Annotated in this window: 169 protein-coding genes and 5 tRNA genes; 72 read left to right on the top strand and 102 right to left on the bottom strand. The window is 43.2% G+C overall.

Annotated elements, in window-relative coordinates; translation table 11 throughout:
• The coding region (locus ACUNWA_RS07655) for a tetratricopeptide repeat protein (protein ID WP_445591305.1) at positions 1-900 on the top strand (900 nt) is incomplete at its 5' end.
• A gap of 241 nt (positions 901-1,141) precedes the next feature.
• Here ACUNWA_RS07655 and ACUNWA_RS07660 read toward each other — a convergent pair.
• A complete protein-coding gene (locus ACUNWA_RS07660; protein WP_445591306.1) occupies positions 1,142-4,054 on the bottom strand; it encodes a CHAT domain-containing protein in 2,913 nt (970 codons plus the stop codon).
• A gap of 104 nt (positions 4,055-4,158) precedes the next feature.
• Here ACUNWA_RS07660 and ACUNWA_RS07665 point away from each other — a divergent pair, with 104 nt between their 5' ends.
• Positions 4,159-4,290, top strand: a complete 132-nt coding sequence (locus tag ACUNWA_RS07665; protein WP_445591307.1) for a bacteriocin — start codon at positions 4,159-4,161, stop codon at positions 4,288-4,290.
• Between the two features lie 186 nt (positions 4,291-4,476).
• Here the strand turns inward: ACUNWA_RS07665 and ACUNWA_RS07670 are convergent, their stop codons facing one another.
• The 7 genes from ACUNWA_RS07670 to guaA all read right to left on the bottom strand — a co-directional run bounded on the left by ACUNWA_RS07670 (position 4,477) and on the right by guaA (position 12,194).
• Positions 4,477-5,616: a THUMP domain-containing class I SAM-dependent RNA methyltransferase gene (locus tag ACUNWA_RS07670; RefSeq protein ID WP_445591308.1), complete on the bottom strand. Its 1,140-nt coding sequence runs from the start codon at positions 5,614-5,616 to the stop codon at positions 4,477-4,479.
• A gap of 9 nt (positions 5,617-5,625) precedes the next feature.
• Positions 5,626-6,555: a serine O-acetyltransferase EpsC gene (gene epsC / locus ACUNWA_RS07675; protein WP_445591309.1), complete on the bottom strand. Its 930-nt coding sequence runs from the start codon at positions 6,553-6,555 to the stop codon at positions 5,626-5,628.
• Positions 6,545-7,483 carry a cysteine synthase A gene (cysK, locus tag ACUNWA_RS07680; RefSeq protein WP_445591310.1) on the bottom strand — a complete coding sequence of 313 codons (939 nt, stop codon included), beginning with the start codon at positions 7,481-7,483 and terminating at the stop codon, positions 6,545-6,547. The genes epsC and cysK overlap by 11 nt, the downstream gene beginning before the upstream one ends.
• A gap of 168 nt (positions 7,484-7,651) precedes the next feature.
• A complete protein-coding gene (locus ACUNWA_RS07685) occupies positions 7,652-8,179 on the bottom strand; it encodes an AAA family ATPase (protein ID WP_445591311.1) in 528 nt (175 codons plus the stop codon).
• Positions 8,172-8,771: a nicotinamide riboside transporter PnuC gene (gene pnuC / locus ACUNWA_RS07690; RefSeq protein WP_445591312.1), complete on the bottom strand. Its 600-nt coding sequence runs from the start codon at positions 8,769-8,771 to the stop codon at positions 8,172-8,174. The genes ACUNWA_RS07685 and pnuC overlap by 8 nt, the downstream gene beginning before the upstream one ends.
• 3 nt (positions 8,772-8,774) lie before the next feature.
• Positions 8,775-10,391: a S41 family peptidase gene (locus ACUNWA_RS07695; RefSeq protein WP_445591313.1), complete on the bottom strand. Its 1,617-nt coding sequence runs from the start codon at positions 10,389-10,391 to the stop codon at positions 8,775-8,777.
• 273 nt (positions 10,392-10,664) lie between these two features.
• Entirely contained in the window at positions 10,665-12,194 is a 1,530-nt protein-coding gene (gene guaA, locus ACUNWA_RS07700) for a glutamine-hydrolyzing GMP synthase (protein ID WP_445591314.1), read from the bottom strand.
• 234 nt (positions 12,195-12,428) lie between these two features.
• Between guaA and ACUNWA_RS07705 the strand changes: the two genes are divergently transcribed.
• Positions 12,429-12,722, top strand: coding sequence for a hypothetical protein (locus ACUNWA_RS07705; RefSeq protein ID WP_445591315.1), 294 nt, complete (start codon positions 12,429-12,431; stop codon positions 12,720-12,722).
• Between the two features lie 273 nt (positions 12,723-12,995).
• Here the strand turns inward: ACUNWA_RS07705 and ACUNWA_RS07710 are convergent, their stop codons facing one another.
• From ACUNWA_RS07710 to ACUNWA_RS07720, 3 genes are all read right to left on the bottom strand, one after another.
• On the bottom strand, positions 12,996-14,171 hold the full coding sequence (locus ACUNWA_RS07710; protein WP_445591316.1) for a glycoside hydrolase family 130 protein: 1,176 nt from the start codon (positions 14,169-14,171) through the stop codon (positions 12,996-12,998).
• Positions 14,172-14,218: 47 nt separating this feature from the next.
• Positions 14,219-16,045, bottom strand: coding sequence for a sodium:solute symporter family protein (locus ACUNWA_RS07715; RefSeq protein ID WP_445591317.1), 1,827 nt, complete (start codon positions 16,043-16,045; stop codon positions 14,219-14,221).
• A gap of 72 nt (positions 16,046-16,117) precedes the next feature.
• Positions 16,118-17,698: a cellulase family glycosylhydrolase gene (locus ACUNWA_RS07720; RefSeq protein WP_445591318.1), complete on the bottom strand. Its 1,581-nt coding sequence runs from the start codon at positions 17,696-17,698 to the stop codon at positions 16,118-16,120.
• A 193-nt stretch (positions 17,699-17,891) separates the two neighbouring features.
• Here ACUNWA_RS07720 and ACUNWA_RS07725 point away from each other — a divergent pair, with 193 nt between their 5' ends.
• A complete protein-coding gene (locus ACUNWA_RS07725; protein WP_445591319.1) occupies positions 17,892-18,776 on the top strand; it encodes a helix-turn-helix domain-containing protein in 885 nt (294 codons plus the stop codon).
• A gap of 42 nt (positions 18,777-18,818) precedes the next feature.
• Here the strand turns inward: ACUNWA_RS07725 and ACUNWA_RS07730 are convergent, their stop codons facing one another.
• The 7 genes from ACUNWA_RS07730 to ACUNWA_RS07760 all read right to left on the bottom strand — a co-directional run bounded on the left by ACUNWA_RS07730 (position 18,819) and on the right by ACUNWA_RS07760 (position 26,617).
• On the bottom strand, positions 18,819-20,426 hold the full coding sequence (locus tag ACUNWA_RS07730) for a CotH kinase family protein (protein WP_445591320.1): 1,608 nt from the start codon (positions 20,424-20,426) through the stop codon (positions 18,819-18,821).
• Positions 20,427-20,802: 376 nt separating this feature from the next.
• Positions 20,803-21,555 (bottom strand): 3-keto-disaccharide hydrolase, encoded by a 753-nt coding sequence (locus ACUNWA_RS07735; protein ID WP_445591321.1) that lies wholly within the window; start codon positions 21,553-21,555, stop codon positions 20,803-20,805.
• 27 nt (positions 21,556-21,582) lie between these two features.
• Positions 21,583-23,331: a phospho-sugar mutase gene (locus ACUNWA_RS07740; protein ID WP_445591322.1), complete on the bottom strand. Its 1,749-nt coding sequence runs from the start codon at positions 23,329-23,331 to the stop codon at positions 21,583-21,585.
• Between the two features lie 6 nt (positions 23,332-23,337).
• Positions 23,338-24,210, bottom strand: a complete 873-nt coding sequence (gene rfbD, locus ACUNWA_RS07745; protein WP_445591323.1) for a dTDP-4-dehydrorhamnose reductase — start codon at positions 24,208-24,210, stop codon at positions 23,338-23,340.
• Between the two features lie 3 nt (positions 24,211-24,213).
• The gene (rfbC, locus tag ACUNWA_RS07750; protein ID WP_445591324.1) at positions 24,214-24,762 is read right to left on the bottom strand and encodes a dTDP-4-dehydrorhamnose 3,5-epimerase; all 549 of its coding nucleotides are present in this window, start codon (positions 24,760-24,762) and stop codon (positions 24,214-24,216) included.
• A gap of 15 nt (positions 24,763-24,777) precedes the next feature.
• The gene (gene rfbA, locus ACUNWA_RS07755; protein WP_445591325.1) at positions 24,778-25,659 is read right to left on the bottom strand and encodes a glucose-1-phosphate thymidylyltransferase RfbA; all 882 of its coding nucleotides are present in this window, start codon (positions 25,657-25,659) and stop codon (positions 24,778-24,780) included.
• Position 25,660: 1 nt separating this feature from the next.
• On the bottom strand, positions 25,661-26,617 hold the full coding sequence (locus ACUNWA_RS07760; protein ID WP_445591326.1) for a UDP-glucuronic acid decarboxylase family protein: 957 nt from the start codon (positions 26,615-26,617) through the stop codon (positions 25,661-25,663).
• A gap of 344 nt (positions 26,618-26,961) precedes the next feature.
• Here ACUNWA_RS07760 and rpsA point away from each other — a divergent pair, with 344 nt between their 5' ends.
• The 4 genes from rpsA to ACUNWA_RS07780 all read left to right on the top strand — a co-directional run bounded on the left by rpsA (position 26,962) and on the right by ACUNWA_RS07780 (position 31,607).
• Complete coding sequence (rpsA, locus tag ACUNWA_RS07765) at positions 26,962-28,821, top strand: 30S ribosomal protein S1 (RefSeq protein ID WP_445591327.1); 1,860 nt, start codon at positions 26,962-26,964, stop codon at positions 28,819-28,821.
• 47 nt (positions 28,822-28,868) lie between these two features.
• Positions 28,869-29,222, top strand: a complete 354-nt coding sequence (locus ACUNWA_RS07770; RefSeq protein WP_445591328.1) for an STAS domain-containing protein — start codon at positions 28,869-28,871, stop codon at positions 29,220-29,222.
• 14 nt (positions 29,223-29,236) lie between these two features.
• A complete protein-coding gene (locus ACUNWA_RS07775; RefSeq protein ID WP_445591329.1) occupies positions 29,237-30,166 on the top strand; it encodes a ribonuclease Z in 930 nt (309 codons plus the stop codon).
• Positions 30,167-30,275: 109 nt separating this feature from the next.
• Positions 30,276-31,607: an alpha-L-fucosidase gene (locus ACUNWA_RS07780; protein WP_445591330.1), complete on the top strand. Its 1,332-nt coding sequence runs from the start codon at positions 30,276-30,278 to the stop codon at positions 31,605-31,607.
• Between the two features lie 55 nt (positions 31,608-31,662).
• On the opposite strand, the gene ACUNWA_RS07785 is transcribed toward ACUNWA_RS07780, so the two are convergent.
• Positions 31,663-33,087 carry an ATP-dependent DNA helicase gene (locus ACUNWA_RS07785; RefSeq protein WP_445591331.1) on the bottom strand — a complete coding sequence of 475 codons (1,425 nt, stop codon included), beginning with the start codon at positions 33,085-33,087 and terminating at the stop codon, positions 31,663-31,665.
• Positions 33,088-33,177: 90 nt separating this feature from the next.
• Here ACUNWA_RS07785 and ACUNWA_RS07790 point away from each other — a divergent pair, with 90 nt between their 5' ends.
• Genes ACUNWA_RS07790 through rsmD form a run of 3 tightly spaced genes read left to right on the top strand, consistent with a single transcriptional unit; the run spans position 33,178 to position 35,176 of the window.
• Positions 33,178-33,810 (top strand): hypothetical protein, encoded by a 633-nt coding sequence (locus ACUNWA_RS07790; protein WP_445591332.1) that lies wholly within the window; start codon positions 33,178-33,180, stop codon positions 33,808-33,810.
• 8 nt (positions 33,811-33,818) lie between these two features.
• The gene (locus tag ACUNWA_RS07795; protein WP_445591333.1) at positions 33,819-34,646 is read left to right on the top strand and encodes a DUF3822 family protein; all 828 of its coding nucleotides are present in this window, start codon (positions 33,819-33,821) and stop codon (positions 34,644-34,646) included.
• Entirely contained in the window at positions 34,643-35,176 is a 534-nt protein-coding gene (rsmD, locus tag ACUNWA_RS07800; RefSeq protein ID WP_445591334.1) for a 16S rRNA (guanine(966)-N(2))-methyltransferase RsmD, read from the top strand. Before ACUNWA_RS07795 ends, rsmD begins: the two co-directional genes overlap by 4 nt.
• 52 nt (positions 35,177-35,228) lie before the next feature.
• Here the strand turns inward: rsmD and ACUNWA_RS07805 are convergent, their stop codons facing one another.
• Positions 35,229-35,507, bottom strand: coding sequence for a tetratricopeptide repeat protein (locus ACUNWA_RS07805; protein ID WP_445591335.1), 279 nt, complete (start codon positions 35,505-35,507; stop codon positions 35,229-35,231).
• 336 nt (positions 35,508-35,843) lie between these two features.
• Between ACUNWA_RS07805 and ACUNWA_RS07810 the strand changes: the two genes are divergently transcribed.
• Complete coding sequence (locus tag ACUNWA_RS07810) at positions 35,844-36,440, top strand: nitroreductase family protein (protein WP_445591336.1); 597 nt, start codon at positions 35,844-35,846, stop codon at positions 36,438-36,440.
• Between the two features lie 7 nt (positions 36,441-36,447).
• Here ACUNWA_RS07810 and ACUNWA_RS07815 read toward each other — a convergent pair whose 3' ends face one another.
• The 5 genes from ACUNWA_RS07815 to ACUNWA_RS07835 all read right to left on the bottom strand — a co-directional run bounded on the left by ACUNWA_RS07815 (position 36,448) and on the right by ACUNWA_RS07835 (position 41,758).
• On the bottom strand, positions 36,448-36,927 hold the full coding sequence (locus tag ACUNWA_RS07815; RefSeq protein ID WP_445591337.1) for a glutathione peroxidase: 480 nt from the start codon (positions 36,925-36,927) through the stop codon (positions 36,448-36,450).
• Between the two features lie 173 nt (positions 36,928-37,100).
• On the bottom strand, positions 37,101-39,287 hold the full coding sequence (locus tag ACUNWA_RS07820) for a RelA/SpoT family protein (RefSeq protein ID WP_445591338.1): 2,187 nt from the start codon (positions 39,285-39,287) through the stop codon (positions 37,101-37,103).
• A 93-nt stretch (positions 39,288-39,380) separates the two neighbouring features.
• On the bottom strand, positions 39,381-39,893 hold the full coding sequence (locus ACUNWA_RS07825; protein WP_445591339.1) for a ferritin: 513 nt from the start codon (positions 39,891-39,893) through the stop codon (positions 39,381-39,383).
• 117 nt (positions 39,894-40,010) lie between these two features.
• On the bottom strand, positions 40,011-40,436 hold the full coding sequence (locus ACUNWA_RS07830; protein WP_445591340.1) for a hypothetical protein: 426 nt from the start codon (positions 40,434-40,436) through the stop codon (positions 40,011-40,013).
• 218 nt (positions 40,437-40,654) lie between these two features.
• Positions 40,655-41,758 (bottom strand): DNA polymerase III subunit gamma/tau, encoded by a 1,104-nt coding sequence (locus ACUNWA_RS07835; protein WP_445591341.1) that lies wholly within the window; start codon positions 41,756-41,758, stop codon positions 40,655-40,657.
• Between the two features lie 152 nt (positions 41,759-41,910).
• Between ACUNWA_RS07835 and ACUNWA_RS07840 the strand changes: the two genes are divergently transcribed.
• Positions 41,911-42,453 (top strand): glutathione peroxidase, encoded by a 543-nt coding sequence (locus ACUNWA_RS07840; RefSeq protein ID WP_445591342.1) that lies wholly within the window; start codon positions 41,911-41,913, stop codon positions 42,451-42,453.
• Between the two features lie 131 nt (positions 42,454-42,584).
• Here the strand turns inward: ACUNWA_RS07840 and ACUNWA_RS07845 are convergent, their stop codons facing one another.
• Together ACUNWA_RS07845 and ACUNWA_RS07850 are read right to left on the bottom strand one after the other, a co-directional pair.
• On the bottom strand, positions 42,585-43,601 hold the full coding sequence (locus ACUNWA_RS07845; RefSeq protein WP_445591343.1) for a hypothetical protein: 1,017 nt from the start codon (positions 43,599-43,601) through the stop codon (positions 42,585-42,587).
• Between the two features lie 640 nt (positions 43,602-44,241).
• Positions 44,242-45,546 (bottom strand): cryptochrome/photolyase family protein, encoded by a 1,305-nt coding sequence (locus ACUNWA_RS07850; protein WP_445591344.1) that lies wholly within the window; start codon positions 45,544-45,546, stop codon positions 44,242-44,244.
• Positions 45,547-45,777: 231 nt separating this feature from the next.
• Here ACUNWA_RS07850 and ACUNWA_RS07855 point away from each other — a divergent pair, with 231 nt between their 5' ends.
• The 8 genes from ACUNWA_RS07855 (at position 45,778) to ACUNWA_RS07890 (ending at position 51,700) form a co-directional block, all read left to right on the top strand.
• Positions 45,778-46,800, top strand: a complete 1,023-nt coding sequence (locus ACUNWA_RS07855; RefSeq protein ID WP_445591345.1) for a threonine aldolase family protein — start codon at positions 45,778-45,780, stop codon at positions 46,798-46,800.
• On the top strand, positions 46,800-47,525 hold the full coding sequence (locus tag ACUNWA_RS07860; protein ID WP_445591346.1) for a rhomboid family intramembrane serine protease: 726 nt from the start codon (positions 46,800-46,802) through the stop codon (positions 47,523-47,525). Before ACUNWA_RS07855 ends, ACUNWA_RS07860 begins: the two co-directional genes overlap by 1 nt.
• 66 nt (positions 47,526-47,591) lie before the next feature.
• Entirely contained in the window at positions 47,592-48,557 is a 966-nt protein-coding gene (gene nusB / locus ACUNWA_RS07865; protein ID WP_445591347.1) for a transcription antitermination factor NusB, read from the top strand.
• Positions 48,554-48,991, top strand: a complete 438-nt coding sequence (locus ACUNWA_RS07870) for a DUF1573 domain-containing protein (RefSeq protein WP_445591348.1) — start codon at positions 48,554-48,556, stop codon at positions 48,989-48,991. The genes nusB and ACUNWA_RS07870 overlap by 4 nt, the downstream gene beginning before the upstream one ends.
• Before the next feature lie 8 nt (positions 48,992-48,999).
• On the top strand, positions 49,000-49,317 hold the full coding sequence (gene yajC / locus ACUNWA_RS07875) for a preprotein translocase subunit YajC (protein WP_445591349.1): 318 nt from the start codon (positions 49,000-49,002) through the stop codon (positions 49,315-49,317).
• A 65-nt stretch (positions 49,318-49,382) separates the two neighbouring features.
• Entirely contained in the window at positions 49,383-50,378 is a 996-nt protein-coding gene (locus ACUNWA_RS07880) for a hypothetical protein (protein WP_445591350.1), read from the top strand.
• Positions 50,379-50,382: 4 nt separating this feature from the next.
• Positions 50,383-50,970, top strand: coding sequence for a dephospho-CoA kinase (gene coaE, locus ACUNWA_RS07885; RefSeq protein WP_445591351.1), 588 nt, complete (start codon positions 50,383-50,385; stop codon positions 50,968-50,970).
• Positions 50,963-51,700, top strand: coding sequence for a TerB family tellurite resistance protein (locus tag ACUNWA_RS07890; protein ID WP_445591352.1), 738 nt, complete (start codon positions 50,963-50,965; stop codon positions 51,698-51,700). The genes coaE and ACUNWA_RS07890 overlap by 8 nt, the downstream gene beginning before the upstream one ends.
• 57 nt (positions 51,701-51,757) lie before the next feature.
• Here the strand turns inward: ACUNWA_RS07890 and ACUNWA_RS07895 are convergent, their stop codons facing one another.
• The 6 genes from ACUNWA_RS07895 to ACUNWA_RS07920 form a co-directional block, all read right to left on the bottom strand.
• Complete coding sequence (locus ACUNWA_RS07895) at positions 51,758-52,150, bottom strand: DUF3276 family protein (RefSeq protein WP_445591353.1); 393 nt, start codon at positions 52,148-52,150, stop codon at positions 51,758-51,760.
• 118 nt (positions 52,151-52,268) lie between these two features.
• Positions 52,269-53,087 carry a M48 family metallopeptidase gene (locus tag ACUNWA_RS07900; RefSeq protein WP_445591354.1) on the bottom strand — a complete coding sequence of 273 codons (819 nt, stop codon included), beginning with the start codon at positions 53,085-53,087 and terminating at the stop codon, positions 52,269-52,271.
• 89 nt (positions 53,088-53,176) lie between these two features.
• The gene (folD, locus tag ACUNWA_RS07905; RefSeq protein WP_445591355.1) at positions 53,177-54,052 is read right to left on the bottom strand and encodes a bifunctional methylenetetrahydrofolate dehydrogenase/methenyltetrahydrofolate cyclohydrolase FolD; all 876 of its coding nucleotides are present in this window, start codon (positions 54,050-54,052) and stop codon (positions 53,177-53,179) included.
• 18 nt (positions 54,053-54,070) lie between these two features.
• On the bottom strand, positions 54,071-55,399 hold the full coding sequence (gene ffh, locus ACUNWA_RS07910; RefSeq protein WP_445591356.1) for a signal recognition particle protein: 1,329 nt from the start codon (positions 55,397-55,399) through the stop codon (positions 54,071-54,073).
• Positions 55,400-55,842: 443 nt separating this feature from the next.
• The gene (gene argS / locus ACUNWA_RS07915) at positions 55,843-57,636 is read right to left on the bottom strand and encodes an arginine--tRNA ligase (RefSeq protein ID WP_445591357.1); all 1,794 of its coding nucleotides are present in this window, start codon (positions 57,634-57,636) and stop codon (positions 55,843-55,845) included.
• Between the two features lie 120 nt (positions 57,637-57,756).
• The gene (locus ACUNWA_RS07920) at positions 57,757-59,061 is read right to left on the bottom strand and encodes an OmpA family protein (protein ID WP_445591358.1); all 1,305 of its coding nucleotides are present in this window, start codon (positions 59,059-59,061) and stop codon (positions 57,757-57,759) included.
• A 206-nt stretch (positions 59,062-59,267) separates the two neighbouring features.
• Between ACUNWA_RS07920 and ACUNWA_RS07925 the strand changes: the two genes are divergently transcribed.
• Together ACUNWA_RS07925 and ACUNWA_RS07930 are read left to right on the top strand one after the other, a co-directional pair.
• Positions 59,268-59,807, top strand: a complete 540-nt coding sequence (locus ACUNWA_RS07925; protein ID WP_445591359.1) for a 3'-5' exonuclease — start codon at positions 59,268-59,270, stop codon at positions 59,805-59,807.
• 125 nt (positions 59,808-59,932) lie between these two features.
• Positions 59,933-60,931 (top strand): Gfo/Idh/MocA family protein, encoded by a 999-nt coding sequence (locus ACUNWA_RS07930; RefSeq protein ID WP_445591360.1) that lies wholly within the window; start codon positions 59,933-59,935, stop codon positions 60,929-60,931.
• Positions 60,932-60,993: 62 nt separating this feature from the next.
• Here the strand turns inward: ACUNWA_RS07930 and rplT are convergent, their stop codons facing one another.
• The 5 genes from rplT to ACUNWA_RS07955 all read right to left on the bottom strand — a co-directional run bounded on the left by rplT (position 60,994) and on the right by ACUNWA_RS07955 (position 65,416).
• Positions 60,994-61,338: a 50S ribosomal protein L20 gene (gene rplT / locus ACUNWA_RS07935; RefSeq protein WP_445591361.1), complete on the bottom strand. Its 345-nt coding sequence runs from the start codon at positions 61,336-61,338 to the stop codon at positions 60,994-60,996.
• Between the two features lie 98 nt (positions 61,339-61,436).
• Positions 61,437-61,634: a 50S ribosomal protein L35 gene (gene rpmI / locus ACUNWA_RS07940; RefSeq protein ID WP_299580157.1), complete on the bottom strand. Its 198-nt coding sequence runs from the start codon at positions 61,632-61,634 to the stop codon at positions 61,437-61,439.
• A gap of 27 nt (positions 61,635-61,661) precedes the next feature.
• On the bottom strand, positions 61,662-62,183 hold the full coding sequence (infC, locus tag ACUNWA_RS07945) for a translation initiation factor IF-3 (protein ID WP_445591362.1): 522 nt from the start codon (positions 62,181-62,183) through the stop codon (positions 61,662-61,664).
• Between the two features lie 60 nt (positions 62,184-62,243).
• A complete protein-coding gene (gene thrS / locus ACUNWA_RS07950; protein ID WP_445591363.1) occupies positions 62,244-64,193 on the bottom strand; it encodes a threonine--tRNA ligase in 1,950 nt (649 codons plus the stop codon).
• Positions 64,194-64,354: 161 nt separating this feature from the next.
• Positions 64,355-65,416 (bottom strand): DUF6588 family protein, encoded by a 1,062-nt coding sequence (locus ACUNWA_RS07955; RefSeq protein WP_445591364.1) that lies wholly within the window; start codon positions 65,414-65,416, stop codon positions 64,355-64,357.
• A 202-nt stretch (positions 65,417-65,618) separates the two neighbouring features.
• Here ACUNWA_RS07955 and ACUNWA_RS07960 point away from each other — a divergent pair, with 202 nt between their 5' ends.
• Positions 65,619-67,811 carry a S9 family peptidase gene (locus ACUNWA_RS07960; RefSeq protein ID WP_445591365.1) on the top strand — a complete coding sequence of 731 codons (2,193 nt, stop codon included), beginning with the start codon at positions 65,619-65,621 and terminating at the stop codon, positions 67,809-67,811.
• 93 nt (positions 67,812-67,904) lie between these two features.
• Here ACUNWA_RS07960 and ACUNWA_RS07965 read toward each other — a convergent pair whose 3' ends face one another.
• Positions 67,905-69,149 (bottom strand): class 1 isoprenoid biosynthesis enzyme, encoded by a 1,245-nt coding sequence (locus tag ACUNWA_RS07965; protein WP_445591366.1) that lies wholly within the window; start codon positions 69,147-69,149, stop codon positions 67,905-67,907.
• A 201-nt stretch (positions 69,150-69,350) separates the two neighbouring features.
• Here ACUNWA_RS07965 and ACUNWA_RS07970 point away from each other — a divergent pair, with 201 nt between their 5' ends.
• Positions 69,351-69,998: a YkgJ family cysteine cluster protein gene (locus ACUNWA_RS07970; protein ID WP_445591367.1), complete on the top strand. Its 648-nt coding sequence runs from the start codon at positions 69,351-69,353 to the stop codon at positions 69,996-69,998.
• Between the two features lie 77 nt (positions 69,999-70,075).
• Here ACUNWA_RS07970 and ACUNWA_RS07975 read toward each other — a convergent pair whose 3' ends face one another.
• Positions 70,076-70,489: a hypothetical protein gene (locus ACUNWA_RS07975; protein WP_445591368.1), complete on the bottom strand. Its 414-nt coding sequence runs from the start codon at positions 70,487-70,489 to the stop codon at positions 70,076-70,078.
• Positions 70,490-70,585: 96 nt separating this feature from the next.
• Between ACUNWA_RS07975 and ACUNWA_RS07980 the strand changes: the two genes are divergently transcribed.
• From ACUNWA_RS07980 to ACUNWA_RS08025, 10 genes are all read left to right on the top strand, one after another.
• Complete coding sequence (locus tag ACUNWA_RS07980; protein ID WP_445591369.1) at positions 70,586-73,003, top strand: TonB-dependent receptor; 2,418 nt, start codon at positions 70,586-70,588, stop codon at positions 73,001-73,003.
• A 2-nt stretch (positions 73,004-73,005) separates the two neighbouring features.
• Positions 73,006-73,794, top strand: a complete 789-nt coding sequence (locus tag ACUNWA_RS07985) for a PhzF family phenazine biosynthesis protein (RefSeq protein WP_445591370.1) — start codon at positions 73,006-73,008, stop codon at positions 73,792-73,794.
• A 127-nt stretch (positions 73,795-73,921) separates the two neighbouring features.
• On the top strand, positions 73,922-75,946 hold the full coding sequence (locus ACUNWA_RS07990) for a thioredoxin domain-containing protein (RefSeq protein ID WP_445591371.1): 2,025 nt from the start codon (positions 73,922-73,924) through the stop codon (positions 75,944-75,946).
• 163 nt (positions 75,947-76,109) lie between these two features.
• The gene (locus ACUNWA_RS07995; protein ID WP_445591372.1) at positions 76,110-77,024 is read left to right on the top strand and encodes a DMT family transporter; all 915 of its coding nucleotides are present in this window, start codon (positions 76,110-76,112) and stop codon (positions 77,022-77,024) included.
• Between the two features lie 367 nt (positions 77,025-77,391).
• Positions 77,392-78,036 (top strand): nitroreductase family protein, encoded by a 645-nt coding sequence (locus ACUNWA_RS08000; protein WP_445591373.1) that lies wholly within the window; start codon positions 77,392-77,394, stop codon positions 78,034-78,036.
• 12 nt (positions 78,037-78,048) lie between these two features.
• On the top strand, positions 78,049-78,366 hold the full coding sequence (locus ACUNWA_RS08005; RefSeq protein ID WP_445591374.1) for a hypothetical protein: 318 nt from the start codon (positions 78,049-78,051) through the stop codon (positions 78,364-78,366).
• Positions 78,367-78,457: 91 nt separating this feature from the next.
• Positions 78,458-78,649, top strand: a complete 192-nt coding sequence (locus ACUNWA_RS08010) for a CsbD family protein (protein ID WP_445591375.1) — start codon at positions 78,458-78,460, stop codon at positions 78,647-78,649.
• Between the two features lie 91 nt (positions 78,650-78,740).
• Positions 78,741-79,214 carry an MgtC/SapB family protein gene (locus tag ACUNWA_RS08015; protein WP_445591376.1) on the top strand — a complete coding sequence of 158 codons (474 nt, stop codon included), beginning with the start codon at positions 78,741-78,743 and terminating at the stop codon, positions 79,212-79,214.
• 57 nt (positions 79,215-79,271) lie between these two features.
• Positions 79,272-80,279 (top strand): phosphotriesterase family protein, encoded by a 1,008-nt coding sequence (locus tag ACUNWA_RS08020; protein WP_445591377.1) that lies wholly within the window; start codon positions 79,272-79,274, stop codon positions 80,277-80,279.
• 6 nt (positions 80,280-80,285) lie between these two features.
• Positions 80,286-80,564 carry a hypothetical protein gene (locus ACUNWA_RS08025; RefSeq protein ID WP_445591378.1) on the top strand — a complete coding sequence of 93 codons (279 nt, stop codon included), beginning with the start codon at positions 80,286-80,288 and terminating at the stop codon, positions 80,562-80,564.
• A gap of 34 nt (positions 80,565-80,598) precedes the next feature.
• Here the strand turns inward: ACUNWA_RS08025 and ACUNWA_RS08030 are convergent, their stop codons facing one another.
• Together ACUNWA_RS08030 and ACUNWA_RS08035 are read right to left on the bottom strand one after the other, a co-directional pair.
• Positions 80,599-81,918: a hypothetical protein gene (locus ACUNWA_RS08030; protein WP_445591379.1), complete on the bottom strand. Its 1,320-nt coding sequence runs from the start codon at positions 81,916-81,918 to the stop codon at positions 80,599-80,601.
• A gap of 23 nt (positions 81,919-81,941) precedes the next feature.
• Positions 81,942-83,351, bottom strand: a complete 1,410-nt coding sequence (locus ACUNWA_RS08035; protein WP_445591380.1) for an outer membrane beta-barrel protein — start codon at positions 83,349-83,351, stop codon at positions 81,942-81,944.
• A gap of 206 nt (positions 83,352-83,557) precedes the next feature.
• Here ACUNWA_RS08035 and ACUNWA_RS08040 point away from each other — a divergent pair, with 206 nt between their 5' ends.
• The 10 genes from ACUNWA_RS08040 to ACUNWA_RS08085 all read left to right on the top strand — a co-directional run bounded on the left by ACUNWA_RS08040 (position 83,558) and on the right by ACUNWA_RS08085 (position 93,663).
• Complete coding sequence (locus tag ACUNWA_RS08040; protein WP_445591381.1) at positions 83,558-84,457, top strand: EamA family transporter; 900 nt, start codon at positions 83,558-83,560, stop codon at positions 84,455-84,457.
• A gap of 51 nt (positions 84,458-84,508) precedes the next feature.
• Complete coding sequence (locus ACUNWA_RS08045) at positions 84,509-85,015, top strand: O-acetyl-ADP-ribose deacetylase (protein WP_445591382.1); 507 nt, start codon at positions 84,509-84,511, stop codon at positions 85,013-85,015.
• 208 nt (positions 85,016-85,223) lie between these two features.
• Positions 85,224-85,721 carry a hypothetical protein gene (locus ACUNWA_RS08050; protein WP_445591383.1) on the top strand — a complete coding sequence of 166 codons (498 nt, stop codon included), beginning with the start codon at positions 85,224-85,226 and terminating at the stop codon, positions 85,719-85,721.
• A gap of 19 nt (positions 85,722-85,740) precedes the next feature.
• Positions 85,741-88,185: a response regulator gene (locus tag ACUNWA_RS08055; protein ID WP_445591384.1), complete on the top strand. Its 2,445-nt coding sequence runs from the start codon at positions 85,741-85,743 to the stop codon at positions 88,183-88,185.
• A 171-nt stretch (positions 88,186-88,356) separates the two neighbouring features.
• Positions 88,357-89,715, top strand: a complete 1,359-nt coding sequence (locus tag ACUNWA_RS08060; protein WP_445591385.1) for a sigma-54-dependent transcriptional regulator — start codon at positions 88,357-88,359, stop codon at positions 89,713-89,715.
• A gap of 156 nt (positions 89,716-89,871) precedes the next feature.
• The gene (locus ACUNWA_RS08065) at positions 89,872-90,801 is read left to right on the top strand and encodes a Cbp1 family collagen-binding glycoprotein adhesin (RefSeq protein WP_445591386.1); all 930 of its coding nucleotides are present in this window, start codon (positions 89,872-89,874) and stop codon (positions 90,799-90,801) included.
• A gap of 64 nt (positions 90,802-90,865) precedes the next feature.
• Positions 90,866-91,783, top strand: coding sequence for a DUF4382 domain-containing protein (locus ACUNWA_RS08070; protein ID WP_445591387.1), 918 nt, complete (start codon positions 90,866-90,868; stop codon positions 91,781-91,783).
• A gap of 317 nt (positions 91,784-92,100) precedes the next feature.
• The gene (locus ACUNWA_RS08075) at positions 92,101-92,649 is read left to right on the top strand and encodes an RNA polymerase sigma factor (protein ID WP_445591388.1); all 549 of its coding nucleotides are present in this window, start codon (positions 92,101-92,103) and stop codon (positions 92,647-92,649) included.
• A complete protein-coding gene (locus ACUNWA_RS08080; RefSeq protein ID WP_445591389.1) occupies positions 92,600-93,148 on the top strand; it encodes a hypothetical protein in 549 nt (182 codons plus the stop codon). Before ACUNWA_RS08075 ends, ACUNWA_RS08080 begins: the two co-directional genes overlap by 50 nt.
• Before the next feature lie 2 nt (positions 93,149-93,150).
• Entirely contained in the window at positions 93,151-93,663 is a 513-nt protein-coding gene (locus ACUNWA_RS08085; RefSeq protein ID WP_445591390.1) for a DUF4252 domain-containing protein, read from the top strand.
• A 79-nt stretch (positions 93,664-93,742) separates the two neighbouring features.
• Here the strand turns inward: ACUNWA_RS08085 and ACUNWA_RS08090 are convergent, their stop codons facing one another.
• Positions 93,743-94,012, bottom strand: coding sequence for an HU family DNA-binding protein (locus tag ACUNWA_RS08090; RefSeq protein WP_299580060.1), 270 nt, complete (start codon positions 94,010-94,012; stop codon positions 93,743-93,745).
• Between the two features lie 274 nt (positions 94,013-94,286).
• On the opposite strand from ACUNWA_RS08090, the gene ACUNWA_RS08095 reads away from it, so the two are divergent.
• Both ACUNWA_RS08095 and ACUNWA_RS08100 read left to right on the top strand, forming a co-directional pair.
• Positions 94,287-94,371 (top strand) — tRNA-Ser (locus ACUNWA_RS08095).
• Between the two features lie 393 nt (positions 94,372-94,764).
• Positions 94,765-94,849, top strand: a tRNA-Ser gene (locus tag ACUNWA_RS08100).
• Between the two features lie 551 nt (positions 94,850-95,400).
• On the opposite strand, the gene bglX is transcribed toward ACUNWA_RS08100, so the two are convergent.
• From bglX to ACUNWA_RS08135, 7 genes are all read right to left on the bottom strand, one after another.
• Complete coding sequence (gene bglX / locus ACUNWA_RS08105) at positions 95,401-97,680, bottom strand: beta-glucosidase BglX (RefSeq protein WP_445591391.1); 2,280 nt, start codon at positions 97,678-97,680, stop codon at positions 95,401-95,403.
• A gap of 11 nt (positions 97,681-97,691) precedes the next feature.
• Positions 97,692-99,512, bottom strand: a complete 1,821-nt coding sequence (locus ACUNWA_RS08110) for a family 43 glycosylhydrolase (RefSeq protein ID WP_445591392.1) — start codon at positions 99,510-99,512, stop codon at positions 97,692-97,694.
• A 41-nt stretch (positions 99,513-99,553) separates the two neighbouring features.
• The gene (locus ACUNWA_RS08115) at positions 99,554-101,971 is read right to left on the bottom strand and encodes a glucoamylase family protein (RefSeq protein ID WP_445591393.1); all 2,418 of its coding nucleotides are present in this window, start codon (positions 101,969-101,971) and stop codon (positions 99,554-99,556) included.
• A gap of 126 nt (positions 101,972-102,097) precedes the next feature.
• On the bottom strand, positions 102,098-103,432 hold the full coding sequence (locus tag ACUNWA_RS08120; protein WP_445591394.1) for a glucoamylase family protein: 1,335 nt from the start codon (positions 103,430-103,432) through the stop codon (positions 102,098-102,100).
• A gap of 224 nt (positions 103,433-103,656) precedes the next feature.
• A complete protein-coding gene (locus ACUNWA_RS08125) occupies positions 103,657-105,378 on the bottom strand; it encodes a LamG-like jellyroll fold domain-containing protein (protein WP_445591395.1) in 1,722 nt (573 codons plus the stop codon).
• A gap of 23 nt (positions 105,379-105,401) precedes the next feature.
• Positions 105,402-106,940 (bottom strand): RagB/SusD family nutrient uptake outer membrane protein, encoded by a 1,539-nt coding sequence (locus ACUNWA_RS08130; RefSeq protein WP_445591396.1) that lies wholly within the window; start codon positions 106,938-106,940, stop codon positions 105,402-105,404.
• Between the two features lie 21 nt (positions 106,941-106,961).
• Complete coding sequence (locus ACUNWA_RS08135; RefSeq protein ID WP_445591397.1) at positions 106,962-109,979, bottom strand: SusC/RagA family TonB-linked outer membrane protein; 3,018 nt, start codon at positions 109,977-109,979, stop codon at positions 106,962-106,964.
• A gap of 435 nt (positions 109,980-110,414) precedes the next feature.
• On the opposite strand from ACUNWA_RS08135, the gene ACUNWA_RS08140 reads away from it, so the two are divergent.
• The 3 genes from ACUNWA_RS08140 (at position 110,415) to ACUNWA_RS08150 (ending at position 113,975) form a co-directional block, all read left to right on the top strand.
• A complete protein-coding gene (locus tag ACUNWA_RS08140) occupies positions 110,415-113,252 on the top strand; it encodes a triple tyrosine motif-containing protein (protein ID WP_445591398.1) in 2,838 nt (945 codons plus the stop codon).
• Between the two features lie 88 nt (positions 113,253-113,340).
• Positions 113,341-113,413, top strand: a tRNA-Trp gene (locus ACUNWA_RS08145).
• Between the two features lie 148 nt (positions 113,414-113,561).
• The gene (locus ACUNWA_RS08150) at positions 113,562-113,975 is read left to right on the top strand and encodes a GFA family protein (RefSeq protein ID WP_445591399.1); all 414 of its coding nucleotides are present in this window, start codon (positions 113,562-113,564) and stop codon (positions 113,973-113,975) included.
• A 198-nt stretch (positions 113,976-114,173) separates the two neighbouring features.
• Here the strand turns inward: ACUNWA_RS08150 and ACUNWA_RS08155 are convergent, their stop codons facing one another.
• The 33 genes from ACUNWA_RS08155 to ACUNWA_RS08315 form a co-directional block, all read right to left on the bottom strand.
• Positions 114,174-115,028, bottom strand: a complete 855-nt coding sequence (locus tag ACUNWA_RS08155; protein ID WP_445591400.1) for a sugar phosphate isomerase/epimerase family protein — start codon at positions 115,026-115,028, stop codon at positions 114,174-114,176.
• A gap of 38 nt (positions 115,029-115,066) precedes the next feature.
• The gene (locus ACUNWA_RS08160) at positions 115,067-116,788 is read right to left on the bottom strand and encodes an FAD-dependent oxidoreductase (RefSeq protein WP_445591401.1); all 1,722 of its coding nucleotides are present in this window, start codon (positions 116,786-116,788) and stop codon (positions 115,067-115,069) included.
• 123 nt (positions 116,789-116,911) lie between these two features.
• On the bottom strand, positions 116,912-118,054 hold the full coding sequence (locus ACUNWA_RS08165) for a GDSL-type esterase/lipase family protein (protein ID WP_445591402.1): 1,143 nt from the start codon (positions 118,052-118,054) through the stop codon (positions 116,912-116,914).
• Positions 118,051-119,235, bottom strand: coding sequence for an AGE family epimerase/isomerase (locus ACUNWA_RS08170; RefSeq protein ID WP_445591403.1), 1,185 nt, complete (start codon positions 119,233-119,235; stop codon positions 118,051-118,053). The genes ACUNWA_RS08165 and ACUNWA_RS08170 overlap by 4 nt, the downstream gene beginning before the upstream one ends.
• Before the next feature lie 11 nt (positions 119,236-119,246).
• Entirely contained in the window at positions 119,247-120,182 is a 936-nt protein-coding gene (locus ACUNWA_RS08175; RefSeq protein ID WP_445591404.1) for a DUF4434 domain-containing protein, read from the bottom strand.
• 168 nt (positions 120,183-120,350) lie between these two features.
• Positions 120,351-122,183, bottom strand: coding sequence for a sodium:solute symporter family protein (locus ACUNWA_RS08180; protein WP_445591405.1), 1,833 nt, complete (start codon positions 122,181-122,183; stop codon positions 120,351-120,353).
• 160 nt (positions 122,184-122,343) lie between these two features.
• A complete protein-coding gene (locus ACUNWA_RS08185; RefSeq protein WP_445591406.1) occupies positions 122,344-123,789 on the bottom strand; it encodes a calcineurin-like phosphoesterase C-terminal domain-containing protein in 1,446 nt (481 codons plus the stop codon).
• A gap of 67 nt (positions 123,790-123,856) precedes the next feature.
• A complete protein-coding gene (locus ACUNWA_RS08190) occupies positions 123,857-125,170 on the bottom strand; it encodes an alpha amylase family protein (protein WP_445591407.1) in 1,314 nt (437 codons plus the stop codon).
• 10 nt (positions 125,171-125,180) lie between these two features.
• On the bottom strand, positions 125,181-126,524 hold the full coding sequence (locus tag ACUNWA_RS08195; protein ID WP_445591408.1) for an alpha amylase family protein: 1,344 nt from the start codon (positions 126,522-126,524) through the stop codon (positions 125,181-125,183).
• 48 nt (positions 126,525-126,572) lie between these two features.
• The gene (locus tag ACUNWA_RS08200; protein WP_445591409.1) at positions 126,573-128,243 is read right to left on the bottom strand and encodes a glycoside hydrolase family 10 protein; all 1,671 of its coding nucleotides are present in this window, start codon (positions 128,241-128,243) and stop codon (positions 126,573-126,575) included.
• Positions 128,244-128,369: 126 nt separating this feature from the next.
• A complete protein-coding gene (locus ACUNWA_RS08205) occupies positions 128,370-130,097 on the bottom strand; it encodes a RagB/SusD family nutrient uptake outer membrane protein (RefSeq protein ID WP_445591410.1) in 1,728 nt (575 codons plus the stop codon).
• Between the two features lie 108 nt (positions 130,098-130,205).
• The gene (locus ACUNWA_RS08210) at positions 130,206-133,379 is read right to left on the bottom strand and encodes a SusC/RagA family TonB-linked outer membrane protein (RefSeq protein ID WP_445591411.1); all 3,174 of its coding nucleotides are present in this window, start codon (positions 133,377-133,379) and stop codon (positions 130,206-130,208) included.
• 55 nt (positions 133,380-133,434) lie between these two features.
• Positions 133,435-134,661, bottom strand: coding sequence for a phosphodiester glycosidase family protein (locus ACUNWA_RS08215; protein ID WP_445591412.1), 1,227 nt, complete (start codon positions 134,659-134,661; stop codon positions 133,435-133,437).
• A gap of 468 nt (positions 134,662-135,129) precedes the next feature.
• Positions 135,130-136,341, bottom strand: coding sequence for an ROK family protein (locus ACUNWA_RS08220; RefSeq protein ID WP_445591413.1), 1,212 nt, complete (start codon positions 136,339-136,341; stop codon positions 135,130-135,132).
• Between the two features lie 410 nt (positions 136,342-136,751).
• Positions 136,752-139,586: a PAS domain S-box protein gene (locus tag ACUNWA_RS08225; protein WP_445591414.1), complete on the bottom strand. Its 2,835-nt coding sequence runs from the start codon at positions 139,584-139,586 to the stop codon at positions 136,752-136,754.
• A gap of 263 nt (positions 139,587-139,849) precedes the next feature.
• The gene (locus ACUNWA_RS08230) at positions 139,850-142,930 is read right to left on the bottom strand and encodes an SbcC/MukB-like Walker B domain-containing protein (protein WP_445591415.1); all 3,081 of its coding nucleotides are present in this window, start codon (positions 142,928-142,930) and stop codon (positions 139,850-139,852) included.
• Positions 142,931-143,018: 88 nt separating this feature from the next.
• A complete protein-coding gene (locus ACUNWA_RS08235; RefSeq protein WP_445591416.1) occupies positions 143,019-144,242 on the bottom strand; it encodes a metallophosphoesterase family protein in 1,224 nt (407 codons plus the stop codon).
• Between the two features lie 171 nt (positions 144,243-144,413).
• Entirely contained in the window at positions 144,414-145,799 is a 1,386-nt protein-coding gene (locus ACUNWA_RS08240) for a hypothetical protein (protein WP_445591417.1), read from the bottom strand.
• A 147-nt stretch (positions 145,800-145,946) separates the two neighbouring features.
• On the bottom strand, positions 145,947-148,004 hold the full coding sequence (locus tag ACUNWA_RS08245; protein ID WP_445591418.1) for a glycerophosphodiester phosphodiesterase family protein: 2,058 nt from the start codon (positions 148,002-148,004) through the stop codon (positions 145,947-145,949).
• Positions 148,005-148,066: 62 nt separating this feature from the next.
• Positions 148,067-149,200 (bottom strand): hypothetical protein, encoded by a 1,134-nt coding sequence (locus ACUNWA_RS08250; protein WP_445591419.1) that lies wholly within the window; start codon positions 149,198-149,200, stop codon positions 148,067-148,069.
• A gap of 49 nt (positions 149,201-149,249) precedes the next feature.
• Positions 149,250-150,518: a YaiO family outer membrane beta-barrel protein gene (locus ACUNWA_RS08255; protein WP_445591420.1), complete on the bottom strand. Its 1,269-nt coding sequence runs from the start codon at positions 150,516-150,518 to the stop codon at positions 149,250-149,252.
• Between the two features lie 43 nt (positions 150,519-150,561).
• Positions 150,562-152,598, bottom strand: a complete 2,037-nt coding sequence (locus ACUNWA_RS08260; protein ID WP_445591421.1) for an LTA synthase family protein — start codon at positions 152,596-152,598, stop codon at positions 150,562-150,564.
• A 78-nt stretch (positions 152,599-152,676) separates the two neighbouring features.
• A complete protein-coding gene (locus tag ACUNWA_RS08265) occupies positions 152,677-154,104 on the bottom strand; it encodes a glycosyltransferase family 2 protein (RefSeq protein ID WP_445591422.1) in 1,428 nt (475 codons plus the stop codon).
• Positions 154,101-155,510 (bottom strand): HEAT repeat domain-containing protein, encoded by a 1,410-nt coding sequence (locus tag ACUNWA_RS08270; RefSeq protein WP_445591423.1) that lies wholly within the window; start codon positions 155,508-155,510, stop codon positions 154,101-154,103. Before ACUNWA_RS08270 ends, ACUNWA_RS08265 begins: the two co-directional genes overlap by 4 nt.
• Positions 155,511-155,574: 64 nt before the next feature.
• The gene (locus ACUNWA_RS08275; RefSeq protein ID WP_445591424.1) at positions 155,575-156,036 is read right to left on the bottom strand and encodes a response regulator; all 462 of its coding nucleotides are present in this window, start codon (positions 156,034-156,036) and stop codon (positions 155,575-155,577) included.
• Between the two features lie 422 nt (positions 156,037-156,458).
• The gene (locus tag ACUNWA_RS08280; RefSeq protein ID WP_445591425.1) at positions 156,459-157,535 is read right to left on the bottom strand and encodes a Rid family hydrolase; all 1,077 of its coding nucleotides are present in this window, start codon (positions 157,533-157,535) and stop codon (positions 156,459-156,461) included.
• Between the two features lie 31 nt (positions 157,536-157,566).
• Positions 157,567-159,945 (bottom strand): ammonia-forming cytochrome c nitrite reductase subunit c552, encoded by a 2,379-nt coding sequence (locus ACUNWA_RS08285; RefSeq protein WP_445591426.1) that lies wholly within the window; start codon positions 159,943-159,945, stop codon positions 157,567-157,569.
• A gap of 189 nt (positions 159,946-160,134) precedes the next feature.
• On the bottom strand, positions 160,135-161,601 hold the full coding sequence (locus ACUNWA_RS08290) for a sulfatase-like hydrolase/transferase (RefSeq protein ID WP_445591427.1): 1,467 nt from the start codon (positions 161,599-161,601) through the stop codon (positions 160,135-160,137).
• Positions 161,602-161,736: 135 nt separating this feature from the next.
• Positions 161,737-161,811: transfer RNA gene (locus tag ACUNWA_RS08295), tRNA-Pro, on the bottom strand.
• A 12-nt stretch (positions 161,812-161,823) separates the two neighbouring features.
• Positions 161,824-161,912, bottom strand: a tRNA-Ser gene (locus ACUNWA_RS08300).
• A gap of 580 nt (positions 161,913-162,492) precedes the next feature.
• Positions 162,493-164,094 (bottom strand): apolipoprotein N-acyltransferase, encoded by a 1,602-nt coding sequence (lnt, locus tag ACUNWA_RS08305; RefSeq protein ID WP_445591428.1) that lies wholly within the window; start codon positions 164,092-164,094, stop codon positions 162,493-162,495.
• The gene (locus ACUNWA_RS08310) at positions 164,091-165,029 is read right to left on the bottom strand and encodes a bifunctional metallophosphatase/5'-nucleotidase (RefSeq protein ID WP_445591429.1); all 939 of its coding nucleotides are present in this window, start codon (positions 165,027-165,029) and stop codon (positions 164,091-164,093) included. Before ACUNWA_RS08310 ends, lnt begins: the two co-directional genes overlap by 4 nt.
• Positions 165,007-165,762: a 5'-nucleotidase C-terminal domain-containing protein gene (locus ACUNWA_RS08315; RefSeq protein ID WP_445591430.1), complete on the bottom strand. Its 756-nt coding sequence runs from the start codon at positions 165,760-165,762 to the stop codon at positions 165,007-165,009. Before ACUNWA_RS08315 ends, ACUNWA_RS08310 begins: the two co-directional genes overlap by 23 nt.
• Positions 165,763-165,873: 111 nt before the next feature.
• On the opposite strand from ACUNWA_RS08315, the gene ACUNWA_RS08320 reads away from it, so the two are divergent.
• Positions 165,874-166,905 (top strand): N-acetylmuramoyl-L-alanine amidase family protein, encoded by a 1,032-nt coding sequence (locus ACUNWA_RS08320; RefSeq protein WP_445591431.1) that lies wholly within the window; start codon positions 165,874-165,876, stop codon positions 166,903-166,905.
• Positions 166,905-167,312, top strand: coding sequence for a thiol-disulfide oxidoreductase DCC family protein (locus ACUNWA_RS08325; protein WP_445591432.1), 408 nt, complete (start codon positions 166,905-166,907; stop codon positions 167,310-167,312). The genes ACUNWA_RS08320 and ACUNWA_RS08325 overlap by 1 nt, the downstream gene beginning before the upstream one ends.
• Here ACUNWA_RS08325 and ACUNWA_RS08330 read toward each other — a convergent pair.
• The 8 genes from ACUNWA_RS08330 to ACUNWA_RS08365 form a co-directional block, all read right to left on the bottom strand.
• On the bottom strand, positions 167,309-167,851 hold the full coding sequence (locus ACUNWA_RS08330; RefSeq protein WP_445591433.1) for a DUF4924 family protein: 543 nt from the start codon (positions 167,849-167,851) through the stop codon (positions 167,309-167,311). The genes ACUNWA_RS08325 and ACUNWA_RS08330 overlap by 4 nt on opposite strands.
• A gap of 2 nt (positions 167,852-167,853) precedes the next feature.
• Positions 167,854-168,234, bottom strand: coding sequence for an RNA-binding S4 domain-containing protein (locus ACUNWA_RS08335; RefSeq protein WP_445591434.1), 381 nt, complete (start codon positions 168,232-168,234; stop codon positions 167,854-167,856).
• 1 nt (position 168,235) lies between these two features.
• Positions 168,236-168,802, bottom strand: coding sequence for an aminoacyl-tRNA hydrolase (gene pth, locus ACUNWA_RS08340; protein WP_445591435.1), 567 nt, complete (start codon positions 168,800-168,802; stop codon positions 168,236-168,238).
• Positions 168,803-168,891: 89 nt separating this feature from the next.
• Positions 168,892-169,506 carry a 50S ribosomal protein L25/general stress protein Ctc gene (locus ACUNWA_RS08345; protein ID WP_445591436.1) on the bottom strand — a complete coding sequence of 205 codons (615 nt, stop codon included), beginning with the start codon at positions 169,504-169,506 and terminating at the stop codon, positions 168,892-168,894.
• 107 nt (positions 169,507-169,613) lie between these two features.
• The gene (locus tag ACUNWA_RS08350; RefSeq protein ID WP_445591437.1) at positions 169,614-170,552 is read right to left on the bottom strand and encodes a ribose-phosphate pyrophosphokinase; all 939 of its coding nucleotides are present in this window, start codon (positions 170,550-170,552) and stop codon (positions 169,614-169,616) included.
• Between the two features lie 158 nt (positions 170,553-170,710).
• Positions 170,711-171,298, bottom strand: a complete 588-nt coding sequence (yihA, locus tag ACUNWA_RS08355; protein ID WP_445591438.1) for a ribosome biogenesis GTP-binding protein YihA/YsxC — start codon at positions 171,296-171,298, stop codon at positions 170,711-170,713.
• A 53-nt stretch (positions 171,299-171,351) separates the two neighbouring features.
• Positions 171,352-172,332 carry a type I phosphomannose isomerase catalytic subunit gene (locus tag ACUNWA_RS08360; RefSeq protein WP_445591439.1) on the bottom strand — a complete coding sequence of 327 codons (981 nt, stop codon included), beginning with the start codon at positions 172,330-172,332 and terminating at the stop codon, positions 171,352-171,354.
• 21 nt (positions 172,333-172,353) lie between these two features.
• Positions 172,354-172,653: a Dabb family protein gene (locus ACUNWA_RS08365; protein ID WP_445591440.1), complete on the bottom strand. Its 300-nt coding sequence runs from the start codon at positions 172,651-172,653 to the stop codon at positions 172,354-172,356.
• 132 nt (positions 172,654-172,785) lie between these two features.
• On the opposite strand from ACUNWA_RS08365, the gene udk reads away from it, so the two are divergent.
• The 3 genes from udk (at position 172,786) to ACUNWA_RS08380 (ending at position 175,567) form a co-directional block, all read left to right on the top strand.
• Positions 172,786-173,391 carry a uridine kinase gene (gene udk / locus ACUNWA_RS08370; protein WP_445591441.1) on the top strand — a complete coding sequence of 202 codons (606 nt, stop codon included), beginning with the start codon at positions 172,786-172,788 and terminating at the stop codon, positions 173,389-173,391.
• A gap of 2 nt (positions 173,392-173,393) precedes the next feature.
• A complete protein-coding gene (locus tag ACUNWA_RS08375) occupies positions 173,394-174,113 on the top strand; it encodes a 3'-5' exonuclease (RefSeq protein WP_445591442.1) in 720 nt (239 codons plus the stop codon).
• A gap of 242 nt (positions 174,114-174,355) precedes the next feature.
• The gene (locus ACUNWA_RS08380) at positions 174,356-175,567 is read left to right on the top strand and encodes an MFS transporter (RefSeq protein WP_445591443.1); all 1,212 of its coding nucleotides are present in this window, start codon (positions 174,356-174,358) and stop codon (positions 175,565-175,567) included.
• Positions 175,568-175,622: 55 nt separating this feature from the next.
• Here the strand turns inward: ACUNWA_RS08380 and ACUNWA_RS08385 are convergent, their stop codons facing one another.
• The 3 genes from ACUNWA_RS08385 to ACUNWA_RS08395 all read right to left on the bottom strand — a co-directional run bounded on the left by ACUNWA_RS08385 (position 175,623) and on the right by ACUNWA_RS08395 (position 177,731).
• Complete coding sequence (locus ACUNWA_RS08385) at positions 175,623-176,600, bottom strand: hypothetical protein (protein ID WP_445591444.1); 978 nt, start codon at positions 176,598-176,600, stop codon at positions 175,623-175,625.
• A gap of 98 nt (positions 176,601-176,698) precedes the next feature.
• The gene (gene smpB, locus ACUNWA_RS08390; protein WP_445591445.1) at positions 176,699-177,157 is read right to left on the bottom strand and encodes an SsrA-binding protein SmpB; all 459 of its coding nucleotides are present in this window, start codon (positions 177,155-177,157) and stop codon (positions 176,699-176,701) included.
• Positions 177,147-177,731: a YIP1 family protein gene (locus ACUNWA_RS08395; RefSeq protein WP_445591446.1), complete on the bottom strand. Its 585-nt coding sequence runs from the start codon at positions 177,729-177,731 to the stop codon at positions 177,147-177,149. Before ACUNWA_RS08395 ends, smpB begins: the two co-directional genes overlap by 11 nt.
• 59 nt (positions 177,732-177,790) lie before the next feature.
• On the opposite strand from ACUNWA_RS08395, the gene miaA reads away from it, so the two are divergent.
• Entirely contained in the window at positions 177,791-178,717 is a 927-nt protein-coding gene (gene miaA / locus ACUNWA_RS08400) for a tRNA (adenosine(37)-N6)-dimethylallyltransferase MiaA (protein WP_445591447.1), read from the top strand.
• 68 nt (positions 178,718-178,785) lie between these two features.
• On the opposite strand, the gene ACUNWA_RS08405 is transcribed toward miaA, so the two are convergent.
• The gene (locus ACUNWA_RS08405) at positions 178,786-179,568 is read right to left on the bottom strand and encodes an acyl-[acyl-carrier-protein] thioesterase (RefSeq protein ID WP_445591448.1); all 783 of its coding nucleotides are present in this window, start codon (positions 179,566-179,568) and stop codon (positions 178,786-178,788) included.
• 38 nt (positions 179,569-179,606) lie between these two features.
• On the opposite strand from ACUNWA_RS08405, the gene map reads away from it, so the two are divergent.
• The 4 genes from map (at position 179,607) to ACUNWA_RS08425 (ending at position 184,200) form a co-directional block, all read left to right on the top strand.
• A complete protein-coding gene (map, locus tag ACUNWA_RS08410; RefSeq protein ID WP_445591471.1) occupies positions 179,607-180,395 on the top strand; it encodes a type I methionyl aminopeptidase in 789 nt (262 codons plus the stop codon).
• 79 nt (positions 180,396-180,474) lie between these two features.
• Positions 180,475-181,782 (top strand): sensor histidine kinase, encoded by a 1,308-nt coding sequence (locus tag ACUNWA_RS08415; RefSeq protein ID WP_445591449.1) that lies wholly within the window; start codon positions 180,475-180,477, stop codon positions 181,780-181,782.
• A 558-nt stretch (positions 181,783-182,340) separates the two neighbouring features.
• Positions 182,341-182,724, top strand: a complete 384-nt coding sequence (locus tag ACUNWA_RS08420) for a co-chaperone GroES (protein ID WP_445591450.1) — start codon at positions 182,341-182,343, stop codon at positions 182,722-182,724.
• A 183-nt stretch (positions 182,725-182,907) separates the two neighbouring features.
• Positions 182,908-184,200: an aminotransferase class I/II-fold pyridoxal phosphate-dependent enzyme gene (locus ACUNWA_RS08425; RefSeq protein WP_445591451.1), complete on the top strand. Its 1,293-nt coding sequence runs from the start codon at positions 182,908-182,910 to the stop codon at positions 184,198-184,200.
• 93 nt (positions 184,201-184,293) lie between these two features.
• On the opposite strand, the gene ACUNWA_RS08430 is transcribed toward ACUNWA_RS08425, so the two are convergent.
• Both ACUNWA_RS08430 and ACUNWA_RS08435 read right to left on the bottom strand, forming a co-directional pair.
• Positions 184,294-184,788, bottom strand: a complete 495-nt coding sequence (locus tag ACUNWA_RS08430; protein WP_445591452.1) for a pyridoxamine 5'-phosphate oxidase family protein — start codon at positions 184,786-184,788, stop codon at positions 184,294-184,296.
• The gene (locus ACUNWA_RS08435; protein WP_445591453.1) at positions 184,785-185,174 is read right to left on the bottom strand and encodes a hypothetical protein; all 390 of its coding nucleotides are present in this window, start codon (positions 185,172-185,174) and stop codon (positions 184,785-184,787) included. Before ACUNWA_RS08435 ends, ACUNWA_RS08430 begins: the two co-directional genes overlap by 4 nt.
• 1,060 nt (positions 185,175-186,234) lie before the next feature.
• Here ACUNWA_RS08435 and ACUNWA_RS08440 point away from each other — a divergent pair.
• The 6 genes from ACUNWA_RS08440 (at position 186,235) to uvrB (ending at position 193,069) form a co-directional block, all read left to right on the top strand.
• Complete coding sequence (locus ACUNWA_RS08440) at positions 186,235-186,684, top strand: hypothetical protein (RefSeq protein ID WP_445591454.1); 450 nt, start codon at positions 186,235-186,237, stop codon at positions 186,682-186,684.
• Between the two features lie 267 nt (positions 186,685-186,951).
• Entirely contained in the window at positions 186,952-188,292 is a 1,341-nt protein-coding gene (locus ACUNWA_RS08445) for an amidohydrolase family protein (RefSeq protein ID WP_445591455.1), read from the top strand.
• Positions 188,293-188,310: 18 nt separating this feature from the next.
• Positions 188,311-188,982, top strand: coding sequence for an ankyrin repeat domain-containing protein (locus ACUNWA_RS08450; protein WP_445591456.1), 672 nt, complete (start codon positions 188,311-188,313; stop codon positions 188,980-188,982).
• 178 nt (positions 188,983-189,160) lie between these two features.
• Positions 189,161-189,769, top strand: a complete 609-nt coding sequence (locus ACUNWA_RS08455) for an HAD family hydrolase (protein WP_445591457.1) — start codon at positions 189,161-189,163, stop codon at positions 189,767-189,769.
• A gap of 166 nt (positions 189,770-189,935) precedes the next feature.
• Positions 189,936-190,934 carry an endonuclease/exonuclease/phosphatase family protein gene (locus tag ACUNWA_RS08460; protein ID WP_445591458.1) on the top strand — a complete coding sequence of 333 codons (999 nt, stop codon included), beginning with the start codon at positions 189,936-189,938 and terminating at the stop codon, positions 190,932-190,934.
• Positions 190,935-191,050: 116 nt separating this feature from the next.
• Positions 191,051-193,069, top strand: a complete 2,019-nt coding sequence (uvrB, locus tag ACUNWA_RS08465; protein WP_445591459.1) for an excinuclease ABC subunit UvrB — start codon at positions 191,051-191,053, stop codon at positions 193,067-193,069.
• A 12-nt stretch (positions 193,070-193,081) separates the two neighbouring features.
• Here the strand turns inward: uvrB and ACUNWA_RS08470 are convergent, their stop codons facing one another.
• From ACUNWA_RS08470 to ACUNWA_RS08490, 5 genes are all read right to left on the bottom strand, one after another.
• On the bottom strand, positions 193,082-193,429 hold the full coding sequence (locus tag ACUNWA_RS08470) for a DUF3024 domain-containing protein (RefSeq protein WP_445591460.1): 348 nt from the start codon (positions 193,427-193,429) through the stop codon (positions 193,082-193,084).
• Between the two features lie 59 nt (positions 193,430-193,488).
• Entirely contained in the window at positions 193,489-193,935 is a 447-nt protein-coding gene (locus tag ACUNWA_RS08475) for a GNAT family N-acetyltransferase (RefSeq protein WP_445591461.1), read from the bottom strand.
• A 297-nt stretch (positions 193,936-194,232) separates the two neighbouring features.
• Positions 194,233-195,465 (bottom strand): ammonium transporter, encoded by a 1,233-nt coding sequence (locus ACUNWA_RS08480; protein ID WP_445591462.1) that lies wholly within the window; start codon positions 195,463-195,465, stop codon positions 194,233-194,235.
• 21 nt (positions 195,466-195,486) lie between these two features.
• Positions 195,487-195,843, bottom strand: coding sequence for a P-II family nitrogen regulator (locus tag ACUNWA_RS08485; RefSeq protein WP_445591463.1), 357 nt, complete (start codon positions 195,841-195,843; stop codon positions 195,487-195,489).
• 17 nt (positions 195,844-195,860) lie between these two features.
• Positions 195,861-196,511, bottom strand: coding sequence for a hypothetical protein (locus ACUNWA_RS08490; protein WP_445591464.1), 651 nt, complete (start codon positions 196,509-196,511; stop codon positions 195,861-195,863).
• 842 nt (positions 196,512-197,353) lie between these two features.
• Here ACUNWA_RS08490 and argH point away from each other — a divergent pair.
• The 6 genes from argH (at position 197,354) to ACUNWA_RS08520 (ending at position 208,222) form a co-directional block, all read left to right on the top strand.
• Entirely contained in the window at positions 197,354-198,685 is a 1,332-nt protein-coding gene (gene argH, locus ACUNWA_RS08495) for an argininosuccinate lyase (protein WP_445591465.1), read from the top strand.
• 329 nt (positions 198,686-199,014) lie between these two features.
• Complete coding sequence (gltB, locus tag ACUNWA_RS08500; RefSeq protein WP_445591466.1) at positions 199,015-203,535, top strand: glutamate synthase large subunit; 4,521 nt, start codon at positions 199,015-199,017, stop codon at positions 203,533-203,535.
• Positions 203,536-203,578: 43 nt separating this feature from the next.
• Positions 203,579-204,997, top strand: a complete 1,419-nt coding sequence (locus ACUNWA_RS08505; protein ID WP_445591467.1) for a glutamate synthase subunit beta — start codon at positions 203,579-203,581, stop codon at positions 204,995-204,997.
• Between the two features lie 551 nt (positions 204,998-205,548).
• The gene (gene tnpA / locus ACUNWA_RS08510; protein ID WP_445591468.1) at positions 205,549-205,995 is read left to right on the top strand and encodes an IS200/IS605 family transposase; all 447 of its coding nucleotides are present in this window, start codon (positions 205,549-205,551) and stop codon (positions 205,993-205,995) included.
• Positions 205,996-206,251: 256 nt separating this feature from the next.
• Positions 206,252-207,640 (top strand): LamG domain-containing protein, encoded by a 1,389-nt coding sequence (locus tag ACUNWA_RS08515; RefSeq protein WP_445591469.1) that lies wholly within the window; start codon positions 206,252-206,254, stop codon positions 207,638-207,640.
• A 267-nt stretch (positions 207,641-207,907) separates the two neighbouring features.
• Positions 207,908-208,222: a hypothetical protein gene (locus ACUNWA_RS08520; RefSeq protein WP_445591470.1), complete on the top strand. Its 315-nt coding sequence runs from the start codon at positions 207,908-207,910 to the stop codon at positions 208,220-208,222.
• Positions 208,223-208,282: the final 60 nt, after the last annotated feature.

Below are 208,282 nucleotides of genomic sequence, written 5' to 3' on the forward strand. Positions count from 1 at the left end.
CAAGAACTCTTACTCTGCAACGATTTAGAAAAAGACATTGCGCTATATAACGAGATCGACCAGGCAGCTGCCGAAACAGACATTATGGATCTTCGCACAAGTCTGCAATCCATTCAGCAAACAGAGGCTTCAACCACTCAGAAGATGGAAGAAATTGATCAGTACATCAACCATGAACTGACCGATGAAAAACTAACAGCTTTCGAGGCTGAACTGGAGGAAAACCCTGACCTGGAAGCAGAACTCAGACTGGTGAATGACATCGACATAGCCATTCAGGAAACCGAAATCATGGATCTGAGAGCCAAGCTGGGCTCCATCAGCAAAGAAATCAACCGCCAGGAAAAGCAAAAACGATCCTTCGCAGCCCGATTCAGCGCTTCAAGAATAGCCGTGGCGACAGTAGCAGCCTCTTTAATCCTGATTTTCAGCATTGCCGGACTGGTCAGTAAAAACAGGCCATCGAACGATGCCGAGCTCTACAGCCAGTTCTATAGCCCCTATGAAACAACCGGCATTTTCCGGTCGGGCGATGCGCTCATAGACAGCAAACTAACCAAAGCGCTGCATCAGTTCAATGAAAATAATTACCAGGAGGCAATCAACCTGTTCAGCGAAGTGCTGGAAATTGATCCCAACAACCCGGTAAGTAACTTTTATTCCGGTATGGCCTACCAGGAAACAAAAAAAACGGATCGGGCCCTGATATCTTATCAAAGTGTAGTTAAAGACCGGGATAACCTCTTTGTAGAGCAAGCCCAGTGGTACATCGGACTGTGTTACCTGCAAAATGAAAACCGGAAAAAAGCATACAGGCAGTTTACCCAAATAGCCAACAGCGACAGCTTTTACCAGCCTAAAGCCGAGGCTATTCTGAAAAAAATAAGATACCTGGAATAAAACAACAATTAGAAAGCAAATAAAGAAAAAGATAAAAGATTGTTAGCAACAAAAATGAAACGTTAATACCTGTTCATCCTTAGTTCCTTGTTCAATATCCTTAAAGTTCAAACGTTCATTTTTTCACGGTATTCGCAATGAAATGCTTGATTATCCTTAACGTTCAAAAGAATTCATTCTGAATACCCTTTCATTAGCAAGTAAATTTTCTTTCAATAATGGTACAGAAGGCCCGGATTGGTTAATCCCGGGCTTTCTTTTTGCGGTAAAACTGATCGAGAAATAAGAAAAGAATAACACCAAAAATGATCAGAATGAAGTAGATATCTTTGCTTTGAAAGAGAGGCTCCGGATTCCCAACAACCACATATCCAAGCCAGTAATGCGGATGAGCCTTTAAGGGATCTGCATTTTTGATGTGAGCCAGCTTGGCAGATCGGAGTGCTTCATCTTTACTTTTTCCTTTCGACAGAAATCGATAAAAATCTTTCATAATATGAGCACCCGACTCATCCTCAACTTCCCATAAAGTCATCACAATAGATGGACAACCAGCATACAGGAAACCTCGCGCCAGGCTCATCACACCCTCTCCTTTCTGTAATTTACCACTTCCCGTGTTACATGCGCTTAAAACGGCCATACGAGCCTTTAAATCCATGGTGTAGATCTCATTGGTATTCAACCACCCATCGTCCGTTTCGTCTAAATACGGCTTTGAGAAGGCCAATTTGGAGTACATTGGCAAGGTGTCATTTATTAAGGTGTGCATTGCCAGGTGCAAAATATCATATTCTGAAGCCCGGCTTTTAAATTCGGCCTCCTGGGCAAGCGAATCTTTAAAAATCTCACCAGAAACATATTCGCTGATAAAATCAACTTCCTTACTAACAGCCGGCAGAGGCAGCAAACCTGCACGATACTCGGAAATAACCGTATAATCGCGATCATCATTGTGGTAACTGGGAGCAAAAGCCAGAAGATCATTTTCAGCCTGCTTTTCATTCTCAAAATAGTTATACAGCAAAGTTGCCGAATAGGTATAACTAATCGAATAATCCTCCACAAGATAGGATAGATTTCTGAAATTCATTTTACTGGTATCCGGCATTTCAGAAAGCAATGCATCAAAAGGAATGTAAGCTAATTTATCATCAGGAACCACCACTAACTGCTTGCCTTCCAGTAAGGATTTATCCTTTTCTAATAGAACTTCGTATAACTGATAAGCCGATTGAGCATATCCTTTAAATTCGCTGAGTCCAGTGAATAAATATTTTGGGCTCGTCAGAAATTGGTAGACCGACTCGATGTTTTCAACAAACGTCAGATCAATCAACTCTTTTGTAAAACTCACCGCATCTTCCGTGATTATAAACTTATAAACCTGCCCTTGCTGATTACTCTCACTCGGCTCCTCTATCAAATATTCAACCACCGCCGTTTTCCCATTAACATGCTCCTGGATTGAAGCTACATCCACAACTTCATTTCGGTATTTAAACGCATAATAATTCGGGAAAGAATCTTCAAAAAGCTGCACCAACTGCTCATATTGCTCATTCAGCTGGAAAATTTTGGAGTTAAATAGTTCAACCCTGGCAGAATCCGGATCCGAATTCTGATTCTCCTCAAAAAGCATCTCCTTATAGCTGGAAATATTCATTTTTAAATAGTCTTCCCTTTTCAGCAAACTATCCGGAATTCCTCCAAAACGCTTAGCCCTGGAATCTTTGATGGAGGCCAGGAAACTGGCCGACTTACTCTTTTCTGCAAACTCAAATCCTTTTTCTGCAAATTGAAAATCACCGGTATGCAGAAAAAGCTTATAACTAAGATCAACTGCCTCAATAAACGTAGACTCTTGGTTTTCAGATAGAAAAAACTGACTATCTTCAGAAACATAACCGGTTCTGATTTGATGAATCAATTCAGTCGCACGCTCAACAGTCTGCAAAGCCAGCGTATAGTTCTCAATCGCCATTTCTTTTTGAGATTCCGACAAATTAAGATCAGCCAAAGTTTCAAAACAATTGGCTTTCTTCTTTAAAACTTCCAACAGTTGGATTTCTGAAATATCCTGTCCTAATTCCGGGTTAACATCCGTTTCAAAACTTGCGAAACCATCCGTCCCCGCAATCAGGGCTTTCTGGTAGTAATCTAACGCAATCAATAAATCCTTTTTCCGCTTGGAATAGAAATCGTTTAGGTCACTGGCTTTCGAGCTCCGCTGAAAGTAATAATCTCCAAAATTTAGCATCACATCACTGTACTGCAAACTTTTTTCTGTGAAATATTTGACAACTAAATCTTCAGACCGATTAACATATTCAAGCGCCTCATCGTATTCATTAATCGACAATAAAAAGGAAGCATAATCACTGTACTCCAAGCCTAAATCATAGCTATCTGAACCTGAAATTTGAGTTAAAATATCGAACGTTTTTTGATAGTATTTCTTGGTCAAATCATAATCCCCCAGCTCCTTATAGATTCGAGCTGGAAGACTGTAATAGAAAGACTTAGCCCACACAGGAACATTATCTACATTATTTATGCAGCTTTGAATTGCATTCTCATAATCACCTATTAAGTATAAGGCTTCAGACACGTTGTACTTAACAATTATAACCTGACTAGCATATTTGATTTCATCGGTCTGAAAAGCCCGCAATGCAGCTTGCTGGAATTCATAATTTTTAACAAAATCTCCCTTAAGCTTATAGACAATTCCAAGATTTGAGTAAACAAAACCAAGACGCGGATGATTTTCTGAGTATAACTTTTTAATAATCCGCTCAGCCTTTAAATAGATGTCAATCGCCTTATCATACTCCCCTAGATTCTTATAAGTGATTCCTAGGTTAATTAATGGCAAGAAAATCTGAATATTCGTATCCTGATAAACTCGATCAATATTTTGAATTGCTCCAGTGTAAGCGACTACAGCTTTCTCAAAATCTCCTATTCGTAAAGCTTCCCTTCCTTCCTTATTAAGCTCCTCAATTAATAAGCTATCGCGCTGTCTATAATTCTCCTCCACTGCAGCCCTTCCCGAAAAACTCAAAAAAAACGCACAAAAAAAAGCAAACACAACCCCACTGATGATCAGGACATTACATCGTCGAGTGTTGTTTTTTTTATTTTTTTTCATTTTTCAAGGGGTTACCTTTTCACCTTATTCGGAATAAAGAAGCGAACAAAGGATAATTAAGGATTTTACAAGTTACAAGTATTAACCATTAAAACTTAAAAGTAATGAAAACTTTATTTGCTAACAACGAAAACAACATTTTTGATTCATTCGAAATCTTAACAAAAGAAGAATTAAACGAAGTAAAAGGTGGTCGTGGTCGTGACTTTGATGTAATCGTAGAAGACCTTGACTAAACACTATTAAAGTTATCAAAAAAAATTAATCATCACACATAAGTTTGAAAAGCCCTGTAGGACTAGGCATTATTAGTCACTGTGTCTTTTTATCATTTTCAATCGTTCTTTGAGCAGCGTTCTTGTAATCAAGATTTCTGCGGGCGTAAAAACAGGTGAAAATTAATTACGATAATTTAAGCAAAACTAAATAGACGTTTTTTTAGACCCTTTATATAGTTTATATTCTCTGAAGCTGCAAGCCAGCGAACCGTTGTATAGCGGAATTTTAACCTCGGGTTTCAACCCTATTGATTTTAAACATTCGTTCGTACTGATCAGCCAGGCAGTGGTATTTGGATAATGATGTTTCAAACGCTCGCCAACCATAGCGTAAAATGCCTGATCACCCGATTTAATTCGCTCACCATAAGGAGGATTAAACACCAGAAAAGAAGAATCGTTTTTCTTTTCCAAGGTACGAAAATCAGCAATATCAAGCTGAAGCACATCCAAGACATTCGCTTTTTCGGCATTTCGATAAGCCAAATCGATGTTTACTCTGGAAATATCTGATCCATAAATCTTATACCCAACTTGACGATGTTCATGCTGGTCTTTTAGATTTTTAAAGATTTCTTCATTGTAATTTTTCCATTTCTGGAAGCCATAACTTTTCCGAGTCTCTCCTGGCAAAATATTTTTGGCCATCATAGCCGCCTCAATCACAATGGTTCCGGATCCACACATCGGATCAGTAAGCGACTCTTTTCCATTCCAACCCGACAATTTAAGCATGCCGGCCGCCAAAACTTCACTAATAGGAGCCTCATGATTTCCAGAACGATAACCGCGCTTATGCAATGATTCGCCACTACTATCAAGAGATATCGTACAATCGTTATTCGAGATATGCAGATTAATCAGAACATCCGGTTTATTGACATCAATCGAAGGTCTGCGACCACTTACGCGTCGAAAACGATCAACAATCGCATCCTTTGCTTTCAGCGATGCAAACATTGAATTCCGGAACAGATCATTAAAAACCTTGCTTTGCACAGCTAGAGTTTGATCAGCGTCAAAATATTCCTCCCACTTCACTTTCGAAACCTGATGATAAAGATCGTCCACTCGCTTGATGCTAAAGTTCCGCACAGGCATCAAGATTTTCAGAGCGGTTCTCAAACTATAATTTGCACGGTACATCAACTCCATGTCGCCCTGAAAATAAACAGAACGTCTTCCTACCTCTACTTCGTCAGCCCCCAGGCCAATTAATTCTTCCGCTAAAACCTGTTCCAATCCGGCATAGGTGGTAGCTACAAAACGATAATTTTTATGCATGCTCTAAATTTATATACCAGCTCCGTCGCTAAAAGCAGTTTCGCGCGCTTTGAACTGTACTATTTTTGAATTTGGCGGCACATTGTTTGTCACCCAAACATTACCACCAATAACTGAATTCTCACCAACTGTTACCCGGCCAAGAATGGTTGCCTGGGCATAAATAATCACTCCATCTTCCACGATTGGATGACGCGGAACGCCTTTTATTGGGTTTCCATTTTCATCGAGTGGAAAACTTTTGGCTCCCAAAGTAACTCCCTGGTAGAGCTTCACGTTATTGCCGATGATACAAGTTGAACCGATGACCACACCTGTGCCGTGATCGATAGTAAAAGATTCGCCGATTTCGGCTTTCGGGTGAATATCAATTCCCGTTTCCGAATGTGCCATTTCCGAAATGATGCGCGGAATCAATGGCACATCCAACTTAAGGAGCTGATTAGCAATCCGATAATTAGAAATAGCCCGAATAGCCGGATAGCAGAAAATTACTTCACTTTGACTTTGAGCTGCCGGGTCACCCACAAATGCCGTGTCGACATCAGCCACCAGTTTTCTTCGGATCTCCGGCAGGTAGGCAATAAACTCACTAGCTAAGTTTTGGGCATGCCGATTACGTTCCTGCATATCGACCTCTTGCGGATTTTTGCAAGTAAAGCATAAACCAGCCATAATCTGCTCAGACAATAACTCAAAAAGCTCATCAACATAAACCCCCATGTAATGTTTTATGGTGTTTGGTCGCAGACTCGTCGTGCCAAAATAACCCGGAAAAAGAATTTCGCGAATCATATTGACAATGTTAGCCAGCTTTTCAGTTGAAGGCAGTGGCTCTCCTAAACGATGTTCATGGCAAACCAAGTCGTAACTATCAGGATCTGACAGACGATCTACCGTTTGATTAATTTTAGCAAGTATTTTAGAATCAGATTGCATCTTTCTCTGGATTAAATAATGTTGTACTTAAGTATCGTTCTCCGGTGTCGCAAATGATAACAACGATTGTCTTTCCTTTGTTTTCGGACCTTTTCGCAATTTCTAAAGCGGCATAAACATTGGCCCCCGACGAAATTCCGCAAAACAAGCCTTCCTCTTTGGCTAACAAACGAGCGGTTTCAAAAGCATCGTCATTCGCCACTTGAAAAATCTCATCATAAACTTCCGTGTTCAAAACCTTAGGAATGAATCCAGCTCCAATTCCCTGAATCTTATGTGAACCGGCAGGATTACCGGACAACACCGCGGAGCTTTGAGGTTCAACAACCACGCTACATATCGATGACTTTTTCTCTTTCAACACTTCAGAAACCCCGGTAATCGTACCACCCGTTCCTGCTCCGGCAACAAAAATATCAACCGATCCATCGGTGTCATTCCAAATTTCCAAAGCTGTTGTCCGTCGATGCATCTCCACATTGGCCGGATTTTCAAATTGCATGGGGACAAAGGCATTGTCCATCTGCCCTGCCAGTTCCTCGGCTTTCTCGATTGCTTCCCGCATCCCTCCTTTTGACGAAGTTAGCACCACATCTGCACCATAGGCTTTCAACACTTGCCGGCGCTCAACCGACACACTTTCGGGCATCACAATTTTCAGGGAATACCCCTTAACGGCACAAACCATTGCCAAGCCAATTCCCGTGTTCCCACTAGTCGGCTCAATAATTATCGTCTCTGAATTGATGATTCCTTCTTTTTCAGCTTGATCGATCATCGCCAAAGCCAACCGATCTTTTACTGAACCTCCTGGATTCTGCGATTCCAATTTAGCAATCACACGGGCATGGCAACCTTTGGTTACTCTATTCAGTTCAACCAATGGCGTATTGCCAATCAGTTGGGTTATGTTTGCAGCAATTTTCATACGATTATTATTTTTGTTCGATGGTGACTTATAGAGCGCCTGAAAAAATCAGAGTTTACTCATTTTCAATATTGGGCAGCTCTCATTCTTCTGGCGGTTCAAGTTGACTAATTGTCAAACAAAAATCCCCTTTTTATCGTTGAAAAACAAGCAAAGCCAGAAAACAAATCAGGAATGAAGCAAACACTTAACGGCCTGTATTGCATTTTGAACACGCTGATCCCCAAGACCACTTATTTCAACAAATTTCAACTTACGATGCTGCAATTCCCTCTTATAAGCATCAAATAGTTGAAGTCGCTCTTCGCCGCCGTGCTCCCGCAAAGGATCCGGCTCCCATGGGATATCTGGCAAACAGAGCAAATACAAATCAATCGGCAAATTCGAGATCTCATCTTCCAGCCAGCCCGGTTCTTTTTGATAAACCCACTGAAACCACACCTTCGTAATAATCAGCCAGGTATCGAAGAAAACAAGTTGCGCCGGGGCTTTTGCCGATTCATGGTATTGTTCAATCTGCTTTTTGGTAATTTCCTCCAGGTCGTTGTAGGTATATTGGGTAGAATGGTCCTGAAAATACTCCCGGGCATATTCCGGATAAAAATCCCCATCAAAATGATGTGCCAAGGCTTCAGCCAACGTGCTTTTTGCAGTTGATTCGGGACCAGTAATGGCAATTCGAATTGTTTTACGCATCTTGTTTTATTAAATCATTTCTCCAACTGCGATAGCCATAAACAGCCATTCCGGTATAAACCAAAAACAGAATCACGGTTGGCCACAGGCCTTTGAAACCATACAAAAAGGCTGAAAAGAAATCAACAAAAATCCAAATCAGCCAATGCTCCACGTATTTGCGCGCCAACATCCAGGTAGCCACAATACTCAGAGCGGTGGTTAGTGAGTCGCCAAATGGAACCGGCGAGTCGGTATAATACTTCAAGCCAAACAGGAAAAGCAAAAACAACAGTACCGTAACAACAGCAACCGGAAGGTAAAATCTCAGCGGCATCCGACTTACGTTTAATTCCTCTTCTGAATCTGGATTTCCCTTCAACCAAAAATACCACCCATAAATGCTTAGCCCCACATAATAGACCTGCAGCAACATGTCGGCATAAAACTTCGAAACCAAAAACACATAAACGTAAAGTGCCGAGGTGAGCAAGCCCACCGGCCAGGTAAATATGTGCTGTCGAATAGAAAGAAAAATGTAAGCAAAGCCGAGAACTGCTCCGAGTAGTTCCACATAGTTGGCCGTAAGCCAAGTCAAAACCGTATCTGTCATTGATTAATGCTCTACCAGAAGATGGTTGTATTCTGAACTGTTTTTCAGGACCTTCAAGGCTTCCTGGATCACATCATTATCTTCGTTTATAATTTGATAAAACTCACTCTGTCCAAACAAATCTCGAGCAATCAATGCTTTAACCTGCTCTCTAATAATGGGACTAGCAAAGCCAGCATCACCATCTTCTTGCTCAATGCCTTCTTTTTTTGCTTCGGCAAACATCCGTTCAACCAATTCATCCTCGACCGAAAACTTCTCCCGAAACGAGTCGAATGACGAATATTTCTTCGTGAACTTATCCCGATTTTTGTCCAAATAATCCAAGGCCGTTGTATAAACAATATTCTGGCGCATCATCCGGTTAAAAAAACCATAATGAACAGAAGTGTCCATGGGAACAAAGATATCGGGCATGACACCACCTCCCCCATATACCGTACGCTTGTTGATCATGGTTTCATAAGTCAGACTGTCATTAAAATGAATGCTGTCTTGTGTGAAAAACTCACCAGCTTCAAAACGCTTTCGATAATCGCTCCGGTAAGCTTCCACGCCATCATCATAAGCTTTCTGAATACATCGTCCACTAGGAGTATAATAGTGAGCCGTAGTCAAACGAACCATTGAACCATCATTCAGGAAGTAAGGCTGTTGAACCAGTCCTTTCCCAAAAGAACGACGACCAACCACCACGCCGCGATCCCAGTCCTGAATGGCACCTGAAACAATTTCACTGGCAGATGCCGAACCTTCATCAATTAAAACGACCAGTTTCCCTTGTTCAAACTCACCCAATGCTGAGGCTTTATAGTTTTTCCGGCGATTATTTTCACCTTCCGTGTAAACGATCATCTTAAAAGCACCCAAAAACTGATCGGCCAACTCGATGGCAGCCTTTAAATAACCACCACCATTACCACGCAAGTCCAACACCAAGTTTTCAAATTTCGAATTTTGCTTCAACGTTTTGATGGCCTCCGAAAACTCATCCGTTGTGGTTGCCGAAAAACGATTCAACTTAATGTAACCCGTCTCATCGTTAATCATATACGAGGCATCCAGACTATGAATCGGTATTTTATCGCGGATAATACGGAAATCCAGTAATTCTTCATTCCGTTTGCGAAGTACTTTCAAATTAACAACCGTTCCCTTGTCGCCACGAAGCATGTCAAAAACATCGCTGTTCTCCAGGCCAATGCCAGCTACATTCTTAGCATCTACCTCAACGATACGATCACCGGCTTGCAAGCCAACTTTCTCTGAGGGACCACCTGGAATGGTCGCAACCACCATCAAAGTATCTTTAAAAATATTGAATGAAATACCAATCCCTTCAAAGCTTCCCTGCAAAGGCTCATTCATCTTTTCCACTTCTTCTTTGGAAATATAAACCGAGTGTGGGTCCAGCTGCTGAAGAACTTCAACAACGGCTTTCTCTGTCAAATCATCAACATTGGTGGTATCGACATAATTACTTTCAATCAACTGAAGCAAACGTCCGAATTTCAACATATTAGATTGAACATCCTGGGCCTCCACCTCACCGATCAAGGAGGTCATTCCCAACACGAGAATAACTCCCAACGCTATTATTTTCTTTAATTGTGCTATCATGGCATTGCTGTCTTTATTTTTTTTGAATCGTTAAAGATAAAAGAATATCATCCGCAGAACAAAACCTCATACCAATAAGTGCAAAATAAGCCAAAGTGTTCACGCCGGGACGGACCGTAACACCATCGTTTCCTCCCGACAAATACCCTACCAAAAGCATTCGCAGATAACGTTTTTATTCAAGAGACAAAAAGCACAATGAAAACCCTATCGTTTAAAGACAAAGAAGCAGACCTTAGCCTGCTTCTTTTATCTATCTTTTGATCGAACTATTTATTCCCATTCAATAGTTGCTGGTGGTTTTGAACTGATATCGTAAACCACGCGGTTAATTCCACGAACCTTGTTAATAATTTCATTGGAAATTTTAGCCAAGAACTCATAAGGCAAGTGCACCCAGTCAGCTGTCATTCCGTCGGTAGACATGACAGCACGCAGCGCAACCACATTCTCATAAGTACGCTCATCACCCATCACACCAACCGACTGGACGGGAAGCAGCATCACGCCTGCTTGCCAAACATCATCGTACAAATTCCATTCGCGCAAGCCATTAATGAAAATCGCATCAGCTTCCTGCAAAATGCGTACTTTTTCCGGAGTCACATCACTCAAAATACGGATTCCCAAACCGGGTCCCGGAAATGGGTGACGCCCAAGCAATTCAGACCTGATGTTAAGCGCCTTACCTACCCGGCGAACTTCATCTTTGAAAAGTAGATTGAGCGGCTCAACAACTTTCAGATTCATTTTTTCGGGCAAGCCTCCCACATTGTGGTGCGACTTGATGGTCGCTGATGGACCGTTTACGGAAACCGATTCAATGACATCTGGATAAATGGTTCCCTGAGCAAGCCACTTCACTTCTTTTATTTTGTGTGCTTCCTCATCGAATACTTCAATAAAATCGCGACCAATAATTTTACGTTTGCCTTCCGGATCGGTAATTCCTTTCAAATCGTTCCAAAACTTTTGTTTGGCATCGACTCCGATCACATTCAAACCCATATCTTTGTATGAATCCAAAACAGATTCAAACTCATTTTTACGCAACAAGCCGTTATCCACAAAGATACACGTCAGGTTCTTACCAATCGCCTGGTGAAGCAATACTCCGGCCACCGTTGAATCGACACCGCCAGATAATCCCAACACTACTTTATCGTTACCCAGTTTTTCTTTCAACTCAGCAACGGTCGTTTCGATAAACGACTTGGGTGTCCAGTCTTGCGTACAACCGCAAATGTTGACCGCGAAATTCTGCAACAGCTGTTTTCCTTCGGTGGTGTGATATACTTCGGGGTGAAACTGAATAGCATAAGTCGTTTCGCCTTCAATTTTATATGCTGCGTTTTTCACATCAGCAGTCGAAGCAATTATTTTATAGCTTTCGGGCAGGCGCTCGATGGTATCGCCATGCGACATCCACACTTGTGTGCCCAGCGTCATCTCTTTAAACAGTTCACTTTCCTGATCAATAAATCCCAGGTTGGCCCGTCCATATTCGCGCGAATCAGAAGGTAGCACTTCGCCACCAAAGTAATGCGCCATATATTGAGCTCCGTAGCAAACGCCAAGCAAAGGCAGTTTTCCTTTTATTTTTGAAAGATCTGGTTTTGGTGCATTTTCATCGCGCACCGAAAACGGGCTTCCGCTTAAAATCACCCCTTTAACGCTTTCGTCAATCTCGGGATAGTTATTGTAAGGATAAATCTCACAATAGATGTTGAGTTCACGCACCCTGCGGCCGATTAATTGGGTGTACTGCGAACCAAAATCGAGGATTAAAATTTTCTCTTGCATGAATCTGTCTTTTTTGGATGGCGCAAAGATAAACAATTCCTTTAATGCTCCTTAAAAAGTTAGTCAACGAAAACACTCATTTAACAAACCAACACAGACTTAGCGATTCATCTTAAGCAAAAAAGTCTGATGAAAAAGCATTTAACATCCACTTACATCAATTATTCCTATTTTCAACATCCTGTATTTGACTGAGGTATTATGAGGGCTAGCTAACTAAGACAACTGCATTCCGTGACCGTTCAAGTTTATGCCCCGCTAAGCTGGCAAACGCTTCAGCGCTTCCAGCTCCTGGCAATGCTCGTCAAAAGCATCCAGTTAACCGCCTATTTTTCGGTCAGCAGTCTTCTCTTCCAGCAGGCGAAACAAATCAACCGCCAGTTCAAGTGCTTCTGCTCTTTTTGTCAGCTTGGAATATTCGGTCAGTGCATAGATAAAAAAAACTTATGCACAAATCTGCTTTCGGCTATCCAACACCGTCCCTTTGAAATCCACCAACCAAAAGACACCACCATGTTTTTGATCTAAAAAGATTAGCAAGCAGATAATCGTAAGCACGATCTGCCATCTGCCAATTTTCATTCTGATTGGTCAACTGAGTTACGACCGAGAAAGTCCAAAGCAAGCGCGTATTTAAAATAATTCCCTTGGGCGATTCCGGAACTGGATTCCCGCTGAAATCCAGCTAACCCAGAAAACCTCCGTATTTTTCATCCAGCATGCGACTCTCGCAAAAAGTCAGTATCCTTTCAAGCTCACGGCTAACTTCGCTTCTGAATTTATCAATGATCGATTGATTCATCAATATAATCCCTGATTAGTGTCAATTAACTGATTGATCGCCTCCACCGATTTAAAAGAATGAAAGCCATCAGCAGGCGTATTTTTCACATAGTCTACCAGCCGCTCAACCGTAGTTGTAGCTACATGCATGCGAGTATCCGACGAAGCATAGTAGATAAAAACCCGGCCATCCTCATCCTCAAACCAACCATTGGAAAAGAGCACGTTAGACACGTCACCAACCCGCTCCCCATACTGAGGAGCCATAAAATAGCCACCGGGTAAATAGATGACACGATCAAGCTTAGTCAAATCAGTCATGAATAAATACAAAACATAGCGCAATCCAGCTGCGGTATTTCTCACGCCATGCGCCAGGTGCAACCATCCTTCCTTTGTTTTGATAGGCGCCGGCCCCAAGCCATTCTTCAGTTCATACACCGTGTGGTAATGTTTATTTTGAATGATACGTTCATCCTGAACCACCGGATTAATCATATCATCAATCAATCCCAACCCAATTCCACCGCCGCTCCCCACATTGATAAAACCATCCTGTGGACGCGTATAAACGGCGTACTTCCGGTTTACAAATTCAGCATGCAACACCACATTGCGCTGCTGTCCCGAAGTTGAGATCAAATCGGGCAAGCGCTCCCAGTTCAGCAAATCGCGGCTCCGAACAATACCGGCATTGGCAACTGCCGCGCTGGTATCGCCTTCGGGCGCAGCAGGATCTTTGCGCTCTGTGCAAAAAATACCATAAACCCAACCATCCTCATGAGCGGTTAAACGCATGTCGTAAACATTAACATCCGGATCGGCCGTTTGCGGAATGGTTATGGGCCGGTCCCAAAAACGAAACTGATCAATACCATTCGGGCTTTCAGCAATTGCAAAGTAGGACTTCCGATCCCAGCCTTCCATACGCACGGCCAACAGGTATTTGCCATTCCAACGAATGGCTCCGGCATTAAAGGCGGCATTAACCCCTAAGCGCTCCATCAGAAATGGATTACGCTCGGGCGACAAGTCAAAGCGCCAATGCAAAGGCACATGTGCAGCTGTTAGCACCGGATTTTGGTAACGTTCGAAGATCCCATTTGGCAAGAGTTCCACTTCATTCTTTTGATTCAGCAGCAACTCATGAGCCGCATTCAACTTATTCAATCGGTTTTCAAAATATTTTTCCATATCACAATAGATTCAATCGCATGATTTAAGATTCAAGTTTCGGCCCCTTAAAAGTCATTCAGTTTGTTCCACCAGGTCTTTTTCATGATTACAACAACAACGGCAATCACCAAAAGCGTTAGCACCATGGGCATGTTTTGTTTCAACACAAAGTAGATGGGCAACAGCACCAACGCCGTTTGACCAATGACACCAAGCACCACATTAAAGGCATCACGCTTGAAGCTGGTTTTCGACACAAAATCCGGATCTTCAGCAACGACTTTCTCATGAATGGGCTTCCAAAAACCCCAAGGGCGAACACTTTTATAAAATGATTTCAACACGGCTTCTTCCGTTGGAGGAGCCAGATAGGTACCGATCATACAGCCAGCTACCGAAATCAGAAAAATAAGGGGAAAATAATACAGGTCCAGGGTTTCGGTAAATACGTAAGGGAATATCAGCGCCGGAATCAGGCCGGCAACCATTCCCCAGAAAAAGCCGCTGCCGTTAAACCGCCACCAGTGCCACTTCAACACATTGGAAGCAATGTAGCTGCCATAAAGCCCGGACACGAGCCACTGCAGAATGGAGTTGATATCAGTCGCAAAAATTCCAAAGATGATACTGATAGCCACAACCACAATCCCGGTAGTGTAGTTGGTAATTTTTATTTCGCGGTTCGAAGCATTGGGCTTGTAATAATTCAAATAGATGTCATTCACCAAATAGGCCTGTGCGGCATTCAGTGTTCCGGCAAAAGTTGACATGAAAGCCGCGAGCAAACCTGCCAATAGCAAACCGGTAAACCCAATCGGCACAAACTGGCTTATTGCCGAGGGTAAAACCTGCTCAAAATCGATGCGCCCAGCCACCAACAAATGCAGCTGATCGTAATATAAAATGGCTAAAACAGCAAAACCGGTGATCATCAGGTAGCGAACAGGCACCAATACCAAACTCACCATACCACTCATTTTCGCAGCTTCCTGAGGCGTTTTGGTTGACAGAATTTTCTGCATGTCGTAATTCGGGATTGGCCCGGCAACACTCGCCAAGACCCCTTTGAATAACATCATCATAAAAAAGATACTAAACCAGGAATACCCATCGGAAGCAATTTTAGCATTCATTTCATTGATAATTCCGGACCAGTCGATTTCCAAACGTGCCCCAAAAAAGGGACTCATCCAGCCATCCGGCACCTGCAAACTTTGATCGCCCAGCGCGGCCATTGCGATCACAGCAATTACCACAGCCGAAATGGTCATAATAATATACTGGACCAAGTCGGCCCACACAATGCCGGACATGCCACCAAGCACCGAGTAAAACACCGCAAAAAGGGTAAAGGCAATGCCATAAACATGGGGCACATATTCAGCGGTAACATGAAAAGGGAAATAAGGCTGAACCACTTCCCACGGAATAAAAATCTGCACAAACTTCCCCAAACCGATAAACCCGTAAGCCATTAATCCCAGACAGTTGATCAGTGCAAAAGCAATAACGATGGTGTGAGACAAGCGAGCTTCACGCCCACGTCCAAAACGCGTGCGAATCCATTCAGCCCCCGTGGTCACATTCGATCGGCGAAGCCACATCGACAGGTAAACCATCAGAAAAATCTGGTTGAATGAAGGCCAAAGCCAAGGAATCCAGACACTTTTCAATCCGTAAACCACTGCCAATGTCACCATCCACATGGTTCCGGAAATGTCGAACATACCCGAGGCATTGGAAAGCCCCAGCATATACCAGGGCAATTTATTGCCGCCAAGCAAGTAGGATGATTTATCGCGCTGCGCCCATTTCCGCAATACCAGTCCGATAATTACGGTAATGATCAAATAAGCAACAATCACAGAGATGTCAATGATACCAAGTTTCATAGGTTATTCGTTTAGCCGTTTTTGATCTGTTCGTTCTTGATTTAGGTTTTGCCTCTTCTTTATATTGAAGTCTCAAAACTGCAATATGAGTTCTCGTTTGCTCTTCTTTTCATTGTGCGGGATGACTACCCAGCCTGCGTCAGAATTGTTTATTTTTTCAATTTTGTACGATGACGCTTCTTTTAGTTCTGACAGGGATGGAACATAGACCATAGTGGGTGAGTTTATTTTTTCATTCTCCAGCCATTCCATTTTAAACTGAGCAGTCTCATGATCATATTGATAGCTTAGTAATTCGCCACAAGTATAGGATGGATAAGGGCGTAACAATGCTTTTTGGAAATAAGAAAGGCTTTCAGTTCCCGGATCATAGGACCAATAAGCATTCCCAAAAAGATTTTCTTCAATTAAGCTGACGGCATAACGGGCTACCGGAACGATGCCATCCGAATGACTATAATAAGCACCCCATTCACCTAACCATACCGGCATGCCAAGTTGCTGTCCTTTTTCTTTAATTCGTTCATAGATAAACGCGACTCGCTCAGAATTTGCTACTGCTGCATCTTCGGTGTCGGTCACCAAGTCGTAACCATGTGGAGCGTAGGCCACAAAAGGGTCTGGTGTTCCGTCAGCCAAAGTCACTCGCTCGATACTGCTTTTCACCCCTGTATTGCTAAAATAACTGTGCTCCAGAAACAGAATACGCTGCATGTCAACCTCGCGGATAGCGTGGCTTACTTTCTGATACATCGACTGCAAGTGCGTGCTTTCGAACTCGTGATTAATATCATGCAAAGCATCAATAACAGGAGCGTAATTTTCTTTTGTCGAAAGAAGCTTCAGCGCCTCCGTCCTCATGCTTGCATCTCCCCAGGTTTCAGCCAGCTTATCTTCTGTCAGAAGTTCTCCCGTAAGTTTATATACCAAACCTGCGTAAGCCTCAAGCAAAGCAAGTGTTGCCATTTGAGCTGATGTCCCCGGAAAAGGCTCATTCATGATGTCATAACCAATAACCGCTGGATTGTTGGCATAACGCTTGGCAATATGTTTCCATAAATTGGCATAATGGTCCTGGACGCCCACGCCATCAGGAGCCGACTTGTTAGCCCAGAAATTATCAAATGCTGTTTGCACAGCCTCGCTTAGCATATAAGCATCACTCCATATTGATCCAGTTACATGAGTTTTTCCTTCGTCGAGCGTAGCCCAATTTGGGGCCCCATCGCTATATTTTAATCCAAATAAATCCTGATGCATATCAAGAATTACAAATATGCCATTATCTGCAGCCCATTCAATACGCTGGTCTATCTCCTCCAAGTATTCTTCATTATAAACACCCGGCTCAGGCTCCAGTCCATCCCAGATTATAATAAAACGAATGCTGTTAAAACCCCATTTTTTCAAATTGGCATAAAACTCAGGACCTCCTCTAAAAAGATAGTTTTCTTCTCTGGACTTACTCACGACATTAATTCCATTAAGAATTACCTGCCTTCCGTTATTGTCAACAAACTGAGTCCCTTCTACGCTGATCGTCTCCGGAAATATCGTTTGACGGCTCCCGGTCTCTCTTTCGCCACAAGCTGCCAACAATAAAGCCATCCCGACTATTAGCAAATTCGTTATTCTAATGCTTTTTCTTAACATGATATGATGATATTTATTATACTTCACCCCACCTAATCGTCTTTCACTTTGACTATTTTTTGTCCCACCACCTAATACTCCTTACAATGCCTCACACTTCCCACTGACATTTAAACAATTACAGACTTCAAAAATATTTCATATACTTGCATCATACAAATACTATTTTATCAATTCTTTGTATTATTAAAATATGGAAGTTGCAAATTTCACTTTTTCTAATCGCGAAATCACACCATTAACAACCGAAGATTGCTTGTTGGTTTTTGATCGGTGGAAAGACAAATTTGATTTCCCGCCACATTTCCATCCAGAGTACGAGCTAAATTTTATTGCTCATGCGCCTCGTGTAAAGCGAATCGTAGGCGATCACATTTCAGAAATAGGAGAGCTGGAATTGGTTTTAATTGGTCCGAACTTGCCCCATTACTGGGAACAGGGAGACTGCCAATCAACAAAGGTTCGGGAAATTACTATTCAGTTCCACAGAGACTTGTTTCATGATAGTTTGCTCAACCGGAATATCATGCAGCCGGTTCGTGACATGTTAAAGCGATCATTATGGGGAATTACCTTTTCGGAAGGAGCCACCAGACAGGTGCAGCATCGTATTGAAAAACTAGCCAACCTTAACGGGATGGATGCTTTTATGGAATTGCTTTCGTTGCTCTTTGACCTTTCTACCTCTAGAAATCAGCAAACGCTATCATCGACCACTGGCAAGCACGACGTTTTTCACCATAATGAGAAGATTCAGAAGGTTTACGAATTTGTACAGAAAAACTACATGCGCAAAATAAAAATAGAAGAAATGGCTGAACTACTTACCATGACAGAAGTATCATTCAGCCGGCTTATCAAACAACGCACGGGCAAGACCTTTATCGAATACCTGAATGATTCGCGCATTGGTTTTGCCACCCGTCATCTGATAGAAAACAACCACAGCATTTCTGAAATTGCTTACTTATGTGGGTTTAATAACCTGGCAAATTTCAACCGGATCTTTAAAAAACGAAAAGGAAGCACGCCTAGTGAATACCGCGACAATTTTGCTGGCATTAAGCGGGTAAACTAAACACAGAGGACATAACCCTCCATCAAACTGCGGAGCAAGCCGCTATTGCTTCACGAGCTTCTGAGTAAAAACCACTTCATCATCCTGCATAATACGAAGGAAATAAATCCCATCAGGCAAAGCCTTCACCTGTGCAGCCTGAACGGTAACATGACGGCTGCCTGAACCAATAGTGCTTTCCGCAACTTTTGCACCCTGAATCGAATAAATCATCCAACTCAACCGTCCGTTTAGCCAAGTAGGCAGCTCTAAATGCAACACATCTCGAAAGGGGTTCGGATAAGCGGAAAAAGGTTCGCCCTTCGCGAGCTGGTTTTCGCCAACATATAATCCTTCGATATTCGTATCCAGCCACTTCAGGCGATTTTGAATCCAGTTTTCGAGCCAGGTAATTTCAGCAGTATAACTATTCCCGACATAAGCATTAGGCCAAACCCAGGTACTCAACACCGGCCATTTCGTAAAATTGCGAGCCTGAGCGTCGCCCAGCAAGTTAGTCAAACTGTCCACAACCAAGTGAATACGCTGATCAGACAATTCTCTCTCACGCAAGCTAATCCATCGGGTCTTCAACTTCTTACGAAAGGCGTTGTCTTCAAACAAAATTGGCCACCAAAATTGGTTTTGCCAAGCATCATCAACCAAGTTGGCTTCATACTGAAATCCCGAGGTGGACTTGCCACTATGATAGTTTGCATTTCCAAAAGCGAGATTGAAATCCCAAATGGGCCCCAGCTTTAGCTTGCCATTTTTATCTTTATGCAAAAACGTGCTCAGACGATAACCATCTACATTCTTAGCCAGCTCATTCATAATCATGTAATCGACAAAACTGTCTTCATCCGCCAACGCGCGAAAACCATTCGCGCCATCAAAATCCTTGTCATGCAAGGCTTTTTCAACCTGATCAATGTAGTCTTTAATATATTCTTTCTGAGCAGGCTGAATCTCCTCCTGCTTTGGGTATTCATATTGAAAGAATGTTTTCTTATACTGCTCGTTCAGGTAGGCAGAATACCAACCACTTCCTCCACTCCCAGTGGTTTTATCAATTTTAATAATATAGCCACCAGTCAAATCCTCACCCGACAAATCTTCCGGTTTTAACTTAGCCAAATCAACCCGATCATTATCGCGCTTAATTTTCTCCATCATCACATAAACGCCTTGATATCGATCATTCAGAAATAATTCCACAAACCGACAGCGAGGCGAGTAGCGCCCCAGCGAAGCGTCGAGCGTAAAGACAAGAACGTTACGAATGAGTGACTTATCTGAATAAGGTCCGTATAAAATCCAGTCCTCTTCAGCAGGCATCCCTAAAATTGAGGCGTCTAAATCGAGTCCTGATTCATCGCGCAACTCCAATCCATATGATTTCTTTGGAAAACCCTGAGAAGAAGACCCACGAAGTTCGATTGCAATCTTGCCGTTAAAATCATTAAATGTATCTGTCGAAGAATTAGCCTGTCCGGCACCATTCCAGATAATCCCCATTTGCACATCAATTTTAGGATCATCCGGAATGGTCTGACCTGCCGTATTGACAACCACCAAGGGCAAGCTGGAAGCACCAAACGAACTCAGCGTTTGCGCATGCGCAGAGGGAATAAAAAACAACAGTAACAGGAAAGAAAAACAACTCCTCATAGCTCGTGGTATAGTCAAAGTTTGGCATAGCAAACTGCGTCACTGATCAAATACTGCAGCACAGTTCGTAGTAAAGATAGTACGCTGATACTAAAAACAAAAGCAAAACGAACGAACAACGATCCAGAACACTACTTTCCCGCCAAGTAAAGAGCAAAAGAAGCTACCGGAAAAAATTCCCGCAGCTTAAAAAACGATCTTAACACAAAATTAAATCATTAAAAATTAAGTTTATGTTTCAAAAACGAGCCTTCCGGGTAGCTTCAATTTAAATCGGAACCTCAAAGACAAAATCCGCCCACTCCATTAACAAAATATCAGCGCACAAAAAAAGGAGAGCTACTCAGCTCTCCTTTTTAGGATTGGTATAATTTTTCTATAATTCGCGAATCCAAATGTTACGGTAGCTCACCGGATTACCATGATCCTGAAGAATCAGCGGGCCATCGCCGTGAGGCTTTACAGAGTATTCGGGGATACCGATGTACTCGGTAGGCCCACGCACTTCAACATTGTTTTGCACCAATACACCATTATGAAGAACCGTCACCCGGGGATGTGTAAAATAAGTACCATCCTCGTTGAACCGGGGGGCAGTGTAAATAATGTCGTAAGTTTGCCACACTCCTGGCCCTTTACAGGCGTTTACCAAAGGCGCATGTTGCTTATAAATACTTCCGGCCTGACCATTCCGATACGTGCGGTTGTTGTAATTGTCCAACACCTGCACTTCGTAAATACCCTGTAAAAAGATACCGCTGTTGCCGCGTCCCTGGCTCTCACTCACCACTTCGGCAGGTGTACTCCACTCAACATGCAACTGGAAATCTTTAAACTGACGTTTTGTTTTGATAATTCCAGAACCACCTTTCACGGTAGCCACGCCCTGATCAAAATTCCAGCCCGGCTCTCCACCGTTACCATCGGTCCATTCATAGCCAAAAGCCTGTTCGGAGCCTAACAACACAATGGCGTCCGAAGGTGCATCCATTGGTTTTTCGCCTGGAATAACAACGGCCACCTCCGGATCCCAAATTTCAGTCATTTCAGCCACCATCGCTGGTCTTTCTTCCTGGGCAAACACGCCCAGGCTCATCAGTGCGAGTAGTACGAATACTAATTCTTTCATGGTTTATTCAAGTTTAGGTTAAAAAAATTACAGGTTTAGTTGTTGCATAATCGCGTCTATTTTTTCTTCAGCCAACAGCTCGACCGTATCAAACTCTTCGCGACTATTAAGCTGTCCGGTCACTTCAAAATAGAATTTAATTTTAGGCTCTGTTCCTGATGGACGAACCGAAATTTTGGTTCCATCTTCCGTGAAAAACTGCAGCACATTCGACGTAATTTTCTGATCGATCTTCTTGCTTTCACCACTAAGCAAGTTTCGTTCTGTCAAATCCGCATAATCTTTTACTGTTTTCATCAAACCACCACCCAATGATTTGGGAGGATTGGTCCGGAAATCAACCATCATTTGCTGAATTTCATCAGCTCCGGTTTTTCCCGGGCGAACAATATATTTCATTTTTTCTTTGGAATAACCATACTCCAAGTAAATGTCTTTTAGCAATTCGAACAGGGTTTTCCCTTGATCTTTAGCCCAGGCTGTAATCTCAGCCATCAGCGCACAAGACGAAACAGCGTCTTTGTCACGCACGAAATCAGCTGGCATAAACCCAAAGCTTTCTTCTCCCCCGCCAATGTACTTTTTCGTTCCTTCATTTTCACGAATCACCTCGGCAATGTATTTAAAGCCTGTGTACACATCGAAAAACTCAATGCCATTTTTCTGCGCTATTTCTGCAATCTTTTCGGTTGAAACGATGGTCTTAACAATGAACTCATTGCCTTCCAATGCGCCTTTTTCCTTCATCCGCGTTACGAGATAGTAGATAAACAACAAGGCTGTTTGATTACCATTGATGATGAAGAATTCGCCTTTGTCGTTTTTCACAGCCACGCCAATCCGGTCGGCATCCGGGTCGGAAGCCATCACCACGTCAGCATCCACCTCATAGCCTTTTTTCATCGCCATTTCCATAGCAGCCGGCTCTTCGGGGTTAGGTGAAACAACCGTCGGAAAATCGCCACTCACCACATCTTGCTCCGGCACGTTGATAATGTTTTCGAAACCAAAAGCACGTAAGGCCTGAGGAATCAACTTCACCCCGGTTCCATGAATAGGCGTATAAACGATCTTCAGATCTTTGTATTTTTCAATGATTTCGGGTGCCAGCGAAACCGTTTTCACTTGCTCGATGAATTTGTTGTCCATCTCCTCTCCCAAAATTTCAATCAACTCTTTATCTCCTTCAAATTTGATATCTTCCGCATTAACCTGCTGAACTTCCTGGATAATATTTACATCGTGAGGACCAACAATCTGCGAACCATCTTCCCAGTAGGCTTTGTAACCATTGTATTCTTTCGGATTATGCGAAGCTGTCAGGATAATTCCACTTTGACAACCCAACTCGCGAATAGCAAACGAAAGCTCCGGCGTTGGGCGCAAATCTTCAAACAGATATACCTTAATGCCGTTGGCAGCAAAAATCTCAGCACTTTTTTCGGCAAACAACCGACTATTGTTCCGGCAGTCGTAACCAATAGCCACCTTTATTTGCTCCAATGTGGCAAACTCTTTTTTCAGGTAATTACTTAACCCCTGAGTGGCCGCACCTACGGTATAGATATTCATCCGATTGGAGCCAGCGCCCATGATTCCTCGCAGGCCACCTGTTCCAAACTCCAAATCACGGTAAAAGGAGTCAATCAACTCTGTTTTGTCTTCCTGCTCTAACATGTGCTTCACGGCGTTGCGTGTCGCTTCATCATACACCTCACTCAACCAAGTCTTTGCTTTACTTACAACTGCTTCTAAAACTTCGCTATTTGTTGCCATCTCTTTCTACTTTTTTAATTCAATAATACATTTCTTCAGGCTATCGCGCCAATAGGGAATCTGAATTCCAAAAATACGCTTAATTTTGGATTTATTCAGCACGCTGTAAGACGGACGGACCGCTGGCGTGGGGTATTCCTCCGTTGCAATTGGATGAACATAGCAAGTAATTCCAGCCAGCTCGTGTATGGCTTTGGCAAAATCGTACCAACTACACACACCTTCATTGGAATAGTGATAGATCCCAGGCTTCCAGTCGCAAAGTTTATTTTCGGTTTTTGAAATAATTGTTAAAATTACCTGTGCCAAATCGCCGGCGTAGGTTGGCGTTCCTACCTGGTCGCTCACCACCCGAAGTTCATCGCGCTCTTCACCCAATTTCACCATGGTCTTCAAAAAGTTTTTCCCATAGCTGGAATACAACCACGAAGTTCGGATCACCATGGACGAAGGAGCCTCTTTCAGCAAGGCTATCTCGCCATTCAGCTTACTCTTGCCGTAAACCGACTCCGGATTCACCAAATCATTCTCAGTATAGGGAGTATACGAAGTTCCGTCGAAAACATAATCGGTGGAAACATGAATCACCTTCGCCTGATGCTTTTTTCCCATTCTCCCAAGATAAGCAGGCACTTTAGTATTTATCAACCTGGCTAAATCAGCTTCTTTTTCAGCAATATCAACCGCCGTGTACGCGGCACAATTGATGATATAATCCGGTTCTTCCGTATCAACAAACAACGACACCGCCGCCTGATTAGTCAAATCCAGTTCTTGAATATCTGTAAAAAGAAACTGAAAATCCTTCAAATCGGCGGCCTGCGCTTTTATCGCAGACCCTAACTGTCCTTCGGCTCCTGTGACTAGAATTTTTACCATAGCTTAGAAATTGTATTCGGCTTCCCTGAATAAGGGATTTGCCTGATCTTTTCCTGAAATTAGTGCTTCTTTTTCATCAATCCTCCAATCAATCTGTAACTCCGGATCGTTGTATCGAATTCCCCGTTCCGACTGAGGATGATAGTACGCATCGCATTTATACGCAAAAACAGCTGTTTCGCTCAACACCGAAAAACCATGAGCAAACCCGCGTGGAACATAGAACTGTTTTTTATTCTCTCCGGTCAGCTCCACGCCATACCACTGTCCGAACGTTGGCGAATCTTTACGCAAATCAACCGCCACATCAAACACAGCACCCTCAATAACCCGAACCAACTTAGCTTGAGCATACGGCTCGAGCTGGTAATGCAAGCCACGAATTACTCCCCGTGAGGATTTCGATTCATTGTCCTGCACAAAAGGCCTGCTTATGCCGGCATCTTCCAATTCTCTGGCATTAAAAGATTCTAAAAAATAACCCCGTTCATCTTGAAATACGCGGGGTGTCAAGACCAATAGTCCATCTATTGGCGTTTCTGTAATTTTCATGAATTCAAATTCTTTTTAAAACGATGCAATTTTCTTATGGGCCAAATTATATAAATATTGACCATATTGGTTTTTCATTAAAGGCTCGGCCAACGTAAGCAACTGTCCCTTATCGATGTAACCTTTCTTGAATGCTATTTCTTCGAGGCACGACACTTTTAACCCTTGTCGCTGCTCAATGGTAGCAATGAAGTTGGAGGCCTGCAACAGACTCTCGTGGGTACCAGTATCGAGCCAGGCAAAACCGCGCCCAAGAAGCTGCACCTTCAAACGATTCTCTTCCAGATATAGCCGATTAAGATCGGTAATTTCATACTCACCACGCGCTGATGGCTTTAACGATTTGGCCTTTTCAACCACATCATTGGAATAAAAATACAAGCCAGTTACCGCATAATTTGATTTAGGCGCTTCCGGCTTCTCCTCAATAGACAGAACCTGTCCTTGTTCATCGAAGTCGACCACGCCGTAGCGTTCCGGGTCGTTCACATAGTACCCAAATACTAAAGCGCCATCGTCCAGCGAGCCGGCATCGGTTAAAATCTGACTAAAATTATAGCCATAAAAAATATTATCGCCCAAAATCAAGCACACCTGATCGTCACCAATAAATTCTTCGCCAATCACGAAAGCCTGAGCCAATCCATCGGGCGATGGCTGAACCGCGTAGCTCAGCTGAATGCCAAACTGCGAACCATCGCCCAGCAAATCTTCATACAATGGGATATCCTGAGGAGTTGAAATAATCAAGATTTCGCGAATACCTGCCAACATCAAAACTGACAAAGGGTAATAAATCATCGGCTTATCGTAGACCGGAATAATTTGTTTTGAAATCGATTTAGTAATCGGATATAAACGTGTACCGGAACCTCCGGCCAAAATAATGCCTTTCATACTAGCTTGTTTTTAATAATTCGTCAAAATAAGCAATTGTTTTCTGCAAACCCTCTTCCAACTCCACTTTAGGCTGCCACCCCCCCAGCTTTTCTTTGGCCAGGGCAATCTCAGGCTGACGCTGAATCGGATCGTCCTCGGGCAAGGGCAAATGGATAATTTTTGAGCGGCTACCCGTCAGCGAAATAATTTTCCGGGCCAATTCCAACATGGTGAACTCATTCGGGTTTCCAATATTGACCGGTCCTATAAAGTCGGACGAAGTTTGCATCAGTCGTTTCAGCCCATCAACCAAATCATCCACATATTGAAAACTACGACTCTGCGTGCCGTCGCCAAAAATGGTGATGTCTTCATTGCGCAATGCCTGAACAATAAAATTAGAAACCACCCGCCCATCATCGGGCTCCATCTTGGGGCCATAGGTATTAAAGATGCGGGCAATCTTAATGGCGACCTGGTTCTGTACGTGGTAATTCACAAACAACGACTCAGCACAACGCTTCCCTTCATCGTAGCACGAGCGTACTCCAATCGGGTTTACATTTCCCCAATACGACTCTGGCTGAGGGTGCAGTTCCGGGTCGCCATAGACCTCGCTGGTTGATGCCTGCAAAATCTTCGCTTTCACTCGCTTGGCCAACCCCAACATATTAATCGACCCCATTACCGATGTCTTAATGGTTTTAATGGCATTTTGCTGATAGTGCACAGGTGAAGCCGGACAAGCCAGATTATAAATCTCGTCCACTTCAATATAAAAGGGCATAATTACATCATGCCTGACCAATTCAAAATAAGGATTATCGAGCAGATGAACCACTTTCTGTTTAGCGCCGGTAAAAAAATTATCGAGGCAAATCACTTCGTTTCCTTCGGCCAGCAATTGCTCGCAAAGATGCGAACCAATAAATCCGGCTCCTCCAGTCACTAAAATACGTTTCTTTCGTGCTTCCATGTCAATTCATTTATTCCTTTTCCAAAAAAATCATCCTCACCACAAGTAGCGAAAAAGCTGACTCCCTGCTTCCCCCAGGGTCGGCAACATCATTCAGAAAGCCTATCAAAAATAGATAATTAATCGATCTTAACATTAAAAAACCGGCTGCAAAACTAAGCAGATCATTGAATTGTTGCCTAATAAATGGCCCGATAAATTGAAAAAAAGTAAATATCTGGAAATTCCGGCTCAAAACACCCAAAAAAGTACTGAAAACCTTTGATTTAAAGCATATAAATCCTAATTTTGCGGCGCATTTTAACAAATATAAAGTCTAACTCATTAATTAATTGATTATTAGAATGACAGAAGAAAAGAAAGAGAACCTTGAACAAAAGGAAGAACTCGAACAACAAAATGTTGTAGCAGAAACAGTAGCGCCAGTTGCTGAAACTGAAGAATTTGACTGGGATGCACTGGAAGCCGACGATGAAGGTTTTGCAGGTGCAAAAAAGCAAGAATTAGTTGATCTTTATGACAACACACTGAACACCGTTCAGGAAAAAGAAGTATTGGAAGGTACCGTTATCTCAATGAACAAACGCGAAGTTGTTGTTGACATCGGTTACAAATCTGACGGTATTGTAAGCTTAAACGAATTCCGCTACAACCCAGAGTTGAAAGTTGGTGACACCGTTGAAGTTTACGTTGAAAGTCTGGAAGACAAAAAAGGACAAATGATCCTGTCGCACAAAAAAGCACGCGCAGTCCGTTCTTGGGACCGTGTTAATGATGCGCTGGATAAAGATGAAATTATCAAAGGATACATCAAGTGCCGCACCAAAGGTGGTATGATTGTCGATGTATTCGGAATCGAAGCTTTCTTGCCAGGTTCTCAAATTGATGTGAAACCAATCCGTGACTACGACATGTACGTAGGCAAAAACATGGAATTCAAAGTGGTTAAAATCAACCAGGAATTCCGTAACGTGGTCGTTTCTCACAAAGCATTGATTGAAGCAGAACTGGAACAACAGAAGAAAGAAATTATCTCGAAACTGGAAAAAGGTCAGGTTCTGGAAGGAACTGTTAAAAACGTTACTTCATACGGTGTATTCATCGACTTGGGTGGTGTTGACGGCTTGATCCACATTACTGACCTAAGCTGGGGACGTATTTCTCATCCAAGCGAAATCGTAGAGTTGGATCAAAAACTGAACGTTGTAATCCTTGACTTCGATGATGACAAAAAACGAATTGCTCTTGGCTTAAAACAATTAACTCCTCACCCATGGGATAACCTGGATACTGAGTTGAAAGTTGGCGACAGCGTAAAAGGAAAAGTTGTTGTTATGGCTGACTACGGTGCGTTTGTTGAAATCGCTCCTGGAGTTGAAGGTTTGATTCACGTATCAGAAATGAGCTGGTCACAGCACTTGCGCAGCGCTCAGGACTTCCTGAAAGTTGGCGACGAAGTAGAAGCTCAAATCCTGACATTAGACCGCGACGAGCGGAAAATGTCACTGGGTATCAAACAACTGAAAAAAGATCCATGGCAAGAAGTGGATACTAAATTTGGTATCGGAACCAAACACAATGCTAAGGTTCGCAACTTTACCAATTTTGGTGTATTTGTTGAAATCGAAGAAGGTGTTGACGGTTTGATCCACATTTCAGACTTGAGCTGGACGAAAAAAATCAAACACCCATCAGAATTTACTGCCATTGGCGCAGATATCGAAGTTGTTGTATTAGACATCGACAAAGACAACCGTCGTTTGAGCTTAGGCCACAAACAATTGGAAGAAAATCCATGGGATGTATTTGAAACAATTTTCTCTGTTGATTCAATCCACGAAGGAACCGTTGTTGAATTATTCGACAAAGGAGCAACGATCGCTCTTCCTTACGGTGTTGAAGGATTTGCAACTCCTCGCCACCTGGTAAAAGAAGACGGTTCGAAAGCCAGCCTGGAAGAAAAAATGGATTTCAAAGTAATCGAATTCTCGAAAGCTGCAAAACGCATCATTCTTTCTCACTCACGTGTATTCGAAGATGAGAAAAAAGGCGAAGATACAGCCAAGAAGAAAGCACAAAGCAAGCAAACTGCCAAAGCAATGAAAGCAGTGAAAGACAACCAGGAAAAAACAACCTTGGGCGACATCAGCGAGCTAGCTGCCTTGAAATCTCAGATGGAAGCTGAAGAGAACAAAGAAAAATAGACACAACGCTATCAATCGTTTCAACATAAATTCGTAAATTTCGTTCCATGGAATTTGAAATTACAAAGAAAGAAGATCACATTGTTATCAGGGTACTTTCAACAAAGCTTGATACCAACAATGCTCCCGAGTTGAAATCAGAGTTGGTTGTTTTAGGAAATGATGAAGTAAAAAACATCATCTTGGATGTGAGTAACTGTAGTTATGTTGACTCATCCGGCTTAAGTGCGATTTTGGTCGCCAACCGTCTTTGTGAAGATTCGATCGGAACATTTATACTCAGTGGCCTTCAACCCGATGTTGAACACCTGATACGCATTTCGATGCTTCATACCGTTTTACTGATTACGAAAAACGTGGACGAAGCAGAGAAGTTACTGGTAGAAAAAGGTAAACTATAAACAGGTTCCCCTGTATGCAAATGCCTTTTCAACTGACAATTCTGGGAAGTAGTTCAGCAATGCCTACTTCCTCAAGATACCCAACCGCTCAAGTGCTCAATGTACTTGGGCGGTTCTTTTTAATTGACTGCGGTGAAGGAACCCAACACCAGATCCGCAAAAACAAAGTTGGCTTTGGACGGCTCGATCACGTCTTCATTTCGCACCTCCATGGCGATCATTTCTTTGGCTTGATTGGATTTATCTCCACCCAGGTATTGCTGGGGAGAACCAAAGACCTGCATATTTACGCCCACTCCGAACTCCAACGCTACACCCAATTTCAATTGGATTTTCTAGGTATGGACGAATTGGGCTTCCGTCTGGTTTTTCACCCACTTAATTTCAAAAAGCCCCAGCTTATTCTCGATGACGAAAAACTATCCATCACGTCATTCCCCTTAAACCATCGTATACCCTGCTGCGGCTTCTTATTCCGAGAAAAGGCAAAAGAACCAAACATCAAAAAAGGGCAGCTAAAAAAATATCAGATTCCCATTCGGGAAATCAAAAACATTAAGACTGGAGCCGATTTCACCACCGAACAAGGCGAGATCATCCCCAACAAAAACTTGGTTACTCCGGCGCCCACACCACGCTCCTTTGCTTTTTGCTCTGACACAGCTTACCACGAACAAATCCTGCCAGTCATTGAAGGGGTCGATTTACTTTACCATGAAGCTACCTTCGCCGAATCAGAAAAAGAGATGGCCAAAACCACCTTTCACTCCACCGGAAAAGAAGCAGCGCTAATCGCTCAAAAAGCTAGGGTGGGACAGCTGCTCGTGGGGCATTTTTCGGCCCGTTACAAACAAGTAGACAGCATTTTGGAAGAAGCCAAAAGCATTTTCGCCAACACCCATGCGATTGCAGAAGGCGAGGTCTACCCCATAACTCGCAACTAAGCAATCAGCAAACACACGAAACCCTTCCAAAAAGGAAAATCACTACATAGATTTGTTTCCAGAACTTTTTGGTTTTTGCTATATTTGACGAGGTTAATAAAGCATAAAAATGAAAAAGAATTTACTACTTCTAATTACACTTGCGATTCTGACTCCTCAGCTTATTTTCGCACAGGAAACCTCTCAGGAAAAGGAACAACGCATGCAATGGTTCAAAGATGCCAAACTAGGCATTTTTATCCATTGGGGAATTTATTCAGTGAATGGGATCGATGAAAGCTGGTCCTTTTTCAACAACTACATTTCGTACGACGATTACATGAATCAACTGGATGGTTTTACAGCCAAAAACTATCAACCCGAAGAATGGGCCAGCCTGATCAAGGAGAGCGGCGCGCAATACGCGGTGGTAACAACCAAACACCATGATGGTGTTGCGCTCTGGGATACTGATTGTAACGACTTAAGCGTGGCAAAAAAAGCATCGGCCAAACGTGATTTGATTCAACCACTGGTTAAAGCCTTCAAGAAAAATGACTTGAAAGTGGGTCTTTACTATTCACTCCTGGATTGGTCTCATCCCGATTATCCCAACAAAACCCGGGTTGAAAAACGCTATACAGAAGATACTGAAAAGTGGAATCGTTTTGTTGATTTTAACTTTTGTCAGCTGGAAGAGTTGTCAAAACAATTTAAGCCCGACCTTTTTTGGTTTGATGGCGACTGGGAACAATCAGCCGAAGCCTGGAAAGCCAAAGAGCTGAGCGAGAGCTTACGTAAGTGGAATAAAGGAGTGATTCTGAACTCCAGAATTCAGGGTTATGGCGATTATGCGACTCCTGAGCAAGGCTTGCCGGTAACCAAACCCAGCAGCCCATGGTGGGAATTGTGCATGACCATGAATAACTCTTGGGGATTTCAGCACAACGACCACGCGTATAAAACACCCAACCAAATCATCCGTATTTTAGTCGACTGCATCAGCATGGGCGGCAACCTGCTTCTCGACATTGGCCCAAAAGCCGATGGTACTATTCCTGCAGAGCAAGTCAACATTTTAAAAGAGCTGGGGCGCTGGACATCGAAACACTCGGAAGCCATTTACAAAACAAGAGCTGGAATTCCACTCGAACATTACTATGGGCCAACAGCATTGAACCAAAAAGGCGACATGCTCTATCTTTTTGTACCGCACAAACCCAACGGACCTCTGGTAATTAAGGGGCTGAAAAATAAGATCAACCGCATCTGGGTTGTTGGCGAAGGCACTAAACTAAACTGGGAAGTTGTTGGCAAACAATACTGGAGCTCCGTTCCGGGAATTGTCTACATCGATGTTCCGGAAACCGTACAGGATGAGCAGGTGACAGTGGTTGCTGTTCTGCTTGACGGAAAAGTTGATTTGTACCGCGAAGAAGGCCAGGTGATTGAAAGCAACTAGCCAGAGCTAAAAAATACGTAATAAAAAAGGAGCCGCACGAGCTCCTTTTTTTATTTTATTCGCCAAAAAATTCCTTATTGAAATTCACCAGAAACAGTTCCTTCACCGGACGGGTAAAGGCTGTGTACAACCAGCGTAAATATTCAACATCAATACGTTCTTCAAGCAGGTAGCCCTGATCTACAAAAACGGCATCCCACTGCCCTCCTTGTGCCTTATGGCAAGTAACCGCATAAGCAAATTTCACCTGCAAGGCATTAAAGTACTCATTTTCCTTGATTTTCTCCCAGCGTTTCTTCTTACTCCGAATATCCACATAATCTTCAGCTACGGCTTCAAACAGACGCTGGCTTTGCTCATAGCTTAACGATGCTGTTTCAATGTTCAGGGTTTCCAGCAGAACTTTGCAGTCGACCTCCAAGTCATCGTAATCAATAAATTTGACACAAACACTAGCAAAGCGGAAACCATACAATTGTTCGTAACCATAAATCGATTGAATTTCAACAATGTCGCCATTCGCCACAAAATCCAGTCGTTCGTCATCGCCCGCCCAGAAGTAATTGTTTTTAACCACCATCAGCAAATCACCAATCGTAATATCTGCTTCTTTGTATAGAATAGTCGAACGAATTCCTTCATTAAACTTATTGGCACGTTTGTTCGAGCGAGTAATCACCATGGTTTGCTGCTCGCCGTACTTGTCGTAACAATCGGATATCTTCTCAATCAACTCCCCTCCGCCAATGCGTTTGATATCAGTAAAATTCTCCGTTTCAATCGGGAAATAGGCCGGATAAAAATACGAATCGCCAATCAACGATCGGATGTTGGTGGCATTATACAAGATACCGGAGTCAAACTCCTGTCTTACCACATCAACCAACTCATGATGCAAGACCTGTCCGCCATACATTTCCAGCTCCGATACATCCAGGGCCGGACTAATATCCATGCCCACCGGAGGTAACTGAGCCGTATCGCCCACCAGGACAAGCTTACAGTTCTGCCCACAATAAACGTATTCATACAAGTCATCCAATAAGCGTCCCGTGCCAAATACGGAACCATCCTTGGACGAATTTGAAATCATGGATGCTTCATCGACAATAAAAAAGCAGTTTTTGTGAAAATTTTTATCCACCGAAAAACGCCCAAATCCATCAGTTGTTGCCTGCTGGCGATAGATCTTTTTATGGATGGTATAAGCACTCTGCCCCGTATATGAAGTAAGGACTTTGGCAGCCCGCCCCGTTGGAGCCAACAACACGGTTTGAAACTTAAAAGCTTTAAGTGTTTTAACCAATGCACTTAGCATGCTTGTCTTTCCTGTTCCTGCATACCCCTTCAGTAAAAAAAGCACATCCGGATCAGCATGCGTTATAAAATCAGCAAACTTCTCAGAGAGCACCTTCTGCCCTTCCGTCGGTTCGAAACCCAGCTTCTGACAAATATGTTCTTTAATGTGTTTTTTTAACATTCCTGCGAAATTAAAACTATTCCACGGATAGTAATTTAATTTTTTTTATAAATTTGCATGCAAACATAAACTAATCTTAAAAGGATACAGATGAAGACAGTAATTCAGATCGTATTAATAGTAGCTGCAATCATCCTTGCATACTTTATTTACCAAAGTATTGAAAGGCCTATTGAGTTTGAGAAGGCCAAAGACGCCAGATATGAAGTTACAGTTGAACGACTAAAAGATATTCGGAAAGCACAACTGGCATTTAAAGATGTAAATGGTCATTTCACAGGAGACTGGGACTCGTTAATCAACTTTGTAAAGACGGACTCACTGCCATTGGTACGTAAAATTGGAATGCTTAATGACAGTATGATTGCGGCAGGACTGACAGAAGAGACAGCAATCAAAAAGGGCTTAATCATCCGTGACACGCTTAAAATAAGCGTTATGGACACACTATTCGGTCGTTCATATCCAATTGAAAAAATTAACATGGTGCCGGTTAAGGATACGGTGGCTGAATTTCATCTTGGAGCAAATGTCATTACAACAGGTTCTGGAATTAAAGTTCCTGTGTTTGAAGTAAAAGCTCACAACAACACCATTCTGAAAAACCTGGATCGTCAAATGGTAATCAACCTGAACGACCAGAGAAGAACCAATGGCAAATACCCTGGACTAAAAGTTGGGTCATTAACTGAGACAAATAGTAATGCCGGTAACTGGGAGTAAAAAATGGTATGCAACATTTATTGCTTGTTGACGAAACCTTTGATTTAAATTTCACACAAGAATATCACTTATCCATCCAGTTTAGTCTGGATGGATTTTCTTTTTGTGTCCGTGATGGTTTGCAAAACAAATACATCTACCTTTTTCATAAGGAATTTTCAGGCAACCTCAGGTTTATGCATCGGAAGTTGAAGGATATTTATTCCGAATTTGACATTCTGCTGGCTGATTTTAAATCCACGCAAATTCATTATTCGTCACCAGGAAGAATGACTCTTTTGCCTGAAGGTTTCTTCGATGAACAGCACGGCCAAGAGGCATACGAGTTAAACCTTGAATTGTCGGATGAAGAGGAGCTATACTACCTTCCTGTGAAGTCCTACCAACAGGTTTTGCAGATGGCCATTCCCAAGAAGGTAAAACATTTTTTTACCGATAAACATCCCGGCATTCTTATTCAGAATGAACTGGTGACACAATTAAGCAAAAATGCAAAACGAGCAAGTGCTCATCCGCTTATCGACATACAGGTTTTCCGAAATCAAATGACTCTGACCTTGGCTGATCACACCATTCGATTTTGTAATTCATTCATGTATCGCAATGATAATGATTTGCTTTATTACATTTTGAATGTGGTTCAAACCGAGCAAATCGATGATGTCCGGATTCAGTTGAGCGGCCGGGTTAACAAACGTTCTCCTATTTACCATCAGCTTCGCCAGTATTTTAAAGAAGTGGCGATCACCACCCGGAGCACCGAAGTGTATTACAGCTATCTGTTTGATCAACTTCCGGATGCCCGCTTTGTTAATCTTTTAAATAATTACGCATGAGAATAGTAGGAGGAACCCACCGCGGACGACAGTTCAGCCCCGGGAAAAGCTTCAAGGCCCGACCAACAACAGATATGGCGAAAGAAAGCTTGTTCAATATTATAACCAATCAGGTCGATTTTGAAGAAATAAAAGTGCTGGACTTATTTGCCGGAACAGGCAGCATTTCCTTTGAATTTCTATCGCGCGGCTGTACTGATATCACCACACTTGAGCTCAACTTTCAACACCATCAATTTATTCGTTCAGTTATTGAAAAGCTGGATGCCTCGAAAGAAATCCGGGCCATTAAAGGAAATGCTTTTAAATTTTGTGAGCAATCATCTGACCAGTTCGATGTAGTTTTCGCTGATCCTCCGTATGATCATTCTCGGTTTAATGAAATTCCATCCTTGGTTCTGCAGAACAAGCTCCTCAAAGAAGGAGGACTATTCATTCTGGAACACGGCAAACAATACAACTTTTCAGAAGTAGACAAATACGTGGAGACGCGCCACTACGGTAGTGTCTATTTTAGTTTTTTCAAGTAGAAGTACCTGGCTTTGGGAAGCCAAAGATCAATTCGTCGACTGCCAACAACGCTTATGGGTTGAACATATCTGGTGTAAAATACCCCAAGATACTGTTTGCCATATCAATCTGAGACTGCGCATCCGGATGGTTGGGCTCCAAAGCCAACACCTCATTAAAAGCATTGATCGCTTTCCCCCACTGCTGTTGTCTGTAGTAAGTTTGACCTAACAAATAATGCAGCTGAGCACAATCAGCTTGTTGTTCGATTAAATGTATCAGCTGCTGTTGCGCCTGCTCAAGCTGACTTGTATCCATTAATTCCGTAATCCTTTGTAGTTCCTCTCTCATCTTTCACTTATTTTCAAAAACCATTAAACCGATTCCGCAAATCTACCAAAAGTCATTCAAATACCAGACACCAAAACCTGCAAGCAGACTCCCCAAACGCCAAAAAGGAGGATACGAATTTCAAGAAATCTACTCCAATACCTCACATTCCGGAATTACCATCCTCCGTTGACTTGTTTCGAGCCCCTAAAACCATTCATACGTTATCCTGAATGGGAATCTTCATCACCGAAAAAGGATCAGAATTACCACCTCAAACGCATACCATAAACAGCTTTTAAAAACCATTCAGCAACTCCTTTGTTTTAGTGATTCAGCAATTGAATCAGATCAAAAATGGAATTTACACCACATAAGCTATCCGATTGGATTAAAAACCGCCAATCAACATTTGTTAGCGGGCTAAAAGAAGGAAGTACGATTGATGATTCCGTCATCGAAAAGCTATTAGAAAATGCCTGTTGGGCGCCCTCGCACGGATTGGTACAAGCCTGGCATTTTAAAGTTTTCGCTGGTGAAGCCGTCAAGCGCTTTTTCAGTGTTCAGCAAGAAATCTACAAGCAGATTACGCCTCCCGAAAAGTTCTTCGACTTTAAATACAAAGCGTACAGCGAAAAGTGGAAGCGGGTTTCTCACATCGTTACCATTGTGGCCAAGCGTGATCCATTCAAGCGATTTCCCAAGCAGGAAGATATTGTTTCAGTTGCCTGCGCCATTGAAAATATCTACCTCAGCTTAGATGCTTTCGGAATAGGTGGTTACCTGAGTACCGGCGACATATGCTATTCCAACGAAATGCGCGACTTTCTAAAGCTGGAAGACGAAGACACCTTGATGGGCTTCTTTGTACTGGGTGAGCCGAATGAGTCGTTTCAACGCCCCCCAAGAACCCGCATTGCTGCAGCAGATAAAACTGAATGGATCAGAGAATAGTGCTTCACTAAAGCAATTTCAATATATCCGGCTCTATTTTCTCAGGCTTGGTAATCGGAGCAAAGCGCTTCACGGGGATTCCATCCCGGGCAATTAAAAATTTAGTGAAATTCCATTTAATCACTCCACCCAACAGCCCTGGCATTTCATGCTTCAAATATTGAAAAACAGGATGTGTGTTTGCTCCGTTGACCGCTACTTTCTCGAATAGCTGAAACGAAACGCCATAGTTAATCAAACAGCCCTCTGCAATTTCATCAGCTGTTCCGGGCTCCTGATTGCCAAACTGATTGCACGGAAAGCCCAGAACGACCAACCCCGTTGACTTATACTTTCGATAGAGCTCCTCTAAACCTTCATACTGTGGCGTAAAACCACATCGGCTGGCGGTATTCACCACCAGCACAACCTGCCCTTTGTAATCCGAAAAATCGATCTCGCCGCCTTGAAGAGACCGGGCTTTAAAATCATAAAAGTTTGCTCTCATCTATTCGTTGTACTTGCTATTTAATACGCATTTATCTTCGTTTCCTAAACGCTCTTCGCTGCAACGGTTCATTCCCCAGACAGCTAAGTCGGCAAATTGTTTTCAAATACGCCTCTCTAAACCAAAAATCCCTGCGAAATGGCAGGGACATTCAAACTCTTTGCTTAATTCGTTTACGTATCGGCTCGCGACACATTAATCACACCTTTGATGTTCTGAAGTTTATGCATCAGAAAATCCAGATGCTCCAGGTTGTTCACAAAAATTCGCAAGGTGCCTTCAAAGGCGCCATTCACCGAATCAATATTGATGGAGCGCATCTGCACCCCCACATCCTTAGCGATAACATGTGAGATTTGCCCAACAATTCCGGCCTCATCGGTTCCCGACAGGCGAATGGTAGCCTGAAACGAACTGCGTTTTTCCGAATCGCGCCACTTGGCCGGAATAACCCGGTAAGGATAGCGCTCAAACAATTGCTTGGCATTGGGACATGTTCGGCGGTGTATTTTAATACCATCGCTGATCGTAACAAAACCAAAAATCGGATCACCAAAAATCGGGTTACAGCAGGGTGCCAACTTGTGGTTCACATTTTTAATGTTGTTGTCAATCACCAGATAGTCGTTCCCTCTCGAAAAATCAAGATCGTTCAATTGATCAACGGGCAAGATCTCCTCAACCTTTTGCTTGGCTGTAGCTTCAGCTTCTTTCTCAACCACCAGTTCTTTAATGGCCAGTGGCTCAATTTTACCAACCGAAATATTGTAATATAAATCCTGAGCCAGCTTAAGATTGTAGTGCTTAAGTAGCATCCGGATAAGATCATCATTGTAATCAATCTTCCAGTTTTTCAGCTTCCGAAGCAGAATTTCCTTGCCATTTTCGGCTTCATTCTTACGCTCTTCGTTAACACTGACTTTAATTCGTGTTTTAGCTTTGGTGGTGATGACAAAGTCCAACCAATCCTGTTTTGGTTTTTGTTTTATTGAGGTATCGACCGACACCTGGTCGCCATTTTTCAGTTTATGTCGCAAAGTCACTTTACGGCCATCCAACATTCCGCCCACACAATGATCCCCCACTTCGGAATGAATTTCATAGGCAAAATCCAACAGAGTAGCACCGGCCGGCAAACGTCTTAAATCGCCTTTGGGAGTAAATACGAAGATTTCATCGGTATAAATATTGGTGCTAAAATCGTCAATAAAATCAACAATATTCAAATCCGGATTTTCCAAAATCTCCCGCACATTAGCCAACCAGGTTTCCATTTCGGCACTGGCCGATCCTCCTTTATACTTCCAATGAGCAGCCAGTCCTTTCTCGGCAACCTCATCCATCCGTTTGGTACGAATCTGGATTTCCACCCACTTTTTATGCGGTCCCAACACGGTTGCATGCAAGCTTTCGTAGCCATTCGATTTAGGGACCGATATCCAGTCGCGCATCCGCTCCGGATTCGACTGGTACTCATCGGTAACAATGGAGTAGACCTGCCAGCAGTCTGATTTTTCCATCTCCAGCTCTGAATCCAAAATGATACGAATGGCAAACAAGTCATACACTTCATCGAAGCTTACCTTCTTGTTTTGCATCTTTTTCCAGATAGAATTGATGGATTTGGTTCGGGCTTTCATATCAAATCGAAAACCACGCGCCTTCAGCTTATCTTCAATAGGACTAACAAACTCAGCGACAAAATCTTTACGTTCCTGTTTACTTTCATCCAAGCGATCAGCCACATACTGGTACGAATCCGGATTCGTATGCTTCAGGCATAAATCCAACAACTCGGAATTGACATAATACAAGCCTAAGCGATGAGCCAAGGGTGCATAAAGGTGAGCAGTCTCCATGGCTATTTTGTGCTGTGCCTCGGGCATGTAGCCACTCAAGTGGCGCATCACATGTAAGCGATCGGCAATTTTAACCAAAATCACCCGAACGTCGCCAGCCAGTGCAAGCATCAATTTACGATAGTTCTCCGAATGCAAATCAACCGTATCTGTTCCCAGTGCATTAATTTTAGCCATTCCCTCCAGAATACCAGCAACTACCGGCCCAAATCGCTTTTCAATATCCTGGATAGCCGGCCGGTCATGAATATTTTCATACGTTACATTATGCAGCAACCCAGCAATAATGGAACTCGTTCCCAGTCCCACTTCCTGAGCAACCACCTGAGCCACTTCGAGTGAATGAATTAAAATGATCTCTCCATTGGGCCAGGTATTTTCACCAAGTGTTTGAAAGGCAAAGTCAAAAGCCTTTTCAATTCCCGTCATTTCCTCTACCGATGGCGAAGCTTCACAAACCTTCCGAAATTTAACCCATGAGTTTTCAATCTGTTTATTCATAACACTATATTCTTAAGAAATCAACTTGACTTATGCATTAACAAAAAAAGGCCACCAACCAGGCAGCCTTTCAATAGCATATAGAATAGAATTTTATTCTGCCTGTGTAGCATCGACAAAGGTACGAGCTTGCAACTCACGATTGAGCATAAACAAACCATTTCCCTGTCCATCAATCAAACGTAGGTTATCAAGCAATTCATTGACATTGGCTTCTTCTTCAACTTGCTCATCGACGAACCATTGCAGGAAACTTTGCGTTGCATGATCACTCGCGCTCACAGCAACATCCATCAATTCGTCGATCATTTGGGTAACCTTTTGCTCGTGCTCCAGTGTTTTTTCGTACACATCGATAATGCCTCCAAATTCAGTTGGGACTCCATCAATTGGCTCCAACAGGACACGACCATTACGTTCGTTCACAAATTCAAATATTTTTAAAGCATGTGAAAGCTCCTCTTGATATTGAACTTTCATCCAGTTGGCAAATCCGCCCAACCCTTTATCTTCAAAATAAGCAGACATGGATAAGTATAGATAAGCAGAATGCATTTCTGCATTAATTTGTTTGTTCAGAGCTTTTAAAACTTGTTCTTTAAGCATAGTGACCTCCTCTTTTTTTTACGTTTCAATCAAAAATACTAAAAATTTATCGACTCATTCTTATGTGGGCATAATTTCCTTAACGATTAACAATGCCTTAAAACCCTCCGCTCAGTGCTATTCTCCAAAATCAAGATTAAAACGTTGTTTTAGGACGGCAAGGGATGGGTTCTTTTTCACCATTTCGGCTAACTTTTCCGTTTCAGAATAGGGCTTGTACTCCGATTCCTGAACCACGATATCGGTAATCAATTCGATGCTAGTGTTGCGCAATTCTTTTCGCAACCAGGAAACCAAGTCGGGCTTAATTTTATTGATTTCTTCTAATTGAACCGAATTATCAATTGGCAATTTTAGTTTAAAATCATTGCTAATCTCAATAGGTCGTGAGAGGGTGGCTCTCAGGTTTGGCCGAGCCTCAAGCTTCAGCAGGTATTCACTCCATTTTTCAGCGAACTGTTCTTGGGTAAATGGCTCCTTCAATTGCTCTCCAGAAAAATACTTGAGTTTTTCCTGTGCGTCTTCCTCCCCATCTTTAACCATCTTCCCCGAAAGAGCATCTTTAATGGAAGGAGTATAGCTGCTCCCCTGCCTTTTAATGATTCGCTTAGTAGGAACTTTTACAGGGATTTCGGGCTCAGCAACCGTTCGGGTTTTCGCCGCTTGCTCTTTACTTGAACCAGAGCGCGGCTGAGGAGCCTTATTGTTTTGGGCATGTTCCGAAAAAATAGGAGCTAAAACCGCATCTTCGTTTCCGTCAACTATTTTTTTTTTAAGGTGAGCTGTGCCATTTTAATCAGGCTCAGTTCCACCAGCAAACGTTTGTTTTGGCTGGCTTTGTATTGCATGTCACAATCATTGCTTATTTTCAAAGCCTCCAGCAAGAAATCGGGATGGCAAACGGTAGCCTGCGTTTTGTACTTTTCCTTGATTTCGCCACCAACTTCAAGCAGCTGCACGGTTACTGGATCTTTGCACACCAATAAATCGCGAATATGGCTACTCAATCCATTGATGAAATGGTGACCGTCAAAGCCATGATCCAGCACCTCGTTGAAAAGCAACATGGCATTGGGTACATCATTTTTCAGAAGCATTTCAACCAGTCGGAAATAGTAATCGTAATCCAACACGTTCAGGTTAGAAATTACATCCTTGTAGCTAATGCTTTTTCCTGAAAAACTCACAATCTGATCAAAAATGGAAAGAGCATCACGCATAGCGCCATCGGCTTTGTGAGCAATCACATTTAAGGCTTCGGCCTCAATAACCACCTGCTCACTTTGTGCCACATACCCCAGGTGACCCGAGATATCACCAATTTTAATCCGGTTGAAATCGAAAATCTGGCAGCGTGACAAAATGGTTGGAATAATTTTATGCTTCTCCGTTGTAGCCAAAATAAAAATGGCATGCTTGGGAGGTTCCTCCAAGGTTTTCAGAAAGGCGTTAAAAGCAGCCTGCGACAACATGTGAACCTCATCGATGATGTAAATGCTATATTTTCCAATTTGAGGCGGAATTCGAACCTGATCGGTTAAGTTCCGGATATCATCCACCGAGTTGTTCGACGCTGCATCCAGCTCATGAATATTGTATGACCGGTTTCCGTTGAAAGCCAGACAAGACTCGCAGGTGTTGCAAGGCTCGGTTTCGGCCGTTAAATTTTGGCAATTAATTGTTTTAGCGAAAATACGCGCACAGGTCGTTTTCCCAACTCCACGCGGACCACAAAACAAGTAAGCATGCGCTAACTGACTATTTTCAATTGCGTTTTTCAGGGTCGACGTAATCGATTCTTGTCCAACTACTGTTTGAAACGTATCGGGTCTGTATTTTCGGGCGGAAACAATAAAATTCTCCATAATTCCATTTAATGACGCTCAAAGATAAACATTTTAGCAGGAAATTAAGCGGGTTTTTATTAACAAGAATTAAGAGTCTGATGACAAGCAAACAACAAACTTTTTCAATTCCGATATGTTTTAGATCGTGTTACACAAACAAAAAATACGTCATGAAAAAATTAACATTTCTATTTTCCTTACTACTGATTTCGGCCCTTGGTTTTGCACAAACCAGCATATACGATTTTAAGGTGAAGGATATTGAAGGTTCGGATTTTGATTTGAGCCAGTTGAAAGGGAAAAAAGTGCTGGTCGTGAACACCGCTTCCAAATGTGGACTAACGCCTCAGTATGAATTGTTGCAGGAACTTTACGACCAATATGGAGGTGACCATTTCACCATTATTGGATTTCCGGCCAACAATTTTGCTAAACAGGAACCCGGATCAAACGATGAAATTGCCGAGTTTTGCGAACGTAACTACGGCGTTACTTTCCCGATGATGTCTAAAATATCGGTCAAAGGCGATGATATGCACCCACTTTACCAGTGGCTGACCCAAAAGGCCAAGAACGGTGTTTCGGACTCGGAAGTGAGCTGGAACTTTCAGAAATACATGATTGATGAAAACGGGCACTTGGTTGACTACGCCAAACCAAAAACCAAGCCCAACGATGAAAAAATTGTTAATTGGGTGAAAGGCGACTCGTGATTATAAAGAGCAAGGGGGACGTGGATTCTGATCCGCACTTGCCCCTTTACTCATGTAATTACTTTCTTGGTGGTGAAACATTAAGTTCATTATTGCTTTCAAAAGAATAATAAATAAAAACCTGCCTATCTTTATTCTAGATATTTTATATGAAATCGCCCGTGAGCTTCGCAAAATATTTCGCAACGCCTGGGACGGATTGCAAGCTCATCTTGCTTCATATGCATATGACTTACTTTTAGCTCCGAACAATCAGAAAGAAAAGATAGTAGGTCGCACTGATCTTTCTGCTTTTCAATATCAATAATGTAATAGCTTTCCTTTTCTGACACTTCAACCATATTTGTTACATTAAAGAATTTTAATCCTAGCAAAACTTCAGAGATAGCATCCTTACAATACGTTCTTTTTCTTTCTTTATCTGGAGCATCCATCATCAATGTATCTGCTTCTAAATCTTGCAAGACAAATCGCCATTCGTATTCATTTTCCCATATTTTCTTCTTTTGCGTAGTCCATCTTAAAAACATTGGTAAAAAATCTTCTCCCTCTTCAATACTATCCAAGCTAAATTTATCTAGCTGTGATCTATCCAAATATTCAACTTGAAACGGTGCTCCCAAGCTTTTTCTTAAAATGCAACTATCAAATTTTACTGCAAATCCCTGTTGGTTTGAATAGTATCCCCACAAGGTATCCTGACAATCACTGCTATTTAATGAAAACTCATGTAAGCAAATAATTCCCAGAGTCGCCATTCTAGATTCAAAGAAAAGATTTCGATTATAAATTGGAGACATAAAACGGTCTTCCCCTAATTTTCTTATCAAGTCTTCAAATAAAGCGAAACGTTGAATATTTTCATATCTAAATGAATCAAGATTCCACAATTGAACTGGACAATCAAAAGGATCATTGAATAACAAAGGGTTAGCAGCATACAAGTAATTATTTAATAAGGCATCAACACTGTTTGCTGAAACTGCATAGAATTTAATTAACTTACCAGGAGTTTTGACAAGCTCAGGATATTCAATTACATTTTCAATTTTAAGTGGTGATCGATTCACGATACTACTTTTATGAATTCGTCCTGAAGCTGATAAAAAGGGTTTAGGGTGCATTTCTTTTATTTTTATGTTTTGCATTCTAAAATTATTCGCTTACTGAGAAGTTCAAGGCAGATCACTCATCTCAGCATAATAGCAGAATACAATCCAATCCCTTACGCCATTATCTGTTATTTCCTCTTTTAGAACCATAACATGGGGATATGGCGGCTCATTTCTATAACTAATTTTGTAGTTGCTCGCCTCGAAGTATAACTTAAGCTCTCTCGGATTACTAAACTCTCCTACACGCTTTGACGGACTTCCTGCTCTTTGAAACAGACACGCAATGTATGTTACTCCCATATAGACTTATTTTTATCAATACAAGTTAATCATAAAAAAAGACATTAACTCCCGCCCCTTACTAGCTATATATCTGGCAATTACTATCACCCAAACTCAATAACATGCAATAAAAATTCGGTCAAAACGCGTATTTCAATGCATATTCTTTAAGAAGTAAAAACCTCGCTTTTAAGCTTCGAAAAACTGAAAGTCTGATCTCGCTACCTTGTTATAAAGTCAGTATTTCAAGAGCCCTAAAATTCAAAATAGAACGACTCACCAATGCGAAACCGTTGGAGAAATAAACAGGAACAAAGGCCTTTTGAAAAAATCACACGTGGTTTTTTGCAGGAGGCTGAAACGCCCCATTGACAAGGCATTCAGATTGGCATCAACCCGAGGCCAGCGCCTTTTTATAGGTATCGATGGCGCGTTGCCGGGCCAGTTTATGCTCAACCATGGGCTGTGGATAGCTTAAATCGTCGAACTCAGGCACCCAGCGACGGATGTATTTAAATTCCGGATCGAACTTTTGAGCTTGCAGCGTTGGGTTAAACACCCGGAAATAAGGTGCGGCATCGCAGCCCGTTCCGGCGGCCCACTGCCAGCCGCCATTGTTCGAGGCTAACTCATAGTCCAACAATTTCTCGGCAAAATAAGCCTCCCCCCAACGCCAGTCAATCAGCAAATGTTTACACAAAAAACTGGCGACTACCATCCGAATCCGGTTGTGCATATACCCTGTCTCATTTAACTGGCGCATACCGGCATCCACCAAGGGATAACCGGTCGTTCCTTCGCACCAGCGAGCAAAATCCTTTTCTGAATTGATCCAAGGGATATGATCGTAAGCCGGCTTAAAAGAGCGTTCTGCAACATATGGAAAATGCCACAGAATATCGGCATAAAAATTTCGCCAGATCAGCTCATTCAGGAATACCGCAGAATGCTGAACCGCCTTTTTCGTGAGTTTGCGAATGCTGATGGTGCCAAAGCGCAGATGGATACCCAGATGGGAAGTCGCATCCATAGCTGGAAAATCGCGAAGGGCTTCATAATTTTTCAGGATCGGCTTATCAATCTTTTTCTCTGGAAATTCCAGACTTCCGCGCCGAAAACCGATATCGCGAAGCGTAATGTCTTTCAGCGGCTCGGTTTTCAATAAGCCATGCAGCAACTTTGGAGAAGGATATTCGTCGAGTTCAATGTGACGAAACTGCTCGAGCCACTTATTTCTATAAGGAGTAAAAACCGTATAGGGCTTTCCGTCATTTTTGCGAATATCGTTCTGATGAAACATTAACTGGTCTTTATACGAAAAAAATTCAATGTTCTGCGTCCTCAAAAAAGTAGCTACCCGCCCATCGCGTTCACGGCCATACGGTTCGTAATCGGCATTCGTATAAACCGCTTCCACTTCGTACTCAACCCATAAGCGTTTAAAGGCATTGAGGGGTTTGCCATGGTAAATCCAGAGCGTGCTATTGTTGCGCTCAAATTCTTCTTTCAAGCGATTGACCTGGTCTGCGATAAACTCCACCCGGCTGTCATTATCCTCCAGATCGTTAAGAATAGTAGCGTCGTAAATAAAAACAGGCAATACCGGTTTTCCAGCCGCCAGCGCCCGGTACAATCCATGATTATCAGCAATACGTAAATCGCGACGAAACCAAAACAGGTTGATTTTTTCTTTCATAAACTGATTTAAAACGATTCGACAACCGGCATAACGCCCATGCCACCTAAATGCAACAAAGTGATATCCCTATTGAACGCGACGATTTTGTTGCAAGCAATTTTTTCTTTTCTTTTATAAGCCAATTCCCGCTCTTGTTAAAAGATAATCCAAAGATAAAATAAACGGAGTTGGTTAAACTAAAACACATGGACCTGTAAAATGTTACAAGTCTATAAAAAAATCAAAATTATGCCCAGAGGCTTTGCCAGCGATAATAATGCCGGGGTTCATCCGGAAATCTTAAAAGCACTAGAAACCGCCAACAACGGACACATGGTCGGTTATGGAGACGATCCGGTTACCCGGGAAGCGATTCAACTTTTCAAAAAGGAATTTGGACAGAACACCGAAGTTTTCTTTGTCTTCAACGGAACCGGCGCTAATGTATTGGCTCTTTCTACGACAACCAACTCGTTCAATTCAATTATTTGTGCCGACACCGCCCACATCCAGGTAGATGAATGCGGTGCTCCGGAAAAGCTGACAGGCTGTAAGCTGCTGCCGGTTCCGAGTGAAAAAGGTAAGATAACGCCAGAAGGCATTCAGAAATACTTGCATGGTTTTGACTTTGAACACCACGCCCAACCCAAGGTTATCTCCATTTCGCAGGTAACCGAAATGGGAACCGTGTATTCGGTTGATGAAATAAAAGCAATCACCGCCCTGGCCCACCAATACGGCTTACTCGTGCACATGGACGGCGCGCGAATTGCCAATGCAGCCGTAGCGCTTGACCTGCCTTTTCGTGCGTTTACCAAAGATGCCGGGGTGGATATGCTGTCGTTTGGCGGAACAAAAAACGGCATGCTGATGGGCGAAGCGGTACTGTTTTTCGACCCCAAACTGACCGCTAACACCAAGTACATTCGCAAGCAAAGCATGCAGCTTTTCTCTAAAATGCGCTTTGTAAGTGCCCAGTTTCTAGCGTATTTCAAAAATGAGTTATGGAAAACCAATGCCCTTCATGCCAATAAAATGGCCAAATTACTGGAATGCGAAGTGCTGAAAACCGGCAAAGTAAAATTGACACAAACAACAGAAGCAAACGGCGTTTTTGCCATTCTCCCCCCAGCTGTTATTCCCAAACTTCAGGAAAAATATTTTTTCTATCTGTGGGATGAGTCGGCCTCGGAAGTTCGCTGGATGACTTCCTTTGACACCACCGAAGAAGATGTTCACGGATTTGTAAACCTGATTGATCAATTAATTTAATGCCACTATTCAACTATTATCCGCCAAAGCACGACACCATTGATCCGGAGCTGGAAAAAAAAATCTTCAAGCACAGCCTGGTGTTTCCCAGCTTATTCCTACTGTTTTTTTGGTTGACCTTTTTAGTTGAAACAACCCTGGATTTTGAGTTTGCCGTTTATGGTATTTTCCCGCTGAGATGGGAAGGGCTAAAAGGCATTTTGTTTTCGCCCTTCATTCATAGCGGCTACAAGCACCTGGCAGCTAACTCCATTCCTTTTTTTGTGCTTTCATTGGCCTTATTCTATTTCTACCGGAAGTTGGCCTACCGAATTTTCTTTCTGATTTATTTTTTATCGGGCCTCTGTGTTTGGCTTGGTGGACGCGAAGCCTGGCACATCGGAGCCAGTGGCGTGGTTTACGGCCTGGCCTCTTTCCTGTTTTTCAGCGGTATCTTCCGAAACGACACCAAATTACTGACCATCGCCATCATTGTGGTTTTTCTTTATGGCGGCATGTTTTGGGGAATGTTCCCCCTGAAACCCGGAGTGTCGTGGGAGAGCCATTTGTGGGGTGGCGTTAGCGGACTAATTCTTAGCATTTTTTATAGAAAACAAGGCCCTCAGCGACAGCGCTATGACTGGGAAGAAGAAGAGGAGGAGGAAGAAGAGGACGAACAGACCGAATTTTACACCAGCGACCATACGGGGAAATATTTCGAAGCAAAGGATGAAAAAAACGATTAGATGTTGAACAGCAGAAAAGAAATTGTGTAACTTTGCCACCTTTTAAAGAAAACTAGTTCTAAGACAATGATTAGCAGAAGAATTATTCGCATTAAAGTTTTGCAGGTTTTATACGCCTTCTATTCCTCACCTGACAAATCAATTAACAATACCGAGAGAGAACTTTTCTTCAGTATCCAGAAAACCTACGACCTTTACCATTATTTATTGGATTTAGTAATTGAAATCAGTAAGCATGCTGAATCAGTGGTTGAGTTAAGAAAGAAAAAACACTTCCCTACCGAGGAAGATTTAAACCCTAACATCCGGTTTATTCGCAACCAACTCATCGCACAACTAAGCTCAAATGAAAGTCTGAATAAATATTTGGGACAGTCGAAGTTAAGTTGGGTTAATGAGCCTGAATTGATAAAAAAGCTGTATTTGACCTTAATTGACAGTGATTTTTTCAAAAGCTACATGGCCAGTGAGGACAACTCGTACCAGGCAGATAAAAAGTTCATTGAGCAAGTATTAACGGACGTTATTCTTCAATCGGAAGATTTGACTCAATTATTGGAAGAACAGAGTATTTACTGGAATGATGACCTTGATTTCGTGGTGAGTATGATCATCAAAACGTTTAAAAAGTTCAAAGAATACACCGGCGAAGACCAGGCACTACTGCCCATGTTTAAAGATGAAGAAGACCGTCAGTTTTCCAAAGATCTTTACCGTAAAGCCGTTTTGAACCACGACGAATTAAAAGAAGTGGTTACCAAATACACGGTTAACTGGGATGTTGAGCGAATTGCATTTATTGATGAGTTGATCCTGGAAATGGCCATTGCTGAGTTTTTATTCTTCCCGTCCATTCCAACCAAAGTCACCCTGAACGAATACATCGAATTGTCGAAATATTACAGCACCAAGAAAAGTCGTAATTTCATTAACGGCATCCTGGACAAAGCACTGAAAGCACTAAAAGCTGAGGATAAGATTCTGAAAGCCGGACGAGGATTAATTGGAGAAGATAGCAATCTGCCTTCATGAAATGTTTAACGGCCATATTTCTTTTGCTTGTTGTTGTCGTTAGCTGCCAATCCAGCAGCAATAAAGCATCGGACAAAACAGCTTCAAACACGGGAACTCCAAAATTTGAGATTCAAGAAAGATTCTATAATTTTGGTCAGTTGGAAGCCGGCGAGGTGGTGGCCTATAGTTTTCACTTTACTAATAGCGGGGACGGCCCCCTAATTATTGAAAAAGTTGAAGCTGATTGTGGCTGCTTAACCACTCATTTCCCGAAAGAGCCCATTGCTCCCGGAAAATCAGATTTCATTGAAGTTGTTTTTAACAGTGCCGGAGAAACCGGGCGGGTTTACAAGGAGTTTAATATCGTTGCCAACACGCAGCCGGAAATAACAAAACTAGCGGTTACCGCAACCGTAAATAATGAGCTAATAAATTTATACAGTAAAAACTAAAGAATAAAATGATGAACTACTTATTGATGGCTCCGCAACCGGGAGCTGAACAAAACCCGATTACAACATTTCTTCCCTTGGTACTGATTATTGTTGTGTTTTATTTTTTCATGATCAGACCTCAGGTGAAAAGGCAAAAAGAATTGAAGAAATTTCGCGAAAGCCTTGGCAAAGGAGATAAAGTAGTAACAACTGGCGGAATCTATGGTAAAGTTGTCGAAATCAAAGACAACTACGTTCTGCTTCAAGTAGATGACAATGTAAAACTTCGTGTTGACAAAAGTGCGGTAGTGAAAGACATGTCAGATGTTACTCCTCAAAAATAATCTTAGCATAGTAAAAGAGAGAAAGGGTCGACCGCAAGTCAACCCTTTTTTTTATCTTTGATTGCGTGGAAAACAAATGGCTACATAAGGCAAAACTATTCTTTCAAAAGTTTCAGATTAAGAACGAACGCAGGCTCGTCATCTATCTGATCTGCGTGGGTATTGCATCCATCTTTTGGCTATTGAATGCGCTCGAAAAGGAATATACTGTTGAACTTTCGTTTCCGGTGCGCTACACCAACATGCCTAAAAGTAAAATGCTGGTTAATACGCCGCCCAAAAACTTTGTATTGGAAGTCCGCTCTTATGGATTTACCTTGCTACGCTACAAGCTGAGTATGGCCTTTTCGCCTTTGGTATTCAATGTAGATGAAATTGCTGGCGACCTCATCAATGGAACTCAAAAAAACAATTATGCGATTCCAAGCCGCTACTATCGGAAGAAAATTTCGGACCAGATTAGCAATGAACTAAACCTAACCAGTATTCAACCGGATACCGTTCATTTTCAATTTGACCGAATTCTGACTCAAAAGAAAAAAGTAGTTCCCGATGTCAGCCTGGGATTCAAAAAACAGCATTACTTGTACGATGAGATTGTGGTCACCCCGGACTCGATTGAAGTGCTTGGTCCCGAGTCGATTCTGGATACTTTACCGCACATAAAAACCAATTATCAACAATATAAGGAGCTGGGGCATCTGATTCAACGCAACGTCTCGCTCCAAAAAATCAAGAATCTGGAGTTCTCAACCAATCGGGTAACAATTCAGATTCCGGTGGAAGAATATACCGAGAAACAACTGACTATTCCGGTTAAAATAGATAGCCTTCCCCGAAAAATTCATGTTCACTTGTTTCCTGCGGAAGTAAAAGTGACCTTCTTAATTAGCTTAAGCCGTTTTTCAGACGTACTCCCTTCTGATTTCAGGGCTTCGGTGTCTTATCAAGACATCAAAAACAACCTGGATTATTTACCTGTGAAACTAGACAAAACTCCAGCACAATTTAAATTGGTTAATTTCGCCCCTATGAAGATCGAATACCTCATTGAAAACTAACAAAATGCTTAAAATAGGAATTACAGGAGGAATCGGCAGCGGAAAATCAACCATCTGCAAGTTTTTCAATTTACTTGGCATTCCGGTATTCAATGCCGATTTGGAAGCAAAGCGAATCATGAATAGCTCCTCATTAGTCCGTAGCCAAATGATGCTTCACTTTGGAAAAGACATTTACCTGCCCAACCAAACACTAGACCGGCAAAAGTTAGCCGCTAAGATTTTCAATTCAGCTTCCATGCTACAAAAAGTCAATGCGATCGTTCATCCGGCTGTGCGTAATTACTTTTCCGAATGGTGCCAAAACCAGCAGTCTCCCTATGTTGTTCACGAAGCTGCCATTCTGTTTGAAAGTGGCTTCTACGAAATGATGGACTATATCATTTTAGTAACTGCCCCTGAACAGCAACGGATTGAACGGGTTATGAGAAGAGATTATAGTTCAATCGAACAAATCAAAGAAAGAATGTCGAAACAATGGCCGGATGACAAAAAGATAAAGCTGGCTAATACAACAATTAATAATAACAACCGGGATTTAGTACTTCCCGCATTAATCGAATTAGATAAAAAATTTAGAACACATGGGTAAATTTGCAAAATGGGTAGCCGGCGGCTTAGGATGGGCATTTTTTGGCCCTATAGGTGGTATTGTAGGATTTGTAGTCGGATCGATGGTCGACACCGAAGCTAGTCCTCTGCCACAACAAGGAACACAAGCAGGAAGAACAAGAGTAACAACAACTGGAGGCTATGTAATGAGCCTATTGGTGCTGGTAGCTGCTGTAATGAAAGCCGACGGGAAGATATTAAAATCAGAATTAGACTATGTAAAACAATTTTTCGTCCGCTCATTCGGCGCCAGTTCAGCGCAGGAAGCCATCAAAATGCTACGGGATTTGCTCAATCAAAACATCCCGGTTGCCGATGTTTGCCAGCAAATTCAGAAAAACATGGATTACTCCTCACGCTTGCAACTTCTTCACTTCTTATATGGTATTGCACAAGCCGACGGATCAGTTGATGAAACGGAAAAAAACATGATCCGAATGATTGCCCAAAATATGGGAATCAGTCAAAAAGACCTGGAATCAATCCAATCCATGTTTGTCCCTAATACCGACTCGGCCTATAAAATTCTCGAAGTTGAGAAATCGGCATCGAATGAAGAGATTAAAAAAGCCTATCGAAAAATGGCCATGAAATATCACCCCGATAAAGTGAGCTATTTAGGTGACGACTTTCAAAATGCGGCCAAGGAAAAATTTCAAAAGGTCAACGACGCCTACGAGAACATCAAAAATGAACGGAATTTTGCCTAAAAGACAAAGGCTGCCTAGTTAGGCAGCCTTTGTCTTTTATACGTTTTAAATTAAAGATCAGCTGTTCAAGTCATCAAACTCAACATTGGTATAATCCTTTGCAACGATTACCTCTTCTTCATCTTCAACAATAGTCATATCGACATCAATTTCTGCATCTTCCATTGACTGGCTGGCTCGAATAAAGTCGATAACTTCACCTAAACCATCTGAAAACTTCTCAAAATCCTCTTTGTACAAAAAGATTTTGTGTTTCTCGAAGTGAAACTTTCCATCCTGATCGTAACGCTTCTTACTCTCAGTAATTGTCAAATAATACTCATCCTTTCGAGTTGCTTTTACATCGAAAAAATAGGTTCTTTTTCCGGCTCTTACAGCTTTTGAAAAAATTTCTTCTCTAAATTTACTGTCGCCCTCTTGCAATTCATCTTTTTTATCAAAGCCTTCCATCTTGCTCTTAGTTAAGTTATTTACCTAATTTGGTATACCAAAAATAAAGAATTATTTTGAAAATAATCGAAAACTGTTTCTAAACAGTAATTAATTTACCTGACAATGAACTTTGAAACTAGTTATTCCCCTGATAATATTTCATTGCTTCCGGCATAATTTCATTCAAGGCAGCAATGCGTTTTGTATCCACGGGGTGTGTGCTCAAAAATTCAGGTGGGGCTTGCCCGCTGTTTTCAGACATGCGTTGCCAGAAAGCTACAGCTTCCTGCGGATTATATCCAGCTATAGCCATAAAAATAAGCCCCATCTTGTCGGCCTCATACTCATGCTGGCGCGAAAACGGAAGCATAACACCGTACTGGGATCCTAATCCATAGGCTGCTGAGAATATGGTTTGGGTCTCATTGGGCTTTTCTTTGAGGGCTTCGCCTAAAGCCATTCCTCCCATTTGCACCAGCATCGAGTGGCTCATACGCTCATTCCCATGTCGGGCAACAGCATGTGCTATTTCGTGCCCCATAACGACTGCCAGTCCGGCTTCGGATTGCGTTAATGGCAAAATACCGGAGTACACAACCACTTTTCCGCCAGGCATACACCAAGCGTTAGGCACCTCATCATCCACAAGGTTAAATTCCCAATCGAAGTACTGCAAATAGCTTTCATAGCCATTTTCTTTCAGGTACTTTTCTACAGCAACGGAGATATTCCGCCCTGCTCGCTTAACCATTGCTACTTGCTGCTGGTTGGTGGAAACTTTATTGGTGTCCAAAAACTGGTCATAGCTCGTCAAGCTCATTGCAACCATGTTCGACTCTGGCATCAAATTCATCTGGCTCCGTCCGGTCAAAGGCACGGTACTGCATGATTCCATCAACAAGACAGCTCCTAACAGCATAATCAAACCCGCGATTGTAATTTTGTGTGTTCTCATCAATACAAATATTTTTATAAAGTTAAACAATACAAACCAAAAAAAGGTGGCTTATATAGCCACCTTTTCAAAAAATATTGTTCACGATATTAGTTGTAAATCTCCCTTTTTGCAGCTAACAAAGTATTTTTCAACAAAGCCACACGTGTCATCGGTCCTACTCCTCCAGGAACCGGAGTAATGTAGGAACATTTTTCAGCCACTTCGTCAAAAGCAACATCGCCTTTCAATTTAAATCCTGATTTTGTTTGATCTGATTTCACCCGTGTTGTTCCCACATCGATAACCACAGCGCCTTCTTTCACCATTTTACCTTTAATGAATTCAGGAATACCAATAGCCGCAATTAAGATATCAGCTTTCGAACACAAAACCTCTAAGTCTTTCGTACGGCTGTGAGCCACCGTCACTGTTGCATTAATCGCTTTCTGAGACATCAACACACTCATCGGGCGACCAACAATATTACTGCGACCAACCACCACGCAATCTTTCCCTGATGTTTCAATATTGTGGCGTTTCAACAGCTCGACAATTCCATCCGGGGTAGCCGAAACAAAACAGGGTAAACCGATAACCATTCGGCCAACATTTATGGGATGAAAGCCATCCACATCTTTCGTCGGGTCGATTGCCTCAATCACTTTCTGCTCAGAAATGTGCTTAGGCAAAGGAAGCTGAACAATGAAACCATCAACATCATCGTCATTGTTCAATTCATTAACTTTGGCCAAAAGTTGCTCTTCTGTAACATCGTCTTCAAAACGAATTAAGCTTGATTTAAACCCAACTTCTTCGCAATCTTTAATTTTGAAAGCCACATAGGTCTCGCTTCCGCCATCGTGTCCGACCAAAATTGCGGCTAAGTGAGGCTTTTTAGCTCCTGCTGCAACCATTTCACGAACTTCCGCTGCAATTTCCTTTTTGATCTCTGTTGCTGTTTGTTTTCCGTCAATTAACTTCATTGTGTTGAATTACTGCATTTATCTCCTTGGTAAATTTCCCATCATACGCCCCATATTTTTTCCTTGCGATACCATCTTCATCATTTTTCTGGTCTCGGAAAATTGCTTAATCAGGCGGTTAACTTCTTGTATCTCGGTTCCGGCTCCTTTGGCGATCCGCTTTCTACGTGAACCATTCAACAAAGATGGATCGTTGCGCTCGGCAGGTGTCATAGAATAAATAATAGCTTCAATATGCTTGAAGGCATCATCTTCGATATCCATATTTTTAAGGGCTTTACCCATGCCTGGAATCATGGCTGCCAGGTCTTTAATATTACCCATTTTCTTGATCTGCTGAATCTGCTTCAGAAAATCATCAAAGCTGAATTGATTTTTAGCCAGTTTCTTTTGCAGCTTACGGGCTTCGTCAGCATCAAATTGCTCCTGGGCTTTTTCAACCAGCGAAACAATGTCTCCCATCCCCAAGATACGGTCAGCCATACGTTCGGGGTGAAAAACATCAAGTGCTTCCATTTTCTCGCCAGTACCAACATATTTGATTGGCTTATCGACCACCGTTCGGATTGACAGGGCGGCACCACCACGAGTATCACCATCCAGTTTAGTCAGAACGACACCATCGAAATTCAATCGATCATTAAATTCCTTGGCTGTATTGACAGCATCCTGTCCAGTCATCGAGTCGACAACGAACAAGATCTCGTGAGGCGAAACAGCTTTCTTTACCGCGCTGATCTCCTTCATCATCTCTTCGTCGACCGCTAAACGACCAGCGGTATCAATAATCACGACATCGTGTCCATTGGCTTTAGCATGTTTAATAGCTGCTTGTGCAATCTTAACCGGTTCTTTATTTCCATCTTCGGTATAAACCGGCACATTAATTTGCTCACCTAACACCTTTAGCTGGTCAATGGCAGCAGGACGATAAACGTCACCCGCAACAAGCAACGGATTTTTACCGCGTTTGCTCTTAATCAATTTCGAAAGCTTCCCGGAAAAAGTCGTTTTACCAGATCCTTGCAATCCGGCAATCAGAATGATAGTGGGATTTCCCGTTAAATTAATGTCAACCGATTTCCCTCCCATTAACAGAGCGAGTTCATCATGTACAATCTTAACCATCATTTCACCCGGCTTAACGGCTGAAAGAACATCCTCCCCCAAAGCCTTTTCCTTAACGGTTTCGGTGAATGACTTGGCGATTTTAAAGTTAACATCGGCATCAAGTAATGCCCGACGTACTTCCTTTAAGGTTTCGGCTATATTAATCTCGGTGATTCGTCCCTGTCCTTTTAGTAACTGAAACGACCGCTCTAATTTTTCGTTAAGATTCTCAAACATATTTTAGAAATGATATTGATTTATTTTCAAGCTCCTGCAAAAATACAAAAATTAAATAAAGAGAAATTTTTAATCAAAATAAAAAAAATGCCTTTTGCTGGGTTACCTTTCCTCTAAAAATAGGATAAATGGGTGTAAGTTCTTATAATAGATGAAAAGGTTAAATGCTGGGATGAAAGAAGAAAATTCATATTATTACGGACTTGTGTTTGGTTGCCCCATGAGAGAGGAAACAGAAACATGCGCCTATAAGGAAATCCGGCAATTAAGTCTTCCAGAAAGAATTTCATACATCAACTCGCTCACTAGTTACGACCGGGCAGTGTTAATTAAAGAGCACAAAAGCTGCTTGTGTCAACGAGAAAATAAAGTCCCTTTTTCACGAATCGCAATTTTGTAGAAAATTGGGGGGTCAATTCTGACCCCCTTTTTTTATTTCCTTTTTACATCCGCTCCGGAACTTTTATACCTAGCAGTTTCATCCCCGACTCTACAACATTGGCAATGGTTTGCGAAAGCACCAACCTGAAATTCCGGATAGCCTCATCCTCTTCACCCAAAATAGAATGGTCATGATAAAACTGGTTAAACTCTTTAACCAGGCTATAAATAAAGTTGGCAATTACAGCCGGGCTATAAGCATCGCCAGCTTCCGCGATAACCGCTGGGAAAAGTGATAAGGACTTAATTAATTCCTGCTCCTTCTCTGAAAGCGAAATGGATTGATTCAGTTTTTTGTCCAACTGAATGCCATTGGCTTCGGCTTTACGGATTACCGATCGGATACGAGCGTAAGTATACTGAATAAACGGTCCGGTGTTGCCATTGAAATCAATAGATTCTTCCGGATTGAACAACATGTTCTTCTTCGGATCCACTTTCAGCATAAAATACTTGAGTGCACCCAAAGCAATAGTTTTATACGTTTCCGTCAATTCCTCTTCCGTGTAGCCTTCAAGTTTGCCCAGTTCTTCAGATGTTTTTCGTGCGACGTCAATCATCCCAGCCATTAAATCATCGGCATCAACAACTGTTCCTTCGCGCGACTTCATTTTCCCGTGTGGCAGTTCAACCATCCCGTAGGAAAAGTGATGCAGGCCTTTTCCCCAATCAAATCCCAGCTTATCGAGCAAGACAGACAAAACCTGGAAGTGATAGTTTTGCTCGTTTCCAACGACATAGATCATTTTATCAATCTTATAATCGTTGAATCGTAATTTGGCCGTACCAATATCCTGAGTCATGTATACCGAAGTTCCATCACTGCGTAAAAGAATTTTCTCATCCAGGCCATCCGATGTCAAATCGGCCCAAACCGATTGATCCTCCCGCTGGTAAAAAGCTCCTTCTTTCAGTCCTCTTAAAACTTCCTCTTTTCCTACCAAGTAGGTATCTGATTCGTAATATATTTTATCAAAGTCCACTCCAAGTTCCTTGTAGGTCACATCAAAACCATCGTAAACCCATTGGTTCATCATTTCCCACAACTCAATTACTTCGGGGTCTCGTGCTTCCCATTTCAACAACATCTCGCGAGCGGCAACAATCGAGGGCGCTTGTTGCTCGGCTTCCTCCTTGCTCAATCCTTTTTCCTGCAGATCACTAATTTCTTGTTTGTAATGCTTATCAAACAATACATAAAAATCGCCTACCAAATGATCTCCTTTTATGCCTGTATCTTCGGGTGTTTTGCCTTCACCCCATTGTTTCCAAGCATACATCGACTTGCAAATATGAATCCCCCGGTCATTGACAATGTTGGTCTTTACAAGCTTATTTCCATTGGCTTTGATAATTTCACCAATAGAAAAGCCCAATAAGTTGTTACGAATATGGCCTAAGTGCAAGGGTTTGTTAGTGTTTGGAGATGAATACTCAACCATAACCAGCGGCGAATTCTCATCAGCTGCTGTAAATCCAAAAGTTTCATTACCCGCAGCATCCTCCAAAACAGACAACCAGTACGATTTTGAAATCAGGAGATTCAAAAAACCTTTGATGACTGAAAAATCATCAATCAGGTCAACCTGCCCTTTGAGGTATTCCCCCAACTGCTCGGCCGTTTGTTCCGGCGATTTTTTTGAAAACCTCAAAAAAGGAAAGACGACGACCGTCATGTCTCCTTCAACATCTTTCCGAGTATTTTGAATCTGTACTGAATCGGCTTCTATTTTCTGACCATAGAGCGTGTCTACAGCATCAACAATTTTCCCTTTTATGATTTGGTCAATATGCATAGTATATTTTTTTGAATCGCAAAGATAATAGTTTCTGCCCGATTGCTTATTCTTTCAGAAGCCAAAAAAGCCCTGCTTTCGCAAGGCTTTTTCATTTTATATAAAACAGCTTAGCTGTTATTAATCAACTTTGATCTCGACACGTCGGTTTTTTGCGCGACCAGCTTCAGTATCGTTTGGCGCAATAGGCTTCGCTTTTCCAAACCACTGAACGTTAGCGATCTGTTCTGAGGCAATTCCTTTAGCAATTAAAAACTTGCGAACAGCAATCGCTCTTCTTTCTGATAAACCCATATTATAAGCTGCAGTTCCAACTTCATCAGCATATCCGTAAAGACTGACAACCATTTCTGGATTGTCTTTGATTGTTTGAGCTACCTCTTCAAGTTCCTGCATGGCTGCTGCATTGATCTTACTATTGTCGAAATCGAATTGAATATTGTCAAATTCTGGAGTTAAGTCAGGACAACCATTGTTTTCCTTTGATCCAGCCTGCGCAGGACATTCATCCTCTTCATCTACAAGCCCATCGCCATCCGTATCAATCGGGCAGCCACTAGCGTCAACCTTATATCCTTTGGGTGTATCCGGGCATTTATCTTTACTATCAGTAACGCCATCGCCATCACTATCCGGACAACCTTTCAAGGCTTTCAATCCTGCCGTATCCGGACACTCATCGTCTTTATCAGCTACTCCATCACCATCGCGATCGGGGCATCCGTTCAATGCGATATCGCCTGCTTCTGTCGGACAGTCATCCTTATAGTCCGGCACGCCATCGCCATCGCTATCAACGGGGCATCCAAAGTCGTCAACAGCAACACCTTCCGGCGTATTCGGACAATCGTCTTTACGATCGGGCACGCCATCATTATCAGTATCTTTTGATTTGCCGAAGCTAATTTCGATACCTCCTACACCTTTCCAGAAACTTTCAGTATAGGTCCCTTCGTCCACGGCCTTCTCCCCACGCAGTCCTTCAATAAATCCACCTTCTAAAAACAAGGAAACACTTGAACTTAATGGGAATTTAAATCCTAAACCTGCATCCCAGTTAAGCCCCTCAGTTTTATTGTCCTGAATATATCCCGGGCCTCCATATAAATAGGGTTGAACCGAACTATTTTCCTTTAAAATATAGCCATTATTCAATTTATACCTCAAATTCAAAAAGGTAGTACCAAAATCCAAGGTATTCGTGACTTCAGAGTTGGCTAACCCAAGATTATTCAAGAGCATCAGATCAAAAGAAGAGCTCAAATACCGACTCAAATAAAACTCCGAAATAAGACCTGTACCTTCATTCGTGTTGCCATAGTAAGCACCACCACCGAAACCTACGGCCCACTTTTTTTCAGCTGTTTGTGCATGAAGCATCATTCCAACGCTAAGGAAAAAAGACAATAAAATTATTCTTTTCATAGTGTAATGTAATTTAGTGAATGGGTTAGTGTTATGCGACTCAAATTAAAAGCTAACTAATTACATCGAAGTAAATTGCATGCATCAATTACAACTTCCAAACCTCCTCCATTTCGCCTCCGTTTTCACCATCCACAAGGCATTCAAATTAAATTTTTAATAAAGCTAAAGCATTTTTACTATTTTCACCAAAAAAAGAGGAAAACTTGTTTAGTATTGTTGATATCGAAACAACAGGGCAGAGTGCCCAAAACGGAAAGATCACGGAAATTGCGATTTATGTTCATGACGGAATCGAGATTGTGAACTCTTTCGTTAGCTTGGTAAATCCGGAATGCCACATCCCCTACTTCATTACTAAACTTACCGGCATTGATAATAAAATGGTGGCTGATGCCCCTAAGTTTTATGAGATTGCAAAAAAAATCGTAGAGGTCACTGAGGGTACCACGTTCGTTGCCCACAATGTTAGTTTTGATTATCGTTTCATTCAGCAGGAATATCTTCGCCTAGGCTATGAGTATAAGCGCAAAACTATGTGTACCATACAATTAAGCCGCAAATATCTTCCAGGCCATCCCTCCTATTCGCTCGGCAAACTCTGCGATAACCTGGCAATCAGGATCGACGGCAGACACCGCGCCGGAGGAGATGCACTAGCGACGGTTAGACTATTTGAAATTATCCTGCAAAAACATACTCACCCCTTAGGCAACGGAGGAAACACGCAACAGCGACTTTTCTGACAGACATCTTTTCAACTATTTTTATCCCCTTTTCTTTTTTCCTAACTTGTCGTGCGTCGGGAAAGATTGATCCGGCAACATTCAAAAATTTAGCACAAACGAACAAGACAAAAAAACACACCACAATGGCAACAAAAATAAGATGGGGCATATTAAGCACAGCAAAAATAGCAAGACAAAAAGTGATTCCTGCCTTGCAGAAAGGACAATTCTGCCAAGTAAGCGCCATTGCATCCCGCAGCCAGGAAAGAGCCAGACAAACGGCCAATGAATTAAACATTCCGAAATACTACGCTTCGTACAAAGAGTTGCTGGAGGATCCAGAGATTGACGCTATTTACAACCCTCTACCCAACCATTTGCACGTTTATTGGACTATGAAAGCTCTGGAAGCCGGAAAGCATGTACTTTGCGAAAAACCAATCGGGATGAATACAGAAGAGGCACAAGCACTGGATGAAGCTGTCAAAAAATATCCTCACCTGAAGGTGATGGAAGGATTCATGTACCGATTTCACCCCCAATGGGCTAAAGCTTTGGAGCTAGTAAAAAGCGGAGTCATTGGGGAGGTAAAAACACTGCAATCCTTTTTCTCGTATTACAATGTTGATCCACAAAATATTCGAAACCAGGCAGACATCGGTGGCGGTGCCTTGATGGATATTGGCTGTTATTGTATCTCATTTCCCCGGTTTATCTTTGGAGAAGAACCAGTGGAGGTTGTCGGACAAATGGGAATTGATCCAGAGATGAGAACCGACCAGTTGACCTCGGGAATGCTTCATTTCCCCTCGGGAAAGACGGCAAGTTTCACCTGTTCGACCCAGCTGATGCCTTTTCAACAAGCTAATATTTTAGGCGACAACGGACACATTTGCATCGAAATTCCCGTAAATGCCCCTCCCTATGAATCTACCAAAATAACGCTTCGAACCAAAGAAAAAACAGAAACTTTTGTATTCGAACCGGTCGATCAATACACTTTGCAAGGCGACGCTTTTTCAAATGCCATTCTTTGCGATGAGCCTGTTCCAACTCCTCTATCGGATGCAATTGGCAACATGAAAGTCATTGACGGGCTGGTGGAGAGCACTCAAAGCAAGCAATGGACTACCCTCGAATAGGAGCAAAAAAAACCTCGCGAATTGCGAGGTTTTACGATGTTTATTTCACCTGTAATTTTTACTTACTTCACTTTATCAACTACAGCTTTGAATGCAGAAGGTTGATTCAAGGCTAAATCAGCTAATACTTTACGGTTGATGTCGATGTTATTCTTTTTCAATAAACCGATTAACTGAGAGTAGCTCAAGCCTTCCTGGCGAGCTGCAGCGTTAATACGTTGAATCCACAATGCGCGGAAGTTTCTCTTTTTTGTTTTCCGGTCACGGTAAGCATAAACCAATGCTTTTTCATGAGCGTTTTTTGCTACTGTCCAAACGTTTTTACGGGCACCCCAATAACCTTTAGTTTGCTTGAGGATTTTTTTTCTACGAGCCCGAGATGCTACGTGATTTACTGATCTTGGCATAATCTTTAATTTATGAGCGGTTAGCGTCCCAATCACTTGGGATCTTTACAGCTAATACCCTCTGTTATAAACTTTAAATAAATTGAAAAAGGATTTGATTACTTCATGTTAAGCATCAGCTTCACATTTTTCTCATCAGCTTTGTCAACCGTTCCCCAATAGGTCAGGTTTCTTTTCTGCTTCGTGCTTTTTTTAGTCAGAATGTGACTTTTATAAGCATGCTTCCTTTTCAGTTTTCCGGAGCCGGTTAATTTAAACCGTTTTTTGGCGCCGGATTTGGTCTTCATTTTTGGCATCTTTCTAAATTTTATATTCGAAGAATGTTATTTCTTCTTCTTAGGTGTAATAAACATGGTCATTCTTTTCCCTTCCAGACGAGGCAATTGCTCCACCTTTCCAAGTTCTTCCAGTTCAGTAGCAAAACGTAAAAGCAAAATCTCACCTTTTTCTTTAAACAAGATCGAACGACCTTTAAAGAACACATAAGCTTTCACTTTTGCACCTTCCTTTAAGAATTTCTCAGCATGCCTTAACTTAAACTCAAAATCATGGTCATCGGTATTCGGTCCAAACCGAATTTCCTTAACCACCACCTGCACAGCCTTGGCTTTCATTTCCTTCTGTTTCTTCTTTTGCTGATAAAGAAACTTCTTGTAATCTATAACTTTACAAACCGGAGGATCGGCTTTTGGTGAAATCTCAACCAGATCAAGTTCCTGATCAATAGCAATTTTCAATGCTTCTGACAAGGTATACACTCCCTGATTTTCGATATTGTCACCAACTAATCGTACCTGCTGTGCACGGATACGCTGATTGATATTATGAAGTGGAGCAGTGTCCACTCTTCGTCCTCCACGATATGGGCGTTTTTTTATTGCGATAAGAAAAACCTCCTATTCTTTTTAGTTATAAAATGATGCTAATTGTTCTTTTACTTCTTTAGCGATGAATTCCGCAAAATCTTCGTTGGTCATAGTTCCTTGATCTCCTTCGCCTTGCTTACGGACGGACACCATCCCTGATTCTGCTTCTTTTTCACCAACTATTAACAAATACGGGATACGTTTTAACTCGTTATCCCGGATTTTACGGCCGATCTTTTCGTTCCGGTCGTCAATTAAGGTGCGAATATCGGAATTATTTAGAAAACTTGAAAGATTTTCTGCATATTCGTTGTACTTTTCACTAATCGGAAGGATAACAACTTGCTCGGGAGTTAACCATAAGGGGAATTTTCCAGCTGTATGTTCGATTAAAACTGCCACAAAACGCTCCATCGATCCAAACGGAGCACGGTGAATCATGACCGGACGATGACGGTTATCGTCAGCACCGATATATTCAAGTTTAAATCGCTCTGGTAGATTGTAATCGACCTGAATGGTTCCCAGTTGCCAGCTTCGTCCTAAGGCATCCTTAATCATGAAATCCAGCTTGGGACCATAAAAAGCGGCTTCACCCAACTCGGTAACAGTATTCAAGCCTTTTTCCTCGCAAGCTTCAATAATTGCCTGCTCTGCTTTCTCCCAATTCTCAGTCGATCCAATATACTTCTCCGATTTCTCCGGATCGCGCAAAGAAATCTGCGCCGTATAATCATCGAAGTTAAGTGCTTTAAAAATAATGAAGATAATATCAATCACCTTTTTAAACTCATCTTTCAACTGATCAGGACGGCAGTAAATGTGGGCATCATCCTGAGTAAACCCACGCACACGAGTCAATCCGTGCAATTCACCACTTTGCTCATAACGATAAACCGTTCCAAATTCGGCCATGCGAACCGGCAGATCCTTGTATGACCGTGGTTTAAATTTGTACAATTCACAGTGGTGTGGGCAGTTCATGGGTTTCAGCATGTACTCTTCGCCTTCGGCCGGTGTTTTTATCGTTTGAAATGAATCGGCTCCATACTTGGCATAGTGCCCCGATGTTTTGTAAAGGTTAATATCTCCAATATGCGGAGTAATCACCTGCTCATAGCCAAATTTCTTTTGAACCTTTTTCAGGAAATCTTCCAGCTGCTGACGCAACATGGCTCCTTTGGGTAACCACATGGGCAAGCCCTGTCCTACTTCCTGCGAAAAAGTGAACAATTCCATTTCCTTGCCAATCTTACGGTGATCCCGCTTTTTGGCTTCTTCCACCAACACCAGGTATTCATCTAAAAGCTTTTGTTTCGGAAAAGTCACCCCATAAACACGAGTCAGCATTCTATTTTTCTCATCACCCCGCCAATAGGCGCCGGCTATAGACGTTAATTTGACTGATTTGATATAGCTGGTGTTGGGCAAGTGCGGGCCACGACATAAATCAGTAAAGCTTCCCTGATTATAAAGAGTGATGGTTCCGTCCTCCAACTCACTGATCAATTCCAACTTCAGCTCATCATTTTTATCGGTAAACAATTGCAGGGCTTCGTCTTTTGAGATATCCGTCCGGACAATCTCATTTTTTTGGCGAGCCAGCTCAATCATCTTCTTCTCGATCTTTTCCAGATCTTTATCTGACAGTTGCTTCCCTTCAGGCAAATCAATGTCGTAATAAAATCCAGTATCCACCGTCGGTCCAATACCAAATTTAGTTCCTGGGTAAAAACATTCAATCGCCTCAGCCATCAAGTGGGCCGAAGAGTGCCAAAAGGTTTCTTTTCCTTCACGGTCGTCCCAGGTATGAAGTTGAATGTGGGCATCTTCTGTAATAGGCCGGTTCAGGTCACACACAGCGCCATTCACCGTTATTGCTAAAACGTCCTTTGCCAACCGGTTACTAATTGCTTTTGCAATCTGAATGCCGGTAATTCCACTTTCAAATTCCCTAACACTGTTATCTGGTAATGTTATTTTAATCATCAGTATCGAATTATGGATTTTATTTTCAGGCTGCAAAGATAACTATTATTAACTGACTGTGACAAGTGTTAACCAATTATTTCCATCTCTAAGAACGACAAAAGGGAGGCTTTCCAGACCCCCCTTTTCTTCCATATACAAAATCTAAATTTCGTTGTTGCTTATCGCACGCTAAGTGCAATTCCTGCATTATAGGATGTGTACTCTGCTTTATTGACAGATGCAAAAATATTGAAAAACGCTAATTTCAAGCGTAATCCGGCATCCATACTCAGGTTTGAAGACTCGAACCGTAATCTAATCGGATCAGGTTCATCTGTCACAATAACTCCTCCGTTTTCTGTAACACTCGGAACGGGATAAGTTCCCAATAAGTCCACCTTAGAACTGCTCTGGCTGTTTCCAATACTTCCAAAAATGGTAAGAATCGCAATCTTTTTTGAAACAATCAGCCCTAGTTTCTTAGTTGTTGTTTCAATATCCAACTGCTGATCTTCATACTGGTCCGAATTCAAATTAGGATAGCCTAAATCGTCTGGCATGAACGAGATTCCGGTATTGGCTGAGATATTCGAATACGAAGCAAAAACAGCGGCATCAAACGGCAGGTGTTTCAGCCCCGGAATCCAGTCTTTGAAACTATGCTTCACTCCTAAACCAAACATCCCCACTTTCGTTTCTTCATCACTGTCGTCTTCCAGGTTAAACTTGAGCTCAGGCACGTAGCGCACCATCACATCGGTGTGAGGCAACAAGCCAACACTCAACTGCGCGACTGGAACAGGAACAATGTCGATTTCAGTTCCACCTGGAGCACGAAACTGGTCAATTACCTGGCTTTTGTCAAGAGGATTCAACAAGTTCAGCAATGGCCCTTGGGCATCACTTCCAGAAATAGTTGGTGCGATTGAGTTTGAGGGATCAGCTAGTTCAATATTGTTAAAACTAAACTGACTCAAATCAAATGACTGGGCTGATCCGGGCACTTTAACAGCACTCACACTCATCGAAAAATCAAATCCAAGCCGATGATGAGTCTCAGCGGTATAATACCAACCATTATTCAAACCATCGCCCAGCGACTGAGCAAAGGGATTCATATAGGACTGAATCAACATGCCGGCATCATCAGGACCGGCCTTCAGAAACTCCACAACATCAGACTGAGCCGAAGCTGCCGAAACAATCGTTGCGAAGCTAAGTAATACAAATAATTTTCTCATTTTAATAAAATAAATTGGTGTTAATCTTCTTCTCAAAAACTGTATCTTTCATGCACTCCTCTATTTTTCGCCCCATAAAATTGCGGGAAATCTCGTTGTAATTATTTTTGTAGATCGTTGACCTATTTCCCAACTTTTATTATTATCAACTTTCTTTTTTCAAAAAAAAAACAAAGCTTTGACGGCTAAAATAAGTAATACTATGCATAAGATTGTATTTTCATTCTTCCTTTTTCTAACCATTGGATTCTCTTCCATTGCACAGAAAACATTAACGCTTGCCGATTTTCATCAGCATAGCACCTTTAACCAAAAATCAGTTAATGGGCTTTACTCCTCAGCCAACGGACTTTACTACACAACCCTGGAGAATAATAAACAAATTGTCAAGTACAGCTACAAAGATGGGAAAAAAGTTGAAACGGTCTTCGATCTGGACAAGCTAGAAAATGCGCCAATCAATTATTTTTCGGCTTATTCTTTTAGTCTTGACGAAACAAAAATTCTACTCACGACTGAAAGGGAAAACATCTATCGGCATTCATACAAAGCCAATTACTATGTATGGAATTCGGTTACGGAAGAACTTCAGGAGCTATCCGCTAAAGGAAAACAACAGCAAGCCACTTTTTCTCCCGATGGCGACCGTATTGCTTTTGCAAGAGACAATAACCTGTTTATAAAAACCTTGCGCTTCGGAACCGAAAACCAGGTGACTACTGATGGCGCAAAAAATGCCATTATCAATGGAGTTCCGGATTGGGTTTACGAAGAAGAATTCAGTTTCAGCAAAGCTTTTGCCTGGTCGCCCGACAGCAAATTCCTAGCCTACATTCGTTTCGATGAAACAGAAGTCAAAGAATACGGCATGAAAAAGTTTCGAGGGAAAGCCCCGGCCTTAAATGAAAATGAAACCTACCCGGGTGAATACGTTTATAAGTATCCCAAAGCCGGAGAAGAAAACTCAGTGGTTTCCGTTTTCGCCTACGACATTAAATCAAAAACCAAGGTTGAAGTTGACTTGGGAGAAGAAACCGACTTTTATATTCCCCGCATCAAGTGGACCGCAGACGCCAATGACCTGGCAGTCTTTCGGCTGAACAGACGCCAGAATGAAATCAACATTCTTTTTGCCAACCCGTTTACCGGCGACAGCCGTTTGTTTTATTCTGAAAAGAATGAGCGTTACCTGTCAGAAGACTTTTTAGACGACTTCATCTTCCTGCCAAACAATGATTACTTTGTTGTCAACAGCGAGCGCAATGGATACTCACACCTCTACCTCTATGATCGACAGGGCTTTGAAGTTCGCCAACTCACAAAAGGCGAATACGATGTAACCGATTTCTATGGTTTCGACAACAAGAAAAAAATATTCTACTACCAGGCAGCGAAAAAGTCGCCTATGCAGCGCGAAATCTATTACACCAGCCTCGACGGCAAAAAGCAAGGCATGCTAAGCCCGCTTGAAGGAACAAACAAAGCCACCTTCAGCAATGGATTTCAATATTTCATTAATGAGTTCACCAACCTTTCAACGCCCAAAACATTTAGCTTGCATGACAACCGCGGCAAACTCGTCCGGACATTGGAAGAAAACAGCGAGCTGAAAAACAAATTAGCCAACTACACCATCAGCCCCAAATCATTCTTTAGCTTTGAAACGAATGAGGGAATCAGCCTCAACGGGTGGATGATTAAGCCCGCCAACTTCGACGAGAATAAAAAGTACCCCGTGGTGATGACCCAGTACAGTGGTCCCAATTCGCAACAAGTGCGCGATGAATGGTCGGTAAACTGGAACAACTACCTAGCCCAGGAAGGCTTTCTGGTGGTTTGTGTCGATTCGCGCGGAACAGGCGCTCGTGGCGAAGATTTCCGTAAAGTAACCTACATGCAGTTGGGCAAATACGAATCAGATGATCAGATTGAAGCAGCCAAGTACCTCGGCACGCTACCCTATGTTGACACGTCAAACATCTCTATTTGGGGATGGAGCTACGGGGGTTTTATGACTTTGCTTTGCATGGAAAAGGGTGGTGATCTGTTTAAAGCCGGTATTGCTGTGGCTCCGGTTACGCATTACAAATTTTACGACACAGTGTACACCGAACGCTTTATGCGTACCCCAAAAGAAAACCCGGATGGCTATAACGATAACGCTCCGCTAAACCACGCCGAAGGAATTACAGGACACCTGCTGCTGGTACACGGATCGGCCGACGATAATGTTCACCTCCAAAACAGCATGGAAATGTCGGAAGCACTGGTTCAGGCCGGCGTGCAATTCGACATGGCTATTTACACCAATCGAGACCATGGCATTTACGGTGGCAAGACCCGTATGCACCTCTACCAGCGAATGACTGATTTTCTGAATAGAAATCTGAAATAAGCTTAACACATAAAGCAAAAAAGCTGTTGCTCATTACGAACAACAGCTTTTTTGTTTTCCACAGAAATTAACTTGCAGTGAATATTCACCACCTTAATCCTCAACCGGATTGAGTGGTGCTGCAAAAACCCGCTTTTTCAATTGCTCCAGCAGCACATGTTTCTGCGGAGTGAAGAACTTATGCCGATCACGCACAAAACTGAAAGACAGAGGAGAAACCTGCTCCAGGTTATATTGAAATGCCTCCGTGTAAAATTGCTTATCCACAGCTACTGATTCGACAAAAAACAACAAAATACTTTTTTGCAGCAAGCCTTTAAAATCGAGTGCCACCCGACTCAACAAGCTGGAAGAATCGGTCAATACCTGCTCGCCAAAATTATAGGTTTTATAAATCATGGCATCCAGTTTTTGCTCTTGGGTCGCTTTTGAGAAGGCAGTCAGCAAGCCATCTTCCAAATCTTCTTTCACATCCTGAACATCATCTAGCAACTGCAGGTAAGCACCATAACCAAACAAAAAACACTTCTCCTCTTCGCTTAAGTTTCCGGCAATCAAATAACCATCAGCCAGCACAGAGGCACCTCCTTTGGCCAGACAAATACGGATCGCCTCATCATCCGACATGGTGTTACGACCAAAAAGAGCCATGCTCTGTGTTTGAGCCTGATGAATCCCCAAAAGCGAATCAAAAACTTGTGGATATTCCTGCCGGCCATACTGGCTTTCAATCATACTTACCAAAGTATAGATTTTTTGTTCCTGCTCGTTTATCGGATCAACTGCCTTTCCATCCAGCCGATCGGCAAAACGACTGCTGAACTCCTGCTTCTCTTTCGAAGAAATCTGTGGATCATCCACAAAATTATCGGTGTAAGGATAAAGCATGCTATAGGCAAAAATGGAGGGAGTCAGCTCAACCCGACGCCCTAAAATAAGCTGAAGACCAGTCATAATCCAAACATTGCGGCAGGCTTGAAAAATACTCTGAATGGACAAGCTCGGATCAAACTTTTTTGCCTGCTTGATAAAGGCTTTCGTCGCATTCATCATCTCGCCCGAAAACATCAGGTCGATCTCCTCATGTTCATACGAAAAAGCATTCTGAAACAAATCGCGTAACTGCCCAAGCACAAATTCATCCAACACATTCGACTCGGAATAGGCTTTCAATAAATCCGAATCCAACTTTTTCATCGACTTTAAAAAGGTATCGACATACAGTTCCTTCCGTTGCTTTTCTTCCCTATTCACCACACCTCCCCAAGGAGATTGTGTTGGCGAAGTTTGATTCCACAAATCCGTAAATTGATCGGTCAGCCGGCTAATTTCCATCATCTTTTTAGTTTTGAAAATACTAACATCAAATCAAACAAAATTGAATGACAATTAAACCGATTATCCGACAAACGTCTGAAATTAATCGATAAAACCTCGTTTCTTGAAAACAGATTCTCACCGTTTTTGGGTAATCCAATTCATCTTAGGATAGAATATTCGAATTTGATTGTCTAAATTGCAAAAAAAATCAGATGCAATATGGAGCACGCTTTATCAGAACACGAACAACTTTTTTTCAACGATGGCTACCTTTTGGGAAAAGAAGCCGCCAAAAACAGCTACCGCGAGGAGGATCTATTTCAAGCCATGAAGCAACAATATAAAGCAATTGATCAGCTCATTGATTCGATATCTACCGTGGCGCGACAACAAGACATGCCCATTCATTGCCAAAAAGGGTGCAGCTACTGCTGTCATCAAGCGGTTTTTGCCAATTCCTATGAATTGCATTACCTCGGGCACCTCATGCAACAAGCACTTGCTAAGGAAGAAATGAAACTCATTTACGATAAGGCACATTCCAAAAACAAAATCACTTCGGACCTAGAGGAAAAAGCAATGCTGAATTACAAAAGCCCTTGTCCGTTGCTTACAGATGGTTCTTGCAGCGTTTATGAAGCCCGCCCCATGGCCTGCCGCATCTACCTTTCGACCAAGCTAAGTACTTGTCGGGAATATTATCAAAACCCGGAAAATGAAGAAAACTATCCAGCCCTATTGGATTTTCCATTAATGGCCGGACGCATGATGAATGAAGGATTCATGGCTGCCCTAAAAGAAGAAGGCATCGAGATCGCTGAATTCCGCATGGAAGAAGGCTTACAAAATCTGCTCGCTTCTCATTAATCATCTTCCGGCGGGGTCGATTCTCCCAAGAGCGTTTTTGACAGCTTCCTTGCCATCGTCAGGTAAGTCTTACAGAATTAGTAATTTAACTTGGCACGAATACTCACGATCCGTTGTTGCCGTTCCATAGAATAGCTTTGACTATTTCGATCAACAAAGACGAGCAATTCGCCGGCCTTATGGTAGTAAATCTGCTGCCGTAAAAAGGTTTCGTTCTCCAAGGCCACATCACCCAATTGTTCTAGCAAGGAAGCAAATTGCTCCATATTTTCATCAGACAATAACTTTTCCTGCACCACCTCCACAAAGGCAGAATCGTCCAGAAAGAGCAAGTCATTTAACTTAAAATCAAGTTCCTCTTCAAGCTCGCAAGCTACCGAAGCAATTTCTACCCAAGGCTGCACTTCTTTCTTCTGAAGTCGGAGAATCAGTCGGGCCAGAAAAGCTCCCATCTCCTGAATCTGATGGATCAAATAATCGCGACGCTCCATATTAGCAGTTTAATGGTTGGACAATTTCTAAAGTTAAGTACAATTATTCAATTTGAAATAAGCTGATATAGATCAAAGAATATTATTTTTGTTTCTATGAAATCCGGAAAACCTTTTCTCCTTCTTATAGCAAGCCTGTTTTTTTCATTCCAATTAGTCGCCCAGCGAAACAATGCGACCTTGCTGGGAATCGTTACCGGAGAAAAAGGCCAGCCGATCGAACTAGCCAACATTTCCATCAAAAATTACCCTATTGGAACGATTACCGACCGAAAAGGAAATTACCTGCTACGCATTCCTGCGGAAAAAGATATAACGCTGGTTTTTTCCTGCATGGGCTACCAACCCATTGAACACGTAATTCAGGCCAGCGAAGAAGAACGACTGGAGCTGAATGTCCAACTTAGCATCCAGCCCAACGCCATCGATGAAGTGCAGATTTCGCGCCGCCAACAAGCCAATGGAACGATGACCCGCCTGGATCCAACCTTCACCAACAACCTGCCCGATGCCTCTTCCAGTGGCGTTGAAGCACTGATCAAAACCCTTCCCGGCGTTTCATCAAGCAACGAACTTAGCTCACAGTATTCGGTGCGCGGAGGCAACTTCGACGAAAACCTGGTATATGTTAATGATATCGAAATCTACCGTCCTTTTTTGGTTCGTTCGGGCCAGCAAGAGGGTTTGAGTTTCATCAACCCGGAAATGGTGTCAAGCATCGAGTTTTCTGCCGGGGGCTTCGATGCCCGCTACGGCGACAAAATGGCTTCGGTGCTGGATATTAAATACCGAAAGCCGGTTGCATTTAGTGGCAGTACAAGTGCTAGTCTGCTTGGTGGCTCGCTACATCTGGAGAACCTGAGTAAAAACAAAAAATTGAGCTATACCGGTGGTGTACGCTACAAAACCAACCGTTATTTACTGGGAAGTCTGGATGAAAAAGGGAATTACGATCCGAGTTTTATCGATGTTCAAACCTACATCACCTACCACTTTACTGATCAGTTCGACTTGTCTTTTCTTGGAAACCTCGCAACCAACAACTATCATTTTAAACCCGAATCCCGCGAAACAAGTTTTGGAACTTTTCAGACTGTTTACAATACAAAAATCTACTTCGATGGACAGGAAAAAGACCGTTTTACGACCACGCTGGGCGCGCTTTCAGCCAACTATCACCCCAGCAACAAGCTCAATCTGAAGTTTATCGCATCTGCCTTTCAAACCAAAGAAGAAGTCAACTACGATATTCTTGGAAACTACTACCTAAACGAGCTGGAACAGGACATGGCTTCCGAATCCGCGGGCGACAGTGTGCTTAACCTGGGCATTGGCACCTTCCTGAATCATGCCCGAAACAAGCTATTGGCAGAAGTATTCAGTTTTTCGCACAAAGGTGCTTACAGCAGTTCCAGCCACCTCTTGAACTGGGAGATCAAAGCTCAGCTGGAAACTATTGACGACCGTATGAATGAGTGGGAATTGCGCGACTCAACGGGTTATTCGCTTCCCTATTCTGATGAGAAAATAGAACTATTTCGTGTAGTCAATACCAATAATCAGATGAACAATATGCGTCTGTCGGGTCACCTGCAAGACACCTATGCCGTGCCCATGAACAGTGGCGAACTTTACCTGACCGGCGGACTTCGATTCAATTTTTGGAATTATACCAACGAATGGCTGCTGAGTCCGCGCTTTTCGGTTAGCTATTATCCAAAGTGGCAAAACAAGCTTATTTTTCGGTTTGCTGGAGGAAGCTACCAACAATCCCCCTTCTTTAAAGAGCTGAAAGACCGCAATGGCAACATCAATTCCAGCGTCAAAGCCCAAAAGTCAACCCAACTTGTATTAGGAACCGACTACCTTTTCCGCGCCTGGGATCGTCCGTTTAAACTGAGCTCCGAAATATACTACAAATACTTTTCGCACTTGATCCCTTACCAGGTTAATAATGTTCAAATCCGCTACCTGAGAGATCAGGAAGCCACTGGCTACGCTGCCGGCCTTGACTTTAAGGTGAACGGCGAGTTTGTGAGCGGGGTACAGTCGTGGGCCAGCATATCGCTATTACAAACCAAGGAAGATATCATAGGCGATGGACATGGATGGATTCCCCGGCCTACCGATCAGACACTTAACCTGAGTTTGTTTTTTCAGGATTATTTCCCCGGAAACCCCAGTTACAAAATGCACCTGGCAGCGTTTTACGGCTCACGGCTTCCTATCGGGCCTCCCAACGGCGAGCGGCATCAAGACACTTTTCGGATGCCCCCCTATCGCCGGATCGACATCGGCTTTTCCAAAATTGTTATTGGCCCCCAAAGCCGCAGCACCGCCAAGCTGCTGGCTCCCATCAAAGACCTTTGGTTAAGCCTGGAGGTCCTCAACCTACTTGGTGTTCGGAATACCGTTTCGTACCTTTGGGTATCGAGCAATAGCGGCGACATGTTTGCCGTCCCCAATTACCTGACCGACCGCAAATTAAATTTGAAATTAACCGTAAAATTCTGATCATGAAACTTCCCATTTTCCAGGTTGATGCCTTTGCTGAAAAGCTATTTCAAGGAAACCCCGCCGCCGTTGTTCCACTAAAAGAATGGCTAGCCGATAAGCTGATGCAAGCCATTGCAATGGAAAACAACCTATCGGAAACCGCTTTTTTTGTGCCTACCAAAGCCGGATTTAATATTCGTTGGTTCACCCCAAAAGCCGAAGTCGATTTGTGTGGACATGCCACCCTTGCCACCGCACACATTATCTTCAACGAAGCTAACTATCCGAAAAGCACCCTTTCGCTGGACAGCCGAAGCGGCAATTTGACGGTAACCAAATTAAATGATTTACTACAACTTGACTTCCCCGCGGACACCATTCAGCCGATTGAAGAACCAACGGAGTTAAGCCAGGCTGTCGGGAAAACACCCAGCGCCTGCTTCCTTGGAAAAACCGATTACCTGTTTGTGTACGACAGTCAGCACGAGCTGGAGCAAATGCAACCCGATTTCGGAACGTTAACTCAAACAGGAGCCCGCGGAATCATTGTCACCGCTCCCGGCAATGACTGTGATTTTGTCAGTCGTTTTTTTGCTCCCGGCCTGGGTATTGACGAAGATCCGGTAACTGGATCAGCCCACACCACGCTGATGCCCTATTGGACTGATCGCCTACAACAGCAAGAGCTATCGGCCCGACAGATTTCTTCACGCGGTGGCCAGCTCCAATGCACCTTGCAGGGCGACCGTGTTCTCATTGCCGGAAAAGCCACAACCTACCTGCGCGGAGAGATTTTCATCGATTCATAAAAAAAGCGCAGCACATCGCAAAAAACTTTCCTTCGCTCCTCGTGTTTCAGTTTAAAGCAAAACCGGCCAGTTGACAGCCTGCATTTTCAACAGACAGCCAACTGACCAACTCAGGAATGGAAAGAATATGGAAAAACACGAATATACCAACGAACTGATTCACGAAACATCGCCCTACCTTTTGCAGCACGCGCACAACCCCGTGCATTGGATGCCCTGGGGTGAAAAAACCCTACTTCGGGCGAAGAGGGAGAATAAACTTCTGCTAATCAGTATCGGATATGCCGCTTGCCACTGGTGCCACGTTATGGAACACGAGTCGTTTGAAGATCCGGATGTTGCACGGGTAATGAATACACATTTTGTGTGCATCAAGGTGGACCGGGAGGAACGGCCTGATGTGGACCATATCTACATGAGCGCAGTCCAATTGATGACCCAACGTGGAGGATGGCCCTTAAACGCCATTGCTCTACCTGATGGCCGTCCCATCTGGGGAGGAACCTATTTTCAGAAAGAAGTATGGGTGAATGCTCTGGAACAAATCCACGCTTTTCACCAGCAAAACCCCGAAAAAACAGAAGAGTACGCTGAACGCCTCAGCCAAGGGATTCGCGAAAGCAATCTGACTCCCATCAATCAAACACCCCAAACGCTTGACACCAGCCAGCTGAAACATGCTGTCTCTCATTGGAAGTCTAACTTCGACCGGCTTGAAGGAGGCAGCAAAGGTGCGCCCAAATTCATGATGCCTAACAACTTACAATTTCTGCTGCACTGGGCTCATCAGATGAACGACCAGGAGACGCTTTCTTATGTTGAAACGACCTTGGAGAAAATGGCTCGCGGGGGACTCTATGATCAGGTTGGCGGGGGTTTTGCCCGCTATTCGACCGACAGCTATTGGAAGGTGCCTCATTTTGAAAAGATGCTTTACGACAACGCACAGCTATTAAGTGTTTATGCACAAGCCTTTCAAAAAACGAAAAACCCACTTTACCAGGAAGTCGTGCAGCAAACCATTGCTTTTATCGAACGAGAGCTGCTTTCACCGGAGGGCGGCTTCCACTCTTCGCTGGACGCCGATAGCGAGGGCGAAGAAGGCAAATTTTATGTATGGCAAAAGCAGGAGCTTCAGAAACTGTTGGGGCCGGAGTTTCCACTCTTTGCCAACTACTACCAAGTCAACGAAAACGGACATTGGGAGAATGGCAACTACATCCTGCTGCGGCGACAAGCTGACGAAACCTTTGCCACCAAACACCACCTGCCAGTGGACGAACTAAAACTACGCGTCAGAAACTGGCAGAAACACCTTCTCCATGCTCGGGAACAACGCATCCGACCGGGGCTTGACGATAAAATTCTGACTTCGTGGAATGCATTGACCATTTCAGGCTTAGTTGCTGCTTACAGGGCTTTTGGAGAGGCTGATTATCTGCGGCTAGCCGAAAAGAACTTTCAATTCCTGAAAGAAAGACAACTGACAGCAACAGGTAATCTGCGCCATTCCTATAAAAACAAAACCAGTAAAATAGACGGTTTTATGGAAGATTATGCCTTGTTGATTCAGGCCTTAGTCGACTTGTTTGAAACAACTGGCAACAACTCCTACCTGGACGACGCACAACAACTAACGAACAAAACCTTTGAGCATTTTTACGACAGTGAAAAGAACATCTTCTATTTTACGGCCGAATCACAAACCAATCTCATAACCCGGAGTGTCGAGGTACACGACAATGTCATTCCCGCATCCAACTCGGTGATGACAAATAATTTATTCCGGATGGGCCATTTAACCGGAAAACAGGACTATTTAATAATGGTAGAGCGCATGCTGGAAAAACTGGTCGAAGATTTCCAAACTTACCCATCGGGCTACTCCAACTGGATGCAAGTGGCCCTCAACTTCACCGGCAAGCATTATGAAGTGGCGCTTGTTGGCGAACAAGCATTCAAAAAGCTAAAGGTGTTGCAAATGCACTACCTTCCCCAATGCCTGTTCTGCGCCAGCCTAACCGACAGCCAACTACCTCTCCTCAAAAATCGGTTTACCAAATCCAAAACCTGGCTTTACGTTTGTCAAAACAACAGCTGCCAACTTCCATTGGAATCGGTTTCGGAAACATTAAAACGACTTCAACCGTAGGAAAGAACCTTAAATAGCGGCGGCGCAAACCCAAAAAAAGCAGCGCCCTCAATCTCAAAAACAGTCTTATCTTTGCCCGGCTCTTCGCAGGCAGTTTTTTTGACAAGCAATTCCTGCAGAGCACCAGCAATGATCAAGTATTAAATATATCCGGCATTCAGGCATGACAAACAACCAAAAAGGTATTTCGTATGCTGTTGTAACAGCTTTTTTCTGGGGATTTCTTGCTATTTTTCTAAAAATAGCAGTGCAGGAAGTCGCCCCACAAACCATTGTCTGGTTTCGTTTTGCAGTAGCCTTTGTTTTACTGGCCGGCTGGCAGTTGGTTCGTCACCCACAAAGGATGCGCATCCTTGTTCGTCCACCATTACTATTGGTTTTCGCCGCCATGGCCCTATCTTGGAACTACCTTGGATTTATGCTTGGCATTCATTACACCACTCCGAGCAACGCCCAGTTGATTATCCAAACTGGGCCCATCCTACTGGCACTGGCCAGTGTCGTCCTGTTTAAAGAAAAAATACGAAAACTCCAACTTATTGGCTTTATTGTCGCTTCCATCGGCTTTGTCTTTTTCTACAGTCAGCAAATCAAATTGATGATTGGACAGGAAGGTAACTACAACCTAGGCATTTTACTCACCCTGAGTGGAGCGATGGCCTGGTCGGTGTATGCGATTCTGCAAAAGCGTTTGGTATTGACACACTCAACGGCAAGCTTAAACTTATTCTTATTTGGATTTCCTGCGCTCATTTACTTTCCGTTTGTTGACTTTGCTCCTTTACTTCAGCTAAGTTGGATTTGGTGGGCCATCTTAATTTTCCTGGGACTCAACACCCTCATTGCCTATGGAAGTCTGGCCCAAGCCTTAAAATATACACAGGCCAACAAAGTAAGCATCATCATCATTTTGAATCCGATGATTACCTTCATCGTCATGGGGATACTGACCGATATGGAGGTTTCCTGGATTGACGGAGAGCAGTTTTCGTTGCTATCACTCCTGGGTGCCATAATCATACTGTGCGGTGCCGTTTTGGTTGTTGGACGCAAAAAAAGGCAAGCCACTCATAAATAAGAGGTCTTATTATCACTTAATTCGAGCTGCAAAAGCTCAAAATACTACCAACATCAATTGCACTTATCAGAAGATTTCTTTTCTGATTAAGCAAACTTTCAGAAAACACACCAGCCAGGCACTACCTTAAGTCGTATCGTGATTCGCTCTTTCCATAAATTGCAAAAAAACAGATCGGGGAATTAGTTCTACATTTCCACACGATCAACTTCAATCAGATTAAAAACCCACAAAAGCTGTCAAAAGCTAAAACACCGCACCAAGCACTGGCTAACAACCACATACAAACGCAAAGCTATTCCTCACTGAGAGTTTGGCAAGGTTTTTTCACCTCTAAAAAAGAAACAACGAATAAGAAGAGAATAATATGAAGAGTGAGAGCGAACCGAAAAACGAATTAAAAACAGCAACCGCGAAAGAACGACACTTTCAGGAAATAATTGAAACCCGTTGGAGTCCGCGCAGTTTTCTGGACCAACGAATTCCCGACGAAACCATCTTCAAATTATTCGACGCCGGAAAAACGATCATGTCATGTTTTAACGAGCAACCCTGGCGGGTCATTTTTGCCAGCAAAGAAGATGAACATTACGCCAAACTATTTGATTGTCTAGGTGAATTTAATCAGAAATGGGTACAAACGGCCCCTTGTCTGGGAGTTGTACTGGGCAAAAAACACTTTACCCGAAACGATAAAGTCAACCGACATCATTTATACGATTCCGGTGCTTTTATGGCAACTACCACACTAATGGCCGCCAGCTTAGATTTATTTGTCCACCAAATGGCTGGCTTTTCGTCAGAAAAAGTCATGGAGTACTTTCAAATTCCAAACGACTATGTCCCTGCTGCCATGTTTGTCATTGGCAAACTTGGTGATCCCAGGCAGCTTCCCAAGGAGTTTGAAGAAAAAGAACTCCAGTCATCTCCCCGAAATGGAGTAGATCAGTTTCTGTTTGGCGCCCAATGGGGAACTCCTTATAAACTAAAAAAAGGGGACATTAATCTTTAAAACTCAATTGTCATGAATAAGAATAATCAATATTCCACAATGTTAGAAGCCATGCAAGACCTGACTAAAAGAGGTTACACCCACAATTTTAGGGTAAACGAACATGGGCAGCTGGAAGAAAACAAAACCGTGCATTATCCACCTAATGAAGTGGAGTTACATGAGTTTCATCGCTTTGAGGGAGAAACTAACCCTGCAGACATGAGTATTGTTTATGCAGTACAAACCAAGTCGGGTGCCAAGGGCACTGTGGTAGACTCATACGGAGTGGACGGTTCAGAGATCACCTCAAAATTCATGAATAGTATTGACCAGAAACAATTTGACTAACAAGAGCATCAGCAAAATAGAAATAAGGCTGAGCATGCTGATGACTCCTTAAGAACTCAGCCAATAATTGTAACAACAAAAAATAAATTTTATGAGTGCAACGAAAGACAAACTTAAAGGAAACTGGAATACGATTAAAGGAAAACTCAAGCAGGAATATGCCGTATTAACAGAAGATGACCTGAGCTACCAGGAAGGTCTGGAAGATGAACTTTTGGGCCGGATTCAGCAAAAAACAGGCCAAACAAAACAACAGATCAAAGACTTCATTGATCAACTGTAAAAGCAAAATCTATAGCGGAAAGCGATTCGGTGCTAACGAATCCTTTCCTATGGCAGCAATAAAAACGTTGAATAAATAAAAAAAAGAAATCATGGTTGCCTACGAAAGTCAATTTTGGATTTTAATCGACGTGCTTATTGCCGCCGTCCTTTCAAGCCTCATTGGTTTGGAAAGAGAAAAGCTATCGAAACCCGCAGGTTTGCGCACCAACATGATTGTTGGTAGCATTTCCTGCTTTTTTGTTTCTATCAGCCCCACACTCAGCAACTTCATTCAATCGAACATCGAGCATGAATTAATCAGCGTTGATCCCATCCGTATACTTCAAGCGATCATTGTGGGGGTCAGCTTTATTGGTGCCGGCACCATTCTGAAATCAAAGGAAGAAAACACCGTACAGAACCTAACGACTGCCTCCACCCTGCTCTACTCCACAGGCATCGGCATTTCCGTGGCGCTAAATGCATACGTCATTGCTTTGGGGCTGGCGCTGATTGGATTAATCATCAACTCACTGCACCATTGGCGAAAAATGAGAAGCTTTTTTTCAAGACGCAAGAAATAACACGCAGCTCCTTGACTTACAAGCTGAATCGTGTAACTTTGGTTGAAAACGAACTCCATGCGGCATCTTATTTTCTTTTCAACGTTGATTTTTATCCTGGCTTGCTCCAAGCAGCCTGAAGGAAACATTATCACCGTCAACGGAACCATCACCCCCCATGAACTTGGAAGAACACTGACACACGAACATATTTTAGTTGACTTTTCCGGAGCTGAAAATTATCACCCCGAAAGCTACAACCAGCAAGAAGCCTTTGACCGGATTTTACCCGAATTACAGAAACTAAAGGCCTACGGCGTGCAGTCATTTATAGAGTGTACTCCTCAATTTGTTGGGCGCGACGTGATTCTACTTAAAAAATTGGCTGACGCCACGGGCTTAAATATCCTAACCAACACCGGTTTTTATGGTGCTCAAAACAATAAGTTCATTCCGAAACATGTGTTTGACATGCCTGCTGAAGCCATTGCGGCCTTTTATATTGCCGAGTTTGAACAAGGCATTGAAGGGTCGGGCGTTCGTCCCGGATTTATTAAAACAGCAGTAGACCGAAAACCTTTATCTGACTTTCACGCCAAGCTGGTTCGTGCGGCCGCTATCGCCCATAAAGCCACCGGCCTAACCATCATGTCGCACACCGGACCGGCACTACCTGCTTTTCAGCAATTGGAAATTCTGACAGCGGAAGGCGTTGCTCCCGAAGCTTTTATCTGGACACATGCCAGCGATGAAAAAGACTGGACAAAGCTGGTAACAATTGCCCGAATGGGTGCCTGGATTTCGCTTGACAAATACGGCTGGGATGAAAATTACCTAAAGGGTGAAGTCTTGATTTATCTGAAAAAGCAAGGGGTACTGGACAAGGTTTTAATTTCGCACGATGCGGGCTGGTACGACCCCAATCAGCCAGACAAAGCCATTCAGCCCTATACGCCCATTTTTGAAACGCTGATCCCCAGCCTGCAAGCCAATGATTTCACCACTGCTGACATTGACCAGTTGCTGATTCACAACCCGGCCAAGGCGTTTACGGTTACCAAACGATTAATCACTTCATCAAACTAAAACACCATGAAAAGATTTTTGTACCCAAGCCTTTTTCTATTGATTTCCCTGCTCCTTTTTTCGGCCTGTGCCACCCAATCAATAGGTAGTATAACCAACCCTCCAGGTTTTCTGCACGGCCTGCTGCATGGATTCATTATCCTGTTCAGCTTTATCGCCAGCTTGTTTACCGACTATGAAATTTACGCTTTCCCCAACACCGGTGGCTGGTACAACTTTGGTTTCCTGCTAGGGGTGATGATGTTTTGGGGCGGCGGCGGTGCCAGCTCTAAAAAATGCCGGTAGCACATAAACCAGCCTGTAAAACCGGAAGCTAAGGCTATTGCAAATAATAGTAGGCCTTATCGTGATACCAACCTCCCATCCCAAGTAAGTTGCCGCGATGATCGGCAAACAGTTGCCGTATGTCTAAAGCTGACACCTTTTCAAAGTTCACAAAATCGCGCGTACGATAAACACCGCCCACAACAACAGCCATGTAATAATAATCTCCGGTTTTCACAAAAATCTGTTTTTCTCTGTAATTGGTATGTCCGTAGTCCTGAAAAACTCGTTGCCAATTAAGTCCTGCATCCGCTGATTTATAGACATAAAAAGCGTTGTATCCCTGATCGCGCATTAACTTGATCAGCTCATTCTCTTCGGTAAGGTACAACCGCTGAAGCAAAGGAGACTGCTCTACTACTTCCCAAACCGTACCTCCATTGGTTGATTTATATAGCGTATAATTCAACTCGACCTGCGTCAGTAAAAAGATTGTCCCGTCGGCCAGACTGCAAACATCCACCAACTCCTGCGTAGGATCCATGCCCTCATAGTTTTCAATCCAGGTTTGCCCACCATCTATGGAGTGCTTGATCCCCTTTTGCCAGGTAAAGGCCCACAAGTAGTCGTTCTCACTCATTTGAAAATAAAAGGCACCATCTGTTCCATAAGGGTGTGTAAGCTCCTGCCAGCTTTCTCCCTGATCAGAACTTCGAAACAAGGGTCCCCGCCAGCCTACCCGATAGATATTGCCCTGGGAATCAACCTCCAAACTACTTACATCGCACCTTGCACCTTCCACATAAATTTGGTCCCACTGGTACGGTTTTTCTCCCTGCTTATAAAGCTTACATCCTGCAACTGCCAGGGTTAATTGATTTTCAACATCAAATACTACATCATCAAAATCATTGTGTGGTTTGAAATCCACCTCACTCCATTCCTGCTTTTTCAAGGCATAAGCTGTTAAATCAATCTGATTCAACAATTCCCCTTGCCGGCTAAACAAATGCAAACGGGCCATTTGCTTGCCCGGTGTATCTCCCAGCTTCCATCCCGTCAAAACCTGTCCTTCTGCATCAGAAAACAATCGCTGATCATCCAGCTGCCCGCCGCCGGTAAGAACTTCCAGCTCCAACGGATAATTGCCGTTTTCCTGATGGAGCTGATCCATCAATTGCAAACCAATCTTATTGTCAAGGTATTCTCCGACAAGACCAATTTGCTGATCGCCTTGCACAATATGATAAAGCTGAATGATCGATTGAGTGGCTGGCCCCACATACCGGTCACAGGCCACACTACTTATCATTAAAAATACCAAGCACTTCTGAAGAACCGTAAGCCAATATCTTTTTCCATTTAAATAGTTCATTGGTTTTGTTTTTTTCAGTTTGATTAGAACAATGGAATGCATAATCCGGCTGAAAGTGTCAAAGAGCTGTTTCTGAATTTTTCATTCCCCTCATAACCTATGGAAAGCTTTTCATCTAGGATATTCAGCACTCCGTGCGTGTATCGGGTTTCAAAACTCAACACCCAGGCATGAAAAAGCTCCAGGCGGTAGCCCATCCCCACAAGCCACCCCGCATCCTTATTGTTAAAGTCGCCCTCTACAGCATCATATACATAAGTTCTTGCATAGCGATAATTATTATTATCAGCGTATTTGTAAAAAAGATCGCCTTTGCTTGTCGCATTCATCATAAAAGCAACGTACGCTCCAACATCAATAAAAAATCCCAACTCATCCTCATAGCCCAGACGAAAATAAACAGGCAGAGAGAGATAGTCCAAATCAACCTTAGTATCAACCTTTTTATATCCACCAAAATAATCAGCATACACTAAACGATAAACATAGGGACTTTCTCCCTCAACACGATACCCCCGACGATCAAACAAAACATCACTCATCATGGAAAGGCCATTGCCCAAACGGCAGCTCAGGCTAAGTCCTGCAGAAAATCCTTGATGTGATTCGTAGCTATGGTTGTCACTTTTATTCCGGATTGAATTCAGGTTATAGGCCAGCCGTGGCACTGCCCGCCATCGCGAACCGAGGTCTTCCGCTGTTCCTGCAACTCCATTTTCCGGAGTTGTTTTTTTGCTTTTCAAAGCATAGCGAATACCAAAATTTAACTCACTTCCCTCATTTTTTCCTTCATAAACAGGAAAAAACTCATTGAGTCCAACAGCGTAACGTCCATCCACAAACAGGCTAAGTTGCGAAGTAAGCGGATAAGAAATTCCGACCGAAAATAAATACCCCCAATCGTAATGATCCATCTGGTCATCCTGCGTCGGGGGCAGTAGATCCCGATCCTTCCCGGTAAACTCATCGTTGATCAAAAAAGAATAAAACATTCCGGCTCCCAGTTCCAACTCCAGCCTCGTTGGCGTCTTATACTTCAGCATCAAGGGCACACGCAAAAACTGGTAATCCCTTGACTGATTAGCCGGGACATACATTGGCGGTCCAATAATTCCGTAGTCTGTATTCAACGACCCCGTGGGCATTGGAAAAATATCATCCGGATAAGCCGCTTCATAACTACGAAACTGCTTATAGTAATATGAAATTAAACCAACTTCTGCTTGGAGAGCTACCCGTTCATTCAACATATAATTCAGCATTAATCCCGCAGTTGATCCGGGTTTGGCAGGCCACTTATCATGTTGTAGATTTCCATTAAGATTCGAAAAGCTGGCTCCGGAATACAAACCCACTCGAAAATCCTGAGCCTGAAGGGAATTGTAAAAGGTTAGAAAAGAAACCCATGCAATAAGAGTTAGGATTTTTTTCATAAAGCAATAGTTTTTATAGTTGATGAACAATAGCCCAAAATGGTTGCGTCAACAACTGATCTTCTATGGCTTACAAAACCTAACCGCTCGAAACAAAACCCGCACGAATTAAGGAATAATTAAACCTTGTATGCCCGGTCGCCCGGCTACAGCCTGTTCCAAAATAAGCTTATAGCTTTGCCGAATCAATAAACGAATCAGAAACTATGTGGGTACTCTTGGCCTTATTGTCGGCTTTTTTACTTGGAATTTATGATGTCTTTAAAAAGTTGTCCGTAAACGGCAATGCTGTTTTCCCGGTCTTGCTGATCTCAGCCATCACCGGAGCCCTCCTGTTTCTTCCACCAACTGTTGGATCGTTCCTGTTCCCCGACTTTTTCCATTCCATCCACTTATATGTTCCTGCCATTACAGCGCGTGAACACGGTCTTATCTTTTTAAAAACACTCTTGGTCGTTTCCAGCTGGATACTGGCCTTCAGTGCCCTCAAGCACCTCCCGATCACCATCGTTACCCCCATCCGGGCAACGGGGCCCATATGGACTCTAATTGGAGCAATTCTTCTATTTCACGAAAATCTAAATTGGCTTCAATGGACAGGTGTGATCACCACACTCGTTTTCTTTTACCTCCTCTCAACAGCTGGCAAGCTGGAAGGTATCAACTTTCGCAAAAACACGTGGGTGCTTTTCATCGTTGGGACAACATTGCTGGGTGCTTCCAGCGGCTTGTACGACAAATACATCATCCGACAAATTGACCGGCTGGCGGTTCAAGCTTGGTTTACATTTTACCAAGTGGCGGTCATGCTGCCAGTGCTGACCGTTGTTCGCTGGTCGCGCCCCAAAAGCAAACGTATTCCTTTCCAGTGGCGATGGAGCATCCCGGCCATTGGCGTATTCCTGCTCCTGGCCGACTTCGCTTATTTCTATGCCTTAAGCTACGAGGATTCCATGATTTCTGTCATCTCAGCCTTGCGGCGAGGCGGTGTTTTGGTAGCCTTTGCCACCGGGGCTTTGCTGTTTCATGAGCACAACATTCGCCAGAAGGGGATTTACCTGCTTGGAATTTTAGCCGGAATTTTGTTGATTAGTCTGGGAAGTTAATTTTTCAGGTCAACCGAACTTCCGTACCTTGTCCCCTAAATTATTTGGACTATGAATCGGATTGAACTTTATCAGGGAGATATCACCGAAATGCATGTCGATGCCATTGTAAATGCAGCAAACAAAAGCTTGCTGGGCGGTGGTGGAGTCGATGGAGCAATCCACCGGGTAGCTGGCCCCAAGCTGCTGGAGGAGTGCAAAAAACTAAAAGGTTGCGAAACTGGCCAAGCCAAGCTAACACTGGGCTATCGGCTTCCAGCGCGCTTCGTTATTCATACCGTTGGGCCGGTTTGGCATGGTGGTGAGATTGACGAAAAAGAGCAATTGGCATCCGCATACCATTCAAGCTTAAAAATTGCGAAGGAGCACCACCTCAAAACGTTGGCTTTTCCCAATATCAGCACAGGAGTGTATGCTTTCCCCAAACAATTGGCAGCTCAAATTGCCATCGACACCGTTCGTGATTTTCTGAAGGACGATGATTCGTTTGAAGAAATCACTTTCTGTGTTTATGATGACGAGAACTACGAAATTTATGAAAAGCTACTCAGCTCATAACGCTGGGAGCAGGTTGTTCGTAAATTTTCATGACCTTCTTTTTTGATTGACAGAAACGGAAACCGCCTTATCAAAATGAGAAAAGACCAAAACATAACGTTCAGCAGAAGTGTTGGAATACCAACTCTCCTTTAACTAATTATAAACCTTCGCTCATTTGCGGCACAACAATTGATATTTCAAACCCTAATTCAAAATAAAATTTTCCATGAAAACAGTTCAGGTTTTACTTTTCATTGTTCTCACTTGTTTTATTGGATTAAAAGATAGTCAGGCCCAGCGAGACTACCGAACCGCAATTGGCTTTCGGGCCGGCCCTATGGCAGGATTAACCGTTAGACAGTTTGTTTCATCCAACCAAGCTTTGGAGCTAAGTATTGCTTCACGCTGGAACGGCTCACTGTACCAGGCCATATATGAAGTTCATAACGATCTGTTTAAACAAAAAAGATTCAATTGGTATTACGGCGGTGGTGCGTATATCGGCCACTGGGACTTGAAAAGTAATCTTCACCCTTGGTACAGTGAAGATGGTAAGTATACGGCTTTTGGAATCAATGCCATAGGGGGGCTCGAATACTGCATTAATGATGCACCTATTAGCTTTTCACTCGACTGGAAACCGATGTTAAACATGATAAATAAATTTCATTTCAGGACCGATGATTTTGGGTTAACCATCCGCGTATTTTTAGGAAAGGCCTGAATTAAACAACCAAATTTAGATGAAACGAATAAAGATTGAATTCCAAGTTACTCTTTTAACGGTTTTGGTCGTTCTGGCCGTCAGCTATTCTGGCTTTCTGGTCTATCAAAGTCTGTCGCAAATTGTCGATTCCATCCACAAGGAAGCCCGTCCCGACTTTAAACTTCTTCTCATCAAAGATATCGAATCAGACTTAACCGAAGTTGAAAACACCGTTCGACTATACACCTTAACCCGCGAAGAAAAATACTTCCACCCCTATCGGGAAATCAATCAGGAGATTCAGGAAAAATTGACCAACCTACAAGATTATGCACTCACCAGCGAAGATGAAAAATTGCAAATCGACTCGATCCGCGCCCTGACCAATGAAAAACTATCCATCTGGGAAAACATTTTGGCACTGCATTACTCTAAAGTTGATACCCATGAGTCTTTCTCTGAGCTTTACAGCAAGATAGACAGCTCTATTACAGAGCCAGATACGATTTTAGTAGAAGCACCAGTCGTTGAAGAAAAGGTGGGCCTTTTGAAGCGGATCTTTGGTAAAAAGAAGAAAGGAAAAGACACATTGATGGTAGAACAGCTTCAACCTGTGGACTCCAATAAAATTGAAAAAGCAACGATCAAACAGGAAATTGCAGAAATTGAACAACGTATAAAAACCTCCAATCAGGCACTCTCTGTTAAAGAAAAAACTTTGCTCGAAAAGAATATTGAGTTAACCGAATTACTAAAAACACAAATAACGGAACTTGAAACCAGCGAGCAGAAAAAACTGCTTGTCAAAACACAGGAAGCTGACCGACTGGCTGCCATCACCTACAAACGCCTGACTCTGTTTACCATTGGGGCCGTTATTCTCTTGCTTTTGGTATTGTTCATCTTTTATCGATACCTGAATAAATCGCGGGCCTACCAAACCATTTTACACCAAGCTAAAACCGATGCCGAAAAGCTGGCACGAGCCAAAGAGTTATTTGTTGCTACAGTAAGTCATGAAATGCGCACTCCCATCAACGCCATTTATGGCTTAACCGAACAGCTTCTCCTAAAGACTGATGCCCCCGACCGGAAAAAAGATCTGGAAATTATTTATAATTCAACAGAGCATTTGATTTCGCTGGTGAATGACACGCTGGATTTCTCGAAGATTGAAAGCCAGAAGCTTCAACTGGATCAAGTTGATTTTGCACTGGATAAACTGCTTGCCGAAGTGATCACCCTAAACAAAGGGAACGCTGAAACAAAACAACTGGAGCTGAATTTGGATACCCGGCAACTCCCCCCGCTGGTTCTCTGTGGCGATGCGTTCCGCCTGAAACAAGTGCTTATCAACCTACTCAACAATGCCATCAAATTTACCGACCGGGGCAGCGTAACCCTAAAAGTCTTAGCAAACGAACCGCGAGGATCAGCTCTCACTTGGGTCACCTTTCAGGTTATCGATACCGGAATTGGAATTTCAACGGAAAACCATCAGGTAATTTTTGATGATTTTGTACAGTTGGAAACCGACCTAACCAAGAAGCAAGGAGGTGCCGGACTTGGCCTTTCCATTGTTAAAAAACTAATTGACATTCAAGGAGGAACCATCCATATCGACAGTAAACTCCACCAAGGAACCACCATCACAATCAAAATACCGTATCAAAAAGGCAATCCGGCAAATATCAAAGTAACAACCAAATCGGAACGAGTCATTCCTGACAACTTTAGCAAACTTTCCATTTTAATTGTTGATGACGAAGAATTTAATCGATATCTACTTAAAGGGATTCTGGAAAAATGGAACATCCGCGTAACGGAATGCACCAACGGACAGGAAGCCGTTGACCAAAGCCGACACTCCCACTTTGACCTGATTTTCATGGACGTACGCATGCCGGTTTTAAATGGATTGGAAGCCAGCCAACAAATTCTAAAACGAGATCAGGACACCAAGATCATTGCCCTTACCGCCACCAGCAAACCCGAAGATATAGAGAAATGTGAACAAGCAGGTATGCATAATTTCCTGTCCAAGCCATTTATCGAGAAAGACCTATTTCAGATCATACAAGAAACCATCAACAAGAGCAATAATCAAGCAAAAACAGAAAAAAACAGCCGCTCAAAAAGCTCGATTGACTTGAGTGAGCTTGAACGCATGGCTGATGGCAACAAAGACTTTATGCGGGAAATGGTCGAAATCTTCATTCGTTCGAGTCAACAAGGTCTGAAGGAAATTCAAAATAACATTCGCATAAAAAACTGGGGACTCGTCAGGGAATATGCCCACAAAATGGCAGCTCCAACCAAACACCTCAAAGCGCTAAGCCTATACAACAAAATCAAGGAAATGGAACGGGAAGCCGACACCACTCAAAATGAACAAAAAATCATCCAATTGTTCGAGGATGTGAAACAAGAAGTTCAAGAAGCCAACCGCTATTTAAAGTCATTTTTAAACACTCCATCTTAGTCGCCGACTATTTAGCTCTTTGAATTTAATCCACCAGGTCACTCTAGTGATCCGAGGGATTTTCATCACCCCTTTTCAACTAAAATACCGGCTCAAATACTCCATTATCACAAATTATTTCCATACTATTGTATACCGAATCGGAATAAATTACTCTTTTGGAGATAACGCATGGACAATAGTAAACCCTTTAAAATATTTGTTGTTGAAGACGACGACTGGTACAACAGACTACTCGTTCACAATTTGTCCTTAATTCCCGACTATGAAATTGAGTCGTTTTCCAGTGGTAAGGAATGTCTGAAAAATCTAAATAAGGAACCCGATCTTGTTACGCTGGATTACCGCCTTCCCGACATGAAAGGTCTGGATGTTCTGAAAGAGATTAAAACCATCAATGAAGACATCCAGGTGATCCTGATTTCGGAGCAAGACGATATTGAAGTGGTGGTTGAATTATTGAAACATGGAGCTTACGACTACATTGTCAAATCATCAGACGTTAAAGAACGCTTACTCAACACCGTGAATAACATCCGACAGGGAAGCCGTTTAAAAAAGGAAATTGTTACGCTCCGTCAGGAAGTTAAAAAGAAATACAGCTATCAAAATACCATTATCGGAAACAGTCCGGCGGCAGAACACATTTTCTCGCTCATTGAAAAAGCCACCCGGACGAACATTTCAGTAACCGTTACCGGCGAAACAGGAACCGGCAAAGAGCTGGTCGCCAAAGCCATTCATTACAACTCGAACCGGGCCAAGAAACCGTTTATTCCGGTTAACGTAGCCGCCATCCCAAAAGATTTAATAGAAAGCGAACTATTTGGGCACGAAAAAGGCGCCTTCACTGGAGCCGCTTTTCGCCGTATTGGCAAATTCGAGGAAGCCACCGGAGGCACCTTGTTTTTAGATGAAATGGCTGAAATGGATATTTCCCTTCAGGCAAAGTTGCTTCGGGCCTTGCAGGAAAAAGAAATCATCCGCATTGGAAGCAATGAGCCGGTAAAAACCGATTGCCGGATTATTATTGCTACCAACAAAAACCTGGTTGAAGAGGTTAATGCCGGCAACTTCAGGCAAGATTTATATTACCGCCTGTATGGCCTGCCCATCGAACTGCCACCTTTGCGCGACCGAGGAAATGATGTGATTATTTTAGCCAAACATTTCATTCAGGCCTTCTGTAAAGAAAATCAAATGGAGGAAAGAACGCTCAGCGCTTCGGCCAGCAAAAAGTTGCTGTCCTATTCATTTCCGGGAAATATTCGCGAGCTCAAATCAATTATTGAATTGGCAGTGACCCTGTCGGACACTACTGAAATTACAGAAGAAAGTCTGGTGTTTGGTGGTCAGAACATGATGGACAACCTGCTGACGGAAGAACGTAGCATGCGCGAATACAACATTGAAATTGTAAATCGGTTCCTCGAAAAGTACGACAACAACATCAAACTAGTAGCCGATAAACTCGACATTGGGGTGGCAACCATTTACCGAATGCTGAAAGAGGAAAAAACGAAGTTCTAATCCCCCTCCATATTATCAATTTGCGAAAGAAGTATTCAAATTGAGAACAAAAACTCGCTCCGACCAAACGCTACAACACACACATACAAGCACTTAGCTACCACAACTCTTCATGGCACAGCGCTTGTCTATCCCCTATCCGAAAAAACTAAATGGATGGAGAATAAAATCATGGACAATACAAGAAAAAAACAATTAGGAATTATAATCACGGCTGTTGTTATCGTTGTGCTGGCAGCAGTTGGGTCATTCTATGTTTACACTCAAAAACAAACAGAAGTAGACACCCTGGCCTCAAGAAACATGGATCTCAACGAACTTATTGAAGGTCGCGACTCGGTGGTTAATGAGTTGGTAACTGCTTTCAATGACATTGAAAACAACTTGAAATTCATCAAGGAAAAAAGAAAGCAGCTGTCAATTGAACAAAACGAAGAAGGCAATATCGATCAGAAACAGGCCATTCTTGCAGATATCAGCCTGATGAATGCGATGCTGGAAGAAAGTAGCAAACACATTGTAGAGTTGGAGAAGAAGCTTAAAAACTCAGGAATCAAACTGAACAGCTTCCAACAAAAAATCGCGTCCTTATCACAAACCGTCAATCTGCAAACGACCGAAATGAGCGAGCTCCGCAAGGTGATTGAAGAAAAAGAACAGCTGGTTGCCGACCTAAACCAGAAAGTAGAAAACATGGAGTTCGAAATTGCGAGACAATCGGACACGCTTGAAAGCAAACTCAACATCATTGACCAAAAAACAGTGGAACTGAACACCGCTCACATTGCTTATGGAACTTACAAAGAGTTAAAAGAGAAGGGACTGCTGACCAAAGAAGGAGGTTTCCTTTGGATTGGCCAAAACAAAACAATCCAGGAAAACTTTGACGACGAATACTTTACTGAATTGAATATTCTGGAGACCAAAACTATTCCACTGCACTCTAAAAAAGCGAAAATAATTTCAGAACATCCGGCAAATTCCTATACCTTAGTGGAAGAGGATGGACAGGTTTCGTACTTGCAGATTGAAGATCCGGAAGAATTTTGGAAAATCTCAAAATACGCTGTCATCGAGGTAAAATAACTCATATGCATCAAAACATAGTTTATGATTATGAAATAAAATATCACAAAAAATATAGTTAATTATGAGACATCAAAAACTAAGAAAAAAATCACTTTTTGCAATTTCACTTTTAACGCTTACCACGCTCTTTTTCGCGTGTTCGCAAAACGAAAATAATATCGAAAACCTCGATGGCAAAGGCCGGCTGACGGTAAATATTACCGATGCGCCTTTCCCTATTGATATAGTAGACAAGACTGTAGTAACCATTGATCAGCTAAGCATTGGATCTTCCTCGGAAATGGAAGCAGAAAATAACAGCTCCTTCATTGTTCTTTCAGAAGAAGAACATGAAATTGACCTGCTGGACCTAACCAATGGAGTAACCTTGGAACTGGCCTCGGTTGATATCAACGCAGGAACTTACGACGAAATCAGACTACGCGTTGTGGATGCCAAAGTTTTACTAAAAGACGGCACCGAGTTCGACCTGAAAATTCCGAGCGGCAGCACCAGTGGCCTAAAAATTAAGATAGCGCCTGCGGTAACCATCGAAGAAGGGATGGAATCAACCGTCCTACTTGACTTTGATGTCAGCAAATCCTTTGTTATGCAAGGCAACATGAACACGCCAGCCGGCATTAATGGTTTTCTGTTTAAACCAGTTGTTCGCTGCGTATTCGAAGGTTTTACCGGCCAAATTGAAGGAATAGTTACCGACACTTCGGCTGTTGTTTTGCCCAACGCGCTCATCAAAGTATGGAACCTGACACCCGAAATGGAGCCAGACACCGTTGTCACTTCCGGTTTTACAAACGAAACCGGCTACTACAAAATAATTGGTCTTCCTGAAGGTACTTATCACATGACCGGTGAATTGGAAGACTATGAACCCCTTCTAATCGAAGAGGTAGTTGTTGAGCCTAAAGTGACCACAACCGTTGACTTCGAGCTGACACCTGTTGAACCAGAAACACCAGCAGAAGAAACAGGCGAATAAGTATTAAGCACACTCAAATCTTCACGTATATATTACAACACTCAAAATGCCATCCGGACAGAGGTTCGGATGGTATTTTTGTTTTAAAGCACAAGCAATAACTCACCACCACTCCACTCATTCCTCAAACGATTTTAGCTCCAAATACCTTCCTGTCTGCTTTTTCGAAACAAATACCTCCCACCAAAAGACAGGCTTGCTCTCATACTCCTAATAATTCAACCTTAACGAGTTCATTAAATTAAAATTCGAGTTGGATGTAATGAAAAGACACCGGATACGTCTTAATTTTGAAAGCAGATAAGAATGAATAGCACATGTTAGCGAAAGAGTTTAAAACATTGGTCCTGCCATTAAGCAACAAGCTTCATCGTTTTGCCACTAGGCTTACCCAAAATGATGAAGAAGCCCGGGATGCCGTTCAGGACGTGTTCCTGAAACTCTGGCAAAAACGCAGCAATCTGGATCGAATTGAAAACATCGAAGCATTTGCCATGCGCATGATCAAAAACAAGTGCTACGACTTGCACCGAGCCAATCGAGCCTATTCGTTGGAGGAACAACAAACAGGCTGGCAAAATGAAACGAAAAGTGACCTGAGTGAAGAACTGGAACTTTCGGAAACAGCACGAATAATCAGGAAGTTGATTGACGGACTGCCTGAGTTGCAACAAAAAATCATGCATATGCGCGATATTGAACAATTGACTTATGATGAAATTGCGGAGCAAACAGGCCTGAACGTCAATGCGATTCGTGTCAACCTATCGCGGGCACGAAAAAAAGTGAGAGATGAACTTTTTAAATATCAAGAATATGGAATTGAAAAAAATCAAGCAAATACTGCAAAAATATTGGGAGGGTGAAACGACGGAGCAGGAAGAGCGGGTATTGACCGATTACTTCAAGTCCGACAACATAGCCCCTGAGCTGAAACAGGAACAGTCCTTTTTTAACGGCTTATTCGAATTTGCAGCTGAAGAAAGAGATGAAGCTCTAGAGGATGATATCATGGATCACATCCTGGAGCAAGAACACCGCGAGAAAACACACTACCGATGGTTGTGGCAAACAGTGAGCGGAATTGCAGCAGCTCTAATGATCGCCATTCTAGCGGTAAATTTGACAAGCAATCAGAAACCCTGGCAAGATACCTACAGCAACCCTGATCAAGCTTACACCGCGGCTTCAAACACCTTACAATACGTTGCTGGCTATTACCAAAAGGGAATTGAAGAACTTCAGCCGGTCAAAACACTCAACAAGGCCTCACAACCTTTAAGCAAAGGTCTGAATAAAATTGAAAAAGGATTTCAGGAAATACAGGAAGTGGAAAAAATAAATGAAAAACTAAAAAAACAATAGCAATGAAAAAGCTCGTATTAATCCTAATCTGCCTTATCCCATTTTTAGGGATGGCACAAAAAAGCCCGGTCGATAAGCTGTTTGAGAAATATGCCAACAAGAAAGGGCTCACAACCGTCAACATTAGCGGAGCACTCCTAGGCTTTGCCAGTAAGATCGACAGTGGATCGGCCGAAGCCAACATGCTGTCGGGCCTTGAAGGCGTCCGCATTCTGGCTGTCGACGATGATGAACTTAACCGCTCGCTGGATTTCTACAAAGAACTGCAAGCAGACGGATTCTTTAAAAATCATGAGTATGAGGTTTTGATGGAAGTGACCGAAGCCAATGAAGTGGTTCGCTTTTTTGCCCGCGATGCCGGAGGTGGCAAGTTTTCAGAATTACTATTGGTCGTTGGAGGTGACGACAATGCATTGATCAGTATTCGTGGGATCATTGATCCGGAGAACATCGGAAAGATTACCGGAGCACTTGACATCGATGTACTTTCAAACGACAAAGAATCAAAGAAGTAAGATGCCCTACTAATTTAAAAGACACAAAAAAGGGAGGTTTTAACCTCCCTTTTTCTGTATTATTTTTTCATAATGCGCATTACACTGCATCACTCAATTCAGCACCTGGCTTGAATTTTACTACTTTCTTTTCAGGAATTTCAATAGGAGCGCCAGACTGTGGATTACGTCCTGTTCTTGCACTACGAGTTGAAACCGCAAAAGAACCGAATCCGATTAATGCAACACGGTCACCGTTTTTTAAGGCGTCAGTTGTAGATTCTACAAAAGCATCCAATGCTTTTTTAGCATCGGCTTTAGTTAGACCAGCTTTTTCAGCAATTGCGTCAATTAATTGAGCTTTGTTCATAAGAAAACTTGTTTAGGGTTAAAAATAAACTGATTAAAATAACATTATAATTAATATACTCTAAGTTCAAGGCATAAAAAAAGAATTTAAACTTTCTAAAACCTTAGCAAAATCAATGCTTTCGAAAGCTTAAATTTTACGTTTTATAAAATTCTAAAATATGATTCAATTTTGCAACCTTTATTGAACTTTTTTTTTTTTCTATTTCAAAGATTTTTTTTGCCAATTATTTTTGAGATTCAAAAAATTCATATACTTTTGCCGCCATATCCACGGAGAGATGGCAGAGTGGTCGAATGCGGCGGTCTTGAAAACCGTTGATCTTCACGGATCCGGGGGTTCGAATCCCTCTCTCTCCGCCGATCACACGAAAAGCTGTAAACAACTTGTTTACAGCTTTTTTTTGATTACCCCCTCAAATACTCGTTTAGCAAATAGCATGTGAAGTTCAATAAAACGGATCAGTATAAATTTCCGGTGGAGTAAAAATTATTATCATCGTTGCTTTATATTCTTTTTTACCGATCAATGAACTCACAGCAAAATCAATATAGAGCATTGGTGGAGGCTTTTCGGCTCACCCGTAAAACGGGAAAAGGCTATCTTCCCCAACAAATTTTCCAAGTTTTAGCCAACTCCAAAAGCAGCAAAGACCATTATTTTCTAGCTCGAAATGCTTTTTTTTTTGAAATACGATCCTAAAAAATCAGTTGTGTTTCAAAAAATTCATATACTTTTGCCGCCATACCCATGGAGAGATGGCAGAGTGGTCGAATGCGGCGGTCTTGAAAACCGTTGATCTTCACGGATCCGGGGGTTCGAATCCCTCTCTCTCCGCAGACCATCAAAAAAGCTGTAAGCAATTCGCTTACAGCTTTTTTTTATTTATACCAGCCTTAAATTTCGTTTAACCAAGGCAGCCTTAACCACAATGCGATTAGTTTAAAGCAATAGTCACAGCTTTCCAAGGCACAGGCTGACTCGTTATTGAAAGTTCAAAATAACACCCCATGTCGCACAGCAGAGATATCTCGGATCTGCCTCAAAGTCCAAATAAGAAAAGAGAGCCTATTGCCCTAACCATATAAATTCAAAAAGGAGGCTCAATATAAAATTGGCCTCCGTTCTTCTCTCTCTCTAATAAGCCCTCTCTCCTTCTGCTTCTAAATAAATTCTTGATCCGCCTTTTTCGATTCTATAACTCACTCAAAGCGCTGACTAATTGCCTATCATTGATACAAGCATACCGAAGTGTTCCCCGTAACCACACCTATATCCTGCTATCAGGGATCGTTTGCGTATTTATTAATTTAGTAGGCTTAGGCTCTATACAGAATTAGTCAGGCACAGGATGATTCCTCATACTTAGCCAACTTGTTTTCCCTGTGCTACTCTACGAAAGTAAATACCTGCTGCAGAGCGGCATTCGAGTCAGCTCCCACAAACACCTGAAATTCGCCAGATTCAGCGACGCGCTCCAAGTTGAAATTATAAAAAGCCAATTCGTCAGCTGTCAGTTTAAAGCGAATAGTTTTCGTTTCGCCTTTTTTCAACCACACTTTTTTAAAACCTTTCAATTCTTTTACTGGTCGTGTTACCGAAGCCACCAAATCGCGCACATAAAGCTGAACGACTTCTTCTCCATCGTAATCACCGGTATTGGTCAGCTCTACCGAAACATCAAGCACTTCTGCAGCAGTCAACACATCCACACTCAAGCTAAGGTTTTTATATTCAAAATCAGTATAACTCAAACCATAGCCAAATGGGAACAACGGAGTATTTGAAACATCCAGGTAGTTTGACTTGAACTTGGTGAATTCATCGCCCTCCTGCGGCCTTCCGGTAGCACGATGGCTATAATATATAGGAACCTGCCCGACATTTCGAGGGAATGTCATCGTCAGCTTACCCGAAGGGTTATACGCGCCAAACAACACGTCAGCAATGGCATTTCCGGCTTCAATACCAGGATGCCATGTTTGAAGCATCGCTGTGGCCAGTTCGTTCTCTTCCACCAAGGCTAGCGGGCGACCACTCATGGTCACTAACACCAGTGGTTTTCCGGTTTTTGCCAATTCCCTTACCAACCTTTTCTGACTTTCGGGAAGCAATAAATTCGTTCGACTGGAAGATTCGCCACTCATTTCACTGGCTTCGCCGACAACCGCAACAATAACATCGGCCCGAGCTGAAATAGCCAGTGCTTCTTTCAGCAGGGTTTCAGGAGAGCGTTCGTCGATTTCGATGCGAGGACCAAACACATTGATCTTTTTTGCAAATTCTGGATCATCTGAAATATTAGCTCCTTTAGCATGCAGGATTCTCACGCCCTTACCTGCCGCATTTTTTATTCCCTCCAACACCGCAATGGAGAGCTGAGGATTACCTGTCGGCGCCCAGGTTCCAAGCATATTGTTCTTACTATTGGCCAGTGGACCAACCAAGGCAATGGTTCCCGTTTTCTCCAAAGGCAAAACCTCTTTTTCATTTTTCAACAAAACAAACGAATGAGCTGCCGCCTTGCGAGCTAGCGCCCTGTTTTCTTCCGTCAAAATATCCTTTACAGGACGAGTGATATCATTATAACGGTAAGGATCTTCGAACAATCCCAATTTATATTTAGCCTCCAGCACCCGACGACAGGCTGTATTGATGTCTTCTTCACTAATCTTTCCTTCTTCCAACGACTTTTCAAGGGTGGTCAGAAATCCTTCACCAACCATATCCATGTCGAGCCCAGCCTTAAGCGACAGAGCTGAAACAGCCTGCAAGTCTCCAAGACCGTGCGCAATCATTTCATTCACTGAAGTATAATCAGAAACCACAAAACCATCAAATCCCCACTGACTACGTAATAAATCTGTCAGCAACCACTTATTTCCAGTAGCCGGAATTCCATCGACATCATTAAAAGACGACATAACACAACCAACGCCAGCGTCAACTGCAGCTTTGTAGGGAGGCAGATAATCATTAAACATTCGCTGCCGGCTCATATCCACTGTATTATAATCGCGTCCGGCCTCAGAAGCTCCGTAAAGCGCCATATGCTTAACAGTCGCCATCATAGTTGTAGAACTGCCCAAATCATCGCCTTGATAACCTCGAACCATGGCTTTAGCCACTTGAGAGCCAAGGTAGGCATCTTCACCGGCCCCTTCGGCCACTCGTCCCCAGCGTGGATCGCGGGCTATATCAACCATGGGCGAAAAGTTCCAAAAAATTCCGTCAGCCGTAGCCTCTTTGGCGGCCATGCGGGCAGTTTCTTCAATCAACTCGAGATCCCAACTCCCTGACAATCCGAGAGGAATAGGGAAAGTTGTTTTGTAACCATGAATAATATCGGAACCAAAAAGCATGGGAATACCCAACCGACTCTCTTCAACAGCTAACGTTTGTGCCTGCCGAACTTTCTCCGGACCGTAGATGCCAAAGATTCCGCCCACCTTTCCGGCTTTAACTTTCTCCTCCACTCCGGTACTCACTACCGAACCTGTTGGAATACCACCTCCGGGAGTAATAAGGTTCAACTGACCAATTTTCTCTTCCAAGGTCATCCGGCTCATCAACTCACTAACAAAGCGATCCTGCTCCGTTTCGACTGTTTGCTGCTGACAGGAAACCATTAAGGAAACAGCAGCAATCAAGTAAACTATCTTTTTCATACTTGCTTATTTTATTCTATTTTAATTTCTTTCGTTTGTTCTGAAATTCCGTTCTCATTAAATGCCTCAATACTCATGTAGTAACTTGTATTTCTATCGAGGCAGCGCATCAGCAGTTCATTCTCGCCATAAAGCAACCAGGAGCTATACAGCTTCCCCGGGGCAATTCCCCAACGAATAGTGTACCCTTGTGCCCCATCTACCTTTTTCCAGCGAATGGAGGCATCCCTTCTATCATCGTGACGCTGAACCTCAAATGCTTTTACTTTTGAAGGCTTTTTACCAAAGCCGGTTCCAAACACACGGATTTCAGACATGGCCAAGTTGTTGCCCGGAACTTCAATGTTTTTATACCGAATAAAACGAGCTTTTTGTGGCTGATTTAGCACGATGTAAGCATTGGGAGAATCCTTGTAACTCTTGCTTCGGTCCACCACCGTTTTCCAGTCTTCTCCATTTTCTGACACTTCAATGGCAAAGCGATGGCGCAAACCTTCTGTGCGTGTATAAATTCCCGACTCATGATCATGAAAATTCAATTGAATGGCATCCACCATTCCGGGTTGAAGCATCTCGATTTTTATCCATTGCTGATCATCGTTTGCATCTGCCACCCAGAAGGATTTTGGACTTTCATCAGTCAACACTTCTGAGGTAATTTCCCCCACACTGTTTTTCACCAATGGCATATTGGTGATATCAAAATCATTATCGGTAGATGTACTCTTTCTGATCTGCATCAGCGAAGAGGAAACCGTTGTTTTGCCACGATAGGACAACAGCATCCAGCCACAATGCTGACCAGCCTTAGTCGGATGATCCGGTCCGAATCGTGGATAGTCACCGTAATGCGTATTGGAATGCATCAGGCCTTCGTCATCGAAATAAGTTGGGAACATGCACAAGCGGCGCTCCCAATGCGAGTTCGATGCAAGAGCCATGGTTCCAAAGTGCCAATACTGTCCATTGGTTTGTTTCACAGTTATCCCATGTCCGGCTCCATTGGTAAAGCCTCCCGGCTTGAAGCTCATAGGATTATTTTTCATGTAAGAGAATGGTCCCAGCGGAGAATCGCCAACATAAACGCCATCACCATACACATTAAACTGCGTGCCCGGAGCTGCATATTGCAGGTAATATTTTCCATTGTGTTTGGTCATTGAAGCTCCTTCCATATACCCTTCTTTCAGGGTTGGATGGAAGTTATTTTCACCAAATCGCTCCCAGCCATGTTCTTCTTCGTTCAGGTTGATCAAATCCTTTTTGACTCCTGTTTCCAGCATGCGGTCGTTCTTATTCAATTCTTTCACCCGTATCGGATGCACATTGGATGATCCCCAATACAGATAAGTTTTCCCGTCATCATCGATGAATAATTCAGAATCCTGAATGTTATTGGAAATAGATGCTGTTGGTGTCCATTTGCCACTTTTCGGATCGTCCGAATATAAAATACTTCCGTAGCCCGCAGGATCGCCGGCAAAGTAAATCACCGAATCTTTGTAGTTGAAAGCTGTGGGAGCATTACACCCTTCGAAAAACCATTGTGCCGGTTTTATAAAATTCCAGTTTATTAAATCGGTAGAATGCCAGTAGCCGAATGAACGGGTTACGAACATATAATATTCCCCACGGAATTCAACCACAGCCGGATCGGCTCCTGAACGGTATGAAATATTTTTACTGGAATTATAGACCATATATGTATAATCAATATCCATCGGGTTACAATACGTTTTGTATCCCATGGACTGCGCATTTCCATTCCCTACACTTGCTGCAAAAAGAATAGTTGCTATGGCCAATCGTTGAATTACTCTTCTAATCTTCATTGTATGTCATTATAATAGCTGAACCTACACCGTAATCGTCATCAATGCTTTATCAGTACTTTGGTCTGCTTTACCTGAGTCTCATTCTGTAGTCGAATCAGATATAAGCCATCTTCAAGGCCAGAACAATCCAATTCAACCAACTTGGATGTATTTTGAATATGCTCAGACCAAACCATTCGACCATCCATCGAATAAGCATGAAGTAAAAGTGGTTTATTCTGAAAAAACTCTCCACTGGAAATATAGATCCGATCCTGAGCCGGGTTGGGATAGAATCGAAAGGCTTCCGTTTTTACAGGATCATCCACATCAGTCGCAAACTGATACTGAAATCCAAGTTTATCCAAACCTGAGCGCAAGTCTTCATCCTGCATCACCAAGTCCCACAAAAGTCCCGTCCGGTAATTTTCCAGCATTACCACGATGGGGCCTTGATCAATCCCGATATAGGCTTCTTGAACCCAGCCCACTTCATCATTAAACGCATCGTACGGACCGTACTTTCCAAACAAATCCTGACCACGCTTGCGATAGAAATATTTCAGTGCATGCAAGGATTCTTCAGGCGTATAAGGCATACTTGCCAAAGCCGCCGTTGGACTAATCGTTCCATTATCATTACTCATTGGTTGATGAGCTGTATAACCCTGTGGATCGTCGCTGGCGGTGAGACCCCAGCACTGACTACCATAACTTGCAAAATTCAGAGGATTATCTACTGCATAAGCATAATGAATGCGTGCAGTATTGACATGTTCCTTCCAATAATCGGCATATTGATCCTTCAGCCCATTGGGATTAATTCCAAGATGCGCATAGTGGATCCAAAAAAGCGGTCCACCCCAGTCCGGCGACAGACTAATTTCATAATTGTAGAAAGTCCTTGGATTGACCATACTTCCATTTCTGGCCCATCCCTGCTCGTATACTTCTTTGCTAATTGCATAAGTGGGCGATGAAGCTGCCATGACATAAGTTACCAAACCTTCATTCCAACCACTTACCTTCATGTTTTTCTGAAACCCGATGCTTGGAGACCAGTGCCAGGTAAGAACTTGCTGTCCGTCTTGCTGATACCAGCTCCATTCAATTTCGTTCCACAAGGCGGTGGCTTTTTCGCGTATTTCCTGCGACCTGGAATCGCCATCCTGAAAATAGTTTCTCAACGCAATCAGTGCCTGAGCGACAAAACTGGTTTCAACCAAATCGCCACCATCATCATCGGGCGTGAAGGCCTGACTTTGATAAGTATCCGCATTATACCAGTGTGACCAAGCCCCATGGTGACGCTCGCAATTCTCCAGAAAATCCAGAATCATTAAAATCCTGTCTTTTATCTCACTCCGTGGACGATACTCCCGTTCATGAGCCACAATCATAGCCATCACCCCCATACCGGTAGCACCCGATGCAGCCGTAAGGTCATTTCCATTGGATCGCTCCAAGGCCATTCCGGTCGCTTGATGAGCACCATCCCAAAAATAGTTGAAGGTGTAGGCCTGAACCATATCCAGCAGTTCATCATCGGAAAAATCACGAACCGATGCAGCCCCTTCAACCGGGTCTGATTCGATCCCCTGATAGTTACTTGTTATCCGATAGTGCACCCTTGTGTTTTTGCCTTCTGCAGGCACAAAATCGAGGTAATTGTTCTCTGTTGTTTCCTGACGTAATGTATAGTTTTCACCGCCGTCAAAGGAGGCATAAATTTTATATGTCAAACCTGTTGCAGGTGCGCTCCAGCTTAAATCAACATGGCTATCATAACCAACAACCTGTAAGTCTTCAATTCGAGGAACTTGCTCCAGACTCTTAAAAACACTGATTTCATCAATCAGCAGTAGACGGGAAAGTCCATTCTGCTCCGATTGATTAAAAACGATGGCTTTCACTTGTGTGAAATCAAGCGATGCATTCTCGGAATCACTTGTAATTTCATTTAAAGGAAATGCAAGACGTGTCCACTGCTGAGCAGGAATGGCTGCATTAAAATCACTCAGGGAATAAAGTTTCGAATCGCCATCACCTCCGCTTACTTTAGCAGTGCGCAAACCAATGAGTGGCAGTGCCGATTTTGGTAATTCGTTTTCAGTATATACATAGCATGCGATTGAGTCCAATGATAAAACATTAGCCAAGTCCCATCCGGGGCGATATATTCGAACTTTCCAGTTCCCCGCTTCAGCAGAAGTGTAGTTAAACTTCAATGCCGTTTGTCCCTTATAGGCCGTGCCTAAACAAGGAATCTTATCATTATACTGAGGCGCATTCGGAGGATGGGCATATTCGAAAGAGCTCTCTCCCAAGTTCGCTACATCAACCAAACCTTGGTCGTAAAACGTCAGATCTGTTCCTTCGCTAAAAAAAACAAATTCCTGTGCACTACTCGCTCTTACGGTTATAACAAAAGTAAGCGACATTAGCGCAATCCATCGTATTATTCCATAAAGTCTCATTGCCTCAAGGTTTATGTTTGCAATCCACACTCAATACATTACAAATCAAAAGAAGTAATTAAAGGGAGGATATCCCTAAAGACATATTCAGTCACCCAAACACATCGATCATCCTCCCACTCTGTATTAGTTATGGCTAAATCCTAATCGATTCAAACCATATTGTACGTCTTCATTTTTCATGAATAAATTCCACAACAAACCGCTGCGGTAATTTTCAATCATCACCGGTATGGGTCCCTGATCAATCGCCAGGTATCGTGGCAACAACCAGTTGGCTGAAACGCTGTATGCATCATAAGGGCCGTATTTGCCAACAAGCGAATCGGCTTCAATATATAAATACCTCAGCATTTGCATCGATTCTTTTGGGGTGTAGGGAAAAGAAGATAAGGCAGCCGTGGGAGTAATAACGCCCAGGTCGGCATCGCCAGGATGATGACCAGAATAACCATCCACCGAATAGCTGGATGTAAATCCCCACTGATTTTCACCATACCCTTCAAAGCCTTTCGGGTTGTCCACGGCGTATTTATAGTGAATCATGGCCTGATTTTGGTTCAGCTGCCAATAGTCTCCGTACTTATCAGACAAGCCTTTCGGGTTCAGTCCCAAGTAGGAATAATGTGCCCAAAACATTGGTCCGGTAGGTTCATTTCCATTTCCATAGAAGTTCAGAACCGTATTCAATCCGTAATAAACCGTATCGTTAGCAATAGCACCGTTCTGCGCCCAGCCTTTATGGTAAGCTTCGGGCTGAATGGCGTGCGTTGGAGAGGAAGCGGCCAGCACATACATAACCAGGCATTCGTTATACCCACTAATCGGCATGTTCATATCCCATCCGTAGTTTGGAGACCAATGCCAGTAAAGCACATCTTCGCCTCCTTTAGTATACCAGTCCCACTCGACTTCTTCCCACAATTGGTTAATATCAGCAACCAGCTGTTTTTCTTCGGCACTCCCGTCTTTAAAGTATTCGGCTACGGTTAAAAGCCCCTGAATCATGAAAGCTGTTTCAACCAGATCTCCGCCATCATCCTTTTTGCTAAATGGCTTTGCTTTGCCGGTTTTTCCTTCCAGCCAATGCGGCCAAACTCCGTGAAAACGATCAGCTTTCCCCAGAAATTCAATAATTCGCAGGTAACGCTCCAAGGCTTGCTCGCGAGTAATATACCCACGTTCAATTCCAACCAAAATAGCCATTACGCCAAAACCCGAGCCACCAAGCGTAATCACATCCTGATCGTTCTGTGGGTAAACTCCATCCATGTGGATGCGCTCGCGTGCCATGCCCGAGTTAGGCTCGGCCCCTTCCCAGAAATATTGGAAAGTCTGATATTGAATGGTATCCAGCAGTTGAGTATCTGACAAGTCAGCATTGGAATTTGCCTCCTCGGGCGCATTGGTACATGATACTCCCAACAACAATAATAAGCCACCTATAATTAAATGTTTCATTGCACGTATTTTATCTTTGTTCTATTTTCCTCAGCTCAGAGAGTTGGATAAGAAACCCGACTGAATATGTAAGAAAAAAATGCCTTTATTCCCCATTGAACTTTTTAAGCTTCGGAGAAACAAAACTTACCTTCTGGTAGAAATTAACTTTTAAGATGAAGGCTGCCCGAAACTCCCAAGCAGCCTTTCATACTTAAAAGAAACCTAACTAAACTATATTTTTACTAATTTTCAGTATCGATGATGGCCTGGATTTCGGCTTGCGTCAAGGCTTTGTTAAACATGCGCAATTCATCTACCAGGCTGAGGTCAGACAAATGGCCCCAGTAGCTAAAGGTCTCGCCACCCGCGCCAATTGTAATCGCATCGCAGCCGGTCCAATCGATACCCGCGGCCATATCCGATGAACGAACCTCAGTTCCATCCAAATAAATGGTATTTTTTGTTTGCGAAATGGTAATCGCAATATTTACCCATTCTCCGGCAGAAGCGTCAACCAAACCTCCATCATTCCAGCTTTCACCGTCACCGATCCCCACATTCAGTTTGAAACGCTGTTGTTGGGAATCGTTATCTAGTTCGCGGAATAGGCGGAATCCTTGCTGACGATTTTCAGCTTCAGCACCAATGCTCAAAACACCGGCTTTCTCCTGCGTCGGATCCAGAAAATACCAGAACACAGCACTAAACTCGTCGGCTTTCAATTCATCAGCCGGGAAAGTCAAATAAGCATCTTCAGCGCCGGCATAAGCCTGGCCTTTAGCTCCATTGGCAAAATCGGGTACTCCCACCACCGTTGCTTCCATGTCGGATACCAAGTCTTTCGTGCTCCCTTCGAAAGGCATGTAGAACACTTCGCCATTGTATTTGGGTTCATAAGGAATGTCATTGAAAATGATTTGCTGAATTTCAGATGATGTCAGCGCCTTATCAAAAAACCGCATTTCATCCATCATACTATAGTCTGACAGGTGGTCCCAATAACTAAAAGTCTTACCGCCAGCGCCAATTGTAATTGCCTCGCAGCCGGTCCAGTCAATCACGCCAGCCATATCTGCAGACATGATTTCAGCTCCGTTGAAATAAATGGTATTCTTCGTTTGAGAAATTGTAACGGCAATATGCACCCATTCGCCTGCTGCCGGATCCAGCAATCCACCATCGTTCCAGCTCTCGCCGGTACCAGTACCCACATTTAGTTTAAACCTTTGTTTCTGCGTGGCATCGTCCAATTCACGGAACAAACGAAATCCCTGCATCCGGTTTTCTGGCTCAGCCCCCACACTCAAAACACCTGCCTTAGGTTGATTGGGATCGAGGTAATACCAGAATGCCGCACTGAACTCATCGCTTTTCAGCTCATCCATCGGGAAGGTGATGTACGAATCGGTTGCATTTTTATACGCTTTACCTCCCAATACTGCTTCGTCTGCAAATCCGGGAGTTCCCACTTTGTCTGCAGTCTGAAAACTAATCAGCTCCATAAAATCGCCATCAAATGGCATGTAAAACACTTCACCATTATACATTCGATTATAAGGAGAAACCTTTTCAAAATTTACGGACGAAGTGGTGGTTTTCCCTTCCAGATCTGTCGCTACAATCTCAAGCACATGTGCTCCGTTGGTGACATTATCAAAAATCAGGTCTCCAACAACTAACCGGCGATAATCCTTGAGATTGGAATAACTGGCAATTTCCACTCCATTGATTTTGACCACTACAGTAACTAATTCGATATCATCAGTCGCTTCAAAATCAATGGTAACAGGAGCTGTTGCTTCCGGCACTTTCATTTGATAGCCTTCAGCCGGAGAGTTAATAGTAATTACCGGAGCCGACGCATCCGTTCCGGGATCCACTTTACTGATCGGATCGATCCCTTCATTACAAGCAACTGCAAAGATGACCAGCAGTCCAACTAATATATTATGTAATCGTTTCATTCTATTTCAATTTAAAGTGAAGGTTATTCTTGAGCATTTCCAAGGTTAGGTAACAAATCCAACTGATTTTGCGGATAAGGCAAATAAATCAGGTCTTCAGAGAACGAGCGTCCTTCATAGCTCAGCTCACCATATTCTCCGAGCCTTGCCATATCATAATAGCGAATTCCCCACTCCATAGCCAACTCTGCAAACTTCTCATCCATTACTTGCTGGTGAGTCACCCCAGATAAATTCCCAAGTCCGGCGCGTGCGCGAACAGCATTAACGGCAGCATCTGCAGTCATGGCAGAACTGGTTGCACCTTGAGTTAGCGCTTCGGCATGCATAAGTAGAATTTCAGCATAGCGAATAACAATCAAGTTCTTGTTTGTACCATAGCGAGTCCGTCCAGGCGTTAGCTGGTCAGAAGGCAAATAGTGCTTCCCACTGGAAAACAAGGCTCTTGAAAAGTCATTAATCACATCACCCGACGGAGTGGTATTCGAAATCCAACCGGGCAAGGTGTTGTAATTCGGATCTTTCTTAATCTCGGCAATTCCTCTATTGGTAAATAGCACACTGGTTTCCAGACGTGTTCTTTCTCCACGATCCAGCATAAACTTAATCCACTTCAAACTAGGCTCATAAAAACCCCACCCGCTGCCGGCACCGGCAACCTTAGGCGTCCATCCTTGTGGTCCAAAGAATTCAAAATCGTAGGTTTTGTCATCTCCGGAAGCTTGCCCAAAGTCAGAAAATTGCAACTCCATCAGATTTTCATCGTTCAATTTTCCCGGAATCTTAAAGAGATTATAAAAATCGGGGTCCAATGAAAATTTACCAGAACTAATGATTTGTGAAGTGGCATCGGCAACGCCCTGATAATTTTTCAACTCCAGGTTAGCCATTGCCTTAATGGCCAAAGCCGTATATTTTGTCACTCCTCCAGGAATGTCGGCACGCTCATTAGGATGCACCGCAGGCAAATTGGAAATCGCTTCATCCATTTGATCCGAAATGTGTTGCATCACCTCTGCCTTTGTTGATACGTCCAACACCAGTAAGTCAGATGGGTCTGAGGTTGTTGTAATAAACACATCGCCCCAAACACGAGACAATTGAAATAACAGCCAGGCACGAAGCGTTTTGGCCTCGGCAATATACTGGTCAGCTGTAGCCTGATTGCTGGCAAATTCCTTATACAGCTCAATCTGCTCCATGGCTGAATGTGCATCAAAGATGTCAGCATAAAGGTTTTGCCAAATGGAGTTAAACATCCAGAAATCTTTGTTATAATTGAATTTATCAGCTTCTGCAAAGTCCTGCTGATCGCCCAATCCACCATGATTAACATCATCTCCACGTACTGAAATTAATGGAAAGTCTTCCCAGCCTCTGGTATTAAATTCAGCGTAAGCTCCAATCAAGGGCAAAATCATATCTTCACTCTTCGTGTAATCTGTTTCCTCAGTGAAGGATTTATTCTCTGCCGGATTGTCAAGCAAGTCATGACAAGCTGCTGTGCCAATCAAAACGGCACCCAAAACAGCGAGCTTGATGGTATATTTTCTTAGTTTCATATTTTTTTGCTTTTTAATCGATTAAAATTTAACATTCAACCCAATGGTGTAGGTAGCAGGAATAGGATACGTTTGACGATCAATCCCATCTGCCACTTCAGGATTGAATCCGTTGTAGTTGAATACCGTTAACGGACGATCGGCCGTTAACGTAATTTTGGTGTTTGGCATTTCTGTTCCAAACAATTTCTTATTATCGAAATTATATGCTACCTGAATGTTTTGAATGCGCCAGAATGAACCATCTTCAACAAAGAACGAGCTCATTTTTTGATTCCATCCTTTTCTCAATCCTGCTGAAGAGGGATACTTATTGGTAGTTCCTTCACCATGCCAGCGGTTAATAGCAAGATCCGCATCCATATTATAATCAGGAGTCCAGATTACTTCACCACGTTTACGGTTAAGAATTTTGTTTCCTGACTGTCCAACAAAACTGGCAGAGAACTCAATCTTCTTATAGTTAAGCCCCAAGTTGGCGCCATACATAAAGGTTGGAAAGTAAGATCCCAGTACCACGCGGTCATCATCATTAATAACATTATCGCCATTTTGATCGCGGTAAATAAAATCACCAGGAACAAGGTTGTTGGCAACAGCAGCCGGATCGGCTTGAATTTGCTCATCATTCTGATAAACACCGGCAACCTCATAACCAAAGAAAGCCAACAAAGACTCACCTACCATTGAACGCTGGCGGAATTCAGCTGAACCTCCATCAATATAAGGCTGTCCATACAAATCACGAACCTCATTTTTCAGTGTTGAAATGTTGGCTCCAACCGAATAGCTCAAATCTTTAGTAATTTCATCATTCCAGTTCATTGCTAACTCAAAGCCGGAGTTACGAACCACCCCTACATTACGCAATACGCTGTTTCCTGTTGAAGGAATTTTCACGCGAATAGCAGCATTTTTTGTATCACGAATATAGTAGTCAGCTTCAACGGACAAACGGCTATCAAATAGCTGAGATGAAAGTCCGATATTGGCTTCTTCCGTCACCTCCCACTCTAAAGAAGAATAAGTACTTGCAGTTGTTGTTCCGCTATACAAGATATCATCAAAAGCAGTTGTCACAACATTTGTTGTGGAGGCACCATCACTGGCTTGTATTTTGTCGTTTCCAAGCTGTCCCCAACTCGCACGCAATTTCAGAAAGTCAATCACTTGCAGGTTTTCCATGAAGCTCTCTTCTGAAACAACCCATCCAGCACCAACCGTTGGAAAGTAACCCCATTTCTCCTGGTATTTTGAACTTCCGTCAGCACGCATTGTACCATACAGCAGATAACGGTCGTTAAAATTATACGAAACTCGTCCAAAATAAGAGATTCCATACTGCCTGCTTCCCCCATCGCGCACTGCTGTAGTAGGAATGTTAGCCAAGTCTGACTGGCTAATGTACCACGCTTCTTCCTGATCAACGGGGAAGTTCACTCCCTGAGCAGTCAGCATATCATAAGCCTCGTCACGAAATGATGTACCAGCCATGACGGTCCATTTGTGCTTCTCATAACTATCATCGTAAGTCAAAACATTATCCCAAATCTGGTTCGAATACGTTTCACTTCTCTTCGTCAGAGTCGCATCAACCCGTTTAAAGTTGGTGCTTATAAAATAGGGCAAAGCCACATCCCGGTTATTCAACGAGGTCAAGTTGTGGTTATAGCTTGTTTTAAACGATAGTTTTTCCGGAATCAAATCCACCTTGGCGTAGAAGTTAGCCAAAACCTTACGAATTTTCAGCTGATGGTTATTGAAGTCGATTGCCGCAAAGGGGTTCTGGCCACCACGATAACCAAGGTGCTCGGCGCTGGCGTAGTTAGTTGGCCAAGCCTCCGTGTTCAATTCGTCATAAACAGGCAAAATTGGTACGGCCCAGTAAGCCATACTCCAGGCACTTGATTCCTGACCATATTTAGTCGCGTTACTAAAAATCATGTTTCCACCAATGGTGAACCAATCTGTCGCTTTAAAATCAACTTTCGAACGCAGGTTAAAACGCTCATACTCGTTTTTCATATCCAGAATACCTTCCTGCCCAAAGTAGCTGGTTCCTATTGCGTAGGTCGCTTTATCGCTTCCTCCAGCCACATTCAAACTATGATTCTGAATGGGAGCAACACGCATAATCTCATCGTACCAATCAGTATTCACGTCAGGTACATTGGGATTAATCCGGCTCCGGCCATAACGTTGCATGGCTTTATAAATATTATCAATATCTGTTTGAGAGCCTGATTCCATAGCCATCGTGGTATACTGTTCGGCATTCGCCATCTTCAGTACGTTTTGAGCAACCTGAATACCATAATAACCATCATAAGTTATTTCGGATTTCTGATTACTTTTCCCCGATTTGGTTTCAATAAGAACAACGCCATTAGCGGCACGCACACCATAGATAGCAGCTGCCGAGGCATCTTTCAAAATAGAGATAGAAGCAATATCGGATGTATTCAAAAAGTCGATATTGTCAAAAAACATTCCGTCAACAACATAAAGCGGTGCTTCATTATTACTTCCCGGATAAGATCCGATTCCACGCACCCGAATGGTAGGGGAATCGCCAGGTGCTCCACTACTCACAACCTGCATTCCGGCAACCTTACCTTGTAAAGCTTGCATAGCCTGACCGGATGGAGTCTTTTGAAGTTCTTCGGAATTTACTGTAGAAATAGATGAAGTGAGGTCTTTCACCTTCAGTTGGCCATAACCAACCACAACGACTTCGTCTACAAGTTCTGTGGATTCTTCCAATTGAACATTAATCATTGTCCGGCTATTAACGGCAACTTCCTGAGCGGCTAAACCAACAAAGCTAAATACAAGCACATCTGTATTGGCAGCTTCAATGGTATAATTTCCATCAAAATCGGTGATCGTTCCAGATGTCGTGCCTTTTATAATAACACTAACCCCGGGAATAGGCTCACCAGTTAAAGCTTCAGTTACGCTCCCTGTTATCGCATTTTGCTGCGAGAAAACAGTTGTAACTGAAAAAATCAAGTAAAATAGAAACATTAGTTTTTTCATAGTACACCTTTTTGATTCAGTTTGAGTCGCTAATCTACACCTGCGGCAAGATTTTAAGAAAAATTCACATACACTTCTAATTCTCTTAACATGGTGAAGTCAATTTCACCCCTCATCATTACCTCACACCTATAAATAAACAAGACGCTAAAAAACTTTCTTTCATGAATATAACCTGTTCACATTTCTCACATTTTCTTCAGCAGATACAATATGATATAAAACATGTTTTTCACAAAAAGTAACAAATACCCTATTTCTAAAGCCATCCAAAATTATTTCTTTAGTTAGAAAAAGAGGACAAGACACATAGAATTGCTATTTTTGGATACGAAAAATTAGGGGAATCGTTAATCCCCTTCCAGGTGACCTCCATCCCCTGACAATTCATTTTTTAAAACTGCTGCTGTTGTTCGTTTTTTAACAAGAAAGAGAATGAGAAAAAACAATGTGCCCTATTCAATTTATGGCCTACTGATTTTGCTGCAGCTGACTATTTCCGGCGCCAAACTGGAAGCAAGAACACCAGCCTCCAATATCAAGAGCTTTTCGAAAGATACTTACCAGGCATCCAACCAAAACTGGGCTGTTGATCGCAGCCCTAATGGCTTTCTTTATTTTGCCAACCATGGTGGCCTGCTCGAATTTGACGGAGTGGATTGGAAACTCTACCAACTTCCAAACGAAACTAACCTGCGTTCGGTGCGGGCCGTTTCCGACTCGTTGATTTACACTAGTGGCTATCGCGAGCTGGGCTATTGGCTGACCGACTACACCGGCCTTTTACAATACCATTCGCTGAATGAGCTTGTCGCTCAATATTTTTCAGACAATGAAGAGTTCTGGAACATTGCCATACAAGATGACGCTGTTTATTTTCACTCGTTCAACAGTGTTTTAGTTTATCGCAACAAGCAAATTAAGGCAATCCGATTACCCGGATTTAGCAATACCATGCACCGTGTGCGCAATGAGATCCTGCTTGCGGTTCAGGATCAGGGGATTTTTAAAATAGAAAACGGACAAACGGTCCCCTACATCCAGTCGCCCTTTTTTAAAGGCATCATGGTTCGTTTTATTCTTCCTTACGGGGACAATCAAATCATGCTTGGGACCAACTCCAATGGCATTTTCATTTGTGACGGTCAGTCAATTGAAGAATGGAACCCAGACTGGACTGACTATTTCAAGAAAAACGAGGTGAACCGGGGATTCTTTGACCAGCAGGGGCGTTTAATTATAGGGACACTACTTGATGGTATCCTTATCTTTGAAAAAGATGGCAGCTTGTCAACCAGCTACAACACCTCAAAAGGGCTCCAAAACAACACGGTCCTCGGAATCACAACAGACCAGTTCAACAATATCTGGGTGGCACTGGATAGTGGCATCGATTTTATTTCAAACGACCGTCCCAATGGCTTTAAAATTGAGCTGCTTCCCGATATTGGCGCAGTATACGATGCCGCTGTTTTTGAGAATCAAATCTACCTGGGCACCAACCAAGGCCTATTCAGCCGCAGCCTTAGCGATGACCAGGCCGACTACGAACTCGTACCTGAAACACAAGACCAAGTCTGGGACATTCAGACCTTTAACAATCATCTTTTTGCAGGACACAACGCTGGCACCTTATTAATAAAAGGCGGGAAGCACCAATTTATTTCCAACCAGTCCGGAGGCTTTTCCATTCGTCAGGACCCGATGAAAGCAGGTTACCTGCTGGAATCCACCTATTCTAACATTATCCGGATCAAACAGGAAGGAGATTCCTATGTGCAAGATGGTGTTATCAAAGGTTTTTTTGACCTGATCCGCTACATCGAAATTGACCACCTGGGCGATATTTGGGCCAGTCATATGCGACGTGGAATATACAGGCTTCAGCTTAATGAAAAGCGCGACAGTGTAATAAATCGAACCTACTACGGTGAACACTCTGTGTTTCAAAAAGACCACTCAGTTCATGTGTTTAAGGTTGAAAACCGAATTGTATTCACCACCGAAGACCTCCTGTATACCTACAATGATTTAGCGGACTCCATCCTCCCTTACGATTTTCTGAATGAACAGTTGGGTGACTTCACAGCCTCTAAGCGTATTATTGCCGCTCCTGACCATCATTATTGGTTTATCACAGGCGAGCAACTTGGGTTATTTAAAATTTTCAATAATACGATTGAGCCTATAAAAACCTACCCCAGATCCTTATTCTCGGGAAATGAGCTGATTGAAGATTATGAAAACATTTTGCCACTAACAGCAAACAAAGCCATTGTATGTCTAGAAAATGGAATTGCTCAGCTCGATGCGGCTGTAACCGACACAGCATCGGTAATTGAAGCTTTTCAACCTAAGCTACGCGAACTTAAGCTCACCACCAGCCGTGGAGAAACGACAAGAGGGTCCATCTACTCCCAGAAAATTTTAATTAAATACAAATACCACAACCTGAACCTACGCTATTCCTTTCCTCACTTTACCCACAAACCCATATATTTCCAATCATACTTAAAAGGATTAGATCAGGATTGGTCAGAAAAATCGACTGAACCACGTTTCAACTTTGACCGCTTGCCAGCCGGCAACTACGAGCTGCTTGTCAAAGCCATTGACCAATGGGAAAATGAAAGCCAGGTTCATTCGCTGTCTTTCAAAGTAGCTCAACCATGGTACCTGACAAACTATGCGCGTATCACGTATCTGCTTCTTTTCATTGCCGCATTGCTCGGGGTTCGGGCTTGGGGCATTCAACAAACACGCCAAAAAGAGCGTCTGGCGCACGACAAAAGAGAAAAGGAACTGATTCGCTTGCGAAATGAAAAATTACGCGACGAAATCCAGCACAAGAGCAAAGAACTGGCCAACTCAACCATGTCAATCATCAAGAAGAATGAATTTCTTCTCGAAATCAAAGAAATTGTATCGAAACAAAAAGAACAGCTGGGCACACGTTTCCCTGATAAATATTACAATCACCTAAACAGGCAAATTGACAAAAACATGTCGAGTGATGACGACTGGCAATTATTTGAAACCAACTTCGAGCGGGCACACGAACAGTTTCTCAATAAAATCAAGTCGATGTACCCTGAACTGACGGCCAAAGATCTTCGTTTGTGTGCCTTTCTGCGAATGAATCTCTCGTCTAAGGAAATTGCTCCCTTATTGGGAATATCCGTTCGCGGAGTAGAAAACCATCGGTATCGGCTACGCAAAAAAATGAGTCTCGATCATGATGAAAAGTTAATTGATTTAATTCTAGAGCTCTAAAACAATCACACTATTTTTTTTTTCACGAAATAGGCATATTTGCTAGGTAGTTTTTCAAGATTTACTATATTTGCACTCGCATTCAAATACGGGTGTAGCTCAGTTGGTAGAGCACTGGTCTCCAAAACCAGGTGTCGGGCGTTCGAGTCGCTCCTCCCGTGCAAAAGAGTTGTTCTTCGGAACAGCTCTTTTTTTATTTCCACTCCATTTTTTAACGCTCTTGAGCTCTTTCTTTACTCTTAGTTTTTTATATTTATCAAGATCAATATGTTCCCACATAGAGAACAAGCAAAATATAAAAAATCAATAATGGATATTTCGATGAAACACACCGGTTCTTGCCTTTGTGGCAATATTACTTTCGAAATTGAAGGAGATCTTGAGCATTTCTTTCTTTGCCATTGCAAACGTTGTCAAAAAGACACCGGCTCAGCCCATGCCGCTAATTTATTTTCCACCATAGCAAAGCTAAGCTGGCTAGCAGGAGAAAATAAAGTCAAAACCTTTCGTTTAAACTCAACCAGACACGCCAAAAGCTTCTGCCCTACTTGCGGGTCAGCGCTTCCCAATATTCAGCAAAACGGCTCGCTATTGGTTGTTCCGGCAGGCTGTCTTGACACGAAGGTGCCCATTGCTCCACAAGGGCATATTTTCATGGACAGTAAGGCCAACTGGGACAACAAGCTGGATGAAGTTCCCTGCTTTAACCAACTGCCCCAATAAAAGCCTTCAAGCCAAGTTCCGGCTACACCACATTGAGCCAGCTGAAATTGCTTAGGGGCGGACACAACCAAATCGGCATAAAAAAAGCTGCTCCAAAATTATCGTCCGATAATCCCGAAGCAGCCTGACTATTCAAAACTCGACTAATGAGTATTTTTAAAGCTTCAGCTGTCGATCACCTGAAGCTCTATGTATTTTTTACAGCACTTGCTGAGCCAGCTCGTTGAAATAGCTGATGTTTTGCTGAATATCCGGTACTGAATTCTCCCAGTTATGCTCGTATTCAATGGAAAACAAGCCTTCGAAACCTTGTCTTTTCAGTTCAACCAGCATGCCGTTCATGTCTAGAATACCGGTTCCCCAAATCACATCGTGTTGCTCGGCGTCGCCTCCTTCCTTTTCTTTGATATCCTTAAAGTGAAGCACTTTCAGGCGTCCTTCATATTTTTTCAGTCCTTCTACCGGATCAACACCCATGCGTTTCCAATGGCCCACATCAGCACAAGCTCCAATGCGATTGCTCAAGCCATCAACCGCCTCCAGGAATAAGTCCGGATTCCAGTAATTGGAAGGCTTCGGATGATTATGAATCGCCACGTCAATCTCGAACTGATTCGCCAGCTGATCAACATATTTCAGGTGTTTGTACTCGGGTTCGCTGGTAATTAGTTTAATCCCCATCTGATTGGCAAACTCGAATAGCTGTTTCCACTCGGCCTCGTCTTTGCAAATAACCACGCCGCAGGCTACAATTTCCACCTCTTTCGATCGGGCATATTCCAACACTTGATGTTGGGTTTTCTTATCCATCCGAAAGTCCATCGAGCCTTCCATGCCTTTCCCTAGAGGCTGACCAAAGTACACTTCAATAGCGCCCAGCCCCAGTTGATTCACTTTATCAACCGCCTCTTTGAAAGTGAATTTATGAAAGGTGTAACTCTGAACCCCCACTTCCCAGCCAGCTTTTACTAACTTCCCCTGTTGGGCTGAAGGGCTACAAGCCGCTGTCAATGCAAGCAAGAGCAATATGCTTTTGTTGATCATTTTTCTCATGATTATTCGTTTTATGGTTTCAATTTTGAAGGGTTAAGCTATACCGGCCATCTAATTTCTACACCCTGACTCTGGATGAATTGCTGAAAATCGGCTAACAGTTCTTTATTTTTGCGCACCTCGCGTGGTTTAACCCGCTTTTTCGACACAAAATGAACCAACATGCCCACCACTTCGCCAATGTTCCACTCTACCGGATGAAGCCTGTAACAACCGTTGGTAATATGCGTTGTTCCGATATTTTTACTAGCTGGAATCAGATTCTCCATCCGTTTGGGAATTAAAGAACCCAGTGGAACTTCAAACGGCAACGACGGCAGATCGATGTAGTTGTCACCCTTGGTCGAAGGATGCAGATCCAGGTAATACGAGCCCACACCAATACTATCATAGAAACTCTCACAGGTAGACGCTGCTTCTTTTCCTTTAACCAAGGTTCGATTTTCAACGCCCACATGCTCTTCTAGCACTGTAAATAAAGCTTCAATTCTCCGTCCTTCGCGGATATAAGGATATTTAGCCATACCATCATCGGTTCCCATCACATCCTTACGCAAACGAATTCCGGGCCAGCCGGCACCTCCATCGGGCCGCTCCACTTCGGTTTGCAACCAGTAAACCAACGACAAATTCAGTTGGCGGGCTCCCTCCACATGTTTCTGAAATTCTTTCTCGCTAACATCAACCAAACGCCCTAACAGGTAATCATTCTGAGGCCAGTTAACCACAGTCATATCACCGGCGTAAAAACCCGGAGTGAAATTATGACGATTAATAATTTTTCGGTAGTTCCACAAGTTCATCACATCCCCCGTGCGTCCACCTTCAGGATGAAAACCTAGCGTTCGGGGTTTCAATGTTGATGGCGTTGAGTAGGTCAGATCAAGCAAGCGACCTGGCCAGGCTGGACTAATATCAGGAACATAAGAACGCCAGAAATCATAGCTTTCAGGTTTATCAATGACATGATTTTCACCCGGACAGTAGTCCAATGCAAAGCACAAGGTAAAAGCTTGTTCGTTTTCAGGATCACCTACTTCCGGCGCATGCAACTCTCCAGTTTCCTTTTTCGATTCGGTTCCGGTTACATATTCCGTCCCGGTCAGCGGTAGTAAATCCCCCATTTCAGTAGCATCAGCAAAATAAGGTGCTGTAAGCACAATCGCTTCGCCACTTCGGCTATTCACAACCTCCAGACCTTTCACCTGATTACCGACTACATCGGCTGCAGTTGCTTTATGCTCCAGTAAAAGGGTTAACTGCCCCGAACTAATGTAAGGAGCAAACATGCCATTGAGCACGGCGAGTGCAACCTTCGGCTCAACACACAAACGAGAAACGGCACCATCACCAGGGTTCAGGTTCTCTTTTGCGGCTGCCGCCTCCGTCAACGGATAATTGCGCTTATAATATTGTCTTAATGCCTTCCGGAACTCACGAAACAGCTGAGTCGCCCCGTGGGTTTCAATCCAGCGGTGTTCATCCAGCGGTACGCCTTGCTGCGTTATTTGTCCTCCAATCCAGTCGGTTTCTTCGGTCATAATTACTGAAAGTCCGTTGCGCAAAGCACCCAAAGCACATGCACAACCACCTATTCCGCCACCTGCAATCACTAGGTCTGCTTTCATCTCTTTTTCAGCTTTCCGTCTATTGCGTTTTGCCGATTGAACCGGTCTCCCAGCAGGACTTGCGATCAGCGGAGCATTAGCCAGCAAGCCTCCTGTTGCTCCGAGCAACCCAATAAAACTACGTCTTTTCATATCAATTTTGTTTTAGCAAATAAGATGGTCAAAACCGGGCCCTATTTTCTTGCTGATTTATCTTCAGTTATTTCTTTTAGCTCTTCTAAACGTGTTCAAAAAAAGGCAGCCTCCTGCCTCAGCTCAATGACTCTTTAAAACCGGCAACATCTCGTCCATGGAAAAATCCCAATTCAATACCGTTCCCATTACAGGCAATATCAAGCCCGCTGTTTTTAACTGTCCTCGGTAGGACGGATGCGAATCGGAACCTAAATCCGTTTCCGGATTCAATAGCTGTCGAGGCACCCCCAAGAAGACCACATCCCCCGAATTGGTTTCCACCCGCACCTCATGCACCATCCTCTTGGTGTAGGTAAAGGCAGGTTCATCCATCATAGGTCCTGTAATACAGAAAATCTTCACTCCAGGATAAGCCGCCAGCAGTTGATGCACCAGCGCTTTTCCTGCTTCTACAAAATCGGCTTCATCCGGAAATGGCTGAGTGGAAAAATCGTTGGTTCCAAGATTAACGACAACCGCATCAGGCTGGTAATTATTCAGATCATAACGCCTTGTTGAATCATTGTCCAACAGGTAATCCAAGCGTGCCGGCATGGGCCTCAGTTTTACCGAAATCTTTTCCGGATCACCATAATTACGTACCATTCCCAAGCCCGAGTGAGAAATGAGATGATACTGTGCGTTAAACGCACGTGCCATAATCGGCGCATACGATTTTTCGCAATTTTCGGTTGACGGCTTAAAACGTTCCGTACGATTTCCCCCTTCGGTTCCATAGCCACAGGTGATGGAGTTTCCGATGAACAGAAGTTTCCGTTCTGGCAAAGCAGCCGGTTGAATTAAGTTCTCCTTTTCTCCAAGGTGCAGCCCATAAAACACAGCCGTCCCCATATCCGCTTCGGTACGCTTAACCAGCCTTAATTGGTGCTGTCCTCGCGAAAGACGTTCCGGAAACCACCAAACCGTATCGCTTTCGGCATGTACTACCTGCTCCGGATAATCGTCAACCCAAACGTTGAAATAATTGCGCTCGCCACCGTGCAGGCGGATGCCAAGCAATTTTCCTGAAAAATCGACGGCAACCGTTACTCCGGGCCAGTTGTAAGTTGCTTCTCCTTCATCAATAGCCACCCGCCCCATGTATTGAAACTCCGGGCTATCGGCCGCAAAAAACGTCGTTTTGTCGGATCCCCAAGTGCTGGAAGAGCACCAAGCCACAACGACAAGCAGCAAACATATTTTTAACAAATACACTTTTTTCATTTCACTGAATCATTAATTTTCTCCAGGGTTTGCCAGCACTGGTAAAGTCCGCGTGGCACATGGAAACACCCTTTCCACTTTCCACCCTTCAGCGGAAGCAACACCTCGCCTTGACGATTCAGGTAACCAAACCACTCGGCATGTTCTTCATCTTTAAAATGCGACCAGGTATAATTGTGCACTTTTTGAAACCATTCCAAACTTTTCGCAGAACCAGTCAATTGGTAGCCCTTCAGCATGGTAATTAAAGTTTCAATATGAACCCACCAAAGCTTTTGATCCCATTCCAGCTGCTGTGTTGGATGTCCCAGGCGATCCATGAAATAGAAAATACCACCATGCTCCTCATCCCAGCCATATTCAACCATCTGAATGGCAATCTCATTGGCTTTCGTGATTAAATCCGGACGTTCCAATCGAACGCCCAAGTCCATAATAAACCACATGGCCTCAATGGCGTGTCCCGGGTTAAGCAAGCGTCCGTCAAACGTATCCGACAACGTTTCATCCGTATTCAGATTTTCAACGACAAGCCCAAGCTCCGGCCGAAAGAACACTTCCATCACTTCATGAATGCAGGTTTCCATCGTTTCTTTCAGAAAATCTTTATCCAACAAGTGCTCAATTTCCAAGGCCAGGTTGCACAAAATCATGGGCAACGCAAAGTTTTTCAGGTTTCGGGTACCCGGATAGGCCTTATTCCACTGCCCTTTGGGATTGCTCGTTTTAGCCAGAACAAGCTCAAAGGTTTTTTTAGCAATATCGGCATACTCCTCGTTTCCGGTGGCTTTGCTTAGCTGACCAAAAGCCATACTGGCAAAGGTGTACGAAAAGATATTGTAGGGCTCAACCAAGGGTTTTCCCTCCTTCGTAAGCGAAAAGTACCAGTTCAAATTTCCGTCATGCCCGTATTTTTTAAGGAACTCAGCTCCTTGAATGGCCGCATCCAGCCATTCCTGCTTTTGCTCCACCTGGTTGTACAACATCGAAAACAGCCAGACCTCGCGTCCCTGCAACCAAATAAACTTATCGGTATCAAACACTTTTCCTTCACGATCGAGGCAAGTAAAAAATCCGCCGTATTCTTTGTCCTGTGAACAATTCAACCAAAAGGGAACGACATTCTCAAGCAGTTCCTTTTCATATTCTTCAGCTAATCGTTTAAAATCTATTTTTTCCATTGCGTCAGCCATTACTTTAATTGATCCAGGTATTCCTGATAGCGGTTATACAAATGTCCGGCCTGCAAGTAAGCCGACTGCGGACTCATAAAGTGCGAAAACTCAAAGGTGATGGCTTGCTCCATACCGGCGCGTTCGGCTGCTTTCAGTTTCATCAAAAGCTTTTCCCATTTGATGGGTAAAAACTTAATGGGCATATCGCGATCAAACGTCTCTGAATTGGTCCAGCTCCGAATGCCACACTTATCAGCCATTTGTTTATTGATTTGCAGAAAATCATCCAGCTCATCAAATTCAATATGACCATCTTGAAAAGCAACAATGTCCACCGCATCCTTAATACCATCAAAAATCTCGCTCCAATCCTCTTCATGACGTTTCAGGCTCACGCCTTCGGAACGGCTTGTTTTGGCCTGATACTGGCTGATGTTTTTTATGCCATCAATGTAAGGTGAAATAAGCGTGGTAAGCTGACCTGAAACCGCTTTGCAATGATCTCCCAGCCCGGAATACATTTTAATGATCGATCCGGTTTTACGACTGCATTCCTGCGAGATATACCAGCCTTTAAAAGCTGGCATATGACCGTATTTGGCCCATACCTCATCAATCAGGGCTTTATTTAAATCCAGTTCCGACTGAAAATCGCCATTCACCCAGTACCGTCCGGAATCGTATAAGCCGAAATAAAAATCCATGCCATGCTTATGGCTTAATTCCAGAAACATTTGCACGAGATCAACCGATGGTTGATAGGCCCTCTCCTGCTCCATCAATATTTTAGAAGGATAAGTCAGCCATTTACGATACCCGCTACGAATTAGAATTACCGCGTTGATGCCAACCTGCTTCATATAGGCAAAATCCAGATCCCATTCCTTTCTGCCCCAATTCTGGTGTGGAATATCATGACTGATTTCGTCCAAAAAAGTTCCTTTAATCTTCATTCCTATATTTTTATGTCTTTAATATTCTTAATTTCTTACAGTCATTTTCCGTATTCCATAATACCTCGTTGACAGCAAAGCTGCGTATTTGGTGCCGCCAATTTATTGGAGAACATAAAGCTGCTCTGATTGGGGCAAGCAACCAGCTGAATAAAAACTCTATTGTTCTTAGATTTCTTCATAATCCTTAATCTTATCCAACCAGTTAAACTTCAGCACCACAGACGTAACAACAAATACGCCCAAGGCGATAAACAAGCCATTGTAGTGTCTGATCACTAAATAAATTGGAGCAACGATGAGTGTCATCTGCCAAATGATACCAATCAGAACATTGAAGCTATCACGCGCCAAATCTTTATTCTTAGTCAGGTTGGGATAAACCTTTTGCGCTTTTTCATGCACTGCTCCCCACCATCCCCACGGTCGAACATTCTTGTAAAACTCTATCAGGGTTTCATCGTCCACCGGCTTAGTGAGCAAACACCCAAGTATACTTCCGGTTGAAGCCACCAATAAAATGAGAGGGAACAGGTAAATATCCGGTGTATTGGGGAAGAAAAGAAACTTGATAGTTGAAGCCAGCAAACCACCAACCATGCCCCAAAAATACCCGTAACCGTTGAAGCGCCACCACACCCATTTCAGCACGTTGGCCGCCACATAGCCACCATAAAGCGATGAGGTAATCCACAAGGTAAGCGAATTGATGGACGCTGAGAAAAACCCGAAAATAATGCCAACTACCACAATGCCGATAGATGCAATGTAACTGATGCGGATGTATTTTTTATTGGAAGCATTTGGGTTAATGTACTTCTTGTATAAATCGTTGACAATATAAGCCGGGGCCGAATTAACGAAAGCCGAAAAGGTAGACATAAAAGCAGCTAATAGTCCGGCAAGAATTAAACCTTTCAGGCCAACAGGTAATAAATTATTGATGACGAATGGTAAGATTTTCTCAAAATCGACTTCTCCTGCGCTGGCTTTCATCATGGGTACAACCAGTGTCAGTCCCAGTATCCCTAAACCAGCCACCATCAAATAACGTGGAGGATAAAGCACCAATGAAGTCAAACCACTCATTTTTGCCGCGTCGCGCGGAGTTTGAGTCGAAAGCACCCGCTGCATATCGTAGCCCGGAACCGGACCGGCCATACTGGAGAAAATCCCTTTAAAGAACATCATCATCACCAGAGCACCTAACATGCCAAAGCCATCTTCCGCTATTTTATCATTCACCTGATCGAAAATACCAGACCAGTCCAAACCGGTGTTCCACGAGGGCATAATATCAAACCAGCCATTGGGAACAGCCGCATTAATTTGCTCGGGCGTTACATTAACCATGGCAAACCAGGCAACGGCCACGCAGGCAATGGTCATCACAAAAAACTGCATTACTTCCGTAGCTACCACACTGTACATTCCCCCTTTAATCACATAAAGCGTGGTTAACGAAAGTAGGATTGTGGCATACACATATTCAGAAATGAGGTGAACTGAACCAATATTGATTGCCAAATCCCAAGGAAAAATGGTTACGGCAAACTTTCCAATGCCCACAAAGAAATAGGCGATAAATCCAATAGCACTAATGATGGCAAAAACAACCACAATGATGTGCGACAGTTTTCCACCTTTATCGTTTCCGAAGCGCGTGATAATCCATTCGGCTCCGGTCATCACATTCGATCGGCGCAACCAGATGGACATAAACACCATAATAAAGATCTGATTCCACACCGGCCAAAGCCAGGGAATCCAGATACTCTTCACCCCATACACAAAAAAGATGGTCACCGTCCAGGCTGTCCCGGAAATATCAAACATACCTGATCCATTGGAAAGCCCCAGGTAATACCATTTAAGCTGATTACCTCCCAAAAAATAGTTCTGAAGATTTTTATTGGCTTTTCGAGAAATCCAAAAGCCAATAAAAATGCTCAGGATAATGTAGCTGACAATGATCGCTATGTCAATTAGTTCAAATTTCATTCTTTCAATTATTAGTCGTTCGTATATTCTAATCAGGCTATTACACTCAACTTCAATCTTCGTTTTAAACCCGATAGATTATTTGCTTTTTGAATACTAGAATCCAGTCACCATGCATGATCCATCCACGCAGGCAAAGCGTCCTCCATCCTATTATTCGTTATTCCAAATCTTGTTTATAGCTATTACCAAAACGATCGACCACTTCAACCGTTATTTTTGCTGATGAATCCAGAGGTTTCGCCCGGAACATATGGTTGTTTTTTCGGGCATCAACCCACTTATAAGCAAGTTTATCCTTATCGCTATATACTTTAGCTGTTTCCGGATCTTTGCCGCTGTAGGCATCCATTTCGCCCATTCGCTGGGCATCTTCGTACCAATACACTTTCCACTCCGGATCGTAGTTCCATACATTCGCGGTCACAAAATCAGGCTGCTCGGGGTTAGCTCCCAATGAATAAGCACGAAATTGGTAGTTCTTGTCGTAGCCAGAACTCTTAAAATACCAACTCAGTTCCGACCCATTCGCTTCAAAAACAGCATAGCCTTTTGGGGTTCCATCCACAGCATAAGGCCCCTGCCACCAGGCACCGCAAACGGCCGACACATTGTGCTCGATCAAGCATGGAGAAATGATAGTATTGCTATTTTGATGGATGTGCCCGGAAATAATATGTCCTTGATATGGCTCCAGAATTTCGTATAAGGCGTGCTTATTAGCAACCGACTGCGATATGGTTGAATATGAAAATTGTTTCAAATCCTGCTCATTTAAGGTTGTTGGAATATGAAGATTGACCACCACGGTAGTTCCTTCGTCAACATGCGCCATATCTTTTTCCAGCCACGCCAGTTGTTTTTCCGTTAGATACCCGATGTAGAAATAATCGCGCCCCAGGTAGAAAATATCATTTAATACCACGTAATGGATTTCCCCACGATTAAATGAATAATAAGCGGGCCCAAAATACTTCTCAAAAGTCTGCTCAGCATCTTTGTTCGAGCGCTTGGTGAAATACATATCATGATTCCCCATGGACTGGTAAAAAGGAATTTCCGTGGGTGCCAACAGGCTTTTTATGCTGTCGTACAAAGCAGGAATATCACCAACAATATCACCGGATCCCAAGCCATGAAAAGGGCGCGGTGCATAGTCGTCCAGTAATTCTTGTAAATCCAGTGCTACTTCTTTTGCCAGTAACGCTTCTTCACTAGTCTTAAGCTGCGGATCAGCCCAAACCACAAAGCCATGCTTACTATCATCAACAGCCATTTCTTGCAACTGGAAATCAACAGCTTTCATTTTTTCACTGAAAGAAACCGGCTGAAAAAATTGCGGTACTGAATTTACGACAGGAACCGTGTACCCGGATGGCGAAGAAATATACACAAAGCTACTCGCCTCGGATACCCGGAGCGTGTAATTTCCTTTTTTATTGGTTATTACCGTGTTCTCCCCATCAGTAACCACCACACCTGCCAAGCCTTTTCCGGCAGCTGAAACTTTTCCTTTTACAATCCGATCATCATCACTTGCGCTTCCCGAAAGGGAAAACAGAAAAAAACTGATCAGAATTGATGCTATTTTTAATTTCCAGTTCATAATTAATCCATTTTCATTTCTATACTTCCACTCTTTTAACGGCGACCTGCCAAAAAGGAGATGTTACTCAACCCTCTACGCTTGCCTTCGCTATTCCTTTTCTGATCTCATCCCACAAATCATACTCAATCACCTGAACGATATCAAAAATCATCAATCCGTCAGACAGTGTCAGACAAAGTTCAACGGCATCAATCAAATCACTGCCATTCGTTTGATACAAGTCGGCATACAAACTTCCGATTACCGGCACCTCTTTTTTGGTTAAGACCTTTGCTTTCCAAAGTCCTCCTTCAATCGTGTACCAACCCGGTCCATATACCTGGTTATAATACACGCCGGTCATGTAAGTATCAAGCAGATCAGCATAACCGAAATTTTTATAGTTGCCGGTAAACATCCAGTTGGTGTAATCATCTTCTTGAGGGTTGTACTTTTTACTGGCCCAGTTTACACCAAATTCAAAATAAGAAGGGTACCAGGCTCCCGTATAAGTACCAAAGTCTATTTCCGGCTTCAGTTTTTTTACCCGCTCACGGGCCAAGGCAAAAAAGTCATGAATCAATTTGGCTCGCCACTCCAACCACTGAGGATAAAACGGACCAGCCTCTCTGCCCCAATCTCCGTTATTCAGTTTTTTCCAGCGAAAAATATCAGCCGGAAAGCGAGCAAGAGTTTGCCCGATATACGTTTCAAATAGCTGACGCGAGAAGGGACTGAAATCACTATCGAGACCATCAAACCGACAACGATCGAGGATAATGCCATCCAGCTCATATCCCGTAACCAACTCTTCAATAATGCTTATGCAATAGTCCTGCACTTTGGGGTTGGCCGGATTAAAAAACGCAGCATACTGCGACTTTTGCGTTTTAATGTCAACCAAACCCTCCGGCTTATTCAACAAGGTGGTCAGTTCAGCAAATGCAGGATCGCGATAAACAACGCCTGCATCAAAATAGTTGTGCCCACCTGAAAAAACATTAATGGAAGCATGCACGCGTAAGTTTCGCTGGTGACCTTCCCGGATAAATACATCCAGATAATCCCAGTCCGTTTCACGGTGATATCCCTTCCAATCAACCAACTGCTCAACAATATCACTCGCATAAAGTACATCACCACTCACCGGACGCACATCAACAACCAAATCGGTTATTCCAATTTCAAGGCATTTATCGAGGTAATACTGAATGGAATCGATATGGCTGAAACGTTGAAAAATAGCAGAAGCGTCAAACCATAAATACTTAGGCTTGGCGGCAGCGGGGCGGTCTGGTTCAGGCTCAGGAATCACTTCATTCTGATCCTTACACGCTGAGAGTATGCAAACACACCCCACAAACAAAGCCCAAAGCAGGCGTATAATACTTCTACTCATCGCGCTGCCTCTATTGGGTTAAAGCTTCGTTAAGGACATCCCACCAATCGCGATCGATGATGTGTACAATATCAAAAAGCATCAAGCCATCCGATTTGTCTAAGGCCATTTTCAATGCACGAGCAAATTGTTCTTTGTCCCCTTCATATTGATCAACATAGATACTTCCGCAAAAAGGAGTCGCTCCCTGAATCAGCTCATTAGCCATATCAGCACAACCTTCCACCGAATACCAATATTCACGCCCCTTGCCCATGGCTGCCTCGGTTCGGTTAGCCATCATCTCTTCATTCATCTTTTCCACTTCTTCAATGGTCACTTCCTTAAAATAGAGCCCGCCCACAAACAAATCGAGCAATTCGGCATAACCGGTGTTGCGGTAGTTTTTTGTCGCCCAATCATACTTCACAGATTGGTTGTACTTTTTACTGGCCCAGTTTACACCCAACTCGTAATAAACCGGATACCAGGCACCGGCATAAATTCCGAAATCGATATTTGAATCGATGTCTTTGACCGTTTTTCTGGCATCGGCACAAAAATCATGAATAATCGTCGCACGCCACTCAATCCATTGGTTGAAGTGCCTACCACGCTTCCATACATCGGCTCCGTTTTCATCTGTTACCCAGTAGATAATGTCTTCGGGGAATTTTTCGACTTTAATTCCAGCGTAGTCTTCAAACATGGCTTTAGACTGCGGACTGAAGTCGGAAGTAATTCCATCGTAGCGCATCCGATCCAGGATGATCCCTTTGACGGATGGATACATTTTTACAAACTCACGAATTATATTGAGCTGGCATTCCTGAACTTCAGGCAGTGCCGGATTTAGCATCCCGTTATAATTCCATTTCATTTCAGAAATCGGTCGCAAACCATCCACCCAGTAGTTAATCGATTGCCAGTCGGCATGGTCGCCATAGATAATTCCCCGATCAAAAAAGTTATGCCCCCCGCTAAATACATTTAGCGAAGCATAAACCCCAAGCTTATGTTTGCGAGCCTTTTTCAGAATGACTTTGACCATGTCGTACTTATCGGGACGAACCGTTCCTTTCCACTCATTCATATAAGGCGCATACTCGCTTTTGAATAAGGTCTCCCCCATGATGGATTTTACATCAACCACCAGGTCTGTAAATCCGACTTGCTTCACCTTTTCCAGGTAGAAATCCACCGAATCAGGATAGCTTAAGCGTTCGAAATTAGCCTCACAGTCCAGCCACATGTAGATGGGCTTATCCTGCTTTTTTTCATTCGCATAAACGGAAGCACCGCCTGCGAAACACCAGCTTCCCAGCCAAAGGCTGAACATCAGAAGCGATTTATAGAATATATTTCCAGTAGTCATTTTATTTTTCTCTAAAATTTACTGCCTCAAAAGACTCTTTCCTCTCAATTAAAGCTTACGGAATGGACCATCCTTCAGTGCTTCAAGCTGTTGCTCACTCAGTCCGTTGAATGAAAACAAACATACGCCATCGGCCCCGCCTTCTCTTGAAACTTCAATTTGCTCCAGTAAGGTTTCAGGTGTAAAACCAAGGTAGGGTCCCAAGCCCACAATCGAGCGAACCTCAGTTCCTGCAACAATTTCCATTAAGCTCTGCGTTTCGCTTCTCACCACCTCGTTGTCAATGGCGTAACTCATAATATAAACGGCATCCACCTGGTCATTCTTCACCCATGATCCCCAATTCTGGAATTTCAATTTTGTACTTTCAATTGGGTTGGGTACCACGTCAACGGAGAGTTTCACTTCGGTATGTTTTGTCTGCAGAAGATCATTCACCTGTTTTACAAAACCCGTAACATTATTTATGCGGTAGTCATTCCATTGTTCCCATTCCTTTTTGTTCTCTGGAGAAATGGCCATAATGTCGAATTTCAGCTGCTTGCGCACTTGTTTGCGACAGTAATCACAATAGCAGAATCCTTTCTCCCAAGGCTCACTCAGTGAATAGCGGATATAGTCTAACTGAACTTCCTTAATCGCATATCTTTCCAACATGGTATCTACTGTTTTCAGCAGAAAGTCGGCCACTTCAGGACGTGAAGGGCAGAAATAATGGAATCCGGGCTCCAGTTCTGCAAAAATTTCTCCATGTCTGAATTTTCCTACCCATTCTGGTTTCTTTTTTACCAACGGAGAGTTGGCGCCTCCAACAAAAAACATTTCACACCAGGGAATAACCTGCATGTCGTATTTTGCACATTCTTCCATCATAACCTGCATCGGATCCCAGCCTTCAAACTGAGGAAGCTGAGGCAGTAAAGCATGGGCATCGGGATAGATGGCATAGCCATCGTAGATTGTTTCGGGCAATATGGCATTGATACCGGCATCAGCCATGCGTTTGATGGTCGCTTTCAACTCATCGGGGGTTTTATCAACTAAGCGAACCCAAACGCCCCGGAACTCATTCTCGCGTGGCTCAAATGAGTTGTAATACAATTTCTTTGCTCTTTCCAGCAACTGCTTTCCATGAACAAGAACGAAATCAACATCTTGCTCTTGCTTCGCTTTTTCAAAGGCTTCAAAATCGGCTTGCACCTTTTCACTAAACTGCTCAATAGCCTGCTCATTGGTCATCTTGCCAATTTCAACACGCTGCAAGGTTTTTTTATACAATTCACGCGCCTGATAAATGTAGGTGTTCTCGGTTGTGGCATAATGAACTACATCGCCTTCCAATTCAATTTCCATCCCAACATTCAGGGCTTGATTTATCCATCGGCTTGCACTTTCATTGCCCGAAAGCACCAAGCCATCTGTTGGAATAACAGAATTATTTCCGCCAATACTCATCACGCGTCCATGTTGAATAACAGCTTCACTTCCCCATTCATTCGTTCCTGTTTTTTCTCCATAAGCATTGGTATAGGCCACGAGGTGATGCGAGCCCCGCCCTCCCGGGAAATCTTCATTTTCGGGGTCTACTGAAGTTAGTTGCCTTGTTCCTTCTTCATGATGGATAGCAGTCTCCAGAGAAGAATCCAGCCAGGATGTTTTCGATTGACACCCCATTAAACATAACATGCAAAACACTCCGAATAATAAGTAATGCTTCATTGCTAAATTATTTTCGATAAACAAATTCAATCTTTTCTTAACCTTTTTTCTAAAAACCAAACAAGCAGTGTCTTTATAAAGAAAGTACTTAAGGATGGGTCATCCCTAAGTACTTCTAATTTATCATTATTCCCACCCGGGGTTTTGCGTCAGATCCGGGTTGATCGTAATTTCCTGTGTTGGGATTGGCATCAGGTAATCGCGATTTGGATCGAAACCAAATCCCTGAGGTAAAGACTCCTGGTACGGATCCAGAAAGCCATTTTCATCCACTAAGGGGTAGAAGCCTGTAAACGAATTTTCAAGATCAGAACCATAATATTTCATTCCTTTGAATCGTTTTCCCACCAAATTTTTGTGCGCACGCCAGCGCATTAAATCTTCAAATCTGAAGTTTTCGAAAGCCAACTCCACACGACGCTCGCGACGTACTTCGTAAATCAGGTCAGACACTCCCATGTCATTATTTGGATCAGAAGGCACGTTACTTACATCAAGATTTGCCATCCCCACCCGGTTTCTAAGCTGGTTTATGGATTTATCAGCAGCTGCCTGAGTTAACTCGCCTAATTCGGCACAAGCTTCAGCATAATTCAACAAGGCTTCAGCATATCTGAAAATAACAGATGCTGTAATACCAATACCTTCCTGGTTCTTTTGCTGAGCAGGATTCGGATCAATTCCTTTATAAAGCATGAATCCGGTTGTATTGCGGTAGGCTCCTGATTGATCGATAAAAGGAGTGGTAAATACCCGTTGTACAGTCGTTTCGTAACCCACATTAGTCAGCACATCACCCGGAAGCAGAATTGTTTGAGCTAAACGAGGATCCCGATCTGCAGCAACCGTAGTCAAAGAAGAGTAGTCTGTGTTCAGAGCTAGCGTACCATCTTTCTTCAGGTACGACTCAACAAGAGACAAGGAGATACCAGTTCCATCACCACGCCAGGGAAGCATACGTTGCAGGTTATGAGATATTCCCTGAGCAAGATCAAATTTTTTCCATAACATCACTTCCGGGTTACCACTCAGGTCGGTCTGGTTAAACAACTTCCAGTAAGACTGGTTGGGATTACCCGAATTATACAAGCTATACTTTTGTCCATCGATTAATTCCTCTGCAGCTTCTTTTGCCAGACGTAAAAACTTCGAGCCATCGCTTCCCGCTACACCAAACGGAGTGCCACTGTGGTATTTCTCCCAAGTTCCTTCGTACAAGCAGATTCGAGACTTGATCAACAAAGCAATTTCACGATTGATACGAAACTCGGCAGCTTCACCTTTCGGTTTTAACAAGGCAATAGCGCGGTCAATCGTAGCTACAATTGAATCAGTCACTTGGTTTCGTGGCATTCTTGGCTGATACAAGGCTTCGTCGCGAGGTCCGTGTACTTCATTAAACCATGGCAAGTCTCCAAAACTTTTCAACAAGGTAAAATAGTAGTAAGCCTTAAAGAAATATGCTTCTCCAACATACTGGTCAATATCAGCCTGTACTCCTTCGGCAGTATGATAGTTTGCCAGGAAATAGTTTACATTACGGATAGCACCCCATCCCCAGCCTCCTCCGGTTGTTGGGAGTGTTCCTGTTCCATTCAAGCGAGTTCTTGGAATTTCTGGCACCAAGTTATCACTGTTGTTTTCGCCATAGAAAGAAGTACTCCATCCACCATGAATATAAAAGCTTCCTCCTGAATAATACTGATTACAATAAAGTTCTAAATCACTGGCCGATTTCCAGAATTGATTTTTGGTGAATCTATCGGTAGGATATAGATCCAGGTAGTCATTATCACAGGAAACAAATCCCGTCATGATAGCTGCCAATAGGACTAATATTTTAAAATTTCTCATTTGTTTGTAATTTATTCAATGTATATCTTAAACTTGAGTTTGAAAGAGAAACTGCCGGACTGCATCCTTGTTCTCATCCAGCAATCCCCTCTTTCTCATACATGAAGGCTAGAACGTTAAATTCACACCTACAGAGAATGTTCTTTGTATAGGATACGTTTTTCCGGCAGTACCACTATTGATAGCACCTAAAGCTTCCGGATCAAAGATGTCGCTAAGCTTGGTGAATGTTAACAAGTTTTCACCCGATACATAAACATTAATTTTCTTCAGCCAGAATTTCTCAAGCATCTCATCAGGCAATGAATAGCCAATTTGCGCATTCTTTAATCGTAAATAAGAAGCATCTTGCAAATAGCGGGTTGATACGCGTTGGTTTTTATCCACTCCTGCCTGAGTCAAGTAAGGTCTGGGGTAGTATGCATCCGGATTGTCTTTAGTCCAGTAATCCAGGTGTTGCTTAAACGCTGTGGTTTGCCAGCGTGAGTTTGCTGATCCGAAGAAGAAGTTACCATTAAGCCAAGCATCTTTTTCGCCAACTCCCTGCCAAAACATAGAAAAATCGAAGTTACGCCAGTTGAAGCCTGCAGATAAGCCATACTGAAACTTAGGTACCCAGTTACCAATAATTGATAAGTCACCATGATCATCCAGCGTTGATGCTCCGGGAGAAACTTCACCATCATTGTTAATATCCTCGTATTTCACATCGCCTGGAAACCATCGATCATTGCTGATTTGAGAAAGATCAGGGGCGTTATTAACTTCTTCCTCGGTTTGGAATAATTTGTTTGAAGTGTATCCCCAAATTGTTCCGACTTCTTTACCTACATAGTTGGTCCATAGATAGCCAGTAGGGTTATTGTATTTCTTGTAAACGCTCTTGTAGTTGGTCAGTGTTCCTTTGACAAAGTAGGAAAAATCGCCAATGTTATTTTGCCATCCCAAAGAAACTTCAAAACCTTTGGTTTCAATGTCAACATTGTTTAACAAAGGTACGTTCCCTCCATAAGTAGCAGGAGGCGTATCAGCTGGCCCCAACAAGTCTTTCCGGTCTCTTTTATACCAGTCGAAAGTCGCCGTCAAACGGTTATTCAGAAATGCACCATCAAAACCAAATGTCAACATCGATACCGTCTCCCAAGTCAGGTCGGGACTAGGAACAGCTGGCATATAAACCACGTTCGGTTTATTGCCCCCTTCCATTAACCAAGGGTAATTACTGTTAATACGATAGGACTCCAGGTAAGCATAAGGCGATGCCGTTTGGTTACCCAACGAGCCATAAGAACCTCTGAATTTCAACTGACTAACATAGTAAAGATGATCTTCCATGAAATCCTCTTTGGCCAGGTTATATCCGGCGGAGAAAGAAGGGAAAGAACCCCATCGTTTTCCTTTTTGGAAATACGAACTACCATCAGCCCGCCAGTTCACTTCCAATAGGTATTTTTCTTTGTAGTTGTAGTTAAAGCGACCAAAGTAACTGCGAGTTGCATAATGTCCTTTACTTTCACCACCAAATATTTCGCCAGTAGCTGTGCTTATAGCAGGCAGCAGAGGGGTTTGCAAGATTTTACGACCAACATTGTGATTGCTGTAGATCATCTTTGACTGTTGGAAACCACCCATAATCTTGAAATTATGGTCGTTAATTGATTTCGTATAAGTTGAGTAAATCTTAGGAGATTTGTAATCCGTTACACCAGTATGTGTATAATAGCGGCTGTCTTCAATATTCCCGTATTGAAACTCTTTTTCGCCTACACCATAATAGGTAAAAGTAGGATTCACCGAATACTGCTGTTCCCAAGTCGTGTTGTTCCAGTCATAAGCAACTTCTGTCACCCAGCCTTTAATGGGCTCAATTTCTAACCCAATGGTCATCATGTAACCAGTATTCTTGTCAATTGTCCGTCCTCCTTGTTCAATTTCAGCCACATCCGACACACGCATGTAATGCCCGTTAGGATCTTTGATTGGGTTAGAAGGCCAGCGCGACTGCGAAATACGGTGCAACATGTTAATATTCTGGTTCAGGAAAGTAGGCATATCAACCAAACGTGATGTATAACGCATATTACTGCTTGCCGATAACCAGTCGTATAGTTCTGTTTTAATTTTGGAGCTGATGGTTTGCTTTTCAAAAGTATCATCACCAAACGTAATGATTCCCTCTTGATTCAGGTTACTTCCTGATATGTAATACTCTGTTTTATCAGAAGCTCCGCTAACACTTATGTTATGTGTTTCCTGTAAAGCCCAGTCTTTGAAGTGAAAATCGAACCAATCGGTGTTTGCATTCGCATACTCGGTATTGGCCCATTTCGTTGGATCCATCGGGTTAGGAATGGTTCCTGGAATATCGCCTTCATTGATATAGCGCTTTATCCGTTCCAGCGTTTCAACCGAAACTAAAGGCAATCCACCTCCATTAACAGATGCCGCGTTAAAGTATTGTGCATAAGCATAAGAGTTGGCCTGCTCTGGAAGTTTGATTGGTGCCGAAAATGAATAGTTGTTTGAGTAATTTACTCGTACGCCTTTTTTTCCACCTTTTGTCGTAATCAAAACGACGCCATAAGCCGCTTTTGCTCCATAAATAGCAGCAGAGGCAGCATCTTTTAAAACCGTCATGGTTTCAACATCAGCAGGGTTAAGATTTGAAATAGATCCTTCAACACCATCAATCAAAATATAAGGGCTACCAGCACCACGAATGTTCATCAGTAAGTCAACCCCGGGTTTTCCTCCTGCAGCACTTCTGGAAACTACAAGACCGGGAACAACGCCCTGAAGCGCCTGAGTCACACTTGTTACTGGTCGGTTCTCCATCACTTCTGCAGAAACAGTGGTGATTGCACCTGTCAGGTTTTCCTTTTTAGTAGAACCATACCCAATAGCGACAACTTCTTCCAGATTCACGTAATCGCTTTCCAGCTTAACATTGATTACTTTTTGGCTTCCTACTGTAATTTCTACCGTTTTGGTACCGATAAAAGAAAAAACGAGTACGTCCTCTTCTGAAAGACCATTGATTGAATAAGCTCCATCAGGATCGGTGACGGTTCCTTCATAGGTACCTTTAACCGAAACGCTTACCCCCGGCAACGGTTCTTTGCCCGAGTCTGTAACTTTACCGGATACCTTCAATCCGTCGGCCTGAGCATAGCCTGCAAATGAGCTAAGACAAACCAACAGTAACATTGTGGTTAGAAATCGTAAGGGTATTATTTTTTCGACATACGTCAACCAATAACGCACGGTATGTACTTTTTTCATAACAATAATATTTACTTATTTGCTGCTGACCTGCAGCTTGATATTTAGGATATAGTTACTTGCTCAAAACAATAATCGAATTCGTTGTTGCCCGCTGAGCACCATCACTTAAAGTATTGGCCGTTTCGGCTCCATACATTAAGGTTGAAGAGCCACCTCCGTCGAGATTCAGTGCATCCCACACCTCAAATTTTTTCGCCATGAAATAAGCGATTTCATCCAAGCTCATTCCTTTACTCAGGTCAGAACGCCCTTCGATTGCAACCATATAGAATTTAGTCTTGTCTTTGTTGTAACCAATGCAAGATCTGGGATGACGCTGTTTTTCATGAACCATTGTACCTTCAACCTGAATAGCCTGAATGGAATTATTCATTCCTTCTTTTACAATGTGTCCCCATCCGCCAGCTACTTCAGCAATCTTAATTTCATTATCTATCCCTGCATAAGTATTTTGAATTTTCACGGTTTCACCGACTGTCAAATTCATAATATACTCACGAGCAGCACCGTGCCCCGAAAGGATTAACTGATTCTCTGGATCAGTCATGGTAACACGCACATTATCCATAACATTATCCACTTCCAGTACCTTATACTCAAAAGTACCATTCACATAGTCTGCAGTTTTATTAACAGCTTCAATCAGCACTTCTGCACCCCATGGGTTAGCTCCAGACTGATTGTTGCCATCTTTCATCTTTCCGTTGTAAACCACCAGATTATCAGCCCAACGAGTTCCATTATAGGAATTAATTGCCCGTTCGCTGGCTCCAATGATCAACTTGCTTTGAAGGTCTGCAAGCCCGATATAAGGGACTCCCTGAGTATCTACCATTAAAGCAGCATGAGGCTGTCCGGTAATACCTGTACTCCCTATTTTGCCATCATGAACGGTAGTAACAAACTGTTTACCAAACTCCATTTCAAAAAAGTCACCGTTAATTCCAGCAACCACTTCTTTACCGTTGGCTTCTTTCCGTTCCACGATACTGGCCAATGTTTCTCTATTGGCAACTGTTCCCCAGGCAGCCAAATCATTAGCCATGGCTAACTCAATCTGGTTTTTAGGATTTGTTAAATCAATCTCGATTGCATAGATATTCCAGGGCGTTTTTTCTTCCTGAATATGCAACAATTTACACCCGTTTTCCAACTCTGTCGTCTCAACGGTTTCAAACGTATATCCCGGCTCATCCGTTATATACAACTTATCTTCTTTACAATTGGTAAAAAAAGATAATACGATCAATACCGACAGGTATACAATGTATTTTCTCATATTGAATAAAAATTTGATTAGTTATCTATTAAATAAATAAAGCTTAGCTACGGTGCCTGCCTTTTAGCAAATAGATTCAGCACACACTGCAATACACCTTCCTTTTCTCTTTCTAACTTTAGAAACGGGCATATTAAAGACCAAGAAACAAGCTTTATCGTCAGCTCGCTTGCTTTTTCAAAACAAAACACAGCATCTCCAACATTAAACTTTAGTTAAACTTAGACTAACCCGGAGAAGGCTAAACGCTTTGTTCTTAGAGTTAAATCTTCTGACCTGCAAGGAACAACTAATCAACCAATTAGTTTTTTATAAAAAAATGAAGTAATTTTATTTTGAGATTATGCTTACTTCAAGCCTGTCCCTTGCGCTTCAAGCCTTGTGGCAGGCTTTTTTGTTTTTTTTCATCACATCTTGTTTATTCCATCGTTAATTCGTTTTAGTCGTTAGTAATTTCTTTCTTATAGGTTATATCAATTGTAACGATCGGAACACAATGGCCGCGGCTCCTTTCGATGCGGCATCAGATCCAATCGAGGAAAAAATTAATTCACAGGAACGTAAGGGCAACTGCAAGCTGGTATGAGTCATTCCCGACTTGATGGAGTCAACCAGGATGTCTTTAGCAGAGACGAACTCGCCACTGATAATTATAACCCCGGGATTCAGCAGGTTAATCATGTTCCCCATGGCTTTCCCCAGTATAAATCCAATATTGTGCGTTAATGAAATTGAAAGAGAATCGCCTTCGGTTGCAGCTGTCAATATATCCTTATATTTTATCTGTTCTACTTGCTTCTCGGCTAACAATAGGGAGGTTTCGCCAGCCTCAATTTGTTGTTGAAAGCTTTGCTCCATCGCATAACCGGAAACTTCGGTTCCCAAGCAGCCTCGTTTTCCACACAAACACAATTTATCTGATTCGGCAAATTGAATATGTCCCATTTCACCGGCAAATCCTTGTTCTCCAACAACGAGTTCTTCGTTAGCAATAATTGCCAGTCCCATTCCACGGCTCAGGTTCAACACAAAAGCATTCTTTATATTTTTGGCTTCACCAAAATACTGCTCCGCCAAACCAAGTACGTGGGTATCATTGTCAACATGGACCGGAAAAGCAAGCTTTTTGGAAAAGAAATCAATTAAAGAGCCATCTAAAAAGTTGAAGTAATTGTAAGAGTAACCGGTTCTTGAATTCACCCGTCCGGTAATTCCCATTCCCATTCCTAAAACCCGGCTGCTATCAATCCCCGATTTAACAATAGCATCCTGGATAAAACGGACAACATTCTCCAGACAACTCTCCGTATTTTCAAGTACAAAATTTTCATCATGCATCGAAAAAACCTCTTTCATCTCCAGGTTATACACGACAAACGAAATTCCTTTTAACAAGACGACCGTTCCAATGCAGTAGGCAATTTCCGGATCCACTTTATATAAAGAAGGACGTCGACCATTATCAGTTTCCTTTTTCCCGAACTCAATGATTATATTGTCATGAATTAATTCATTGATTAGCTTTGTTCCGGTAGGAACACTTAACTTTACCTTTTTGCAGATACCGGGGATAGTAAGCGGTTTTTCCGACTTATTGAGCAAAGCAACAATCTTTCTCTTTTGAGCATATTGTCTACTCTCGTTACTAACCTCCTCTATGTTCTTCCGAAATATATCCACCGCTAAACGTATTAGAATTATTTTTATTTATCTACTGCAAGTTTATAATTTTTTTTATTAACCGCAAAGCTGTTCTTAAACATTTTAATCGACCAGTGACAAAAAGAAGCATAAACAAACGAAGCACAAGGGATAGCAACAACTTAATACTGGAACATTTCGTGGAATAACATTTCGCCTAGGGTTTAGCATGAATAAGCGTTTCTCTCTAATTCTATAAAATCAATCCATCATGACCGAAATTTGACTAGCCCAAAAACCTTCAAAGATGAATCATCAAAATGAGAATAAATTAGCGCTCCTCTAGCCGGGCAAGATGATCCCCATTGCAAACTAGACCGGTAATAACATCCTCTGCCATCAAGCTTAAGAGGTCACAATCGAGCAGCACATAAGACAGGAGTGAGTGATTACACAAAATGCGGCCCAGCTTTCAAATGCTTTTTCAAAAACAAAAAGAGGATATCTTTGCGAATTGGCTTGGTAAGAATATCATCACAACCGGATTGATAGGCTTTCAGTCTTTCCTTCGGAAACGAATGAGCAGTTAAGGCAAGGATCGGGACAGCAGGGTAGCTTATTTTGATTCTCATAGTTGCCTCAAATCCATCCATCTCAGGCATAATTAAGTCCATCAAAATAGCATCCGGTTTTTCAACATCCACCTTTTCAATAGCTTCCAATCCATTACATGCATAAATCAACTTAGCATTTGATCCTTTAAAATGAAGCTTCAAAACCTCGTAAATAAGCAGGTTATCATCGACTAAAAGAACCGTTTTTCCATCCATAAATGGAGCGACATCCTTTACCAAAGGCATATTGAAGTCATCGTTATCATTCTCACGAATATCGACTGGCAGGGTTATTTTAAATAAACTCCCTTTGCCGCGAACAGAATCCAGATCAATTTGCCCCCCCATCAGATCAACATAGCGCTTTACTATCGATAAGCCGATCCCCATCCCTTCAAAGGTCCGCTTATAAAACTCATCGACCTGCCTAAAATAATCGAAGATATAGGCAGAACTCTCCTTATCAATTCCAATCCCCGTATCGCGAACGGACAATGTCAGTGTTTTCTCTTCTTCATCGAGTAGCATTCCAAACTCGATCTCCCCATCATCCGTAAATTTTACGGCATTCTTAAACAGGATTGACAAAACCTGAATTAGTTTGGCATCATCAATTGAAATTTCGGAAAACACATTTACTCCACGATCTGAAAAAATGAGAGTGATTTGATCGGCCTTTCCTGAATTAATTAATAGTTCTTCAAGAATAGCCCTACCAATACAATATAAATCGACACTCTTGACAAGTGTTTCTTGACAAGCAATCTGACGTCCTTCGGCCAACGACAAATCAAATAAATCTTCAAGCGATTGCAGCAATTTCTCGCCTGATTCATGAATCATACCAGCCATTTCCTGTACGATCTCATCCTCTGAATATTCGGGCAACAAACTACTAAAACCAAGAATAGGATTCATCGGCGAACGCAACTCATGACTTATAGTTGCCAGAAAAACCGATTTCAACCTGGAACTTTCTTCGGCCTGCTCTTTTGCCTGAAAAAGCTCAACAGAAGTCTCCCTGCGAACTAGCTCTCCGGAAATCAAGTCCGTTAATGACCTCAACACACTAACATCAATAGAATTCCAGTTCTTCTCCTTCCTAATTGATTCGAACCCGACAAACCCTTTGAATACATTTTCAAAATGCATTGGAATAAGCAGAACCGACTTCACGTTCTGAATCTCAAGGCATCGTTTTTCAATAGCTGCCTCTTGAGGTAAATCTTCAATCCGATCACAACACACCAATTCGAGCGTTTTCATTTTTTCAGCAAACCAAGGATAGCTCTCTGCTGCAATTACCCCGAGCTGGTGTGAGTAAGCTTCAGTTCCTGCATTACACCAGCTAAAAGTATTCTTCACAGCACCCTTCGGTTCAAGCTGAAAGACATAAGCCCTATCCACATCCGTAAACAAACCAATATCTTTAATTGCATCTGCAATAGCTTGATCAATTTCAGAAGGCTGACTGCTTAAAAAGCGGAAGGAGATGTCATTTAAAATCCGTTCGATATCAACATAATACTGAATCTGTAATTCATTGATTTTCCGTTGGGTTATATCAATACTGACCCCTCGCAATTTAATCAGCTCTTTCTCCAGAAATAAAGGCTCAACACTATTAAATATCCATCGGATTTCACCATTTTCCATCAATAAACGGAATTCAGAACGAACCGCCTTCTGCTCTTGCAAAATCCGACGATAGGACTCTGTTACGATCTGACGATCATCCGGATGTACCCGCCGAATAAAACAACTATAGCCCGGAATAGCTTCACCAGGAATCAACTGAAACAGCTGATATAAATTTTCAGACCAGCTAATCGTGTTTTGTTGAATATCATATTCCCAACTACCCATTTCCGCAATTTTCTGCGCATACCGAATAGAAGCCTCCTTTTCTATTAACTCCAGTTCTGTTTGCTTGCGTTGGGTAATATCCGACACAATCAAATGGATAGCTTGCCGCTGATTAAAAATTACGAATTGAGCACTAACCTCCACGGTAATAAGACCACCGTCCTTGCTAATCATACTCCATTCGTCACCAATCCTCAGGGAAGCACTATCAGCTGTCAATATCCTTTTTGCTCGTTCCATCTCTGTCAGAGCCAACAGCTCGAGAAACGTCAGCCGATCAAATTCAACAGGCGTGTAGCCCAATAACGCACAGGCTGCTTCGTTAACCTTAAGAAAGCCGTAATGATCAGCATCGAAGATAAGCATGGGCTGTGGGTTCGAGTCGAACATTCGTTTGAATGTAGTCTCCTTCAACAATAAATCCTGCTCAGCTTTTTTAATATCTGTTATATCCCGTATCTGACTAATAAAAGATTCAATTCTATTCTCCTCATCTTTAATAGTAGTCACGTGTAGTTCGGCCCACAAGATATGACCTGTTTTGTGAATGTAGCGTTTTTGAATCGTATAATGCTCATTCACGCCAGACTTCAACCGCTCAAACTCAGCTAAATCCTTGTCAATATCCTCTTCGGGAGTAATACTTCGAAAACTCTTGCCCAACAATTCCTTTAACGAATAACCAATAAACTCACACAAAGCCTTATTAGCATATAGAATGCGTCCATCAATCGACACATTAGCAAAGCCAACTGGGGAGTTTTCGAGAAATGTTTGAAAAGCCTGTGTGTTAATTTCTATCATTAGACACTTGGAAGCATAGTTGAACAAATGAGCAATAATATTTCAAAACGTCACCAAAGATACTATCGAATCTCAGATTCTAAAATTTTTTACAAACTTTATAACACACCAGCTCAGCAAGCGTAAACAATCATCTAACTATAAGCCTCATAAAATAAAGCTTCAGTCATCCATCCATTGACTTTTAAAGAAGAAAAACAACATTCAATTAAACGACTTCATCCAAACTTGAGAAAGATCTGTTCATCAATAAGAACCATCGATCACGCTTTCCAGCTTGCATGTATCAAACTTCCTTTCTCTTCCTGGTTGTCAATTCGCAAATGAACATCTATCTCCTGCTGCATTTCCTCAACATGAGAAATGACGCCAACAGTCCGATTTTCTTTTCGAAGCGACTTCAGGGTATCGAACACAACCGCCAGAGATTCTTTGTCGAGTGAACCAAAGCCTTCATCGAGAAAGAAGAAATTCTGGTTCGACTCGGTGATCTTCTGGATATTGTCAGCCAGAGCCAAAGCCAGCGAAAGAGCAGCCTGAAAGGTTTGCCCTCCTGAAAGGGTTTTTACGCTTCGCACTTTGCCTCCATTCATAAAATCGCGCACCTGGAAGTTATTCTCTGAAGTAATTTCCAAGCTTAGTTTCTGCCGCGTTAGCTGAAAAAACCGATCGTTGGCAGCATTACATAAATTCTGCAGATAGACGGACGAAATATAATTGACAAATCCACTTCCTTTAAACAGTGATTTCATCGTCCGGATATTATCGCCACGCAATTCCAGCGCGCTCATTTCTTTATGCAGAGTGGCCTGATTCTCCAAATCTTTCTTCAGTTTTTGCAATAACTCTGACACTTTTCCCAAGTCCTGATTTTTCTGATTTACCCACTCGCCAATAGTCTTAATTTCGGCAAGTAATTTCTGATGAACTTCCAGATCATACCGGCGGTCTCCAATTTCTTTTTGCAGCTGTGCCAATTGATTTTTTGTCAAAGTCTGTTTATCCTTAAAAGTGGACAGCTTTTGCTTTTCTTGCTCCAACGCCATTGGATGAGCTAAAATTTGGCTCACCTCATCCAAACTTTGAAAGTCGGACTTTTCAAGCTGCGCACGAAGCTGGACAGTCAATTTTTGATTCGCTTCCTGCTCCTGCTCCATGACTTTCCGGTTAGCCGTCAATCCGCCAGTTAAGGTGTCTTTCAATTTCCGATGTTCGGTCAGCGCATTGGAATACGCTTCAAACTGTTTCTCCAATTGGACTTGCTGTTGCAGTAGTTTCTGCTGCTTCGCACTAATTTCGTCAGTCGTTTTAAACTGATAGTCTTCGAGTACAATCATTTTAAGCTGGTCCTTCAAGCTTTTCAATTCAGTCTGTCCAACCGCCAGGGCTGTTTTTATCTTTTCAATTTCAAACTGAAAACGCTCCTTATCATTGCTCGCTTTATCCATAACTTTGACCAACTGCTCCAGCTCCCCTTCCTTCTTTTTGATGAAATTCTGAATTCGCCCAGACTCCCCCAATGCCTTCTCCACGTCCTGAACCTCTTTATACTTTTCCCATTTAAACAAGGCCTGATGTTCCTTTATTTTCTTTTGGCCTTCTTCCTTTTTTACAACCCATTCTTTCAGGTAACGTTGATTGAATTTTTGTTGGCTGTCGAGCTCATTCATGCGCGAAGTCTGCTCATTAATCTGCTCTATTTCCTGTTCATGTTTCTGCCGTGCATTTTGCAAGTTTTGCTGTTGGTCATGCGAACTTGCAGCACTGTATACTTCCGGATGATGTTCTGCTCCACAAAGCGGACAAGGGGTGCCCTCCTGCAAACCAGCGGCAAAAGCTTTCAGTTGTGCTTTCAGACGTAAACTATCGGCCTCCTTCTCAATCGCTTTAAGCTGTTTTTTGATGGCTTCGATTTTTTCGCGTAAGTATTTTACCGCAGCACTCTGATCTGCCTGTTCCGGCAAATCAGCAAAAACCGGCAGCTGATAATATTTTTGCAATTCCTGCTGAATACTTTTCTCCTCTTCCTGATATCTGCGAATATCCTTTTCAAGCTCCAACTGCTGCCGTTCCATATTCTGCCATTCGACATGCCAGGACTTGGCATGAGCCAATGCTGCTAAGTCCGGAAGCTTTGCCTTTTCGGTTTTAAGCAATCCCTCCAGCTTCAACCGATCTGACTTGAGTTTCTCGATTTGATCAGTTGTTTGTTGCCAAATTTTCGCCCCTTTTTCCAGTCGGTCCTTATCGGTCTCAACCTTTTTTACTAGCTCTTTTATTTTCATCAAACGCCCCAGCTCATCCGCTTTCTGCTTCAGTTCATCCCGCTTATCATAGCTTGGCTTCAGATCTGCCAAAGCCTTTTCTACCTTATCAATGGCAGTTTCTTCCAATTTTAGCTTTTCAGCATCCTGTTTAATCTGAGCCGCCTTTTGCGTGATGCTTTTTGAGCTCAACTGCAGCGACTCCAAGAGATGCTTGAACTGAATAACGCACTGCTCGTAGTTCGTAATACTCTTTTCCAATTGCTGAAATTCCGGTTCTTGCGCTTGCAATTGCTTCAAAACATTTCCCGCTTCCGACAACTTCTTGGTCAGCTCCTGCAACTGCTTCCATTCCACCTCTTGTTTCTGCAACTGAGCCAATTCAAGGATTTGCGCTTTCATTGCCTTCTCTACATCATCCTGCTGCTGCTGGTATTGCTTCACTTGCTCCGGATCAATGGCTCCCAACTGCTGCAACTGCCCTTCCAAGTGCTGTTTCCGGGCATTATTTTTCGACTCCAGTGCTGTCACCTTATAGTAGAGTTCAAAGCGTTCGAGGCCGAAAAGCTCCTTCATCATTTGGGTGCGATCCTTATTGCCCAGCTGCAAAAACTCCTGAAACTGCCCTTGTGGAATGATAATGGTTCGCTTGAAGTTATCGTAACTCAAGCCAATAGCAGATTCCAGCGCACGAGGTTCGATGGGCTGCCACTCCTTTCCATTACGCTCATAGGCCAGTCGATCCAACTTCTTGACATCATCAAAATTTTTACTATTTCGCCGACCTTTCACCACAGCGCGGTATGCCGTTTGCGCTTTTCCCGTTTCAAAAATAAAATCGATCAGCAACTCATCCGACTTCAGGTTCATCATGTTATAGTTCCGGTTATCGCCCGAAAGATTGAGCCGGTCAGTTTTCCCATAGATGGCAAAAGTAATAGCCTCCAAAATGGAAGATTTACCACTCCCCACCGAACCGAAAATGCCAAAAAGATTGGCAGCTGTCAATTTTGTAAAGTCAATGGTTTGCTTTTCCTGATAAGAATATAACCCCTGTATCGTTAATTGTATTGGTATCATTGTTCGTCTTTGTCGTGTTTATTTACCACTGACTACCAGAAATTATATTCTTTCGCAGGCAATCTGTGGTGACTCCTCTTTAGTGAACTTAATCTTCTTCTTCAGCCAATATTTCAGCAAACAACTTCGTAATCTCGTCATTGGGCTCCTGGTCTTTCACATGCTTAAAATAATCCGCAAACAACTCATCCATGCTTCGAGTCAAGTCAATACTTTTGTGGTGACCATCAGCCAGCTCAGCTGCGTTAGTCACTTCCGGAATAATGGTGACAATGCCCGGATGCGCAGCACCAAGCTGTCGACGCTCCAGTGCTGTTAAAAAAGTTTCGGTTACCATGGTCAGCTCCACCAGGCAGTCCTGATTTTCGGACAGCCACTGTAACGCATCTTCCATTCCTTCAGCTCGCTTGCGCAAAAGCTTCTTCCCCTTCGTCAGCTCAACCTCCTTCACCTCTGCAGCCCCTCCCGGCTCCACATCAATCAACAAAACGTATTTTTTCTGATTGGCTTCGGAAAAGCTGTACGACAACGGGCTCCCACTGTAATAAGCAGGACATGGCACCGGGTCGACCCGGTGCATACGATGCAAGTGCCCCAAGGCTGTGTATTGAATTTGCTTCGGAATATTTTCGGTGTAAACAGCCTGCGCCCCTCCCACATGCAAAATGGGCTTCTCATCGGCCGGCTCCTCAGGCAGTTCAGCCCCTTTCGCTACCATAAAAAGATGGGAAACCAACACATTCACCCCTTGCTCGTCACAATACTGGTCAGCCAGAGCAGTCCAATTTCGCTGAAGAACAGCTCGCAATTCTTCTTCACTGTTTTCGTGCCCCAGGCAAGTTTTCAGTCGGTGCTCGTTAGCATAAGGCGTTAATAAAAGTCGCAAGAGAATGGCTGCTCCCGGGAGCTGAAGCTCCAGAAAACCTTCGCTGCTTTGCGAAACGATTACGCCCGATTCCAGATCAAAGGGAGCAATCACCGAATTGGGATAGCCGGCAAAAATAATCCCGCACTCACGGGCCAGCGGATCCGGGGCCTCAATACGGTCTGGCGAATCGTGGTTTCCGGCAATAGCAATCACCGGACGGCGACCATTGTTTGTTAAGCGTTTCAGTACCTTATAAAACAAGTCAACCGCTTCGGTGGGCGGATTAAACGTATCGAACAAGTCGCCGGCAACCAGCACCGCATCAACCTGTTCGCGTTCGGCCACTTCACAAATTTCAAGCAACACCGCCTGCTGTTCTTCCATCCGCGAAAAATCATCCAGTCGCTTGCCTAGGTGCCAATCAGAAGTATGAAGGAGTTTCATGTGGTTTCTTTCTTTTAGATTAAAAGTATTAATCCTATTTACAATTGTCAAAAAAAACAGACATCAATGCCGGCTCGTTATTGAATGTGCAAATATCAAAAATAGTAACCAAATGTATGGGATGCCATCTAATGAATAAGTTTCTACCAAACCAAAATGTAACATTCCTTACTAACGTTCCAACTCCTGAAGGCGTTGTTCCATGGAGTTTAGTTGCCGGGTAAGCGATTCAATTTTTTCGAGCAACAGGCGATTCATTAACACCAGGCTAAGCTCCTTTTCGTCCGAGATGGCAACTTTTCGTAGCTCTTTGATTTCTTTGGCGAATTTGCCTTCCAAAAACAAGGATGAATCAACCAACACATCACTGGCATGCAACTTTCCGGCGGCTCGATCTTTTTTCTGCGAGCGATCTGCGCCAATAAAAACATCACCTGTTTTGCCCGAAACAAGTATTGAAACAACATCGTTCTCCGCATTTTGAGTAGTATTGTTTCCAATCAGCAAATTGCCAGTTTTACGATCAAAGCCCACGAAGCCGCTAGCCGGACTTTTGCCCTGAAAACGAATAAAGCTTACATCCTGTTTTGAATCAACCACCAGAGCATTGTGTCCCGATAAAACCACCTGCCCCGAATCATAAAGCTTCAAGGCCGAGCCTGCCAGCGCATTCTCCAAAGCCAGAAAATTACCTTTCTGCGAGTTTTGAATTCTTCCCCGAATACTCCGATCTGTATTAAACAGAATTCCGCTTTCGCCACCCAATAGCGAAAGATTAGCCTTCTCAAGCGTCATGTCGCCATCAAAATAAGAAGCGCCTCTCACCTGCAAACGGGCATTTTCCGAATCATCAATCGAGCCCACCAAGGTATTTCCCTTATCCGAAATCATGAAAGGAAATTGCCACCTATTCCCATCGTAATAAGAAAATGACAAAGCATGCGGCACATCTTGTTTATGCGAAATCTGCCAAAGTTTCGGAATCGGTTCATCACTTTTTAATTCCAAAGCTGAAAAAGAATAACCACTCCCCTTTCCCTGAACAGAGAGGAAATTGCCCTCCACGGCCAGCTTCCCATAAAAGGTGCTCAACTGATTGTTGGTTGCCTGAAATATTTTTATTTTCTCCTTGCCATCCGAAAAGTCAATCACAAAAGGCTTGAAAGCACCTTTCCCCCTTTTCTGCATGCGGATACCAAACTGTTTTTCCGAAGCATAATTCTGGTTGTATAAATCAAGAAAATCAACGCCCAGTGAATCCGACTCATTCATTAACGTTAGTGTGGACTCGTAAGGTGTTTTATCGGGCGAGTTGATTTGCAGAATGGAGTAATAGCCTTTATCTCGCTTCAAATCCAAGACCTGGGTTTCTTCCCCTTTAATCTGGTATTGCGACAACGAATAACTTCCGGATTTAAAAACAGCCAAGCTGTCATTTACGAGACCATTCCCAGCCGTGTCAGCAGCACCATCGGATGACAAGCCTGCAGCAGTGGGCTGAGCTTTTGCACAAGCGAATAAAAGTAAAAAAGCAAAAATCAAGCAGATTGTCTTCATTGTAGGATAGCTTATTATTTAACTAAAAGTGGAACTCCTTTTTCGGGTCAAACACATGATGACCAAAGGTAATTCTGACGAACCGCAAACTAAATTTGACTGAAACCTCACCCCCTCAAAAGATCGAACAAACTTCAGGCTTTTAAATTAGTTTGATTTTAGAAGAACCCCATTCATTGAATAGCCTTCCTCACTTCGAACTTTATAAAGATAGGTTCCTGTGGGCAGGTCTCCAATATTCAGCCGATTTTCACCCTCCATTAAATTCTTTCGATACAAAACCTGACCCATCATATTCACAAGGTCGAAATGCGCATCCCGCTCAAGTTTCACCTTTAGCGTATGACTAAATGGATTGGGATAAACCTGCACGTTGGGCTTATCGCTTAAATCATTCGTCCCCACCGAAAGCTGTCGCTGTATGGTCCAGTTGGTGGAAGAACCATCGGCAGCCGTTACCTGAAAACGGAGTTCGCCATCGCGAAAGTCAAATACACCGCTTTGGGGCATATCGGTTGTTGCTCCGTAGCTAAGTTTTAAGTCATACGGAATTGCTGAAGCCTTAACCCCGGGAGCCTGCTTGATAAAAATGGTCTGTTGCTCCCAATCCACCAGCTCTAATTCCAAATCTGCAATCCCAGTTGAAAACACTTTTTTGTTGTTCACCGGTATTCCTTTCGCATTAACGCCTCCGAGCAGCGCAATTTCAGCTGGATCCATCGTGTAATTCCGAAGTTGAAGTGCATGGACGTAAACTTCAGCGGTTTCCGAATCATTGTCGGCAAAAAACAACAAGCCATGCTTGCCATGATAAGCCATATTGTTGAACAAAGTCCACCGCGAGCCCTCAACCTGGACATCTCCAAGATGCTCGCCATCCAGATATTTTCGCAACAAATGCCCATCGTGAACAAAAGCCACCCGATGCCATTTATTGAACGTAAACTCACCATGATATTCGCCATAAGTCCCCACACTTGCATCGGGGGCGATAAAGAAATCAGCATCATTCAGGTTATCGGGACTCGTCTGAATCAGGCTAATATACTCGCCACTGTCTTTCGATTCTATATAAATATCCATAAGCACTGTGAAGCTAAAATCAACAGCTCCAGAGTCTTCCATCATGAAATTATCGTAAGCAAACAAGCCATTCGCCGGATTATAGGCCGGAATTTTAGCCACCACCGTGTCCTTCCCTTCAACGGGAGCAATTCCAAACTGGCTGGTCAATCCAAACTCAACCGCTTGCAATTGGGCTTCATCACTTACGAGATTCTTTAAGCGCGAACCTACCCCGGTATTCTCAAAGTTCTTCTTCTTAAAGTCCCAGTTGCCATTGGTTTCCTGCTTCGGATAGGTTGACACCGGGTCGAAACCGCAAACATAGAGCTGTGCGACATAAGGCCGATCCGTTTCCACGCCATCAACACCAAGGTCGGCAAGTTCCTTGATCAGGTATTCATTATTGACTGTGTAAGCCCATACCTTGGCGCCACTGGCATGTGCCTGGTTAATAAATGCTGAAGTCCACTCCAAGTCCTCCAGAAGGGCATCATCCGACAATTCGAACACACGACAGCCCAAAGCCACCCGCTCCTCAAACCAATTTTTATCATTGGGGTCTTCAGGATCAGCACCAAACCACACCCATGGCGATTCCGGACAATCCTGTTGAAACCGGATGGCTGATTCAAGTCTTGTTATCGCCGGCATCATCCGATCAGGATCTACACCGGTTTCATCGAGGGTACGAGCAAGTATTTCAGAATCAAAATCCTTAACATCCAGATAAAGACACGCATCATACTGTTGAGCCAACTTCAAGGCTTCTGCCAAGGATGGCAAGCTCTCTCCATCAAAAAAACGAGCTTTCCAGTCGCCGGCATCCAGCGCCGATAGTTTCGCCCATGAATTTTCTTCTACCAGCCCTGCCCCATTTGTTGTCCGCTGAATGGTATAAGGATCATGATGCAGTACATAAACCTCGTCGCTGGAAATGGCCACATCCACCTCGCAGTATTTGATGCCTCGCTTAAACGCTTCTTCAATGGCAAGTAGGGTATTTTCAGGATAGAACTCAGAATAGCCCCGATGGGCCACCGCTGTAAACTGACAATCCGGAAATTCAACCGGACTTTGCTCGGTTTGAGCGAAACCAATAATTGAGAGCGGAAAAAGAATCAGGAAGTAAAGTAATTTCATAAGTATTCAATTATTCAATGCGGCGACCAATTGCCTAGCATCGCAAATGAGGCTGCTTTTTCTTATGGTTTGGAGAGATGATACTCCTCCAGAATATTGCGCATTAATGGAAGGTAGAAACGGTAAAAGAACTCATTCTCCCCAAAAATTCCTTTCCGCCCTTTCAATACTGAACCGAAGTGGTGAACTCCTTTAAAACGGCTCGTTGACATAGACACCGGTTCGCTGCTAAAGTCTCCACACAGGTAGTAGAAGGAAAAATCCTGATTCTGGTTCATTAAAACAGCCGGAAACCGATCAGCAATTCCCAATCGGTTCAATTTCGACTTCCCCTGCTGCGTAAGATCTAATTGGTAGGCCGATATGGCGTGATTAATCGAATCATCATACTCAATAACATCGAACCAATGGGGGAACTCTTGCTGGCGGGGCAACTCCAACTGGTTTATGCCGTATGCAAACGTTTTAATCTGTGGTTTGGCACGCCTAAGGTCATCCTTTTCAGACAAAACAACGATACGGCCATCTTCATGAACAAGAATAATTCCGGCTCCGCTGAAGTCCCATTCCTCATGATAATTCTGCTTATACGAATTAATTGCCCAGACCGGCAGCAATTCACTATCCTGACTCAAAGACTCAAAATATTTCCCTGACCATCCGGTCCAATGCACACCGGCTTCCTCCTGAAATTTTCGCCGATTGACTCTTGAAGTCGGAGCTTGCAGAACATTAAACTCGGCAATGACCGTCTTCCCCGCTCTCTTCATCTTCTGAAACAACGAAATATCATTGGCACTCAATCCACCGTATATCAGCCCCGTTCCTTCGTTTTCCGATTCTGAACCATAAACACCATAGGTGTCGGCAAACATCAATACATCAATCTCCTCACTTAAGCCATCAAGTTCTTCTGGCGAAAGCTGATCAAAATCGTTAAACCGGTATCCTTCATTTTCATTTGGGAATAATCCCCAATAATCCGTTGTCTTGTCATAAAGTTCCCCGTTGGTTTTCTTGATCTGCTGATTCTGAAGCACCCAATAAAAGGCATTGTGAGCCAAGCGCTCTGTGGAGCCATCAGTTTTATCAACATACGCCACATTGACGGAGAAATCGGGAGTCATTTTCCATGCCATTTTCATAATCAAGAGAACGACAATTGGAAATAAAACAACTACAGCTAATAAAGTCAAAAAAAAGACTCTTTTCCTTATCTGTTGGACAAACGTTAAGATCATATTCCTAAAATTTGCGAATGTAAGTAACCGACGTGTTTAACTGATTCCCCTTTTGATCCTTCTCATATTCCTGATTGATAAAGGAAGCGGAAAGGCCAATCACATTAAATCTTTTGATACTTTTCCTGAAGCCAAGCCCAATATGAGCTGACTTTAACCGGTAATCACTCAGGTAGTTTTGTTCCGAAAACGCATCATCGGGCGACAAGCCATAGCCAACGCTGAACTTCCAATAATCATCGGCGCCGCCCAAATAATAGCGTGTCGTCATGGTGTACGAGTGTGAAATATCCTGGCTTCCGGGAACCAGATAGGTTTTCAGGTTGAACCAAAAGCTTTTGTAATACTTCGAAATACTGGCTACATAAATCCAGGTATCGCCACTAAAGTGCAGAAATCGGGTTCCGGCTTCAGCTTCGAAACTTTTGGGGAGGCTAAAGTACAAGGATAAGCCAGCCCGAAAGCGCGGAAAAACCGCAGAATTATCCGACAAGCCAACATTCATATAAGCCATAATATTCTTGGCTAAATGTGGGTAGGCATCCATTTCGTACTGAAAGGCCGAATTACCAAACCGGTCACCCCAATTGACGCGGCCTATCACTGACCCGATTTTGGTATACCGGCTGTAATCGACTCCCACGATATGCCACGGGCTCTTATGCAAATGATCGGGATACTGCTGATCGAACCAACTATAATCATGCGAAACACTAACTTTATTCACGGCCGAATCATAGCGGATGGTTCGCAGCAGCGATCGGGCATCCTGGTTGTTGGGATGACGCTCGGTTAAGAATTCGGCAACCTGATAGGCTTCATCAAAGCGCTTCATATTATTGAGGATCTTCGCTTTCTTGAGCAACAAACCTTCCGAATCGGGGTTCTCTTCCAATCCACTGTTGCAATACTCCAAAGCCTTTTGATTATTGTCATTCCAATACTCAAGGTCGGTAATCGCCATGGAAGCATCCTCGTAGCCCGGATACCGCTCCAAAACATAATTCAAAGCTTCGCGGGCTTCTTCCACGCGGTCAGTCCAAGTATAAATTCGTCCTAAAAAAATACGAATGTCGCTGTAATCCGGGCTTATTTCAAGCGCCTGCTTCGACAGGCTGATGGCTTTGGGATAATCATCGTCATCAAAGGCGGCCTGCCGAGCCAGCTGAAACAACTCATCAGAAGTATAGTCCGTTTGTGCATGAACTTTTTGACTTGCTCCCTGCAAGACAACTAAAAAGAGCGTAATGATTATGGTGATTATTCTTGTCATTCTTAAACGTTTATTGCGGCTTTATCAAACTTATTCACGGCAATTAATATCTTGAAATAATAGAATCAGGATACAGTTTTTGTTCCTGAACAAACTGTGCGTTTTTATTCTTAAACCTCAGCAAATCCAAACTCAAACGATCGCCCAGTTCCGGATCGTCTTCCTCCACTAAGGCCATATCAGGGCCAAGCCGGTATAATTTCCCAGAGTTCAGGAAATATTCACCGGATACAATATCGCTTATTGATGTTTTTGTTTGCATCAGCGGGTAGGTATTTGGGTTCGAAAAAGTGAGTGTGGAATCCAAGCCTGCGCCCATCCAACAAGTAAGCTCAGACATCGAAAGCTCAAACTCCTTTTCAAGGAAGGCAGTCAAACTCGGTGTTACATCAAGGTGCGAAACGACCGATGAAAACTTTGTGGGACGCTCAATCAATGGAGAATACACAATCAAAGGCACATGATAACGGTCAATTTTTGTTGACATCGGAATATCGGGCATACGGTGATCGCCAGTAATAATGAAAAGTGTATTTTCGAAAGATTCACGCTGACGATAGGCGTCAAAAAAGCTCCTCAAAGCGTCATCCATGTACAAAACGGTTTCGAGCTGCTGCTGATAGTTACGACAAACCATCTCCATACGCTCTTCAAGTTCGAGGCTAGGTAAAAGCTGACGGAATTGCTCTTCATAATGTGCTTGATTATTTACCAGAAAGGGGCTATGGGTTGCAACCGTCAATAAGACATTCACACTTGGGCCTGTGTTTGACCTTTGATCCAGTGCATGAAAAAAACGTCGATATAATTCAAAATCGCCATATCCCCAGGAAAAGCCTGAGGCATTCCCCGGCAATAACTCATACGCACTGCCAAAGTTTGACTTATCAATAATTTCATCACATCCCTGCTTCTGCATAAATAATTTCATCTGATCGAACTGGGAATCGCCCGCATACATAAACCGCGAATGATAGCCATTGTGCCGCAACAACTTGATCAAACTTTGGTGCGGGGGCATGGCCTCCCCCATTTCGGCGAAACCGTGTTCTCCAAAAGGCAAAGAAGCCAATAAAGAAGGCAGCACCGAAAAGGTCCGTCCGCTCGTACTCAGGCAGTTTTCCCAATACAAACTGTGGGTAGACAGGCTGTCCAGGAAAGGCGTGAAACTCCCCATATAAGCATTTTTATTACTAAATGCACGTCCTAGTCCTTCAACCACAATCACGACAATATCCGGTGGAACATCCGTCTTTTTCAGAAAAGAAGAGAACACATTAACACTGTTATCGTGATGAAGAAAAGGAAAATTATCGGCATCGGGATAAATAAACTCAGTGGCCCCTTTACCATTCGATTTGCCATCGTAGCCTAAATAATAGTCCGCAAACAAAGGGAGGTTTTGATTTTGCTCCCGACCGGAGAAATAGTAGTAAGCCTCGCTATAAAAGAAAGCTGATTTATTTTCAGTCGATTTATTTAGATACTCTGAGCCAAAATCGTTTTTGGGTGTGGCTGGTGCAATTCCAACAAAAAAGAAGCTAACAACACTAAAAGCCAAAAAACCAGCAACCATCTTTCCTGGTAATTTTACATACTTAGGCGCAAACACGAACAACAATACAATCATCGCCAGGCCAAACGCCAAGCCAAAAAATACCGGAGCAGTTATTGCAGCTCCAGCTGTTTGTCTTATTTCTTGAAAAGAATAATGAAACAGGTCGGCTCCAAGTGGGTTTAATGCTGTTGTGAAATACTGAATTAACAAGCCGTGAGTTAACACAAGCAAACTGAGCAACATCACGGCAAGCGACTTGGCAAGTCTGGGAAACACCCAGCAACAAAGCATGAATAGTCCGAAAAATATAGGGCTTATAAAAAGCACATACACCAAATCAGAATAAAGAACGCTGAAACAATAGCTCCACGACTCTCCGTTGGCGAGGAGCTGGGAAACCGGGCTGCTGAGGAACTCAAAAATCCGCAGCAAAAACATCAAGCTTAGGAAGACAACAAGGTATCCTCCAAACAGGCTAACAGCATCTCCAATATGATTGTTTTTTCGTCCTTCTGATCTCATCCTTCTCTTTATTAATATTCAAACTTGATTTTTAATATCTTATCTCACATCTAGCGATAGCAACTTATTGGTAATCGTCTAAGGTTTTTTAATCGTTACAAAGCCAGTGCGCGACATTGTTCCCCAATCACTTCTGTTCTTTTTAAAGAAATATTCAAAATTTCCTTTTAACGAAAAGAAGCTGTTTACAAGGTTAAAAGTGAATGCTTCGATCCATGCAATAACCAACAGCCGAACGATATGCTTTGTGCTTTTATATTGATGATAAGCAAAATGATCACATATTAAAGCCCAGGTAGAAAAAGCAATCCCGAAGAGGTAAACGAAAAGTAATAGCACCAAAAAGAAAGGCCAATTAACATGATCAATGATTACCAGATAGGTAAAGTAAACCATACCAAGCATCTGGATCACTGGGGCAAACCATTCATAAAGAATAACTGTAGGCATGCTAAAGAGGCCAACAATCTTGTAACGAGGATTGAACCACATTTTACGATGGGTAATCATACAATCAATTAAGCCTCGTGTCCAGCGGGAACGTTGCCTTCCAAAAACCCGCCAGTCTTCCGGCACTTCCGTCCAGCTCATTGGATGCGGAACCAATATCACCTTGTGCCTTTCCTCCCGATCATACATGTACCTTCGCATCCGCAGAATCAGCTCCATATCTTCACCAACTGTTTTGGTGCTATATCCGCCACATTTCAAAACCAGTTTGCGATCAAACATGCCCAAAGCCCCGGAGATGAGAACCATCCCATTCAATTTTTTCCACGCCAAACGCGAAAGCAGAAACGCTCGATTGTATTCCAGCACCTGGAAACGAGCCAGAAAGTTTTTAGGAATATTGACATTCAATAAATGTCCCTTTCGAAATTCACAAGAATTGGCCACCCGAATCGTTCCACCGGTTGCAATGACCTTCGAATCAGAATATTCAAAAAAGGGCTTGATCAGGTACTGAATAACATAGGGATCAATGATCGTATCGACATCGATGGTCATAAAATACTGGCCTTTGGCAATACTGATTCCTGCATTTAGCGCGTCCGACTTCCCGCCGTTTTCTTTATCAACAATGATTAAGTTAGCGTAAGCCTCTAAATTTGACCGGTAAATGCCTCTGATGGTTTTATAATCGAGCACGGAATCCAAGGCGAAATCAACCTTCACGAGTTCAAAAGCATCAATGGCTGTCTGCAGCGTTTCATCAGTGCTGCCATCATTGACCACAATTATTTCGTATTTCGAATAACGCAAGTGCAACAAGCCATTTATATTCTCTACAATTGTCCTTTCTTCATTGAATGCCGGAGCAACGATAGAAACCAAAGGCACTCGTTCATAAATCATCAATGATTTGTATTGAGCTAACTCATTCTCGCGCACCACTTTTCGCAGCTCGAACAAGGCAATGATTGCTAAAACCAAGTAATGAACAACGATCAGAATGGCGTATAGAAGAAAGATATATTCAAAAACGACCAGAATTAATTCAATCATGCTACATATTTGTTTCTAGGTTCAGCGACATGTTTGATGAAAACTTCAATCTTTCCTTTCAGTTCTTCATTAAGTCCCCACAGTTTTCGTTCGCCGTAGTTCGAATACCGATAAAGAATTCGAACCGCTTCAAAGACCTCTCCAAAGGAACCTTTGCGCACACGTTCCTCCAGGAATGAAATATCGTAATCTTCGATAAAGTGCTTCATCGATCGAAGAATCTCCATCTTGACTGGTTCAGATTCCTCTGCATATCGTTTCTTCATCAAAGCCTTAATTTGGAAATACTCCAACGACCTTAAAGTTATAACTGCCTCTTGCCTGATCTCCGGATTTTCATCCAACAAACATTTGGTGACTTCCTTCACTGCATCCAACTGATTATAGTTCGATATCATTCTCAGCAAAAACAAGCGCACCTGATGGTCCGGATGTTTCAACATAGGCACCAAGGAGGGTGGTTCAATACCATTAAAGTACATGGTATAATAAATGCTTAAGGAGTCCCAGCGAACAAAAGAATATTTCAACTCCATCAAGAAGCCGAAAGGGTTCTTTTCATCCAGCAACATGTAGGAAAGAATAGCTTCCGTTCGAACATACTGGTGATTATCGTTGATGTATTTTTTGATTGCATTTTTAAATCCTTTTCGCCCCAGAAAAGCGAGCTCACGCAAGCCAATAGAACGTCGATACCAGTTCCCGAACCGAATCTTGCGCAAAGAAACTTTATGAAGTTGAAGTATTTCGTATAACTCTTTTATCTTGTCCGAACTTTCTCCAATAAAATTTCGTTTTCCCTCAATCAGCACATCAATAACAATCTGCTTATCCTTTAATAATTTGTATTGCCTCAGTTGTCCTATAAGTTCAGCTTCTTCCTCTTGATCCAACTCATCGTAAAAGTAAGGAGAAACAATTCCAATTATTTCCTTACGCTTGCTTCCATAATAGTTCTCTTTCCGGTTAAAAATCCAATTTGAAATAACCGTAACAATTACAACCGAAGCAATGTTAAACAGGAAAAACAAGGTCAATAGGGCTAAATAGAAAAGTAATCGGTAGCCCAATGAAATTTTCTTAATCAAAGAAAGGAAGTAGCTAACCGGAGTCCACAAATAGTCCCCAAAACTTTTAACGGAACCAAATAATCCAACACCTGGCTGGCTGTGTTGCTCCGTGTCTTGCCACAAACAAATGGCACCCAATACGTTTTTAGGGAAAGTGTAATTTAGTTTTTCAGCAGGTAACTGAATCTTGTACAACGGATATCCGCTTAAAGCACTTTTCGTTTTCGAAAATCCACTCGCGGCCTGACTTTCTTGAATTTGCCCCCAACTAAAAAATAAAAAAAGAACAACAATCCAGAGTCTTCCCCCCATGTAAAAACGCCTCAACTTCCTCATCGTAATAAATCTAGCTGTTTAATATTCTTGTTTTTCCAGTCCCTTAAAAAAACGCGAATCGCTATTATCCAACTAACCGTTTAATACGAACACTTAACTCTCCGGCCCTAAAAGGCTTCACAATAAAATCGTTGGCTCCAATATTGAAAATATTTGCAATCACATCCTCTTCATGAGTTGCAGAAATAGCCATGATTGGCACATTGGCTGATATTTTATCTCGTACGTATTGAATTAATTCGCTTCCATTCATAAACGGCATATACAAATCCGTTATCAGCAAGTCAAAAGAATTAGAAGTTAAAAACTCAATCGCCTCCTCTCCATTATTAAAAACCTCGACACGAAAACCATCTTTTTTCATTCGGTATTCCAGAACTTTACTAAGCAAGTCATTATCTTCGACAATGACAATGGTTTTCTCTGTATTTAGATCTATATTTTCTCTGCTCACGGCCAAATTCCTTAATTTTATTTTTTCTTTAGTGTAAAACTTCCCCTCCCAATAATACCAAATAAAATTCATCTTTCGACATCTGCCTCTTCATTACTTATCAAAAGGCCAGAAAAAATTAACATTGCATCCAGAGATTTACTTTAAATAAAAATCAACACGTTAAGTTGAATTATAACAAAGAAGAGCTCCATTTATACTTACTATGCATAAAAAACACTTATGCTAAAATTTCATAACTGTAGGCTAAAATGCTCTTTTATATCGTCTTTGTGTGTCGCTGATTCCGCTCAAAACCGGTAATACATTTCAACCAACAACTTCCCGTGCAAACAAACATAAGACATCCAAGTGCTACATAAACATGCAACAAGTTATCTTCTATGCAGATACAGAAAATAAATTACTAAAAAGATAGCCCAATAGAAGTTCTGAGTCTAATCTATCAGCAACACCTTATATACCTGCCAGTAAAAGCCATACCTCTCCCCCAATTATTTCATCAGATCCATTTCCACTTCAAAAAGCAAATCACCCCTACAAATGGTGTTTTGAGTAATCACCAGAGGAAACTTATATTCCGGATTTTCATCCAGAAATGATTGGAGCAAACCGTAACTGCTCTGATCTTTCAAATAGGCCGTCGCCCGGATAACATCATCAAAAGAATAACCCTCTTGCTTTACAATTTGCTCAATGACCTCGAAGCTGTGTGCTATTTGCTTCTGTGCATCGCCAATATTCGCCGTATCACCCGATGGCAGGATGCTGGCGGTTCCTGAAATACTCATCCATTGACAAGCACTGGAACTTATTTTCACGGCACGGCTAAATGAACTGCCATACTCTCCAGCTTCGTTTTGCAAGGGAGACTGCACTTGCTCAATACTGGCAACCTTTTGCTTGGGCTTGAATGCCAGTAACTCCATTGTAACAGCTGTGCCCTTTTTATTTCTCCCACTCACCCCGGTACTCGCCGGAACGAGATTTTCAAACACGTCTTTTTGGTTGAAAAAGTCGGTTCGAACCCGGTTGAATTCATCATACCAACCCAAAATATCATCCAGATAATACCACGTTCGGATAATGTCGGTAAAAACAAAACCATTCTCGTTTAAATAAAGATCCAGCTCTTGAAGCAGGTGACCATAGGCTTCTTCTGGCTTTCCGGCCAATTCAGACAAGATGTCTCCAATAAACAAATAACTTCCCTGCTCATCCTCAAAACAAGAAGCCGTAGCATTAAACCTTGTTTCACTGCAAGTAAACTCACCTCTGGTAGCCCAAATCTGGATGCCATTCATGAACGCACCCGTACAGTCTTGCCCTTCGATCCAGGTTAACGGGAATCTGCCTTTTATCGAAATAGCTAATTCGATTTCGAAAGCTTCTCTGGAAGTCAGAGATCCAAAACAAGTTGCTTTGATGATCCTGCAGGCTAATTTCTCCAGCAAATTGGCGAGTCGCTGGCAAAACTGCGAAATCGTCTCTCCGACTTCCGGTACCAGCTGGATATAACACAAGTTGTTTTGCTCTTTTACAACTTCGGCTACCATAACTTCTTCTTCCATATTCGTCCAACTGTAAATGTGATTCGACAATTTATAAGGCTTTTACTCGCTCAATTTCATTTTGAAGCTGGTATTGTGCCTGCGGATTATTCTGCAAATGTCTGCTTGCGTTGACATATAAGTCAATGACTTTCCCTTTATTCCCACCTTCAAGATAAATATTGCCTAACAGAAAAACGGATGATAAATGATCGGGGAAAGCCTTGATTGTTTTTTCAAGCAGCTCAACCGCCTTCTTCCGCTGCTTGTTCTGGTTTAGAAAATAAGCATGCGTATAGGAGAGCTTGGGGTCTTCGGGAGAAGCATCCATCGCTTGTTTACTTAAACGACAAGCTTCATCGAGATCACGTCTCGACACGATAACACTCAGATTATAAGCAGCTGTTGTATTTTCCTCATTCACCTCAAGCACTGTGCGCAAAGCTGTTTCGGCCTCTGCCATGCGGTTCATTTCAGCCATTAAAAGTCCATAGTTCAGATTGGCCGCCTCATTTCTGGGCTCAGCAACCAGCGCCTGCTCCAGGCGAGTGGCTGCTTTTTGCTGATTGCCGGACACCGAATATAAAAAACTGCTATTCACCAAGGGCAAAATTGCTTCAGGATAGATTTTCAGTGAGTTTTCGTAAGCTCCCAGAGCATCATCAAAGTTGCCCATATTTTGGTAGTGGTTACCCAAATTATAATACGAACTCCAGTCATCGGGCCGCGTAACCAATGATTCTTCATATTCATTATTAACTTGCCGGAAAAGAGCCAACTGCTCTGCCGTATATTCCTGCTGATTGAGAACTGCAAGCGACTGGGCCGCCGCTAAGCGCACCAAACGATAGTCATCTTTTGCCGCCTGAAAAAGGACTTTCTTAGCTTCATCGCTAGTATTGCCCAATAAACCATATGCAGCAGCACTTCGCACGAGTGGAGATTCGACATGCACTGCGTCAATCAAAATCGGCCATTTCTTCTGATTATCACAAGTAGAAAGCAGACGAATCAGCGAAGTAGTAAATATTTCTCCATATTTATTCGTGCGAATTCCATCCAACATTGCATCCAACTGCTTCCAGTTGCCTTGACGGGCATCTGCAATCAGCCCTCCAATAAATAAGGTCTCCTTTTGATAGTCGCGATCTTTCCACTGACTTACTTTTCTATTGGCCCACTGATCCGTTTTATCGCTGTGGCAAATAGTGCAGGCATTGGGCGAGCCAAACTCCAGACTGGCTGCAGGCATAGGAGGACGGAAAGAATGATCGGATCGAACCATATTCCCAAAACGAGTTCTGGGCATATGGCAGTCAATACATTTGGGGCTATTTTTATTGATCGGGTGATGCGTATGCTGTTCATAACCGTCGGTTTTCTCCTCATGGCAGCTTGTGCAAGCTTTATTGGCCTCAACCAAATCATCACTTTTAAACCGATACCTACCGGAAGAAGTATGACAGGTAACGCAATGCATTTCACTTTCCTGCTGACAGCTATTCATATGCCATCCGGTCATCGTATAGTTTTCCCCCAAGTCACGTCCATCCGGATAGAAGTCTGTATTCTCCAAAGTAATTAAATCATAATTGTCAAAATATCGATCGCCAGGCATATAAGATGATGTTATCGGCCTCATTTTAGCATGACAAGGCGCGCAACTGGCATTATGCTGTTCTGGTGTAAATGTTGAGGTGACGATAATCTTTAGGTCACTGGGAACATTCCCTTCTCCAGCTTCACGACATACCCGAACATGCTCACCACTCGGTCCATGACAAGTTTCACAGTTAATTCCAGCTTCCTTCCAATGAGTCTCATAGGTATTGGTTGCCAGATCGAAATTATTTTCTAACTGACTGACATGACAAGCATAACACGAGGTATTGAACGTATATTGCCGATCCCTCCAACTCAGGGCTTCATCTTCCATCTCGGCCCCGCTAGTATTCGGGAAATGCCGAATCGCGGATTCGGGATTGTTATACCACTGTTTTGTATTGACATCATAAGCTAGCGGCAGTGTCTGCAGTCGACCTCCTTCCCAAGGGGTGAGGAAATAGTAAACATTTTTTCCGCCTAAAGCCCACAGTACTTCGTAATCTTGGGTCTCCCCATTTTTTATCTCACGAATATACAAGCTGGTATCTTTCTTGATCGCCAAATAAGATGCACCCTCCATGGCAATTGCCGGCTGATCAAGCATGACCTCCGTTTGAATAAACTCAGAGGTAATGGGCTGCATCGCTTTCCCATGATACGAAGGAGCCCACAGTTTATAAAACCGCTCGTGACATTCGATACAACTAGCGGAACCGGAGTAATTATCTTCGGATACCTGTGTTTCATCACCTGACGGCTTACTAACACAGGCAGTAAAGAAAATGAGCACTAAATACAATAATATTCTTGGAACTGGTTGTTTCATATTGGTTTCTGTAAACAAATGAAAGGTCGTAAATATGCAGGATTAATTTATAAGAATGAAAATAAATTATGCCATTGTTGATTTGATTCAAAAGAAAGGCAATAGACTATATCGTCTGTCCACTCTGGTTAAAACGCCAGGTTAACGTAGTACACAAACGAGCCAGACCTATTCGCCACGCAACAGAAGTTATAATTCACTTACACCTGTTTCGCCAAAAACTGAAACCAAATCGAGCTCATCTCCCATCTTTTCCTGCAGCTTGACCAACTTGCCAAACAATCGCGTGACCGTATCCCTATTCTCTGGACGATTGGCAATATCATTCATTTCCAGTGGATCATTCTTCACATCATATAATCGCATCACTTCAGCCTCAGGATAGACAATTAATTTAAATCCATCATCGCGAATCATCCGCTGCTTTTTGGTGTAGCATCCATAAATTTCAGGGTAAGCACTTTCTGTTTCCTGACCAAACGCAAGCCCCATTAAACTATTGAATTCAACATATTCCGGTTTTTCAACTCCGGCCAGCTCAATAGCAGAAGCCATGATGTCCTGTAAGTAAACATCAGCATCAACTTTACTATTTTCTGGAATTCCAGGTCCTACAACCATCAACGGAACTCTCACACTGTGATCGTACATATTTTGTTTCCCGACTAATCCGTGACTGCCAACTGCTAAACCATGATCGGCCGAAAAGAAAATATAGGTATTATCTAATTGCCCGCTTTTCTCTAAGGCAGTCAGTATGCGTCCAATCTGTGCATCCATGTGGGTGGTGATTGCATTATACTCCTGTCGATTTACTTTAATGGAGTATTCGGTTCTGGGAAATGGAGCCAATTGCTCATCCCGCAAACCTTTACCAGCGCCCATCTCCTCTTTGTAAGGATATTCAGGAAGAAAATTCTCAGGTACAGCAACATTTTCCAATGGGTACATATCGACAAATTCTTTGGGCGATTGACGCGGGTCGTGTGGCGCATTAAAAGCCAGGTACATAAAAAACGGATTGGCGCTATTGCTGCTTTGAGCAATAAACTGCTCCGCATCATCGGCAACTATTTCACTCCAATGCTTTCCGCCTTTCCAGTAACCTCCAAATTTAGTATCCCATGGCTTCCAGGTATCATCATTTTCGCTTAACGGCCGATTGTAACCTTCAGGAGTTTGATTGGGCATGCCCGGACGAATATGATTAGTGACCTGAAAAATACTGTCAGCCGGAACCGACACATGCCACTTGCCAGTCATGTAAGTTTCATAACCAGCACTTTCCATCAATTGCGCCCAGGTACTGCCTTCGCTTTGCAGACCTTGTGGATCACCTACCGCTTTTTGAGCTCTCCAAACAGAACGCCCTGTATTCAACATGGCCCGACTTGCCAAACATACCGCTCCATTCCAAGCCCCCATATTGTATGAATGAGTAAAAGTCACTCCTGCATCAACCAATCTGTCGAGATTTGGAGTGATAAGCTCTTGGTTGCCCAATGCATGGATCATATTAAAGCTCTGGTCATCGGCAAAAATAAAAACAACATTTGGCTTTTTATGCTCAGCCTCTTTGGGCTTACCGGCTATACAAGACATTACCGCCCCTGCAAGAATCAGCAATGAGAAAACTTTTGTAATCGTTTTATTCATCAGGTTAAAGTTTATTTGTTAGTTCAGACATAAGAAGTATCGTTCGCTGAACAGTAAAGATATAATAGATTTTGAAATTGTCAGAACACAAAAAAAGGGTTAAGCTGCTTTTAAACAACTTAACCCTTACTAGTGTCGGGATACCAGGATTCGAACCTGGGACCCCCTGCTCCCAAAGCAGGTGCGCTAACCGGACTGCGCTACATCCCGAAATATTTTATGCGGAGAGAGGGGGATTCGAACCCCCGGTACGGTTTGACCCGTACGCCGGTTTAGCAAACCGGTGGTTTCAGCCACTCACCCATCTCTCCTGAAATATCGTGACTAAATTTTTAATCTCCTTAATTCTCTTTAGAACTGTCACTCTCTAGGGTTATTCCCTGTTCGAATGTGCGTGCAAATATAGAACTACTTTTTGCTTTCGCAAAACAATTCACAAAAAAAAAATCAATGATTTTTACGCTCCGAAACAGAACTCACTCATTGCTAGTGAAAACAGCAATTACAGGGGATTTCATTAATATTTGTACGTATAAAAAACAGGAAAGTTAAGCGTCAAAGAAACTCGTCTTTCAATCGCATTATGAATCAACGAGATAATTCCAAGATGTTATTAAATCAACTATTTTGCTTGCAAAGTCTGCCATCGCAAACTATATTTGAGGCAAGAAAACGTTCTTAAACAAAGATATTGTCCGCATTAGTTCATATTTGGTAAATTCAACAGTTTATAGTGAACCGAGAAAGCTTTTGGACGTAAAGACAGGCCTTGTAGCCTCGAGTATTCGGGGTGAGTAGTTTACTACCGGTGGAAGTCTGATCGACCAGGCACTCAAATCCTTTTGATTAGGGATTTTACACAAACGAATTAATGCGGATTTTTTTTGCCTTTCAGTAGGTTTTTTTGATTTGCTTTCGAACCAAAAGAGAAAGCGCGAACAAAACTGACACAAAAGCACTTACCCGCCCCAGAAAATCACCATATTTCACATAAAATGTAATCTCTAAATTCGTGTTCAGGTAGCCTTTAATGGCCGTAGCTGTCCACCAGCGAGTTGATTGCACAATATCGCCACGCTGATTAATGAATGCCGAAACACCGGTATTAGCCGACCGGGCAATGCTTCGCCGAGTTTCAATTGCTCGTAATCGGGCATATGACAAATGCTGTCGATAACCAGCCCCTCCTTTCCACCAGCCGTCATTGGTTAGAATAAAAATAAGTTCAGCTCCCTGCTGAATCGATTCTCCAAGGTATTGCCCAAAAACAGATTCGAAACAAATTAGCGGAGCAACACTTATGCCGGCTGTGCTGTTGAAAGTAGTGTTTTCTTGCTTCGTTCCAAGACTTCCGGTTGTTCCCCCCAAATCAACCAGGTATTTCTCGACAAAGGAAAAGTACCTACTGAAAGGCATTTTCTCAGTTCCACTCACCAGTTTACTTTTATGGTAGATCTGAACCTCCGGAGCATCATTGATAAGCAAGGCCGAATTATAAAGATCATAATACGGCATTTGGTTCTGATCCCTTCGAGCCGTTTCTGAACGAACTTCTCCTTGCTGAAAATTCCTGCGTGTGGACGCTCCTAGAACAATGTTTAAGTTTGGATAATTGGATACCCGCTGATAAAAAGGGCCAAGCTGTGAATTCAGAACAGGCGAATCATCTTCAAGCAAAGGCTGCAGTGCTGTTTCCGGGCCGATAATAAACTCGGTGTTCGAAGTAACCAGCGAGTCTGTTAATCTCAGCAACGTTTTTAACTGATCATTCGCTGTTCCGGATTCAAATTTTTCGTTGTACGGATCAATATTAGGCTGAAGAACGATCACCTCGTAAGCCGGTCCGTCTTCGTTGTAATTTTGATAACGCTGACTGGACAAGATCATCGGGACAAGAACCACCAAAAGAAATAGAATGGCATAAGCGGCAGATCTCAACCGAAGCACTCGAAAAGCACTGTCTAAAACTTGAAATAAAATCAGGTTGGCTGTTAAAATCCAAAGAGAACCTCCCAGTACGCCCGTAAATTCGTACCATTGAATGAACTTCACCTGGTTAGCCAAGCCATTGCCCAGCGTGAGCCAAGGCCACTCCATATCCCAGTTAAAGTGAAGGTATTCGAAAGCCAGCCAAAACACAACTAAGGCAATATACCCCATATTGGTATTGAAAGTCCGTTTCACCTGATGAAAAAGCCACCAGACAAGGGCCATCAGCAATGCATTAAGAGTAACGATCAACACCATTCCAACGGGGACTGCATAGGCAATCCACCAGCAGCTTAAAAGATTCCAAACCAGAAAACTCAGAAAGGCGTAGCCCAAAAAATCGATATAAGCAAACTGCCACTCGTCTGCCGATAGCTTCTTTTCAACAAATAACAAAGGTACCATGGCACCTAGCAAAGTCCAGCCAGGAAGCAAGTCGAGCCAAGGTAAACTCAACAAGGCACCGCTCAAAATAGCCAGAAACGCAGCTTGGTATCCTCTCATGAATGTGTGGGTATATTTTGTGAGAGTATCTGGGGCTCTTCCTTCTTATTCTGATCAAAGATAAAATCAATCCGCCCCAGAACCATTCCGCCCCACCCGGCCTGATTCACAATGATCTGTTTTCCATCTGCATTTTTCAGTCCTAAGGGTGAATCTAAAAAGCTGTGGGTATGGCCACCAATAATCAAATTGGTATGATGAGTCTGCGCGGCCAGTAAAGTATCTGAAATTTTCGCGTCTCGCATTTTTAGCCCGAGGTGCGAAAGACAAATGACAAGGTCACATCCTTTCTCATTATTCAGGAATGCTTCTTTTTCAAGGGCTATTTTAACAGGATCGAGATACACTGTTTCCATATAGTTCTGCTCACTAACAAGACCATCCAACTCAATGCCAAGGCCATAAACCCCCACCTTAATCCCACTCTTCCGATATATTGTATAATCAGGAAAAGTATCGAGCAAGCGTGTATTCGAAAAATTGTAATTACTGCAAACCAACGGAAAATCAGCAAAATCAATCACATTTTGAATTCCTTCCAGCCCATTGTCAAACTCATGATTTCCGAGAGTTCCGGCATCATAGCCCATTTCAGACATTAGCTTTAAAATTAACTCTCCCTTATAATAATTAAAATAAGGCGTCCCTTGGAACATATCACCAGCATCGAACAACAAAACATTTTTCTCCGTTTGCCTGATTTGGTTTATTAATCCAGAAAGACGAGCCAATCCCCCACGTCCCTGGTAAACGGAATGATCTTCCGGAAACGGGTCAATATGGCAATGAATATCGTTGGTGTGCAGCACACTCAAACTCACCAAATCCTGTTTAGCCAGTAAGTCTGCTGGCAAGTTGATCATCCCCAAACCCGCAGAAGCACCAACCAAATCTCGTATAAATTTCCTTCGACTACTCATAATAAATCCTCCCATCTAAAGCTACGTTAATTCTTCTTCCTGCCTCGTGTTCTGTCTTGAAACGGTCAATGATTAAATCCCGAAGCTTTATTCCGGTGGAAATTGATTCCTTTCTACTAAGCAGCATCTCCATCGCATCACCACCTTCAGCAATATAATCATTGGTTACAATCCAATAATCCCGCTTCGAGTCAAACAACACACCATCAACCTGCAATTGACTGATCTTATCATTTTTGATTCCTAGCCGAATACCGGCCACTCCATCGCCTCCTCGTGCAGCCACCTGCTGCATAAACTGCTTCATGGTCGCTCCTGACAATTTTAATAAGACCATCTCGTTTTCAAAAGGCATGAGTTCAAAAACATTACCAACCGTAATTTCGCCTCGTGGCAACGACACGCGTAGCCCTCCGTAGTTAACAAAAGCCATGTCAGGTGTGACCCCCGGATTTCCCAGCCGGCAATAATCTCTACCCGCCTGAAGTAAATAATCAGCAATTAAGTTAGTCAGCTTACTTTCCGGCTTTGCTTTTGATAATTCTTCATTGGAGATAGCAATCACTTTTAGCATGTCTTCCTCCAGCTCGTCCTTATAAGGTAATACCAGAGCTACAATGACAGAATCAATAGTTGAAAGAGCGGAACTATTTGAAATATTACTCCTCTCTACACTGCTTATTTCCAGCGACGTTCTGCATGAAAAAGAGATTATCAACAAAAGAATGAGGATAAATGTATAGCGCATTCGTTTTATATTTCAGAAATAAAAAATAGATTTATTCAAATTTAAGTTTTCAGTTCCTATTTTAAACATTAAACTTAACATTTCGTTCTTATAAAAACAGATTTTAACTCAATGAAGCACATAAATTCAGGCTTTTTTTTAAGCCTTTTTCATAAACTTTTTTATTCGCTTTTCCTGATCCTCTTTTTGACAAGCATTTCACATGCTCAGGATTATCCAACAACGATTGCAAAAAATGGCGATGGGATCTACAGCTTATTGAAAAGGCATGGCTTATCGCCTTCGGAACATTTCAAAGCATTTATCGAACTCAACAAAAACAAACTTGGCACCAATAACAGCTTATATGTGGGTCGAAGCTACCTACTACCGCTCGAAGGGGAAAAACCAGAGAGTGTATCAGCAGGAGGAACGATCTACCCCATTTTTGGCAAAAGCTACGAACGAGTCAAGTCCATCGATAATTCTCTTCAGGGAGCCATTTACTACCTAGTCAGTGGGCATGGCGGACCTGATCCGGGCGCCGTTGGACGTTACGGCAATCACACCTTATGCGAAGATGAATATGCCTACGACGTAACCCTCAGGCTGGGCCGAACATTGATTGAGCGCGGCGCCTTGGTTTATATGATTACCCGTGATGAAAATGATGGCATTCGAGATGACAGCTACCTCAAAGCTGATAAGGATGAAACCTGTTATCCGAAACAAACCATTCCACGCAGCCAAATCAAACGACTACGCCAGCGCAAAGACGCCGTCAATAAACTCTACCTCAAACACAAAGGCAGCTTCCAACGGATGATCATTGTGCATGTTGATTCGCGGAGTAAAGGTGAAAATATTGATGTATTCTTTTACCATGATCACCGCAGCAAAACCGGCAAAAGACTAGCGAACAACCTGCAGCAAACATTCAAGAAAAAATACGATACACACCAACCCAACCGGGGCTATCACGGAACCGTATCGGATCGCAACCTGTATGTGCTGAAATACAGCTATCCTCCAGCAGTTTTCATTGAACTGGGAAATATCAACCATCACCGCGACCAACAACGTTTTATTCACGACAACAACCGACAAGCTCTAGCCAACTGGCTTTCCGAAGGCTTGATAAACGACTTCAGGAATAACAAATAATGCTAAATATACCTGCGGATAAAAGTCTAATTCTGTTTGATGGCTATTGCAATCTGTGCAGCCGCTCGGTTCAGTTTATTCTAAAGTACGACCGCAGGAAACATTTTCTTTTTAGCGCATTGGATGGAGAAACTGGCAGAAAGGTAAAGAAGCAACTAGACATCACCGCCGATATTGATTCCATACTTTTAGTAGAAGGTGAGCAATTTTATACGCACTCGGAAGCCATTTTAAAAATAGCAGAACACCTGGGAGGTTTTTTTCAGGTACTTACGGTTGTCCGGATTTTACCAAAAAGCTGGCGCGATCAATTATACACCTGGATGGCAACAAACCGATTCCACTGGTTCGGACGACGAAGTAGCTGCATGCTACCCAAGCCAGAGGATGCCGAGCGATTTCTTTAAAGCTCGAACTTGCCTTTTTCGTACTGAAGATAACGGGCAGATAAATGGCCCATCATTTTACTAATGTGGTCAACAGCTGACTGCGTTGAAGGATTGATCTCCTTTTTCTGTAAGCGCAGCAGCATAATACTGTACAGCGCCTGAAATCCAAGGCGGATATCATTTTGGCCCTTTTCAACATTCTTCGATTCAAACTCATCAATGACTGGCTTTGCCAACTGAAATAAGCTAACATACTGCGGATCTTTTCCAGCCTGAAGTAATTGCAGATGAAACCGGTTCAAATCATCAATCAAATTCAGAATAAACTGCAAGTGTCCCGATTGTGCTACCCGCTCCTTTTCCATCATACTGGCCAGATTGCGGTACCAATCGAAAATCTCCAAACGAGTATCTTCATCCACATCAAAGCGGGCCACCAATGTTTTTCCGATTTGATCGAGGTCAAATTTCAAGGCACGCAACAAATCCTCCACCTGCCAGAGGTAAAGAATATATTCGGCCATATTGGTTCTTCGTTTTTCTTTTGCTATCAGCATAATCAATCTGTTTCAAAAAAATCATCCAAGTCCCGGCGATCTTTTTTGGTTGGTCTTCCGGTTCCGCGCTCACGCTGAAACCAGCCCATCTGTTTTTGCACTTCCAGTATTTCGAGTTCTTCCTTGGGGGTCACATCTTCCATGTAATCGCTTACCAATTTCGATCCCATTCGCTTACCAGCCAGCTGCAACACTTTATAGCGATAAGTTACCGGAGACTTCCGAACATGCACCACATCGCCAACTTTAATAACCCGAGAAGGCTTAACAGCCATATCACCAATCGAGACACGCCCTTTTTTCACCGCTTCGGTGGCAATACTGCGTGTTTTAAACACCCTAACTGCCCACAGCCATTTATCTACGCGAACCTGATCACTCATCTCACTTACGTTTGTTGAATTGATTCATCGTCCGAGCCGTGCCAATGGTGCCAAAGCTTTTGATGATCTCCAGGCAGGTATCAATCTTCGCTGGAAGGTCTAAATCTTCATCTTTTGACCACTCCGACAAGACATAGTCGACCTGTTTCCCGGGGCGAAATTCATCACCTATCCCAAAACGAAGGCGCGCATAATCACTTCGGCCGGTCACTTCCTGAATACTTTTCAAGCCGTTGTGTCCGGCATCGCCCCCTTTAGCCCGCAAACGAAGCGTGCCAAATGGCAAGGCCAAATCATCTGTTAACACCAGTAGATTTTCAAAAGGGATTTTCTCCTTTTGCAGCCAATAGTTGACGGCCCGCCCACTCAAGTTCATATAAGTGGTCGGTTTCAACAGAATAAAAGTTCTGGCTTTGAATTTATATTCAGCGACATAGCCATAACGGCTATCGCTAAAAACAATATTGGACGCATCAGCAAGAGCGTCCAATATTTTAAATCCTATGTTATGCCGGGTATGTGCATATTCACTCCCCGGATTTCCTAGTCCTACTATTAAATATTTCATCCGTAAGATTGCTTAATCATTGATTTATTGATGATACGGATGAAACGACGATGTCTGAGTCAACAAACAAAGTCGTTCCGAAAATTTTATTATTCAGCTGATTCTTCAGTCTCTTCTTCATCATCAGTAACTGCCACAGCAGCTCCCATAGCAGCACGAGCCGCACGAGTAATGATGATAGAAACAACCGGTACTGATTTGCCATTCAGGAATTCGATGTTATCCAATTCCAACTGACCAACTTTAAAACTATCACCCAAACCTAACTTGGTTATATCAATAGAGATCGTATCAGGAAGATCTTTGGGCAATGCTTTAATTCGCAAACGACGCAAGTTCGTTTTCAGCTTACCTCCGGAACGCATTCCTTTAGCGTAACCTTCAACTTTAATTGGAACTTCAACTTTAACAGGCTTATCTTCTGCTGTTTTCAAGAAATCAACGTGCAATACCTGATCATTCACCGGATGAAACTGAACATCTTGCATGATTGATTTGTAAACAGTTCCGTCAATTTCCAGGTCGATCAAATACACATTAGGAGTATAAATCAATGAACGGAAATCGCCTTCTTCTGCAACAAAGTGAATTGGAGCATCACCACCGTACAAAACGCAAGGAACTTTTCCTTCATTTCTTAACTTCTTTGATTCTTTTTTACCAAGACCTTCTCTTAGTTGGCCTTTAATTTCAATTGATTTCATTTTTAAAAATTTTAGTTAATTATGATACTCAGTCCTCCCTTTTGTTAAAAGGGCAAACAGCATACATAACACTTATGCCGTTGGAAAAAGCGGTGCAAAAGTATTAATTATTTATAGAATAAAGAACTAATCGACTCATTTTTATACACTCGCTGAATCGTCTCCGCAAAGGCATCAGCAGCCGATATGTACTTAATTTTAGATGATTCTTTTTTCGGTGGAATGGAGTTCGTGAAATACACTTCTTCCAAAGCCGACTCTTCAATCCGCTCATAAGCGGGTCCTGATAATAACCCGTGTGCGGCAAAGGCACGAACCGAATTGGCTCCTTCCTTGATCATCAAGCCGGCTGCTTTGGCAATCGTGCCAGCCGTATCAATCATATCATCCACAATAATCACATCTTTATCACGTACGTCGCCAATCAAGGTCATGCTACCAACAACATTGGCCTTCTCGCGCGACTTATGACAGATAACCATGTCAGTCCCTAGCATCCGGGCATAGTTATTGGCACGTTTTGAACCACCCACATCAGGAGAAGCAATAACGATATCGCGCAAGCCCATGTTTTGAATGTAGGGAATAAACAACGCTGATGCGAAAAGATGGTCAACAGGAACATTAAAAAACCCCTGAATCTGATCGGCATGTAGATCCATGGTAATCACCCGGTCAACACCTGATGAAGACAACAAGTCGGCCATTAGCTTAGCACCAATGGATACCCTTGGTTTATCTTTACGATCTTGGCGAGCATATCCGAAATACGGAATACAAGCAATAATTTTATAAGCAGATGCACGTTTAGCAGCATCTATCATCAACAACAATTCAAGTAAATTGTCGGCAGTCGGGAATGTGGATTGAACGATGAAAACGTGTGCCCCACGAATGGTTTCATCATAACAGGGTTCAAACTCTCCATCGGCAAAAACCGGACAGGAAGATTTCCCCAGGTCAACATTAACACTCTTACAAATCTCTGTCGTTAGATACTTTGTTGCTGTACCTGTAAAAATCTTTAAAGGAGCCTTTTTAGACATTTTTTCACTTTTAATTTACGTAGCTTTGGGAATGCGCGCAAAGGTAGAAAAATCTTTAAAATATCCTTAGCACTCGACTTGCAAGTTATTTAAAATTGACAATAAAGACAAGTACCAAGCAAGCTAGAGCTCAGATAAACAATAATGATCATTCTTTTTTAGATACTCTGATCAACAAATTCAAGTATCTCTTTCTTCCCTGCTCCATTCTCGGATGAACTTATAAACAAAGGAGGCAATTCCTCCCAATGTGTCAGCAGTTCGGCTTTATAGTCGGCAATACTCTTGGCTAATTTGGTATTACTCAACTTGTCGGCCTTGGTGAAAATAAGCGCAAAGGGAACTTCTTTTTCACCAAGCCAATTGATGAACTCGAGATCAATTTTTTGAACTTCATGCCTGGAGTCGACTAATACAAACAGGCAAAAAAGATTTTCCCGTTTCAACACATAATCAACAATGTAAGCTTGAAATTTCTCCTTGCTTTTCTTCGACACCTTCGCATAGCCATAACCCGGGAGATCAACCAGATACCATGACTCATTGATCATAAAATGGTTAATCAACTGGGTTTTTCCGGGTCGTGACGAAGTCTTGGCCAGTTTTTTCTGCCCAGTAAGCATGTTGATCAATGAGGATTTACCCACATTAGACCGGCCAATAAAGGCGAATTCGGGTTTGTTGGGCTCCGGACATAATTTCACATCCGAATTACTCATTAAAAAGCGGGCATTTTTTACCTCCATAAATTCATTTTTTTATTCTCAACCGTTCAATACTCCGTTTTTATCCGGAAAGTTTAAATGTGAACTTCCAGCAGTTTTACGCCTGTTCCGTGGGGGCTTATAAAATACTGCTCCAGTGCTGCAGGCACCAAAATAGTCTCTCCTTGTTTCAAGCTTTCCTTTCCACCCGGAAATTCAATATCACAAGCCCCCTCCACTCCAATATACAACACAAAGGAATCGAGCTTATGAATGTCGCATTCCAGCTTTTGATCCAAATCGATTACATTCGTTGTAAAGTAATCGCATTTAACGACTTCGACTGGCTCATTCTTTTGGGGCTCGTATGCTGTTTTATAAGAATCAGGAACCGAAAAATCAATGGCGTCCAAAGCCAAGTCCGTATGCAGATCACGGGAGTTACCTTCCGAGTCTTTCCGGTCGTAATCGTAAATACGATAGGTTACATCGGAAGTTTGCTGAATTTCGGCCACCAAAACGCCACGCCCAATGGCATGTACCCTACCTGCAGGCATAAACAGTATATCGCCGGCATTTACTTCTTCAAAATTTAAAATATCCATCAGCTGACCGGCTTCAAATTTCTCCAGGTATTGCTCCCGGCTCAGCTCCTCTTTGAATCCCAGATTTAGCTTAGCGCCTTCATCAGCTTGCAGCACATACCACATTTCAGTTTTCCCAAAGGCCTGGTGGCGCTTCTTTGATAGTTGATCATCGGGATGAACCTGAACCGACAAGTCATCGTTAGCATCAATAAACTTGACAAGCAGGGGAAACTCCACACCAAATTTATCATACACACGATCGCCAACCAGCTCACCCATATAAATCTCAATCAACTCTTCCAAGGTGTTTCCTGCTAAAAAGCCATTAGCAACAACCGACACATGATCTTGCACTCCTGAAACCTCCCAGCTCTCACCACAATTAGGCAATTTGCCAAAATCTTTTCCCAGCTGTGTTTTTATTTTTTGTCCACCCCATATTTTATCTAAATACTGAGGGGTAAATTTCAAGGGATATAAATTTTTCATTTCTCTTATTTTGTTGACAGGTTAAAATTCAAAATCAACTGCAGAACGCTCAACGGTAGCTTCCGTTATCAGCTCCACCACTTTCAGGTGTTCCGGATGCACCCGATAGATATCCAAGTCAGCAACCGAGTCAAAATGTGAAATCAGGCACATATCATACGATTTAGCCTCCAACTCGTAATTCAAGCCAACTTCAAGGTGCCGAACCTGCTCTATTTTATCTTTGAGTGCCTCCAGCGCCGCTTTTATTTTCAGCAATACAGCTTCCTTTTCGGCTTTAGGATATCCTTTCAATTTAAAAAGAACCACGTGATTAATCATAGTCAACAATTTTTATTAAGGGTTTATCTTATGGCTGCGAAGTTAATATTTTCCAACCGCTCAACCATAAATCAAATAAGGAATATCGGAAATCTGTCTCGCTTGTTTATCTTTACCTAAAATTCAACTCGAATGATTATCATTGGTATCGCCGGAGGAACAGGTTCAGGAAAAACCACAGTTGTGCGAAAAATCATCGAACAACTACCCCAAAACGAAGTCGCCGTTATTTCACAAGATTCCTATTACAAGGATAACAGCCACCTTCCAATGGAGCAACGCAAGGAAATTAATTTCGACCATCCCGACTCCATTGAATTTAGCCTGCTAACCCAACACCTGTCTGAACTAAAAACAGGAAAAAACATTGAAGAACCTCGATATTCCTACCTGACATGCAGCCGACTGGAGCAAACTCAAACCATCGAACCTAAATCTGTTATAATTGTGGAAGGCATTTTAGTCCTGTCCAATGCATCCTTGCGCGACATGCTCGACATCAAAGCTTTTGTCGATTGCGATTCCGACCTACGCCTTTCGCGGGTCATCCAGCGCGACATTATTGAGCGCGGACGCGATGTTCAGGAAGTGCTTTCACGCTATGAAGAAACAGTCCGTCCAAGCCATTTGCAATTTATTGAACCCACCAAGCGCTTTGCCGATATCATCATCCCTCAGGGTGGGAACAACACCGTAGCCATTAGCATCTTTACCAATTTCATACTCCAAAACTTATAGGCATGCTTAACAATTTGAACCTCGAAGACATTCTTTTTATCGACATTGAAACGGCTCCTCAACAAACGGATTTCAGCGAATTGAATGAAGATTTCCAAAAACTCTGGGAAAAAAAGTCGACCTATTTTCGAACCGAAGAACAAGGACCAGGCGATGTGTATGAACGTGCCGGCATTTATGCTGAGTTTGGAAAAATCATTTGCATTTCGGCCGGAGTTATCACTCAACGAATGGGCGAACGTTTTTACCGAGTGAAATCATTTTACGATGATAATGAAAAGAAACTGCTGACCCAGTTCAACGACATGCTCACCAAATTCATGTCGCACCCCGGAAAAAGACTCTGCGCGCACAATGGTCAAGAGTTCGACTATCCCTACATTGCCCGCCGGACTCTGATCAATGGTCTCCCTTTGCCTCCTGCGCTGGACATTGCCGGCATGAAACCCTGGGATGTCAAAGATAAGTTGATGGACACCCTGCAATTGTGGAAATTTGGCGATTATAAAAATTACACCTCCCTCAGCCTGCTTTGCGCTGTTTTCAATATCCCAACCCCCAAGGACGACATCGACGGCAGCCAGGTAGCCCAAGTGTATCATCAGGGCGACATCGATCGCATCATTCGCTATTGCGAAAAAGATACGCTGGCCGTGGCCAATCTGCTGCTTCGGTACCGAGGTGAAGAAATCATTCCGATGGAAAACATGCAAGTGGTTTAGCGACCTGATTCGATCTTCCGTCTAGCGCGCCCAATTATCCACAGGACAGAGCCGAATCGCTGCGCTATGATCAATTCATCAGCGTATCGGATCAGTGTTTCCCATCCCAACTCAGCTCTGTGTGCCAAAACCAAATTGACAAGCAGAGCACTATCTTGCCAATAGGATTAATTAATCTTTTAAATCTCAAATCCTTTATCTATCTTAAACTCCGCAAAAACTACTAACTATAAATTACTGTTATGAAAAAAAATGCCATGTTGACTATTCAAATGGCATTGATGATGTTCTTCCAGTATATGATGTTTGCTGTATGGTGGGTTCCATTGGCCGCCTACCTGACGCAAATGGATATTGGATCGACACAAAAAGCACTGATATTAAGCTCAATGGCGCTAGGCTGTCTCGTTTCTCCAATTACGGGAATGATTGCCGATCGCTATTTCCAGGGGCAATATGTCTTGGCTTTTACCAACTTCATCAATGCAATCTTACTTGCTCTTGCAGCGACCACAGCAAATCCGAATCTGCTATTTCTCTTCCTGTTGCTGGCCATGATCTTTTACATGCCAACCTGGGGATTAACAAGCTCCATCGCAATGACACACATTGCAACCGAGAAATTTGCACGCATCCGGGTATTCGGATCAGTCGGATGGGTCGTTTCCGGCGGGTTTAGCCTGTTGTTTGTTCACCTCTTCGCAATGGACTTTGATGGTACCAACCTCCCTTTCTATTGCGGAGCCGGAGTAAGCCTATTGGCGGCGATTTTCAATTTATCACTCCCCAAAACATTGCCCGCCTCCAACGGACAACCGCTTTCGTTGATCAACACTATGGGATTGGGAGCTGTGAAATTGATGCGCAATCGCAATTTCTTTTGGTTCATCACCTTATCATTCCTGTCGATGATTCCATTCTCGATGTATTGGTCTTATTGCTCCGAATTTTTATTAGATGAAGGGTTTAAGTACATCAGCATTACCATGAACTTTGGACAACTGGCTGAAATGCTGTTTCTGCTTTCCGTTCCCTTTATGGTTCGAAAGTTTGGCCTGCGAATAACCATGTTTTATGGTTTACTTGCCCTGACCATACGCTATCTTGCATTTTACACCGGAGCACTAACCGACACGGGCTTACTATATATGATTGGAATCCTGACACATGGACTTATTTTCGGATACTTCTACCTGGGTGGACAAATGTACATTGACCAGAAAGCACCAAAAGCACTAAAAGCTCAGGCACAAGGCTTTATCTTCTTGGTCACGTTTGGACTTGGACTGCTTGTCGGCAACTTTATCAACGCAAAAATTATTGCTATCTTTTCAGAGACTGGCCCCGACGGAACCAATTACCATTGGGGCATCATATGGGGAATAACCACAGCGATGTCCATTGCTTTGGCTGTTCTATTTCCATTATTAGTAAAAAAGGAAAATAATAAATAAAAAGACAGGCTCATTCCCTTCGAATGAGCCTGTCTTTCAAAAACGTTTCAATTACTTACTCCGCTTCCATCGCCGGCACCTTCATCAATCCCAGGTTGGTCATTTGGTAGCTTCCCATCCTGAATTGCTTATCGGCCTTGATATCAATATCGGTTACCCGCATTAACGAACGCTCGCCAGTTCGTGTATTTTCTGATTCCGACTCCATAACAAAGCCCCAAGGCATGCCATGTGAGTAGCTTGCTGATTTAAGCATGGTACTCATGAAATCGCGCGTCGTAATGTTAACATCTTTGCTAATCCAAAAATTAGCTTTGGTCTCCTCCTCCGGATTATCATACCGATATTCCTCGCATTTATAGCCCTCGATGGTTTTAGTCCTTCCCGTTTTTTCCACATAAGGACTCATGCCAATATTAGTCAGATCTCCATCCTCCAAATCTTCGTATTCTTCCTCGTCGAAGCCCGCGTCGTTCATACCCTGCAGATCGAATCCGTAGACAAGACCTTTCTTTTCCCCATTTTCTTCGGAAAGAATAATCATGGCCTTATTCTCAAAGTCCATAATGAAAGTTCCTTGACCGTTTTGGTTCATATCGCCACCAATAAACTCATAGGCGAAGTTTTTCCCTTCCGGGTTCACGTATGTGATAAACTCGCCTTCGCTATCTTTTTCACCATTCTTTTTATACGACTCGATGTGCATTTGGAGCTTGGAATCGAAGGTGTAATCATCATGAATTGGCACCGGATCGCCCGACATACCAATGCCTTTCATCATTTTCTGAAGCCGCTCATTTTGTTTATCATTGGTAGGTTGAGCTTCCGAGTCATTTTCAGCTTCTTCAAAAATCTCATCCAGACTTTCATCCACCTTCTCGTCAACCTTATCGTCGACTTTATCCTCCACTTTCTTTTCGATCTTATCCTGAACTTTCTTATTTAGCTTCTTCAGAAATCCTTGCGCCGAAGTAGTTGGCACCAGTGAAAAGCTAAGAAACAGACTTATTATTAAAGGAATTATTTTTCTCATAGCCTTTATTTTTTAGGGTTAAAAAACTAAGAAGCTACAAGTTACAACATTCCACTAACCGATTGCAAGTAATGCAGTAGGATTAAATGAGAAGCAGATTAAAATTTCATCGCCCGATCCATATCACGCTTGGCATCTTTCTCCTTCAGGGTATCGCGCTTATCGTGCGTCTTTTTACCTTTTGCCAAGCCAATTTCAAGCTTCACCAATCCCCTGTCATTTAAAAACATCCGCAAGGGAATGATGGTCAGGCCACTCTCCTTGGTTTTCTTTTGAAGTTTTTCAAGTTCTTTTTTATTCAACAAAAGCTTGCGGTCACGTCGCGCCTCGTGGTTATTAATATTTCCAAAATCATATTCTGAAATATTCATATTCACCACATAAAGCTCGTGGCGGGTAAAGCGACAATAAGCTTCACCAACTGAAGCTTTTCCATTCCGGATCGATTTAATTTCGGTGCCAACCAACTGCACGCCGGCCACAAATTTCTCCAAAATTTCATAGTCGAAATAGGCCCGTTTGTTTTTTATATTGATGTTTTGCTTTTTATGCACCATAACCGTAGAAAGCTTGTAATAATTTCCAACTAAAGACATTCAAGAGTATGAAGGTAAGAAAAATCAGCAGCAAGCCGATCATCGTGTAGCGATTCTGATTTTCGGGCACCAGATTCAAACTTCCTTTCACCCCCTGAACAAATAAAAATATACCATACAATCCCAGAACACTTAAAACATAAAGGCCCGGAAACAGTCCGGTTACAAAAGAAACAATCAGGAAAGGCAGAAATGAATAGCCAACCAAACGGCTAATCACCAGCTTATTTTTCACAGCTCCCACACTCGTCAGCAGCTCGTTTAGTAAATACACCGACAAAAAGTATTGTGAGACGTAACTAACCACTTCACGAACCGATTTGGCCACCGCATAGCTAAACAAAACCTCGCTTCCCTTAATCAGCTCACCAATAAATACCGCTAAACCAACCAGTAATACCAGTGGCAAAAAGTAGCCTGTAAAAATTGCTTCGGCTTTAATCTCGTCTTTCTCCTCTCGCCAAAACTTATTGGGTTCAACCAACACACTAAAGCATGTTTGAAAAAGCTGGCGATATCGTTCTTTAAAATCCATAATTTCTGGTTTTGCGTCACAAAAATACATTATTTTGTAAACCTTAATGACAAATATCGATGAAACAGCAAAAATATCAAATGCTAACCATACTCGGACCTACAGCTTCGGGGAAAACAACGGTAGCTGCCCACGCAGCTAAACAACTTGATGGAGAGATCATCTCAGCCGATTCCCGTCAAATTTACCGCGGTATGGATCTTGGCACCGGCAAGGATTATGAAGACTATGAAATTGAGGGACAACCAATCCCTTACCACTTAATTGACATTGCTGATGCCGGTTTCGAGTACAATGTCTACTTGTTTCACAATGCCTTCTTGGCGGCCTACAACGATATCACTCAGCGAGGAAAATTTCCGGTTTTATGCGGAGGAAGTGGCCTCTATATTGAAGCGGTCTTAAATAATTATCAATTAATTCAGGTGCCGAAAAACCATGAACTGCGAAAAACACTGGACACGAAAAGCTTGGAGGAGCTGGAGCAAGTACTTCTGGACATCAAGCCGGAACTGCACAACACCACCGACACCGAAAACCGCCGCCGGGTAATCCGCGCTATCGAAATTGAAACCTACCTGAAAGATAATCCCGAACTGAGCAACGACATGCCCGAGATTAACAGCCTGGTGGTTGGCGTAAAATACGATCGGGAGCACCGCCGCCAACGAATAACCGAACGCTTAAAACAACGCCTGCAAGATGGCATGTTGGATGAAGTGCAACGCCTGCTGGACAAAGGACTTACCCCCGAGCAACTTACCTACTACGGACTGGAATACAAATACCTGACCCTGCACCTGATTGGCGAGCTAAGCTATGATGAGATGTTTACCAAGCTTGAAATTGCCATCCACCAGTTTGCCAAGCGCCAGATGACCTGGTTCAGGCGTATGGAAAAACATGGCACACGCATTCACTGGCTGGATGGTTTTATGCCGCTGGAAAAAAAGATTGCTCAAATTCAACAATGGCTGGAGGGCTAATAGAGATTCATTCGTCTTTGCCCGAATTTATTTAGTGGAGGTTTCCTGAAGCTACTGATGCGCCCTGACTATTTATTCCGATTCCGCCAGTGGGTGATCATGCAGCACAAATCAGCACCATCCGCCTCCCGAACAACTGTTGAGCTGTAGCTGAAATCATCCAAGCGAATGGTGTCAACAGCCAGCTTATCGCCAGTCAAGCCTTCTTTCAGGTAATTGATTTCCAGATCAGCCAATTCAAAGACATCCATAAAATCAACACCAAAAGCATCCAGAACGCGCTCCAGGTATTTCACACTATTAAAATGCTGATTCACGTCCAGGTCACTAAACAGCACGGGCTGAAAGCTCAGCTCCTCGGACCGGTCGTGCGGCTTGATCCGTCTTGGACTGCGGCAGACATTCGGTGCATCCAGCCGTGGAAAAGTATCCCGGAAATCGCGTAGCCGGAAAATACGCCGGGTTTCCAAATCTAAAATCAGCCAAGCCGTACTTCCGCGCAGCAAAACCTCATGCTCCTCATTTTCCAGAATAAATTCGCGGTAAGCATAGATGCCATCCGTACCAGCCGACCAGGTATTCAAGCTAATTTGATGCTGCCACTCCGGATACTTCTCCAATTCGAAATACACCCGCGACAAAACCCAAAACATGTTGTTTGTCTTCAAATGCTCATACCCCCAATCCATCACCTGTGCGTGCGCCCAGGCAGCTTCCAGCATAACATTAAAAAGAGAGGTTACAGATGCCCGAGCATAGCGATTGGTATGATAGGCTCCGATTGAAATTTCCTGAGAATATTTACTCATGGGATGGCTTTCGTTAAACTTTTGGACAAATCTATTGTTCATTTTTTGAAAATAAAGAAGCTTTTACGACTTTTGCGAAAATTTTCCCAGAAAAAATGAGTGATATTATAATTAAGACACCCGAACAAATCGAAGGAATTAGAAAAAGTAGCCAATTGGCTGGCCAGTCATTGGTAATGATCGAAGAATTTGTAAAACCGGGAGTAAGCACCGAATTTTTGAATAACAAAATTGAAGAGTTCATACGCGACCATGGAGCTATTTCGGCCACAGTAGGCTACAACGGCTACCCAAAAGCCACCTGCATATCACTCAATGAAGTTGTTTGCCATGGCATCCCAAGCGAAGAACAGATTTTGAAGGAAGGCGATATTTTAAACATCGATGTTACCACCATCCTGAATGGATACTATGGCGACACCAGCAGAATGTATACGGTAGGCGAAATTTCAGAAAAAGCCCAACGCCTAATCGATGTAACCAAACATTGTCTCGATTTAGGAATCCAGCAGGTTAAACCCGGCAACTATGTGGGAAACATTGGCTTTGTGATTGGCCGTTACGCCAAAGCTCAGAAACTCAGTGTCGTTTATGAGTTCTGCGGTCATGGTGTTGGGATTGATTTTCACGAGGCGCCACAGGTTGACCACATTGCTCGCAAAAATACAGGCGACATCATGCGTCCGGGCATGACCTTTACCATCGAACCCATGATTAACGAAGGCCGGGCAACAACCCGTGTTGACAAGCACGACGGCTGGACAGCCCGCACCAGCGATGGCAAATTATCGGCTCAATTCGAACATACCATCTTAGTCACCAACGACGGCTACGAGGTCCTGTCGGATGTACTGGGTGATTACAAGTAAAGCAACCATTTTTTAAATTAGCTATACGTAGTGTATTAGTTTGCTGAATTGGCTATTTTAGTATAAAATTTTAGACCCTGTGAGCAAACTCTTAAACTATTATCTAAAGCTGTTTATTTTCAATGCCGATGACACCTCCTACGAACGACTGGAGGAAAAGAAAAAAAGCATTTTGCTCAATCTTTTCTTCTACTTGTTCTTTATCGCTATGGGTGTTTTTCTAATCAGCAATTTCTATAAACAAACATACAACACAGCTCTTTTCAACGGACTGGCACTGCTAGCAGGCGGCTTAACTTTTTGGTTACTCAAAAAGAGAAAAACCATCCTGATCCCATCCATCATCTTTGTTATCATCATCTCGGTCATCAGTACTTATTTTTTTCTGACCGGTGGGCAAAATGAGTCCGGAATCGCCTTCGCCTTAATGCTTCCGCTTGCTGTCATCCTTATTTTAGGCAAAGAACATGGCATTATCGCCCTCAGCATTTTCTTTATTTGCAATGCTCTGGCGTACTCCTTTCTACAAACTGAATCGTGGTGCCCCAACTACAACTACAGTCTCGTCTCCCGGCTTTCAATCGTCTTTCTATTCATTTCGGTCATGGCTTTTGCCAACGAATTTATTTTTGAGATCCTCTACACACGGCTCGAAAAACTATCGACCTCACTGAAGATGAGTCAGCAGAAATACAAAGATCTGGCTGTAAACAAGGAGAAATTTCTTTCCATTATTTCGCACGACCTCAGCGACCATGTCGGAAGTTTCATGGCTATCTCGACCTTGCTGAACGAACAGTACGATGAGCTCCCCAAAGAAGAACGAGTCAAACTGATTAAGAACATGGCCACGGTTTCGAAGCACAACTACAAACTGTTGCACGACCTGCTAACCTGGTCAACCGTACAGATGGATCATATCCCTTATTCGCCCAAACCTTTCAAGCTTGAAAAGATATACCGCGAAGTTATCGAACTGTTCAATCCCTTGCTGGAAGAAAAAGGCCTGTCAATCTTTTTAAAGATGAAAAGCAATTCGGAGTTGTTTGCCGACTACCACATGGCCAGCGCCATCATACGTAACCTGGTGTCCAACGCCATTAAGTTCTCGCATCCCGATGGTGAAATTCGCATTTCGGCCAAAGAGAAAGACGACATGATGGTGATTACAGTGAGTGACAAAGGTGTGGGCATGACCAATGAGGCCCTGATGCGTTTCAACTCATCGCTTTCATTCTCGAACCCGGGGACCATGCTGGAACCCGGAACCGGCATTGGCCTCATCCTAGCCAAGGAGTTTGTTCAGAAAAATGAAGGCCGAATCTTTATTGAAAGTAAGCCAAATAAAGGAACAAAAGTCAGTTTTACCCTGCCCTTAGTCGATTAGGAGCTTTTCAGTTTTCGGTTGTCCGTTTTCAGTTGTCAGTACCCTCCCCCCACGTTGAGCGTCTTTCTGAACTTGTTTCAGGATCTGCGGCTATTGGAGCTTGTCAGTTCCGTGCCTTCGGTTATCCATTTTTACCCCAAGCCCCTGAAAGAGCTTCTGCTGTCTCCTTATTCTGATATTTGAAATTTGAATTGCTAACTTCCCCTTCCCCTTCCCCTTCCCCTTCCCCTTCCCCTTCCCCTTCCCCTTCCCCTTCCCCTTCCCCTTCCCCTTTCTCCTTTCTCCTTTTAGCTATCAGTCCCTTGCCCCCGTCACGTTGAGCGTCTTCCTGAACTTGTTTCAGGATCTGTTGCTATTGGAGTTTGTCAGTTCCGTGCGTTCGGTTATCCATTTCTACCCCGAACCCCTGAAAAAGCTTCTGCTGTCTTCTTATTCTGATATTTGGAATTCGAATTGCTAAATTCCCCTTCCCCTGTTTCCTTTCTCCTTTCTTATTTCTCCTCTTCCCATTCCGCACAAGAGCGATAAGTTTTATCTTTACAGCTAAAAATTCGAACCATGTCATTAATCATTGAAGAAAAAGATCTGGACAAATTCATCATGGTGGGCGACCGCGTATTGGTGAAACCCAAAAGCCCCCAAAATAAAACCAAGTCGGGTTTGTATCTTCCGCCAACGGTGCAGGAAAACGAGAAGGTTCAAAGCGGCTACATCGTTAAAGTAGGTCCCGGCTACCCCATTCCGGCCATGACCGATAATGACGAACCCTGGAAAGAGCAAAAAGAGGACGTCAAATACGTTCCGCTGCAAGCCAATGTTGGCGACCTGGCTATTTACTTATCAAAAAGTGGTTTCGAAATTGAGTTCAACAAGGAGAAATACATCATTCTGCCCCATGCTTCTATTTTGATGATTATTCGGGACGAAGATCTACTGAAATAGCTACGAATTGAAATTTGGAGACAGCTGACCTGCGATAAAATTTACGATTTGTAAACATATCCTTATTTTGAATTTCAATTTGAAAGATCACCTATCACAAACCAAGTTTTTTTAATAAATTGCAGACGTTTTTGTCATAAACAAAACGATTGACCGATTCTAAAAACAGTTAAATCATTAAATATGAATCCACAAGCTGAGGAGTTAAACAAAGTTATTCAAGCAAAAAATCCAGTTATTTACGACCTTTTATCGGAAAAAGGAAAAAATATTTTCTTCCCCAAAAAAGGAATTTTAGGCCAGACAGCCGATGCTAAAGGCACTAAAATCAATGCAACCATTGGCGCTGCAGTTGAAGATAATGGTAGCCCCATGCGATTGAACAGCATTGAATCGAATGTAAAACTCGATCCTTCTCTGGTTTTCCCTTATGCACCAAGCTATGGACGTCCTGACATCCGCGCCAAATGGCAAAGCATGATTTTCGAGAAAAACCCTTCACTAAAAGATAAAACAATCAGTCTACCCGTTGTTACCAATGCCTTAACCCACGGGGTAAGCATGGCCGGCTACCTGTTTGTCGACGAAGGCGAAAAAGTACTGGTTCCCGATCTGTTTTGGGGAAACTACAACCTGATTCTGAACCATGCCTATGGCGCTCAGCTTAGCAAGTTCAACCTGTTTAAAGATGGTGGTTTCGACCTCGATGCACTCAAAGCCAAACTGGCCGAAGACGGCATTGGCAAGAAAGTGCTGATTTTGAATTTCCCGAACAACCCCACCGGGTACACGCCAACTGTTGAAGAACAAAAAGGGATTGTTGCCATCATTAAAGAATCGGCTGAGCAAGGCAACAAAATCGTTGTTTTCTCCGACGACGCTTACTTCGGATTGGTTTACGAAGAAGGCATTGAACAAGAGAGCATTTTCACTCAACTTTGCGATTTGCACGAAAATGTACTGGCCCTAAAAGTTGACGGACCAACCAAAGAAGATTACGTTTGGGGATTCCGTGTTGGTTTTATGACTTACGGTGTTAAAGGTGGCGACGCTGAATTATACACTGCTCTGGAAGCCAAAACAGCGGGTGCTGTGCGTGGTAACATTTCCAATGCAGCCAATATTTCACAATCTTTATTGTTGAACGCCTTCGAAAATGAAGCTTATCAGGCACAGAAAGCGGAGAAATTCGACATTATGAACAAACGCTACCATGCCGTGCGCGAAGCGCTGAACGACGACAAATACAGCGAATACTTTACGGCGCTACCATACAACTCGGGCTATTTCATGTGCGTTCAACTGGCCGAAGGGCTGGATGGCGAACTCGTTCGTAAAATCCTGATCGAGAAATACAGCATTGGAATTATCAACCTGAACAATGTCATTCGTGTGGCTTTCTCAGCCATGGCTGCTTCGGATGCTAAAGAATTGTTCGAGGGAATTTACAATGCGTGTAAAGACTCGAAACAATAAGTTGAAAGATTACTCCAACGAGTTAGATAAAGAAGAAAGGCTGTTCAGCAATGAACGGCCTTTCTTCTTTTTGAGCCGACAACATAAAGGCGACTAATAGCCCACCTTGCCGTGAATCTCGCCAATATCGAGCCTCAGCACTTCCATTTTAGCCGAAGCCGCATGAGCTTTCAACAACTTGGACTGAATCACCGATTCCTTTTCTTCCAGGTGATTTAAAAGAACCTGCATGCCGGCCTGCTTTTCCTCCAGCTCCTCAACAAAATGGATGGTACCCCAAAACACCACCGACCGGTAAGCATGGCTGCATTCATCCGGTACATAACCACCATCCTCAATCACGGTAGCGCACACCGCAGGATTGCTCTTGATAAAATCGAGTTTCAAGCCCTCTTTGGCTGTATGTAAATAAAGGGCCTGCCGTTGCGAATCATAGCCATAACTCAAAGTCACGATATAGGGTTCATTATCGCGACACAACGACAAGGTCACAAACTTGCCCTTTTTCAGGATTGCATCCGTCTCATCGCGAGCAGTAAGCTCCTGACTTGGCCGGTTTTTCAAATGGTATTTCTGATCTATGCTCATCCGATTCGTTGTAATTGGTACACCATAAAGAATAAAGCCACCCCCACCGCAACCAAAAGCAGATTCGCCGTTTTGGCCCAACTCGACTGGAAGCGTCCTAACACAAAAGCCAGTACTGCTATTGCCCCGGTCACCTCTAAACCGGAGAAAAAAGCCAGCGCCTTGGCCTCAACAGGAGGAGCCTGCCCCTGCTCCACTTCAGGCACGGCAAGCTGACCACTGACAATTACCCATAAGGCAAATAGCGCCAACACCAAAAAGGTACCCTGCCCCAGTTGCAGGAACAGCCGGCGCTTTTCAATCCACGAGTAAATAATTAACCCAATTGCTAAAAACAATACCCACTGCGAGCTGGTGGTCAGCGTTAAAAAAGCTTGTCGGTCCATGTGTTCTAAAATTTGGTCAAAAGTGTTTATTTTTTCGGTAAAGAAAAAAGGTTCATCCTAAAAATGCGGACCGAAGACAGAAATAGGAAACCGAAGAGCTGCCCGTTTCGCGGCTTCGTTTGTTCACCTATTGGGATTTTGTACTCAGTTCCTGAGTAAATAAGATACAGGACTTCGTACGTTCGTATCCTCGTGCTTTCGGTTATCCGCTTTAAGCGTCTTCCTGAATTCGTTTCAGGATCTGTTACTAGCCTGAAGTTGTCAGTTTGTAATAGTTCCGACCGGTGTCGAGGTGGTTGTGTTGTTAAGGCTTCAGTGTCAACGGCTCCTTTCATTTCTTTTCCGATGAAACAGTCAAGCTTTTCACCTGTCGGTGGCTTCGTGCCTTCGTGTTCTCATTCCTTCGTCTGTTCATTTCTTCTATTGCTTCTTTTCCGGGCAGAATCGTCATCGGTTCAAGTCCGGATCTTCTGCGTTGCTTCTGTGAATCTTCTGTATTGCTTCTGTATTTAAAAACACAGAAGATACTTTGAAATAACCTAGAAAAAACCTGGAATATATGGACTTGATACGGAGCAACAGACCTACTGACTCGTCCGACCACGACCTGCTGCCCTCAATGGCAAATACAAGGGACTTAATCGTCCCAAACAGACTCGGATGGCTCCCCCACAAGTAACATGGTGAAACCAATTGTAACTAAATATCAATTCCGGAGACACGACAATACGTCCATCGAAGGGTGAAGCAACAAAGTAACCGATGAGAAAATAAGCGATATCCAGTACGTAATTCCTCGCGCGGAAGCGGTGGACTGTCAATTGTTTAGAACGAGTATAAAATGCATTTATTCACGCATACATTTTGTAAAGTTTTGTAAATTGAGCGGCGAAAGCTAAAAAATCCCTAAATGAAAGACGATGAACACCAACAAACTCCGTCCTCCGATTTTTATGTAAGCCTTAAAAAAAGATCTTCCAAAGTGTGAAAAACAATTCGAATAATAGCGGTATATATCTACCAGGTAAATATACACAGACGTTGGCAGCAAGCTAAAAACATGAGAACACTAATTATACTATCGACATTATTTTTGGTATTTGGGTCATATGCCCAAAGCTTAGATAGTCTTGGAATTGACAATCGACCAATCTTAAATAATTATGAAGTGAAACTTTTAAATTCTCTGCTTGAAGAACAAAGAGATACTTTTGACTTCAAGAACAAAAAGGTTGCATTCATAACAGGAAGTTCAGGAACTAAGATTATATCAAAATCCGAGTATTTCAATAATTCAGTAATTCCTTGGATTGAAAAAGATTCCAGTCCACAAATCTCTATGTATCAACTGACATATGAAGAGAAATCAAAATCAGGCGGCTATGATATATTAGTTTTATCTTGGGAGAAACTATTCACTGACAAGCGGAGGAAAAAGACAGTAGAGATACTTGAGGGGGGAATAAAAGCCAGCTGCCAGTCGAGTAAGCGAGGGGAATTTCACCCCTAACTTCTCACAGAACCGTACGTGAACCTCTCGATTCATAGGGGTTTTATTGCCCAATAACCGGAAGCCAGGCAGAACTTGCGAATGGAGTCCGTTTCACAGGCTCACCCATTCTTTTTTTTCGGATAATGCTGCAAATCACAGCCAACTTCAGTTCATCCGCTAATGTTTTCTTTTTTTTCCTAGTTTTGTGCGGAAACCTTTCGACCTGCCTAAGCGTCTGAGCTAAAAAAAGACGCTATTTCCACACAAGCTATTAAAAGACAAAAAATGAGACGTAAAACAGTTTCCAGAAAAGAGTTTATTAAAAATTCAGCAATGCTGGCTACCGGACTAAGTTTAGCCGCACCGGCACTTGCTGCAAATACAGCCCGGCAAGCACCAGCTGAAAACACAATGCCAACCAAGATGAACAGCATTCGTTTAAAAAATGTACGGCTCGAAACCGGCTTTGACTATGAAGGGGATGAAGTGATTGCCACAAAAACCGACTTGTTTTGTGTCGACATTGAAGATGGTAAGATCCGCCAGGTTTCGCCCAACAATCCGGCAGCACAGGCAGTTGATGCCAAGGGCCACCTGATGTTGCCCGCCTTCAAGGACATGCATATTCACCTGGACAAAACCTTCTACGGTGGGCCATGGAAAGCAATCCGGAAAAGACAGGGCGGCGTAAAAGGCATGATCGCCCTGGAGCAGCAAATCCTGCCCGAGATGCTAAAAACATCGACCGAGCGGGCTGAAAAACTGATCGAGCTGCTGCAATCCTGTGGCTCTGCTTTTGCCCGAAGCCAGGTGAACATTGAACCGACTTCCGGGCTCAACTCGCTAAAAAACCTACAGCAAGCGCTGGAGAACAAGAAAAACTCCTTTGGTGCCGAGCTGGTGGCTTTCCCTCAGCATGGCGTGTACTATACCGATTCGGCCCCACTGATGAAAGAGGCTGCCCAAACGGATATTGACTACATTGGTGGCGTTGATCCTTACACGCTGGACGGGCAAATTGAAAAGACGATCGACTTTACCGTTCAGCTGGCTCTGGATTACAACAAAGGAATTGATATCCACCTGCACGAAACAGGAGACTCGGGACTACAAACCATGGAATACCTGATTGATAAAGTCAATGAAAATCCGGTACTGAAAGGCAAGACCTTTATTAGTCACTGCTTTGTATTGGGCCGACTAGAACAGGCCAAACAAGAAGAAATGGCGGAGAAGCTGAGTGCGGCCCAGGTTGGCATTATTTCCACCATTCCTTTCGGACGACTAATCATGCCCATTCCAACGTTGTACAAGCACGGGGTAACGGTGGGCACCGGCAATGACTGCATTATAGACCATTGGAACACCTGGGGAAGTGGCAGCGTGCTTGAAAAAGCCAAAGTAATGGCTCAACTGTATGGCTATGGCACCGAGTATGCCCTATCGCGAAGCCTCAAGTTAGCTACCTACAATGTGCTACCGTTGGATGACGAAGGCAACCAGCAATGGCCTAAACCGGGAGACCAGGCAGACCTTGCCTTACTGGAAGCCAGCTGTTCGGCAGAAGCGGTATCCCGCTTATCGCCGGTTAAGTCGCTGATTTATCAGGGCAATCTTGTATTTTAGCCCGTACAGAAATACACCATGAACATATTCGTGCTTTTCATTGTGCTTAACCTTTTTCAAGCACAACCGAATCCTGTAAAAACAACTGAAATGAAACAAGAGCAATCTGCGCTTCTTGAAGCTGTTAAGCAAAATAAGCTTCATGAGGTAGAAAAAAAATTACAAGCCGGAGCCGACGTGAACACCCGGGATGAAAACAAACGCTCGTTGCTGTTGATTGCGACTCAGGCACTACATTTTGACATGGCCCAATTGCTTGTTGCCCATGGTGCCGATGTCAATCAGCAAGATAAGCAACTGGCCAGTCCGTTTCTACATGCCGGGGCGACGGGTCAAACCGAGCTGCTGAAATTATTTTTGGCCAATGGCGCCCGCTTCGATGTTTTTAACCGCTACTATGGCAGCGCCCTGATTCCGGCCTGCGAACGAGCGCATATTGAAACCGTCAGGCTACTGGCCAATACGCAAGACTTCCCCATCGACCACATTAACCGTTTGGGATGGACGGCCCTACTGGAAGCCATCATTCTTGGCGATGGCAGTGCCAAATACCAGGAAGTTGTGCGGATACTGATTGCTGCCGGCTGCGACATCAGCCTGGCCGATGGCGAAGGAGTATCGCCCCTGCAGCACGCCAAACGCGCAAACCAGACCGCCATTGCAAATCTGCTGGAAGAAACCGCCAACTAAGCACCGGGCTTGCTTCCGCTTATCAGGCGACAAATCATTCAGGCTTCCATCCTTTCCCGGAAAGGACGGAAGCCTGAACCCAAGCTCACACATCTTAATTTTTTGGTAATGCAGCGAATGAACTTGTTCGTTACAAATTGGTTACTTTTGCTAGCTTAAATTCAGTAAACACAAGAACATGACAGCAAAACTTGAAGTAAGCCCGGAAATTAAAGGACTGATTTTCGATTTAGATGGCACCATTGCCGATACCATGCCCATCCACTACATTGCCTGGAAAAACGCAGCCGCCCGCTATGGCATCGATTTTACCATCGAACTTTTTGAGCAACTGGCTGGCATTCCGCTTTACCCAACGGTGGAAAAGCTGAATGAGCTATTCAATAAGAATATTGATCCTCAGGAAATGGGCGACTCGAAAGAGCAAGAGTACGAAGACAACATGCACAAGGCTCAACCAATTGAAGCCGTGATGGACGTCATTCGGGAATACCATGGCAAGTTACCCATGGCTATCGGAACAGGTGGCTGTCGCGCTCTCTCGCGCAAGGCCATGCACATCATCGGAGTAGACCACTACATCGATAAGCTGGTTTCGGCTGATGATGTCAGCAAACACAAGCCACACCCCGAAACCTTTTTGAAGTGTGCCGAACTAATTGGCGTCGCCCCCGAAGACTGCCTGGTGTTTGAAGATGGAGTCCTCGGAATTCAAGCCGCTCAAAAAGCCGGCATGCAGGTGGTCGATGTGACCGACTACTACGAGGTAACCATTGGACAGGAATAACTGAATCGGAGAAGAGCAGAGGGCAAGGAGCAAACAGACATTCTAATATTCACTACATCCTGATTCCTGGATCTTGACTCTTGGTTCTTGGTTCTACTAAAAGCATATTGATTAACTTTACATACAAATTAGTCTAAAGCTTAAGCATTCAAACAACGAAACAGAGATGAATTCAAAAATTAGTCTACTTGCTCTTGTTGTCCTTCTACTCAGCGCATGTCAGCAAGCTCCGCTGCACAAAAAAGCCACCGTTGTTTTCTACAATGTCGAAAACCTGTTCGACACGATTGACGATCCGGCTATTAACGATGATGAATTTCTGCCGGAAGCGGATAAAAAGTGGAACACCGAACGCTACACAAAAAAACTGGAAGACTTAAGCCGGGTACTGGGAACCGTCAACTCAGAAGAGCTGCCCGAAATTATTGGAGTATGTGAGATTGAAAACCGTCAGGTATTGGAAGATCTGGCTACAACACCCCCCTTGTCTGATGGCAAGTACCAAATCGTCCATATCGACAGCCCCGACAAGCGCGGGATTGACGTTGGCCTGCTTTTCAGAAAAGGCGAATTTAAATTGATGCATCAGGAAGCTTTGCTGGTTGATCCGGGATTTGCAACCCGCGATATCTTATATGTGTATGGAAAACTGGGTAAAGACAAGATCCACCTGTTTGTAAATCATTGGCCATCGCGCTGGGGTGGAACCGAACAATCGGAACCCAACCGGCTGGTAGCCGCCCAAACGCTAAAAAACAAAGTGGATGAATTGCTGGCTGAAAATCCCGACGCTAAGATCATCATTCTGGGCGACATGAATGACGAACCGGACAACAAAAGCTTAGCCGAAACGCTGACTGCCGCTGCTCCCAATACCACGTCGGAACTGTACAACCTGATGATTCCACTGGACGAACAACACCAAGGAAGCTATAATTACCGGGGAAACTGGAACATGATAGACAACCTGATTGTTTCAGGGGCATTGCTTAGCGGATCAGGCTTTGTCGTGACCGACCAGCTGGGTGCTGTTTTTCACCGCCCCTGGATGGAGTACCGCAATAAATCAGGAGAGATGTCGCCCAAACGAACTTATGGCGGGCCCAACTATTATGGCGGAATCTCAGATCATTTTCCGGTTTACTTTCAGCTTAATTGGCAATAGCAAGACGGAGACAGGGGAAGGAAAGCAGGAGACAAGATGAAAGAAAAAAGAAATGGACAATTTTCAGAAACTTGAAACCTGGAACTTAGAACTAAGAATTTGGAACTAACAGAAACATGGATTTAAAAGTAATTTCACCATACGAGCCCACCGGCGACCAGCCGGAAGCCATTCGGCAGCTATCCGAAGGAATCCGGCAAGGCGAGCGCAACCAAACACTTCTCGGAGTGACGGGGTCGGGAAAAACATTTTCCATGGCCAAAGTCATTGAAGAGGTGCAACGCCCTACCCTAATTTTGAGTCATAACAAAACGCTGGCTGCGCAGCTTTACAGCGAGATGAAACAGTTTTTCCCCGAGAATGCCGTGGAGTACTTTGTTTCCTATTACGATTATTACCAACCCGAAGCCTACCTGCCCACCACGGGAACCTACATCGAGAAAGACCTTTCAATCAACAAAGACATCGAGAAACTCCGGCTGAGCACCACCTCGGCGCTGCTTTCAGGAAGACGTGATGTGGTCGTCGTTTCGTCGGTTTCGTGCTTGTATGGTATTGGTAACCCGCAGGATTTTCACGCCAACGTAACCAGTGTCAGCGTAGGTGAAACACTCAATCGCAACCAATTCCTGCATAAGCTGGTTGATGCCCTCTACTCGCGAAACGAAGTTGATTTCCAACGCGGCAACTTCCGGGTGAAAGGCGACACCATCGATATCTATCTGGCTTACGATGACAAAGCAATCCGGGTCGTTTTCTGGGGCGATGAAATTGAAGAGATCTACAGCTTCGACCCCTTAGAAGGAACAACGATTGACGAAATGGAAACCGCCATCATCTATCCGGCCAACCTTTTTGTAACCACCAAAGAACGCATGAAATCAGCCATCCTTGAAATTCAGGATGACCTGATGAAGCAAGTTGATTTTTTCAAGGAAATTGGGAAACCACTGGAAGCTAAACGGATATTGGAACGGGTAGAATACGACATGGAAATGATGCGCGAACTAGGCTATTGCCCGGGTGTTGAGAATTACTCGCGCTATTTTGATGGTCGTGAAGCTGGCACCCGCCCCTTCTGCCTGCTCGATTATTTTCCGGATGATTTTCTGACCATCCTGGATGAAAGTCACGTGACCATTCCCCAGATTCGAGCCATGTATGGCGGCGACCATTCGCGCAAGATCAACCTGGTAGAATATGGCTTTCGCCTGCCGGCAGCCATCGATAACCGACCGCTAAAATTTGAGGAATTTGAAGACCTGGTTAACCAAACGCTTTTCGTTAGTGCAACACCAGCCAACTACGAGCTGGAAAAATCGGAAGGGGTAATTGTTGAGCAGATCATCCGACCAACAGGACTGCTTGATCCGATCATTGAAGTTCGTCCGTCAATCAACCAGATTGATGACCTGATGCACGAAATCAATCTTCGGATTGAAAAAAGCGAACGGATTTTGGTAACCACGCTAACCAAGCGCATGGCCGAAGAACTGAGCAAATACCTGATTAACATGGGGATCAAAACCCGCTACATTCACTCGGATATCGACACCATGGAACGCATTGAGATTCTGGAAGAACTTCGCAGGGGCGGATTTCATGTGCTGGTAGGAATTAACCTTTTGCGTGAAGGGCTGGACTTGCCGGAGGTTTCGCTGGTAGCCATCATCGATGCGGACAAGGAAGGCTTTCTGCGCTCCGAGCGCTCGCTAACCCAAACCGCAGGGCGAGCGGCACGTAACCTCAACGGAATGGTGATTATGTATGCCGACAAGATTACCGATTCGATGCAAAAAACGATCGACTCGACCAACTACAGGCGTGAGAAACAGCTACGATACAACGAAGAGCATGGCATCACCCCGAAAGCGATCGTCAAACCAACCCGCGAAATTATTGGCTACGAATATCGCGATGACAAACAAAAAGAATATGCCGGAGGTGCCAGTCATCCGGATGTTGCTGCCGACCCGGTTGTGCAATACATGAGTGTGGAGGCATTGGAGAAAACCATCGAGAAGACGAAAAAGGAAATGCAGGCCGCCGCCAAGGGGCTCGACTTTATTGAAGCCGCACGACTGCGCGACGAAATGTATCGCCTGCAAGAACTGGTACTGAAAAAGAAAGCTTAGTTACAGAACTGATCATCCAAAGAAGCAAGCATACTCATCCTTTTCAATCACGTCAAACAGCTCCGCCAGATCCTTAACTTCCGGCATGGGCGAGTAGCTTTCCCATTTACCATTGGCGCGCATCCAGAAAATACGCCAAACCGCGCGCGATTTAATAAACTTAGCCTTCGCAAAAGGGGTATTCATGAGCTCCTCAGGTTGATCCCAGCGAGGCCGGATTTCAAAAAGCTCCAGGGTATTGCTTTCAAAATGAAAACCAACATCCAACTGATCCCGCATGTCTGGCGGCGGTCGAAGCCCCTCAACAAATTTCTCGATTTGAGCTTCCAGTAAATTGATTGTTTTTTGATTATTAGTCATGTGCTTAAATTTTCATTCTTGCTCACCCGACGCTCCCCTCCCTTTTTTCCAGCCTCTCATTAAGTAGTCCTGTGCAATCGCATTTCCAAATACTTTGAACTAAAACCTAGTTTCTCATACAGATGACGAGCTGGGTTATCCGGTTCTACATGCAAGGCAATATTACCCTGCGCCTGATCAATTGCTTTCTGCATCAGCTGCCTGCCAATGCCCTGCCCCCGGCGTTCGTTATGCGTGGCAATATATACCAGAATGTTTTCCGGAATGTAATCCTTCATCCCGGTTTGATTAACCACTACCGCACCAATAAGCTGCTCCGCATCGTAAGCCCCAAGCACAAAACCTCCAAACGAAGGATACACTTTCAAGGCATAGTCCATGGCTTTTTCAATGTCGTTCTTCGGATCCCCAAAATTCTCGAGATGAAGATATAAAAAATCAATCAACTGGTTCTTTTCTTCCAAGCTTGGCTTATTTATTTCTGTAAAGATTTTAAATTCACGCATTCCTCTATTTTTAATCGTTCAACTAAACCAACGACTACTTCAGCAAAAAGTTGAAACAAATCATACGCATCCCATTACCCCTGCACGATTTCGCAGCTCTCCCTCCGAATCACCTTCAAAACAAAACGGCTGAATATCAAAGACAAATTGAATAAAAATCAACGACAGTCCTATTCAACACCACACAATCGTTCACTCCACATCCATCGGGCACCACAGATTACAATCAACAGAAAAAGGGCCTGCCAGACAGCAGACCCTTGAGAGAACTAAAGACTTAAAAGGCTGAGGAAACTATTAATTGTAGGCACTTTCTCCATGTTCATACACATCAAGACCTTCTTCCTCGATGCGCTTGGACACCCGAAGTATCTTGGCTTTTTTCAGGATATTGAACAAAATCCATCCACACCCGAACGCCCAAACAAAGAATGCTAACACTCCAACAGCCTGAATACCCAGCAAGCCAGCTCCATGTCCGTAGAATAATCCTTCTGAAGTAGAGAACAAGCCGACAGCTAATGTACCCAAAGCACCACTAACCCCGTGCACGGAAATAGCTCCAACCGGATCGTCAATCTTCAATATTTGATCAATAAATTCAACCGCAAAGGGCAACACAAAACCGGCAACAGCGCCAATCAAGACGGCTCCAACCGGATCAACAGCATCACAACCAGCCGTGATGGCCACCAAGCCAGCCAAGGCACCGTTCAATGAAATGGACAGCGCCGGTCGTTTGTAGCGAACCCACGAAACCATCATGGCTACGACAGCTCCGGCAGCAGCGGCCAGGTTGGTTGTTACAGCAATATGTCCCAGTGCTACGGCATTGTCTGTTCCGGCAGCAGCCAACTGCGATCCGGGATTGAAACCAAACCAGCCGAACCACAGGATAAAGACACCCAACGCTCCCAAGGCCAGGTTATGACCCGGAATCGCTTTGGCTTTGCCATCCTTACCATACTTGCCAATCCGTGGACCAATCGTGGCAGCTCCGGCCAAGCCAAGCCAGGCACCTACCGAGTGAACAATGGATGAACCCGCGAAATCGTGGAAACCCATTTCACTCAGCCAGCCGCCCCCCCAGGTCCAATGCCCCGAAATCGGGTAAACAAAGACTGTAATGACAATACTAAAAATCAAGTAAGCTTTAAACTCCGTCCGTTCAGCCATAGCCCCGGACACAATGGTAGCAGCCGTGGCAGCAAAAACGGTTTGAAAAAACAAGTCAGCATAATCGGAATAATTCTCACCAAAGCCTTCACTCATAAAAAACAAATCGGGTGTTCCAATCAAACCACCAATCGAGTCACCATACATTAATGTGAATCCGATAAACCAGTACAACAAAGAACCGATTGCGAAGTCCATTAAGTTTTTCATCAAAATATTTGCAGTATTCTTGGATCGGGTAAACCCAGCCTCCACCATTGCAAAACCTGGCTGCATAAACATCACCATAAATCCTGCAATCAATAACCACATATTGTCTATGCCTATTTGTAGGCCTTGTAAAGTTTCGTCCATGATAATTCTATTTTATGGTTATTAATCTTCTTTCCCTTTGATAAATAAGGACTCATCGCCAAACTCACCTGTTCGTATGCGGTACGACTCTTCAATATTGGAAATGAATATTTTGCCATCTCCGATCTCACCAGTCCTGCCCGCTTGCATAATGGCTAACACCGTTTTTTCCACATTTTTATCACGCACAATAATGGAAAGTATCGTCCGCTCAATTGAGCTCGTATCGTAAATAACCCCTCGATAAGCGCGCTCCTGCCGGGTTTGGCCAACACCACGTACATCCCAGAAAGAGAAGAATTCAATGCCTGCTTCATGAAGCGCTTCTGCGACTTCATCAAACTTGGTTTTTCTAATAATTGCTTCAATCTTTTTCATCTCTTCAAAATTTTATTTTATAATGATATGCCTACAACAATATGGAACTGTTCAGAAGATGGATTTAAAATTGCTGTTCCAGAAATTGGAATGGAGAATGAGTCCGTAATCTTGATTTCTTTCGAAGTGCCTACACCAATATTACAAACACTGAAATCGCCATCAACCGTATAAGCCCCGTCGCCTGCTCCCAAAGTCAAAGCAACCGATCCAAGATTTAAGCCGGCCTCCAGGTAAAGGTCGCTCACATCCGAGGCGTCCGAGCCAATCATATAAGCCCCCAAGAAGGAAAAGCTTCCCAGATCCAAGCCAACCATAGGTTCAAAGAAGTGCGAATCACCGTCGAAGTATGGTGAGCCCGGAAAGTAATAGTCCGTAACAGTTAAAGACAAGGTTGATCCGTCCCCCAGATCGAACCCATAACTTGCATACAAGTCAGCCTCTGCAGCTTCATCGTCGGTAAAACCGTACGATCCCCAAGCGCCAAGCGCAAAACCGCCAGCACTGTACTCCGCCCATGGCTGAATAGCCGGGCCTGTTCCAAATTTGGTACCACGCCAAACATAGCTTGACACAAAGTCTGCCCCAGTATCCCAGTCCTGAGCTTGTAAATTTCCAGCCAGTGTCATTGCCAATACAAAAACGAGAAGTAATCGTAATTTTTTCATGATTCTAAAATTTGATGATTTTACATTTTTTCATTTGATATTCTTTGGTGTGTACTTGCTATAGCGTGTAATTCTAAAAAAGTCTCTTTTTTGATCATGACCCCCTATTTTTTCGTGGTCTGTTGTTCAAAAGTATGTCTATTTTGAAAACAAACCCCTCATCGCAACAGGGTCAGTTTTATATTTAATACTCAATTAACATTAAACCCCCTCTTCCAAAGGGGGTTATTCTTGAAAATCCATCGTTTTTATGGAAATATGTCAGATTTTGGAGGGGGTCGACAGAAAAAGTACCGTTTTTCAGACACAAAGAAGAGCACCAAACAAGAAATATGTCATTTTTGCATTATTTAGATTATTCCACAAACACAATGACAATATCGAGGTTCTTTTGAAATACAAAATGACATTAAACAAGAAATACAACCATTCTTTTGACAGAAAAACATCCCATTGTCCTATTTAATGATTGCACTGAAACCAATTTCAAATGAAATTCTCCATGCAGACGCCTTATCCTAAGAGCACGCTATCCAAAGAAGACCAGACACCTTAGCTCCACGCTGCCTCTCCCCTGAGAAAATCAGCCATCGCCACCCGCATATGCTTATGCAGCATACAAGCGAACGCTTATACTATATTAATATATACGCCCCACACGCATCATCCTTCTGCCTAAAACCATGCAAAGCCTAAGAGGCAAAGACCACTTTTCAAGGAAGTCAGAATAGGACTATTGGGAAAAAAGTAATTAATTTGCAGTTTCTTTCTTTCACAGAATAAATTGATTCGTGCCTGTCAAGTGACGACCGGCACCAAGTAAATCGCTAATTTTTTATTATATGAAACTCTGGGACAAAGGTACATCCGTAAATAAACTCATCGAAGAATTCACCGTAGGCCAAGATCGTGAACTGGATCTACACTTGGCGAAATTTGACATTCTGGGCTCTATGGCCCACACGAAAATGCTTCAAACAATCGGCTTACTCGAAAAAGAGGAACTGGATCAGCTGCTACTGGAAATGAAAGCGATTTATGAACTGGCCGAAAAAGGCGAATTCACCATCGAAGAGGGAATTGAAGATGTCCATTCGCAGGTTGAATCCCTACTCACCGAAAAACTAGGCGATGTTGGAAAAAAAATACACAGCGGGCGCTCGAGAAACGATCAGGTTTTGGTTGACCTGAAATTATTTGCGCGCGACGAAATCCGCCAACTGGTTGAAGCCACCAACGAATTGTTTGACACCCTGATTACGAAAGCTGAAAAACACCAGGACCAACTGATGCCGGGCTACACGCACCTTCAGGTAGCTATGCCCTCCTCGTTTGGACTTTGGTTTAGCGCCTATGCCGAAAGTCTGGTCGACGACCTCACCCTCTTGCAGGCAGCCTTTAAAATCACCAACCAAAATCCACTGGGTTCAGCCGCAGGCTATGGCTCCTCCTTCCCGCTCAACCGCGAGCTGACCACAGAATTGCTAGGCTTCGACTCGATGAACTACAACGTCGTTTATGCCCAAATGGGACGTGGTAAAATGGAAAAAACCGTTGCTTTCGCTGTCTCATCCATTGCCGCCACGCTTTCCAAACTAGCCTTCGACACCTGTCTTTTTATGAGTCAAAACTTTGGATTCATCGGACTACCCGACGAGCTGACCACCGGATCAAGCATTATGCCCCACAAGAAAAACCCGGATGTTTTTGAGTTGATCCGCTCGCACTGTAACAAATTGCAAGCACTTCCGAACCAAATCACTTTAATGATTAATAACCTGCCCAGTGGCTATTTCCGCGATCTGCAAATCATTAAGGAAATCTTTCTGCCTGCCTTTGAAGAACTGATGAGCTGCATTAAGATTGCCAACTTTGCAATAAGCGAAATGACCATTAAAGAAAATATTCTGGATGATGATCGCTACCAATACCTATTCAGCGTTGAAGACGTCAATCGGCTTGTCCAGCAAGGTGTTCCTTTTCGCGATGCCTACATCCAGGTTGGCAAGCAAATTCAACAAGGCGAATACAACCCGTCCAAACAGGTAGCCCACACCCACGCTGGAAGTATCGGCAACCTATGCCTCCCCGAAATTCAACAAAAAATGAACACCACCATCAATTCATTTAACTTTGAAAAAATGGATTTGGCAATCAAAAAGCTATTAAAATAGGGGGCATCTGTTAACTAAACGTTATTTCTAAAATCCTTTTAATTACAAAATGATATTCACCCTACACGCGTAAACACCGTGAATTCCACGTTTTTATAATACAAACTCTAAAAAAACAAAGAATTTTGTTCATGTTATCAAACATGCAAAACCAGGCGGACAATTGGATATCACTCAATTAATAGCTATTTTCGCTTTCACTTCATAAGTATTTTGTGGGTTTTGCTTAGAGTTTTTAAGTAGTTGAAAATAGCTTCAATCTACTCGTGTTGTGTCTTGCAGCGAAATTGTAAGACGAGGTGTGATATAATTTTAAAAAAGGATATAGAATGCAGTTAAGATTTCCAAAAGAGCAGGGACTTTACAGCTCTGCCAATGAACATGACAATTGTGGGATCGGGTTTGTGGCTCATATCAAAGGGCAAGCCTCTCATGACATTATCACCAGAGGACTTCGGGTATTAGAGAACCTTGACCACCGCGGAGCAACCAGTGCCGATAACGCCACCGGAGACGGAGCAGGGATACTCATGCAAATTCCTCATGAATATATTAAATCAGTGCTGAAGATTGACATACCCGAGCCAGGTCAATACGGTACCGGATTAATATTCCTGCCCCAAAAAGAAAGCGAAGCAGACATCTGCTTAGATATTCTGACCAAACACATCAACGAAGAAGGTTTAGAGCTTATAAGCTTTCGTGATGTTCCTGTCGACACGTCTGCTCCTGGTGAAATTGCCAAGCAGACCGAGCCAGCCATCAAGCAGGTATTTATCAAAGGGAAACTGGAACCCGAAGCACTGGAGCGTAAATTATATATCATCCGTAAACTTACGGAGCATGCCGTGGCCAATTCAAACCTGACTCACAAGGAAGCTTTTTATCAGCCCAGCTTATCGGCCAGAACCATTGTGTACAAAGGGATGTTGACCCCACACCAGCTTTCCGACTACTTTAAAGACCTGCAACACGAACGCTTTAAGTCAGCCATTGCCTTAGTGCACTCGCGCTTTAGTACCAACACCTTCCCCACCTGGGATTTGGCGCAGCCTTTCCGCATGATTGCCCACAATGGAGAAATAAACACGGTAAAAGGTAATCGCAAATGGATGGAAGCCCGTGAAGCTTTGCTTAAATCTGAAATCTTTGGCGAAGACCTGAAAAAGCTCCTGCCTATTATTGAAGACAACAAATCCGATTCAGCGTCATTCGACAATGTGCTGGAGTTTTTACATCTCACCGGACGTTCCCTGCATCACGCCCTGTGTATGATGATTCCGGAATCATTCAACGAAAAAAACCCCATTCCGGAAACCTTGAAAGCATTCTACGAATACCACTCCACCATTATGGAGCCATGGGACGGACCGGCATCAATGGTTTTTTCCGATGGACGATACATTGGAGGAACACTCGACCGTAATGGCCTGCGCCCTTCGCGCTACGTCATCACGCAAAACGACCTTATTGTGATGGGATCAGAAGTAGGTGTTCAGCATTTTCAACCCGAGGAGGTCATCGAAAAAGGACGACTGCGCCCTGGAAAAATTTTACTGGTCGACACGCAATTGGGAATTATTATTCCTGACAAAGAAGTCAAAGATCAACTAAGTAAACGCAACCCATACGAAATGTGGTTAAAACAAAACCGCATGCGTATGAAAGATATTAAAGTAAAGAAAAGGGTTCCATCTGAAATTGAAGATTATGAAACCTTATCACAGGTATTTAATTACTCCAAAGAAGATCTGCACGACCTGATCCAGCCCATGGCTATCGGCGCAGCAGAGCCAACTAGCTCCATGGGAAATGACACCCCCCTGGCTATCTTCTCAGACAAACCACAACTTTTCTTTACCTACTTCAAACAAATGTTTGCCCAGGTTACCAACCCGGCCATCGACCCCATCCGGGAAGGGCTGGTTATGGCACTGACCAACTATATTGGCTCACTAAGTTCCAATATTTTAGGTGAAACACCGGAACACTGTAAGCTAATTAAGTTTGACGGACCGCTGATCACCAATACCGACCTTGGCAAGATTAAAAATCTGAAAGATGAAATGTTTACCCACAAAACCATCCCCATGGTTTTCCCGGTAAGCGGAGGATATAAAGCGTTCAAAAAAGCTTTTGACAACATGCTGGAGATGGCCGAAAAAGCCGTCGACGACGAAATGAATTTCATCATCCTGTCTGACCGTAAAGTTGACTCAGAGCATGCACCAATCCCATCTTTACTAGCCGTTGCTGCGGTTCACCACCACCTGATTTCTAAAAAGAAACGGATGCAGGTTGGAATTATCGTTGAAACAGCCGAGGCACGCGAAATCAATCATTTTGCTTTACTACTGGGCTATGGCGCCAGCGTCATCAACCCTTACATGGCTTTCGCGGCAATCGACCGCCTGGTAAAAGGAGGTGAAATCGAGCTGGAATACAAAGATGCCCGCAAAAACTACATCAAGGCAGTCGATAAAGGATTGCTGAAGATTTTGTCAAAAATGGGAATCTCCACGCTCCGCTCCTACCACGGTGCTCAAATGTTTGAAGCCATGGGCGTCAGCCGCGAGTTGATCGACCAATACTTTACCGGCACAGCCTCACGTCTGAGCGGTATCGGACTGGAAGAAATTGCAGAAGAATACAGCCGCTTCCATAAAGCAGCCTATAAAAGCGCCAACAGGCCTGAGAAATTTCGCTTCGAAAATTCGGGTTCTTATGCCTGGCGGAAATATGGTGAACACCATGCCTGGAACCCGGAAGCTATTGGCTTGCTGCAGTGGGCAACCCGCACCAATGATTACAGCAAATACAAAGAATACAGCGCCCTGATAGATCAGGACAACAAAAAGCCCGGATTCATTCGTGGGTGTTTTAAATTCAAGCAAAACCCGATTCCATTGGACCAGGTGGAGCCTGTTGAAAACATTATGAAACGCTTTGTCACAGGGGCCATGTCTTATGGTTCTATCAGCAAAGAAGCACACGAAGCATTGGCCGTTGCGATGAACACCGTTGGCGGAAGAAGTAACACCGGTGAAGGAGGAGAAAGTTCAGACCGTTTTGGAACCATCAAACAAAGCTCAATCAAGCAAATTGCTTCCGGACGTTTTGGGGTGACCAACAACTACCTGACCAATGCACACGAACTTCAAATTAAAGTTTGCCAGGGAGCAAAACCCGGCGAAGGAGGCCAGCTTCCAGGTTTTAAAGTGAATAAAATCATTGCCAAACTTCGGAACTCAACCCCCGGAATTACGTTGATTTCGCCCCCACCACACCACGACATCTACTCTATTGAGGACTTGGCACAGTTAATTTACGATTTGAAAGTGACCAATCCCAAAGCCAAAGTTTCCGTTAAACTGGTAGCTGAAAATGGTGTTGGAACAGTTGCTGCCGGGGTTGCCAAAGCATTCTCCGACCTGATCATCATTTCTGGTGGAGAAGGAGGAACCGGAGCCAGCCCAGCCAGCTCGATCAAACACGCCGGCCTGCCTGCCGAAATGGGTATTGCCGAAGCACAGCAAACCCTGGTCATGAACAACCTACGCGGACGGGTAAAACTTCAAGTGGACGGACAGCTAAAAACCGGTAAAGATGTGGTTTCCATGGCTTGCTTGGGAGGCGAAGAGTTTGGCTTTTCTACCTCAGCCCTGATCACCATGGGATGTATCATGATGCGCAAATGCCACCTGAACACCTGCCCGGCGGGTATTGCCACTCAGGATAAAGATCTACGGAAGCGTTTCATTGGGAAAGCCGAGTTTGTGATTAATTTCTTCCGCTTTGTGGCTGAAGAAGTGCGCGAACACCTGGCTGAAATGGGCTTCTCTAAATTCGAAGACATCGTTGGACGTGCTGATCTAATGGAAGTAGATGAAAAGGCCACCAACTGGAAAATGAAAAACATCGACTTCTCCCAGGTATTACACATGCCTGCAGAAGCCAAGAAATACGATATCCGCAATACCCACCCGAACCTGAAATCAATTGAGGACCATCTCGATCACAAACTGATTCTGGATGCCAACAAGGCGATTAAAGGCAAGGAAAAGGTGTGGATTTCTCATCCGATCATCAATACCGACCGGACAACCGGTGCCATGCTTTCAGGCGAAATATCCAAGCGCTATGGCGAAGAAGGACTGCCGGAAGACACCATCAGCTGTACCTTCCATGGAACTGCCGGACAAAGTTTTGGCGCCTTCCTGGTCAAAGGTATTAATTTCCGACTGGAAGGAGATGCCAACGACTACATCGGCAAAGGGCTTTCCGGAGGTAAAATTGTCGTGGTACCTCCTGCCGGGTCGACCTTCAAACCAGAAGAAAACATCATCATTGGAAACACCACCTTCTATGGGGCAACCAAAGGTGAAGGTTATATTCGTGGAGTAGCCGGCGAACGTTTCGGCGTGCGAAACTCAGGAGCTAAAACAGTTGTTGAAGGCACCGGAGACCACTGCTGCGAATACATGACCGGTGGCCGCGTGGTGGTACTGGGAAAAACCGGGCGTAACTTCGCTGCCGGTATGAGTGGCGGTATCGCTTATGTGCTGGATGTTGACGGTGATTTCGATTACTACTGCAACAAAGGGCTGGTTGAACTTTCCGCTTTGGAAGACCGGACCGACATTGATGAATTACAGGAAATGATCAGCAAACATCTCTTATATACTCAAAGTTCTTTAGCGGCAAAAATTCTGACCAACTGGGAAGAATACCTGCCTCGATTCGTAAAAGTAATTCCGTTCGAGTACAAGAAAGTGCTTGAGGAACTGAAGTTGAAGGAACTGGAACGCAAATTACAACTGACGGAAGACGATCCATCCCGTCACGAATAAGAAGTAAAGAACGAATTGTAAAACAAGAAAAGATTATAGCATTATGGGAGATCCAAGAGGTTTTATGAAAATAGCCAAGAAAGAAAGTGGCTACAGACCTTTAAACGAAAGAATATACGACTACGGGGAAGTGGAACAAACCCTGAACGACGAAGATAGAAGATTACAGGCATCGCGCTGTATGGATTGTGGGGTTCCGTTTTGTCACTGGGGCTGCCCCGTTGGCAGTAAAATTCCGGAATGGCAGGATGCCATTTACCACAAAAACTACGCAGAAGCATATGAAATTCTGCACTCCACCAACAGTTTTCCGGAAATGACCGGACGGGTTTGCCCCGCACCATGCGAGAAATCATGCGTGCTGGCTATCCATAACGAGTCGGTCACCATTCGCGAGAACGAATCCTCAACGGTGGAAAAAGCATTTAATCTGGGATTAGTAAAAGCCAATCCCCCTCAAGTCCGCACAGGAAAGAAAGTAGCCATTATTGGATCAGGCCCTGCCGGCTTATCGGCTGCTGACCTGCTGAACCGTGCCGGACATGAAGTGACCGTTTTTGAAAAGAACGATGCCATTGGAGGGCTGCTGCGTTATGGTATTCCTGACTTCAAACTGAATAAAGGAATTATTGATCGCCGTTTATCCATCTTCGAGGAAGAAGGAATCATCTTCAAAACAAGTGTTAACGTTGGCAAAGATATTTCACAAAAGGAACTGCTGAATGATTACGATGCCGTTTTGCTGGCTATGGGGGCCGAACAACCTCGCGACCTGGCTACCGAAGGACGGGAATTGAATGGCGTTCATTTTGCCATGGATTTTCTGACCCAACAAAACAAAGTGGTGGCCGGCAAAAAGGTAAGCACGAAAGCGCGCCTGTCAGCCGAAGGTAAACATGTACTTGTGATTGGTGGTGGTGATACCGGCTCCGACTGCGTGGGAACATCCATCCGCCAAAAAGCAGCCAGCGTAACTCAAATTGAGATTATGCCCAAGCCCTCGGAAACAAGGGCCGAAAACAACCCTTGGCCCTATTGGCCCACCACGCTGCGTACCTCCAGTTCGCACATGGAAGGCTGCGACCGCAAATGGGCGCTTTCAACCAAACGGCTGATTGGCGAAAACGGACAGGTAAAAGAAGCAGAGGTAATTGAAGTAGCCTGGGACAAAGATAAAGACGGACGTTGGTTGATGTCTGAAGTACCCGGCACGGAACAAATCCTGAAAGCGGATCTGGTCTTGCTTTCCATGGGATTCACCCAGCCGGTTCACAAGGGTTTGCTGGAAGAACTGGGCGTAGAATACGACAACCGCGGCAACGTGAAAGTCAACCAGAAAAAGCAAAGCTCCGTGGACAAAGTTTTTGCAGCCGGTGATGTTGAGCGGGGCGCCAGCCTGGTGGTACACGCCATTCAGTGCGGCAAAGAGGCAGCAGCAGCCATCGATGAATTTTTAAGCTAGAATTACTTAACTCGTAATACCCTCCAAAGGCCTCGCAACATTTTGCGGGGCTTTTGTTTTGGCAACCTCTGCAAGCCGGAGAAACTCAAAGCAGAAATCGCATTGTGTGTTATGTTTTAGAAACCTTATTGCGCTAAAACCTTAGTAGCACTGGTGAAGTTTTTTTAAACAGTAAACCTTATCACCTTATTCTAAATTGAATATCATCAACAACAAATCAAGCAATACAGGGGTAGATAAGGTAATAAGGTTGATTCTTTCATGTTGATTTTCTTTCTACTAAGGTTGAAGAAGAAAGATAAGGTTGTGTATTTGCATGTTTTATGGGTTTAGAAATCTTATCGCTCTAAGAACCTTAGTAGCACAGGTGGATTTCTCATGCAACAAACCTTATTACCTTATTCGAAGTGGATGTTGATAAGAGTACTGTGTGCTTGTTTTTTCACCTGTGTTATAGGAGATTAAGGTCGAAATCCGTATTTTATTGAAGCCATAATAATACAAGGTGATTTTGAATGAAGCAAACTTTATTACCTTAATTGAATAGGATTATGAAAGTTGAATACAATAACCTGTACACCCATTTTGTTTTTACCACCCTGCATCGTGAACCTTTGATTCTGGAGAAAAGCAGGGAGCGAATTGAAAAGTACATAACAGGAATCGTGAATAACAACGAATGCCATTTGTATGCGATTTATGCTAATCCGGAGCATGTTCATTTTTTGATTTCCCGTTCTCCGGCTATTTCAGATCAGCAAATTGCCAATATTATTGCAGCAAGTTCAGAACGGTTTATTCGGGAAAATAAATTGGTGCCGGGTAATTTTAGATGGCAACAATCTTGTTCTGCTTTTTCAGTCTCGAAGGGTGAAGTTGATCGTGTTTGCAAATACATTTTAAATCAACCGGAGCACCATCGGAAGCGTACTTTTGCAGAGGAGTATGAGGCCTTCATCAAATATTATCAAAAAAGAATAAAGCCACTTACAGATTAAATAAGGTTATAAGGTTGGTCGTTTTATGTTTGATTATTTTCTACTAAGGTTGAAGATAAAAGATAAGGTTGTATTTGTGTATTTGCATGTTTGATAGGTTTTGAAAACCTTAGTAACACAAGTGGATTTCTCATACATAAATCTTATTACCATATTCTCCATTGGCAACACACCACCAAACCCAATTACCAGTCTGATAAAGCATCAAAAGGCCATAAAATCCGTAACATCAGTTACAAACCAAAGATCGTACGTTATGAAAGAATCAGCACAAACCCGATTCACCCCTCAAGCTACCCGGTCGATCTTAAAACAATACCTCCCCAGTTTGCTTGTTGTTTTTTGCTTACTGACACTCTCTTCAACTACCGTTCTGAGTCAGGATGCCTTGTTGAAACACGCGTATACCTTTGATGATGGAACGGCCAATGACATAGTTGGTGAGGCACATGGCACCATTAATGGCGGAAAAATCATCAACGGGGAGTATGTCTCGTTTTCGCAAGGGCAGTTCATCGTTCTGCCGGCCAATAAGATTGCGCTTAACAGCTATCCCGCATTGAGCCTGGAAGCTTACCTGGGTGCCGGGCATCTGAATGCCTATTTCACCATGTTCTCCTACTTTGGAAATTCAGTGGGACCTCTCGGAACAAGCTACCTGTTTCAATCGCTGACCAACGGTGGACACAGCGCAACCGCCATATCGTGCAAGAACGACCAGACCCCCTGGGCTACCTGCACCAATGTATTTGGCACGCCACTCGTAGATGCCAAATACCACCATGTGGTGAGCACCTTCGACAACCATGAAATAAAATTTTATGTGGATGGTGTACTTGTTGGCCAAAACACCATTGATGAGTTTCCCAACAATTCAATTGCCAACCTCAGCAACCAGTTCGCCTACCTGTGCAAATCGGGCTACATGCAAGACCCCACCTGGTTTGGCACCATCGACCGTTTCAACATTTACGAGGGTGTTCTGGACGCCACCACCATTGCCGCTTCGGCTAAAAAATACCAGGCCGGGCTGAAAGACTTGCCTTCGGAAATCAAAGAACTCCTCTCCAATGTCCTGGTTAATCCGGGATTTAAACCCGAAAGCAACTTGTCCGCAGACTTTTTGCAATCGTATAAGCCCGGCAAGTTTGTGGTTTACCCCACCGTTATTCGCACCCCTGATTCAACCGCTTTTTCGCCAGGCTCGGCCAAAGCATTTGCCGACTTACTGGCAAACGATCTTCATTTAAATGCCGAATTCAACGAAACAATACTTAACCCGGGACAATTGGAAGGTCAGGGGCAGCTGGACTTCTTCAATAACGACATGAAACGGCTGGCCAGTGCCATTCAGGAAGAAGGAACAAATGCCGACTACTACGTGGTTTTGGAAATCCTGTTTCCTCCCCGTCAGTCTGAGGCAGTCAATGTTTTTGGCATTCATATCCTCGTTCTGGATAAGGATACGGAGAATGCTTTTTCCTTTTTACTGAATGCGCACCACGATTATATGGCCTACAACAGTTTGTGGGCAGTAAATGCTGAGCCGGCTAATTTAGAACCTCTGAAAATTAAATGTGCCAAAGTGGCTTTTGATGCCTTGTGCAAACAGCTTGAGTATGCTGAAAGTGCCATGGTAAAATAATTCCATCGCCCTCTTCACCAGTAAGGGTTTCACTCAAAGTGAAACCCTTACTAAAAGCCCTCACTAAACTCACTAAACCTCGCCTCTTATTTGTATTCCATCCAAACAAGCAAATGCTGAACCTGCAACACCCCTTTCTTGTTGAATTTCAGACACTACATGCTCATTAACATATTTGATGTAAATAATAAATTGCTTTATTTTATTCTGCTTAAGGTGTGGTAAGAGAAAATACGTTCAGGATTAATCATTAAAAAATGAACAAAAATGAATCAAGATCAGAACAAACACATGCGTATGTACCTCGCAACGCAGACAGCGCTGGACAACCACACCCCGCGCTGGAACACCATTCCGGTAATGGTGACCGTGAAAAACGAGCTGGATGAACTGATCCAGCGTATTCAAGAAAAAAATGAAGAGACCGATGCCAACAGCAAAGGCACGACCGAACAGAAAGAGACTGTTCGCCGAGGGGTGGCCGAAAAGGCGGTAAGTATCTCCGGCATTTTGCAGGCTTACGCGGCTTTTAACGACGACAAGGTGCTGGCCGGGCAGGCGAAGCTGAGAGTGTTCAACTAACTGTGTCATGTAAACAAAAATGAATGTTTTAAAATTTACATGATATGGGAAAAGAAAAGT

The organism is Sunxiuqinia sp. sy24, assembly GCF_052677165.1.

Bases quoted from the DNA above. Each gene is read 5' to 3' on its own strand.
- ACUNWA_RS07660 (WP_445591306.1), bottom strand. From the start codon at position 4,054: ATGAAAAAAAATAAAAAAAACAACACTCGACGATGTAATGTCCTGATC.
- ACUNWA_RS07665 (WP_445591307.1), top strand. From the start codon at position 4,159: ATGAAAACTTTATTTGCTAACAACGAAAACAACATTTTTGATTCATTC.
- ACUNWA_RS07670 (WP_445591308.1), bottom strand. From the start codon at position 5,616: ATGCATAAAAATTATCGTTTTGTAGCTACCACCTATGCCGGATTGGAA.
- epsC (WP_445591309.1), bottom strand. From the start codon at position 6,555: ATGCAATCTGATTCTAAAATACTTGCTAAAATTAATCAAACGGTAGAT.
- cysK (WP_445591310.1), bottom strand. From the start codon at position 7,483: ATGAAAATTGCTGCAAACATAACCCAACTGATTGGCAATACGCCATTG.
- ACUNWA_RS07685 (WP_445591311.1), bottom strand. From the start codon at position 8,179: ATGCGTAAAACAATTCGAATTGCCATTACTGGTCCCGAATCAACTGCA.
- pnuC (WP_445591312.1), bottom strand. From the start codon at position 8,771: ATGACAGATACGGTTTTGACTTGGCTTACGGCCAACTATGTGGAACTA.
- ACUNWA_RS07695 (WP_445591313.1), bottom strand. From the start codon at position 10,391: ATGATAGCACAATTAAAGAAAATAATAGCGTTGGGAGTTATTCTCGTG.
- guaA (WP_445591314.1), bottom strand. From the start codon at position 12,194: ATGCAAGAGAAAATTTTAATCCTCGATTTTGGTTCGCAGTACACCCAA.
- ACUNWA_RS07710 (WP_445591316.1), bottom strand. From the start codon at position 14,171: ATGGAAAAATATTTTGAAAACCGATTGAATAAGTTGAATGCGGCTCAT.
- ACUNWA_RS07715 (WP_445591317.1), bottom strand. From the start codon at position 16,045: ATGAAACTTGGTATCATTGACATCTCTGTGATTGTTGCTTATTTGATC.
- ACUNWA_RS07720 (WP_445591318.1), bottom strand. From the start codon at position 17,698: ATGTTAAGAAAAAGCATTAGAATAACGAATTTGCTAATAGTCGGGATG.
- ACUNWA_RS07725 (WP_445591319.1), top strand. From the start codon at position 17,892: ATGGAAGTTGCAAATTTCACTTTTTCTAATCGCGAAATCACACCATTA.
- ACUNWA_RS07730 (WP_445591320.1), bottom strand. From the start codon at position 20,426: ATGAGGAGTTGTTTTTCTTTCCTGTTACTGTTGTTTTTTATTCCCTCT.
- ACUNWA_RS07735 (WP_445591321.1), bottom strand. From the start codon at position 21,555: ATGAAAGAATTAGTATTCGTACTACTCGCACTGATGAGCCTGGGCGTG.
- ACUNWA_RS07740 (WP_445591322.1), bottom strand. From the start codon at position 23,331: ATGGCAACAAATAGCGAAGTTTTAGAAGCAGTTGTAAGTAAAGCAAAG.
- rfbD (WP_445591323.1), bottom strand. From the start codon at position 24,210: ATGGTAAAAATTCTAGTCACAGGAGCCGAAGGACAGTTAGGGTCTGCG.
- rfbC (WP_445591324.1), bottom strand. From the start codon at position 24,762: ATGAAAATTACAGAAACGCCAATAGATGGACTATTGGTCTTGACACCC.
- rfbA (WP_445591325.1), bottom strand. From the start codon at position 25,659: ATGAAAGGCATTATTTTGGCCGGAGGTTCCGGTACACGTTTATATCCG.
- ACUNWA_RS07760 (WP_445591326.1), bottom strand. From the start codon at position 26,617: ATGGAAGCACGAAAGAAACGTATTTTAGTGACTGGAGGAGCCGGATTT.
- rpsA (WP_445591327.1), top strand. From the start codon at position 26,962: ATGACAGAAGAAAAGAAAGAGAACCTTGAACAAAAGGAAGAACTCGAA.
- ACUNWA_RS07770 (WP_445591328.1), top strand. From the start codon at position 28,869: ATGGAATTTGAAATTACAAAGAAAGAAGATCACATTGTTATCAGGGTA.
- ACUNWA_RS07775 (WP_445591329.1), top strand. From the start codon at position 29,237: ATGCAAATGCCTTTTCAACTGACAATTCTGGGAAGTAGTTCAGCAATG.
- ACUNWA_RS07780 (WP_445591330.1), top strand. From the start codon at position 30,276: ATGAAAAAGAATTTACTACTTCTAATTACACTTGCGATTCTGACTCCT.
- ACUNWA_RS07785 (WP_445591331.1), bottom strand. From the start codon at position 33,087: ATGTTAAAAAAACACATTAAAGAACATATTTGTCAGAAGCTGGGTTTC.
- ACUNWA_RS07790 (WP_445591332.1), top strand. From the start codon at position 33,178: ATGAAGACAGTAATTCAGATCGTATTAATAGTAGCTGCAATCATCCTT.
- ACUNWA_RS07795 (WP_445591333.1), top strand. From the start codon at position 33,819: ATGCAACATTTATTGCTTGTTGACGAAACCTTTGATTTAAATTTCACA.
- rsmD (WP_445591334.1), top strand. From the start codon at position 34,643: ATGAGAATAGTAGGAGGAACCCACCGCGGACGACAGTTCAGCCCCGGG.
- ACUNWA_RS07805 (WP_445591335.1), bottom strand. From the start codon at position 35,507: ATGAGAGAGGAACTACAAAGGATTACGGAATTAATGGATACAAGTCAG.
- ACUNWA_RS07810 (WP_445591336.1), top strand. From the start codon at position 35,844: ATGGAATTTACACCACATAAGCTATCCGATTGGATTAAAAACCGCCAA.
- ACUNWA_RS07815 (WP_445591337.1), bottom strand. From the start codon at position 36,927: ATGAGAGCAAACTTTTATGATTTTAAAGCCCGGTCTCTTCAAGGCGGC.
- ACUNWA_RS07820 (WP_445591338.1), bottom strand. From the start codon at position 39,287: ATGAATAAACAGATTGAAAACTCATGGGTTAAATTTCGGAAGGTTTGT.
- ACUNWA_RS07825 (WP_445591339.1), bottom strand. From the start codon at position 39,893: ATGCTTAAAGAACAAGTTTTAAAAGCTCTGAACAAACAAATTAATGCA.
- ACUNWA_RS07830 (WP_445591340.1), bottom strand. From the start codon at position 40,436: ATGGTTAAAGATGGGGAGGAAGACGCACAGGAAAAACTCAAGTATTTT.
- ACUNWA_RS07835 (WP_445591341.1), bottom strand. From the start codon at position 41,758: ATGGAGAATTTTATTGTTTCCGCCCGAAAATACAGACCCGATACGTTT.
- ACUNWA_RS07840 (WP_445591342.1), top strand. From the start codon at position 41,911: ATGAAAAAATTAACATTTCTATTTTCCTTACTACTGATTTCGGCCCTT.
- ACUNWA_RS07845 (WP_445591343.1), bottom strand. From the start codon at position 43,601: ATGCAAAACATAAAAATAAAAGAAATGCACCCTAAACCCTTTTTATCA.
- ACUNWA_RS07850 (WP_445591344.1), bottom strand. From the start codon at position 45,546: ATGAAAGAAAAAATCAACCTGTTTTGGTTTCGTCGCGATTTACGTATT.
- ACUNWA_RS07855 (WP_445591345.1), top strand. From the start codon at position 45,778: ATGCCCAGAGGCTTTGCCAGCGATAATAATGCCGGGGTTCATCCGGAA.
- ACUNWA_RS07860 (WP_445591346.1), top strand. From the start codon at position 46,800: ATGCCACTATTCAACTATTATCCGCCAAAGCACGACACCATTGATCCG.
- nusB (WP_445591347.1), top strand. From the start codon at position 47,592: ATGATTAGCAGAAGAATTATTCGCATTAAAGTTTTGCAGGTTTTATAC.
- ACUNWA_RS07870 (WP_445591348.1), top strand. From the start codon at position 48,554: ATGAAATGTTTAACGGCCATATTTCTTTTGCTTGTTGTTGTCGTTAGC.
- yajC (WP_445591349.1), top strand. From the start codon at position 49,000: ATGATGAACTACTTATTGATGGCTCCGCAACCGGGAGCTGAACAAAAC.
- coaE (WP_445591351.1), top strand. From the start codon at position 50,383: ATGCTTAAAATAGGAATTACAGGAGGAATCGGCAGCGGAAAATCAACC.
- ACUNWA_RS07890 (WP_445591352.1), top strand. From the start codon at position 50,963: ATGGGTAAATTTGCAAAATGGGTAGCCGGCGGCTTAGGATGGGCATTT.
- ACUNWA_RS07895 (WP_445591353.1), bottom strand. From the start codon at position 52,150: ATGGAAGGCTTTGATAAAAAAGATGAATTGCAAGAGGGCGACAGTAAA.
- ACUNWA_RS07900 (WP_445591354.1), bottom strand. From the start codon at position 53,087: ATGAGAACACACAAAATTACAATCGCGGGTTTGATTATGCTGTTAGGA.
- folD (WP_445591355.1), bottom strand. From the start codon at position 54,052: ATGAAGTTAATTGACGGAAAACAAACAGCAACAGAGATCAAAAAGGAA.
- ffh (WP_445591356.1), bottom strand. From the start codon at position 55,399: ATGTTTGAGAATCTTAACGAAAAATTAGAGCGGTCGTTTCAGTTACTA.
- argS (WP_445591357.1), bottom strand. From the start codon at position 57,636: ATGCATATTGACCAAATCATAAAAGGGAAAATTGTTGATGCTGTAGAC.
- ACUNWA_RS07920 (WP_445591358.1), bottom strand. From the start codon at position 59,061: ATGAAAAGAATAATTTTATTGTCTTTTTTCCTTAGCGTTGGAATGATG.
- ACUNWA_RS07930 (WP_445591360.1), top strand. From the start codon at position 59,933: ATGGCAACAAAAATAAGATGGGGCATATTAAGCACAGCAAAAATAGCA.
- rplT (WP_445591361.1), bottom strand. From the start codon at position 61,338: ATGCCAAGATCAGTAAATCACGTAGCATCTCGGGCTCGTAGAAAAAAA.
- rpmI (WP_299580157.1), bottom strand. From the start codon at position 61,634: ATGCCAAAAATGAAGACCAAATCCGGCGCCAAAAAACGGTTTAAATTA.
- thrS (WP_445591363.1), bottom strand. From the start codon at position 64,193: ATGATTAAAATAACATTACCAGATAACAGTGTTAGGGAATTTGAAAGT.
- ACUNWA_RS07955 (WP_445591364.1), bottom strand. From the start codon at position 65,416: ATGAGAAAATTATTTGTATTACTTAGCTTCGCAACGATTGTTTCGGCA.
- ACUNWA_RS07960 (WP_445591365.1), top strand. From the start codon at position 65,619: ATGCATAAGATTGTATTTTCATTCTTCCTTTTTCTAACCATTGGATTC.
- ACUNWA_RS07965 (WP_445591366.1), bottom strand. From the start codon at position 69,149: ATGATGGAAATTAGCCGGCTGACCGATCAATTTACGGATTTGTGGAAT.
- ACUNWA_RS07970 (WP_445591367.1), top strand. From the start codon at position 69,351: ATGGAGCACGCTTTATCAGAACACGAACAACTTTTTTTCAACGATGGC.
- ACUNWA_RS07975 (WP_445591368.1), bottom strand. From the start codon at position 70,489: ATGGAGCGTCGCGATTATTTGATCCATCAGATTCAGGAGATGGGAGCT.
- ACUNWA_RS07980 (WP_445591369.1), top strand. From the start codon at position 70,586: ATGAAATCCGGAAAACCTTTTCTCCTTCTTATAGCAAGCCTGTTTTTT.
- ACUNWA_RS07985 (WP_445591370.1), top strand. From the start codon at position 73,006: ATGAAACTTCCCATTTTCCAGGTTGATGCCTTTGCTGAAAAGCTATTT.
- ACUNWA_RS07990 (WP_445591371.1), top strand. From the start codon at position 73,922: ATGGAAAAACACGAATATACCAACGAACTGATTCACGAAACATCGCCC.
- ACUNWA_RS07995 (WP_445591372.1), top strand. From the start codon at position 76,110: ATGACAAACAACCAAAAAGGTATTTCGTATGCTGTTGTAACAGCTTTT.
- ACUNWA_RS08000 (WP_445591373.1), top strand. From the start codon at position 77,392: ATGAAGAGTGAGAGCGAACCGAAAAACGAATTAAAAACAGCAACCGCG.
- ACUNWA_RS08005 (WP_445591374.1), top strand. From the start codon at position 78,049: ATGAATAAGAATAATCAATATTCCACAATGTTAGAAGCCATGCAAGAC.
- ACUNWA_RS08010 (WP_445591375.1), top strand. From the start codon at position 78,458: ATGAGTGCAACGAAAGACAAACTTAAAGGAAACTGGAATACGATTAAA.
- ACUNWA_RS08015 (WP_445591376.1), top strand. From the start codon at position 78,741: ATGGTTGCCTACGAAAGTCAATTTTGGATTTTAATCGACGTGCTTATT.
- ACUNWA_RS08020 (WP_445591377.1), top strand. From the start codon at position 79,272: ATGCGGCATCTTATTTTCTTTTCAACGTTGATTTTTATCCTGGCTTGC.
- ACUNWA_RS08025 (WP_445591378.1), top strand. From the start codon at position 80,286: ATGAAAAGATTTTTGTACCCAAGCCTTTTTCTATTGATTTCCCTGCTC.
- ACUNWA_RS08030 (WP_445591379.1), bottom strand. From the start codon at position 81,918: ATGAACTATTTAAATGGAAAAAGATATTGGCTTACGGTTCTTCAGAAG.
- ACUNWA_RS08035 (WP_445591380.1), bottom strand. From the start codon at position 83,351: ATGAAAAAAATCCTAACTCTTATTGCATGGGTTTCTTTTCTAACCTTT.
- ACUNWA_RS08040 (WP_445591381.1), top strand. From the start codon at position 83,558: ATGTGGGTACTCTTGGCCTTATTGTCGGCTTTTTTACTTGGAATTTAT.
- ACUNWA_RS08045 (WP_445591382.1), top strand. From the start codon at position 84,509: ATGAATCGGATTGAACTTTATCAGGGAGATATCACCGAAATGCATGTC.
- ACUNWA_RS08050 (WP_445591383.1), top strand. From the start codon at position 85,224: ATGAAAACAGTTCAGGTTTTACTTTTCATTGTTCTCACTTGTTTTATT.
- ACUNWA_RS08055 (WP_445591384.1), top strand. From the start codon at position 85,741: ATGAAACGAATAAAGATTGAATTCCAAGTTACTCTTTTAACGGTTTTG.
- ACUNWA_RS08060 (WP_445591385.1), top strand. From the start codon at position 88,357: ATGGACAATAGTAAACCCTTTAAAATATTTGTTGTTGAAGACGACGAC.
- ACUNWA_RS08065 (WP_445591386.1), top strand. From the start codon at position 89,872: ATGGAGAATAAAATCATGGACAATACAAGAAAAAAACAATTAGGAATT.
- ACUNWA_RS08070 (WP_445591387.1), top strand. From the start codon at position 90,866: ATGAGACATCAAAAACTAAGAAAAAAATCACTTTTTGCAATTTCACTT.
- ACUNWA_RS08075 (WP_445591388.1), top strand. From the start codon at position 92,101: ATGTTAGCGAAAGAGTTTAAAACATTGGTCCTGCCATTAAGCAACAAG.
- ACUNWA_RS08080 (WP_445591389.1), top strand. From the start codon at position 92,600: ATGGAATTGAAAAAAATCAAGCAAATACTGCAAAAATATTGGGAGGGT.
- ACUNWA_RS08085 (WP_445591390.1), top strand. From the start codon at position 93,151: ATGAAAAAGCTCGTATTAATCCTAATCTGCCTTATCCCATTTTTAGGG.
- ACUNWA_RS08090 (WP_299580060.1), bottom strand. From the start codon at position 94,012: ATGAACAAAGCTCAATTAATTGACGCAATTGCTGAAAAAGCTGGTCTA.
- bglX (WP_445591391.1), bottom strand. From the start codon at position 97,680: ATGAAAAAGATAGTTTACTTGATTGCTGCTGTTTCCTTAATGGTTTCC.
- ACUNWA_RS08110 (WP_445591392.1), bottom strand. From the start codon at position 99,512: ATGAAGATTAGAAGAGTAATTCAACGATTGGCCATAGCAACTATTCTT.
- ACUNWA_RS08115 (WP_445591393.1), bottom strand. From the start codon at position 101,971: ATGAGACTTTATGGAATAATACGATGGATTGCGCTAATGTCGCTTACT.
- ACUNWA_RS08120 (WP_445591394.1), bottom strand. From the start codon at position 103,432: ATGAAACATTTAATTATAGGTGGCTTATTATTGTTGTTGGGAGTATCA.
- ACUNWA_RS08125 (WP_445591395.1), bottom strand. From the start codon at position 105,378: ATGAAACGATTACATAATATATTAGTTGGACTGCTGGTCATCTTTGCA.
- ACUNWA_RS08130 (WP_445591396.1), bottom strand. From the start codon at position 106,940: ATGAAACTAAGAAAATATACCATCAAGCTCGCTGTTTTGGGTGCCGTT.
- ACUNWA_RS08135 (WP_445591397.1), bottom strand. From the start codon at position 109,979: ATGAAAAAACTAATGTTTCTATTTTACTTGATTTTTTCAGTTACAACT.
- ACUNWA_RS08140 (WP_445591398.1), top strand. From the start codon at position 110,415: ATGAGAAAAAACAATGTGCCCTATTCAATTTATGGCCTACTGATTTTG.
- ACUNWA_RS08150 (WP_445591399.1), top strand. From the start codon at position 113,562: ATGGATATTTCGATGAAACACACCGGTTCTTGCCTTTGTGGCAATATT.
- ACUNWA_RS08155 (WP_445591400.1), bottom strand. From the start codon at position 115,028: ATGAGAAAAATGATCAACAAAAGCATATTGCTCTTGCTTGCATTGACA.
- ACUNWA_RS08160 (WP_445591401.1), bottom strand. From the start codon at position 116,788: ATGAAAAGACGTAGTTTTATTGGGTTGCTCGGAGCAACAGGAGGCTTG.
- ACUNWA_RS08165 (WP_445591402.1), bottom strand. From the start codon at position 118,054: ATGAAAAAAGTGTATTTGTTAAAAATATGTTTGCTGCTTGTCGTTGTG.
- ACUNWA_RS08170 (WP_445591403.1), bottom strand. From the start codon at position 119,235: ATGGAAAAAATAGATTTTAAACGATTAGCTGAAGAATATGAAAAGGAA.
- ACUNWA_RS08175 (WP_445591404.1), bottom strand. From the start codon at position 120,182: ATGAAGATTAAAGGAACTTTTTTGGACGAAATCAGTCATGATATTCCA.
- ACUNWA_RS08180 (WP_445591405.1), bottom strand. From the start codon at position 122,183: ATGAAATTTGAACTAATTGACATAGCGATCATTGTCAGCTACATTATC.
- ACUNWA_RS08185 (WP_445591406.1), bottom strand. From the start codon at position 123,789: ATGAACTGGAAATTAAAAATAGCATCAATTCTGATCAGTTTTTTTCTG.
- ACUNWA_RS08190 (WP_445591407.1), bottom strand. From the start codon at position 125,170: ATGAGTAGAAGTATTATACGCCTGCTTTGGGCTTTGTTTGTGGGGTGT.
- ACUNWA_RS08195 (WP_445591408.1), bottom strand. From the start codon at position 126,524: ATGACTACTGGAAATATATTCTATAAATCGCTTCTGATGTTCAGCCTT.
- ACUNWA_RS08200 (WP_445591409.1), bottom strand. From the start codon at position 128,243: ATGAAGCATTACTTATTATTCGGAGTGTTTTGCATGTTATGTTTAATG.
- ACUNWA_RS08205 (WP_445591410.1), bottom strand. From the start codon at position 130,097: ATGAGAAATTTTAAAATATTAGTCCTATTGGCAGCTATCATGACGGGA.
- ACUNWA_RS08210 (WP_445591411.1), bottom strand. From the start codon at position 133,379: ATGAAAAAAGTACATACCGTGCGTTATTGGTTGACGTATGTCGAAAAA.
- ACUNWA_RS08215 (WP_445591412.1), bottom strand. From the start codon at position 134,661: ATGAGAAAATACATTGTATACCTGTCGGTATTGATCGTATTATCTTTT.
- ACUNWA_RS08225 (WP_445591414.1), bottom strand. From the start codon at position 139,586: ATGATAGAAATTAACACACAGGCTTTTCAAACATTTCTCGAAAACTCC.
- ACUNWA_RS08230 (WP_445591415.1), bottom strand. From the start codon at position 142,930: ATGATACCAATACAATTAACGATACAGGGGTTATATTCTTATCAGGAA.
- ACUNWA_RS08235 (WP_445591416.1), bottom strand. From the start codon at position 144,242: ATGAAACTCCTTCATACTTCTGATTGGCACCTAGGCAAGCGACTGGAT.
- ACUNWA_RS08240 (WP_445591417.1), bottom strand. From the start codon at position 145,799: ATGAAGACAATCTGCTTGATTTTTGCTTTTTTACTTTTATTCGCTTGT.
- ACUNWA_RS08245 (WP_445591418.1), bottom strand. From the start codon at position 148,004: ATGAAATTACTTTACTTCCTGATTCTTTTTCCGCTCTCAATTATTGGT.
- ACUNWA_RS08255 (WP_445591420.1), bottom strand. From the start codon at position 150,518: ATGACAAGAATAATCACCATAATCATTACGCTCTTTTTAGTTGTCTTG.
- ACUNWA_RS08260 (WP_445591421.1), bottom strand. From the start codon at position 152,598: ATGAGATCAGAAGGACGAAAAAACAATCATATTGGAGATGCTGTTAGC.
- ACUNWA_RS08265 (WP_445591422.1), bottom strand. From the start codon at position 154,104: ATGATTGAATTAATTCTGGTCGTTTTTGAATATATCTTTCTTCTATAC.
- ACUNWA_RS08270 (WP_445591423.1), bottom strand. From the start codon at position 155,510: ATGAGGAAGTTGAGGCGTTTTTACATGGGGGGAAGACTCTGGATTGTT.
- ACUNWA_RS08275 (WP_445591424.1), bottom strand. From the start codon at position 156,036: ATGAATTTTATTTGGTATTATTGGGAGGGGAAGTTTTACACTAAAGAA.
- ACUNWA_RS08280 (WP_445591425.1), bottom strand. From the start codon at position 157,535: ATGGAAGAAGAAGTTATGGTAGCCGAAGTTGTAAAAGAGCAAAACAAC.
- ACUNWA_RS08285 (WP_445591426.1), bottom strand. From the start codon at position 159,945: ATGAAACAACCAGTTCCAAGAATATTATTGTATTTAGTGCTCATTTTC.
- ACUNWA_RS08290 (WP_445591427.1), bottom strand. From the start codon at position 161,601: ATGAATAAAACGATTACAAAAGTTTTCTCATTGCTGATTCTTGCAGGG.
- lnt (WP_445591428.1), bottom strand. From the start codon at position 164,094: ATGAGAGGATACCAAGCTGCGTTTCTGGCTATTTTGAGCGGTGCCTTG.
- ACUNWA_RS08310 (WP_445591429.1), bottom strand. From the start codon at position 165,029: ATGGGAGGATTTATTATGAGTAGTCGAAGGAAATTTATACGAGATTTG.
- ACUNWA_RS08315 (WP_445591430.1), bottom strand. From the start codon at position 165,762: ATGCGCTATACATTTATCCTCATTCTTTTGTTGATAATCTCTTTTTCA.
- ACUNWA_RS08320 (WP_445591431.1), top strand. From the start codon at position 165,874: ATGAAGCACATAAATTCAGGCTTTTTTTTAAGCCTTTTTCATAAACTT.
- ACUNWA_RS08325 (WP_445591432.1), top strand. From the start codon at position 166,905: ATGCTAAATATACCTGCGGATAAAAGTCTAATTCTGTTTGATGGCTAT.
- ACUNWA_RS08330 (WP_445591433.1), bottom strand. From the start codon at position 167,851: ATGCTGATAGCAAAAGAAAAACGAAGAACCAATATGGCCGAATATATT.
- ACUNWA_RS08335 (WP_445591434.1), bottom strand. From the start codon at position 168,234: ATGAGTGATCAGGTTCGCGTAGATAAATGGCTGTGGGCAGTTAGGGTG.
- pth (WP_445591435.1), bottom strand. From the start codon at position 168,802: ATGAAATATTTAATAGTAGGACTAGGAAATCCGGGGAGTGAATATGCA.
- ACUNWA_RS08345 (WP_445591436.1), bottom strand. From the start codon at position 169,506: ATGAAATCAATTGAAATTAAAGGCCAACTAAGAGAAGGTCTTGGTAAA.
- ACUNWA_RS08350 (WP_445591437.1), bottom strand. From the start codon at position 170,552: ATGTCTAAAAAGGCTCCTTTAAAGATTTTTACAGGTACAGCAACAAAG.
- yihA (WP_445591438.1), bottom strand. From the start codon at position 171,298: ATGGAGGTAAAAAATGCCCGCTTTTTAATGAGTAATTCGGATGTGAAA.
- ACUNWA_RS08360 (WP_445591439.1), bottom strand. From the start codon at position 172,332: ATGAAAAATTTATATCCCTTGAAATTTACCCCTCAGTATTTAGATAAA.
- ACUNWA_RS08365 (WP_445591440.1), bottom strand. From the start codon at position 172,653: ATGATTAATCACGTGGTTCTTTTTAAATTGAAAGGATATCCTAAAGCC.
- udk (WP_445591441.1), top strand. From the start codon at position 172,786: ATGATTATCATTGGTATCGCCGGAGGAACAGGTTCAGGAAAAACCACA.
- ACUNWA_RS08375 (WP_445591442.1), top strand. From the start codon at position 173,394: ATGCTTAACAATTTGAACCTCGAAGACATTCTTTTTATCGACATTGAA.
- ACUNWA_RS08380 (WP_445591443.1), top strand. From the start codon at position 174,356: ATGAAAAAAAATGCCATGTTGACTATTCAAATGGCATTGATGATGTTC.
- ACUNWA_RS08385 (WP_445591444.1), bottom strand. From the start codon at position 176,600: ATGAGAAAAATAATTCCTTTAATAATAAGTCTGTTTCTTAGCTTTTCA.
- smpB (WP_445591445.1), bottom strand. From the start codon at position 177,157: ATGGTGCATAAAAAGCAAAACATCAATATAAAAAACAAACGGGCCTAT.
- ACUNWA_RS08395 (WP_445591446.1), bottom strand. From the start codon at position 177,731: ATGGATTTTAAAGAACGATATCGCCAGCTTTTTCAAACATGCTTTAGT.
- miaA (WP_445591447.1), top strand. From the start codon at position 177,791: ATGAAACAGCAAAAATATCAAATGCTAACCATACTCGGACCTACAGCT.
- ACUNWA_RS08405 (WP_445591448.1), bottom strand. From the start codon at position 179,568: ATGAACAATAGATTTGTCCAAAAGTTTAACGAAAGCCATCCCATGAGT.
- ACUNWA_RS08420 (WP_445591450.1), top strand. From the start codon at position 182,341: ATGTCATTAATCATTGAAGAAAAAGATCTGGACAAATTCATCATGGTG.
- ACUNWA_RS08425 (WP_445591451.1), top strand. From the start codon at position 182,908: ATGAATCCACAAGCTGAGGAGTTAAACAAAGTTATTCAAGCAAAAAAT.
- ACUNWA_RS08430 (WP_445591452.1), bottom strand. From the start codon at position 184,788: ATGAGCATAGATCAGAAATACCATTTGAAAAACCGGCCAAGTCAGGAG.
- ACUNWA_RS08435 (WP_445591453.1), bottom strand. From the start codon at position 185,174: ATGGACCGACAAGCTTTTTTAACGCTGACCACCAGCTCGCAGTGGGTA.
- ACUNWA_RS08440 (WP_445591454.1), top strand. From the start codon at position 186,235: ATGAGAACACTAATTATACTATCGACATTATTTTTGGTATTTGGGTCA.
- ACUNWA_RS08445 (WP_445591455.1), top strand. From the start codon at position 186,952: ATGAGACGTAAAACAGTTTCCAGAAAAGAGTTTATTAAAAATTCAGCA.
- ACUNWA_RS08450 (WP_445591456.1), top strand. From the start codon at position 188,311: ATGAACATATTCGTGCTTTTCATTGTGCTTAACCTTTTTCAAGCACAA.
- ACUNWA_RS08455 (WP_445591457.1), top strand. From the start codon at position 189,161: ATGACAGCAAAACTTGAAGTAAGCCCGGAAATTAAAGGACTGATTTTC.
- ACUNWA_RS08460 (WP_445591458.1), top strand. From the start codon at position 189,936: ATGAATTCAAAAATTAGTCTACTTGCTCTTGTTGTCCTTCTACTCAGC.
- uvrB (WP_445591459.1), top strand. From the start codon at position 191,051: ATGGATTTAAAAGTAATTTCACCATACGAGCCCACCGGCGACCAGCCG.
- ACUNWA_RS08470 (WP_445591460.1), bottom strand. From the start codon at position 193,429: ATGACTAATAATCAAAAAACAATCAATTTACTGGAAGCTCAAATCGAG.
- ACUNWA_RS08475 (WP_445591461.1), bottom strand. From the start codon at position 193,935: ATGCGTGAATTTAAAATCTTTACAGAAATAAATAAGCCAAGCTTGGAA.
- ACUNWA_RS08480 (WP_445591462.1), bottom strand. From the start codon at position 195,465: ATGGACGAAACTTTACAAGGCCTACAAATAGGCATAGACAATATGTGG.
- ACUNWA_RS08485 (WP_445591463.1), bottom strand. From the start codon at position 195,843: ATGAAAAAGATTGAAGCAATTATTAGAAAAACCAAGTTTGATGAAGTC.
- ACUNWA_RS08490 (WP_445591464.1), bottom strand. From the start codon at position 196,511: ATGAAAAAATTACGATTACTTCTCGTTTTTGTATTGGCAATGACACTG.
- argH (WP_445591465.1), top strand. From the start codon at position 197,354: ATGAAACTCTGGGACAAAGGTACATCCGTAAATAAACTCATCGAAGAA.
- gltB (WP_445591466.1), top strand. From the start codon at position 199,015: ATGCAGTTAAGATTTCCAAAAGAGCAGGGACTTTACAGCTCTGCCAAT.
- ACUNWA_RS08505 (WP_445591467.1), top strand. From the start codon at position 203,579: ATGGGAGATCCAAGAGGTTTTATGAAAATAGCCAAGAAAGAAAGTGGC.
- tnpA (WP_445591468.1), top strand. From the start codon at position 205,549: ATGAAAGTTGAATACAATAACCTGTACACCCATTTTGTTTTTACCACC.
- ACUNWA_RS08515 (WP_445591469.1), top strand. From the start codon at position 206,252: ATGAAAGAATCAGCACAAACCCGATTCACCCCTCAAGCTACCCGGTCG.
- ACUNWA_RS08520 (WP_445591470.1), top strand. From the start codon at position 207,908: ATGAATCAAGATCAGAACAAACACATGCGTATGTACCTCGCAACGCAG.